Source organism: Flavobacterium potami (assembly GCF_020026915.1).
GTDB lineage: Bacteria > Bacteroidota > Bacteroidia > Flavobacteriales > Flavobacteriaceae > Flavobacterium > Flavobacterium potami.
Genome location: NZ_JAINUY010000009.1, coordinates 57672 through 262790 on the forward strand (window position 1 = coordinate 57672; position 205119 = coordinate 262790).

The following is a 205119-nucleotide window of genomic DNA, read 5'->3' on the forward strand; positions in this document are numbered from 1 at the left end:
ACTGAAGAAATTCTTTTACAGGAAAACTAAAAGCTGTATAACCACCAATATGTGAACCTACTTTTTTACCATTAATAAAGACTTCAGTAGTTTGATTTGCTCCTTCAAAATAAAGATAAACCGACTTGTTTTTCCAATTTGGATTTACATAAATTGTTTTTTTGTACCAACCTTCACCTCGGTAATATCCCCATTGATCATCCATGACATCAAATTTGTTCCAGCTATGCGGTAAATTGATCTCTTCCCATGCAATATTCTTGTTAGTTTCTAAATCTGTATGGTTTATTTTTCCCTTGTAGAACTGCCAATTGGAATTGATGGATTGTTTTATTTTCTCCTGACTAAATCCCGTCAGGAAACATAACACACTCAAAAACAATAAAAACTTTCTTTGCATCATTTCCTTTTAATTTTCTGGTTTTACCAATCTGCAATCAAACAATCCTCCTGCCGTATTTTCAGGATCTGCGGCAAACTGAATGGTTATTTTGCTTTTGTTTTTTAATAAATTCGACGGAATTTTATAGGTTTCATCATAAAATGAATTAGGCTTTTTCGCTTTCAAAACTTCCTTTGCAATCTCGACGTTATCTACTAAAATCCGAAACGATCTTTTGCCACCGTCACTTCCAAAATAAGTACAAATCAAATAGGCTTCAGGGCTATTTTTTGTATCCATTACAAAACTAAAATACCCTCCGTCACGTGCATCTCTCCAACGCATATTTTGAAATTCTCCAGTAAAAGTATTTTTGCCTTCAAATTGATGATCTCTTTCTGGCTGCATTTCACCAATTCTCAAATGATCTAAAGTTCTTGCTTCCAATGCTTCTTCATCTCGTCGTTGTTTCTCAAAAACCTCTTTTTGCACCTTCCATTCGTCCGTTGAAAATTTATCCCAATACACCATATAGCGATTGTCAACTATAGAATATAAAGGCTTTAAAGGTGTTTTTTGTTTATTCTCCAAGGTAAACTTTAGTTTGTTTGAATCATCGGTTTTTATCCAATTATTTATATCCAAATCATTGGTTACCAAAACGGGGATTTCTCTTGCTTTAAGTGCTTCTTTATCTAATTCTCCTGCTAAAACTAAAGGTCCGTAAAGCATTGCAACCTTATTTATATCATCCGGCATAGTTTCTTTATGAAGTTGCATTGGCATTGTATATTCGATAACATCACCTTTTTTAAGTTGATCCGAAAGCACAAAATAGCTTCCCTCATTTAAATGTCCTTTTACAGTTTTACCATTAATTTTTAACGATGCATTTGAAGTCCACGCTGGAACCCGAAAATAAATTTTGTTTTTAAAACTACCTTCTTCAATTGTAAAAGTTACTTTGTCACTTTCTGGAAAATTTCCGGTTTGTCTGATTTTCAATCCTTTTTCTTTCCAGTCTAGAACAGATGGAATAAAAAGATTGATATACAAATCGCCTTCGCTTCCTTTCGCATAAATCGCTTCTCCATATTTGGCGTGGTTTTCCATACCTGTTCCAGTGCAACACCAAAACGAATCATCAGGAGTTCCGAAAATCTTTTTTTCTCCCGATTTAAGAGGGAAATAGTATAAAACCATTCCCGTTTCAGGATTTAGTGAAGGCAAAATATGATTGTAAATCACACGTTCGTAATAATCCATAAATGAAGATGACGGATCTAATTTGTACAAATGCTCCGTCAATTTGAGCATATTATACGAATTGCAAGTTTCTGTAGTATTGGTACTTAATTGATTGGCCAATTTATCGCGTTCTCCAAAATGCTCATAATTGCTATTTCCTCCAATGACATACGAATGATGATTCGTAACTTCTTTCCAGAAAAAATCTGAAACCGTATGCATTTTCGGGTTTCCAGTTAATTCGTAATCTCTTGCCGTTCCAATTACTTTCGGAATCTGTGTATTGGCATGCAATCCAGCCAATTGATCTTTTTGGTTTTCCAGCGGAGTCAAAACTTTTTCGTGATAGAACCTTTGCGATAAATTCAAGTATTTTTTGTTTCCTGTAATAGCATAAACATTCGCTAAAGCTTCACTCATTCCGCCATGCTCGCAGTCCAACATTTTTTGGAATTGTTCTTTCGTCAAGTTTTTGAATTTTACATCAACCCAATCAGAGAAAGCAACGGCAATTTCTTTGGCTTTTTTGTTTCCTGTATACATGTAAGCATCAACCAAACCAGCCAAAACTTTGTGCTGCGTGTACCATGGCACCCAACCGCCATTTAAATCAAAACCTTGCGAACGAATGTTTCCAGCGGCAACTTCGTCGAAAATTTTGTCTCCGTCAGGAATGGCGCCAACATATCCTGTTCCTTTCTTTTTTTGACATTCTGCTAATTCATTAACTATATAATCGGCACGTTCTTTAAATCGTTGATCTCCAGTCGCGGCGTACATCAACGAAACTGCCGTAAGATAATGTCCAAGTGAATGGCCCGAAATTCCTCTTGCCTCCCAACCTCCGTAAATTTTGCCTTTCGGCGAAAGCCCAGCAAATTCCCTAAATCTCGAAAGCAGACGATCCGGTTCTAGCGCCAAAAGATGCTCGCCGTCTTTATCCATTGCATTTTTGAATTTACTGTCTAAAAGCCGAACTTCATTGAGCTGAAATAAATCGGCTTTGTATTTTACTTTATCTTTTACCGTAAATCCTTGCTGTGCTTGGATTCCGGTAGACAAAAGAATAATTCCCAAGGTTTTTAAAACATTGTTTTTCATATTTTAATAAAATAAATATCCTTTGAATTTTGAAATATCCGATGATAATTTTAAACCATAAATTGCTCCAGCAGAATGATTATCAGGAACTTTAAAAGTAATTTTTACGTTCTTTTTTCCTTTTAAGCTTTCTGGCAATTCAAAACTTTTCTCATAATATTGCAAAGGCACTTTTTCGCCTAAATCTTCTGTACTCAAAAGCTGATCATCGGCATAAATTGAAATTCCGTTTCCATTTGAAGCGCTTCCCCAAAAGGTTACGGTTAAAAATTGTTTTGAGGATTTTTCACTTGCTTTCATTTCATAAGAGAAACTTTCGTTTTTAGAAGCACTGCGTCCGTAACGATTATTCTCCCAAAAATGTCTTCCGTCTTTTTCTAAAATTCGGACAGAATTACCAGCTGTTAATTTATGCTTTTTCTCGTCTAATTCAGAAGAAACATCAATTTCATCGCTTACAATTTTCTGACGCTCAGCAATTTGTTCTTTTGAAAACATTTTCAAATAAACTGAATAACGTTGATGATGCATTTGATAAAACGGAATCAAAGTAATCTCATTTGGCTTTCCGTTTAAAATTCCGGCACCTTTGGTTTTGAATTCTAACTTTTTCCCGGAAACCGGAACAATCCAATTGTTAATATCAGCTTCAGAAGCCAATAATGACGGAATATCATTTTGTGGCGTTACCCAATTATTATAGTGCATGGCATAACTTACCAAATCGTTTCCTGGCATTTTGTCTTTTCCTAAAGCTGCCGCCATCACTAACGGACCGCGCATAATGGTAACAAGATTGGGTTCGTCTTTTGCTCTTTCAATCCAAAAATTTTGAGGCATTTCAATTTTGATCTTATCGCCTTTTTTCCAATTGTTTGAAAGTTCGATTGTTGCGCCCGGTTTTCCAGTAACAACAGCTTCTTTGTCATTGATCCAAACTTTGGCTTTTCCTGCCCAAGAAGGATAACGAACGATTAATTTATGTGAGAAAGATTTGTTTTCATTGATTTCCAAATTGATAATATCTTCCTCAGGAAAATTGGTTTTCAAACTGATTTCAAAACCTTTTTCTTCCCATTTCAAAGTAGTCGGAATAAATAAATTTAGGAATAAATCGTCATTATTATGAAAGAAAACCGATTCACCGTATTTCGCATGATTTTCCATTCCGGTTCCCACACAACACCAAACTTTTTCCAAATTATAACCATCACTGTACGATTTGAATCCACCTGGCATTAGCGAAGTATAATACGTTACACCACCAGAATCAGGATCTTGCGAAGCCAGAATATGATTGTAAAGTGCACGTTCGAAATAATCCAAATGCTTTAAGTCTCCTGAAACTTCAAAAGCTGTTCTGGCTGTTTTCAGCATATTGTAAGTTGCGCAGGTTTCATCAGATGTAAAACCTAAACCTTTTGTTTCGTCTCCTGGTTGTACGTAACGCTCGTAACGCCCGCTTCCGCCGATAACGTGATTATGGCTCGTGTACATTTGATCCAAGAAATTGAAAGTTGCGTCTTTGCTGACTTTATTTCCGTCAAGCTGATATTGTCTTGCTGTTCCTGCAAAAGTTGGAACCTGCATGTTTACGTGTCTTCCGTACAAAACATCATTTCCTAAAGCGGTGTTCAAAATCACTTTTTGATGATTGAATTTCATCGAAGCCAACATGTATTTTTTATCTCCTGTAAAAGCATATAAATCGGCCAAAACTTCATTCATACCACCATGTTCGATATCTAGCATATTATCAAATAAATCTGGATTTGCTTTTAAGGCAAAATCGGCAATTCTTGAACCTTCATTTTTTAATAATTCAAAAGCAATTTCGCTATTACAATAAATGTAACAATCGCGATAGGCTGCCAAATCTTTGTGAACAACGTACCAAAAATTCCCCATGCCGCCCCAAGGATAATTGGTTTCATCGCCTCCGTCTAACGTAATTTTTCCGTTTGCTAAATCATGCAGCGGATTGTCCCAATTTTTTCTTCCTAAAATATAATCCTGATCTGGGTTATTTTTATTGATAATATCGATTGATTCTTTTAAAGAAGCCATCATATAATCGACTCTTTTTTTGTATTCTAAATCTCCGGTTTGTGCATACATCAAGGCAATTCCGGAAATATAATGTGGCATCTCGCCCGGTCTAGTATTTTCAGGCTGATTGGATCCGGGATAATTTCCTAACAACGGGAGATTAGCTCTCTTACGATATCCATTTAACATGCGGTTGACATCCATACCTAAAAGGTATTTTTGATCCAACTTCATGGCATGATAAAACGGACTATTTTCTAATAATCTCGTATCGTGCAATGGAAAGTCTTTCCAGACTATTGGACCATTTTCTTTGACAATATATTTGTTTTTTTCTTGTGCCGAAATACTGAAAGCACCTGAAAGTAAAAGTGCTGTAATAAGGTTCTTTTTCATCAAAATTTATACTTTAATATATTTTGGGATTTGGATTTGTTTATGAAAATTTAAATGAGATTTAGTATGTCTCAGAACTTCAAATAAATTAAAATTAGCAGCAATTTATCCGTCTTATTTTCCCATTTTTTAGTCTTTTTGTGTCAAAACCAGTATTTTTAAAGGTATTTTAGCATTTGCAATTTTTATTACTTCATTCTTCCGAAAAACCGCATTATTCTTGACTTTTTTAATAAAAAATCAAACCTATTATTTGCTAAAAAAGCAATCAAAAAGTTTCAATGAACCATTTTTATAAAATTTGGATTGAAAAGGATTGAAAAAGAAAATCCGCAAGTCAAATCTTGCGGATTTTTTGTAAAAAAGTGATTTATTTTTTTAATTAAGAATGATTTTTTGAGTTGAAATCTTGCTACCTGTTTTGACTTTCAAAATATAAATTCCTTTTGGAAGATCATTTAAATCTAAATTGATGGTATTTTCAATTCCGTATGATTTGTCGTAAATCTGTTTGCCATTCATTCCATAAACCTGAACAACAATTTCTTCCTGCGGATTAGAAACCAAAACATTCACCAATCCTTTTGTTGGATTTGGAAAAACAGTTATTTGAATTTCACTGTTTTGAATTTCCACTTCATCAACAGCTAAAACTTCTTCTGCTTTTCCAGGTTTTCCTAAAACACCTTGCCCATTATCTAGTTTTACAAAACTCCATTGTTGTGAAGTCAATTCGTTAGAATCCCATTGTCCTAATTGAGCACCATTTGTCATATTAGAACCTGGAACTTCCAATGCTTTTCCGCTTTGACGGTTAATCATTTTAAAATAATTTCCAGAAACCGGAACAATACTCCATTGCTGATTGCTTGTATTCGCATAATCCTTTTGAGTTGCCAAAGCGCCGTTTGTAGTAGATAAACCAACAATTCCTATTGCTTTGTTAGAATGCAGAGCTGTGATTTTGTAATATCCTCCGGAAGTCAATTCCAACTGAAATTTCTGATTTGTTCCGCCCAAGTCATCCCATTGTGAAACCGCTGCATCGTTATTTTGAGAAACGCCTGCAATATCAATTACTTTTCCGCTGTTTCGGTTTACGATTTTGTAAATTCCTTTAGACACCGGAGTTGTGGCATCGCCAATTTTCTCAAAATTCCATTGTTGATTACTCGCATCTGCATAATCATTTTGTGTGACCAAACTTCCGTTTATAGTTCCAGCGCCGGTTACTTCTAAACATTTACCGCTGTGATTGTTAACCAATTTGAACGAACCATTACTTAAACTCACAATTCCCCATTGCTGATTGCCTCCATGCACATAATCCCATTGCCCAACCGATGCATCATTCGCAGTTGATGAACCTAAAACATCTACCGCTTTATTGCTGTGAACGGCATAAATCGCATACGTTCCATTGCCAAGTGATTCTACTCTGAATTTTTGGTTGGCTCCACCAACATAATCCCATTGACTAAACAAAGCTCCGTTATCATTTGAAACGCCATTCACATTTAGACTTTTACCAGAATGACGAGCGGTGATTTTGTAAATTCCTCCCGAAATAATATCAGAATCGTCGCCAGGTCTTGCTCCGTTGTATGAATTCAAAACATCAATTTTATCAATATTTACGCCATTTGTTGCTCCAATAATTTTGATCGTATTTGCTCCTTTTATCAAATCCAAAGGCGCTTCGATATAATTTTGAGAAAATGCAGTTGCCACTCCAGTATCCATAAATTCAACATTTCCGATATTGATGCCATTTAATTCCAGTGCCTGCAAAATTTTATTACCTGAATTTGCGTAGTAAATGCGAATCAATTTTTCGCCTTTATAATCTGAATTGACATTAAAAGTCACCGACGCAGTTGCTGATGTTAAGCCAGTTACATAATTGGTTCCGCTTGCACTTGCAGAAGTTGCAGTTGTTACTCCGCCAGCTAAAGTGGCACTTTCTGCCTCATAAGTTGTTACCGGAGTTGTCGGTACTTCTGTAATTACGATATCATCAATATTACACCATTTACTTGCATTTGTAGTTGCAACTGCGTGAAGTCCAACATTTACAGATGTATTTGTAGCTCCCGTTTTAATGTAAAGATATTTGTATGGAAAAGCCGTCAAGCCGTTTAAAACAGATGCATAAACATAATTTCCTCCGTAATTTTCAGCATAAAAACGAGCTTCTCTTCCTGCAGCGCTGTTGATTCGGCCTTCAATTTTATAGGTTGTATTTGGTTTTAAACCCGTTATAGTTTGATATAATTTAGCTTCGGCTGTATTAGAATCTGTAATTACAGTTCCTTTAAACAATCCTGTAGCTGCTAAACTTGCTTTTGTGGTTGCATTATATTGTTTTTCAGCCCAAATTGTGTTGCTGCTTCCTGCTGAATTCCAAATATTCCAATTGGTTAAATCGCCTTTTTCAAAATCATAATTGGCAGAAGAAATTTTGGCAATACTGGTTTCATTTTTAATGGTATAAGAACTTCCTGTTACGATGCCGCCATTTGAACGTAGGATTCGTTCTGCATTTCTTTGAAACTGCGCTGCCAAATCTGTAAACTTGCTGTCTCTCGGAAAATCTTTGTGCATATGTAATCCGTGTGCCGTATCGTTGATCCAGACTCCGGTTCCGTTTTTATAAATATGATCTACAAATTCCTGCGGAGTCCCCGCCATTCCTTTAATGATTCCCATCATTCCGCAAACATTGGCAGCAGTACAATCTCCGTCTCCACCCGCTAACGAACAGATTTTCAAGGTTTCCATATAATCATTTTGTCCGTACAGAATAGCTAAAAAACCTGTTCCGTGGTTCACATCGCTTAACAACATGATTTTATCATAACCAACGGCATAGAAATTACGATATTTCTCTGTCCACAATTCACGAACTGCTGCACGCCAATCGGTTGGGTATTTTTGATGAAGCGCCACAGCCACATCATACATACCACGAATCCAGCTGTTTCCGGGAACCACTTCCATCGATTTTTGGAGTACTACTCTGGCATCGGTTTCAAAATAAGCGATTGCGTGCGCAGCAGCCCAATATTGTCCCCAAGTTAATGCCTCACCTTGTCCTGACATACTGGAGAATTTCTCCACATATTCTGCTGCTTTATAAGGCATTCCAGGGAAATTTGCTCCCATCATTTCATGTTCGATGTAACATTCTGGAAGCCAGTGTCCGTTGTTTCCATTTTCTCTTTTCCCAAATAAAGGGGCAATCAAATTTTTGCTAGACAATAATCCTAAAGCATCTGCTGTTCCTCCGAAATCTCTCAAATCATGATCGATCCATTCTTTTCGAATATCCTGATACGCAACGGAAGGTCCGAACTTTTCTAAAATATGCTGATTGAAAACTTCAACATGCTGATCATCATCCGAATAAATCTTTCCATCCTCATAATTGGAGAAATAATTGAATTCGTCTTTGGTTGTTCCGCCAAGCGTTCCATTCAATAAAATAAACCAGCTGTCTGGAAGTCCTAAAAGTGGCTCGACTGGCTGTTTAACTGTTGCGCCAGCTTGATAAAATCCGTCGGGAGTATTATACACTTTTAAATATTCGTAGCCCGTTACCACTCCGCCGCAGCTTCCAATAAGCATGGCTAAAGTTTTGTCGTAATACTGTGCTTTTGTAATGGTTTTGGTTTGTGCCGAAATCAAATTGATGCTCAACAAAAAGGCAAACACTAACTGAAATCTGAAATTCGACTGTCTGTTTTCTTTTCGGAAAAGGTGGTTCTTTCCACAAAAAAGAAAAGACAGATTAAAAGGTAATCTTCTTTTCATAATGATTTTTGTTTGGGTTAATAGATTAGTAAATAGACTTCTAAGGTAAATTTTAACCCAAAAAACAAGTATTCGAAATGTCTCACAATCACGACTTTTCGTACCAAAACCATTAAATTCTTATTTCTTTAAAGATTTACTGAATTCATTAAAAAAATAGCAAATACTATTTTCAATTATTAGATTTTTTAGGATATAATAAAGCTTCGGAGAAGCGAAATATTTATAGTAAAAGATATTACGGCTAGAATTTAAAGCTCCAGAGGAGCGACATAAATTTAAATTGTAAAAATATGCCGCTCCTCTGGAGCTTCTTTCATTTGTATTATAAAAATTCTACAAATATTTTACCCCGCTGGGGTATTTGCTTATTAAAGATTTTAATCCCTATAAAAAAACCTCGTAAAATGAATTACGAGGTTCTTTAAAAAAAATTACCTTAAAACTTTGTCAAAGTTTTAAACTTTGACAAAGGGATCAGGATATTACAAAATTGAAATTATTTGACTAAAGGAAATGCGACGATTCTCAATTTGGTAAAACCAATCGGAACCAATGTGATCGTTTCTTGCACATTATTTACGTTTCCTTTATAAACACCGTCTCTACCAGAAACCGGCAAATAAGCTAAACCATTCACGGCTTTCCAATCCGGAATTTGTTTTGATTTTATAGAAAGTTCAATTGGTGCGTTGGCTAAATTCCATTTGAAATTTTCTTTCAAGCCCAATTGTTTTACCTGAACATTTTGCTCCAAGTTCTTAACTGCTTCTTCTAACAATCCGTAATTCCAGTTGGAATTTGAGTTTAATGTAAAATATTCACCTTCATTTTCTTCCGTTGCTTTTCCCCAAGTTTCATTCATTTTTAAAGCATAAACCAACGGACCTCTTTCAATTACTTTCGAATTATCTGCCCAAGAAGAAGCGGTTACTTTCATTGGCAATTTTAAAGTTACTTTGTCTTTATTGTTCCATTTTCTGTCTAAAGTCACGATTCCGTCTTTCGTTTTAAAATCCACTTTTTGATTGTTGATGAAAATCTCGGCATTCGTACACCAAACCGGAATTCTCAATTGAAATGGAAATTGAACTGCTTTTTTCATTTCCATCTGAAAATCAATATTTTCATTGAATGGATATTGTGTGTTTTCGGCAATTGTAATTTTTTGATTTTCAGCTCCAACCGTTGTAGAAAGCACATTTGGACTATAAACTAAAGCGGCAATTCCGTTATTTTTGTTTCGATACCATAAATGCTGTGTGAATTTTGTCCAGCCCTGATGCATATTCGCATAACAACAAGTATAACCACTTCTGGCACCTAAAACATTATTCATTTTTCTATCAAAAGGAAGAGAAAAAGCATAAACGCCACGTTGAATTTCGATTTGATTTGCCATTTGAAAATACTGTTTTTCATTGTAATTATCAGTTGTTTGAGATGGCATTGCATTGAAAGTCGCACGTTCCAGAGCATCCATATACGATGTTTCTCCCGTAATTCCGATAATATCCTCTAACGAATACATGGCTTCTACAATCGCGCAAAGTTCTGTTCCTTGCGTTGGTGCATTTCCATGTAAATCTTCATCGGCAGAGAAAATTCCGTTTGGCAGACCGTGAAGTGTCATTAAATCGTTAAAACCCGTTTTTAGGTTTTTCAGATAAGTAGAATCTCCTGTTCTTAAATAATTTTCTGCTGGTTCTTTTAGCGCCATTGCAACGTTTACGCCATGTCTGCGCATCCAATGTTCTCCGTTTGGATTTACCGCTGCCGCAATAACCCAATCTCTGTTTCCCAGCCATTTGCTCCATTCAAAAGATTGCGATTTGATTTTTTCGGCCAGATCTAAAAGTTTTTTGTCTTTATTGATTGTATAAAGCCATTGCACGATTTGAATATTTTCGCTTCCGCGTGAAGCCGACCAATCTGTCCATTTTCCAATTGGTGATTTGTCCAAAGTTTTGATTTGATAGTCAAAGAATTTGGTCATCAAATTCAAAACTCTTTGATCGTTTGTAGCGGTATAATATTGCTGCAATACTTTCAACATCACCATTTTTGGCCACCAGTCTTCTCCTTGCTCACTATTTTGAACATCAACTGTTTTTCCGGTTTCGCGCTCCCATTTTGTAATTGGTCCAAAATATCCTGAAGGGCGTTGATTCTCAATTGTCCAATTGATGTATTTCAGCACTTTTTCTTTTAAAACTTTATCATCAATCTGATAAGCCAACGGAACAGCTCCATCCAACCAATACGGTGTTTCTTCCCAGCCATCACCTTTTCCGCCAAGCCATCCATTGTCATTTTGAATTTTTTTATAAATCTCATCAATATGTCCAGTAGAATTATTAGCCATGACCAAAAGTTGCTCTTTTAACCAGCCCGAAGGTTTTATTTGTCCTAACGGAATTTCATCAAAAACTCTGTCTACATATTTTGGAGATTTTGTCTGCGCAGTAGAAATGGCAGAAAAACAGACAACTATCAAAAAAGGAACTATTTTATTTTTCATTTTTTTTCTTCTAAAATTATAAAAAAATAGCTTCTGGAATTGGCTCAAAATTCCAGAAGCCTCACTAATTAAGTCAACCAACCAAAAAGTTAACTAAAACTAACACTTATCTTTAATAACCTGGATTTTGAACCAGTTTTGAATTCTTCTGTAATTCCTGTTGTGGAATTGGATAGATTTTCAAATGATCGTCGTTTGTTTTTTGGTGAGCAAACCAAGATTTTGTAAAAAACGCTTTAAAACGAATCATATCCTGACGACGGCGTCCTTCTTGGTTGAACTCCCAAGCCAGTTCATCTAAAAATCTTCCGTATTGAATATCTGCTCCACCTTCAACTGTAGCGGTCATTTTATTATCGGTCACACCATAATTGTAAACACTTCCTTGTAATAATTGCGCTCCAGTAACCGCTGCTTTTGATGGATTACTGCTAAAACTTCTTGCTCTAATTTGAGAAACAATTGTTGCAGCACCTCCCGAATTTCCGGTACGTAACAAAGATTCTGCTTTCATCATTAAAACATCTGTATATCTAAAGAAAGGCACATCGTTATTCATGTTTTGCTGGATTCCCAATTCAATAGAATATTTATTGATTTGATAACCGTCTAATTGCTGGCATAAATCGATTGTTGGCATTGTATTTCTCAAAATGAAAGGTTTTCCGGCATCAGTACCATACCCAGCTGTTAACGGTTTTCCGTCATAACCTGATTGTAATCCGTATCTGAAACCGTATTTTAAACGATCATCATCCTGATCAAATGAATCGATGAATTGAGGCAAAACGCCCATTCCTCCCCATCCTCCAACATTGGAGTTGTAGGTTGCGCGCTGAGAATCCCAAGAGCCTAACATCCAGAATTGCAATCCTCCAGCTTTAACTTCATCATACGGAATTGCCCAAATGGTTTCTGGTGAATTTTCATTCTTCGGACTAAAAGCGTCTCTAACCGATGCCGCCAAAGCAAATTTTCCAGAAGCAATAATAATATCCGATTCCTGAATACATTCGGTATACATTGGCGTTCCGATGTAAACCTCTGCATTCAAATACATTTTTGCCAATAATGCATGTGCTCCCCATTGCGTAAAACGTCCGTAAGTTGCTGTAGAAACGGTTTGACTTAATGATGGCATTGATTCTTTTACTTCATTTACAATAAAATCAAAAACCTGTTTACGTGTTTTTTGCTCTGGTAAAAATCCTGGTTCTACAATAAAACTGGTCTGAACAGGAACGTTTCCAAATAAATCACACAGAACATAATAGTAACTCGCGCGAACCATTCTTATTTCTGCAATAAGCTGTTCTTTTCCTTGACTTACCGGAATTTGTCCGCTTTCTATTTGATAAATAATTTTATTTGCCTGAGCGATTCCTCCATACGCCTGATTCCAAACGGTTTGAAGCTGAGGCTGTAATGAAGTCCAAATATGCTGGTGCACTTGTTTGTAGATTCCTCCATCAACCCATCCGTTTGGACGACCTGGATAAATGATTTCGTCTGCCGCTGTTTCCTGCATTTCCCACCAACCTGGTCTGTTGGCATATAAAGTTCTCCATTGCGTGTATGCTGGCCCAATCAAAGAAGCCAAATCGCCTTCGGATGGATTAAACTGATCGTTTGCAATTGTACTGTACACACTATCGTCTAATTCTGTACAGGAATTAAACATAAAAAGAGAACATGCCAGTATTGAAAGTATTTTTTTATTTTTCATGATCTTTTAATTAAAATGTAGCACTAATACCTAAAGTGTAAGTACGTGTAGTTGGGTATTTATCTCTATAATCGTTTCCTGGAGTTACTCCCTCAGGTGATAATTCTGGATCTAAACCTTTGTATTTTGTAAATAAGAAAGTGTTTAAAGTTGATCCGTAAATTCTGAAAGAGTCAAAGAATTTGAATGTATTTCCTTTGAAAGTATATCCTAAAACAATGTTGTCGATTTTCCAGTAATTTCCGTTTTCGATATAATAAGAATTGTATTTTTCAGATTCTGTTAAAACAGCTTTTCCAAAAACAGGATCTAATGCTGATTTTAAACGGTTACGCTCTACATTTCCGTTTTGCTCATAAAACATACGGTCAAAGTTTAAAATTTGATAATCGAAAGCACCACGCATGGTTACTGTAAAATCTAAGTTTTTGTATTTTACGCTGTTATTGAATGCTAAATTGTATTTTGGAATACCGTTTCCTAATACCTGACGATCGTCATTTGTGATTTTTCCGTCTTTGTTTAAATCATCATAAACCCATTTTCCTTGATCTGTTATATCTACAACTTTAAATCCGTAGAAATTTCCAACTGGCTGACCAATTTGTAAACGGTGTGTACTTTGTTGAATTGGTTCTCCAGTCGAACCAAAATCTGCATAATCATTTGCCGATTTATAACGAGGGTCATCACTAAAAGAAACAAATTTATTCTCGTTATAAGATCCGTTGATTTGTGCATTCCAAGTTACATTCGCATTCTGGATTACGTTGTACCCCAAAGAAACCTCGATACCTTTGTTATCCATAACTCCTGCATTGGCAAAAGTAGTTCCAACCAAATTTGGTGGTTGAGGCACTGGGAAGTTGAACAATAAACCGTCTGTTCTTCTTTTATAAACATCTACTGTACCAGTAAGTCTGCTGTTGAATAAACCAAAGTCAAGACCTAAGTTGGTTTCTTTTTTCTCTTCCCAAGTCAATCCAGGATTTGGATTTTGGAATGGAGAAAGTGTCTGTACAAAGTTACCGTTATAATAAAACGAATTATTCACACCCGAAAGTCCTAGTTGAGAAAGTCCTAGATAATATCCTCCAGGCGCAGCTCCTGTAATTCCGTAACCTGCTCTAATTTTTAAACTATTCAGCCAAGTAACATTTTTAAGAAATTCTTCTCTGTCTAATCTCCATCCTCCAGAAACAGCCCAGAAAGTTCCCCATGGATTATCTGAACCGATAAATTTAGAAGAGCCTTCTCGGCGAATGGTTCCACTTAATAAATATTTGCCATTGTAATCGTAATTTAAACGTGCAAATCCTCCAATTAAGTTGTATGAATTTTTATAGCTTGTTGCAAATGGCGCTCCATTTAAGTACGTTAATTTTCCAGTTGGACCAAAATTAGTTGCAGCTCCCATATTATTATAAGTAAAATAATCTGTAGCAAAATTGTAGGCATACTGCGAGCTGTTTTCATACTCTGTTTCAAAATAACTATACCCCAATAAACCTGTAATATGATGACCAGAACCAAACGTTTTTTCGTATTGAGTGGTAAAATCAAGTGTACGATCAACAAATTCTTCAGAACCTTTGTTTGCATAGCCGTTTAAGCCTCCCAAAAGATTTGACGAATGAAATTTATTCTCATAATATCCTCTTGTAGTATTGCTCGAAACCTGACCCATACTCAAATTGAAAGTCAAACCATCAATTGGTTTAAAGATAAAACCTAGGTTTGAACGTGTTCTGTGTGTTTTGCGCTCTCCTTCACTGTTTTTTAAGTCGGCAACCGGATTCACGAAAATGGCAAAACTCTGATAGTAATCACCAGCATAATTTGCTCCTTCTGGTTTTAAAACTGGTGCAGTTGGATTTGCAATAAGTGCATTTCTGTAAATTACGCCGTTAAAACTGTTGCCAACACTATTTACATTCAATACATTATCCTGATTATTCATTCCAAAGGTTACTTGCAATTTATCATCGAACATTTTATGGTTAATGTTGATGTTTGTATATAAACTATTATTATCAGATCCCATCATTATACCTTCAAAAGCACGGTAATTAACAGATCCATAATAATTTGTTTTGCTGTTTCCGCCTCTTATAGAAAGATCATACGTTGTACTGATATTTCCCTGCGTTATTTCGTCGATCCAGTTTGTACTTGCGCCTTTATCAGAAGCTGCAGGAATAATTCCTCTTTTAATAGCATCTCGATATTCAGCTGCAGTCAAGAAATTTGGAGATTTTACAATAGTTTGAGTCGAAGTAGTCTGCTGGAAACTAATTTCAGGTTTCATATCTTTTTTACTTCCTTTTTTAGTCGTAATCAATAATACTCCGTTGTTTGCTCTTGTACCGTAGATTGCCGCTGCAGAACCATCTTTCAGGATATCAATTGTTTCGATATCTTCTGGAGCAAAATCTTTCAGTCCGCCCGGGATTCCGTCAATCAAAATAAGCGGTGGCGTTGGATTGCTAATACTTGAAGTTCCTCTCAAGAAAATAGAACTCCCTGAATCTGGATTTCCACTACTGCTTGTAACGGTTAAACCAGCAACTTTACCCTGCAAAAGTTGTCCAACATCTTTTACCGGAGCCTGTACAAAATCTTCTCTTGTTACGTGGGCAACGGCACTTGTTAAATCTCCTTTTTTCTGAGTTCCGTAACCTACTACTACAATCTCATTAAGTTTTGCTGCCTCTTCAGTTAATTTTACGGTTATGTTTTTTTGGCTGTTGATTGCAATTTCTTTGCTTTGGTAACCAATAAAACTGATTACTAAAACTCCGTTTGATGGTGCTTTGATCGAAAAATTTCCATCAAAATCTGTTGTGGTTACCGTTTTTGTTCCCTTCACTAAAACATTTGCTCCTGGTAATGAGAGACTGTTCGAATCAGTGATTTTTCCTGAGATTGAAATTTCATTTTGACTGTAACCCGTGGCTGTACAGAATAAAATGATCATAAAAAGTGATAAAGCTTTAAAATGGCTCAACCACTGTAATCTAATACTGTTTTTCATTGATTTTTCATTTTGGTTAGATAATAATAATTAATAGTTAGTAAAAATTGCAACATATATAACTTTAAACACAAAAAATTATGATATGTGAATTAATGATTCAAATAGACTAAATTAACCACCAAAGTATTGGACCTTTTGTTTCAATTCTTGATCAAAACTATTCAATTGATAGTTCCACCCTTAAAATCCCGTAAATTGGGATAAATAGTCTCTTTTATGAGACGAATTGAACATATTTGAATATCAATTTTAAGATTCTAAATACTATATTTAAAACAAATTAAATCACGTGAAAAATAAAGTATCAGTCCTATTGTTTTTATTGGTGAGTTGTCTTACAAACGCTCAGAATTACTATTTCAGACATTATCAGGTAGAAAATGGTTTGTCTAATAATTCTGTTCTTACCTCTCTGCAGGACAAAAAAGGTTTTATGTGGTTTGGAACAAAAGATGGTTTGAACCGTTTTGACGGATATGCATTCAAATCGTTTCAAAATGATCCAAATGATCCCAAAACTCTAGGAAGTAACTTTATACAATGTCTGCATCAACTCAATAACACGATTTGGGTTGGAACCGACAACGGATTATTCAAATACGATCAAAATGATGAAAGCTTTGAACTCGTAGAAACTACCATCAACAAATCGATTCAGGCAATCGAAGATGATAAGCAGAACAATCTGTGGTACATTGCAAACGGAATTTTAAATAAATATTCGCTTCAGACCAAAGAAAATTTCACTTACGAACCTCAGAAAAATTTTAACGCGATTACCTTAACCAAAGATGCACAAGGTTCTATTTGGTTTGCTACCTATAATAATCTCTTTAAATACGATAAAAAGAATAATTCTTTTGTGAAATTTGAAATTTCAGCGCCTTTTGCAAATGGTTTGCCTTTCATTATAAATATCATAAAATCATATAATTCGAATGAAATTTTGATCGGAACTCAAAACCACGGTGCTTTGGTTTTCAATTTGAAAGATGGTACAACAAAACGTCTTTTTGTTTACAATGAAAAATCGCTTTACATTAGAAATTTTATAAAAAATGGAAATGACGAATTGTGGATGTCATCTGAAAATGGCGTTCATATTTATAACTTAAAAACCAAATCGTATTCAGTTCTTCGTAAAAGCTATAACAATCCCTACTCGCTTTCTGACAATGCTGTACACTCTTTAACAATTGATAACGAAGGCGGTATCTGGATTGGAACGTATTTCGGTGGTGTCAATTATTTCCCCAAACAATATACTTCGTTTAAAAAGTATTTTCATGTGGTGGGAGAAAATTCAATCAGTGGAAATGTAATTCGAGAAATACACAAAGACGATTACAATAATCTTTGGATTGGAACAGAAGACGGCGGTTTAAACAAACTGAGTCCGAATACCGAAAACTTTCAAAATTTTAAAGCTGATGGAAGTTCGCAGAGCATTTCGTACAATAATATCCATGCTATTCTTCCCATAAGAGACAAACTTTGGATTGGTACTTTTGAGCATGGTCTGGACGTCATGGATATTAAAACTTCAAAAGTTATAAAACATTATTCTACAGCACAAAACGGCGGATTAAAAAGTAATTTCATTTATAAATTATATCAAACGAGATCAAAAGATTTATTGGCTTTATCTGCTTTGGGAATTCAGAAATTTGATGCCCAAAAAGATCTTTTTGTAGAATTTTCGCCTTATCCAGAAGGCTATTTTTTCACTTCTTTTCTAGAAGACAAATCAGGAAATTTATGGGCTGGAACGTATCGCGACGGACTTTTTTGTTACAACCCAAAAACGAAGCAAAAAGTCTTTTACAAAAATGACAGAAAAAACAATAACAGCTTAAGCAGCAATGCCATAAACTATATTTTCCAGGACAGCAAAAACAATATATGGATTGCAACAGAAAACGGATTGAATTTATTCGACGTAAAAACAAATGCTTTTAAAAGATATACGAAAAAGGACTTTCTGCCAAGTAACCTCATTTTTACCATTTTAGAAGATTCAAAAAACAACCTATGGATTTCGACTTCTAAAGGTTTAGTCGAATTTGATGTAAAAACAAACAAAATGACGGTTTACACCAAAGCAAACGGATTACTAAACGATCAATTTAATTACAGTTCAGGTTATAAAAGCACTAACGGGACAATGTATTTTGGAAGCGTTTATGGTTTAATCAGCTTTAATCCAGACACTTTTCAAAAAGACAAATCAAAAACTCCTATTTTAATTACCGGACTCAAAATCAACAATGTAGAAGTAGATGTAAACAAAAATGATTCGCCTTTATCACAATCCATTACGTTAACGGACCAATTAGAATTAAAGAACGATCAATCATCTTTTAGTATTGAATTCGGCTCTCTAAACTACAATTCTTCCGATATGACGCAATATTGGTATAAAATGGAAGGAATTAGTGATGAATGGATTCCGCTTGGTAAAAAGCATCAGGTGTTTTTTACAGAGCTTCCTTCTGGAAAATATACTTTTAAGGTAAAATCATATAACAGCAATAAATTATTTAATGATGAAATCGCCACTTTAGAAATCAGGATTTTACCACCATTTTATGCGAGTACTTTGGCATACATTCTTTATTTTGCTTTAGGATTTGCTTTGGTTTATTATGCCTTACGCTATTACCATCAATACATTCAACAGAAAAACGATCAGAAGATCAAATACTTAAACAACCAGAAAGAGAAAGAGATTTACAATGCTAAAATTGAATTTTTCACCAACATTGCACACGAAATCAGAACACCTTTAACTTTGATCAAAAGTCCATTGGATAAGGTTTTAAAGAAAGCCAAACAAATACCAGAAATTTATGGAGATTTAAGTATTATGGAGAAAAATACTTCTCGTTTGCTGCATTTGGTTTCTCAATTATTAGATTTTAGAAAAACAGAAACCGAAGAAGTAAAATTAACCTTTGTAAAAGTGAATATTAATGAACTGATACAAAATACTTATGTTCGTTTCAGTCAGGTCATTAAAGATAAAAATATTGATATTGCATTGAATTTAAGCCCTGAAACTGTCTATGCTTATGTTGATGAAGAAGCGCTTAAAAAAATAGCCGGAAATGTGCTGAACAATGCAATAAAATACTGTAGAAAAACGATTATTGTCAACTTAGAAAAAGACGATGCCTATTTTAGAATTACCATCAAAAGTGATGGAATCCGAATTCCTGAAAACTTGAAAAATAAGATTTTTGAACCGTTCTTTAGAGCTCCGGAAACTATCAATATTACCGGAACCGGAATTGGATTATCTCTATCTCATTCGCTTGCAGAACTGCATTCAGGAACTTTAAAACTCGATACAGCTGAAAAACAATACAATAGTTTTGTTCTGGCCCTTCCAATTCATCAGGAAAAGCATTTTGATTTTTATCAAAACGATGAAAAACAAAAACGTAAAATTAACGAGGATGAACTAATCGAAGAAATTACAAATACTAAAACTACCGTTTTGGTTGTAGAAGATAATGTTGATTTATTAGAATTTATTGCCAACGATCTCGAAGAAACCTATCATGTTCTTAGAGCCAAAAATGCGCATGAAGCTTACAACTTTATAGAAAACCATACCATTCAACTTATTGTAAGCGATGTGATGATGCCAGAAATTAGCGGTTTTGAACTTTGTAGAAAAATAAAAACCGATTTACAGTCAAGTCATATTCCGGTAGTTTTGCTTACCGCTAAAGATAATTTAAACTCCAAAATCGAAGGACTTGAAGTGGGTGCCGACGCATATATCAGCAAACCATTTTCTATGGAATATTTGAAAGCTCAGGTAGAAAATCTGATTGAAAACCGTAAAAATTTAATGGATTTTTATTCTAGTTCTCCGCTTTCACATTTAAAGAGTGTCGCACACAGTCAGATTGACGAAACTTTCATTAGAAAACTAGACGAAATCATCAATGAAAATTTATCCAATACCGAACTAAGTGTCGAAATTTTGGCAGAGAAAATGGCTATGAGCCGCTCTACTTTTTATAGAAAAATAAAAGAAATTACGAACCTAAACCCGAACGAACTTATCAATATTGCACGACTTAAAAAAGCGGCAGAACTATTAAGTTTAGGGCATCATAAAGTATATGAGATTGCGGAAATTGTAGGTTATAATTCGCAGACCACTTTTGGACGTAATTTTCAGAAACAATTTAAAATGACACCGACAGAATATGCTCAAATGAATGATCCTGGAGCAAAATAAATCGCTATTAATGAGCAAGATATATTTTACAGAATAAACTTTTTACTATATTAGCTGTTGATACGTTGCTTAATTTATAACAAACTTTCTAATAGAAAATTTATGAATTTTAAACCTGGTGATTTATTTTTCGGCTTAATGGAATTCTTAGCTTATATTGTTCCCGGCTTCATATTTTGTGTAACCTTACCACTGTTTTTTAATTGTAGGATTGATGATTTTTGTGATTTAAAAAATAATCAAACAAGCACATTTGGATGGGTGTCATTGACTTTAGTTTCTTATATCGTTGGACATTTCATTCATCATTTAAGTGCAATTATTTTAAATCCACTATACACAGTCACCTATTTAAAATGGAGAAGAAAAAAGCATGAATATTTCATTACAGAGATGGAGAAACAGATTAATGAAAAAATTTCAATTTCCTCAGGTGGTCCTTTAGAAAAAGCTGAAGCTTACATTAAAGTTAATAATCCAACACTGATACCCGAATTAGAAAAATATCAGGCCAATTCTAAATTATTTAGATCGCTTTCTTTGCTGTGTATTTATTTATGTTTTATTCCTAATATAAATTGGTGGGCCAGAATGCTATTAATTCCAATCTCTTATTTGTCTTACCATAAGTTTGCAAATCAAAGATGGAACCATCGCGCTTTGATTTATCAATATTTCAATCTGATTAATTGAAAGAAAAAAAATACGGTGTTTTTGTATTTAACTATTTGTAAATCAATTTTCAAAGCCTTTCAAAAAACAAGTATAACTACCTGTTTATCTACAACTTAAATAGATTAAATTTGTTGCCAAATATTGTAAATCTCACTTTATTTGCACCAAGTTTAAGTACCCTCCTTTTGCTTTTTTTCAGCCGAAAAACCTACTTTTTGCATGCAAACCAATGGTCTAAATATATGTCGCTGAAAAAATAAAAATCCTTTTAAAATATAATCTTTTATTTACATTTAAGAATAAATAAAACTATTATTTTGTTAGTCTTTCAATCTGTTTTCAGCGAGATCAGGAATAATTATGCTCCGCCAAATACCTACAGCTTTATTGTCAGAATGATAACCAATAATAAATTATTAATTTAATCTTTAAAGACATGTCAGTAAAATTATTTACAATCGGTGACAGCATTTCCCAAGGATTTATGTCAGGAGCAGCAGCTAAAACAGACCAATGTTATTCGACTCTGTTAGCTGAAATTTTAGGCGCAAAAAATTATTGTTACCCAGAATGGTCGAAAGGCGGACTACCTTTGGATCTCGAGACCGTTTTTCGTCGTCTAGAACGTCGTCTGGACACGAATATTTCTGGACCATTTGAATGGATTAAAGCCCTTTCTATAATCAATACATACATTGATGAAGTGGAAGATTATTACGAAAGAGGCGACGGTTGTCTCTCTAAAAGTTTAGGAAAAAATGCTTATCATAATGTATCTGTAAGAGGTTTTGATCTGTCAAATTCATGGCAGCTTACACCAAAAATATGCAAAGAATATATCGACAAATCTACTGATAATGGAGATAACTTTTTTGGTATTGTCAATGAAGCGCTGCATCGAACTGCCTATAAGGTTTTAGGTTCTGGCAATACTACTGCCCAAATGAACTATTCTCAATTGGACTGGCTGCAACATCATCACCAGAAAGAAGGGGTTGAAAATGTTATTTTATGGCTTGGCGCTAATAACGCTTTAGGAACCGTAACCAATCTAACAATCAAACAAACATCTGCCGACGGAAAAGCTTTTGCAAAAGGTCCCGACAAAGTAAGTTATAAGGAAAGAAAAGATAATGATTGGAATCTGTGGCATCCGGAAGATTTTAGGGTAGAATACCAGTTTATGATGGATAAAGTGATCAAAATTATGGAAGACAATCCTAATCAAACCGATTATAAAGTCTTTGTTGCAACTATTCCCTTGGTTACCATTTGTCCGCTTATTAAAGCTGTCGAAGCTTCAGGCAGAACGATGATCGAAGTAACCGAATGGATTGTAGACGAAAATAATCCAGCTCCAGTTGGAAAAGAAAATATTGCAAAAGAAAAAAAGGAGTTTGTGTCTTACGGCAAATATTACCCTTATTTTCTCTTTGAAGATACATTCGATATTACGCTAAAGCATCTTAACCAAAGAGACATTTTACATATCGATAACTGTATCAGGATGTACAATAAAATTATACAGGAAATCGTAGCCGAGGCCAATAAAAAGATAGGAAAAAAACGTTTTTATTTGGTTGATATTGCGACTGCACTTAATAATATGGCACTGAAAAGAAACAACAACAATCCGCCTTATCAATATCCTTCTTATTTTGAATTTTGTCACCCGAGAGTTGATTCTCGTTATTATGGCGTTACAAGAAAAAAAGAAATTAAGGCGGGTGGACTTTTTAGTCTTGACGGCGTTCATCCTACAGCAATTGGACACGGACTTATAGCATACGAATTCTTGAAAGTGATGAAAAAAGCAGGTGCTTACAATGGAAATCCCGATCAAGGATCTGAATGGTGGCATAAAATTTTTACAAGCGATACTTTGTACAGCAAGCCAATTGGTTTGTTAGGCGAAATTTATGATAATGCGAACTTTAAGGAATGGATTTACAAAAGAATCGAAGATTCCTGGGAGCATAAAAAATATTAAAAATCAGCTTTTTAAAATCAAAAAAGAGTTAAAGACAGTAATATGAACTGTTTTTAACTCTTTTCTTTTCTCTAAAAAGGAATAGCTATTCGGCTGCAATAAGCTCCAATTTAGCAAGAATAAGGGCAAGTTTATATTCTAATAAAATCTTTCCATCACGCCATTCATTTTTGATTGATTCTTTCTTCGCTCGAAGTATCAATTCACCTGTAGAAACATATTTGGAAGTTTCTCTTTTACCTTCAATGGTGATTCTTTTCAAGGCTTCTCTTAAATCTATTTCAATTTCGATTCCGTTATTAAAAAGTACTGTATCATTTCCTTTGTTATTTTTTTGAAATCGATGACCGCGATATTCTATAAGTTTTATAAATGCATCCATAAATAGTAACGCTCTATTTAAACTTTCGTCAGATATATTCAGATTTAAAATTTCCAAATTTTCGTGATTATTTTCTTTTAAAAAATTAGAATATTTTTCGGTATCTGAAACAATTTTGGCCGGATTTTCAAGTTTATTCTTCACCATCAAAAAGTCGTTTGACTCGTGCTCGATTTTTTGAACCAAATCAAGTAAAGGGGTTTGTTTTGATGGTTTACGAAGCTGCATTTCATATCTTTTCTTTACCACATCAATCTCGTTGCTTCCTATATAATCGGAAGAAAGTTTAGGGGCTTTGGTCCTTTTATATTCCAATTTATTCCAATGGCGGTTGTTGGGTACAGCAATCTGCATTTTGTCGCAGGCATTCTTTATTCCCATAGTAGAAATGTCATAATGTTTTGCAATTTGAACAAGCGGAAATTTCCAAACCAATGAATAAAGTTCTGACCGTGTGAAAGTAACTTTGTCCATACATTTTATAATAATGAAATTGAAATAAAAATGAAAATTCACCATTACTGCAATTGCTTACAGAAATGGTGAATTATATTATTGAATGACTACTCTACCCCGCCACCTAAAGCACGGTAAAGATTGATTGCTGCATTTAGTTTTTCTAACTTAATTGTGACAACATCTAGATCATTTTGAAGAGAACTATTTTGTGCTGTTATAACTTCCAGATAATTTGCCATTCCACTCTTATAAAGCAATGAAGCATCAGAAGTTGCTTTGTCTAAAGACGCTGCTTTTTCTTCGGCCAAAACAATTCTTTCATCAGCATATTTTAATCTTGACATGGCGTCGTTTACCTCGCCAACAGCTGTAAGAAAAGATTGTTTAAACTGAACAACTGCTTTTTCTTGTTCTAAAACCGCTACTTCATAAGCTGTACGCAATGCTTTCTTTCTAAAAATAGGCTGCGCTAAATTGGCTGCAATGGTTTTAGTTATAGATCCTGGAAAATTAAACCATTTTTCAAACTCAAAAGAGTTGACCCCGATTGACGGATTCAAACTTAAAGTTGGATACATAGTTGCTTTTGCCAATCCTGTTTTAGCATTTGCAGACATCACGGCATATTCGCTTGCTTTTACGTCTGGTCTTCGGCTTAAAAGTGACATTGGAATTCCTGTTGGAAATTCAACAACCACTTCTGCAGCGTCGATGTTTCCTGCTCTTTCGATTTTATCTGGATATTCTCCGCATAGAATCTGTAAGGCATTTTCTTGAACGGCAATATTCGCTTTCGCTAAAGGCACTAATAATTCTGCCGTTTTCTTCTGCGCTTCAGTCTGATTTACGGCCAAAGAACTAACAGATCCCGAATTGTATTGCAATTGCATCATACTCAAAGTACTGGTACTTAATTCGATGTTTTTTTCTGCAATTTTCAGTTGTTCGTCTAAACCTAAAAGATTGTAGTAAGCTTGCGCTACTTGAACAATAATTCTGGTTTTTAAAGCTGAAAGATTCTCTTTTTGAGCAAAATAAGCTGCTTTCGCATCTCTTTTCTGCATGGCCGCTTTTCCCCAAATATCAACTTCCCAAGACATACGAAGATTTGCACTGTAATCATCCATATAATCTTTACCAATAAACTGTTGACTTAGCGATCCGTTTAAGGAATTTTTAGAAGGATACGCACGGCTTGCACCTGCATCAAAATCAAGTGTTGGAAGTAAGGACAACTTGGCTTGCTTATAAGAAAGGTCAAGTTGTTCCATACTTTTCATTGCAATAAGCACCTCGTTGTTTTTAACGAGGGCTTTTTCAATTAAATTAACCAACAAAGGATCTTTGTAATAACTTTTCCACGGCAATAAAACCGTGTCTCCTGTAACTGCCATTTCCTCACGGAACTTTTCAGGAGCATTTAACTCTGTACGGGAATAATTTTTTCCTACCACACACGATGTCATGATCGCTCCGGTAAACAAAAGCATTCCAATTTTATATAGTGTTTTCATTCTTATTCTTTTATTGTTTGAACTTGGGTTGGAATCTTTTTACTGGATACTTTTTCTTGTAAATATTGAAAAACAATGAAAAGTAACGGAATCACGAAAATCCCCAAAACAACTCCACTAAACATTCCTACCGCGGCACTGACACTGATGGATCGATTTCCTACAGCGGTTCCTCCTGAAGCAAACATTAACGGAATCATACCCACAATAAAGGCTAGAGAAGTCATGATAATTGGTCGTAATCTTGATCTTGCACCTTCAATCGCCGCTTCCACAATAGATAAACCGGCAACTCGTCTTTGTAAGGCAAACTCAACAATCAAAATGGCATTTTTAGCTAATAGTCCGACAAGCATGATTAATCCTACCTGAACGTAAATATTGTTATCTAAACCAACCGCTTTAACTCCTGCAAAGGCTCCTAAAATTCCTGTCGGAATAGAAAGTAATACTGCAAGTGGTAATAGATAACTTTCATATTGTGCGGCTAATAAGAAGAATACAAACAATAGACATAAACCAAAAATGGCAATAGTCTGACTTCCTCCAGCTTTTTCTTCCAGACTTAAACCTGTCCATTCGTAGCTATAATCAGATGGAAGTTTATCTAAAACTGTTTCGAGATTAGCCATAATTTGTCCGTTACTGTATCCAGGTAATGCCATCGCAGTAATATTTACCGAATTATAAAGATTGTAACGATTTACAGATTCTGGTCCGTACACTTTATGGAATTTCACAATCGATTTTACAGGAACCATTTGCATATCTGCATTTCTTACAAAAATCTCATTGAAAGCATCCTGATCCATTCTAAAAATACCATCGGCTTTTACGTTTACTCTGTAGAATTTACCAAATCTGGTAAAGTCAGAAGACTGATCTCCGGCAAAATAAGTCTGAATATTTCCTAACAGATCTTTTACATTCACTCCCATTTGACGAGCTTTATCTTCGTCTACTTCCAATTCTAATTGCGGATAATCTGCTCTAAAAGTAGTATAGGCATATTGAACACCGGGTTGCTGCATAAGCTGACCGATTACTTTATCAGACATTGCTTTTAGCGCTTCTGGGCTTCTTGCCATTCTATCTTGTAAAACGATTTCGGCACCACTAGTCACACCAAAACCTTCAACCGGTGGCATTCTGAATACCATGATAGAACCTTCTTTGATTGTCGATAATTTACCTGTAACGCTATTCAGAATTTCATCAATATCTTTAACGGCACCTCTTTCTTTTTTAGGTTTTAATTTGATAAATCCTAATCCGTAAGCAGTACTGGCACTGTTACTCAAAATATTGAAACCAGTAATACTTGTATTGACATCGATAGCTTCTTCTGTTTCTAATATTTTCTCCATTCTCTGAACTACTGCAGTTGTACGATCCAAAGCAGTTCCTGGAGGCATTGTTAAACTGTACACCATGAATCCGTCATCTTCTAACGGAACAAAACTTTTTGGCGTAGACATCATCATATAAACCGCAAGGGCTGTAATTCCGGTAACTACGCCGGCAGCAATCCATTTTCTTCCGATAAGAAAACGAACACCTTTAATGTATCTTCCTGTCAAATTGTTGAAACTGGTATTAAATCCAACAAAAAAACGATCTTTAAAACTGGTTTTATGCGCGTGATCGCCATGTTTAGAACCATGATTTTTCAATAAAAGTGCGCACAATGCTGGAGTAAGTGTCAAGGCATTTACTGCCGAAATTATAATTGCAATTGCTAAAGTATAGGCAAATTGTTTATAGAAAATTCCAGAAGAACCTGTCATAAATCCGATCGGGATAAATACCGCCGACATTACCAATGTAATCGAAATTACAGCTCCAGTAATTTCTGCCATCGCGCCATGTGTGGCTTCTTTGGCTGAAATTCCTTCGTCTTCTTCCATTTTGCTGTGAACAGCTTCGACCACAACAATGGCATCATCGACCACAATTCCGATGGCTAAAACTAAGGCAAAAAGTGTCAGAATGTTGATGGTAAATCCAAAAACCAAAAGGAAGAAAAACGTTCCTACAATCGCTACCGGAACCGCAATGGCCGGAATAATCGTCGAGCGAATATCTTGAAGGAAGATAAAAACCACAATAAATACTAGAATAAAAGCTTCAAACAAAGTAGATTTTACTTGTCCGGTTGCCTCGTCTAATCTTTCCTTTGTACTCATTACGTTAACGTATTTAATACCAGGAGGAAAAGATTTCGATAGTCGCTCTACTTCTTTATTGATTCCGATTTCAATATCATTGGCATTCGAACCAGAAGTTTGTAAAATTGCCATTGTCACAGCGTTTTTACTATTTGATTTGTTATCACCGCTATACGAAATAGAACCAAATTCTACTCGTGCCACGTCTTTCAGCCTTAGAACATTACTTCCATTATTTTTAACTACAATATTTTCATATTGCTCAGGTTTATTCTTTTTTCCTTTGTAACGGATTACATATTCTAAAGCAGCCGAAGATTCTTCTCCTAATTTACCCGGAGCCGATTCTAAACTTTGTTCTGCAATTTCCTGAGTAACATCTGAAGGTACTAAACCAGCATTTGCCATTTTACGAGGATCCAGCCAGATTCTCATCGAGTAATCCTTTTGTCCGAAAATCTGAACTTGCCCCACACCAGGAACACGTTTCATCTGTGGAACTAAGTTGATATTGGCATAATTCTGCAAGAACAACTCATCGTATTTGCTGTTATCATCAGTATATAAGTTGAAAATAACAATCATACTATTTTGCTGTTTAGAAGTCGTAAGTCCCATACGTACAACTTCCTGCGGTAATTTCGGAGTGGCTTGCTGTACTCTGTTTTGCACGTTTACAGCAGCCTGATCCGGATCAATACCTTGCTTAAAAATAACGCTGATCGAAAAAGATCCGTCATTACTGGCAGTAGATTTAATGTACTGCATATTTTCAACACCGTTAATTTGTTCTTCTAATGGTGTTACCACCGAACGAATAACGGTTTCACTATTTCCTCCAGGGTAAGAACCACTTACCATTACGGTTGGAGGTGAAATATCTGGGAATCTTGTTACAGATAATCTCGTAAGACCTATAATACCCAATATCACCAATACAATGGAGATGACCGTAGCCAATACTGGCCTGTCTATTATTTTCTTTAACATGGAAAATGTTATTTTATATTGAATAAAAAATTATTTGCTGCTACTATTTTTTTACAGCGATTTTTGGAACAACTTCCATACTATCATAAAGTACATCGATAGAATTCAAGGCTACTTTGTCACCCGCTTTTAAACCAGATTTTACAAAATAATCAGCTCCAGCACTTCCTGCTATTTCGATAGGAACCATGGCTACTTTATTGCCTTCTTTAAGAATGAAAACAAAAAATTTATCTTGAATATCCTTAACACTAGCCATCGGAACAGTAATTACAGACGATAAACTTTTGTTCAGTACAATTCGTGCAGAACCTCCCGAACGCAATTCTTTTTTCGGATTTGGAAAAATAGCTTTTAAAGCAATTGTTCCAGTTGCGCGATCTATATTTCCGCTGGCAACTTCCAATTTTCCTTTTTGATCATATTCACTATCATCGGCCATAATTAAACTTACGGACTGATTTGATTTTGAATCTTTTGAAAAAGCTAAATAATCTGCTTCTGTAAGTGAGAAATACACAAATACATTGTTGATTTCTGAAAGTGTAGTTAACGGAACAGTATCGGTTGGTGTTACTAAGTTTCCAATACGATTCGGAATTCGGCTGATATAACCGCTTACAGGAGCTTTAATCAATGAGAAATCTGAATTAATTTGTGAAGATCCCAAAGCTGCTTTTGCCTGAGCTACCTGCGCAGTTGCCGCTTCGTAATTGGCTTGTGCTGTTTTTAACTGCATGTCGGAGAAAACTTTTCCTTCTACCAAAGGTTTGATTTTCTCTACTTCCAATTTAGCATTCGCCTGATTTGCCAAAGCGCTTTTGTAAGCTGCACGGCTATTGTTTACCTGCTCTGCATAAACATCTCCTTTAATTTTAAAAAGAGATTGTCCTTTGGTTACATAATCTCCTTCTTTTACATAAATCGCCTCTAAATATCCTGATACTTGGGCTTTTATGTCAACGTTTACAGAACCTTCCACAGTTCCCGGATATTTTTTTTCTACCTCACCACTTGCTGAACTGGTTTGTAAAAAATCTACTTCTGGTTTTGGAGGCGCCATCTGCGCATCTGCACTTTTTCCGCATGAAGAAAGGGAAATAATTATAAATAAAACTGCAATCCTGCCAATTGCTTTGTTGTTTTGAAAAAACTGTTTTGTCATTTTATTTTTCATTTTTAAATGAATTACCTCAAATTTGGCGGCAAAATAACAGCTTAAAACAGCTTTTTTATTGGAGAAAGTTACCCAAACGGAATATTTGGGTACCGAAACGGAGACTTATTGTTATGCCACAAAGACACTAAGACGTGAAGTTTTTTTGCCACGAATTGCACTAATTTTCGCTAATTAAATTCTTGTGTGGAAATACTGGTAGTACAATTTCTCGAAGTTTTGCCTTGCGAAGTTTTTTATACCGCAAAGGTCCTAAGGCGCAAAGTTTTTTGCCACGAATTCACGAATTTTCGCTAATTAAATTATTGTGTAAAAATACTGATAGTATAATTTCTCGAATTTTTAAAACGTGAATTTTTTTTGCCACAGATTAAAAGATTAGAAAGTATTTTTTTTCGCAGTTTTGTCATCCTGAGGAACGAAGGATGACAAAAATAAAATAAGAAAAAATTAGTGTAAATTTGTGAAATTAGAGGCAAAAAAAACTTTGCGTCTCAGTGCCTTTTCGGCAAAAAGAAAACCTTAGAATCTCAGCATCTTAGCCACTTAGCAACTTAAATTCATCGATCCATCCATTGTTTGAAATACGGTGCTTTTTCACGACTGATGATTACTTCGCGTTCTGGATCTAGTTTTAGTTGAACTTTAAGTTTTGCGTTGAAGTAATTCGAGATCGACTTAATGCTTTCTGCACGAATGAAAAATTGGCGGTTTGCCCTAAAAAAAATGTTCGGATCTAATTCCTGCTCTAGCTCTTCCATTGTTTGCGGAATCGAAATAATTACACCCGATTTCAGGAACAAATTACTCGTTTTGAATTCTGAATAAACAAAATCGACATCAGCAACATCGACACTTTTATAACCATCTCTATACGTCACTAAAAAACGAAGTCTGTAAATCGGTTTTTGTATTAAGTCTTTTAAAATTCCAGTAATATCCGGAATTGTGGTATTTGATTTTGACAAAGATTTAAATTTTGTCAAGGCATATTCTAATTCGTTTTTTTCGATAGGTTTCATCAAATAATCGATGCTGTTAACCTTAAAGGCACGAATTGCATATTCGTCATAAGCAGTGGTGAAAATAACGGAACAAGTAATCGTTATTTTATCAAAAATAGAAAAACTCAATCCGTCTGCTAAACGAATATCCATTGTAATTAAATCCGGAGATGGATTAGAACTCAGCCACTCTACGGTATCCACAACCGTATCAATTATTCCCAGAATTTGGCAATTCGGTTCAAGTTCTTCCAATAATCTTTTGAGACGACTAGCATTTATGCTTTCATCTTCTACAATTAAAATTTTCATAACTTTTTAAATTAATGGCAGTCTGACAAAATAAAACCCGTTTGATTCATAAAAATCAGGCATTCGATCGCATAATATTTTATAGCGGAATTCTATGTTTTTATTTCCAATTCCTGTAGAAACGAGGCTTTTTCCAGCTGTTGGCTGCAAATTATTTCGAACGATAATATCTCCAAGATCAGAATAAATGGTAATAGTCAACGGTTGAGATAAAGTCGCCATATTATGTTTTACAGCATTTTCTACTAATAATTGTAAAGTCAAAGGAGGCAAATGAAGCGGCATGGCTGACTCATCTATAAAAATTTTCAAATCAATTTTTTCTCCAAGTCTTTTCTTAAGAAGATAAAAATAGGCATTCAAAAATTCAATTTCTTCTTTTACAGTGATAGTATCTTTATTTGAATTTGAAATCATATAACGATACACTCTGGTAATGTTTTCAAGAAATGAAGCGGCTTGCTGCTGATCTTCATAAATTAATTCTGTCAGTGTACTGAAATTATTAAATATAAAATGCGGGTCTAATTGCAGTTTTAAAGATTCTAATTTAGATTGCGTTACGGCTTCCTGAAGTTCTGAAGCTTTAATTTTTAATTCAGCCGTTTCAATAGCATTTAAACGCCATCTGTTTAATAAAAAAATTCCGGTATGAATAGCACTGATAAAAAGAGAGATAATGGCTGCCATAATTTTGGACTGCCAAATTGTAACCAGATCATTCTCTTCCAAAGCCGTACAAGGATATAAGTAATCCCAAAGACAAGAGAAAAAGTAATTCAGGAGAATATTTCCGGCAATTAGACAGATAAATTGTGCTATCGCCCTAAATACCGGATTTTGTTCCCAACTTATGTAATAATTTAATTTCCTGCCTACAAAAAGGGTCAGCTCAGTAAGTATCGCACAATAGAGCAGGATAATAAAAATATCGAAGGTCTGATCCAGATCGAGCAAACCTTCATCTTTAAAATTTCTATACGGATTCAGGAAATAATAAGAAGACAAATACACTAAAAAAACGGCAGGAATTACAATCACTCTGTAATATTTATAGAAAAAGTTCTTCCCAGTTTTTTTATTTTGGTTTTGTAATTTCATTCTTATTTTTAACTGATAATCTTCTTTTTAGAAAATTAATGCTCTACTAAAACATTCTCTGTTTCAGTATTGGTTTTACTTTTCTTAGTTTCTTTTTTTTCACGCATTACACCCCATTTCAGGCACGTTGCACCCCAAGAGAATCCGGCTCCAAAAGTCGTAATCAATACGTTTTGGCCTTCTTTAAAATCATCTTTAAAGTCCCATAAACATAACGGAACTGTTGCAGATGTTGTATTACCGTAGCGATCAATATTTACTTTAACTTTCTCAAAATCAATATTTAAACTTTCGCTTACAGCGGTAATAATTCTCAAATTAGCCTGATGAGGCACTACCCAGTCAATTTTGTCTGCTTCTAAATCATTTTTAGCCAATGCATCTTGAGAAACCTGACTCATGGCAGCAACCGCTCTTTTAAACACAAAAGCACCATCTTGTTTTAAATAATGTGTTCTGTGTAAAAGACTCTGCATAGAAGTAGGATTTCTTGAACCTCCAGCAGGTACAGCCAAAGAAGAAACTCCGCTTCCGTCCGTTTTCAGGATGGTTTTCATTAATCCGTTATCAGATGTTGTTTTTTCTAACAAAACGGCACCTGCCCCATCTCCAAAAAGAATACAAGTATTACGATCTTCATAATCTACGATAGAACTCATTTTATCGGCTCCAACGATGATTAATTTATTATAGCGTCCGCTTTCAATCATGTTTGCTCCCATTTCAAGGGCATATAAAAAACCACTGCAGGCTGCATTCATGTCAATTCCAAAAGCATTTGTTAGTCCGCTTTTATCGCAGACAATACTTGCAGTTGGTGCTAAAATGTGATCAGGTGTTGCTGTTGCTACAAGCAAAGCTTCAATTTCGTTTCGATCTACATTATAATTTTCAAGTAGATTTTCAATCGCAGCAGCCGCTAGATCAGATGTTGCTGTATCGTCGTCTGCGATTCTACGTTCTCTAATTCCAGTTCTTTTGATGATCCATTCCTCCGATGTATCAACTGTTTCTGAAATCTTTTTATTGGTCAGGATTGATGATGGTACGAAACCACCTATAGCTGTAATTACTGCGCCCATTTGTTTTTTTGTTTTTTTAAGCTTTGTACTCTTAGTTACTCAATGCCTAATATTTCTTATTTTCCTATTTGACAGTTCTTCAGAATATCATCAACAAAAATTATTCCTAAAAAACTGACGACGGAAACAATAGCAATATTTCTAAAAGTCAATTAAATCCGAGGACAATACTCACTTGAGAACTAGTATAAAACCTGATCAAACTAAAATCATTATAAAAAATCCAATTAAAATGAATTAAAAAATCTACACGAAGTATTTTCTCGGTGTTACCTGATATAGAATCTTTAATTTATTTTATTTTTAAAATCATACAATGCTGTTTCAGTTTGTAGATAATTCCCAATTATAGCCGTTGCCATACTGATAAAAAACCTCTCTGCATTATGTTTCTAGAGTGCTACAAAATTAATTTAAAAAAATCTGATACAAGCAGATAATTAAAAATAATTAACAAAAATGCTCAGATTGTTAAAATATAATTGTGATATCAGACAACGAACACTAAAAAATTATATAATCCCTAAAATCAAAAAAGTCCTTTTATGATTCGTTTGATAAAATTTCTTCAAAAAAACCTTGTAATTTTTATATCATTATTTTTAATTCAAATTAATCGTTAATAATTTGGAAATGACAATAAAGGAATATCCAAACCTGCAGCGAGGATTCTGGTTTTGCTTCTATGAACCAACGAATCCCAAAAACCATACTTTTGAGGCACCATAATTAGAAGATCTGCCTCGTAATTTTTAATTTCTTTTTTTATTTCGTTAATAACGGCATTCGATCTTACGGTTTTATACAAATATTTTACGTCTTCAAATTCTTTTTCAATATTCGAATTCATCAAAATTCTATGTTGTTCTTCTTTTAAATCATCCAATTTTTCATCTACACTAAAAAACTCAATTTCGGCACCAAAATCTCCAAGAGCATTTTTTATCCAGCTAAATCTTTTGATAGCCGAAAAACTCAGACTATCACAGGCATAAAGAACTTTTTTTATGTTTATAAAACGAGCCTTTTCAGGAACTGCCAATACAGGAACATGAAGGTTTTTGATGGCCGAAGTAGTTGAATTCCCCAATAATTCCTGTTCAAAGGAACGCTCTGCCATTCCCATTACTACAACGTCTGCTTTCTTACTTTCTATAATTTTAGGGAGTTCGTCTTCCAGAAAAGAATACGTACAGATCGATTCTGTTTCAATCTTAAATAAATCTGCTGTTTGAGTGGCTAAATTTTCCAATCTTGAAATTGCTTTTTCGATTTGTTTCTGCATGCCATCTGCAGTAATATGAGAGTTTGCGCTGTGTACGCTCAAAGAAAATGAATTAAATAAAACAAGTTTTGCTCCCGTAGCTTTTGCAAGTCCAGCAGCATAATTTACGGCATTATCTGCTATATTCGAAAAATTAGTAGCCGCAATTATAGTAAGTGGTGAAGTCATAAAAATGGTCATTAAGCATTAATCTAGCAAAATTGCTTAATTAATCATTTAGTGCTTTTTTTTAATCACCGAAGTAACATTATTTACTTCCCAACCGTATATTATAGTTTCTGAAAAAAAATGGCCGTTTTCCTTTTTAAAGTAAAAACGACCGCTTTTTTATGATTTAAATTTACATTTATTCCTTAATCATAATATTACGATACCAGACTTTATCTCCGTGATCCTGTAAACCGATTTTTCCTTTTTTGAATGTTCCAAATCCTTGCCAGTCAGCAAATTTACTTCCTGCGATTAATTTTTTGAAATTCTCATCCCAAAGGGTGGTTTCTACTACAACAACTCCATTCAAAATAAGAGTCAACTTTCCTTTTTTACTTATAATTTCAGCCGTATTCCATTCTCCAACCTTTTTTACAGGTTCAGATTTACTTTGAATCAAATCGTATAAATCTCCCGCACGGTGTTTTGTAATTTTTCCGTCGGGATGACCGTCATTATCCAAAACCTGCATTTCTAAACCTGTCCTGTAAGTATTAGGATATTTTTTAGCATCTTCATTAATATAAAATATAATACCGCTATTGGCATTTGGAGCCACCTTCCAATCTAGTTTTAAATGGAAATTTTCGAACTCGACATCTGTTACCAAATCTCCACCTTGTCCATTTTTAGCAGCTTCGGGATCAAAATATAATACCCCGTTTTCTACTTTCCAACCTTCACCAGCCGAAGTTTTGCCGTAAGAATGCCAACCTTTTGTAGTTTTTCCATCAAATAAAGGTTTGAAACCTTTTTGAGCATGAATCATCTGCGATAAGAAAAAACACAATATTGCAATTATACTATTTTTCATTTGTTTTAATTTTTGATTTCTAAATGTAACTAAAAATAGAGTCTTTTTATTTTCGAACTAGAAATTTATAAATGGTCTGAGAAGTAAAAACTTCATTAGGACGCAAAACTGTATTTGGAAAAGCAGGTGTATTGATCGAGTTTGGATAATGCATCGTTTCTAAACAAAATGCACCATTTTTTGTATAAGGAACATTGTTGCGTCCTTTCACTTTCTCGCTTAACCAATTTCCAGAATAAAAAACAAGACCCGGTTCAGTAGTATAAACTTCTAATTCTCTTCCGCTTAAAGGTTCGAAAGCTTTTGCGGCAAGGGCTAATTTACTGGTTTGATTTCGTAAAACAAATGTTACGTCGTAGCCGTTGGTATATTGCTGTACTTTTTCTATCTCTTGTCCAATCGTTTTAGGAGAAGTAAAATCAAAAGGGGTCTCTTTTACATTCAGGATTTTACCCGTAGGCATACTGCCATCTTTAAACTCCAAAAACTGATCGGCGAAAACGGTCAATTCTGTATTTAATGCCTTCGTTTCTTTTCCTCCAGAAAGATTGAAATAAGTGTGATTCGTCAGTACAAGCGGAGTTGCTTTATCTGTAGTTGCTTTATAATCAATAACCAAATCGTTATTGTTTTTAAGTGTAAACGTTACGGAAACTGATAAATTACCCGGAAAACCTTCCTCTCCATCTTTACTTAAATACGTCATTTCGACAGAAGGTTCATTCTTTTTTGAAACTTCTTTGGCTTTCCAAATACGTTTATCAAAACCATTTACACCACCGTGAATGTCAGAAGAAAGGGTATATTCTTTTCCATCAATCGTAAATTTCTTATCTGAAATACGATTCGCAACGCGACCAACAGTAGAACCCATCAAAGAATTGTCACTACTTGCATATTGTGAAAGTGAATCGAAACCCAATACAACACTGCTCATTTTACCTTCTTTATCTGGTGTGATGATATTTGTAATTGCCGCTCCATAAGTAATTAATTGTACCTGCATTCCGCTTTTATTCTGCAAAGTAAACTGGAAAATATCTTCTCCTCCAACCTGTCCAATCATTTCTTTATTGACAGACGATTTTTTAACCGAATTTGTATTTTGAGCCCATGTACCTTCAGTAAAACTGAATATCACCAAAAATAATAAGCTTATACTTAATTGGAATTTGTTCATTATTTTAAAATTTTGTTTTTGTACTTCTAAGATTATTTCAATTTTGACAAATCGTACTGTTCTTCAAGATGTGCAAATCGAGCCAAAATTTCAAGCATTCCACCATGTTCTACCAAATTGTATTCGCCGTTATCTGCTTCAAATAATCCTTTTTTGTTTTTGTTTTCTTTTAATGCATTATCCAGGCATTTTTTGAATCCTGAAATGTATTTTAAATCTTTATTATGTTTTAAAAGATGCATATACCCACGAAGTAAAACGGCGTTAAACCAATATCCGTCTCTAAATTTTCCACTTTTATAAAAATAGTCCAAAGAACTGTCTGCCATTTTATTCGCTTTTTCTAGATACTTTTTGTCTCCAGTCAATTCGTAAAAATATACACTAGATTGGAGCATTGTCCCTGTATTGTATGAAAATATAGCCTCGCCAATAGTTCCATCTTTAACCTTGATATTATCATAAAACAAGCCTGTAGGAGTTTGCAATTTTTGAGTTGTCCAATCGTAAATCTTTATGGCATTTTCAAGGTATTTTTTATCTTTTGTGGCTTTGTACATTTTTAAAGCAACAATAATTCCAGGACCGTTTGAACAAGTATTTTTCGTTTCAAAATCGTTTTCTCTCCAGTACAATCCACCTCCAAGAGCGTTGTCGGATGCTGTCATCATGAAGTCGTACATAGACTTTCCTAAATCAAAATACGATTTCTTGCCCGTTCTTTCGTAAACATCCAAAGCCGTTATTCCAATCCATTGGTTGTCATCATAATATCGCTGACCTTTGCTCAATTTTACAATATATTCTCCGTAGCCTGGTTTTGGCGGCGCAGGATCGTAATAAGGCTGCATACTATTGAAAATGCCATCTACTAAATTCGCCTTTTTGTCTACTTTTTCAATTTCGTTAGACGCTTCAAACATCGCACAAAGCGCCCACAACCAACTGTATTCTCTTTTATGTCCAAATTTTGTTTCTCTTTTTGCTGGATCTAAATCAACGAAATAATAACCTGAAGCTTTATCATGAAAATTATTTTCAATAGCTGTATGAAGACTTTCCATTTCTTTTTTATAAAGATCGCTTTTTGATTTTTCGGTTTTTTTTACAAATGCAAAACTCGAGAACAATACAATTGTTGCAAAAAGTAGAATGCTTCCTTTTCTTTTATTCATAATCTAAATTTTTATTTTTTTATGTTTCTTTTATAATGAAATTAATCTTGTTTGAATATGGTGCTCTGAAGTTCTTCTAATGATTTTCCTTTTGTTTCCGGCATCATAAAAATCACAAAAATTAATTGAAAAACCATCATTATGGTAAAGATTAAAAACACAACTCCCGCTCCAATTGTTGAAAATAAAAACGGAATTGCTGACGGAATGATAGCCGCCAAAACCCAATGTGTTGAAGAACCAAAAGCCTGACCGCTTGCTCTAAGATGATTGGGGAAAATTTCTGAAATGAAAACCCAAATTACAGCGCCTTGACCAATTGCGTGTGAAGCAATAAATAAAAACAAGAAAATCGGTACTTGAATGCCTTGCCATTTTAAGAAAAAAGCAACCGAAACCAATCCTAAAGAAATAATATAGCCAATGGAACCAATATACATCAGGACTTTTCTTCCTAGTACATCAATTAAAAATACACCGATCAAAGTAAATACCAAATTCGTTATTCCGATTCCGACGCTGCTCATTAAAGCGGCACTTTCTTCTAAACCGGCTTCAGCAAAAATTCTGGGTGCATAGTATAAAAAAGCGTTTATTCCTGAAAACTGATTGAAAAAAGCAATTAAAAAAGCCAACATCAAAGGAAATCGATATTTCTTTAAGAATATGGTTTCTTTCTTTTCATCTCTATTTTCATTTCCGTAATTCATTTCCTGAATCAAATCATCAATTTTAGCATCCGAATCAATTTTCTTTAAAACCAATTCAGCCTCTGAAAATCTAGATTGCGAAACCAACCATCTCGGACTTTCCGGAATTGTAAAAACAATAATAGTATAAAAAAATGCCGGAAATGCCATAATTCCGATCATCCATCTCCACGCATTTTCACCCGCATCTCTCAATAAATAATTGGAAAGAAAAGCCATTAAAATACCTAAAACAATATTGAATTGATACAAGGAAACCAACCTGCCACGATCTTTTGCAGGAGAAATTTCAGAAACATAAGCCGGAGCTGCGATTGTTGAAGCACCAATTCCTAATCCGCCTAAAAAACGGAAGAAAGCAAAAGTCCACGGATCATTCGCTAAAGACGAACCAATTGCAGAAACAAGAAATAGAATTCCAATCCAGATTAGTGTTTTCTTTCTTCCTAATTTATTGGTCGGAATACCTCCAAAAATAGCTCCTGCAACAGTACCCCACAATGCCATTGCCATTACAACAGCACCATGAAATGCATCTGAAGTATGCCATAATTCCTGAAGTTTGGTATCTGCTCCTGAAATCACCACGGTATCAAAACCAAATAAAAAGCCAGCCAAAGCGGCTGTGATAGCCCATAATATTATTCTATTCATGATGTGATTATTTATTTTTAATTGCAAAAGAATATTTCCCTGATTTAAGTTGAATCACCTGATATATCTCTTCATTACTGATTTGAATATCTTTTGAACTGCATGAAAAAGTGCTGTTTTTTTCTAAATAAAAACTTGCATTTGAGTTTGGTGGCACAATTACATCATAGATTATTTTCTTGTCCTTTCTTTTCCATTTCGAAACAATTTTACCGTAAGGAGACTCATGTTCCGCTTGAAAATAATCGAGACCATTTACAAAATTGGGTTTAAAAATAATGTGTTTAAAACCTGGTGCGTTTTCATCTGGAAAAATTCCTCCCAAGCCTTTATACATCCAAGCTCCAATTTCTCCAAACATAATATGATTCAATGAAGCATCGTTTTTTTCCACATGTAGTGGCCAGTTTTCATATAAAGTTGTCGCTCCATTTTTGATCCAATATCCCCAAGATGGAAAATCTTCTTGGGAAGCGATTTTGTAAGCTGCATCAGCATAACAGTTTTCGCTTAATGCATTGAGTAAAGCCTTTGTTCCCAGCAAACCAACATCCAAATGAAAATTAGTTTCTTGTACTTTCTTATATAAATTGTCTGCTACTTCTTGTTTGAATTCATCAGGAACTAATCCCCAATAAAGTGAACCTGATAGTTCGGTTTGCGTACCGCTCGCATATAATTTTGTGGATGGATTGAAAAACTGCTGATTGAATGCGGTTTTAATTTTTTCTACTAATTTAAAGTAATGCTCAGCGTCACTTGTTTTTCCTAATAGTTTAGCTGTTTTTGCTAAAATTAACGCATCTGCATAATAATACATTGTCGAAGTCAGTGGCTTAGAACTTTGAGTTTTAACAGGAACCCAATCGCCTAATCCCCAATCAGTAATACCTTCTGGATATTTTTTATCAATCAAATCAACATATTTTTTTATGTTGGGATACATTTTATTCAGCAAAGTGTTATCTCCGTAAAACTCATATATTTTCCAAGGAATAATTGCAATCGAACTTGTCCAGTCTGGACCTGTTGCAAATTCATATCCAAAAGCTCCCGGATTTGGCACAATATTAGAAATTCCACCATCTGTTTGCTGTTCGTCTTGATGATCTGCAAGCCATTTTTCGTAAATCGTAATTCCGTCAAAATTGTATAATCCGGTTTCAATATTGATTTGTGCATCTCCTGTCCATCCGTTTTTTTCTCTCTGCGGACAATCGGTTGGATAACCAAATAAATTTGCTAAATAACTGCTGTTTGTGGCTTCCCAAATCTTATTAAGCACTTCGTTTGAAGATTTAATCTTTCCTACAGAGGGAACATCACTATGCATTTCTTGAGCCAAAAGGCAATCTTCGTTTAATTGAAAAGGTTTATTCGAAGTCACTTCCACATATTGAAAACCTTTGTAATTAAATTTTGGAGAAAAAGTTTCATCCGTATTTCCTTTTGCAATAAAAATATCGGTTTGAAAAGGATCTGAATTATCGGTTGGACGATAATGCAAGTCAATATTAGAAAGATCAACCATTCCGTTTTCATACAAACGTTCTGCATGTTTTATTCTAAAAACGGTTCCAGAAGCAGCATTTTTTATTGAAAAACGAACTGTTCCCGCAATATTTCTTGGAAATGTAAACACCGTTAAAGTGTCATTTACGCGATTCATTTTAGTTGGTTTTAGCTGCGCTGTAACTCGAATAGGATGCAATTGTTGCGAAACCAAATTTGATGATGGCGTTTTTACAAGTATTGCTTTTTTCCAATTACTATCATCAAAATTAGGTTTGTTCCAATTACTGATTTCTACACGGCCATCATAATGTTCGCCTGTATAAATGCTATTGAAGATTATGGGACTATCTGCTGTTTTCCAGGTTTCATCTGTCGTTATCGTTTCCGTTGTATCATCAGAATAGGTAATTCTAATGTTTATCAAACAACGTGGACGATTTCTCCAAATCGCTTTATCGAATTTCCAAACGGCAGTCGATTGATGATTGTACCAACCATTGCCTAACAAAATTCCAAAAGCATTTTTTCCTTTTTGTAAATGCGCTGTAATATCTAAGGTTGCATACAAATTTCGGGTGTCAAATTTTGTAAACATGGGATCGAGTAATCGATTTCCAATTTTTTCTCCATTCACATAAAACTCATACAATCCGGCTGTTGCAATATAAGCCCGAGCCGATTTAATCGTTTTTACAGTTGAAACTTCTTTTCTAAAATAAGGAGCTGGCTTGTAGTTCATATCATGAAAATCTGATATCCAAGCCCCTTTCCAATCTGAAGATTGAAGTATGGCGGTTTCAAAACGTTGAATTCTCGAAACCTTCATTTTTCTATTTTGATCCCACACTTTTACTCTCCAGAAATAAGTGCTAAAAGATTGAAGAGATTCTCCTTTATACGTAATTAAAATGTCTGATGAAATTACTTTTCCAGTATTCCAGACAGTCGCTTTATCTTGGGTTAAAGCTATTGAATCTGTGCCTATTTCTATTTGATATGCAGTTTGATAAGCATTATGTTTTATGTCATTTAAATGCCATGAAAATCTAGGTACTCGCACATCAATTCCTAATGGATTTACTAAATTTTCGCATTTGAGATTTACTGGCGTTTGTGCATAACTTCCGAAATACATTAACAGAAAAAGTAAAAACAGATATTTTATTCTAGTATTATTTTGATTCTGTTTGATCATTAGATTTTCTTTTTTTTTAGAATGGTCTTTAGTCTTTAAATTTCTTCTAGAACAGCAGCCCATCCGCCGTTTCGAGTCATTTTTACTTCGATAACAGCATTAGAATTTGCTTCAAAATTCTTTTTTCTATAATCCATTGCCTGATAATTGGCATTGATTCCGTCTTCGAATGAAGTTACTTTATACGATTTTCCAGACTTTAAAAAATTAAGATTCAATTTAAAAGTGCGTTCTTTTTCAGCATTGTTTGTTATACCACCAATAAACCATTTTGTGCCTTTTCTTTTGGCAACGATTGCATATTGTCCTGTTTTTGCTTCTAATGCAACGGTTTCATCCCAAGTTGTTGGAACCGAAGTAATAAACTCCGTACATTCTTTTTCTTTGTAATAAAGTGTTGGATTATCAGCAAGCATTTGCAAACCACTTTCAAAAACAACAAATAAAGCCATTTGATAGGCTCTGGTTCCAATACTTGCCGAATTTGGTCTTTCGGATCTGTACACTTCCGGCTGCATGCTGATCATGGCTCCAGGCGTATAATCCATTGGGCCTACGGCGTTTCGCATATACGGAAAATACAAACTGTTGTCTGGTTTGCAACCTCCCATTTGCTCCATTCCTCTCACTCCTTCGTAAGAGATTAAGTTTGGATATTTGTATTCTAAACCAGAAGGTTTGAACGCACCGTGAAAATCTACAAATATTTGATTTTTAGCTGCTTCTTTGACTACTTTTTCATAATAATTGACCATAACCTGATCGCTTCGGTCCATAAAATCGATTTTTACTCCAGCGATTCCCCAGTCTTTGAAGGTTTTAAAAAGTTCCATGTTTTTATCGACTGTCAGCCAGGTCAGCCATAAAACGATTCCAACATTTTTTTCTTTTCCGTAGCGAATTAATTCATGAACATCGACATCTGGATTTGGCGAATAGGGATCGGTTGTAGATTTCGCCCAGCCTTCATCCATAATAATGTATTTGATTCCGAATTTGGATGCGAAGTCAATGTAATATTTATAGGTGTTTAAATTATAACCCGAAACAAAATTGACGTCTGGTCCATAAGGTGTTGCGCCATTCCACCATTCCCAACTTGCTTGTCCAGGTTTGATCCAAGAAACATCTTTTAACTCGCTTTTTGGAGCTAATTTTAAGGTCATCGTATTTTCAATAAGCTGTTTGTCATTTTTGGTAATGACAAAATAACGCCACGGAAAATTTCTCGTTCCTGAGGTTTTAGCAATGTAATCTGCTTCTTTTAAAATTTTAAGACTTCGATCGCCGTCAGGACCAAAATCTAAAGGTGTTTTCGGAAAAGTAGAAACTGCTCCATTTCCAGTTCCTTTTAAAAACATTCCCGGATAATCAGACAAATCCGATTCGCTGATTAATATTTTGTATGTTTTTTTAGAATCTACTAAAATGGGAAGTGTAGACATTTTAGCTGATGCGTTCCATTCACTAGAATTGATATGCGAATATTCTTCTTCGCTAGAAGTTTTAAAACTTCCTGTCTGTTGTAGATGAACGAGATAATCTGTTGGAAAATTCACTGCAAATTCTTCATTTAAAACCTCAATTTCGCCTTTTTTAGATGTAATAAATCGATAAGCGATTCCTTCATCAAAAGCTCTGAATTCAACAGAATAATTTCCTTTAAAATTTAAAAGTAAATAATTATACGAATTAGGAACTGCTGAAAATTTTAATGGAATTGCAGGTTTTAAAACCTCATTTACTTTTCCGGTTTTGCTGTTGGTTAGTTTTGGATTTATGCCTAAATTTTCATTTTTAAGAAATAATCCCAAATGATTTTTAGTCGTTAATATTTCATTTCCTGCCGAAATAGAATAATAAATCTTATCTCCTAAATTGATCGAAACTTTTAGTTCTCCATTTGGCGAAGTCAATTCAAAATTTGTTTTTTGAGAATACGAATGACAAACTCCCAAAAACAAAAAAAGACACACAAATAGTTTTATTCTTTTCATATAAAATTGTTTTATATAAACAACGTCCCACTAAAAATGAGACGTTGTTTTGTTATATATTACTTTGTTTCAACCTGTATTTCGCCACCATTTTTAAATAAATCGTGAGAAATGAAATAGCTGTTGATTTTAGAACCATTTACTTTAATAGCTTCTAAGTTTCTTTTTCCATTCGGATTTTTCAAGGTTACTTTTTTGCCTTGCGGAGTTGTCCAAGAAACTTCTTTAAAAAGAGGAACTGTTACAATGTATTCAGGATCTGCCGGTGATAAAGGATACAATCCTAAAGCTCCAAAAACATACCAGGAAGACATTTCTCCCGCATCATCCATTCCACTCATCGCTAGTTTTTCAGGACCAATTCCGTACATCGTGTCTAAAATTTCATCAATCACTTTCTGCGATTTTTCAGGTTTGTTTATGAAATAATACGAAAACGGCGCTTCATGATCCGGTTGATTTCCGTGGCAATATTGTCCGATAAAACCAGAAATATTCCAAGCGATATATTTTGGATTCCAAGGTTTTGTGAAAAATTCATCTAGTTTAGCTTCAAACGGTTTTTCTCCTCCGTATAACTTCACTAATCCCGGCATATCGTGTGGTACAAAAAACGAAAGTTGCCATGCGTTTGCTTCTCTGTACATGTACTCATAATATGGAAACTCCGGATTAAAAGGCGTAATCCATTTTCCATCAGCCAATCTTCCACGCATGAAAGTCGACTCCTTATCAAAAACATTGACGTAATTTTTAGAACGTTTTACCAAATCGTTGTAATGTTCGGTATCATTCAATTCTTTGGCTAATAAAGAAAGTGCATGATCGTCATAAGCATATTCTAATGTTTTAGTAACTGCGGCATTTGCAACCGTTTCTACAACAGGATTTTTTATATCTTGTTCGGGAACATATCCTTTTGCGATATATTCAGCGATATGTGGTCTTGTTCCGCCTTCTTTGTAAGCATTGTTTAATAATAACTCGTAAGCTTTTTTAACATCATAATTTCGAATTCCTCTCATGTAAGATCCTGCAATAAAAGAGGCTGCGTGGTCTCCGTGAAAGAATGTCGGAATAAAACCTTTTATTTCTCCTTCGTTAATAATCGAACTGATGACATCTGCCGTAACCTCTGGAGAAAAAATACTCAATAAAACCAATTTATTTCTGTAATCATCCCATAATGAAGGAAGTGTATAATAACGATAATTCTCTTTACGGACTTTTCCTGCTTCGTCTGTAAATTGCCCGTTAACATCACTTCTTAAAGCCGGCCATAAAAATGATCTGTACAACATGCTGTAAAACATTACGTTTTGCTGATCTGTTCCTCCTTTTACCTGAATTTTAGAAAGTAGTTTTTCCCATTCTGAACTTCCTTCTTCAAAAACTTTTGAGAGGGTTTTATCGCCAACTTCTGCTTTTAAATTTTCTGATGCATTTTCTACGCTTACAAATGACAATGCAATTTTTACAGTTACAGGTTTATTATCGCCATCTTTGATGTTTATTAAAGTATAACCGCCACTTTTTGCCATATCTTTTGTGTTCAACTTTTCAATCGGGCTGCTAAGAGTTGCATAAAAGTATATTTTTTCTCCTCCTGTTCTCTGGAAACCGCTTACTGCATTTGCGCCTTCTTGCTTGATTTGCCAGTCGTCTACGTGATTGTTGGCTCTTCCTAAATCAAAAAGTACTTTTCTTCCTTTGTTGTTTTTGAAAGTATATTCGTGAATTCCGCAACGCAAAGTTGAAGTCAGTTTTACCTGAACATTATAATCTTTCAAATACACTTCATAATAAGCCGGACTTGCTTTTTCCTGATCGTGACTGAAAGAGGATTTATACGGAAATGACGCACCTTCTGAAACTGGTAACAACGGAATATGGCATAAATTCCAATGTCCTTTATTGGTATGCGTGAAACCTAAAATTTCGGTATCTTCATATTCATAACCTGCTCCGGATCTGTATTTTGTCATTGGACTTAACTGAACCATCGCATTTGGAACAGAAGAACCCGGAAAAACCAAACCTGCCCAGACACGCATGTCTTTTGGAGGTGTGTAACCAATGATTTTGGTATCTAATAATGGTGCTGTTCCAATAAAGGGATTTACAAGCGCTGTATATTTTCCTTTTGCAAGGCCTCCTCCTGATTTTTGAGCAATAGTATTCAGGCTCGCCAAAGACAGTGTAAGTGTCGCGAGTATTATTTTCTTTCTTAATTTCATAATTCTAAAAAATTAAAATCGGTTACAAGTTATAACTCAAGCAATTTGGGATTGGTTTTGTAAGTGTCCCATAAAAGCTCGCCAAATAATGTATTCGTCCAGGCAAACCACGATCTGGTGAAATTTTTCGCATCGTCTTTGTGGAAAGATTCGTGCATAAATCCAGTTTTTCCGTGAGATGCTTTAAGCATTCTGATACAATTTTTAATTTCGTTAGCGTCAGATGTAGTGTAGGCTCTCATTACCAATGACATTGGCCAGATCATGTCCATACCAACGTGAGGTCCGCCAATTCCTTCAGCCACTTTTCCTTTAAAGAAAAACGGATTATCTTCTGAAAGCACAAATCTTCTCGTATTTTGATAAATTGGGTCTTTCACGTCGATTGCGTCCAAATACGGCAAACTCAATAAACTTGGAACGTTAGAATCGTCCATCATTAAGTGACCTCCAAATCCGTCTACTTCAAAGGCGTAAATATCTCCGTGTTTTGGATGTTTTACAATGGCATGTTCTTTAATTGCTTTTGAAACTTCATCAGCTAAAGCTCTCAATTCTTTTGCAGTTGCAGTATCTTTTTTAATAGCTTCCATCATTTCTGCAGCCTGATTCATACTCGCCACAATGAAGAAATTTGAAGGAATCAAGAAAGAAAAAACAGTAGCATCGTCACTTGGTCTGAAAGCAGAACATACCAATCCAACTGGTTTTACAGGATATCCATAACCTTTTAAAGGTCTTGTATCAGTTGCAAATTGTGTTGTTCTTTGGAAAGTATAAGGATTTTTTCCATCTTTTTGCTGTTGATCTCTGAAAGTCTTTAGAGTCGTTTTAATCGCTTTTACCCAATTTTCATCGAATGGAGAAACGTCTTTGGTGTTTTTCCAATAATTATAAGCCAAACGAATTGGATAACAAAGTGAATCAATTTCGTATTTTCTTTCGTGAACACCCGGTTTCATATCGGTATGATCGGTTGTCCATTCGCCTTTTTTGTTTGGATCATTGTAAAATGCATTCGCATACGGATCTTTCAGAATATATTCAGTCTGTCTGTTGATTACTCCGGCAATCAGGTTTTTCAATTTTTCATCTTTTCCTGCAAACGCCATATAAGGCCAAACCTGCGCAGAACTATCTCTTAACCACATCGCGTCAATATCTCCTGTAATTACATAAGTATCAGGACGTCCATTCTTTTGTGAATACGTGACAGTCGTATCAAGCGTATTTGGGAAACAGTTATTGAACAACCATCCTAACTCTTTATCCTTTACATTTTTTTGAAATTCAGCAATTGTTTTTTCAATAAACTCACTTTCAAAATTTCTTTTGTTTTTAGGAACTCTCACAATTGGAAAATCTGCAATTGTATCTTTTGTGCTGGCAATTATTTCCATAGGATTGATAAGCGCCAGACTGCCAAATAATGCAGTGTTTTGGATAAATTTTCTTCTTTGCATAATGCTATATTTTAAAAATTCTGAAGGATGAACCTTCTATTATTCGTTTGATAAAGAGTAAGGAACATCTTCTTTATTGATTCCTCTTTTGTTGTTTGGTGTTGCTGACATATCAAAATCCAAAGTCGCGCCTTTCATTAATTCAGAATGGCTTAGCCAGTTTTTGGTATGTGATTTTCCATTCATTTTCATCTCCTTGATGTATCGATTCTGATCGCTATTTGCTGAAGCATTAATCGTAATCGACTTTCCATTTTCAAGCTGAATCGTTACTTTTTTGAATAATGGTGCGCCAATCACATATTGATCAGAAGCTGGAGTTACGGGGTAAAATCCTAAAGAAGAAAAAACGTACCAAGCAGAAGTTTGTCCGTTATCTTCGTCTCCACAGTAACCGTCTGGCGTGGCGTGATACATTCTGTTCATGGTTTCTCTTACCCAATATTGCGCTTTCCACGGTTCGCCTCCATAATTATACAAATAAATCATGTGTTGAATAGGCTGATTTCCATGCGCATATTGTCCCATATTGGCAATCTGCATTTCTCTCATTTCGTGAATTACACCACCAGTAAAATCCTTTGTTGCAAAAACAGGTGGAGCAGAAAAAACTTTATCCAATTGAGAAACAAAGACTTCTTTTCCTCCCATTAAATTTACCAAACCTTGTACATCGTGAAAAACAGACCATGAATAATGCCAGCTGTTTCCTTCTGTAAATCCGTTAAACCATTGAAAAGGATCAAACGGCTCCATAAATTTTCCGTCTTTATTTTTTGGACGCATCAAATTATATTTCGGATCGAAAAGGTTTTTATAATTTAAACTCCTCTTTTTATACAAATCAATTTCTGATTGTGGTTTCTTTAAAGCTTTCGCTAATTGATAAATGGCAAAATCGTCGTATGCATATTCCAATGTTCTGGCAGCACTTTCGTTAACTTCATCATTTGGAACATATCCTAAAGCATTATAAGAATCAGCTGCCGCACGCCCGACTGCTTTCATCGGACCCGCATTATTTGCGCCGTGAATCAAAGCTTTGTATAAATTCTCGATATCGTAGCTTTTTACTTTTCCGCTTTTCAAATAGGCTTCAGACACGATTGAAGCAGAATTATTTCCGACCATAATATCACGCAATCCCGGACTTGACCATTCCGGAAGCCAGCCGCTTTCGTTAAATGCATTTGATAAACCTTCCTGCATTTGTGTATTCAATTCCGGATACATTAAATTTAAGAATGGATAAAGCGCTCTAAAGGTGTCCCAAAATCCGGTATCGGCAAACATATAACCCGGCAAAACTTTTCCGTTGTACGGACTGTAATGCACTACTTTATTGCTTTTGTCGTACTCATAAAATTTTCTTGGAAAAAGAAGCGATCTATACAATGAAGAATAAAAGGTTCCGAATTGATCAGAAGTTCCTCCATCTACTTTAATTCTGGATAATTCTTTGTTCCAAACCCCTTTTCCTTTTTCTTTAAGCTGATCAAAATTATTCGAGCCTATTTCTTTTAGGTTTAATTCAGCTTGCTCGTAACTGATGAAAGACGAAGCAACCTGAGCATTTACCTTTTCTCCGGCTTTTGTTTTAAAACCAATTACCGCTCCCGCGTGGTCTGCTTTCATTTCTAAAGCACTTCCTAAAACATCTCCGCTGAAAGTTGAATTCAGTTGAAAATCTTTATCAAAAATGATCACAAAATAGTTTTTAAAATTTTCAGGAACACCACCGCTGTTTTTAGTGGTGTAACCGATAATTTTTCTTTCAGAAGGAATAATTTTTACATACGAACCTTTATCAAATGCATCGATTACGATATACGCTTTGTCTGTTTCCGGAAAAGTAAATCGAAATCTTGCTGCCCTTTCTGTCGGCGTAATTTCTGTTGTAACATTATGATCTGCCAGATAAACGCTGTAATAATAAGGTGTAACGGTTTCTGCTTTATGCGAAAACCAGCTTTGTCTTTCTTCTTCTTTAAATTTCAAATCACCTGTCACCGGCATTATAGAAAACTGACCGTAATCGTTCATCCACGGAGATGGTTGATGCGTTTGTTTGAAACCTCTTATTCGGTTTGATTTGTAGGTATAAGCCCATCCATCGCCCATTTTTCCTGTTTGCGGTGTCCAGAAATTCATTCCCCACGGCATTGCGATTGCAGGGTACGTATTTCCATTTGAAATTCCGTAATCTGAATCTGTTCCAATTAATGGATTCACCCAATCAATAGGCTGCTGAGGCGTTATAACCTGCAAATTTTGTGCACTTACAAAAGTGAAAGTGAAAAGTGCGAAGACGATGGAGTTTTTAATTTTTTTCACAACTTAATTATTAATGGAATTAATTACTTCTTTGTTGATTTTATTTACTTCAGAAAAATTCATTTTATCCACTTTACGATCATACGTCATAAAACCATTTACTTCACCTTCTACATCTGTTGTCTGCGTATATACCGCTGCAGAAAAACCTACTTTGGCCTGTTTTATCAACTGATCTGCATATTCTCTATATTTTGCGGTTGTTTCATCTGTATTTTTAAACTGCGTATAACCCCAGTTTTTATCTGTCTGCCAAAGATGTCCTGTAACCGGAAGTCCGATTCCTCCATATTCTCCTAAAACAGTGATTCTTCTCGCATCATACAATTTCAATTCTGGTCCAGGATAATGGTGAATGTCCAACATATCTCCCGTTTGAAAATGATTTCCTCCGCTTGACGAATTAACCAATCTACTTGGATCATGATTTTTAGTCCATTCTGTAATTTCAACCGTTTTAAATTGTCCCCAAGCTTCGTTGAACGGAACCCAAACCACAATACTTGGATAAGAATACAAATGATCCATAATTTCTCTCCATTCTTTTTTGTAGGTTTCCTCAGATTGCGCTGTTCTTTTTAATTCTGTCCCTTCAAAATATTGGTGCATTTGCCAAATCGGACCAGCATCTCCGCTTGGCATATCCTGCCAAACCAAAATTCCCATTTTATCACAATGCGTGTACCATCTTGCTGGTTCTACTTTTACGTGTTTACGAATCATGTTAAAACCTAATTCTTTGGTTCTAACCAAATCGTATTTTAAAGCTTCGTCAGTTGGTGCAGTATACAATCCGTCAGGCCACCAACCTTGATCTAAAGGACCAAATTGAAAACAATCTTTGTTGTTTAATTGAATTCTAACAATGCCATTATGATCTCTTTTTGAAGAAATTTTACGCATAGCAAAATAACTTTTTACTTCATCAGCTACTTTTCCTCCACTAATCAATTTTACTTTAATATCGTACAAAAATGGTGTATCTGGCGACCACAATTTCGGATTATTTAAAACAATATCTAACGATTGTCCCGCAACCGCTTTCTCAGATGCAATTGTATTTGTACCGTCTAAAACCGTAATTTCAACAAGATCTCCTGTTGTACTTCCTTCCATTTCAGGCTTGATATTGATGGTATTACGATCAATATCCGGTGTAGTACGCAAATTAGTAAAATGTTTTCTATTTACCGGCTCCAACCAAACGGTTTGCCAAATTCCGGTTACAGGAGTGTACCAAATGCTTTCTGGATTTTTAACCTGTTTTCCTCTTGGCTGTGTTCCATCATTTGTCGGATCCCAAACTTTAACCACTAATTTTTGTGATTTTCCGTTTAAATAAGGCGTAATATTAAAACTAAAAGGAACGTAGCCTCCTGTGTGAGTTCCTATTTTAATATCATTAATATACACTTCTGTTTTCCAATCTACTGCACCAAAATGCAATAAGATATCTTTATTTTTCCATGAATTGTCAACGGTAAAAGTGGTTTCGTACCAAAGTTCTTTCTCTGAACCAACTGTTTTCATTACACCCGAAAGGCTTGATTCTACAGCAAAAGGAACGAGTATTTTTCCATCATATTCTTTTGGCGCAGTTTGTCCTGCTGGTTGTATTGCATAGTTCCATAAACCGTTAAGATTTTTCCATTGGCTTCTTTCCATTATTGGTCTTGGATATTCTGGAAGCGTATTTTTGGGATCTACTTGTTCTGCCCATTTTGTTTTTATCTTGTCTCCCTGCGGTTTCCATTGTGCAATACAATTTAAGCCGATAAAGAGAAAAAGTATTATGCTGATTTTATTCTTCATTATGATATTTCTTGAGGTTCAATAGAATACTATAAAACCTGAAGGCTTTTTATAACCTTCAGGTGTTACAAAAATTACTAACAAATACTACTTAAACTAATTACTTAAAATAACCATCTTTATCCAGTTTGGCAGCTGCCTCTATTAACATAACCCCGCTCAATTGGGTTGTAAGATCAGTGTTGGATCCTGCTGCAGGCGCTACTTTCCAGTTGCTTCCAGAAAACATTCCAGGTCTTAAAATTCCTTTTTTATAGAATGTCTGTGCATTAAACTTCATGAATGCAGCAAATTTTTCTTTATCCGTCGAATTGATTGTTGGATGTTCTGTAAGTTCTACGAAATAACGAACTAGAATTCCTTTGAATAATCCGCCGTCGCCCTGACCTTCATCTCTTAAAAGTCCTTCAGAAAGCAATTTTGGACTCGTTAAAACCGTTCTTCCACATTTTACTGCGTCATCAAGATAAGTCTGATCGTTTGTTGCTTTGTACAATCTTAGACCAGCACCGATCCATGTTCCCATGTTATAGGTGAAAACCCAGTCTTTATTAGTTGTAATTACGCCATTAACTTCCGAAATATTATCCCAAACAGTTCCTGAAACCGGATCTACCAGATTCGCTTTTTGCCATGCATAAATTTTCTTAGCCCAGTCTAAATCGTCTGCTTTTTTATCGATTTCATATAATCTCATTGCCAGAATTACGGCAGGACCATTTGAAACTGCATTTTTCTGTCTTGGTGTATCTTGTTTCCAAGTAATTCCACCTCCAAAAACATCACTCCAACTTAATTTTATTCTTCCCCATAAATAGTCCGCAACATCTTTGTATTCCTGATCTTTTGTTGCATCATAAGCACGAAGACATGAATTAGCAAGCCAAAGCATATCATCATTAAAAACATTATTATAGGTATTGTTACCATTTTTAACTTTGATTCCTTGTACCAAAGCTTTCATTCTTGTTTTGTAATTTTCATTTCCGGTTCTTAAGAAACCATCTACCAAAACATCCAAAACGTGTGCATTCGGCCAATAATTGAAAGTACTTTTTCCGGTGTTGTTTTCTATAAATGTACCATTCGTTCCTAAATAATTATTATAGGTTGAAGTCTGCAAAGAATCGGCTGTTTGAGACCAAGTATATTTAAATTCCTGTCCGCCCGTACTATTTGGATCACGCAATGGAATCGCCTCATCATCACAAGAAATTGTCGATAACCCCAATCCTATAGCGCTTAGCATAATGATACCACGACGCATTGAAAATAATTTTTTCATAATATATTCATTTAAAAAACGTCTCTTAAAACATCTTTTAAGAGACGTTTAGGGTTATTTTATAAAACTGTAAAACTGTGTGTATAAGCAGGTGCAGTCGCACTAAAGTTAATTTCTGCATTTACGCTTTTGTTGTCTACTGCAGAAGCAAATTTGAAACAGTTGTTCCAGAAATCACTTGTTACAGGAACCATGTACCAATAAGAAGCCGCCACATTTGCACCGTCTGGTCTACTGTTATCTCCGTTGATACTTCCATACCATTCTTCTGATGTTGTAGCACCATTTACTACAGTAAACTTAAATTTGTAACGCTCATCTCTACCCCAAGATTCCTGTCTGAAACTGATTGGTTTGTTTGCCGCTTTCCAGATTCCGCCTCCAGCATAAGTATATTCAAATAAATATTTGCTTTCTGGTGGGAACCATAATTCGATTTTTTTGATTTCTGTAATTTTTGTTGAACCGTCACTAAAATCTACTCTGATTTTGTATACTTTGCTTTCTCCTGCAAAAGTAGTTGCTCCGTCTTGTTTTAATTTACCTTCTTCGATGTAGAATACTTCTGGAGTTCCATTTTTTCTAGAAATGAATTTGTATGATCCTGCTTTTAGTTTTGTATAAATTTCGAAAGAAGTTGCTCCAACTTTTTTGAATGCTTGTGCATCTGCTACTGTTTCTCCGTTTTCAGAAGCTGTACCTGTTATAAATAATTGATCGGGAGTTGGGAAACCACCAGGTCTTTGCACTTCAATTACACTAGAAACAGTGGATTTTTGAACATTAATTCCTTTTGAAGAATACACAGTCCATTTTAATTTTCCGATTGCTTCTGACTGAATTCCTGCCAAAGCCGCAATTTTGTTCAATTCTGTAAAAGAAAGATTCAACGTTTTTTGAAATCCGTTTCCATCAGAAGGAATCGTGTAGATTGGATTAGAAAAATCTCCATTTTCTTTGTCAAAAACCACATCATAAAGTACTACTCCGTTGTCTTCCGCTTTTGCGCCTTCCCATTCGAAAACAGCTGAACTCTGTGCTCCTAGATCAAAAAACTTATTATTTGCCGGTGAATACAATGCGTTTACAGCACTTACATTCGTATGATTCATTTCTTCGTTGTCACAGCTTACTAGAAAAACTGCGCATAGTATTAATACTACTTTTGAATATATATTTTTCATGATTTTATTTATTAGGTTAGTTAGTTTTACCAGTTTGGATTTTGAGATAAATTACTATTAATCAAACGCTCATCTCTTGGTATTGGCCATAAATAATGCTTAGCTGGATCAAAAGTTCTTAAGTTTACTCTCAAATAACCATTGTCTACAGAAGACACTCCGAATTTTGCTCCGTGTGCATAACCATTTAAAACATTCTCGGCAATTTTCCATCTTCTGATATCGAAGATTCTTAAACCTTCCATTCCAAGTTCTGTACGACGCTCATTTCTAATTACTTCTCTAAGACCAGCTTGTCCTAATGCACTATTAAATCCTAAAGCAGCTCCATCTGTAAAACCTGCACGAACTCGTAATGCTCTAATGGTCTGATCCCAAACTGAACTTGTCATTTGGTTCAATTCATTTTTCGCTTCAGCGTACATCAATAATATATCTGCATAACGGAACAACATTAGGTTTAAACCTGAATTTAAAGACGTTATATGTTGCGGATCATAGTATTTGCGCGTGTAATAACCTGTTGGAGTTGCAGAAGATCCTTGTACGAATTCGTCTGTTGGATTTCCTGGCGAAGAGCCCGGTTTAATATAAATAACATGAGAAGAACCGTCAGCTTCTTTCCAAACATATTGATCATAAACTACAGTAGCTGTTAATCTAGGATCTCTGTTGATGTAAGGCGTGTTTTCATTGTAACCAGACCCCGCTTCATTGATTTTCTTTCCGTTCATCATTAAATAACTGTCTACTAACTCCTGAGTTGGAGCCAAAGCATTTAATCTTGCTCCTGCAGAAAGAGGCGCCATATCAAAAAATTCTCCCCACATTCTGAATTGCGGAACGTATTGCAAGCTTAAAATATCCTCGCTATTGTATTCATTTTGGGGAAGAAACATGCCTTCATAAGATGCAAAAAGACCGTATTGACCATAATTGTTTGCGATGAATTGCTCTGTTACCTGAGCAACTCCAGCCCAATCTCCTTCATACAACAACACTCTTGCTTTTAAAGCTACAGCAGCACCAACAGTAATTTTTCCTCTGTCAGCTTCAGCTAATTGTGTGTTTTTTGGCAATGCAGGAATAATAGCATCCAGTTCGCTTAAAATAAATTGAATCACTTCAGCGTGAGAAGTTCTTGTTACTGATGTAGCTTCTTCTAAAGAGGGATCTTTCTTTAAAAGCGGAATATCACCAAACCAAGTTGTCAACTGAAAATGCTGAAAAGCTCTCAAAAAACGTGTCTCTGCTTTCATTCTTGCAATAACTGTTGCATCGGCATTTGGAACGCGATCAATATTTTCTAGAATTAAGTTACAAGTTTTGATACCTGCATATCTGTTTTTCCACTCATCTTTGATTCTTCCTAAAGAAGGATCGTACAATCCGGCGCCAATAGATGCTGCTCCTGCATTGTCTCCTCTTCCATTGTATGCATTATCAGAAAGTGCTTCATTATAAAAGAAATACTGGCTGTTCTGCATTTGCGAATAAGCTGTATTCAAAAAAGTCTGCGCTTTATCTACACTTGTCCAGTAAGTTGTATCTGTAAATTGGTTTTCAGGTACCTGATCAAGATCTTCACAACTCGTCAATAGTAAAATTGCTACTACTGGTATGAATTTTATTTGTTTAAGTATATTTTTCATTTTATTTCTTTTTTAAAAGCTAACATCAATACCCATTCCGTAATATACCTGCGATGGATAAGCTCTACCGCTGTTTGCTCCACTTGTCGACATACTGTTATTGAACTCAGAAAGTTCTGGATCAACGAATTTCACTTTAGACAATGTCAACAAGTTTTGTCCTGAAACATATACGCGGAATCTGCTCATCCCTAATTTTTCAGCAACATCAGGAGACAATGAATACCCTAACTGAACATTTTTAAGTCTTGCGTAAGCTCCATCGTATAAATACATATCTGAACCTCTTCTGAAGTTGTTTGTATTCGATTGTGTTCCGTTGTTAGCCAAACGAGGATATCTCGCATCTGGGTTTTGTGGTGTCCAGTAATCCAATTGATGTGTATACATGGTCATACCATAATTGTAGTGAAAAGGCTCTACAAGTTCCCCTCTAATCATCATGGTTCTTTTTCCAACTCCCTGAATGAAAACGCTTAAATCAAAATTTTTGTAATCGATGTTGTATGTCGCTCCGAAAGTATATCTAGGAAATGGATTTCCGAAAACGAATTTATCATTGTCATCAATTTTACCATCTTTATTTACATCTACATATCTGTTATCTCCAGGCTGAACCGTAATTCCTTCCGGAACTGCTGCGCCTTGAATTTCTTCAACGCTTTGGAAATATCCGTCTCTTTTTAAACCAACATAAGAATTGAAAGGCAATCCTTCACGAAGAATAACCTGAAGTTCTTCTACTCCTGTTAATCTTTCTTGTCCGCCAAATTCAAGTACTTTGTTTTTTGAATCTCCAAAATTTACAGTCAAACTTTGATTTACGGCTTTTCCTTTATGACGATAAGTTGCTGTTAACTCCCATCCTCTGTTTCCAACTTTACCAGAGTTAAAGTCAGGAAGATCTGTTCCGTAAACTCCAGGAACTTGAGGTGGAACCAAAATATCTGAAGTTACTTTGTCGAAGAAATCAAATGAGAAACTTAAAGCTCCTTTAAAGAAATCAGCATCCAAACCTACGTTAAATGTAGCTGCTTTTTCCCACTGAATATCTGGGTTGGCAAAGTTATAACCAGTACCGCTTAAGGCACTGTTATTGAATCCGTATGCATTTTGGAACGTGAAATAAGTGGTTTGATACTGATAGTTTCCAACATTCTGATTTCCTAAAATACCATAAGAAGATCTCAATTTAATATTTCCTACGTTATCTCTGTAGCTTTCCATAAAATCCTCTTTTGTAAGTCCGTACCCTACAGTAACCGATGGAAAGAATCCCCAACGAACATCATCTCTAAATTTTGATGAACCGTCATATCTGAAACTAAATTCAGCGAAATATTTATCTTTATAATCATATCCTGCACGACCGAAAAGCGAATTCAAACTACTAGTTGAAGAAGCTGGATTTCCGTTAGGATCTGTTCCGTTAGAAGCATATGAATTTTTCCCAATTACCGTTTCACTTGTTGGAGTTCCTAAATCCGGATCATTGAATTTTGTATATAATGCTGATCTTCTTTCTGAGCGGTTTTCATTAGAAAGACCAACCAAAGCACTTACGTTATGATTTCCAAAACTTTTGGTGTATTCCAGCATAAACTGCGTATTCAAATCAAGCGTTTTTTGGTTTTCTTCATTAGTGTCACGATCTGCTCCATAGACACCTTGTGGCAAGAAATCAACCTGAATTGTTCTCCCATACATATTTCCTGACCACAGACGTCCTCCAAAAACACCTTTTACTTTTAAGTCGCTTGTTATTTTATATTCAGCATTTAAAGCTCCAAAAATATCATCGTTATCATATTTTCTAAAACCTCCTTTTTCTAAAATACCTAAAGAGTTAAATTGCTGTAAAACATCATTAGTAAGGAAATTTCCATCTTCATCTTTTTGTGTGTAATATAATGGAACCCTGAAAGCATCTACCATTAAAGTACTTGTGCTTGAAGAATGATCTGTAATTTTTTGTTTAGAATAAGCTAATGTAGAAGTCAGTTTAAATTTGCCATATTCATTGGTAAGATTGATTCTGAAATTGTAACGTTCCATACCTTTCTTTGGTCCAACAAAATTACTTTCCTGATCCAAATAACCTACAGAAACCAAATAAGTTGAATTTTCGCTGCCTCCAGAAAACGAAAGATTCTGATTTAATTGTAGAGCAGGTTTTACAATTTCCTTTGCAAACCATTCTGTATCTCCTTTAGCTTTCAATTCAGCAATTTTTGCTGCAGAAAAAACTGCTGTAGATTCACCAGAATTAAAAGCTGCTTCATTTCTCAACATGGCATTTTCATATCCATGAACAGGTTCTGTAAAAAACTTTGGTGTATTGAATCCAGCAAGACTGCTATACTGAATAGTCATCGGTTTTCCTTTACTTCCTTTTCTGGTCGTAATAAGAACAACACCGTTACTTGCTCTAGATCCGTAGATGGCAGCACTACCCGCATCTTTAAGAACCGAAACACTTTCTATATCGGCTGGGTTTAGAGCATTGATATCACCACCTACAATTCCATCAATAACAATCAGCGGACTGTTATTTCCTAATGTACTGACACCTCTAATATTAAGATTTAGTCCTGCACCAGGTTCAGAATTTGTTTGCTGAATGGTTAAACTTGGAGCTTTTCCTTGTAAAGCTAAAGTAGTATTTACGTTTGGTCGTCCTTGAAAAGCCTCATTATTAACCTGATCAATGGCTCCGACAACTTTCTTCTTTTTTTGCGTACCATAACCTACCACAACAACTTCATCTAAAGCTGCTACATCTAAGTCCATAGTTACATTAATAACACTTTTATTATCCACCTTTACATCTACTGATTTGTATCCAATCATAGAAAATCGTAAAGTCGTACTACCATTTTTTAATGCAATAGTATAGCGTCCGTCAAAATCCGCGTTAACTGCATTTCTTGGATCACTTACATCTAAAACAGTAGCACCCGGAAGAGAAAGGTGATCTGAGAGAGAAGTTATAACCCCGGAAACCTGAGTTTTTTGATTCTGCGCAGTAACATGGTTATACCCGCAGCAAAGCAAAGCAATTGTGAGAAAAAAATGCACACGGAGCATTTTTTTCATTCTGCATTTCGAATGTTTCATCATGAAATATTTTGGTTAGTTAGCAATAATTGAGTCAATAATAAAAATGAAAGAAGGTTTGGAGAGGAACCTGCTTAAATAGTAAAACAGTGCAAAAGTTTTTCGATTGATTAAATGGTTCCGGAATTCTTAATCGTTAAAAAAACTAAAAAACACTATGATAACTTATTAACTCTTAGCAAACATACTAAAACGTTTTAGTAAAAAAAAATTTTTTTTACTAAATATAATTTTAATGTTAATTTTTAAATACATTTTCGTATTTTAAGCATTATTATGAAAATAATTCAAAGAAAGCTTACGAAAACGTTGTAAAACAATCATAAAATCAAAGACTTAATTTAAAGTTAAAATGAAAGTAGCAAGGATTTTACACAATTTAACATTTAAAAAAGACGAAAGACAGCGCATAAAAGATGAAAGTAGATAAACGGACGATGAAAGACGAAAATTATAGAATAAAGATGGAACAGGAAAGACTGAAATTCTGGATCAGAAATATAGACGAAAGATACAAGAGGAAAGACTGAAATTCTAGATGAGAAAATAGAATAAAGACTTCAGATAAAAGAGTTGAGAATTGACATTTTATAAGCTTTAAATAAAGATATAATCGAGACGAAAGCTTTACTTTTTAAAATTTGAAAGACATAAAAAAACCTGAAAATCACCAAACTGGCTGATTTCAGGTTTTCTTATTTTTTTATTCGCTTAAATCATTTTTGTTTTACTAATGATGATTCTCGAATGATCAATTCTGTTTTTAAGACTATTTTTTGATGGGTTGTCTCGGAGATATCTTTTTTCTTTAATAGAGGAAGCATTACTTCCATTAATTTAGTACTAATTTCTACTAAAGGCTGAGCGACCGATGTAATGGTTGGATCATATATTTTAAACATATCATTGTCGTCAAAAGCAATTAGACCTAAATCTTTAATTAAGTTCTGATTGGTTTCTTTTAAAACTTCCAATCCGCTTTGTGCAAGATAGTTAGTAGAGAAGAAAACAGCATCTAAATCTTTATTTTGCTCGAAAAACTTTTTAATATACTCCTTCCCTTTTCCTTTTATAATTTCATTAAACGGAATCTGAAGAATATGCGGTTCTAAACCATTAACTTCTACTGCTTTTTCGTATCCGTGCAAACGCCCATACATCTGACTTTGGTCTGAAGCGGTACTAATAAAACAGATATTCTTAAACTTATTATCAATTAAATGTTGCGTGGCGTCAAAAGAAGCTTGTTCATTATCAATTACAACGCTGTTACAATCCAAACCTTCATAAAATCTATCCAATAAAATAACCGGAATATTATCTTTTACCAGATTTTCAATTGTATCTCGTATGCCTGGAGAAGGAACAATAATAAATCCGTCAACTTGTCGAAAACTAAATAAGGTAATAAGCTCATTGGCTTTGTCATCATCATTTTCGTTGCTGCAGAAAATTACCTTATACCCTTTTTCGTAAGCAATATCTTCAAATATACGAGCCAATTGAGAGAAGAAATTATTCGAAATATCTTCTACCATAAAAACCAATAACTTTGATTTTCCTGTCCTAAGACTTTGTGCTACCTGATTAGGTCTATAATTAATTAGTTTTGCATAATCTAAAACCTTTTTTGTAAGCTCTTTAGAAATATGCTTTTCTTTTGCTTTACCATTCAATACAAAAGACACTGTTGTTACAGATATCTTCAATTCCTCGGCAATATTTCTAATAGAAACAGGTTTTTTCTTCATTTTTAGATTCTTTTTATTTTAAATCCACAATTTTGTTCAAATATAGTAAAGTATTACATATTAAAAATATGGAAGCTCGGTCTTAATTCTTTCCCAGAAAACTTCATTATACAGATAACTAGACCCTAAAATACTCGTCTGTTCGGTGTTTTCTACTATAGAAATAGCCAAATCTAGATTATTATTTTTCAGATTGTCTTTCAATTTCGACAAAAACAAACGATGCGATTTGGCGATATTACCGCCTATGATAAGCACATCTGCATCAAAATCTTTTATAAACGGAATCAAAAATTCACTTAAATTATTGGCAAAATCATCAAAAATTTTAGCTGTTGAAAAATTCTCAATGGAAGCAATTTCCTTTACTCCGTCTGTCAATTTTTTACCCGTGATTTTTTCATATTCATTCAAAAACCATCTCGTAGAAAAGTAACTGTCTGCTATATCATCCTTAAAGGTTTTATCCCATAAACATCCATTATGCGGAACATTATCTCCTTGTGTAACAGGTAATTTATCATCTAAAAAAGCAGCTCCAAAACCTGTCCCTAGAGTAATTGCAATTACTTTATTGGCTTCAAGAGTATTTTCGCCAAGACATCCTCCTACTCCAAAACAACTGGCATCGTTAAGAAATCTAAAGCTTACATTTTTAGTACTTAAATATTTTATAAGTTCTTCTGATACACAGACATTGTACAAAGATTCATACTTATCATTTCCTTCAAACATTGCAATTCCGCTTTCATATTGAAAAGGCCCCGGCATAGAAAAAGCAATTCCGATTTTATCATTTGAAGAATATTCTGAGTGTTTGTGAACAGCCACAATCGTTTGGTTGATTATCTCTGCCCATTTTTTTATGATTACTTCTTTTGAAGCCTTACTGTCTACTGGTCCGCTAAAATATGTTTGAGGAATTATTACAAAGTCATTACCATTTATGGCAGCACTGCTTATGTGGCTTCCGCCAATATCTACACCTATTGTTATTGACATTTCTTATTCATTTTAATTGTTCTTTTATAATCAATTCAATTCATTATTTTTATTGATAATATGATTTTTCCGGAACCATATATAATTTTTCAAACCTAGAAAGAAAGTTTTTCGGCATTTGATACTTTATTGTCAAAAAACAATACTATTTACCTGTACATTATTTTTTAAGCATTTTTAAAATTGCTTTTTCTAAAATTGGCTCCATCACAGCATATCCTGCTTCGTTAGGATGAACACCATCTGTGCATAATTCTGTCTTTAAACCCATTTCTTCATTAACCATTGCCGAATAATAATCTACATAAAGAAGTTTATTTTGTTCTGCATACGATTTAATGATTTTGTTTAATGCTACAACCTTGGGAGCTGGCTCCATCCCTTTTTTCCACTGAAATTCTGAAGCAGGCAAAATAGAACAAACAATGACTTTTATACCATGTTGTTTTGCCAATTCACACATCGAAAATATATTTCCTGAAGTCGCTTCTATAGAATATGGTCCAGTATTTTCTGCTATATCATTAATTCCAGCAAGAATGACAACAACAGCTGGTTTTAAAGCAATTACATCTTGCCTGAAACGCAATAACATTTGTGGTGTTGTTTGTCCGCTAATTCCTCTATTGATATAATTTTTTGAATTGAAAAAATCAGGTCTTTTATTTTTCCAGCCTTCGGTTATAGAATTTCCCATAAAAACCACACGACTGTGATCTTTAGAATTTAAAATGGGAAGTTTAGCATTTTCTTCTTTATAGCGATTCAGATTTGGCCAATCTTGACCGTATGTCATATTTAAAGTAAAAAAAAACAGCAAAAAGTAATAAAGTAAAGTTTTGGTTTTCATGTGTGGTTAGAGCTTATTTTGGTCGAAATTTATCATTTACTAATTATTTCGTTTTATCTTAATTAAATCCGAATGTCATTAAATATTTAGTTATTATTTTTTTGATTAATAATTATGTATTTAAATTAATTTGATTTATTCAAAAGAGATAGAAAGAATGACAAATATACTAAAACGTTTTAGTATACCAAATAAAGTATACTTTTTTTTAAAGTTTATTGAAATTTGTTAGAATCAGCAGTTAATTACTAGATGTGATACAATCTCCTTTATTCTTTTTTGAAGAAATCATTTAAACAAAAAAAGGATGAGCAAAATGCCCATCCTTTTAACCACTTGTGAAAAAAACTGAAATTAGATCGAAGGAAACAAACTAGTTTTAGCGATTTTCTCCGACGAAAATTCAACAGAAAGTCCTTCACCATAACTTTCTTGAAAATATTCTAAACGAATTGGCAGTAATCCTTTCTTTAAATTTATCTCCGATTTTTTTTCATCAAAACCATGCAATCCGTCATTGTCGATTAATAACTTATTATCGATATAAAGTTTACTTCCATCGTCTGAAGCGATATAAAAAGTATATTTTCCATCTTCAGGAATATTTATAAATCCATTGTACACTAAACCATAATTATTACTGTCATGCTTAATTTTGTTTAAATCAAAATCTGGTGCGTAACCTTTATCGATTGGCGTCAATTTACTGAAATCCGGAATTTTGCTCCATTTCCCTTTGTATAGCGTATAATTTAAACCTGTTTTCTTATTGTAGAATATCTTTGAAACAACCGAACTAGTTGAACCTTCACCTGCAGGAACAGCAATCGCATTGACACGAGCTGGAACTGTAACTTCAAAAGCTTTGGTATAAAGCTGTGAATTTCGTGTCGGAACTGAACCGTCTGTAGTGTAATATATTTTATCACTTCCCTTTGAAATGAACTCCACTTTTGCTTTTGTATCTGATTGTAATTCTGCTGATTCTGCTCTAAATTCAGGTCTTTCTGCAATTTTGCCGTAGATTTTAAGCAATTCGTAATACGGTTTGTAGACTTTATTGTTTTCACTTACTCCTTGAATAGTCAATAAAGCGCTATTCCAACGATTCGAAAATCCGTCAATCTCTTTTTTAATATCGTTGATATTATATTCTATATTTTGTCCAAATTGAGAAAGCGACATGATTTCAAACGGACTGTATAATCCGTCATTCCAATCATTTAACAAACGAAATGCCTCAAAACTCTTCATGTATTTAATTTGTCCTTTTTTACCTGAAAGCAATTGTTGATCGTAATCAGGAAATTGTACCTCAACGGTAACTTTAGAGTTTGTTGGAGCTTCCGGTAGATAAATTCTTGTTTCGAATTCGTCTCCTTTGTACGACCAGCTTCCTACTTTTGCCTCTTCGCTATGCAGAATATTTTTTCCGTTTACCGAGACAGAAGTTGGGGGGAATGAAGCAGGAAAACGAAGTTCGTACCCTCTTGAAGTTAGCATTCCTGGAAAAGAACCCTCAACTGGTGCAATTACAATATTCGTTTTATTTCCCGTTTGTTCTGAAGTTACAGTTGTAAACGTGAAAGCATTTTTCTTGAAATTATTGTTATTTCCTTCATCTTCATACAATTTCAAGGAGCCTTTTTTACCTGGATAAAAAGCAAGAATCAACGGATTTAAAGCTTTTTCATCTGTTCTTTCTACTTTTTCCTGCATCGGAATAATAGCACCTTCTTTTACAAAAACAGGAATGTCAGCTAAAGTAAAAGGCATTGTTACTTTTTTACCGCCGTTTATGATACTTCCTGTACTGCATTCGTACCATTTGCCTTCCGGTAGCCAAGTTTCTTGCTGCAAAAAGACATTTCCTTTTTCAATTGGTTTTGTAATCGGATTTACAATCATATCTCGACCAAACATATATTGATTTGGAATTGCATACGCGTTTTCCTGTTTTGGATAATCGTAGTACATTGGGTGAACAGTAGAAACTCCCGTTTCGTATGTATTACGAGCTTCATTGTATAAATACGGAACTAAAGCATAACGCATTTGATAGGCTTCTCTCATAATCAAGAAATTATCAAGCGGATAAGCCCAAATACGTCTTTCATGCTGCGGTGCCGCCGTTGCATGCGTTCTGAAAATTGGACTAAAAACTCCCCATTGAATCCATCTCGTGTATAGTTCTGGAGTTCCAGCATCTCCTTGATGCCCTCCAATATCATGACTCCAATACCCAAAACCAACGTTAGCAGCTGTTGAAGTGAAATAAGGCTGATAATTTAATGATTCCCAAGAAACATGTGTGTCACCAGAAAATCCAATTTGATATCTGTGATTTCCTAATCCACCCCAACGATGAAATATTAATGGACGCGCTTTATTTTGGCGTTCCATATCACTATAATGCACATAATTCAAATAAATCGTCGGATTAACTCCTGGAATTTTAGTGTTACCCCATTGCTGCCAGTCTAACCACCAGAAATCAACACCCATTTTTTCTATTGGGCGTAATACGAGATTCAGATAATTTTCGGCGAATTTTTTATCTGTAATATCAAAAGGAACATATTTTTTAGTAGACGGATCAATTCCCATTGCTTTTGCCATTTCTGGATAAACCTCTTCAAAAGGTTGAATTCCAGAAGCAGGATGAAGATTCAGACACGTTTTAAGATGCTGTTCGTCTGTCCATTTTAAAAACTTTTCAGGAGATGGAAACAAATTTTTATTCCATGTAAAACCAGTCCAACCCGAATCTTCCCCAGCTTGATCTCTTTGTCTTTGTCCATTTTTAAAGAATTCTGGTAATGATTTTACGTGCCAATCCATATCAATTACAAATACATCCAGCGGGACATCGTGCATTTTAAACTCACCCACAAGATCTCTGAATTCTGTATCTGAATATTCTCTGTATCTCGACCACCACGCACCAAAAGCAAAACGTGGCGGCATTGCAATTTTACCTGCAATATCGGTGTAATCTTTAAGGGCCGTTTTATAATCAGAATCATACGCAAAAAGATATAAATCCTGAGGTTTATCTCCAGGACGAGCCATTACCCACGGCCATTCTGAATGATCAAAAAGTGGGCGTTCGCTGTCATCTACCAAATACCAACCATCACGAGAAATGATTCCTTTTTCTAATTCTTTTGCCAGACCGTCAACTCCGTCTAAAGTACGTGTTGTTCCTAGTAAATTTTTATTATTTGCTAGTCCTGGCTTCCATGTTGTTGGTTTTCCATTTACAATAAAATCGACACTTAAGTTTTTATCTGTAAAACTTCCTGAACCTATTTTGTATTTCAATTTTACAACATCAGTTACAATTTGAAGTTCGCCTTTACTCTCTTTTTTCGTAAAAGACGGAACGGGAAGATTTCTGTTCACAAAAGTAAGTGAGGCATTGTCTGTAAATTTACCATCTGAACTCCATTCCATACGAATTACACGTGGCGACAGTACCGTAAATCGGGCATTTCCAGATACTACAATTGCTTTGGGATTGGCTTCAGGCTTATATTCCTGAGCAACCAAAACTGTCGACGCAAGACTAAAAATTGCAACTAAAAATTGTTTTGTTTTCATATTTTATTTTAAAATTAATCTTAAACAAATACTTTAAATTACTATATAAAACTATCACTTTTACAGTATAATTTGAAATATTTATTATTTATTCTGTTTTATTTTTTAATAAATTGTCTGGTCACTTTTGTACCATCTTTTTCCAAGACAGCCAAATACATTCCTGTTGGTAAACTTGAAACGTCCAAACTATTATCTCTTATCAACTGTTTTAGCACTAAACTTCCGGTTTGACTAAAAATACCAACTTGGCTCTCTTTGCAGTCTGAACTAAAGAAAAGTGTATTTTTTACTGGATTTGGATAAATGCTTATTCCACTTGCTGTTTCGTTTTGAATCTCTAATTTAGATTCCGAAATTTTGGCTGTACTCAAAGTGGTGGAAAGCTTTATCAAATCTAATTTCCAACGTTGTGCATCGTTACCATTATCTGTCCATTGATGTACATTTGTTCCAGGTTCTGCGAGATTATTTACAACATCTAAACATAAATTTGTGTTCTTATGTGTCAATTTAAAATAACCATCACTCATCAATTCTATTTTCCAACGTTGTGCATCTGTCCCCAAATCAGTCCACTGCTGTACGTTTGCTCCGGGCTGACTACTGTTATTATCAACATCCAAAACCTGAGTTGTTCCTCTGTGTGTTAATTTATAAAAACCATCCGATTCTTTGGTAATAATCCATCGTTGCGCATCAGTTTCATTGCTTGTGTATTGCTGTACATTTGCCCCTTGTTGTGTGCTTGCATCCTTTACATCTAAACTTTGATTGGTTCCTTTGTGTTTTAGTCTGTAAATACCTCCAGAAACAATTGGCACTTCAATAAGCTCCATTTTCCATCTTTGGGCATCGGTACCTAAATCTGCCCATTGTTGAACATTTGCACCAGACTGACTACTGTTATTATCGACATCTAAAACCTGAGTTGTTCCTTTGTGTGTCAATTTGCAATAACCATCAGACATTAATTCGATTTTCCAACGTTGTGCATCACTATTATTGTCTGTTGCCTGTTGTACATTGGCTCCTTGAACATTGCTATTTTGAGCAACATCCAAACATTGATTGGTTCCTTTGTGTGTTAATTTATAAAAACCATCCGCTTCGAGTGTAACAATCCAACGTTGTGCATCGCTTCCGTTGTCTAAACTTTGCTGAACGTTTGTTCCGGACTGACTTCCATTATTGAAAACATCCAGACATTGCGTTGTACCTTTGTGGGTTAACTTATAAATTCCGCCTGAAACAATGCTTTGCGTTGGACAAGATGAATTGGGAACCCTCGCCGGAACACCATAATTGGTCATGTTTACGGGTTCAATCAAATCATTCGAATTGAAATACATACGGTCAATAGCAATTTTTCTGTCACCAGAAGTACCGTTTTCGTAGCGATGGTAAATGATGTAATATTCATCGCAATCTCCCATTTTCAATACACCATGATGCCCTGGACCTTTATCCTCCGCATTAGAACTCAAGATTTTGCCTCTGTAGGTCCAAGGTCCCATAGGTGAATTAGAAGTTGAATATTGTACGTTGTAAGTATCATTATACCAAGCACCATTGGAATACATCATATAGTAAATTCCTTTTCGTTTTACCATATAAGGCCCCTCGGTATAATTTTGCGGTGTAATATCTGTAGGACCGGTCGCCAAAGAAACCATATCGGCATTTAGTTTACGAACCACCATTCTGCTTTTGCCAGATCCTCCGTAATAAATGTAAGCTTGTCCATCGTCATCAACAAAAACATTAGCATCTATAATATCATCGGTGTAAGGATCTGTTGCGATAAGTGGTGCGCCTATGTCTGTAAAAGGGCCTATTGGTGTATTTCCTACAGCAACACCAATTTTAGTTTCCGCCGTATAATAGAAATAATATTTGTTATTACGAAAGACAACTGCAGGTGCCCAACCGTTATACTGAGACCACGGACTATCCGGAAAAAGATCGAAGATTAATCCTTCATCAATCCAATTGACCAAATTTGTAGACGAATAGGCATGAAACTGTGTGCCGTAAATTGCAGTTGTATAAATATAATATTTGTTATTAAAATAATGAATTTCAGGATCGGCTCCTGTGAATAATGGATTTCCACTAGTTTGTGCTTGTATTGGGTTAGCGAAACCAATAAACATTACAAATAAGGTAAAATACAGTCTTACTTGATCAGTAAAACAGAAACTATTTATTTTAAATTGTATCATAACTTTTCTTTTTATAAAACATTCTAAAAACTTTATTTTCTCTTTTCATAAAAACTAAAACCAATCTTTTAAAGAAGATCTATAAAGAGACCAAAACTTTCCAATACTTAGTATTGAAAAGTCTTGTCTTCTTTTTTAAATAGTTATAGCTTTTTAATAACGATTGTCATTTTTGCCGGATTAACTGTAAGTTCGTATTGTCCTGCTGTTTCAATAATCCATTTATTATCTGGCTGACCGTTTGGCATTAATAACATTGTAGTGTTATCACTTGCTTCTCCCTTTATAACTGTTCCGTTAGATGGAGGCATCAGGTTTTTTCCGTTCCAGTTTCCTAATTCCAAAGGAAGTTTGAATTCTCCTGCATCAAATTGTCCTTTATAAGTAAACACTTCAGGATTTTTTGGATCCCAGTTCATTGGTCTTGCCTTTCCGATATCCCAGCCAATTCCTGTTATAGCGTTTCCAACCATATAAACATTTTCATAAGGAACGTAACCAAAAGCATAAATTCCCTGATCGATATCTAAATAGAAGGAGTGGCGCCCTGATTCAGCCACTTTAAAGACGTTATCATCATTTCTTGGAGTTGTTTCGTTATAAACAATTTTATTACCTGCAATTGGATCGTAAGAAGGTAATTCGCTTCCTGCTTTTTCAATAACTTTGAATGAGCCAATTGAAAAATCTCCCACGAAATTATAAATCGTTCTTTCTGTTTTTTCTGGCAAACTTTTTCCATTACTGTAATCCCAACCGCCACTGATACCATCTCCAACCATAAATAATGGTAATGGTCCTGGACTGTAACTGGTGACAGCAAAACTAGAAGTAGAAACCTCTGGTAATTGGTATTGCTTACTATTATTTACCTGTGCAATAATCTGAACTTCAAGATTTGTTATAACTCCACCAGGACGTTTGAAGTTTTTCAATAACAGTGAATTTAACTGAGCGACTGTGTACGATTTGGTAAAAACACCTTCTGGCAATTCTTCTGTAATGGTAGTACTGGTTCCGGGAGCAGCTCCTTCGCCAAAATTATTCCCTACAATATCCATACGGAAAAAATAGGTCAGGGTTGTTCCTGCTCCTCTGTCATTTCCTTTTGTCCATGTAAAAGTAATCGCGTTTTCTGCTTCATTTTCTTTCGTCAAAATTACTTCTTTGCTAGAAAGCGTTAATGTCATTGGATTAGGAAAATTAGGTTCTTTAAGCCAACCCTCATTCTCTAGCCCATTGTCTGTACAAGAGACAAAAACCAAAGTCATTATTAGAAATAAGATACTATTTTTTATATTTTTCATTTGTTCTAATTTTTAGTTATTTATCCCAAAAAGGTGCTTGGACTAAATTTGGATTTTTCTCAATTTCTGCCAGATAGATCGGAAACCAATAAAAAGATTTTCTATACACTCTAGTTTGATACGCCGTTCTTTTGTAAAAATCAGTCGCATTTTTTCCGTTGAAATTCATTCCATAAAAAGGACCATTTAGAACTGTTTCTGCCAATTTCCATCTTCTCAAATCGTGGTAGCGAATTCCTTCTGTACACAATTCAACACGTCTTTCCATTCGGATTACTTTTCTTAAACTTTCCTGATCATTATCAACATGAATGTTTTGAGCGTCTGTTCCTCCAAATGTATAAGTCCTTACACCAGCTCTTTCTCTAATTCTGTTCAAATAAATCAAGATTTCAGGATTTGAAGGATCTGTTTCGTTTAATGCTTCTGCATAATTTAGATACGCTTCTCCCAAACGATATAAAATTCCGTGACGAGGGGCAAAATAATTAATAGTCGGGTTTCTAGTCGGATCTGTTCTTTTTCTCGCTAAATAACCATTCTGAGGTGCATCATGTGTATTGTTGTTGTCTTTTGCGCCGTTAAAAAACTCTAGTTTTCTTCCTTTATCTTTTCCTGCATTGTCACCATCAGTATACCAAGCATTATTAAAGTTCACCGCTAAATAAAATCTCGGTTCACGATTGCAATACATATTGTAAGTTCCTGCCATGGTTACCAATCCAGGACTTTTCACTTCATTAAATTTCGTTAAGCCATTAGTCCAATATCCGTCATTAACAGAGAAACCTCCTTCGATATAACCTGAATTTGGATCACTGATCGGAAGTCCGTTTGCTGTAAAAAATGCGTCTACCAAAGATTGCGTTACACCGTATCCTCCTGCACCACCAGCTCCGCCCGGCGCTGTATGTCTATCATATTCTCCCGATTCTACATTAACACGAGCGAATAAAACTTCTGTATTTCCTTTACTGGCTTCAATAAGATGCAAATTTTGACAAGATAAAAACGGATCAATTTTTCCAGCTGCATTCATTTCTGTATATAATTTATGTCCTGCAGCTTCTGCACTTAAAATCAAATCTTTACTGGCATCTGCAGCAATCCTCCATTTGTTGGCATCATAAGAATTATTAAATAAAGCCTTGCCGTCTTTTGTGACATGACCTGCATAATCTGAATTTCCATTTACTAACGGACTAGCAGCAAAAAGCAACATTCTTGCCCTAACCGCTTTACACATAATAGAAGTGGCGCGTCCAAACTTTCTTCCATCAGAATAAGAAGCTGGCAGAATTGTTTCTACCTCTCTCAATTCTTTATCAATCCAAGTTACAATTTCATCATATGGAGTCTGACCAACCTGCAAGTCTGAAAGATTGTAATTTACGGGTGTAATTTCATCCGGACTAAAAGGAATTGGTCCGTATGTATTAAGTAATAAAGAATAATAATATGCTTTTAGAAAACGACATTCGGCTATCATTAAACGAACTTCGTCTTCATTTAAATTTTGACTTGGTAAAGGCTTAACGTTCTTAATTAAAAGATTACACTCTCTTATCCTTTGTGGAAGACTGTTCCAATAACCGGGACTCCATTGCGAACCAACTGACCAATCGCCTAAAATAAAAGGAATGACCTGCCAGTCGTATTGACGCCATCTTTCTGAAGGAGTCATATCATCACCAAAAATTTCCCAACCCAAACTCCGAGTATATCCCCAAGTTGGATCTGGTATTCTGGAGTAACATCCAGCGAGCCAATTTTCGGTTTTGGTTTTGCTTTCAAAAACACCATCTAGAGTAAGTTCTGTATCACTTTCTTTATCCAGATAATCAGAACACGATGACGCTAATACTAATCCCAGAAAAAGGAAAATTGTTCTAATGTATATATTTTTCATTTTGATAGATTTTTAAATTATAGTCCGATTGATAATCCAAAAAGGACTGATTTAGTTGATGGATATTTCAACCCATTCGCAGTATCCAATTCAGGATCCCAAAGCTTGAAATTTGAAACATACCATAGATTATTTCCGCTGATGTAAATTCTCAAACCTTGCAAATACAATCTTTCTGCCATGGCTTTTGTTAGTGAATACCCAATTTCCATTGTTTTTAGACGTCCAAAACTCATGTCTTTTTTCCACCACGTAGAAGCAACGGCATTGTTCGCATTTGGTCCGTAACTCAATCTAGGCCAAAACACATCCTGACTCGGGTTTTCTTCTGTCCAACGGTCTTCATAATTAGAATATATATTTCCTAAAGTTCCTGTTCCGCTTCCCGGGATGAAATTAGAACCACCAATTATTCTTTCTGATTTTCCAATTCCTTGGAAGAAAAAACTAAAATCGAATTGTTTGTATTTTAAATTACTTCCAAAACCATATACAATTTGAGGATCTGTTGTTCCACCAATAAAACCTTCATCTAAACCACTGATGATTCCGTCGCCGTTTCTATCTTCGTATTTAATATCTCCAGGTCTTAGAGAAGTTCCAAATGTAGGCACTGGCAATCCTGGCACAAGAACACCTGGTGCACTAAAATCTTCATCTGTGTATAATCCTTTTGCGACATAACCCCATAAGGTATTATTCTGAATGCCTGTTCCCGAACGATAAGTTCCTTTTACAGCATCGGCTTCGTCTCTTTCTGTAACTTTGTTTTCTACGTAAGTAAAATTGAAACGCCAACTCATAAAGAAATCTGCCGTAATTTGCTTGTTGAAATTGAATCCTACTTCAAGACCTTTGTTTTCCATTTTTCCGAAGTTGGCCCAAGGTGCATTGATAAATCCTGCTTGCGTTGGAACCGTATTTCTTTCTACAAAAATGTCTTTTCTCTTTTCTTGGAAAATATCCACAGTCAAATCCATCATATTGAATAATCCTAATTCGATACCAATATCTGCTTTGGCTACTTTTTCCCATGTTAGATTGCTTACTCCAATCTGACCTTCTTCAATACCTTCAAATTTTACTCCCTGCCCTGTACCGAACCAGTAATCTGAATTGTTATTATCACTAATTGTAGTCAGGTAAGCAAACCTTCTGTTACCTCCAATATTATCATTTCCTACTAATCCATAAGAACCACGGATTTTCAGTTTATTGAAAACATCTTTATACGGTTCCATAAATTTTTCTTCAGATGCAATCCACCCCATTGCGACAGAAGGGAAAAATCCGTAACGGTTTCCTTTTGCAAAATTTTCAGATCCGTTGTAACCAAAGTTAAATTCTCCAACATATTTTCTGTCAAATGTATAAGATGTTCTTCCTGCCAAACCTTGATGCTTAAAAGCCTGAGGTGCTGTTCCATCATTATAACTGTCCTGATTGTACAATAAAAGACCACTTAAATCATGTTTTCCAAAAGCACGATTATACGTTGTATTTGCCTCCAGATAAATACGTCTGTTTCCAAATGCAGATTCTGTTTTGTAACCTAAATATTCCTGGCCATAAGCTTGAACAGTTCCGTGAATCAAGCTTCCATCTAAATCTCTTTGCGTTGCCACATTATAATAATCAGGCGACTTACCACGAACAATTCTGTTTTCTGAATACGAATCAAATGAGTAAGTAAATTTGGCTTTTAATCCCGGAGTAAGCCCTTTCAGATCTTGTTCTAATGAAACCAAACTTTCAATCTTACTTCCGCCTTGTTTATAATACCCTTGTTGTGTACCAACCGCCCAAGGGTTTTCGCGTGCAAATACTCTCGGAATTTTACCGTCTGAATAAATTGCAGGATGTACAAAAGGAGTAGTTTCGAATGCAGTACCAAATAAATAATCTGTGCTTGTATTTGCTTTGTTTATGTTTTGTAGAAATCCGCCAATATTTACTCTCAACAAAGTCGTTTTGGATACGTTTACATCTACATTCGTACGAACATTTGCTCTATTCAATCTCGTTTCAGAATCATAGGTCTGATTAGGATCTGCAGCCATAATACCATTTTCACTATAATAAGAAGCGGTCAAGGCATATCTCAAAATTTCTGACCCTCCGGCAACATTCAAATTCGATCTTGAAGTAAAAGCATAATTCTTCGTTATTGCGTCTATCCAGTTTACATCTGGATACAAATCAGGATCATAGTTACTGGCTGTTTTCGAAATACGATCATCTGAATACAATTGCGGTCTTCCCTGTTCTGCTGCTAACTGATTTAACAAAGTCATGTAGGGAGCAGCCTTGATAAACTCAGGCAATTTTGTAGGTTCCTGAATAGAATATTCAGTTCTGATCTGAATAGTTGGAGTTCCCACAAAACCCCTTTTAGTATTGATCAAAATTACACCGTTTGCTCCTCTTACTCCATAAACAGCACTTGCGGCCGCATCTTTTAAGACAGAGAAAGATTCAATTTCTGAAGGATCAAGATCGTTTAGGTTTCTTTCGATTCCGTCTACCAATACAAGCGGATTTGTTCCTCCTTTGAAAGTGGAAATTCCACGAATCTTAATATCTGATTGGTCGTAACCCGGTTCTCCAGATCTTTGCACCGCCATAATACCGGTTACTTGTCCTGCCAAATTATTTCCTAAAGTACGGGCAGTTCCTACTTGCAAAAGGGAAGGTTTTATAGTTGCAATTGCGCCCACAACCGAAGCTTTTTTCTGAGTTCCGTAACCGATTACTACAACGGCCTGAAGATCGCTGGTTTCATCTTGCAGGGTTACTTCCATTTTTTTTGAGTTATTGACAGGCATTTCGACCTCCTTCATCCCGATGTACTTAAAGACAAGTATTGCTTGTGAAGAAGATACTGTAATAGTAAAACTTCCATCGAAGTCTGTTGAGACAGCATTCTTTGTTCCCTTCTCAATTACGGTAGCACTGGGCAGAGAGAGTCCTTTTGAATCGACAACAGTTCCTGTTATTTTTAGAGGATCTTTAGTATTGCCTGTTTGGGCGTGAACGGTGCCTGCACAGAGCATTAGAAAAAATAAGCAAATCAATCCAATTTCATTAAGCTTTAATTTACTCCACGTAAATAAGCCCAAATGACTGGATGACATTTTCCACGTCGTTTTAATTTTCATTTTGGTTTACTTTTTTGGTTTGGTTATTAGTTAGTTTTAAATAAAAAAGCTTCTTTTAATAATTCACTTTAGTATTTCAATCGCAATACAAAAATCACGTGGGGTATGAATTGTATTACTTTTAAGACATCGTAAAATATGGTGTCTTTTTTTGCAGATACTTTAATTTATCTCTTAAAAAAATCTCTTTATTTTTTGACCAAATTAGGAGAATCATAACGTTATTTTAATCCCATTTTGTTTCAAAATTGTGTTCAAATCATTCATCCAGCACCCGAAAACACTGGAAACAAGCAATATGAATCAAATTGAAAGCGAAATGAGAGGCAAATAGAAATGTTCTGTTTACAATGATCCAATTACTTTAAATTAAAAACTTAATAAGGAAGCTAAATTGGGTTCTTGCACTTGTGTTGAATCGAGTTTCGTTTCCAAAAAAAGTACTAATAATGGTCTATCAAAATTTCAGGTCTCTTTTAAGGGATTTTATTCTAAAACAATTTTCTACTCGATTACTATTAAAATAAAAATTCTTTGCCCAAATAATCGGTACATGAAATACAAGGAATAATAGATTGGTAAAAAAAATGGATTGCTTTCAGGTACTTTGAAAACAATCCATCACATTATAACATTTTACAACTATATCTTTCTTTCTATTTGATTAATTGTGCTTTTACTCCTTCATTAGTAATCGTAACAGGTTTTATAAAACCGTTTTCATCAAAATGCATTTCCTCAATACAGGTTTCTCTAGAATTGGCATGAGTTTCTGCGATGGGTCTTCTGTGATAAACGATATAATACTTTTCGGAATTCGGGATTTTTATAATAGAATGATGTCCTGCTCCCACAGCAATTTTATTATCCTGTTCTAAAATCTTTCCAACTCTTTTAAATGGTCCCATCGGAGAATCTGCAATAGCATATGCAACACAATAATCTGGTCCAGTCCAGCCCCCTTCTGACCACATAAAATAATATTTATTGTTTTTGATAAACATAAAAGGACCTTCAACATAATTTTCTGGAGTAATTTCCTTGAAGATTGTTTTGTCTTCAAAAGGAATAAATCCGGTAAAATCTGCTTTTAGTTTCGCAATATTGCAATGTCTCCAACCTCCATAAATTAAATAACATTGACCGTCTTTGTCTCTAAAGACAAATTGGTCAATAGGCTGTGCACCATTATAAAATTTATCCACTAATGGTTTTCCTAAGTAATCTTTGTAAGGTCCTTCAGGTTTTGAGGCCACAGCAACACCAATTCCACCCATTTCATTATCGTTCTGAATGTCATTAGCTCCAAAAAACAGAAAGTATTTATTTTTCTGTTTTATGATAGATGGTGCCCAAATGGCTTTTTTTGCCCATTTTACATTCGAAGAATCCAAAACTTTTTCATGTTTAGTCCAGTGTACTAGATCTTTTGAAGAAAAAGCATCGAAAAAAACCTGTTTCTCATAAGCGGCCGAAAATGTGGGATAAACCCAATAGGTTTTATCAAAAATAATAGCTTCAGGATCTGCATACCAACCTTTGAATATTGGATTATTATTTTTTTCCTCATTCGCAATTGCAGTTTGTGCGATTGTTTTTGAACATGAAATAATAAGAATAAAATATAAAATCTGTTTCATGAAAATTTGAATTAATTAGACCATACTTGTGAAGGTTCGGCATCTACTTTCATTTTTAAATTCCCACCCTTTTTGATTGCCGCCAATTCAATTGAAAGCTGATTCAAATTGTTATCATTCAGTTTTACTTCCTGAAGATAAATATTGGTTTTAGAATTGTTTTTTACATCAATTACAAAAGTTGTTTTATCAGCTTGTTTAATGGTAATTTTATCAAACAGCGGACTTCCAATTTGAAACGACGAATTAATATCTGTCAATCCTTTCACATCAAACAATCCTATTGAAGACATTACATACCAAGCACCTAATTGTCCCTGATCTTCATCCTGCCCGTAACCATAACCATGAATTCCTTCTGTTCCATAAAATTCATCGCAGATTGCATGCACCCATTTTTGAGTCAGATAAGGTTTTCCTGAGAAATTAAAAAGCCATGAAATATGCAAATTAGGCTGATTCCCGTGATTGTAAAATCCAGATAATCCTGCAAAAGCATCAATTTTGGTTCCGCCGCCAAATACGTTTTTTTGAGACTTTGTAAAAATTTCATTCAAACGTTCATTGAAAGTTTCTTTTCCTAAAGTTGCAACCAATTCTTTTACATTATGAGGCACATAAAACGTATACTGCCATGCATTTCCTTCCTGATAGCCGCGCCATGGTTCAGACGGATTAAAATTTTGAATAAATTTTCCGTTAGCATATTTGGGTCTAATAAAAGCCGTTTCTTTGTCATAAAGTAATTTCCATCCATCAGCCAATTTGATTAATTTTTCATAATCTTTGGTTTTTCCCAATGCCTTAGCAAATTGTGCCACTGCATAGGCGCTATAGGAATATTCTAAAGTATGAGAAGCAGAAAATCCAGAGCCTTCTGTATTCGTTTTAAAATCCATATTATCTAAAAATGGAGAATATCCCAATTCTACAAATTGTTTAACATCCATTTTTCCTGCACCTTCAATTCGGTCTTTCCATTCCAATTCGTTTTTTAATGCTGCTTCATATCCTTTTTCCACATCAAAATTTCGGATTCCAGAATTATAGGCAGATGCAATGGCAAGTCCAGTAAAATTTGTTCCCACTCCAGAAACGTATTTACTATTTGCAATTCCATCTCCAAGCCATCCAGCATCTTTATAAACAAGTAATTGTCCCTGAACCCAGTCGGCATAATATTCCGGATAAGCCAGCGCCCAAAGTTGCGTTAAGTTCCAAAAACCTCCCCAAATGGCATCGGTATTATAATAATTATACTGTGGTTTTCCTTTTCCGTCAATCGGAATTTGACCAACCTGACCGTTATTCATCGGGTAAGCACCATTCACATCGCTTCCTAATCCACGGCCCAATAAAGCGTGGTATAAACCAGTGTAGAATTTGATTTTATCATTTTCATTTTTTCCTTCAACCGTTATTCTTCCCAAATAATCATTCCACACGGTTTGATTTTGTTTTTTTGCAGCATCAAAATTTAGATTTTTGGCTTCGGTTTCCAGATTCAATCTTGCATTGGCAATTGAAGTATAAGACAACCCAATTTTAACCGTTATCGTTTCATTTTCTTTCGTATCAAAAGTCAGATAAACTCCAGCTCCTTCTCCTGCAATTTCTTTATCACCTGCCTTAGTTTCTTTTTTATTGAATACTCCGTAACTCGTTGGTTTCTTATCTAAAACAGCAGAAAAATACATGGCTACATCTGCACCTGTTTGATATTTCTTTACATATTCTGGAATTGTGACAACGTAGCCTTCAATTCTTCCGTCTTTGGTAATAGTCACTTTTGAATCTTTAACCGCTCCGCTCTCCCCTTGTCTGTTTCCTATATCAAATATAATATTCGACTGAGAAGATTTTGGAAAAGTATAACGCTGAAAACCGACTCTTTTTGTAGCTGTCAATTCTGCTTTAACTTTATAATCTTTCAATAAAACAGCATAATATCCTGAAGTTGCATATTCGTCTTTTCTATCAAATCTTGATCGGTAACCTTCGTCGGGATTATCAAGACTTCCTGGTATAGTTTGTAATTTCCCAACGGAAGGCGCCAATACGATTCCTCCGACCTGAAATTCATGCAAACATGCAAAACCTTCAATAGAAGTATCTCTGTCATCATAACCTGTAGCTTCCCAACCATCTTTATTGCCCAAATGTCCATTTGTAGACGGACCTAATTTTGCCAATCCAAACGGCATGGCTCCCGGAGTATAAAAAAACCAACGACTATGAGCAGTTCCAATATTCGGATTTACATAATCTGATAACTTTTTAACGGATTGTTGACCTACAGCGAAATTACTAGTCAAAGAAACAACCGTTATAAGACAGTATTTCAAAAGTATATTTTTCATATTCAATTATTTTAATGAGATTGTAATTCCGTCTTTAAGAGTTCCGGAACTGATGTATGTTTTTCCATCAAGCAAAAGACTTACATTGATCTTTTGAATTTCTGTGTTGATGTTTCTTTTTCCTTCTATTTTAGCCACTTTAATCGAAACTTTTTCATTTTTTCTTTCTGCGGTAAAAGTGACTAAAGCATAATCTCCTTTTTCAAAACCGAATCCGTCTCCTGCATCTAAGTATAACTCCCCTTTTGCTGTATTTTTTTCGTTAAGACAGACAAAAAGACTTAAAGGATCAAAAGAGTTCTCTCCTGCATTCTGAATTACTTTCCCAGCCGGAATAATAGTTCCGCCTTTAATACTCAATTTTGCCTGATACTTGTCTTGTTTCTCTCCTTCGATCAAATTTAATTCTTCCCAAATTCCGGTTGGAAGAATCGGATTTTTCGCGAAAGCGGGAACAACTAAAAGATTTTCTCCTAACAAAAAAGCTTGTTCTTCCGTTCTTAAACGTGCATCTTTACTATCTGCAAAAAACACAGGAGCCATTACTGGAAGTCCTGTCTTAGAAGACTCATAAAAAAGTGTATACAAATAAGGCAATAAACGATAACGACGTTCTAAGGTAATTCGTGATGTTTTTTCTATTTCTGCGCCAAATGCCCAAGGTTCTTTATCATTAGTTCCTGCACAGGCATGACCGCGTGCAAAAGGCATAAAAGCGCCAAAACCAAGCCAATTCGCCCATAAATCGCCGTCTGTATTTCCTAAGAAACCTCCAATATCGGGTCCGTTAAAAGGCTGTCCTGATAAACCTAAAGTTAGCGACATTGGCACCGAAAGTTTCAAATGATCCCAACCTGCGTAATTATCTCCCGTCCAGGTTGCCGCATAACGTTGCCCACCAAGTAAATTTGATCTGGTAAGAAGGAATGGACGTTTCTCAGGATTGGTTTCTAAAATTCCGTTGTAAGATGCTTCAACCATCAAACGGCCATAAGCGTTATGATACAGTAAATGCGGACCTTGCGGTAAGTTTCCGCCGCCTTTGTGTGGTGTCTCATAAGGCATTGTTCCTAAACGTTTGTTTTCTGGAAAATCATTATCATTTACAGCGGGTTCGTTCATATCGTTCCAAACACCGTCAATTCCTGTATTTAAGAAATCCTTGTAAAGTCCGCTCCACCAAGTTCTGGTTTTTGGAGAAGTAAAATCAGGAAAAGCACAATCTCCTGGCCATACTTTACCATGATATTCTTTTCCGTTATTTTGCATGACCCAAACATTATCTTTCGAACCCGATTGATACACTTTGTAATCTTTATCGACTTTTACTCCGGGATCAATCATATAAACAGCTCGAAATCCTTTTTGATGTAAATTATCATTTAACCTTTTCGGATTAGAGAATCTGATGCTATCAAAAGTAAAAACTCGATACCCCTGCATATAATCAATATCCATCCAGATCACATCGCACGGAATTTTCTTTTCTCTAAAAGTATTGGCAATTTCCATCACCCGTTTTTCACTGTCATAAGAAAATCGACATTGATGATAACCCAATGTCCATCGAGCAGGAAGTTTTATAGTTCCTGTAAGTTCAGAAAGTCCTTTGATCACTTCTTGAGGAGATGCTCTGTCAATAATATAAACTCTGAACAAGGCACCTTCGGCATTATAAATAATCTGATCCGAATTGGTAATCAACTCCGCTTTCCAAGAACTGTCAAATATAATTCCGAAAGCCGAACCGTCTTCACGCACACCCATAACCCACGGATGTGTTTGGTACAATCTCTTCCCACCTTCAACGCTATAAGCACCTGTATCGGTATTCCATAATTTTATGGATTGTCCGTTACGTAAAAGCGGACCTGTAACTTCACCTCCTCCATACAAACTTATATTTCCTTTAAGATTTAGAACAGCTGTAGCTTTATTATTTTTTAATGAAAACTCAGGAATCAGAGACCAATTTGCAGGTGCTTTACCTTTTGATTTTGGTTCTGAAGCCAATATCAATGATGGCGTTTTACTCTGATCGAAGCCTTTTGGAATAAATTCTACAATTCTGTTTCCGACCAAAGAAGTTTTTTCTAGGGCAACTTCTTGAGCATTGACGATGGTTATAGACAGTGACAAAAAGGCCACTGAAAATAAGGTGGTTTTAAAATTCATGGTGGTTAGTTAGTAAATTGAAATGTTAGTAAACTATTATAAATCAACAATTACAAACATACTAAAACGATTTAGTATATTTGTAAAAATGTTGATTTATTTTCTTTATTTAACCTTAAAAATGTTTTTAAAGTGAAGGAATATTCAGCGGAATCCCCGCTGCTTCTGGCTTTCCAATTACCGGATTTCCTTTTTTATCCCATTGTATTTTTTGCATTCTTGGTGATCTTTTCATTCCACAACCTTCTCCCGGATTTGAATTGGCATGATATAAAATCCAGTCTTCTTTTCCGTTTGGTGATTTAAAAAATGAGTTATGTCCAGGAGCATACACTTTATTTTTATCCGATTGTTGCAAAATTGGATTATCGGATTTTACCCAAGCCGAAGCATCCAATAAATTGTTTTTTCCTGTAAAAGTTAACAAACCCAAACTGTAATTATCAGTCCAACAGCCGCTTGCCGAGAAGACTATAAATACTTTTCCGTTATGCGACAAAAATTGAGGCCCTTCGTTTACATTTACCTGTGGCGGATTTACATCATCATGCAAAGCACCAAATAATTCCCAAGAGTTTGTTGGACTCGAAATGCGAACTCTGTCTCCGTCAATTTCTGTAGGCGACTTCATTTTGGCGATATAAATATTCTGCTGACCATTGGTATCTCCTTCCCATCCCGACCAGATCATATACAATTGATTTTTAAATGTGAAAATATTTCCATCAATTGCCCACTTATCAGTTTTGGCAGCTATTTTTCCTTTAAAAATCCATTCGCCTTTCATTGGGTCTTTTGAGGCATTTTCTAAAACATACATTCTGTGTGTATTATTAGAACCATTATCTGCTGCAAAATAGGCGTACCATTTTCCGTTAATAAAATGAAATTCAGGAGCCCAGATCTCAGCCGAATAATCTGTATTTTTTGGCGCAATCCAAATGGTTTTCTGTTCTGCATTTTTAAGATCTGCCAGATTTTTGGTTTTAAAAAGAACCAAACGATCCTGCATTGTATGGGTATAATAGTAATAACCGTCGTGGAAAGTACTAAACGGATCTGGACCGTATTCTAAAATGGGATTGGTAAATGTTTTTTGGGCAAATAAAATAGTGTTTCCCGCAAAAAACAAAATCGCAATCAGCAGTTGATTTAATGCGTAATTTTTTCTCTTCATAGGTTTTGGTTTACGACACTTTTGTGTCAAGTTTATTTCGACTTTTAGTTGAATTAATTTGTTTCGATTAAGAAAATAACTTTTAAAATTTTCATTTTGTATTTTTAAAAATATAAGTAATATTGCAATCGTTGTTATGGCTACAATTTTGAATTCTGCCAAAACATTTTTCTAATTTTTTATCAATACGATAAATTATCTATTAAAAAAATATCATTTCAATTTTCGACCAAAGTAGGTTATTGCTATTGTAGTTTTAATCTCATTTTGTATCACAATTGTGTTCAAATGATTCAAATTATCTTTTGAAAGCATTGAAAATAAAGCATTAAATCAAAATGTATGCGCGTGACACAAGTTGGTATGCTATTTTTATAAAAAATTTATTAAAACCTTTATCATGCAAAGATTTTTCAAAATAAGGACATTGATTTGTCTTTTCTTTTTGTCAACTTCCATTTTTAGTCAGGAATATTATTTCAAACATTATAAGGTAGAAAATGGTATGTCTAACAATACCGTTTTGGCATCGCTTCAGGATAAAGATGGATTTTTGTGGTTTGGAACCAAAGACGGTTTAAATCGTTTTGACGGTTATCATTTTAAAACATTTCGAAGCGGATCAGATCCTAGAACTTCTCTCGGAATCAATTATATTCAATCCTTACACGAATTCAAAAATTACATTTGGGTCGGAACGGATAAAGGACTGTATTCGTATGATAAAAAGTTAGAAAAATTTACTTTCATCAACGAGGCAATAAATAATCGAATTAATGATATTGACAACGATCTGAAAAATAATTTATGGTTTATTTCCATAGGAACTTTAATCAAATATAATGTCGACACCAAGGAAACCCGAATGTTTGATGGTAGAAACTCTTTTTATGCCACTTCGATTGCCTGCGATTCTAAAGGTGTTGTCTGGGTTTCTTCTTATGATGATTTATATCGTTATTCTGAGGCTACTCAAAGTTTTGATAAAATTACCGTTCAAATGCCCAACAGCACTTTTTCGATTTCTGCTATTTATGCCTTAGACGCCAATTCTATTTTAATTGGAACAAGAGATCATGGTATTTATAAATATGATGTTGCAACTGGAAAAACAGCTTCTTTTATGGCTGGAGTTGAAAAACCAGTTTTTGTACGTCAGTTTAAAAGAAATAAAAACGACTTATGGATTGCCAGTGAATCTGGGGTTTACATTTACAACCTACAAACCAAAAGCGTTAGAAATCTGCGCAAAAGTCCGAGTGATCCTTATGCGATTTCAGATAATGCGGCATATTGCATTACAATTGACAAAGAAAATGGTATTTGGATCGGAACTTATTTTGGAGGTGTAAATTACCATCAGAAACAATACGATCAGTTTAAAAAGTATTTTCCTCGAAAAAGTGAAAATGCCATTGTGGGAAGTGCCGTTCGTGAAATTCACAAAGACGACAAAGGAAACCTTTGGATTGGTACCGAAGATGCGGGAATTAATAAATTTAATTTGCAAACCAAGAAATTCACCAATTATCAACCCAATGGAACCAAGTCAGGACTATCTTTCTATAATATTCACGGCGTTTTACCTCGGGGAAATAAAATTTGGCTAGGGACTTTCGAACATGGACTAGATATTATGGATGCCAATTCTGGACAAATTATCAAACATTACGACCACAAAAACGCAAGTTTTAAAAGTGATTTTATTGTTTCTTTTTATGAAACTCCAGACAAAAAAATATATGTAATTACTTCTGTTGGAATTTATTTATATGATGATACAACGGATCAATTTACCATTTCAAGTGATTTTTCTGAAAGCACTCATTTTACCTGTATGTTCAGGGATAAGGATGGTAATTTTTGGGCGGGATCTTATCGCGACGGACTTTTTTACTACAATCCGAAAACAAAAGAAAAAGCAGTTTATCGACATGATTTTAAGAATGAAAAAAGTATAAGCAACGACTTCATCACTTCTATTTTTCAGGATAAACAAAACAATTTATGGATTGCAACAGAAAATGGTTTGAACTTATTGGATGTTAAGAAAAGAGAATTCAAAAAATTTAGTACAAAAGACGGATTTTCGAGTAATGTAATCTATTCTATTTTGCAGGACGATGCAGGAAATTTATGTATTACTACCTCAAAAGGATTGGTCAAGTTTAATTATAAAACCAAATCGGTTAAAATTTTTACTATCGCAAATGGTTTATTGAGTGATCAATTCAATTACAGTTCGGCGTTTAAGGATTCAAATGGAGATATGTATTTTGGAAATCTTAATGGAATGATCAGCTTTAATCCGAAGAGTTTCAATACTTACAAATACAACCCGCCTATTTATATTACCGGACTTCAAGTTAACAATCAAGAAGTTATTGTAAACGACGAAGATTCTCCGTTGGACGAATCGGTTTCTTATATTAAAAAAATCACTTTAAAAAACGATCAGTCTAATTTCAATATTGATTTTGCAGCGTTGAGTTATACTGCGCCCGAATTAACACAATATTGGTACAAACTGGACGGCATTAGTGATGATTGGGTGTATTTGAATAAAAACAACAAAGTCTTTTTTACAGAACTTCCTTCGGGTGATTATAAATTCAGAGTAAAATCATTAAGCGCTGGCGGAATCTGGAGTAAGGAGGCTGTGGTTGGTATTACTATTTTACCTCCATTTTGGGCAAGTAATTACGCCTTTTTTCTTTATTTCTTATTAATAGCCGGATCTCTTTATTGGCTTTTAAAAAGATATCATCATATGAATATCAAAGAAAACAACAGAAAAATTGCTACACTTAATAATGAGAAAGAAAAGGAAATCTATCATGCCAAAATTGAATTTTTCACGAATGTTGCGCATGAAATCAGAACGCCTTTAACCTTGATTAAAAGCCCTTTAGAAAGTCTTTTAAAAAGAAGTTATGAATCTCCTGATATTATTCCGAATTTATCTTTAATGGAGAAAAATACTTCTCGCCTTTTAAATTTAGTGAATGAACTTTTAGATTTTAGAAAAACCGAAATGGAAGGTCTAGGTTTGACATTTGTTGAAACTAATATTTCTGTTTTAGTAAAGCAATTGCAATTACAATTTACTCCCTTAAGTGAAGAAAAAAATATTCATGTACAATTAGAATTGGGCGAGAAAGACGTTTACGCTTTTGTTGATGAAGAAGCTATCCGAAAAATCCTGAGCAATTTGATTAGTAATGCCTTAAAATATGCAAAAAGTGAAGTTGTGATTACTTTATTCAGAGATGAAAACTCTTTGGAATTCATCGTCAAAAATGACGGGAATCTGATTCCGAAAAACCTTAAAAATAAAATTTTCGAACCTTTCTTTAGAGTTCTAGGTTCGGAAACACAAACAGGTACAGGAATCGGTTTATCATTGGCGCATTCTTTGACCGAACTACACAATGGGACATTAAACCTGCAATTTCAGGATGCTTCTATGAATACCTTTGTTTTGAAACTACCGCTTCGCCAGCAAAGTGAATTTCATTTGTATAAAGACAATTCGGAAAATTCAATAAAAGAAACCAACGAAGAATTGGAAAATGAGGTTACTGCTAAAAATACTAAAACACAAATACTGATTGTTGAGGATAATTTAGAACTGCTTCATTTTATGCATAAAGAACTTAGCAAAGAATATAAAATCTTTAAAGCAGCAAACGGTGAAGAAGCTTTGAAAGTAATTCATAACGAAACCATTCATATCGTTATAAGTGATATTACGATGCCAATTATGGACGGAATAGAATTGTGTGGCCGTATCAAATCTAATCTTGAAACGAGTCATATTCCGGTTATTTTGTTAACCGCTTTAAGCGCAGTTCAGTCCAGAATTCAGGGCTTAGAATCGGGAGCAGATGCTTATATTGCAAAACCATTTTCAATGGATTTCATTTTGGCGCAAATCACTAATTTGTTATCCAATCGCCGTCATTTAATGGAGCATTATGCGAGTTCTCCATTATCGCATTTAAAAACAATAGCACATAATAAAGTCGACGAAGATTTCATAAAAAAACTGGATGACATTATCAATCAGAATATGGCAGATACCAATTTAAGTGTCGAATCGTTGGCAGATATTCTGCACATGAGTCGTTCGACTTTGTATCGCAAAATAAAAGATATCACTAATTTAAGTCCAAACGAACTCATTAACAATGCACGTTTAAAAAAAGCGGCAGAATTACTACTTTCTGGAAAATACAAAGTCTATGAAATTGCTGAGATAGTAGGATATAATTCGCAATCCAGTTTTAGCAGAAACTTTCAAAAAAGCTTTTCTATGTCTCCTTCGGAATTTGTCAATAATGAAAAATCAGGAAGTTGATTTATTGTGTGGTGATGATGCCTTTGCTAAATGCTACTCTAACTGTCAATCCATTGGTATTTACAAAAGAAACGTCGCCGTCCAACTGCTCTGCGAGTCCTTTAATTAAGGTGGTTCCGAGAGTAGAAGCAGTATCAATATCAAAATCAACGGATAAACCAATTCCATTATCGCTGATTTCAAGTATTGTTTTTAGGCAATTTGCCTTCATCATTATTGTAATAGTTCCTTTGCTTTGCTCAGGAAAAGCATATTTAATTGCATTAGTTACTGCTTCATTTAAAATAAGACCAACAGAGATTGCCTGTGTTTCATGAAGGTAAACACGATCAATATCTACTGAAAAATCAATTCGTCCATAGAGTCCAAAAGTATCTACAAAATTTTCCAACAAATCATCAATATAGTTTTTCATTTCAATTTCGCGTACAATATCTGTCATATAAAGCTTCTGATGAAGGAGGGAAATTGCATACAGCCTGTGCTGACTTTTCTGAATGGCTTCAAAAGCTTCTTCATTTGTCAAATTACTGGATTGCGATCGTAAAAGGCTCATTACAATCTGAAGATTATTTTTTACTCTATGATGAATTTCCTTCATAAGTGATTCTTTCTCGAAGACTAACTTTTGAAGTGCATTATTTTTCAAATCAATTTCATTTTTCTGGCTCTGCAAAAGTCTATTATTTTTCTGTTTAGACTTGTAACTTTTCCAGAAGACAAATAGGCTCATCAGTAACGCAATGACTAAACCACTTCCCCACTTAATCATATTTACAGCCTGATTTGTTTTTCCTTTTTCCTGCACCATATCAAGTTTCAGTCCCGCAAGTTCTTTTTCTTTTTTCTCCAAGCTGTACAAAATCTGTAATTCTTCAATCTGTCTATTCTTTTTTTCATTAAAAATAGAATCATTTAAAGCCTTGTATCTTTGAAAATATTGAATTGCAGAAACATAGTTTCCCTGTGCTGAATCAATTTTAAACAAATACAGGTTAACTTCTTTAATCTGATTTAGCTCCACAATTCCTTTAGGAAAATGAAGTGACTTATGAAAATAACTTTTCGCTTTATCCAGTTTTTTATGCTTTTTGTAAAACATTCCTGTCTCAAAATAAGCCTGAGATAAATTAATCAAATAAAAAGACGGCACTTTATTTTCATAGAGTTCAATCATTTTCAAATAATTATATTCTGCTGCATCAGTCTTATTATTTTTATCGTAGCAAAAAGCGAGAGAACTAAGAACACTAGCTTTGTCTGCGTTTTTCTTTGGAGGAAATTCACTAATCGTTCGCTCTACCAAGTCTAAAGCTTGGTGCGGTTTTTTTATTTCGATAAGCTCTCTGGCTAGTAAATCTGTAGCTTCATATAAATTACCATAATCTATCTTTTTTTCAGATTTTAAAAGAAAAACTGATTTCTTCAAAAAATCAATACTAATTTCATGATGTCCTAAATCTTTATATGCTAAAGCCAATTGTTCATAAAAAATTGGAGCAGCCCTAAAATCAGCCGTTTCTTCCATGCTTTTAACGCACAAAAGTGAGTAATAAAGATGTTTTCCAAGATCTCCCTTTAAACGCTGAGTATCAGCAAGCAAATCATAGGTATAGTGGAGGTTTTTATAATTTATTTTTTTGTAGATTTTTAAAACCTGAAGCAGTTCTTTCTCTGCCAATTCTAATTTACCCAGATTTAAATGAGCATCGCCAATATTTTTTAAAACATAGGCATATTTTTCGTTTAACCCAAGAATTTTATACAACCTTTCTGCCTTTTCAAAACTCTTGATGGCATCTTCTATAGTAGTATTAGATCTTGGAGATTTCCAAAATAGTCTTCCCCCCATAACCTTCCACACTTCTGCTTCTTCTTCAAACTTTTTATTTTTGTGATAATAAGTTGCAGCCTTTTCTAAATTACGCACCCCTTCAGGATATTTGTTTTGTTCAAACAACAGTTCGCCATAATAAAAAATACATCTGTAAATAAGGTCCTGATCTTTAATCTGAATACTTCGGTTGAAAGCTTTATCAAAATTTGCCTTCGCCTTGTCCATATCTTCTTTAAAGCTGTCCGGTTTATAGAGAAAGACAGCTCCATTTTCCAAATATGTTTTTATAACATTTCTTTCAGATAAAATCTGTTTTTTATCTGAAGACACTGATTTTGAATTAAATGATTTTGGATAACAGCTGCAGTTCAGCAAAATAAAAATGAAAATGCACTTTACAATACAGTGTCGGGTCATATTTGATGTACAATAAATGTTTAAAGAAAAAAGGAACAAAAAGAAAGGTTCCCTTACAGTTTTTAAAAGTACATAAAACCAAACTGCATATCCAAATATTACCACAACAAGTTAACAGGAATAATATTAAAAATAGTTTAGCAATAATCTCAATTGATAAGGTTTTAAAAAGCTATACAATGCCTATACAAGACTTTTGACACCCAAGAATCGGATTATATTACTCCTCCTAAAAACCATTATTAATCATTTTTGCATCGGTAATCATTGATCAATTCCACTACAATCAGTGATTCAAAAACTAACTATTAATAACCAAAATCAAAACCAAAATGACAAATCTAATTAGGATTAAAAAAGATCCTGATAGCTTGTCTGGATTTAATTTGAAAAAGAAAATCATGCTCTTTTGTGTGTTGTTTTCTTTAAGTCAAATTCAGGCATATGCTATTGGTTCTAAGAGTACTGTAGAAACAAAAAATGTACTGGAACAAAAAAACATCAAAGGTCAGATTAATGATGAAAATGGTATGCCACTTCCGGGAGTTACCATTTTAGAAAAAGGAAGCAAAAATGCCGCCTTAACCGATTTTGACGGGAAATTTACTTTGAAAGTAGATAACGAAAATGCTGTACTAGTAATTTCTTTTTTAGGCTATGAAACAAAAGAAATCAGTGTCAAAGGTCAAACTTCAATTACTGTAAAAATGCAGAGAACTACAGCATCACTAGAAGAAGTTGTTGTAGTTGGATATGGTAAGATGAAGAAAAAGGATTTAACTGGAGCTATTGTTCAGGTTACGCCAGACAAGCTTGCAAACCAAAACCCGCAAACAGTTCAAGATGTTTTAAGAGGTACGCCTGGTGTACGTGTGGGTTATGATCCTTCTGCAAAAGGAGGCGGAAATATCCAGATTCGAGGACAAACTTCTGTTTATACGGCTAGTAATAACGAAAGAACTGGAGGACCTCACAATTCTCCGCTTATTATTTTAGACGGAATGCAGTTTTATGGAGAACTATCAGAAATCAATCCAGATGATATTGCCCAACTTGATATTTTAAAAGATGCTTCCGCAGCATCTGTATACGGATCTAGAGCGGCGGCAGGGGTTATTCTTATTTCTACCAAAAAAGGGAAAAGCGGTAAACCTACCATCAGTTTTACTACCAACACCACCATTAGTAATAAGAGTGCTTATCGTAGCGTATATTCACCACAAGGATACTTAAAATATCGTGAAGATTGGGAAACAGCTCAAACTTATGGTGTCAATACTGCAACTGGACAATACGAAGCTTTTATAACAGGAACTGTTGCACCTGGTAAACCCGGATATTTTTCGAATCCAAATGATTTAGCAAAATGGGGCATTACCGAAGCGCAATGGCTTGCTTATCAGCCAGCTTCACAGACAAATGGAAAAAGTGCCAAGGAAGTATGGGGAACCCGTTTAGGCTTGAATTTTGATCCTTCTCTAATGGCCAATTTCTTAGCTGATAAAACACACGATTGGAGTAACAGCTCTTTCAGAACAGGCTTTAATCGCGATAATAACCTGAGTATTTCAGGAGCCGCTGAGAGAATTAACTATTATATGTCTTTTGGCTATCTCACTTCGCAAGGAGCAATTGTTGGAAACGATTATAGATCTGCACGTTCTAACATGAAAATTGATGCAAAAATTACAAATTGGCTTGAAATGGGAGTTAATGTCAACTTTCAGGATCGATCAGATGGAGATATTACCCCTCTTTTAGGAACCAGTGCAGGTGATAATAATATGATGAGAACCAGCCCTTTTGGAACTTTCATAAATGCAGATGGCAAATATGAGAGACAGCCAATGGGTAAAAATGTCTCAGGACAGAATTATAATTATTATTACGAACGCCAGTTTATTGAGCAAGAAAGAGGTTATACCATATTGAACACTATTTTCAATACAAAGATAACTTTTCCTTTAGGTATTACGTATTCCTTCAACATTGCTCCTCGTTATCAATTTTATCACAGACGTGATTTCAGGTCAACACAGAATCCGAACTGGCCTGCAGCGACCACTGGAGCAACCAGAAATAATGATATGCGATTTGATTATAACCTCAACAATACAATTACTTGGGATTATACAATTGCTGAAAAACACCATTTTGTTGCAACTTTCGTACAGGAAGCAGAAGAACGAAGATTTTGGTCAGATGGAATGGATGCATTCAATATTCAGCCTTCAGATGCTTTAGGATTTCACAATGTTAGTACTGCGACAATGGCAAATAGTGCGCTAAGATCAGATGACAGACATGAAACAGCAGATGCTTTAATGGCAAGACTCTTCTACTCTTTTGATAATCGTTATATGCTAACAGCAACTATTCGTCGGGATGGATATTCGGCATTTGGAGCTTCAAATCCCTATGCGGTTTTCCCTTCTTTTGGTGTTGCGTGGACTTTCAAAAATGAAAACTGGTTCAAATGGGATGCGATGAGTACAGGAAAATTACGCTTGTCTTGGGGAGAAAATGGAAACAGACAACTTGCTGATCCGTACATTTCTCTGGCAAATTTAGTAAATACTGGAACAATGGGTTATTTAGACGCTTCTGGAAAAGCACTTGAAATGAAATATTTAGCTCTTGACCGTATGGCAAACCCAAGTTTGGAATGGGAAAAAACCAGAGCAACAAACATCGGTCTTGATCTAGGTTTTCTTCGTGATCGTATTACAGCGACTTTAGATGTTTACAGAACTTCTACTAAAGATATGATTATGAGTCAGTCATTACCTGGTTTCACTGGTTTTTCATCTATTGCAACCAATCTTGGGGAAGTTCAAAATCAAGGTTTTGAATTGAGTGTAAATACCCTCAATATGAAAAGATCAAACTTTGAATGGCGTACTACATTTGGAATCTCTTACAACGAGAATAAAATCAAGTCCTTGTATGGCAATATGATTGATGTTAAGGATGCAAACGGTAATGTTATAGGAAGAACAGAAGGAAATGATTCGGCTAATGGCTGGTTTATCGGCAGGCCGATTACTCAAATCTGGGATTACAAAGTGACGGGAATCTGGCAAAAAGACGAATGGCAAGAAGCGCAAAAATACGGTCAGCGTCCTGGAGATCCAAAAGTTGAAAACAGTTATACGGCAGACGATGTTGATGCTGTAGGACCAGATGGTGTAACCTATAAAAAAGCAGTTTACAATGAAAAAGACAAACAGTTTTTAGGAAATTCAAATCATCCTGTACAATGGTCTTTACGTAATGATTTCAAAATTTGTAAAAATTGGGATTTAGGGATCAGCATGTATTCTTATATGGGAGGCAAATCGCTTAACTCAAATTACATGAACACATTCAACGATGCTAGTTTGTATAAATTTAACTTCAATCCTTATGTTAATCCATATTGGACACTCGACAATCCAACCAATAAGTGGGCAAGACTTGACGCTAAAGGTCCTGCAGGAACTCCAGTAGCACCAGGAAGATTGTACGATCGCACCTTTCTTCGTTTAGACAACATTTCGTTGGCGTTTTCATTACCAAAAGATCTTTTAGAACGCGCTCGTGTTAAAAACCTAAAAATTTATGCCTCTGTTCAAAACGTGGCAACATGGGCCGCTTCTAAAGAATGGAAGTATTATGGAGATCCGGAAACAGGCGGGTTGGCGACAAGACAATTCAATATAGGTTTGAATGTACAACTTTAAAAATTATCCAAAATGAAAAAATATATACAAAATAAATTTTCAAGACTAGTGCCATTTATCTTAGTGGCCGCTCTATCTAGTTCTTGTTCAGAAGATTTTCTGGAAGCAGACCCGCTTTCGTTTTACGAACCTGAAGCGACATTTTCTACAGAAGCTGGATTACAGGCAACATTAGCATTGTGCGATAAGCAGTTGCGTAATAATTACATTCATTATAGTTTTTCTGGTGTAAGTGTACCAATTGGCTCAGAATATCTTTTCTCTGATATGGCGCAATATGGAAAAACAGATACCGGAAGTAATACTGCTGATTATGCTGCTACCATTGTTCCGACTGGAGATTTTAGAAGAGATCCAAGTGGTGAATCTCTTTATCTTGGATTTATGTGGACGGAAGCTTACACAGGAATCAAGAATGCTAATACGGTATTAACCTATATTGGTAATGTGACCAGTCTATCTGAGGAAGTTAAAAATAAATATATTGGACAAGCTTATTTTCACAGAGCATATCGCTATTTAAATCTTGTGTATCAATTTGGAGATATTCCGTTGATTACTAAAATTTTGGAAGTTCCGAAACAAAGTTATTATTCTACCAAAAAAGAAGCCATTATAGAAATGATTACAGCAGATATGGAAAAAGCTGTACAATGGGTTCCCGAACAATCAAAAATTGGCTATGTAGGGATGGTTAGCAAAGGAGCTTGCCGTCAGTTGCTTATAAAATGTTATTTAGCATCTGGAAAATTTGCAGATGCAGAAGCACAAGCTAATATTTTGATCAACCAATCTGGTTATTCTTTGGTTCAAAACACTTTAGGTATTTTTGATCCAGGAGGAAATCCTACTGCATGGCCCATTACAAGAAATATAATCTGGGATTTACACCGACCAGAAAACAAAGTAATCGGAGCGAATACCGAAGCTATTTTAGTAGCGCCAAACGGAGGAGCACAATCCTTTTTAGCATTTGCTTCTATGAGGATTTTTGGACCCAACTGGAATGATGCCAATTTAATTACTCCTGATGGAAAAACTGCAGCACCACGTTTCCCTTTGACTGATAAAACAAATTATAACGCAAAATACGATTACCAGAGAGCTATAGGTCGTGGTATTGGTACAATCAGTGGTTCTTATTATTCGCAACATCCTATGTGGGTAGTAAACGGCATTGAAGACAAACAGGATCTTAGACATAACAGTACCGTTGGAAACTGGGTAAATATGGAAGATCTTAAATATGCTCCAGGAGCAGGTGGAAGCGCCACATGGGCTGGTCAGAATTTTAGAATGAAAGATGCAACTGGAAAATTGTTGGCACAAGATTCTATTCGTGATTGGTATGATTTCCCACATTATAAAATCTTTATGCACGATGTCGTGGCTGAAGCTAATCCGGCGGCAAACGATTTTCAGGGTGCTACAGCAGGTGCCAGTGCGCATTTGTACATCTATCGCTTAGCTGAAACCTATTTGTTACGTGCAGAAGCTCGTTTCTATCAAGGAAATGTTTCAGGCGCTGCTCAAGATGTGAATGTTGTAAGAGCCAGAGCAAAAGCGACACAAATGTATACTACAGTAACTATAGGTGATATTTGTGCTGAAAGAGGAAGAGAACTTTATCTGGAAGAATGGAGAAATGTGGAGCTAAAACGTATTTCGCATTGTTTAGCCATAAGTGGAAAACCAGATGAATGGGGAAATGTTTACAGCATATCGAATTGGGATAAACAATCTGGAAAAGATGCATCTGGAGGAAGTTATTGGTGGCAGCGCATTGTACATTACACCCTTTACAATAAATATCCGGCTGGAATTGCGCTTAAACCTGGTGTAAAGTTTTATTCAATGGACAAACGTAACAACTACTGGCCCATTCCGTTCAGACTTGCTATTGAACCTAATATAAAAGGACAGTTGAGTCAGAACTTTGGTTACGACGGTTACGATGCCGGTGTCAAAGTCTGGACGAAATGGCAAGATGCTGTTGAAGATGAAAGCAGAATTTAAATTTTTTTTTATTTAAGTTAAAATGATTTAAAACCAATATTAAAAAACAAAAACGAGTTGATTATTTAACTCGTTTTTTTGTTTTATTGTACTTCTACTATTTTTAATACTCCGAAAAATATAGCGAAAATACACAAGCTGGATTTCTGTGTACGTAAAACCGTACTTAATTACTCCCCTCTCAGCTTATTATTATTCAACTTTACATTGTATTTACAAATTGATTGACGAACATATATTCTAGCATTTGTTCTGATATCGAATGAAGTAAGTACAAACTATTATCTACTAACTATTTATTATTAACCATTAATTTTTTTTAAAATGAAAAAAGTTTTAAAATTAACTAGTTTGCTATTTATGATAGCATTAGTGTTTAATTCCTGTGAGAAGGAACAAAATGTCAACGAACCGGAAAGTTCTGTTAAAGACGAGCTTAAAATCGTTAACAATGATGCGTTTACAGCCAAGGTTGCATCAGAAAGTATGGCCGCTTTAGCTGCTGGTAGTGCGGGATCTAGAACAATCACACTGCAGACCAATACTTTGTCGTGTCCTGGCGGTCTTTGCACTTCTTACGGAGTTTGGTCGACTGGACTTTATACGGTTTGGTTTACTATGAAATTTAATTCCGGATTTTATTGGAGTCGAGGCGGTAAATGCGGTTACGGAATCTTAATCGGAGATCAGAATACAGGTGGCGATCCTGGATGGGATGGTAATGGCGGTAGTGCCCGATTTATGTGGTATTGTCCAAATGGATCTAATACTGCTAAAGGAAGTGGCGCTTATCTTCAACCATATGTTTATTATAAAGATCAACCAGGGCAATTTGGAAATGATTTTGGAAAAAAATATTATATCCAAGAAGGCGTGACGTATAATTGTCAAATATCGGTTAAATTAAATACGGGTTCAAATACAGACGGTTATGTAAAATATTATGTAAATGGAACCGAAATCTTGAATCAGAAAATTCGTTGGGTAACTAATAATGCTAAACGAAATGTAAACGCTGTTAGTCTCCATACTTTCCGTGGTGGAAGCCAAAATTACTGGACAGCACCAGTAACAAGTTCTATCAATTATCCTAGCGCAACTTGGGATGCATTGTAAAATTTAAAAAGATTTAAAAAACCTAAATCACCAATGTTGTTTAGCATAACATTGGTGATTTTTTTTTTTGATGTTATTATGTAAAGACTTTTTAAAATATAAATAAGAATTATTTCGGTAATTCCCATTTTTTGATTCAAAATACGGACATCGCATGAAGGCTTATTTTAAAATAAACAAAAGTTCGCTGATCATCTTTGCTGTAGCGCCCCAAATTTTATGATGGTATATCTCATAATGAGGAACGATAACTTTCTCATCTCGAATCATCATTTCGCTGGATCCGATTATGTTTGGATCAGAAAGATCATGGAGTTTTGTTTCTAAAATTGTCTCCACTTCCTTTTTGTCTCCAATAAAATTCGGTTTATATGGAAGATATCCGATAACGGGTAAAACTTTAAAATTGCTTGGTCCAATAAAAAGTTCTGTCATTGTCCCTATAACATTTACATCCTCGATTTTTATTCCGATTTCTTCGTTTGTTTCGCGTAAAGCGGTCTGGATCAAACTTTCATCTGTTGGTTCGAATCTTCCTCCTGGAAATGCAATTTGAGCAGAATGAACTCCATCATAAGACGGACGTAAAATTAGAGGTAGATAAATTTCATTTTCAAAAGGATAAAAAAGAATAAAAACCGCACTTCTACGGGTTTGTTCATTGGGTTTAAAATTAAGACGTGTCTGAGACGAATTTTGCATTATCTGATGTGCCTTTTCTCCTGGAAGAGGTTGATGTAATGCTACAGTAAGTTTTTCTATAAAAGAATGAAAAGATTTCATTTTGACGAGATTTACGTTAATACAATTCTTTGAAATTAAAAAAAAGCTGAACCTTCAAAATCAAAGATTCAGCTTTTTCCCATTTTAGCATCCACAAGAAGTATCGTTACAAGATTGTCCTGCTTTTACTTCTGAAACTTTTGCGGTTTCCAACCAATCTTCAATCGCTGGTTTTAAAGTATCATAACTTTGAAATCCATGCGAAATCAATTTTACGTTTCCGTTTTCTAAAGTAAGAAGCGTTGGAAATCCTCTAACACCCAATTGTTTACTAAATTGAAATCCTTGTTGTGTTTTAAGTTTACTTTCGTCTGAATTGAAATTTTCTAAAAAAACAATCTTATCAATTCCAATTTCTTTAGCCAATTCACCTAGTACATTTTCGTCTGTAATGTCTTTTCCTTCAGAATAAAATGACTTTTGCATCAAATTCAAAAACTCATAATCTTTTTTAGCCGCTAATTTTTGAACCACAATTAAAGCACGGCTTGCGGGTTCTGTATCGTAAGTAAAAGTATCGCTTACAAATTTCATAGCATGATCAAAATACTGACCACTTCTTTCGTTTACATTCCTCCAGTGGTATTCTAAGAAATCTCTATATTCGGGATCAACAACCTGCTTACTTCCCGGTGAGAATCCTCCAGAAACAATTTCCAAATCAATATCAGGATAATTTTCTTTTAACTTTTTGATTACCGGACTAAAACCAAAACACCATGAGCACATAGCGTCTGTGAAATAAAACATTTTCATAATTCTAAAATTTAAAGTTTTGTAAATTCTGTCTGAGAATGTCAATTGAACGACAATCCTCTTTTAACAAAACAAAATTAGCTTCGGTTTGAAAGAAACAATTTCATTAAAAGTTCAAAAAATATTCTGTAAAGTTTAGAATTAGTAAAGTCTTAAAGCTTCTGTTGAAGTTGTTTCGGCGTATTTCTATATTTCTGTTTGAAAGAAGCAATAAAATGTGCAGGAGTTTCAAAACCAACCTCATAAGCTATTTCTGTAACATTCATTTCAGATCTTAGTAAATTATAGGCCTCTTCCAGTCTTCGTTCCATAATCCATTTTCCGGGATTCATTTTAAAGGTTTGGCTAAACTTACGTTTAAAGGTTGACAAACTGCAATTGGCAAGAAATGCATACTGTTCTAAAGAAATATTTTCCTTGTAATGGCTTTGCATTAATTGCACCAAATCTGGATTTAAGTGTGTATCTAAACTTCGTAATTGCGCTTCAAAATGGTGTCCTTCTGGTGCAGAAATTAAAATCTGAAACAATTCACGAATTTTCAAAGGCAAAATAGCATCTAAACGTTTCGGATCTGTAGTCAATGTCAAACAGGTTTTAAGCTGAGTTATTAAAGCACACATCAATTCATCTGCATGAAGAAGTGCCATATCGCTGCTACACGGAGAAAAATTTGCAGAAAGGGCTTCATTTATATTTCCCAATACACTATCCACTTGCGAATGAAGCCATTTATCTGAGAAAAAAATAATAATCGATTCGTAGCCTTTTTCGGGATCATCGACTTTATCTGTTACCAAATAAGAACCTCTTTTCATAAAATACCCCGAACCTGCAGGAACAATAATCTTGCTGCCGTGATCCAGAATTTCTTTTGTTCCTTCTAAAACGACACTTACAAGGTTCATATGGACACACATATTGGCTCGTTTTATTTCTTCTTTCTGTTTGTAATGAAACAGATAAATGTCTTCATTCCAAGATAAAACATCTGGGCTTTCTTTTATAATAACATTGCAATTAAGATCTTTCATATCGTCTTATTTAGAAAACAACCTACAAATCTACCTTCATAGAAATGAACGAGGAATGGATAAATTTTACTTTATGATGGATAATTATAATTATTAAAAAATAAACCGCTCAATAGACGGTTTACTTTTTTAGATGCTGAAAGTCTTTTACAAAGAACCAGCCTTTACAAAAGTCTGCCAACCACGCATGGTTTCAATAAAACGTTCGCTTAATCCGCCTTGTCTTAAATAATCTGCCATTACAGGCAGTTGCGGACTATCATACATTGGGTTTGCTTTTACCTGAAGAGGAAAATCTCTTTGTAAAATTGCAGCACGTGCAATCAGTACAAAATCACAACCTTCATCTAAAAGTTCTCCTGCACGCTGTGCACTCATAATTTTTCCAGCTGCCCCCAAACGTACTCCTTTACGAGGAAGTTCAGTAAAAACGCTTAGCATTGTTTTTCCTTTAAAAGTTCCGTCGCGAACAATTTGAGCCGAATCCCATAAGGCTAAGTCCAAATAATCTATTAATTCTCGATCAAAAATATCGGCGGTAACTTCTCGCAGTTCTTCCAAAAGTAATCCGTAACGTTCAATAGACAAACGCCAACCAATCTGGAAATTAGGTCCGCAAGCTTTACGGATTCCTTCAATAACTTCAATCGTAAATCTTGCACGGTTCTCTAAGCTTCCGCCGTATTTATCGGTACGATCATTTAAGTTTGGCGACATAAATTCAGAAAGAATCCAACCGAAAGCACCGTGAACAGAAATTCCATCAAAACCCGCCAATTGAGCCCTTTTTGCAGCGGAGATAAAACTATCACGAATTCGCTCTACTTCTTCGGTTGTAATGGCTTTAATTCCTTCAATAGTTTTACCAGAGGCAGGAGCTATTATTCCTCCAATAGAAGGTTTAGCTCGATGTCCAGCATGATGCAATTGCACTGCCGACAAAGCACCTCCATCTCGAATTGCCGATGCTATTTTGGTCAATCCCGGTAAATGATCATCACTATGAATTCCTAACTGACGTTCAAATGCGATACCTCCCGCTTCTACCGTAGAAGCACTAGTTTGAATTAATCCGTAACCACCTTGCGCAAGTTGTTCCATCCAATATTGATCGTATTCAGATGCGGTACCATCAAATTCACTTTGCTGACTGGTTAAAGGTGCCAACATAAAACGGTTTCTCATTGCCGGGCCGTGCAGCAATGTTAGAGGTTTAAATAAATCAGAAACAGACATATCTTTTATTTTTAAAGTTTTACTTCTTTGAATTGTTCGATGCAAAGTTGTGGAGATAATCATTCGTGAAAAATGGATGATTTTTACTTTATAATGGACGTTTTGAATTTGATCTTTCTAAGACTTATGAGGAGAAATTGGAGAATAAAAAATTCTCCATCATAAAGTAAATTTCCTCCATTCTTTGGCAGGCATTGTCGCAGGATCTTTGCCTTGTTAATAAAAACAATTTCAAAATGAAAAAAACAGCTATTATTATTCTTTCTGATCCAAAGGGAGGTTCAGAAGAAGCTTTAGGACGTGTATTCAATGCTTTAGCATCAGCTTATGAATTTAAACACGAAGGTGAAGATGTAAAAATTATTTTTCAAGGTACAGGTATAAGATGGCCAGAACAACTTGAAAAACCTGAACATCCGGTTCATGGTCTTTATAATGAAGTAAAAGATCATGTACACGGTCTTTCTAAAGGTTGTGTTGCAGTATTTGGTACCGAAATATCTGGTTATGATTTATTAAATGATAATGAAGTTCCAGGAACTCCAGGATTACCAAGTTTTGTTAATCTAAGAAAAGAAGGTTACGAAATTTTGATTTTCTAATCCAACTCACTAACTGCCTTCTTATTTATGGGAAGGCAGTTTTTAATTCAAAGATCACAACAATCTCAAGTAACTAAAATGCTGTTTTTTTGCTTAATTTAGCATTCGTCGGCTATTTATTATCAAATTTTAAGTTTTAAATTATGCAAGAGGACTTTCAACACTATATGAACCAATGTCTGGTTTTGGCAAAAAAGGCTTTAGAAGAAGGTAATCCGCCAGTGGGTGCCATAATTGTACTGGAAGGAAAAGTAATTGGAACTGGCATTGAATCAGGAAAATCGACCGGTGATATTACCAATCACGCTGAAATAATGGCGGTTCGAGATGCCTTGAAAAATGGATATTCGGCACAACTTCATTTGGCACAGATGTTTACGACACACGAACCCTGCATTATGTGTTCTTATATGATTCGTCATCACAAAATAGCTGAAATCATTTACGGTACTGCTGTTCCTTATGTTGGTGGTTTTACTTCAAAATATAATGTTCTGACTGCAGAAGATGTTCCTAAATGGGGAGATAAACCAAAAGTTACTGGTGATGTTTGTGTTGAGGAATGTAACCATCTCAATACGCAATTTTTAGAATTACTAAACAAACTTTAATCATGTTATCTCAATCTGTATATACACTTGTTAACCAACAAAATGGAAATTTATCATTCAAAGTATTTGAGTTTGATAACAGTAGTTATTTTGATCATATTCAGCGCAATAATTATTTTACCTTAATTATTATTACTTCGGGAGAAGGCATTGCCAAAGTGGATCTCTGTGAATATGAATTTAAAGAAAATACGATGTTTGCTTTCTATCCGTATCAGCCTTTTATGCTGGCCTCGGAAGGGGCTTTAATGGGAATTTCTATTCAATTTCATCATGATTTTTTCTGTATTTATAGACATCATAAAGAAATAGCTTCTAACGGTATTCTTTTCAACAATATATACGAACAGCCTTTTATTTGGCTTGATGAAAGCAATAAAAAGACACTGCTCAACATTGTCGGAGAGATTGTGAATGAGTTAAAAATGGAAGCGCTGAGAAAAGATGAAGTTCTTGTTTCTTATTTGAAAATATTCTTAGTTCTTGCTACCAGAATAAAACTCGAACAGCAATCTATTTCAAATACTAATAATACTGATAAACAATTACTAATAGTTCAGCAATTAAGAAATGCTATTGAAGACAATTTCAGAACGAAACATTCTGCCAGTGAATATGCCGACATGCTTCATGTAACACCAGTTGTTTTGGCTCGTGCCGCAAAAAATCATTTTAATATGACACTTTCTGATCTGATAACGGAAAGAATTATTGTGGAAGCCAAAAGAGAATTGTACTTAACTGAAAAAACAGTCAAAGAAATTGCCTACGAACTTGGGTACGATGATGAATATTATTTCAGTAGAGTATTTAAAGGAAAAACCGATATATCTCCACAATTTTATAGAGATTCGATAGGTTTTAATAGAGGTGCATTATCATCGTGATCATTTATTTTTTTGAAACTGATAGATTCTAAGTTTAGAATTTAGACTAAAAAAAAGATCAAGCATTCTTAAACGTCTGATCTTTTTTTATTTTTTATAAAATGATAAAGGATTAATGGCCGTCAAATTCCCTCCTATTGTAAAAAGCTTCATCATCATTTTCAAAGCGAGATTCGTCATTCGGATAATAAGATCTCATAACTGCTTTTTCATAATTCCTGTCAAAATTCTGCTGTGTATTGTATCGACCTGTTTTTCTAAAAGTATCATATCCTATACTGTTAGCCATGACAATTTTAGTATCCTTATTAATGCTAACTGATCCAATTGGTATTATCAGATGACTGTCTCCATCTCGGTACATAAATTCTCTTCCATTTTCATTTGCTATCGTATCGTGAATCTCATTTTTACTGTCGTCTATAAGTGCTTTATCTACATTGACATCCAGATAAACAACACGTTGCATGTCTTTGTTTACCCACAGATTATCAATTTTCCCAATCGTGCGGTTGTCAGCGTCTACTATTTTCCATCCTCTTACATCAGAATAGTTGGAAGCTACTTTATAATCAGAAAGCTCATCTAGTCTGTATAAATTTCTATCTTTATTTTCCATGTTTTTTCTATTTAAATAATTGTACTTTTTCTTAAGCCACCCTTATAAGAATTAATTTGCTGTACTATCTACAGGTGTAACATTTTCGACCTCAATAGTGCTTTGGGTCTGTGTCTCATCATCTCTCAAAAAGAAATAGTATACAAACGCTGCAACTAATAATAATGCAACAATCCATGGCCAAATAGGCTTCTTTTTCTCAATTTTAATTTCTGCCATAACTTTATTTATTAATATGAGTATTTTAATTTCTATTAAAGGTACAAACGAGATTTTGTCGTAAAGTATTTAATTTCAGGCTTATGTTATACAATTCCCAGTTTACTAAAAAATCAGATTTCAAAATTTTCAGATTATAGAAGTGACCATTTAACATATGGAAAACAAATAAAAAAGGATCGGAATTTATTCCCGATCCTTAAACTGTATTACAAACAATTTTTATTTTTTAAAAAATCAATTTTCACTATTTTCTACCCTAGTAAATCTTCGAACTTGCTTTTTAAAACATCTTGATTCTGATGACCAAAGTAATGACCTAAAACAGTATAATTATCATCAAAAACGACAAATGAGGGAGTTCCTCTTAACTGATTGAGTGTAAAGGTCTCTGCTATTAAAGGTATTTGAGTATAATGTGCTTTTACTTTTTGAATTAAAAGCTGTTTCTCTGTTTCAGAAAAAGCTTTAAAATTTGGTATGTTCTTACACATTAATTCAATTTTATCTGAATTTATGAATGCCTCAGATGTAGTCATAGAATCAAAAGCTACCGGGAAATTTAATGTCTCCGGATACTTAGAAAGATTGTAATTGGAATGGTAATATTTTTTGGTTTCTCCTACCATCTCTCCATTATGCAGCAAAAGATTTAAGCTTTTTTCATTATTATACTCAAAATCTTCAAAAGCCGTTGCAACTCCAATAAAACCAACTTTTTCCTGAAATAAGTTATAAAGATTATTCGTTAAAGGAATTCCATATATGAAGCAACCTGGGCAATTTACCTGAAAAACAAAGGCCAAATTTACTTTCTTAAGTTCAAATTCTCCCTGTACTAATTCCTGAATATTGAGATGAAATTTTGACATCGTTCAAACAATAATTGTTACTACTCATTTTTTAAAAGCTTTATCACTTTTATTAGATACAAAATTAATTAAGAACACTAATTTGATAATAGTCCAGTTTTTATAATAATTCAGATTATCTGGTTTTATAATACTATAAGAGCTTAAAAAAACAGCAGCAATAATTGCTGCTGTTTTTTTACAATAACTAATTTATTATTTTTTAGTCAATTGTATTTGGTAAGTGAAAGTTGTTGGCTTTGCATAAACCATAAACTGCTCTAAAGGTCTTGGACCACATCCATTTGAGCCTACTCCTAAAGTTTTATGACTTACACACAATACCGTTCCTTTACTTTGCGGAAGGTCAATTTTATACTCTACTGGATCCATTTCTTCGTCGCTATAAGGTAACGCAGAAACCTGCATCAAGTCGTCAACCTTTTTTACGGTTATTCCTGCTCCATTTTCAGCATTTAGATTTGCCCATCTTACATCTTCATGATTTCCACATTCCATTGGTTTTTCATAAGGAGTTAACTGATTTGCAACCGTACTTGCATAATGACCAACATCAAAACCGCTTTTACGATCCGCATAATTCTCCATTGGACCACGACCTAAATAATCAAACTGATTGATATTTTTATTTAAAAACATACGAACTCCAATTCTGGCTAAAATAAGTTTAGGCTCACTAAAACCAACCTCATTTACAGCAGTTATTAGTCCGTTTCCGTCAATAGTGTAAATTATTTTGTGTTGTACTTTAAAATTCTCTTTTCCTGTTCCTGTCAGACTTGTCGCAATTTCAATTACATCTGAAGAAACTTTTCTACTTTTTGCCTCATTAACAACCCAAGAAATGTTCTTTAAACCATATTTTTCCCAATCACGATACGCCCACATATCATCAGTTTGGTGTGGTGCACGCCATAAATGAAGCATTGGCCCGCCATTTTCCTGCAGTACATTTTCTCCGTTTTTCTCTAATTTGGTAAAAGTCCCTTTTGTTTTATCAAAATCAATACTAAAGTCTGAACCTTTTATAACAATATTAGTTTTTGATTCTTTTAAAGTTAAGTTGCTTCCTTTCAATTCCTTCTTTGTTTCAGCTATTGGCGTACCTAATTCAAACTGTTGTGATGCTACTTCGAACCCTTTCTTCGCCCAGTTCTGATCTTCTCCCAAATAAAATGAAACTCTCACAAAATATTCTGCACCTGCTTTTGGAGCGAGAGTAAAGGGAATCTTTACTTCTTTTTCAGCACCCGGGTATATGGTTCCAACCAATAAATCGCCAGAAGACAAAGGCAAACCGTTTTCGGTTAACTCCCATTTAGCCGTTAAACCTTGAAGATTCAGAAACTGATAACGGTTTTTAATGGTTACAAAACCATTTTTGATGTCTTTGTCTCGAATCGTAATCCATTGATAAGCATGTTTTAATTCTGGAAAATGCGGTTTCGGAGATCTGTCTGAGAATACAACACCTTTATGAATAAAATAATGATCATTTGGAAATTCACCAAATCCACCACCAAAAGCCGTTATACGATGTTTAGGATCACGATTGTTGTAAATTCCCTGGTCCTGCCACTCCCAAATAGCACCACCAAGCAATTCCGGATATTTATCAAACATTTCATTGTACAGATCAACAGAGCCCATAGAATTGAACATGGCATGTGCATATTCACACAAATAAAAAGGCTTTGTCAGTTTAGCATCTTTTGCATGTTCTACCATTGGCGCAATCTGAGTATACATTTGACTGTCTATATCAGCAGGATTTTTTTCACCAATACCAAATCCTTCATAATGCGTCGGACGGTCGGGATCAATTGCTTTTATGGCTGCTAATGCTGCTCTAAAGTTCGTTCCGCCTGTACCGTTTTCATTACCCAAAGACCAAATTAAAACAGAAGGATGGTTTTTGAAACTTTGTACATTCGCCACATTACGATCAACAATTGCCGCTTTGATTGTCGGTACTTCATTAAACTGATTTTGCTCTTCGTGACATTCTACATTAGCTTCTGCTACTAAATAAATTCCGTATTCATCACAAAGCTCATACCATCTCGGATCGTCAGAATAATGGCTGGTACGAACGTGATTACTGTTTGTTTGTTTAATTAACGTGATATCCTTTATCATCTCTTCCTCTGTCACGGCGTGACCATCATCTGGGAAATTTTCGTGACGATTTACCCCTTTCAATTTAATTGGAACTCCGTTTACAGTAAACAAGCGCCCTTTGATTTCAATTTCTCTAAAACCTGTTCTTGAAGATAAGGTTTCTATCGTATTTTTTCCATCATTTAAGTTCAATACCGTTGTATATAAATTTGGTGTTTCAGCCGTCCATTTTTTAGGATTGCTTACGCGAAAGTTCAAATCTATGGTTACTTCCTGACCTGGTTTTAAAGCCGGAATCATCTTTTTGCCTGATGCTCCATCTACAGGAATTGTGCCTTCGTATAAAGAAGCCGTAAGTTCCTGAGGTTTTGTGGCTTTAGTTCCGTAATTTTTAATTTTTGCAGAAACAATCAACTCAGCATCTCTAAATTGATCATCCAAGTTCGTTTTGATAAAATAATCACGAATATGTACTTGCGGAGCGCTCCATAAAGTTACATTTCTGAAGATCCCGCTTAATCGCCACATATCTTGATTTTCCAAATAACTTCCGCTTGTAAAACGGTAAACCTCTACTGCTACAGTATTTTTTCCTGGTTTCACATATTTAGTCAAATCAAATTCAGCTGCGTTACGGCTGTTTACACTATAACCTACTTTTTGCCCATTTATCCAGATAAAGAACCCGGCATCTACTCCATCAAATGTGATAAAAATACGACGGTCTTTCCAATTTTCGGGAAGTGTAAAATCTCGTCTGTAACTCCCAACTGGATTTCTTTCTGTAAAATTGGTATATTTCTCAGATGGAGTTCCCATTACGTGCGGAAAATCCTTTTTGAAAATATATGTAAAGTTGCTGTAGTTTGGTGTTCCATAACCTTCCACCTGCCAATTTGAAGGCACTTTTATTTCTTTCCAGCTACTTACATCATAATCCATTTTATAAAAATCAACCGGACGCTTTTGTGGCCAGTCTACCCAATTGAATTTCCACATTCCATTTAAACTTTTACTAAATGTTGAGGCATGCCTGTTTAAAGCTAAAGCTTCTGTTAATGAAGCATATGGCATTAAAGTCGCATGTGCAGCTTCTTTATTAATTCCGATATTTTCAGGATCTTCAATTTCTTTTGGGACTTTGACCGTATCCTGAACGGAAAGATTCTGATTTGTTTTTTGAAAAGCAAAACAGGGATTTTGAATTAATGCCAGCATTGAAAATAATCCAATTTGGGCAATTTGTTTTTTTAATAATTGCTGCATCATAATGTTGGTGTTGTAATTTGATTTTTTAATGGTTTGTAAAATCAATGTGCACTTACTATTTTCTGTAAAGCTTATAAGATTTCAAATTTCATAAAAATAGCCCTGCAAAATGCAATTATACAAACTTAATAAAACGTTTTAGTAAAATAAAACCAATTATGTATTTGTCATTATTTTTGTCATTTAATTAAACATTATATTTAAAATTATATTTTATAAAAACAATTCACATCAAAAACACTTAGAAACCATCTTATTATCAAAAATTAAAAATGGCAGTCTAAAAAACTTAAAATAAAACATACTTAAGTACAAAATTTTTATGTCATTAAACTTTAAAAAGTTAAAAGCCAGGAGATGTTTTTTTTATTAATAAAAGAAGTCACACGGCATAAGAAAATCTCTAATTTAGAAACGATCTTTCACAAAAAGAAATAAAAAAAGCTCCCAATTATGAGAGCTTAGAATATTTTATAATGTTGCATGTTTATTTAATCCTGTTCGAAAACTTTACCCAAATGTTCCTCCATAACAAAATAAGGATCATCTTTATGAGTCATGGATTTTATATGAATTAAACTGGTTTTTACTCATCATTCTGAGCATTTGTCTTCTCTCGCATTTTACAATTTTACTATTCTCTTCTCTTTGGCCTGTCGTAAAAGCACTTCTTCCATGTGCACACAAATGATTATTGACAAAAACAACATCACCAGAATCAGGTATGTATTCACTGTTTATCAATTCTTTAGCTTCGTTCAAAAATTCTGTTAGATTGTAAAGTGCTTCAGAAGCAAAAATCAAAAGTCGTAGAAGCCTCCACTTTTTATGTACTATTTAGATATTATTAATAGATAATTTCATACTTTTGAATTTTTATTTATTCTAAATAAGAATAGTTTTTTTTAATCCTAACTATATTTCATGAAGCTTAAATTAGTATTGCTCTTTGTATTCTCGACAACATTTTTAATGGCACAAAATACCCTCTCTGGTAAAATAAATGATCCGCAAGGAAATCCGTTGGCAGGCGTTAACATTTTACTTTCGGGCACTCCAATAAGTACAAAAACCAATGCTGATGGATTCTATCAAATAGAAAATCTTAAAAATGGACATTACGTACTTGAAGTGAGTTTAGATGGATATAGTTCAAAAAAGCATACAATTGATTTGGAAAATTCTTCCAAAATTTCAGTCACTATAACTTTAGAAAAGGGAGACAAAACAACTAAAGAAGCAGAGAATTTAAATGATGTAGTGGTAAAAAGCATATCTGAAAAACGAAAAAAAGAGCAGACAGCACAAGCTGTTTCTGTCATAGAAATGAAGGAAGCGAAATTCAAAACCACTGATTTAGGCGAAGTTTTGGCACAAACGCAAGGCATAAGCGTTCGCCGAAGTGGTGGCTTGGGTTCGAGAACCAATTTTTCGATGAATGGATTAACTGGTAACCAAATCCGATTTTTCTTAGAAGGAATTCCGTTGGAATATCACGGTTATTCTTTTGGAGTTTCTACGGTTCCAGTCAATTTAATTGATCGTGTTGAGGTCTATAAAGGTGTAGTTCCTATCGAATTTGGTGTCGATGCACTTGGTGGTGCTGTCAATCTGATTACTCCAAAAATCAAATCGGGCTTTAGTGGATCTTTTTCAGCTCAGGCAGGATCTTTTGGAACTTACAGAACTTCATTAATACTTAATAATTATAACGAAAAGACGGGATTTTTTATAAAAGGAAGCGGATTCTACGATACATCTCAAAACAACTATAAAGTTGATGTTGATGTGGCTGATGATGCCGGTAAGATAAAAAAAGTTACGGTACCCAGATTTCATGATGCCTACAAAGGTTATGGTGTACAGTTAATTACAGGTTTAAAAGACAGAAGCTGGGCAAAAGAATTGAGCATCGAAGGATTTTATACGGATTATACAAAAGAGATTCAGCACAATCAATTAATGGTTGGAGTTCCCTATGGAGAAGTGATGACTTATAGAAAATCAGCTGGATCTGTCCTTACCTATCGTAATAATTTTGGTGAAAACATTATGCTGGATATTATTTCGGGATACAATTACAGAGAACGTCAATTTACAGATGTATCTGACTATGTATACAATTGGTATGGCGAGCGTATTGAAGGTTCTGCAGGAAATGTTAGAGGAGAGATTTCAGAATCTACTGGCCCTAGTGATACTTATACTTGGAATAATGATGTTTTTTCGCGCTTGAAAGCTTCATGGAAAATCAACAATCAGTATGCGGTGAGTTTTTCTTCGGCACCCACCTACTCCAAACAAACAGGAGACGACAGACTTATCAATGGTTATGATCCAGCAACTGCCGTACGAGATTATTTTACTTGGGTAAACGGAGCAGACTTTAAAATAAATGCCCTAAATGAAAAGTTAGAAGATGTTTTTTTTATTAAAAATTATTGGCAAAAAATTAGCTCAGAAGAAAAAATTCCTTCCAATAATTCTGTAATAAGAGAAAATCGAAATGCAAATTATTTTGGTTTCGGAAATGGATTCCGTTTTAAATTCAATCAGCAATTTGCAACAAGATTAACTTACGAATATGCTACGCGTTTGCCTCAAACAGATGAACTTTTCGGAGATGGTCAATTTATACAAGGAAATTTAAATTTAAAACCTGAACGAAGTCATAACGTCAATTTTGAGCTTTTTTTCACATCAAAAACAAATTTTGAAAAGAGCAGCTGGCAGGCTCAAACGAATTTATTTTTAAGAAAAATAGACAATCAAATCTTATTTGTTCCTAGTGTAGACCGCAATAATATTTATCAGAATGTATTTGCCGCTACTTCTAAAGGAATTGAGGTTTCCGGGAGCTGGACTTCTAAAAATGATAAGCTTTCCTTTCATGCAAACAGTACCTACCAACATTTTTACAATGATTCAAATGAAGGAATATTTGCAGCCTACAAAGGGGATCGCGTTCCGAATCAGCCTTACTTTTTCGCTAACGGAGGTGTTAATTATTCTTTTCACAATATCAGCGGAAAACCTGATAAATTATCTCTCTTTCTGGATGCAAGATATGTATACGAATTCTTTAGAAGTTGGGAAAGTGCTTCTGTAAATCCATTTGTTATTCCGAGTCAACAGACTTTCGATTTTGGGACAACTTATCATAACAATCTAAATGGAGTTAAATATGCTCTAACAGCAGAAATACAAAACTTAACGAACGAAAAAAACTATGACTTTTTTGGTGTACAAAAACCAGGAAGATCTTTCAATATCAAATTAGTAACTCAATTTTAATTATAATTAAATAACCAATAGGTATGAAAACAATTCGATTTTTTAAAAAACATGCTGCATTAGCCATAATCTGTTCTGCATTAGCATTAACATCTTGTAGTTCAGATGATTCCAAAACAGATGAAGGCCAAGGAAACAATCCTACCGTTATAGCGTCAGTTCGAGTAAATACTCCATCAGGAAGAGTTTTTTATTTAGGAGCTTATGATAAATTCCCTGCCACACTTGATTATAAGACCATGACTGAGATAGGTCCTGGTGCAACCATATATTCTTATGGAGAACATCCGTATGTTTGGAACGGAACAGCTTCAACTTTAACAAAGTACAATGTAAGCAATGATATGAAAATTTCTAGCGCAGATGCTTTAAGTCTTGCTGGTACAGGAGTTAGCGGTACTTTCGGACCTCCTGCATTTGTATCAGAAACAGAAGCGTACTTTTTCGTTTTAAATGATGGAAAAATCATCAAGTTTAATCCAACAACGATGACAATCACAGAAACTATAACAGTTACTCCTCTTCCATTAAGCAACGACCCTGCTGTAAAAACATCTACTTACAGTAGTTATGTTACTTCTGCAAAAAAAATTATTCTTCCTGTGGGAGCTGTACCAACAGATTATAATAAATTTCCACAATATGCTCAAATTGCAGTTTTTGACATAGCATCAAAATCAGTTACTTATGTTAAAGATACACGTATGTCAATGGGGTATTTTACCTTTGCAAAAGGTAATGACGGTACTTTGTATTACAGATCATCTCGTGAAACTGCGCTTTCATTAGATTATAGTACCGTTACAGGTAACCCACCAACAGGAGGATTATTAAAGGTAAATCCTAATGGAACATTCGACCCTAACTTTTTTGTAGATCTAAAAGCTGCTATAAATGCACACTCAGTAAATGTTGTACCTTATGTTCACGGAGATAAAGCTCTTGCTCAATACTTAGATAACACTTTTACTCCACCTGCAAAACCTGCTGATTGGTACAATGCGCCAACTAAATATGCACTTGTAGATTTAAAAACTTTAAAAGTAGAACCATTTAATTCGTTTGTACAATACGGAACAGTATATTCAGTAGGAACAATTGACGGTGTCGAATATTATGGAAACATACCAACTGACAATAATAACTTTAAATACAGACTTCTAAAACAAAATGGAGCTGCTGATTTTGAAGCCATTTCTGAAGCTCTTGGCGGAAGTTTAATTTTTGTTGGAAGATTAAGATAAAACTACTTCCTTTATTTATAAATAAGGGAATTTAATTTAAATAAAAAAGAGGAATCTATCCCAATAGGATTCCTCTTTTTTATACAAGATCTGACAGCTATTTTTTTAAGGTACTAAAACTGCGCGTCCTTTTATTTTGCCTTGTCTCATTTTTTCATAAACTTCATTAGCATCATCAAGTTTATGTTTCTCTATTTCTATATGAATTTTCTTTTGTCTTGCCAAACCTACAACCTCCATCAGTTCTGTTCTTGAACCCCAGTACGGATTTGTCATGCTTACTCCAAATGGAAGACCATTCATACTATACTGATAGTTTCCTCCTCCAAGCCCCACAATGGTTAAATCTCCATCCAGACTTACAACCTTTGTTCCTAAATCTATCGTAGAAGTAGCGCCTACGAAATCTATTACAACTCTTGCTTTCTTAATTCCGGTAATATTTTGAATTTGTTCTGCTGCATTAGCATCTTTCGAATTGACAGTGAAATCGGCTCCCAATTCTTTTGCAAAGGCAAGTTTTTCTTCTGTAACATCACAGGCAATGATCGCTGCTCCACTGATTTCTCTCAAGATTTGCAATGCCACGTGCCCTAATCCACCTACACCGATTACAACCACAAATTCATCAGGCATTAATTTGTCCAAAGAACGTTTTATAGCCGAATAAGGTGTAAGAGCCGCATCGGTTAAAGGCGCTGCAATAACGGGATCAAGATCAAAAATTGGAACCAAAAGTCTTGAAGATGGAACCAGCATATAATCTGCCATTCCGCCATCTAATCCAAGTCCTCCTCCATAAGCCTGTTCGGACTGATGATCGCAGTAATTTTCTTTTGATTGTTGGCAAGGTTTACAATGTCCGCATCCCCAAGGTCCGTAAACCAGAACTGCATCACCTTTTTTATATCCTTTTACATTTTCGCCAATTTCTTCTACCCATCCGGCATTTTCATGTCCTAGAGTAAAAACCGTTCCCACTACTGTTCCTTCATCAATAATATGCAAATCTGAATGACAAACACCTGCCCCACCAATCTTTAATAAAACTTCATCACCCTTTGGAACTGGTCTCTCTATATCGTTAACAACACGGACATCTTTGTGCCCAAAAAAACGTACTGCTTTCATAAAATAAACTTTTGAATTACTATTCACTAATTTACGACATGTCTCTTGTAAACACGGCAAGTATTGAGTTAAGTTTATCCTAATTATAGTTTATTTTAAATTCTGGGATAGAATAATGCTGTAGAAATTACGGAAGGAGTTTTAATCTCCTTTATAAAGAAATCAATCCATAAGTCCCTATTATTTACAATAAAAAAAACTCCCTAAAACTTAGGGAGTTCTTCGGCAGCCGGCGGGTGCCTGAAATGGTATGCGGTAACTAACTAAATCATTGAACAGAACCTTCAGACGAACCCCGCCGGTCCCCTGTTTTTTTTCTGATTGATATCTAGTATCGTTACCCTTTATAAAATCAAAATTAGTACAATAAAAACCCAAATACTTATAGAATATTCCGATAAGATTACAGGATTCTAAGCTTTTACAGACTCCATATAAATATTATGTTTGAATACTAAAAGATGTATAAATCACTTTCATGAAAAAGGAATAGTCGCTTCTAAAAATAATAACGAGGCAATAAACTGACTTTCAAAACAATGAGACAAAATACATCAGAAAGCCTTTATCCATAAGGTCTAAACGCACTTAACACCTTGCCTTATGTGTGATTTTTATCTAATTTTGCATTATGAATTACGAAGATATTAAACGCCATTTTGAAAATAATCCTCCACCGAAAGAAGTACAATGGACCGCTTGGGCCAACATCACCGACACAAAGTTATTTTTGAGGAGTTGTTATATCGGTATTATCAATTTTAACGGACCTGCTGACCGCTGTCCGGCGTGGTGGCATCTAAGAGATTTTTATATTCTGATGAAAAAAAATGCTAATTTGCAAGCAGTTCCAGAAGAAACTGTGGAAGAAAATAGTATTGAAACTATTTCTGAAACAACGAGTTCCGAAGAAATTCCTGCCGAATCAGAAGTAGCTGTTTCAAATTAATCTTTTATAATTACCTAGTTTATTTAAATGCAATTGCCCTGAACTTGATATCTCAGAGCAATTGTATTAAACTGTATCTATCTTTTTACATACCAGTAGAAATTCCGCTTTATCTCTTGAAGCTGTATTCCAATCGATTGCCATTATTTCATGCAGAAGTTCTTTAAGTTCCTGAAAAGAGCCCGGTTTTACTGCATAATAATCAGCTCCTAATTTATAAGAAAGCTCGATATGCAGTAAACTACTGCTGGTAGAAAACATAATTATTTTTGTTCCGTTAAAAAAATGTTCGCCGGTTCTTATTTCTTTCAAGCATTCAAAACCATTTTTGCACGGCATATTGATATCCAAAAATATGATTTCAGGTTGATCCCAAGCTGTGTTGTGAAGATTATTTAAAAGCTGTTGTCCATCTTCGGATACTTTGACGGCAATCTCAGGATGGAGTTCTCTGAGAGCATCCAGAAATAAAATTCTATCATCTTCATCATCCTCTGCCAGATAAATAATTTTACGGGAGTTCTGTTCTTGTAACATAGCTTAAAAAATTATGCAGTTAGAAAAAAATTTAAAAATCCGCAAAAATTTATATCAGGAGGAAATATAAGCTTTTGTAAAACTTCTAACATTAGAGGTTTATGTCTGAAGTAGTTATATTTTATAAATGTAAGAATTTTTTCTTATTTAAACATAAAAAACACAGATAATATTACGAAAAGCAAAAAAAACAATTTCACTTTCAATGTCTTGGAGATGATATTATCCTTATTTATTACTTAAAATACAACAGATTTACATTTAATTCCTCGTTCAAAAACTGCTCTTAAATTTATACGATTGGCATAAAAAATCCTGTAAAAGTTTTACAGGATTTTAAAATTATAACTAACATATTAACACTAAAAACTATTTTCCATAATTTTTATTTTGAAAATTCAACCTTGTTTAGTTTTTTCCAGCTTCCACGTGTGAAATCAGGAATTTCTACCGGTGCTGAATTATTGTCTAAAGAAATCTCTGTCAACGGACTCAAACAAGACCATTCTGCCAAATCATAAACATCCATATCAAGCGGAAGCCCTTTTTGAATACAATAAAACATACGGTAATCCATAATAAAATCCATACCGCCGTGACCACCAACTTTCTTTGCCATCTCTTCAATATCTTTTACAATTGGATTTTTATATTTCTCCATCAAAAGTTTTTTCACATCTTCAGAAACAAATTCCTCAGCATTTAAATTCTGATAGTTTTTAGCAATTTCTGCTCCAGCTTCTTTTGCATCAATGGCGTAACCTTCAACAGGGTATTTATTAGCAAAACCTTTTGTGCCAGATAACTGATACATTCTGCTATAAGGTCTTGGACTTGTAACATCATGCTGAATCTGAATTGTTTTGCCCATTTCCGTACGAATCATCGTCATGGTATGGTCACCGTTTCTAAAATCTGTTACCACTTCTCCTGTTTTTTCTTTTATAAAAGCAGGATTACCAACAGCTTTTGTATCCATCGAAACCAAGAAATTCATTTTATCTCCTCTATGAATATTCAAAGCCAAACAAGCTGGCCCCATTCCGTGAGTTGGATAAATATCACCTCTGTGTTTACGGTTATAATCCATACGCCAGTTGTTCCAATATTCTCCCCAATACGGCTGAAGTCCATGAATATAAGAACCTTCTGCATGAAGAATTTCTCCAAATAAACCTTGTTGCGCCATATTTAATGTAGTCAATTCAAAGAAATCATACACGCAATTCTCCAGCATCATACAATGTTTTCTAGTCTTTTCAGAAGTATCAATAATATCCCAGATTTCTTTCATAGTTAAAGCTCCTGGAACTTCTACAGCAACGTGTTTACCATCGTTCATAGCTTGTACAGCAATATTTGCGTGATGTTTCCAATCTGTAACAATATACACTAAATCTACATTACTCAATTTTGTAACTTGTTTCCAGCCATCTTCTCCAAAAAATTCCTGCGCTTTTGGCTTTCCATGTTTTACTAAAGTATCATTAGCCGCTTTTGTTCTTTCTTCGAGCATATCGCAAAGTGCTACGATTTCTACTCCAGGAATATGCGTTATTCTTTCTACCGCTCCTGTACCACGCATTCCTAAACCAATAATTCCTACATGAACGACAGGAATTGCTGGTGTAGCCAAACGCAATACATCGGTTTGCCCTTTAGCTCTTTTTGGAGCTTTTGTTTTGATAAGTTGAGCAGATACATCGCAAACTTTTAACAGCAAAAATGCTATCAGTAAAATTTTAAAACTTGAACTTTTCATTTTTTTTTATTTAATGGTAATAATAGATTTAGACGTTTCGGTTGTAATTTGTTTTTCTTACACTTTTATGTAAGTTTTGTTTTTATGCATGTACCAAAGTATGAAATATAGAATTCCAAAACCTATCAGATCGCAAAAGGCATCATAATAAGCACCTGTAAACTGTTCGAAACCAAAAACTAATTGTTTGGCAATCAAAGAGAAATTGAGAACATGAGAACCTACATAGGCCGCAATGGCATTTACACCAATTACCCTAAACGGATAGGCCCATTTTGTATATCCTTTTACATCGATAATCCAGTAAAACAAGGCTAATAAAACAAAACTTATTCCTGACGAAAACAATACAAAAGAACTCGTCCATATTTTTTTTATAATCGGATGCCAGATTCCTATAATCAAAGAAAGTGAAAATGCGATTACTCCAACTAAAGCAAGATACAATGCAATCTTTGGTCTTGGTAACGAAGACAAAAGCAATTCTCCCGCAAACAATCCAGATAATGTTGTTGCTGTAAATCCTAATCCTGTTAGCAACCATGAATATTGCGTCTGATCATAAAAATGTCCAAAAACTTGTTGATCAATATAAATGGGAAGATTTTTATTGGGAAGCAATTCAAAATGATGTCCAAAAAAGTTAGGAACAGCTAATAATACTGCATACAGAACAAGGCAAAAAATAAAAAACATATATCTACCTTTTTTTGATAAGTTGAGATACGCAAAACAAGAAAACAGATACCCGACTGCAATAGCCTGCAAGGTATTGCTGAATATATGAAACTTTGTACTATCCAAAAACAATAGATTTCCTTGAACAATCCATCCTAAAATAAACAGAATTACAAATCGTCTAAAAATATGTACATACAAACTACGGTCTGATCCTGAATTTCTTTTTCCTAATGAAAACGGAACTACAACTCCTACAACAAAAAGAAATAATGGCATAATCACATCATAAATATGAAATCCTAACCATTCTGGATGTTCGAATTGATCGGCCAGTGTTTTTGTAAAATCGGTTTTAGCCGCAACATTCAAATTATAAAAGAATCGATCAGCAACGATAATCATCAATAAATCGAATCCTCGCAGCACATCAACAGACAGTAATCGATTATTTAGAATACTTTTATCCATATTGTCTTTATTCTTTTTAGTATTAATAATGCACTTGTTTCTTCATGATGAAATCCAAAACAGTGGATTATCTAAAATATATTAAATCGATAGCTTGTGCCATTTGACATGAAATTATAACTTCAAAAAACGTTTAGTGTAAATGGCACAATTGATCGGGCTATCGATGGCAAACTATAATTCTAATGTAGAAAATTTAGGTGCTTCTGGAAAGTTGGCAACTGCAGCCCAGCCAGAAGTCATTTCGGTAATGGCAATACCGATCGATTTTCCTAAAGTTCCTAATTGTGATTTCGGAATACTAAATTCTATTGCATTCGTTGTAGCATTCAGACTTACGATTCCAGACGCTGTTAAATTTGCTCCAGAACCTGCGATAGGATTCCAGCCCCATCCTCCATTTGGATCGGTATGGTTATAAAATGCTCCCCAGCCATTTGTTACGACAGGACCTTCAAACAAAAATTCTGCTCCTGAACCCTGAGCCCAATTGGCATGTAAAAAACCTGTTTGTGTATTTCCATCTGTATTGATAAACATATCTACCAATTCCATCTGCATTTTCTTGTTACCTTCTAGATACACATTTACATTTGGACCGCCTGCCCAAATTTTTATTTTCTGGATAGAACCATTTCCAGAGGTATTTTGATCGGTTACTGCAACGTCATCCCAATCAGCAAATTTTCCATCGATCTTAATATCAATAATTATGATTTTTGGTGCTGTAATCACTTTTGTAATAAAAGATTCCTCTCCTGCCTCATTGGTTACGGTCAAAGAAACTCTGATCTCTCCTCCTATTTTATAGGTATAAACAGGGTCTTTTTCATTAGATAAATAATATAAATCTCCAAAATCCCATCTGTATTTTGTGGCATTTGTGGATAAATTGGTGAAAGTAAAAGTGCTTCCGTCATTTGTAAATGAGAAATCTGCAACTGGTTTGGTAGCCGAATCAGAAGAAGAACTATCGCTAGAACAAGCTGTCAGCAAGAAAAAAGCGACTAGCATTGTTGCATACTTGGTTAATTTTATTTTTTTCATGGTTTTTTAATTTAAATGTTTCAATAACTATTTAATGATAACCGTTTGAGATAATTTATTGAATCCCGTTGTAGCTTCCCACACACCAGTATTAGCAAAGCGAATGCAATAATCAGGTCTGTCTGCTAGTTTAGAAGAACTGTCTTCTACTTTAAGAAGCAATTCGTATGTTCCGGCAGGAATCTCCGATAAACTCACAGATTCTTTTAGAGTAAAAGCTACCTTAGGCACAACTTTTCTAACATCGAAAGCTAATTTTTTCTTGTAAACAGTTCCGTTGGCAGTAGATCTCAAAATTAAATACGCATTTTTAGAATTATAAACTGGTGCAAAACCACCATTAGTTATAAGTGCATTTAATTCTAAAGTTCCATTTACAGCAGCTTGTTTTGTAATGTTTGAAGATGCCAATGCAAGTCTGTACCCCAACTTTCTTTCAAAATCTGTAAAGCAATTATTATTTCGCCATTCCTGTAAAACTGGGCCGTAATAATCTAAATTAAGGTAAGTCCATTTTAAAAGTGTCATTTCTTGTTCTGCAATACTGCAGCTTGCAATTGGCACATTGGTTGGCGGACAAGTTTCTCCTCCAGTTGGGACAAAAAGGGCTTCATTGCTTATATATGTTTTTTCGGCAGTTACATTTACATAAGTTCCGTAATCGTCAATACTCGCCATAAAACAATCGTTATGAAAACCTAGACGTGCCGTATTTGTGGTTCCATAACCAACTGTAGCATCCATTGGTGTTGTGGTTGCCATAAAATCTTGTTTGATTTTTGGAGTTCTTACCTGTATTTTGATTTCTTTTGGAAAAGACTCCAACAATTTATTTAAAATTATTTTCTTGTTGGCCTCTGTAGTCAATTGATTGGTCGTATAATACCATTCTCCCCAAGCTCCTACAAAACCTGCCTGAACAAAAGCGATTACATCTTTATTCTCTTCTAAAATAGGCTTAAGCTGATCTAAATGTCCAGAAATAACAGCTACAGAAGCATCTGTACCATCTTGCGCATCTGTATAGGCAAAACGCAAAACACATTTTAGACCCGACTCTCTCAAACGAGTAAAGTCGGTTTTGATAAGATCTAATTGCGCCTGACTTAAAGCCGAGGTTTTGAATTTTTCCAAATAATACAAACGAAGAATTAAACTTACGTTTTCTTTTTTCAGATTCGTTAAAGAAGCCGTCGTCATAGCAGCACCTTCCGAATTTACTTGCCAGGTGTGCATAAATCCACGTTCCGGATTGGTAAAAACCTCGTTGGAAGCACTATAATTTACAGTTTCTCCAGCACCCGTAGTTCCGCCTTTATTTTCTCCCCCATCGCTCTGACAACTTGAGGCGAGATTAATAAAAAGACAAAATAATATTAATAGCTGTTTCATATTTTTATAATTAAATTATCTGTTTAATCAATATAAGTTCTTCTTAAAAAGAAATTAATTATATCCTTGATTCTGAATGAATTTTCCTTTTCCTTCACTTATTCTTGCTAAAGAGAAAGGGAATAATGCTTTATACGGCGCACTCTGACTTGCTGCTCCGTTTAAGGCAAGGGCATGTTCTGTAAATTTACCGTGTCTGATAAGATCAGAACGGTATTGTCCATTTTCACACCAGTATTCATGAGATCTTTCTACCAAAATCATATTGTTGAAACTTGCCAGTGTGTTATAATTAGCCAATTGTATTTCGCTGATTTTGGCTCTTCTTCGCACAATGTTCACCAAATCAATAGCTTCTTGTGTTGGAGTTCCTGTTTTATTTACAATTGCCTCTGCTTTAGACAACAATACATCAGGATAACGATAAACTATAATATCAACCGTTGTTAAAGCTGTTGTTCTGGCAGCATCTGGATCAATTTTTAACGGAATTGGTCCTAACTGCATGTAATTTGCCGGATTCTGTCTGTTGTAGGTTACACCATCAGTTCCTGTAAATTCTGCGATAAGCGCTTCTTTACGAATATCAGTTGCTTCAAAAGTATCGTAGAAAAACCATGAACTTTGAATTGTTCCATAACCGCCGCGTCCTGGAAAGTTCGCCGGTAAAACCATTAATTGCCATTGGTTTTCGCTTGTTCCTGCGTAATCTGCAGGAACTGCCCAAATTACTTCTTTACTTTCTGTTGGCGCTTTAATATCCCACAAACCTGCATAATCATCTTCCAATCCGTAATAATTCAAGGCAATAATAGCATTTGCCTGTTCTTCTACTTCTGCCCATCTTTTTTCATGAAGATATAAACGGATCAAAATCATTCTTGCCAATCCGTTACTGAATCTTCCATAGGCCGTTTCAGCCGGAGATTTTAAATCTGCTGCAGCATCTTTTAAATCATTTTCAATAAAACTTACCATTTCTGCATTTGAAAGTCTTGCCAGAGGTTCTTCTTTCAACGGATTTTGAAGCACATCTAGAGGCGCTACTACAAGCGGTCCGTACATATCAAAAAGTTCGTAAGCCAATAATCCTCTTGCACATTTTATTTCAGCTACAGCTTGTTTTTTAATCAATTCATTTACTTTAGATTTCTCGATTCTGTCGATACTCAAAGTCATACCACTGATCTTATTGTAAAAAGTATCGTAGAAACGGGTAACCGCTGTCGAAGTAGCTTTATAACTGTGCAAAGAAGCTTCTTGCTGAACTCCGTAAGGTCCTTGAAGAATTTCTGTTGTCGCATCAAGCATAAACATCAAGCCATTTTCTGAAGTGGTGTGAATTCCATTTCCATAAGAACCTCTAAGCGGATAATAGGCCGATGCAACAATAGCCTGAATGTCAGCCTCTGAACTTGGAAATATGCTTGGATTAATTTCATCATAATTGATCGACTCTAAATCTTCACTACATCCTGAAAAAACAAGTAGTAGTAAAACTATTGCGTAATTTTTTAAATTTCTCATCTCTTTTTTATTAAAATTTAAGATCAATTCCTACTGTGTATGTTCTTACATTCGGATATGCAGCTGCATAACCGTCTGTTTCAGGATCTATACCCTTGTATTTTGTAATGGTAAAAAGATTTTGTCCGTCTAATCTTAACGCCGCTCCCTGCATGTACTTTCCGAACCATTTTTTTGGAAAATTGTAGCTCAACGAAAGGCTTTGTAATCGAACAAAAGAAGCATCTTGCATAAAAAAGTTTCCAGAACCGTATTGTGTATATCCAAAATGAGAACCTGGTCTTGTATTGGTCGGATTATCCGGTGTCCATCTGTTGTATACATTTCTAACTGCATTTCTTCCGTTTTGTGCTACACCTACCGCCGTTACTCCATACGTAAAATCGGTCTGATCGATTATTTTTCTTCCAAACATTCCATTAAATTGAAAATTCAATTGGAAGTTTTTCCATGTAATTGTATTCGCTAATCCGGCAACAAAATCTGGATCTGCAGAACCTAATAAAACAGTATCTGCTTCATCAATTTTTCCGTCTGGTGCTCCTGTTCTTAAAAACACACCATTTTCATCGGTTACTGGGTTTCCAGCAGCATCTCTCACAAATCCGTTAAGATCTTTAATTTTTATTTGTCCAGGATATAAATCTGGCTGTGCCGGAACAATCTCTCCTGTTTGCATTACACCATCAGCAATTTGCATGTATTGTGCACGAACCGGATCATTATAGCTTTCGTAAACTGATGGTTTCCAGTCTGGTGCTCTTTCTTTCCATTTGGTCTTAAATTGAGAGTATGTAAAAGTACTTACCCATTTAAAGTTCGGAATATCAACGTTTACAGTACTTACAGTAAGCTCTAAACCTTTACTTTGCGTACTTCCAATGTTTGCCCAAACAGTATTAATTTCCTGATAACTGTTAATTGGTTTTAAAGTCAATAAATCTGAAACCACTCTGTCGTAAATCTCAAATGCTCCGTAAACTCTTTTATTAAACAATTCGAAATCAAGACCTAAGTTTTTCTCTGTTGTAGTTTCCCATTTCAAATCAGGATTTTCAAGTCTTGAAGGAAAAACTCCAATCAAAATAGATTCATCTGGATTTAAGTAAGCTGGTTGCGCGTAATAAGCACCAAAAGCACTTCCACCGATTGAGGCGTTACCCGTTTGTCCGTATCCAAATCTGAATTTAAGCTGCGAAACATATTTATCGATCGATTTCATGAAGTTTTCCTGAGAAACATCCCAACCAACGGCAACAGATGGAAATAATCCGTATTTATGATTTTTAGCAAACACACTCGCACCATCACGACGAATAGTCGAAGTCAGCATGTATTTATCTTTGTATGAATAATTGAATCTGGTGAAATAAGAAATAAAATTATTCTCTGATTTTGAAGAAGCTGTTACCTTTGTTCCCGCACCGGCATTCATATTGTTCCATAAGAAAGCATCTGTAATAAAATTGCTATTTCCTAAAGTAGAACCTTCTGTTCTGTAGGTTTGTTGAGAATATCCCACCATTAAACCGAACGTGTTGTCTTCCATTAATTTTCTGGTATAATTTAATGTGAAGTCAAATAAATCATCGTTTTTTCTTTGTGTATTAATTGTCGCTTTTCCGTTTTCTAAAGCTCCATACAAAGTCGTTCTTGGCAAATAAGTATTACGATTTGAATTTCCCTGATCGAATCCTGCCTGAAATCTCGCAGTAAGTCCTGGTATTGGTTTAATTTCTGCATAAAAATTAGTCAACGTTCTGTCTATTAAACCTTCATCAGAAATTGTCAACAAAGAATATGGATTCGGTTCTAAGGCATTATCTGGATTTATTGGATAGTTTCCGAATTCATCAATTGCCAAAATATTTGGTCCTTGTTGAATAGCTGATCGAATAATTCCTGAATTTTCAAACTGATCTCCTCCTAATTGCGAATTCTGATTCTTAATTCTACTTTTGGTCAAATTCATACCAAAGTTGATATAATCCGTCAGTTTTTGATCTAAACTAAAATGTACTGTACTTCTTTTTAAACCAGAGTTTTTAATAACACCTTCCTGATTGAACAAGTTTCCTGATAAAAAGTATTTTGTAGTCCTTGTTCCTCCACGTAAAGAGATGTTGTTTTGCTCGATCATTCCGTCTCTGGTAACCAATCCAAGCCAATCGGTTCCTTTTCCGGCATTTCTAATTTCTTCATCCGAATAAATTCTTTTATACGGAATTCCATTTACCGGAGCTGCATTTGCTTCTGCTAGAGTTTTTGGAGAATACGGATATACTTTATTAATAAATTCCCAGTTTTCTTTTGCTGCATCATTTCTAAGCTGCATCCACTCTTTCAAATCCAAAACTTCATAACTGTCATTGTATTTTTGATACGAATAAGAACCTGAGTAATCTACTCTTACATCGCCCTCTTTTCCTTTTTTGGTTGTAATCAAAATAACACCATTTGCCGCTCTTGCACCATAAATTGCAGTAGAACTAGCATCTTTTAAAACCTCAATCGATTCGATATCGTTTGGATTAAAAGAATTCAGGATACTTTGTGTACCTCCGTCGTAACGGTTTCCAGTTCCAGGTTGTTGCAAGTTTGTGATAGGAAAACCATCCACAACAATCAACGGATCGTTACTCGCATTTATCGAACCTGCACCACGAATCTGAATATTAAATCCACCACCTGGCTGCGCACTGTTCTGAGAAATCTGCAAACCTGCCACTTTTCCTTGAAGTGCTGGTAAAACAGACGGTGTAGAAGATAAGGTTAAGGTTTCTCCCTTTACAGAAGAAATAGATCCTAAGACATTTTTCTTTTTCTGAGTTCCATAACCAACAATAACAACCTCATTAAGATTTTTAGATGATGGAACCATTGAGATTCTAAGGTTAGTAGCGTTGTTTATTGGAGCTTCTTTAGTTTCATATCCAACGTAAGAGAATATTAAAGCTTCTGTTGTAGAAGAAACGGTGATGGTAAAAGTTCCGTCAAAATCTGTTGTTGTTCCTCTTGCTGAGCCTTTTGGTACAATCGTTACTCCGATCATTGGCTGTCCTAATTCGTCTAAAACCACACCTTTAATCGTAATATCGGCTTCCGACTTGCTTTCTGTAATTTCCGAGTTTTCACTGCTGTCCGACATAGATGCCGCATTTACTTCAAAAACAGTTACTATCAAAAATAAAAGTGTAATTATTGCTTTAAAATTAAATCTTATTTCTGGGTAGCTACTGCACAGTAACTTGTTACTTTTTTTCATATTATTCTGGTTAGTTAAATGATTAATTGAAAAACAAACTTTGTGTGCATAAAAAAATGGTTAGGGATTTTATCAATCACAAAGTGTAAGCGTTTGGTTTATGTTTTTTTTGATTTCATAATTTGTTTTCTGTTTTGTTTTTTCGTTTCTGTTAGATTGTTTTTTTGATATTCTTTATTCAGCTTTTCTCACTCACTTAAAATCAGCTGATTATTCTTTTTCTGGTTTGCTTTTTTTGCTTTAAGATCTCACTTTCGTTTTTTATTCTACAAGGTCATTTTCGACTAAAAAAAACGAATAAAAAAAAGCCTTTTTATACTTACTTATGGCTAAACTAAATAATATTTTTTAATAAACAATGGCAAAATCAAAAAAATGTGTTCGTGCACATAAAAAAAGTGTTTTCGAGCACATTTTTTAGAAAAAGTATTATTAAATTCTTACTGATTTTAAATTACAATATGTAAGAATTCAAAATTTTGCGTCAAAAATTCAATTATTTTTCGAAAAGAATTCTTTTAATTTTAATATTCATTTAATTAAAAAACGCAACATAATACCGTTATCAATATACTATTTTTAAAAATTATGTTAGAATCTGTATTAATTTCCATTATTGAAATCACCTCAAAATTCTACGCCCTCTTACAGTAAATCCTCAATTACAGTGATAAATTTTTCAGCCAAATCATCTGCTTTTTCTTGAGAAATACTCTCCGTATAAATTCGGATAATTGGTTCTGTATTCGACTTTCGTAAATGCACCCATTCTTGGTCAAAATCAATTTTCACTCCGTCAATAGTATTAGGCTTTTCTGCACTAAATTTTTGGGTGATTTTTGCTAAAATTCCATCCACATCAATTTCGGGAGTCAATTCAATTTTGCTCTTGCTCATGAAATATTCTGGATATCTTTTTTTAAGCTTTTTGCAAGAAATCTTAAGATTTGCCAAATGCGACAGAAACAAGGCAACTCCAACCAAAGAATCTCTGCCGTAATGTGCTTCGGGATAAATAATTCCGCCGTTTCCTTCTCCCCCAATAATTGCTTTTGTAGTTTTCATAACTTCAACTACATTTACTTCTCCGACGGCGCTTGCTTTGTAAGTTTGACCATGTTTTAATGTAATATCTCGCAAGGCGCGTGAAGAAGATAAATTGGACACCGTACTTCCTTTTGTTTTTCCTAAAACATAATCGGCACAGGCAACCAAAGTGTATTCTTCTCCAAACATAGAACCGTCTTCACAGATTATCGCCAAACGATCTACGTCTGGATCAACAACAATTCCTAAATCGGCTTTTTCAGTCACCACTAATTCTGAAATATCAGTTAAATGCTCTTTTAAGGGTTCTGGATTATGAGGAAAATGTCCATTTGGTTCACAATACAATTGCACACATTCTGCACCTAATTCTTCTAATAAAGCAGGAATCGCAATACCTCCGGTAGAATTAACAGCATCTACAACTACTTTAAATTTGGCGCTTTTTATGGAATCAACATCGACTAAAGGCAATTTCAAAACTTCTTGAATATGTCGTTTGATGTAACCTTCTTTTTTTTCATACTGTCCTAAATCGTCTACTTCTGCAAATAGAAAATTTTCATCTTCGGCGATTTTTAAGATTTTTTCTCCTTCAACTGCGTTTAAGAATTCGCCTTTTTCGTTAAGCAATTTAAGCGCATTCCATTGTTTAGGATTATGACTCGCCGTGATGATTATTCCACCGTCAGCGTTGTCTAATGTAACAGCAATCTCAACCGTAGGTGTAGTCGAAAGACCAATATCTACTACATTGATTCCTAATCCGGTTAGCGTATTCGCCACGAGATTGCTGATCATTTCTCCTGAAATTCGGGCATCTCTTCCCAAAATAACAGTAAATTTTTTATTTTGATTATTGGCTTTAAGCCACATTCCGTAAGCTGCAGCAAATTTTACTGCATTTACAGGAGTCAGATTTTCATCAACAACCCCTCCGATTGTTCCTCTTATTCCTGAAATTGTTTTTATTAATGCCATGTTTGTTTTTTATTTTTTGCCACGAATTACACGAATTTTCACTAATTTAATTTGTGTCGAAAATGATATAAGTCGAGTTTAAACATTTCAGATAAGAAATCTGAATGTCTTTAATTGAATAGATAAATAAAAGTTCTGCTTGTCTAAGCTTTGTCAAAGTTTAAAACTTTGACAAAGCTTTACGTACTTATTTACAACGCTTTACCAACTTCTGTATTTATGCCCCTTAAAAGCAAAAAATACAATCATAAGATAAGCTGGAATTAGAATTAAATAGGCCAATTGATTACCACTTTTTGCTGTTTCTGCAATTCCACCCGCTTCATTTGATGTATTGATTGTATCGGCAAGCATTCCATATAATAATGGAAAAACTGCTCCGCCAATAATTCCCATAATCAAAATGGCACCTCCTATTTTTGTAAATCCGCCTAAATCCTGAAGCGCCATTGGCCAGATTGCCGGCCAGCATAATGCATTTGCAAGTCCAAGCAATGCAACCAGGATAATTACAACAGGTAATTGTGGAAGTCCAGGCAATTCAATCATGATTTTTGGCGAAAGGGTAACAATTAATCCTACCAAAATCAAACCTAAAAATCCGGAAACTTTTAAAGCAAAAACCTGAGAAACGTATTTTGGAATCAGGGTAATTCCTAAAATATATCCGATTACCATAAAAGTCATTGTAAAAGAAGTCAGTTTCAAATAAAAAGAACCACTTTCTCCATAAACTCCCAATTGTTTTCCGAAGCCACCAATAGAATCTCCTGCCAAAACTTCGGCTGCGACGTAAACCATTAAAGTAATTACTCCAAAAACCAATTGCGGATGTTCGAATGCTTTCTTTATTTGTTTGAAAATACTCAAATGCTCTGCTTGTCCTTCATCATCTAAATTAATTTCAGGAAGTGGAGAAAATTTCACTAAAACAGCCAAAACCAACATGATAGCAGCCATATACATATATGGTGTTTGCAATTGTAAAGCCAATGCATCTAAAGCCGTTTCTTTTTGTCCAGCAGACATTACCGCAATTTTATCCGCAGAATAATCTCCGATATTAGATAAAACCAAAGACGTCAGTAATAACGGAGCCAGAAAACCTGCTAGTTTATTTGCAATTCCTAAAACGCTGATTCTCGCAGCCGCACTTTCACGAGGCCCAATAACCACCACATACGGATTTGAAGCTGTTTGCAAAACTGCCAAACCAGTTCCCATTACAAATAAAGCTACCAAAAACAGCGAAAAAGTTCTCGCTTCGGCGGCAGGATAAAAAAGTATTGCTCCAGCGGCTATAACCAATAAACCTAAGGAAATTCCGTTTTTGTAACCTACTTTTTCAATTAAAAAAGAAGACGGAATCGCCATTACAAAATAAGCAATGTAGAAGGCAAAAGTCACAAAATAAGATTGCGATTCTGTAAGTTCACAAGCCAATTTAAAAAACGGAATCAGCGGCCCGTTTAGCCAGGTTACGAAACCAAAAATAAAAAACAAGGAGGTTAAAATAACCATTGGAATCAAAGTGCTATTTTGATCTTTCTGTAAGGTAATATCTAGTTCTGACATATTTTGGTTCGGTTTTTAGTTAGTTAATTTTATTTGTAAATAATTTCAACACATAGAAACATAGATTTAGAAAACCTAAAAAGGCGTTTCACTTTATTTAAATGAACATAGCTATGTGTGTCTTGCAATTTTTCTTTCTTCTTTCTTCTACTAAGCTATCTTTCTATGTGTTTATATTCTCATCGATCATTTACTGATTAATTCCTGATGATAAAAAAGAATTGTTTCTTCTAAAGCACGATCAATTGAATATTCTGGTTTGAATCCTAATTGATTGAATTTCTCCGGATTTGCTTTTGAATGTTTGATATCGCCCGGTCTTTCTTCTAAAAATTTAATCTGCGATTTAGAATTTGTAATTGCGATTATCTTTTCTGCTAATTCCAAAACTGAAGTACTGTGGCCTAAAGCTACATTATACGTTTCATTTCCCGTTTGAGAGGCCAGAATGTTTGCTTTTACCACATCTTTCACATAAATAAAATCTCTTGTTTGCGAACCATCACCATAAATGGTTATCGGTTCATTTTGAAGTGCTTTATTAATAAAAATTGGCACCGCAGCCGCATAAGCCGATTCTGGATTCTGACGCGGACCAAATACGTTGAAATATCTCAAAGATGCTGTTTGAAGCTGATATTGATCCAAATACATTTTTAAATAATATTCTCCATCTAATTTTGTTATCGCATACGGAGTCATGGGTTCTGGAAACATCGTTTCTACTTTTGGCAAAACGGGATTATTTCCATAATTCGCCGCCGATGTGGAAAGTACCACTTTACAATCGGCATTGTTTTTTGCCGCTTCCAAAATATTGATTGTTCCAATCGTATTGATTTCGATACATTCTTTAATTTTCAACAAAGATTCTGGCACGCTAACCAAAGCTGCTAAATGAAAAACAGCACTTGCTCCGTCGATTACTTCACGAACTAAATTTTTATCGCGAATATCTCCTTTTACGAATTCAACATTTAAATTTTCAAGGTTATGCTCAAACCCCGTTCTAAGACTATCATATACCAAAACTTGATGTCCTTGATTGGATAAATGTTCCGCAATATGACTTCCTATAAAACCAGCGCCGCCAGTAATTACATATTTTTTCATGTCTTTTATTTTAATGTTCCGATGAAATTCAAACTGTAATCTTCCATTTCTTGAAATTGTTCCGAAAGACTATCAATTAGCTTGAACTGGTTTTTAGAGCGATCTAGATTGTGTTCTGGATATTCTGTTTTATAATAAATATCATCGTTTAGAAAATCGGTTAAAAATCGCAACGCCATTATAAAAACCATTGTTTTTGCTCCCAAAGGCAGATATTTTATTTCCAGAGTAGAAAGTGATGCATTAGTCTTTTCTAAAAAACCTTTTACATACGCTTTATAAAACTGCAGATTGAAATTGACCAACTCTAAATTCTTCTCGTCTTCTGCCGCCGTATTACAAATCGTTCTGATTGCATCTCCAAAATCGTAATGAATAATTCCGGGCATTACGGTATCGGTATCAATTACGCAAAGTCCTTTTTTGTTCGTATCAAAAAGCGCATTTGAAATTTTTGTATCGTTGTGCGTCACTCTAAGTTTGATTTTCTTAGCATCTTTTAAGTTTTGCAAAACATGCATCTCTTCTTTTAAATCCGCAACCTTTTCAATTAATTCTTTCGCTTGTTCAATTCTTTGCTCAGAAGCTTCTTTCAGCGCAGTATCAAATTGAGAATAACGAAACGCCATATTATGAAAGTTCGGAATCACTTCTATCAGCTTTCTTGCATCAAAATCACTCGTTAGATTCAAGAATTCTCCAAATAACTTTCCGCCTTCGTATGCAATTTCTTCGCTATTTACAGTTTCAAAAGTTAGACTTCCTTCAATATAAACCATTACGTTCCAGAAATTACCTTCTTCATCTTGATGATAGAAAACGCCTTTTTTTGTTCCCACAAAAGTCAATACTCGACGTTGTAATTCGGCTTCAGAAAGATGTTTAAGTTTTTTAAGCAAATGTTTGCTTACACTTACTTTATTTGAAACAAGACCTGGAACATCTTTAAAAACACCATCGTTAATTCGTTGTAAAATGAACTGTCTACCACTTTCAGTTGTTACCAGATAAGTGTCATTAATATGACCGGAAGACAGTTCTTCAAAAGTTTTAAAAACCTCAATGTGGTCAAACTTTTCAAAAATAAATTTTAATTGTTCCGCTGTCATACTACCAAAGATTAGTTGGATAAACTTTTTGCGCTCTTAACTTTTCAATTTCTTTTTTTACTATTTCTTTATCTTCTTTATAGGTTACTCCAAACCATTTTGCATTGGACTGAAGCACTTCAACAGAGGCATTATCCGACTTTAAGATCTCGTTTACTACCGACGTAATGAAAAATTCAGCTTTTAGATCGTTTTCATTTTCTTTAAGGAATTCTTCAAAAAGAGCGCCACCAAACTCAAAACATTTAGGTGTAAAGCCCCAGAAATTCATAGAAACAATCGTATTTTCATCAATCGGAATAAACTCGCCATTATCATCTTTACGCATCAGTTTTCCATCAATTTTTTCGATATGAGTTCGTTCTGTCACATCTGTCAGATAATTATTTTCATCTACCTGACATTCACCTCTTGAAACAAAACCATGATCCGAAACGGTGTTTTTGAGCAAATACGCCATCATGTTAAAATGGTACGATTCTTTATCCATTTCGGTTAAAGCTTTTGCCATAATTTCAAATGCTTCTTTACCGTAAAAATCATCCGCATTAATGATGGCAAAATTTTCTGTCACTTCATCTTTTGCCATTAAAAGCGCATGACCTGTTCCCCATGGTTTTATTCTTTCAGGATTTAAATATTGTGGAGGAACGTTGTCTATTTCCTGAAAAACATATCCTACTTCTGCTTTTCCTTCGAGTTTTTTATTGAAGATCTCTTTGCACTCTTCTTCTATATTTTTACTTATGATGAATACAAATTTTCCAAAACCTGCTTGCAATGCATCATATATAGAAAAATCCATTATGGTGTCACCCTCTGGAGTAAATGTATCTAACTGTTTTAATCCTCCATATCGACTTCCAATACCTGCCGCCAAAATCACGAGAGTCGGTTTATTTTTGCTCATTTAAAATGTTTATTAATTGATTATTATTTTAGTTTTTGGGTTGTTTTTTTACTTTTCCAGGCCTGTAGAATATATCGTAAAAAAACAAAAGCTAATATTTTAAAAATTTCTCTTAGAAACAGAAAAATAAATATTAATCTGACAATTTTTAAGTTAATATAATAGACTATCCGATTAATTTTTAGCTAAAGTATATATTAAAATCATATAAAAAAAGAAAATAGTGTTAAAATGTGCTCGAACACAATAAAAATGTTTTCGAACACATGTAATTTATTATTTTCTGATATTCGAATTTTATATATATTTGTTTTTATATGGAAAAAATTTATACAATCAAGGATATTGCAGAACTTGCTGGGGTTTCTAAAGGAACCGTAGACCGTGTTTTGCATAACAGAGGAAAAGTGTCTGAAGACGCCTTAAATAAGGTAAATGAAGTACTTGATAAAATTGATTATCAGCCTAATTTAATGGCCAGAAGTCTGAAGAAAACTCAAATTTATTCCATTTGTGTTTTGCTGCCAGATTCTGCGAGTGATCCTTATTGGCAACCTTGTATTGATGGTATAAATGAAGCCAAAAAAGAATTTAAGTCTTTTAATGTTAAACTAGAAGTTTTCTTGTTTGACCCCACAAGTACTGCTTCTTTCGTAGAAACCAATCAAAGTGTATTAAATACTTCTCCCGACGCTGTTTTGCTGGTGCCACTTTTTCATAAAGAAGCAATTGATGCCATTGAAACTTATAATTCTAAAGGTATTATTGCCAGCATTTTTAATAATCAGCTTAAATCTAGCGCGATAAAAAGTTTTGTTGGACAGGATTTATTTCAAAGTGGAAGAATTGCTGCAAGATTATTAGAATTATTACTTCAAAAAGGTACTATCGCAATTGTTCATATTGATGAAGATTACGAAAATGCCATTCACATGCAGGAAAAAGAAAGAGGTTTTAGAAATTATTTTGATACACTTGAAAAAGGGAAATTCGAAATTAAAACTTTCAAGGTAAAACATCCGCAATTTAAAACTACACTTAAGGAATATTTAGAAGCCAATCCAGCCATTGAAGGACTTTTTGTCACCACCTCAAAAGCGTATCAGGTTGCTAAAATCATTTCAAAAAATCCGGAGAGAAAAATTGCGCTTGTTGGTTATGATTTGTTAGAGAATAATTTGGAGTATTTAAACAACAAAATAATCGATTTCCTGATTCATCAAAATCCGAAAAGGCAAGCCTATCTAGGAGCAACCAATTTGATTGAGCATTTTATTTTTGAGAAAGAAATTAGTGCCGAAAAATTGCTTCCAATTGATATTATTAATACCGAAAACGCAAAAGATTATATTTTATAATCTTAGAAACCGATCAAGATTAATTTCCCAAAAGAACTTGCAATGTGAAAATCTGGAGTTGGCGTATTTGGGTTTACCCAGGTAATCCAAACGGGTTCGTATGTTTCATTCTGCTTGATGTATTTTGCTCTGTAAAATCCGGCTTCGATTGTATTACCGTTCAGCAGTTTTAATTGTTTTAAAGATTCAATACTTATAGCAATTTCTACTGTAAAGTAATTTTCATTTTGGTTTGATTTTACCTGCAAATGATTTTCTGGCCATTTCCATTCGTAGTCAAAATTCCTATTCGGAAAAGCTATAAAATCCAGGATTCTTGGTTCCGGATCTATTTCGAAACAATAATACGGACTCAAATCTGCGTCTTTTCTCAAAAAAATTTCGACACGATCAGAATTAGCAATACTTTCGGCTGTATCGTCTGTTTTATCAATATAGACTTCGTTGTCCCAAACTTTATAATAAAAAAAGACATTTTCAGAATCCCATAAAGCACGAAGTTCTATCTTTTTAGGTTCATGGTTTTCCCATGGCGAAATAAAATCTGTCAAAACAGCTGCTTTTTCCCAAAGCGGATGATCACCAAAACCATTAATTTGTAAAGTGCCTTTCTCAACACTATTTACTTCGTAATTTTTCATTCTAAAAATATCTTATAGTAAAAGAGAGCAAAAGAAAGATAATCTTTTGCTCTCTAAAAATTTTATTTTAAATATATTTTATTAGTACTGATTTCGTTATCAGCATTGATTTGAAGTATAACCAATTGCGTATTTTTCTTCAAATCCGAAATGTTTATACTCGCCGCATCTACAGCATTAAATTGTCCTTTTGAAAGTACAAATCCGTTTAAATCGGTTATCGAATACGTAGCAGAATCAACCACTTTACCAAAATTAACATGAAGTACTTCGGATGCAGGATTCGGATATACCGCAATAACTGTCGTATTTTCTTTTTCTGCAACAGCCGCCGATCTAGCAGTTGTACCTGTTTGAAGTTCTGAACATCCAATATCTATTCGACCGTTTCTTTTACGAATATCATCATCAAAATCTAGAGTTCCAGAATAAGTCGAGTTGTATGTTGGATCTCCTTTATCTGTTGCAAAAGCTCCGTAAGTCAAAGTAAAATCAAAAATAGTTGCATTAACAAATCCTGGCAAACCTACAATCGAATTTACATCTTGTCCGGTTGTTGTAGCAAATTGTGCCGGATTAAAAGACCCTGTAGTCGAACTTCCGTTAAAACTTATTCCCGTCAAATCGATTGTAAAATCGGTATTTCCTTCTCTGTAAAACAAATTATAGTTAGAAACGAAATTTGAAATAGTATAACCGTAAGAAGCTAAAAATGCTTTTTTATCGGTTGTTGCATACATAATATTGTTTTTATAGGTAATTCCCGAACTGTTTTGAAAATGTACTTCTCCACCAAAATTATCTGCAATAGTTCCTACGGCTACTCCACCGATTGTGGTAACTCCATTGATAACAGCGCCGGTTCTGTTTTTGTAAAAAGTATTATTGAAAATTTGAGTATTTTGAACACTCGTAGTATAGCCACTTCCGATGACACCACCGAAAATAGCGCCCGTCACCACATTATTGTAAACCGAATTATTATTAACGATATGCCCAGTAGAAACTCCCCCATTTCCTGTAGAAGTATTTTGTTCAGCACCAACTGCAAGTCCGACCCCGCAATTGTACACTTCATTTCTTTCTACCGTACAATTTAAAGCACCATCAATATAAATTCCAGCACTATTGGCAACAGCACTCATACAATCGAAAACTTCGTTGGAAGCAATTACACCATTTCTCGCCTGATTATTGGTTGATGCACCTGTAGAAAGATAATTTCCTGCTGCTACGATACCAATGTTTGCGATATCATAAACGGTATTTTTTGAAACTGAAAAACCGTTTACATTTCCTGTAACCGTTACTGCTTCTCCCCAGCCTGTAGCGCAATTGGCTACTTCGTTACTGTCGATTTTTACGTTTGTAATAGCATAAGTTCCGCTTCCTCCATCAACTTTAATCGCATTTGCCACGATTCCGCTGTTTGCCGGAATAGCCGAAAGGTTATTACTAATCCAACCAATGTTCTTAACCACGCAGTTTTTGATTGTAATATTATTCAAATTGGACGTTGCGCCTGAGTTTGCCAAAATCCAAATCCCTTTACTCCCATTTCCAATTTTATTTGAAATAGTCAATCCGTCAATTGTAACGTCGCTTGTATTTACAATTCCAAGAACATAAGTATCTGTGCTTGTCCATCCTGATGCATTTACTATTACTGGAGACGAACCACTTTTTTGAATGGTTAAAGGTTTTCCAACATAAATTGGCCCTGTTACGGCATACGTTCCTGAAAGTACTAAAACGGTACCGCCAGAAGGTGCCGCCTGAACTCCTTTTACAATGGTTTTAAACGGAAGTGCTGCTGTTCCAGTACCTGTAACATCGTTTCCGGTTGTTGAAACATACGTTTGGGAGAATCCCTGTAAAAAGCAAAATAAAATAAAAAAAGTAATTTTTTCAATTTTCATAATTTTAAATTTTGGTTTGACAATAAAGAAAAACTATATAAAATATTGCAATATTTACATATGAAAAATAAGCTCTAATTTGCTCTTATAGAGGTTTAAAAACAGCTTTTTAAAACTTATTTGAAACTAAAGTAAATAATGTTTTTAGAAAAACAAGATTAAAAAAGAAAAAATGTGCTCGAACACAATAATTTTGCATTTTTGAAATATTTTACTTACAATAAAATCGATAAAAAACAATCTACACGCAATGTGCTTGAACACATTTAAGATTAATACTATATTTTTATATAATATGATTTAGGATTTACGAATAAAATTTTTACTTATTTAGTGACTTTTAAATTTTATTAAATCAAAATCTAATGTTTACTATATTAAGACAAAAAAAAAGCCCTAACCGTAGTTAGAGCTTTTTTTCAAATTATCTTTTTTAATTCAATTATTAGAATTTATACGTTACACTTCCCATAACTGTACGTGGAGCTTGTACGTTAATTGTTGTGTAACCGTTGAAATACAATTCATCTGTAAGGTTGTTCATTTTTAGCGAAACTCTGTATTTAGGTTGATCGTAATACAAAGCAGCATTTACAACAGCATATGAAGGAAGTTCGAATGTTTCTCCTGGTCCGTTGTTATAAATATACATAGCATCACCATAGTTACCTCCAAATCCTAAACCTAATCCTTTTAGTTTTGTTGACTGCAAGTTATAGCTAAACCAGTAATTGATAAGGTTCTCTGGTCCTGCTGTTACAGGTCTCAAACCATTTAAATCTGAGTCATTGTTTGCATAACCAACAAGAAGATTCAGTCCTGGGATAGGGTTCGCAGTAACTTCTACTTCAAAACCTTTACTATATTGAGTACCATTTTGAATACTAGCATTTGGTAAATTTGGATCGGCTGTAACAATATCTTTCACTTTAATATTGTAGTAACTAAGGGTAGCACTTACTTTATTTTGAAAAGCATTAATTTTTATACCTCCTTCAAGCTGATTCGCTTTTTCTGGATCAAATTGTTTCATTTCAAGAGCACCACCAACATTAGCATTTAAGAATCCTTTGTTAGTAAAACTGTTTTGGTAATTACCAAATATAGAGATCTGATCTTTTACCACTTGATACACTACACCAAATTTTGGAGAGAATGCATTTTGAGAGAAGCTTCCACCGTTTGTATTTGTAGCCGCATCAAATGCACCTTCATTTTCAAAATGATCAAAACGTACAGCAGCCGAAACAATAAGTTTTTCAGTAAGATTAATTGCATCTGCAACATACGCACTGTAAGTTGCGATAGAGCTATTAGTCGTGTATGGTGGATTACCATTTCCAGCAAGTGCGTCTTTTACGTTAGTTGGGTTAAAATCGTAATAATTAGCTGCTGATCCTGTATAATTGATGTTATCGTAAGCAGCATAACCTGGCAAACTTTGGTATCCTAATTTATTTGAACCGTAATATAAATCAGCACCAATCAAGAAGCGATTTCGCATTGATCCAATATTAAAATCACCGTTGAAGTTTTGTTGGAATTCAATTGCATTATCTTTTCCATTTGCATCCCATGCGTTTCTTGATAACTGTTGATTTGGAAGAAGGTAAAACCATGTCTGTAAACCAGCAGCCTTATTAGAACTGCTACTAAATACAGTCTGTGAAGTCCATTCGTCCGTCATTTGATAATTAGCCTGAGCAAATACGTTTAAAGTTTTAGTATTCGTTAAGAATTCATCTCCCAAAAACGATCTTTTCCAATTAATGTCAAGATCTTTAGCATTGTTTACTCCTAGCTGGTCAATTGATACTCCAAAAGGAAGGTAAATCAATGACATACCTGAGTTGTCTTGATTTCCTATTTCAGCATCAATAGCGATAGTCAGTTTATCGTTTACTTTATAAGAAAATGAAGGCGCTACAAAAAAGCTTTTTGAAGAACCAAAATCCTGAAATGTATTCGCATTTCCAAACGCAGCATTGATTCTGAATAATGCTGTATGATCGTCGTTTACTGCAGTATTAAGATCTGCTGTAAGACGGTTAAATCCATAACTTCCATTCTGGTATGAAATTTCTCCTCCAAAAGTCTCGTAAGGTTTTTTGGTTACACGATTGATCAATCCACCATAAGAAGAAACCACATTTCCAAAAAGTGTAGCAGATGGTCCTTTTATAACTTCAATTCTTTCAAGATTTACGGCATCTGTATTACTGTTTACTTTACCAGCAAGACCGTTTCTTACCAAACTTTGTGTTGTAAATCCACGTAATGAATACCAAGAAGCTCCATCACCAGCACGATTGGTAGCTGCCCATAACTGGTATAAACCTGGAACGTTTTTCAACGCTTCGTCTTGGTTTGTTACCAGCTGATCTTTGATCAACTCTTTAGTAACTACGTTGTATACCTGTGAGTTTTCAAGGTTTTTCACAGACATTCTTGACACATATTGACTTTCTGATTTTGTATATTTGTTGGCATTACCCTTAACAAAAACTTCAGTTAGTGCTTCAGATGTTGTGATTAGTGTAAAGTTTACTACAAGCTCACTTCCAGCTGCAACAGTAATATTTTCTTCTTTTGATGAAAATCCAATTACAGAAGCCTTTACGATATAATTACCAGGTTTAACATTTCTAATTTCGTAGTTTCCCTGTTCATCTGTGGCTGTTCCAAACTTTGTTCCTTTTAATGTAACAGAGATGTTATCCGGAGCTTCACCATTTGATAATGAGACTGTTCCTTTTATAGAACCTGTCTGTGCAAAAGAAGTTGCAGCCGTAAGCAGCATAAGACAGCAGCTCACTAGCGGAAGAAGTATTTTAAATTTCATATAATTTAGAATTGTTTTTAATACTGCAAATGTATGCGTTGTGTTAAAACAAACCAAATTATTTATATTTATTCCAGATAATAATAGCAAAATTAATTCGAGCCCCCATTTAACATAAAATAAAGCTTACAAAGCATGCTGTTTTTGAATAAAAAAACTAAAAAAAAATAAAATAGTTCTTAAAAAAGATTTTCTCTACGAATTCAATTTTCTATTTAGACGATAATTATCTACTCATAAAACAAAATTTAAAAAGTTCTATTCATAAAATACATAAAATAGTTAAAGCCTGAAAAAATTCAGGCTTTAAATCAGGTCTTCAAGAAACCAAGCTAATCGTAGGCAAAAAGTCAATTAAAAATAATGGAATGGTCTTTTTGAAATAAGTCGCTTGAATTTATCTTTTTAGCAGTAAAAGTTTTTCCTTCCGATTTTTTCACATTACCAAAGTACTGCATGCTAAAGACAACATCATTTTGAGTAGAAGTCAGTGCTCCATCTTTGTAAAAACTTGCTGTACCTTTTCCATTAAAGCTAACTTTGTATTTCTCACCGTTTTCGCTCACCTTAAAGGTTCCACTTAAAGGTTTTATACTAACTCCATTAGCAACAGACAAATCGCCTTTTCCTGGATTTATATTTTTTCCAAGTAGAGATTGTCCCCATTTGCTAAAAGTATAAGCCGTAGCTTCCGAATATCCTCCAAAACTGTACTCTCCCTTCGCTAAATTATTTTGAAGAGATGAAAACAGTTCGAAGTAAACAACCGCACCATTTTCTGATTCAGAAATTGTTTTAGATCGTATAGAAAAATCGATATTATAGGCATTGCCTCTAATGCCATAATTTTCCAAATATCCCTGTGATAATTCTACAGTTTGGGTACCTATTTTCAAAAAACCTTTATTTGAATTCTTGTCCTGATTACTTTCATCATCACTTGAACAAGATGACAATAAAGTAATGAAAACCAGTACTAATAATTTGATACTATTATTCATATCTATGATGATTAAATTTTTTAAACTGATCTACTTTTTTAAATTCGGGATGAATCTTATTTTCATCCCGAACTATAATTTATTTTACAATAATTCTGGTAGAATTTCCTGTTTTAAGACTTTTAATAAAATAACTTCCTGAAGGCAGATCAGAGACCGAAATTTCCATTTCTGCCCCAATTAGATCTACTTGTTTTACCAAAAGTCCAGTCATACTGAAAATCGCCAAACGGTCAAATTCTGTACTGGATTGCAGTGTCAATTTTCCTGAAGTAACAGTTGGAAAAACAAAAAATTCACCAAGCTTTTTCCAACGTCCATAAAGTGTAAAATTATCTTTCTGAGTGGCACTGAATCCAGCTATTTCTTTACTGTATAAAGCATCAGTATACCAACCCATAAAGCGATATCCTGTACATTGCGCTGCTTCTAAAGTAAAAGTCGTTCCTGTCTGTATACTGGTTTTATTTGGGTTTACAGCTCCTGATGGCAAATTCAAATAAGAAACAGTATAGAAAGTAGGCGGAATTACCTCATCCTTTTTGTTATTTCCTCCAACTCCCCAAAAAGCATAGAAAGTCTGATTTCCTGTCGCTGTAATTGCTATTTCTTTTATTGTATTTGGCGTCGTTTCCGAAGTTGACCATCCAAAGAATGTATAGTCTTTCAAGGTTGGAACCGGCAATGTTAATGCTGTACCTTCCGTATATTCTATTGGAGTTAAACCTGTAATAGCTTTTCCATCAATTGAATTCAAATAAGAAACACTGGATTTTACGACTGGTTTCGGATCAGGTTTATTATTTCCACCTTCTCCCCAGAAAGCGTAAAATGTTTGATCACCAGTTGCTGTTGCGGGAATGGTTTTCAATAATCCTGGTGTAGTTGCTGTAGCTGACCATCCAAAAAAGGTATAACCTTCTAATTTTGGCGTTTTTAAGTTGGTTACAGCTCCTTCCATATATTCTGTCGGAGAAAGAGTTATGGCTTTTCCATCAATAGAATTCAGGTAACTTATCTTAGAAAATTTAGCATCTGCCTTTAACCATCTTGGATCTCCTAAAGCCGTTCCTTCTAAAGAAGCTTTCGCTAAAGGAGAATTTTTAGAAAAACTGAAATTTCCTTGTGATGGGTTTGGATATACAAGTGATGTTAACCCTAAAACAATTAAAGTTTTAACATTGGTTTCACTAACTGTAACTGTTCCTTTAACTGTTTGAGAAGAAACTCCAACCAAAAGATTATTGTCTAAAACTACTTTTCCTGCTCCGTTAGCATGGTTAGAATTGAACAAATAAATCGGTTTTGGATTGTCGCGTTCGTCCTGTACAATGTTATTTTTGAAAGAATAAGTAGATGCTGCATTATATTGATTATCGACAACTACCAAACCATTTCCAGTTTGCGTCCCAGCATTATAAATCGTATTGCTTTCAAAAGTAATATTTACCGTTTCTGTTGCAGCATTTTTGTTTTGAAGAATTATAAAATTATTTCCTTTTTCATAGTTGAAAATAGTCGAATTCTTAACCGAAATAGAATTTACAATATGCGAATCTGGTTGAATAAAACTGCCTCCAGTCGTCGCACTTCCATCAATAATACAATTATCTAAAACAATTTTTGAAATAGGACTTTCGCTAGCTCCATCTGCTATTAATAAACTTTGTTTGATTCCTTTTATAGACGCATTTTTAATTTCGAAACTTGATACACTTGCGCCTTTTTTCAATTGCAGTACATTAGCACCAGCATTTGTCAAATCGAAATCAACCCCAGTGAAACTAAAACTTCCTGAAACAATTTCTGGATTATCTGATGCAAACGATCCAGCAAAAACAGGTTTTGCATTTTCATCAGGAATAAAAGTATATTTATGATTTTTAACCGCAAGATCTGCAGTTGTAGTATAAGTACCGCTTGCCATGATAAATCTAGTTCCGTTTTCAGCGGCGTTGTATTTTTCAACAAAATTCTGCGGATTTACATACACATCTAAAGTACCATTTTGCACAGAAGTTAGGTGATTGACCAAACTGTTGATATAAACTTCGATATTCGTGTAAACGCCATCAACTGTTTTTAAATTTCCATCGGCTGCACTTGCAGGATTTAATCCTTTTTCGGTTTCCCAAGCATCTGGCATACCGTCTCCGTCTGTATCAACAGGCGCTGTACCCGTAGGTAAAACAGGCCATCCACCAGTTGCAGATGGTGTATCGATGTAACCGTTTGTACTTCCATTACCGCCATTCATAATACTTGCTTTTCCAGAACGAGCATCGTCTACTGCTCTTTTATCTACAGCATCTCTAAATAAATTTGCTCCAGCATTTTCTAAAACCAATTCATAAGCTTTTGTCGCGCTATGAGTTGTGATTTCTCCGAAAGCGTGTGGTGCACTAATTTTGATTGAAGCTTTATCAGCATCACTTACCGGAAGCTGGCTGCCGTGAAACTGACTATAAACACCATACGTCCAGTTGTCTTGTGTGGCTCTCTCAGATCCTACGACATAATTGCCATCAACATAATATTTACCCCAAATTCCGTATAATGGTGAAGTTGTATCCAAACTTCTTCCTGTGGATAAAATACGTTCTTTAGTAGAATTTGAAGTTCCAGGACCTGGTTTCCAATAATTGTTTACCAAATTGACATTCATGGCATCTCCACCATAACAGCTGTTTCCTCCCCAATTGTAAATCACGTTATTACGAATGTCTACTAAATCGGTTTTAGCAAAAATATCATTCGCGTATTCTCCTAATCTCGGATTTCTACTGTCATGATGTGCTAATAAATTATGATGAAATGACGCATTTTTTCCTCCCCAAACACCACCATATCCGTGTGCTCCTTTAGCGTGAACAGAATTTCTTAAACTTTCAGAAATAATACACCATTGCAAAGTGAAGTTTTCATTTTGATAAAAAGAAACACATTCGTCCGTAGACCAACTCATTGAACAGTGATCTACAATAATATTCTTTTGAAAACGTCCTCCTAAAGCATCATTTTCTACATCATGAGTATCTCCCATTCTAAAGCGTAAGTAACGCAAAATAACATTATTTCCTCTCACCTTAACGTTATAATCTTTTAAAGTAATTCCGCCTCCAGGAGCTGTTTGTCCAGCAATTGTGATATTGTCCGTAACATTCAATTCGCTTTTTAATTCAATATTTCCAGAAACTTTAAAAACCACAATTCTTGGTCCCGCCTGATTAATGGCATCACGAAGAGATCCCGTTCCTGAATCATTTAGATTGGTAACATAAATTACCTTTCCGCCACGGCCTCCTGTTACATATTTTCCGTAACCTTCAGCTCCAGGAAATGCAGGAACAGTTTCAGTTCCTCCGCCAGTTGCTTCTTTCTTAACTTCGATTTTTCCTTCGCCAATAAAGAATTCTGGATTCGATGTTTTGTCGTAAGTTCCTTCTTTAAAATCTACTCCGTTAATCGTAAGTTTTTGCACATTTAAAACGGTATTTAATGAAGCTTTACCATTTTCCGAAATATTCAAATTTAAGTTCGATCCAGCGGCACGTTCATGACTGAAAATAACCGAATTCTCTTTACTGATATTAATTGTTCCCGAACCAAAAGCATTTGCTGAAGCTCCTTCAATAACAATCGGATAATTTAATGTTGGAAATTTGGTGCTTTTCTGAGTTAAATCCCAAATTCCAATAAACTCGCTGTTGTCTCCTTTTAAAAGTAAAGTCCCTGTATTTGCATTTACACCTTGACCTGTATTTAATGGTGAAACTGTACCGCTTCCTGAAACTGGTCCACTTAACGTCATTATCGTTTGATTGGCAATACCTGAAATCATTTCGAACTTTACATTTCCAGAAATAACTATCGGCGCTTCTAAAGTCATACCTGCTCCACTTGTATTGTAATACACTCGTGTTCCTTCTTTAAAAGTCAATGTTCCCGAAGCTTTGTGAGCACCTCTCAAACGAAGTGTTCCTGCGCCAGAAAAAGTCATATCAGCAGGAAAAACGGTTCCTGTTGTTTCTATTTCTTTTGTACAAGAAACAGTTTTACCCGCAACTGGCATTTCCGCCGGATTAAAATTGGCGCCGTTATCCCAGTTTTTATTTACTGCCGCTGTAAAATCATAATCAAAATTACCTGGAGGAGTTACTTCATCAGGTTTGTTATTTCCTGCTGTTCCCCAGAAAGCATAGAAAGTTTGATTTCCAGTAACAGTCGTTGCAATTTCTTTAATTGAATTTGGTTGTGATGCCGAAGCCGACCATCCAAAAAAAGTATAGCCATTTAAAGTTGGTGCTGGTAAAGTCTGCAAAGTTCCTTCCGTATATTCTATTGGAGTTAATCCTGCTAAAGGAGTATTGTCGATAGAGTTTACATACGTAATCGAAGACTTAGTTGCTCCTCCATTAATAGACATCGAAATTGTACTTACGTCACTTAATCCGCCATATTCGTTTGCCGCTTGAATAGTGTAACTGAATGTTCCTGCTGTTGTAGAAGCATCTAAAAAAGTAGGCTCTGTAGTAATTGTTAAGATTTTACCGTCTTTACTAATTACATAACACATTGCGTATTTATTCTCATCCCATTTTAAAGTATTTTTTTCTGAAACAATAAGATTCGCTGGTTTTGCTACCTGCTCTACTACAACACGCGGATCCCATTTGTCTGTACCGCTTAGAACATTTTCTATGGTATATTGATCGGCCTGTGCTTTAGTTAAAACTGGATTGTAGTTTCCTGTCTGTGCTACACCGTTTACTGTAAATATATTAGTTCTGTTATCTGTATTAACGGCAATTCCGTTTCCGTTTACACTATTGTATTCTGCAAAAAGTGCCGGAACTGTTCCCATACTTGCCCAACCTGCTGTATTGGGTTCGTTGATCATTTTTGTGTTTAAATAAACCGCTCTTGGAGCATTTTGCCAAGGGCGTCCTAAATAATAACTTGTTGAAGCAGTAATCGTATTGTTATTAAAAATATAACCGTACTGCGTAGCCGTATCATGATTTGGTGCTACAATATATCCTGAAGCAACCGAAACCAATTTACATTCTTCAAACCAATGTGTTCCGCCACCACAGATAAAATCAACATCGCCTTCTATGGTCGATTTGTAGTAAAAACTTCTTTTTCCTCCTTTAACCTGTGTATCTTGTTTACTTCTAAGACGAACTCCATTATAGACATTTCGATCTCCAGCAGGATTTAAAGCGGGTCTTTGTCCAGAAGTTGTGATTCCATCTTTGTGTTCGATGGTTACATTTTCCATGTACAAATCATTAGCTTCAATAGAAAGAACGGCATTTTTAATTCCCCATCCTGGATTTCCTTGTAGAATTACTTTGTCTTTAGACTGCGCAACCAATGAAACGTTATTTTTCCCTGATGGAAGTTTCAAAACAATATCCTGCGGATTTGTTCCATCTCCACCCAAATTATAAGTTCCGTTTGTAATTAATACCAAAAATCTTGATGCCGAATTATTAGGCGCAGCATTAAAAGCTTCTGCTATTGTTTTTACATATTTTCCTGAAGCAATTTGATCGGCAGTGGCATCGGCATCTACGATTAAATCAAATTTACGTTTTGTTGGAATTGGCTTTTCCATTGTTTTAAAAGACAAGGTAAGCGCTGGTCCATCATTTCCAGAAAGATCTTTTACAAATCCTGCTGGAAGCGTAAAAGTATATTGCTTGTTATATTCTAATCCGAAATAACTAAACTTTACTGTTTTGTTTACAAATTCAGCGCTTAGATTTTTACCATTTAAAACGGCATTTCCAGTTCCAAATTGAACTTGCTCGTTATAATTTAGAATGATGCTTCCGTTAGCAGCAACAGAACTTGCCGCTTCAGATGGAAATGAAGATTCTAAAACTGGCGGTACTGCATCTGTAACCAAAACCTCATCGGCTTTAATCATTAAATTAGATAAAATAGTAGCCGTAACATCAATTGCTGATCCGTGTTTTGGTCCGTTGATATTAGGAAACCATCTTAAATAGATTTTCTCTTTTCCTTCTGCTTCAGCGGGAAGAATACCGCCGATATTGGTAATTGTATTCGTATTGATTGTTGTTAAAGAAGAAACATTTACAAAATTTACTCCATCTAACGAATATTGAAATGTCCATTCATCACAACCGTAATAATAGCCTAGTAATCCTGACGCAACGTTGATGTTTTTATACCCCACTGTAGAAAGTGTTGTCATAAAATAATAGAGATTCCCTCTTTCTGTATTCCAAACACAAAAGCCATTTTTACCGCCTCTGTTTTGAAGTCTTACATTTGGCGCAAAAACATTATCTGCTACGTTATAAGCAAATAATTGTGGCTTGTTCACTACTTTAGAATACAATTCGGCCACTCTCGGATTGGCATATTGATCATTTTTGAATGTCCATCCTGCAATAAAAGTCTGATTGGCATAAGTTCCTGTAACAGTTTTGTTTTCATTCATCACTACAGAAGTACTGAGCGACGTTGAACCATCAGACCAATTACTGAATTTTATAATATCATTTTCAACCGCTGTAATCATCACATTGGTACCGCTTTCATAAACCGAAAAAGCACCATCTTTTCCTGCCGGAGAAATGGTATAATCTCCCAAACCAAAAGCTCCGTTTGTAGTAACATTTAAGGTATAAGTTGCAACAGCATCATATTGTGCGATTAGTGTCGCGTCTGCATCAATGGTATAAGTTAACGGATTGGCAGTTGAAACTACAGCTCCTTTATCATCTACCCATTGTTTAAAATTGAAACCAAAATTTTTATTGGCTGTCAACTTAATTTCAGTTCCTTTTACAAATGTAGTTCCAGCTGGATTAAGCGTAACAGATCCAGAAGATATCGGATTTACATCTACAGTCAATTTGTGTGTAACGGCATTTGGGTTGTCTGTTATTTTTTCGAGATAATCGAGATTAAATAAATATCCTGTATTGGTTGGATGCTTAAAAACCAAGACTAAGTCATAAGTTCCTGTTGTGGATTGAATTGCAGCAGAAAACTTCTTATAATCAGTAAAACTTGTACTTCCTGAAACTGTAGCGGTTCCAATTAAAGTTCCTGTTTCCGACCCTAATCTGAGTTCAATAGTTCCTCCGGTTGCGCCCGCTGCTGCGATATCGAAGCGAGTTACAAATTCAGTAAAATTGACGGCATTAAATTTAATCCATGTATTATTTTTAATGTAACCTACGTTTCCTCCTCCCGAAAGAGAAGCATTTGTTTCGGTTCTAGCTCCCGAAGCCTGATTGAACTTTTCAGCTTCAATTCTCTCAATAGTCTGAGAGTACCCCATGACTGTAAACAGTATGAGGAATAGGTAAATAAATTGTTTTTTCATTTTGGTTTAAATATGGTTTTAGTTAGTAATAGTTTTCAAAAGAGTTTTTTCTTGTTTTTCAAACCCTTTTGATAGTTGATATAAAATTTTAGTTTAATTCTTTCATTCCTTCAAAAACTAATCTGGCTACTTCTATAGCTCCTTTAGTTTGAAAATGGGTATTGTCTTTTTGTCCGTCAGCATAGGCTTCATATATGCCTCCTTTAAAATTCATGAAGTAGTTTTCACTTACATAAGACTGTCCTTTTTTTGTAAAAAAGTCAATTGATTTTTGGGTTAAATCAATACATAATACATTCATTTCTTTGGCAACATCTTTTACGGCCTGTGGATATAAACCGTGAATATTTTGTAGTTGTCCGTCCTTCCATGGAAAGTTTCTGGCAACAGGAGTAATCAGAATTGGTTTTGCTCCTTTTGCTTGGGTTTGTTCAATAAACAATCTTAGAAATTCTTTATAACCTTCAATATTTACATATCTTTCTGGTCGGTCTTCAGCAGCATCGTTATGCCCAAACTGCATTAGAACTAAATCTCCTTTCTTTAGATTATCATAAACCGAACGCCATCTTCCTTCCTGAAAAAAAATTCGTGTACTGCGTCCACCTCTGGCTCGATCATCTACAAAAACACTGTCTGTTTTAATCAGTTTGTCTATTTTCTTCAAACTATCTTTGACAAAAAACTGCTGAAAAACCTGCCCCCAACCTGTAACTGGATATCGGGTTTTCTTATAATCTTTTCCTTCCTCGTAATTATTAGCATAATCGGCTACAGTCGAATCGCCAATTAAATAAACCGTAGTTCTCGGTTTTGGCTTCATAAAAGACATTATAGCAAATGCTAAAATCATACAGAAAATGGAAATAATACATCTTGATTTCATAAATTCTTTATTTAAAAACTCTAGTTAAAAATTGATCTATGTATTGAATTGTCGGTTCAAACCAAGGATTGAAAAGACAAAAAGTATGTGGTGAATTCTCAAATTCGTGAACTTCAGAATAGATTCCGTTTTCCGTTAAAACCTTTCTGAAATCGTCTCTTCCTGCGTGCATTCTTGGAATCGAACTATTAATAAACAATGTTGGCGGAGTTGAAGCGCTTACAAAAGTCAAAGGAGAAGCCACTTCCCAAAGTTTTGGATTGTCTTTCATGGAATAGCCAATCCACTGCGCACTTGCTCCAAAATTTTTAGGATCCTTTGTTTCACTACTTTCAGGATGAACAAACGATAACGTTCCGTCTATATCAACTATGGCATTGATTTGAGATTTGGATTTTGAATTATTAATTTCTCCTTCAAACAAAGGCATATTTCCCGTTACTCCCATAAAAGCAGCTAATTGTCCTCCAGCAGAAAATCCGAGAGAAACAATTTGATTCGGATTTACATTATATTTTGCTGCATTTTCTCTTACCCAGCGAATAGAAGCTTTAAGATCGTAAATCGCTTCGGGAAAAAGCGCTTCTGTAGAAAGTCGGTATTCTGGTGTAAAACAAACATAACCCAGACTTGCTAATTTCTGCGCCATTTGATGGTGTTGCTCTTTGCTTCCAGATCGCCATCCTCCTCCATGAATTAGGATAATAGCTGTTTGTTTTTCCTTTTTATTTTTATTGAAAAAAACATCGAGTTTCATTTTACGTTTTCCGTAACTGCAGTACACAATATCGTTCTTCTGCACAACAGCATCAAAATGCATTTCGGGAACCAAAGTCGTGTTTGGGAAATACTTTAATGTTTTCTTGAAAGCGCTTTTGTTATTGAAAGAAGTATCCCTAACTTGAGTAAGTCCCTCCAAATATTGCGCATTCATCTTTTGAAGAAATAAGATGAAAATCCAAATAAATACTGTCTTTAATTTTCTGTTTTGAATTATTATCATTTCTATTGATTAAATATCGTTACGCAATGTTTTTTGTTTTCTACCATTAAGGTATTAAGAGAGTTAAGCTCAGCTTTGTCTTAAACCTTAATTTACTTCATTTCTTAATGGTAAGAAGAAAAATTAAGCTTTATGCTAAACCTTAATGCCTTAATCTCTTAATGGTAAAAAACTCAATTCGGTTTCCATTCTTTGAAATTTTCTGTTTTGAATTATTATCATTTCTATTGATTAAATATCGTTACGCAATGTTTTTTGTTTTCTACCATTAAGATATTAAGAGAGTTAAGCTCAGCCTGTCTTAAAGCTTAATTTACTTCATTTCTTAATGGTAAGAAGAAAATTAAGTTTTATGCTAAACCTTAATACCTTAATCTCTTAATGGTAAAAAACTCAATTCGGTTTCCAATCTTTGAAATTTTCTGTTTTGAATTATTATCATTTCTATTGATTAAATATCGTTACGCAATGTTTTTTGTTTTCTACCATTAAGGTATTAAGAGAGTTAAGCTCAGCTTTGTCTTAAACCTTAATTTACTTCATTTCTTAATGGTAAGAAGAAAAATTAAGCTTTATGCTAAACCTTAATGCCTTAATCTCTTAATGGTAAAAAACTCAATTCGGTTTCCATTCTTTGAAATTTTCTGTTTTGAATTATTATCATTTCTATTGATTAAATATCGTTACGCAATGTTTTTTGTTTTCTACCATTAAGATATTAAGAGAGTTAAGCTCAGCCTGTCTTAAAGCTTAATTTACTTCATTTTTTAATGGTAAGAAGAAAATTAAGCTTTATGTTAAACCTTAACCTTAATCTCTTAATGGTAAAAAACTCAATTCGGTTTCCAATCTTTAAAAATCGCTTTCATCGAATATTCTTTTTTAAATTGTTCTGTTGATAGTTGATGAGACCAATTAGCTCGTGAAGCAGTATTTGCTCCTACTCCTGTTGATTGGTATTCGGCATAAAAAGCTGTTTTCTCCACTTCTGATTTTCCCCAATTATTCCATCCGAGTGGTTTTATATGTGAACCCATATCGCATTTTATAAATACAGTTCTCGCATAATTTCTCCAAGGTCTTCCCAAGAAATAAGAGTTGTCTCCAGAATTTGCAGTTAGTTTACAGTTTAAGAATACAAATCCGTATGGATTGGATTCTGGTGTATTTGCTGCCGTAATATATGAACCACCTTTTTTAGAGAAGATTTCACAATCCTCAAAAAGTACGGTTGAACCGCCAAAAATGAAATCTGTTGTTCCTTCTATATAACAGTTTTTATAATATTGTCTGCTGGCACTTTCTCTCGGATATAAAGTATCTTGGAAACCTAAAAATTTACAATTTTCAAAAATGATTCTATCTCCATCGATTCTTACGGCAACCGCTTGTCCAACAGGACCAGAAGAGTTTTCAAACGTAATATTCTGTGCTTTAAAACCATTTCCTGTAACAATAAAACTTGCTGATCCAGAAGTTCCGATTGTTCCTCCTGCTCCATTTGATTTTGAAGCATAATCATCGTAAGTTAGAATTACTTTTTCTTTGCTTTCTCCAATCAACGTTACATTGTTTTTGTTCAAAGCCAATTCTAGTTTTTCCTTATAAATACCGTTTTTTACAAAAATTTTAGTTTGTGAAGTTTTAAATAAAGGCACAACATTAAAAGCTTCTTGCACTGTTTTAAAATCTCCTTTTCCATTGGCATCCACAATAATGTCATAAGATTTAACTTCTTTTGGAATTTCTTTAATTGGAGTTTTTATCGAATCACTTTTATATGAAAAATTCAGAAAGAAAATCGAAGCTGTTATAAATTTGATTAGTATCATGTTGTATTTCTTTAGTTTACCACTTTTACCTCATCTTTTATGGATTCTAAAACTTTTAGGTCTTTATTCAGAATTATTTTCTTTCCATTGGTTTTTAATGAAATATCTTTTGTTTCTAAACCTCCAACCCAAAACATCTGATTTTCTCCAGTCGATTTAAGTCCGTCCAAACTCACATTTTTACTATTTGAAAAACTTACTGCAATTCCAGGTTTATCTAATCTTAAATCAAGATTTTTAAAAGCAATTTTGCTTGCATAATTTAACTGAACACCAACATCTGAACGGATAATCATATTTTCAAATTCGATATTGGCAACTGGCATTTCTGGAATTCCCATAATTTTTAAAGCCTGAGCCGCACCATTTACAGAAATGTTTTTAAAATACATATTTTTAAAGGCTGGTGTTTCCTCTGTAATAGGTTCTTTAGCCACCGTTACTTCTCCTGTTTCTTTATCTTCAGATAATGATTTTCCAAAATAATACAAGTTGAAATTAATGGCGTCTGTTGGAATATTATTCATACGAATGTCTTCCATCCAAATATTCTCCACAACACCACCACGACCTCTAACCGATTTAAAACGAAGTCCACAATCTGTTCCGTTAAAGGTTAGGTTTTTAGCATAAATGTTTTTTACACCTCCAGACATTTCGCTTCCAATGGTAAAACCTCCATGTGCGTGATACACCACACAATCTGTAATTACAAATAATTCTGTTGGTTTTGCTCGGTCTCTTCCTTCTTTATCTTTTCCAGATTTGATACAAATGGCATCGTCTCCAACATCAAAACGACAATTGGTTACCGTTCCGATTCTGCAAGATTCTAAATCTAAACCGTCTCCATTTTGAGAATACCACGGATTACGAATCGTTAAGTTGCGCAAAGTAAGATGTTCACACATTAACGGATTGACATTCCACGCAGGAGAGTTTTGAAACGTAACACCGTCTAAAAGCAGTTTTTTACAATTCACCAAACTTACCATAACGGGACGAAGCGCTTCTTTGTAAGGTTCCATATTTTCTACAGTTTCTTTTTTAGGCAATTTGTTTCGTTCCTCATTCCCTTCATAAGCGCCTTTTGATGGATACCAAATTTTACCATCCTTAGACAAAACGCCACCAGAGTTAACTAAATCGCTCCATTGTCCAGCCGTCATTTTACCGATTTTAACTGGTCTCCATACCGCACCGTTTCCGTCAAAAATTCCTTGACCTGTAATGGCGATGTTTTCTAAATCGATTCCCATAATAGGCGATTCGCAACGAATGACCTTATTTCCTTCGAAATACGATTCTATCAATTTGTATTGTTTTAAATCGCTTGAAAAAGAAACAAAAGCACCATTTTGAGTATGTAGATTTACATTGCTTTTCAGCTTTATTGGTCCTGTTGTCCAAAGTCCCGCAGGAATTACTACAACTCCTCCGCCAGATTTCGAACATTTTTCAATTGCCGAATTAATGGCATTTGTACAAAGCTGTTCTGTATTGGGAACTGCGCCAAAATCAACAATATTTAGCGTATCACTTTTGAACTTCGGAATTTGAACTTCTGGCATTTTAAAAGGAATCTTCAAAGAGGCATCAGGCTTATTTGAACTTCCTTTCTTTTGACTAAAGCCAACTAAAGTCGTAAGAAGAAATGCTGTTATCAGAAGCGTGTTTTTAATTTTTATCATAATCGATTGTAATTTTGAAACATTATTTTTTGTCTAGAACTTTTTGTAATTCAATGCCAGCAAGAATATAAGGTCCAACCGCTTTTGCATCGTCTTCTCTTATAGGTTCTGAAATATAGTATTCGAATGAACCGTTTCTATCTTCGGGGTTTTTACCTCCTAATCCTGCAACAGCGCAACATTTTGTAATCGAAATGGTTCCGTCTGTATTGTCTTTTATAAATTCTTTCTGAATTCCTTGAAAGCCCTTTTGTGCCGATTTCAAAAACTTTTTGCCCAAATAGCCTTTGTTGTACGCTTTGGTAAATGAATACACAAACATTGTAGAACAAGTCGATTCGAGATAATTGCCTTTTCTTCCCGGCTGATCCATTACTTGCCACCAAACTCCTGTTTTCGAATCTTGCGCTTTTAGAACGGCATCAAAAACCTGTTGAACTATTTTTATTACCTCTTTACGTTTGGGATGATTTTCTGGAACAAAGTCCAAAATATCAACCAAAGCCATGCAATACCAACCTTGCGCACGTCCCCAAATATGTGATGAAGTTCCTGTAGTTTTGTTGGCCCAGAATTGAGCGCGTTTTTCATCGTAACCATGAAAATTCAAACCTGTTTTAGCATCAAAAGTGTGTTTCTGAATTAATTCTACTTGCAAAATTGCATCGTCAATTGCTTTTGGAACATTAAAAACTTGTCCGTATTGTGCTGAAAAAGGATCTGCCATATAAACGCCATCCAGCCACATTTGCCATGGATAACTTTTTTTGTGCCAATAACCTCCGTCAGAATTTCTTGGATGTCCTTCTAATTGTTTGTGTAAAACATCCATTGCGATTTTATAACGGGAATCGTTTGTCTTTTTATAAATCTCAAAAAGTATTTTTCCTGAATTTACCAGATCTAAACTGTATTTTTCGATTTCATATCCGCCTTGAATATTTCCATCTTTATCAATCAATTGTTCGGCATAAGAAACTCCGTAATCCCAATATTTTTGATTCTTGTTATAATCATACAATTTCTGATTGGCCAATGCCACCAAACCATTGGTATAATTCCATTTCGGATATTTTACTCCATCCAAAAACACTGGATTTGGAACACGTTTCTGATCTGAATCGGCCATTTTTACTGCCCATTCAATTGGAGCTAATTCTTTTTATCTGTTGAATTTGATTGTCCAAAAGAAGTCAAACCAACGAACAAAGCAAGAAAACAATATTTCATTTTATGTTTCATAATCTCTTAATTTTCTTCAACTCTAAACCAATCATAATCGGCATAACTGCTGTCATTAATAGTTTTAGATCCCGTTGCAAAAAGTCCAATTTTGGCACCAACCCATCTTCCTGCGCTAGGTTTGAACGATTCGCCTAACTTTTTGAAATTCTTTCCATCCAAACTATAATAAAAAGTAACTTTCGCATCAAAAGGTTCTTTGTTCTGAACCATTTCTACTTTGGCGCGCAAACTCACTTCTTTTTTATTTACAGGAATTGACGCGATTTCTTTCTCTGCTTCTTTAGAAGTTCTCGCACTTTTCATTGAGCGTTGTACTAAATTCAAATTGCCCATTTTATCCTGTTCAATTGCTATATAAGCGTAATCTTCACCAAAAACAATCAAACCTGAGCTGCATACTCCTGCATCTGGGTTATTTTCGAAAGTCAATTTTGTTGTTGTTGTAAAATTGGCACCTGGAAATTTTTGCAATAACAGATTCGGCATCATCCACATGGTCTTAATTCCCTCTTTCCTCGGAATACAATTCAGACGCATAAAACCAAGATTTGCCGATGACCAGCCCCAATGTTCCTCAGGATTCTGATTGGCTTGCCATTGCCATTGCAAACCCAATTGATGACTATTAAATTCATCGGATGTAATTAATGGTGTTGCTGGATAATTTTTGCCTACATTTGGTTTGGTCCATTCCATAACAGGTTCTCCAATCCCATCTTTATTGGTATCTTTTCCCATAATTGGCCAGCCGTCTTTCCAAGTTACAGGTTGTAAGTGAACAACGCGTCCGTAAGCCCAACGATCTTGAAAATGTAAAAACCATCCGTCTCCGTTTGGCGTTTCGACATAACCTCCCTGATGTGGTCCATTTACAGGAGAATCTCCTTGGTTTAAAACCACTTTAAATTCATAAGGTCCCCATACATTTTTAGAACGCATTGCCAATTGCCATCCTGGTTTTACACCTCCTGCAGGAGCCATAATCCAATAATAACCGTCGCGCTTGTATATTTTTGAACCTTCAACTGTGGTATGCCCTTTATGCCCATCAAAAACTAAAGCAGGATTTCCTATTAGTTTCGTTCCGTCTGGTGCCATTTCAGACAACATTAAAACTGTTTTTACATTGGCACGACTTCCCGCGAAAGCGTAAGATAAATAAGCTTTTCCGTCTTCATCCCAAAACGGACAAGTATCTATAATTCCTTTTGCTTCTTTTACCAAAACCGGTTCTTCCCAAACAGCTGCTGGATTTTTAGTTTTAACCATAAATATTCCAAAATCAGGATCTCCCCAATAAATAAAATATTCCCCATTGTGGTAACGAATAGACGGAGCCCAAACACCATCGCCATGACGAACTGTACGATAATGTTCTATCGGAAATAGATTTTGCAATGCATATCCAACCAATTCCCAGTTTACAAGATCTTTGGAATGCAGAATAGGAAGTCCAGGAACACTATTAAAACTAGATGCCGTCATGTAATAACCGTCTTCTCCCACGCAAACATCGGGATCAGAGTAATCTACATGTAAGATTGGGTTTTTATATTTTCCATTTCCCAAGTCAGCGTTCCAGCCTTGTGCACCTGCTCCTAAATACCAAAATAATCCGAAGGCGAGCAGTAATTGTTTGAATTTCATTGTATTGATTTTTATTATATAATTCGCTTCATTAAAACATCAACAAAAGCTATGACATTTTAAAAGTTTAATTTCTTCTATTAATTTGTAAAAGACAGTACATTGAAGTATCCTCAACCACAAGGATACTTCATGAAAGTACTGAAACCACTTAATTAACAAAACTTAAGAACTTAAGGTAACCATCTTGTGTCTCCTACTTTATTGGTAACAATTGGTGAATTTGGATCTTTAATCATCAAATTACCATTTGCAGGATCAACAAATAAATTTTGTGCGCTTATACCTAGATCGGTTCCCTGAATTGCAGAAGCCCCTAATAGATAGTCGGTAGTTGTATAATTGTTTCCGTATGTTGTTGGCGTATTGGCCGCAATTGCTTGGATTACTTTACCGCAAGCAGATGCCATTAATACATTCTTAAAGATCAAAGTAGATCCCACAGCATTCGGTATATTGATTAATGCTCTGTTATAGGCATAATCATAAAGCGTAATATTTTGATATTCTAGTTGAATTGGATAAGCCGAAGTACCATAATCAAACAAGTTTTTAAAGTTTCTATTTTTATCTGTTGTTTGATAATAATCTCTCATGAAAGTACAGTTTGCGAATTTGGCTTTCTTTACGTTATCTGCTCCAGCAGAACCAAAGACAAATGTCCCGTAAGGTCCTGTATGTCCTCCAACCTGATCGAATGTACAGTAGCTCATATCAAACACGCCAATTTCTTTGTATTTTCCGTTTCCTTGATGTCTCCAGAATCCACGTTTGAAATAATTAAAAACACAGTTGTAGAAAGTAATTTTATCTATTTTCCAAGCGGTACCACTATTAAAGAAATAACTAGCATCGATCGTCTGATAAAAACGAATGTTTTCAAAAACCAATTCCGACAAATACGAACCTTCGGTAATGTTCCAGTTTCCGTTCATTTCAATCTGTGGACGTTCTCCCTCCGTTCCACCTGTCAATTTAAATCCTTTTGAGATTGTGAAAGGTGTAATTTTAAACAAAGAACCTGCTTCTAAGAAATATTCTGTTCCTTCTGGAATTGTCGGATCATCGTTGTTTGTTCTCAATAAAGCATCTAAATCCATACCTTTTGTAACAATAATAGTTGACTGTGATGGTCCCGCAGAACGGAAAGAAACTTGATTATACGGTTTATCGTAACGTCTTGGTTTATTATTATCGAAGATGTTAAGATTGTATAAGGTATTTTTTTCTAAACCTGTTAGAGTTGCTTCACCTTTACTGATTTCAGAAGCCGTTAATTTACGTCCGATTGCTGGAATTTCAGCAGATTGTGCTGGAGCTACAGAAATACTATCGACTGGATTTTTTGAAGAAACAGCCCAAGTTACAGTTACTTCTGTTTCGGTTACATTTACTCTTTCTACATCATTTAAAATAGCATCAAACGGCGGACGATCTTCTGTCAATGCGTTGGTATAAGACCACTGCGAATTATGGCCATCTATAGCATGATTAGATCTTACTCTTACATAAAACTGCGTTTTATACGGAATATCATCCATTAAGAGTTGTGTGTCTGTTGTCGTGTACGATTTGTACAAGCTTTTGTAATAATTGTCTAAATGCAACTCAACGGTATAAGATGCCGCATCATTGACTTTATACCACACAACAGCAATTGAGTTTCCTCTTACTAAAGGAGCGGTAAGTACGAATTTTGGCTGAAATAAATCTTGTTCCTGTGGATATTTAAACTCATCGTTCTCACAAGATACCAGCATTTCTCCGAAGGCAATTAAACCTATAAGAGACAATATATAAAGTATTTTTTTAAAGTTTTTCATGCTTTTCTTGATTTAAAAATTAAATCCATAATAATTTTGAATCGCTCCTCTATGATCTGTAATTACCTTTGAAGGATAAGGACATAAATAACGTAATGGATCCGTAGGTGATACCGATGAAGCATTGTTGTAATTGATAAACCCTCTAAAGCTCCATTTGATATCGTTTCTTGGTTCGTAACTTGCCGTGTCGTTGTTTAAGGAATACCAACTTACCGCAAACGGAAGTTCTGTATAACCAGCAGGGCGAGCCTGAAGAATTTCATCAATTCCTTTGATATCTAAAATTGTTCTGCCCGAGTTAACTGGATCTGGAATGTTTTTATAATAAATACTTCCAGGAACTTGGTCGATGCCTGGCACATAAGCTCCATTTGCGACACGCCCCCAATTGTATAATTTAAAATACTGATTGTAAACCACTTCACTAAATTTATTCCAACGTGCTAGATCAAATTTACGTTTGCTTTCTCCTCCAAACTCCCATTTACGTTCATCCATTATAGCCTTAAAGAATAAATCTGGTGATGATTTAGATAGTACATAATTATCTACTTTGGTTCCCCAATCAGCTTGAGCAAAAGCTCTTCTTCGCACACGTCTTAAACATTCCTTAGCATCTTCACGAGGGCCAAAACGTTCGTTTACTGCTTCTGCGTACATTAAGAGTACATCTGCAAATCGCATCCAAGAATAATTGATTCCCGTTCCTTTTTGGCTTGTGCTTCCCAACGGATCATTCATCCATAATTTAGACCATTTCCCAACAGCCAAACGAGCCAAATCCAAACGAATTACTTGATTTAAATTTTGATCGTATGAAAGCGGTGCGCAAGTAACATCTCTTCTTAAATCTTTATTATCGAATGAATAAAGGTATTCTCCACATAAACTAAGAGTTCCTGAAGCACTTCCGTAAGGATGATTCCCTTCAACAATCGGAATTCCTGCCAAATAACCGTACTCACCTGTAGAGTTTTTCAGCATTGGAATTGAGAAAATAACGTCATCATTGACTGGAGTTTCCCAATTATTCTGCTTCATCCAAAAATCTCTAAAACCTAGTTTTAAATCATGCTGTCTGCCTAAAATTACTTTTTCTAAATATTGAATTGCCGTATCATAATACTGCTCGTGATTTGTTCCTCTTTCCATGCGTCCGATACTGGCTGGATTGTTTTCGTCTGGGCGAAGTGTCCACCCTCCTCTTGTAAGCGCCAATAATCCGATCAACCCTTGATTAAAACTTCTAGAAGCGCGTTCCACTCCATAATCCAATTCGCTGGCATTTTTCATTAAAGGCTCAACCGACTTCAAATCGTCAATTAAAAATTCAAGAATTACATTTCGATCTGTGGTTCCGACAGCAAAATTTTCATCTCCTGTTGAAGATTTAGTACGAAAAACAACATCTCCCCAAATGCGAATCATATCTAAGTAAACCATAGCACGAATCGTTTTCACTTCTCCATACATCTGCATAATATTGGAAGGCGCATTTTTTGGATCTGCTTTATACAAATCTGAACTCTCAATTCCTTCAATAACATCATTTGCCGTATTGATAATTTTATACATGGCGCTCCAAGTACCATTTAAAGTAGTCCAATAAGGTTTTGGATCGTAACAGGCAATATCAGAACCGTTTCCGTTTACTGTATTGGTTGCAACGCCAGACATTTCTACGTCTGTGTTTGTATTAAAAACAAATGCAACACGGTTCGCATAAGCATCATCTGTAAGCATAAGCGTATACACACCCGCAACAGCAGATTGAATGTCTTTTTCTGATTTAAAAATTTCTGCTTGGGTAAAGCCAGATCCAGGCTGTACATCTAGATATTCATCGCAGGCTGTAAAAGACAGCGCAACAACTAGCAGAAAACTAAAGATTATCTTTTTATTCATCTTTGTGAGATTTAATATTGTTTAATTAAAATGACAACTGTACTCCAAAAGCATAGTTTCGTGTTCTTGGATAAGCGTTGTAATCAATATTTGGTGTTAATCCGGTTTCTAGATTAGTATCTGGATCGTATCCAGAATAGTTCGTCCAAACAAACAAGTTGCTTCCTGTAGCATACAATCTGATTCTGCTGAATCCTATTTTTGAGCTGTTTTGTTTTGGAATAGTAAATCCAATACTTAGTGTGTTTAATCTTAAGAAAGAACCATCTTCAACCGCGTACGACATCGCAATAGGACGCCCAATAGATACCGGATTCCACATTGTAGCATTTTCGTTCTGTTTTGCCAGTTGTTCAGGCGAATAACGAAGATCGTTCCCCATGTCATCATAATTTCTCCAACGGTTGTTTAATCCTACATCCATACTAAAATTGTTTTGATTGTTCTGGTAGAAAGAAGTTGTCATGATTTTATTGGCATTATACACATCAAACCCATACATGAAGTTGAAGAAGGCTGTTAAATCAAAATTTTTCCAGATGGCATTTACACCAAAACCTCCCGAAAAATCTGGATTTGTATCTCCAATTACTTTTCTGTCTTTATCTCCAATTACATAGCTGTTTGGATCTGAAGGATCAACAGGAGTCAGTTTTTTAAACTTTGCATTTCCTGGAACTGGGTCGCCAGAAAGGTTTTTTGAATTGGCAACTCCCTCTTTCAATTTCCAAGTTCTCGTTACTGCATCAAAAGATTCGAAATCGTCCATAGTGTAGAAACCGTCATTTACAAATCCGTAAATTAAACCTTTTGTTCCGCCTACATAAGCGCGGTAATCATCGTCGTTTAACAATTGTGTTCCTGCCCAGCTAGAACTTAAAATCCATTCTTGTTCTCCGCTTGCCAGTTTATCAATTTTGTTTTTGTTATAACCAATATTAAAAGTCAAATCAACTTGAAAATCTTTTTTTCTAATCACACTTCCATTAAGAGCCAATTCGACACCTTTATTAGAAGTCTGTCCAACGTTGGTCATCATTTTTGTAAAACCAGAAACCGCTGCAATATCAGACGGCACCAATAAATCTTTTACTTTATTATGATAAAAATCTAAAGTACCTGTAAGTCTTTCTTTGAAAAAACCAAAATCAAGACCTAGGTTTGCTGTATAAGTCGTTTCCCATTTCACGTTGGGATTGTTCAGATATTTGTCGTTATAAAAATTATAGTAGTAATGATTCTCTTCTCCCCATCCTACAGAACGATCTCTCGAAACTCCATAATATTTTGCATACAGATCGCCTTTAATTCTATCATTTCCAGAAGCTCCATAACTTAAACGAAGTTTTAAATTGGAAACAGTTTGACTTTCTTTCAAGAAACTTTCATTTGAAATTCTCCATGCAAAAGCACCCGCAGGAAAAACTCCCCATCTGTTATCAGGACCAAATTTGGTAGAACCATCAGTACGAACGGTAAACGTAAAAAGATAGCGATCGTCGTAACCATAATTGGCTCTTCCAAAAAACGAAGAAATTCTATTTGGAGATTCTGCATTTGAACCATTATCAAAAGGAGTTCCTAATGCTAGATTGTCTAAAGCTTTTTGGCCAGTTATGTCTTCAGGGAAATAACGAGTACGGAAAAACTTAAGAGAACTTTGCTGATCTTTTATCTCTTGTCCGACCATCAATTGAAAATCGTGACGCTCTTTTAATTTAAATCCGTAGTTTAAAACGTTATTTAGCTGCCAGCGAGGCGACTGCGTCATCGACCAATACGTTAGCGGTAGATTATTATTTTCTAATGCCGTTCTGGTATCTGTACCCCAAAAACGTCCATCCTCAGCATATTTGTATTCATAACCAAATGAAGAACGAAGCGTTAAGCCTTTTTTAATCGTCCACGTTAAAGCTCCTTGAGTATTAAATGTTCTTGTAATGCGTTGACGGTAGTTTTTCTCTGCTTCTTCGAATGGATTAAAACGAGGTTTAATTTCATAATCATCTGGATCAAAATAAGTATTGTCTTCTGGTAAAGTCATGTATTCTTCTAATCCAGCTGTTGGTGCTTCTCGCAAAGCTCTAAGCAAACTCACTCCGTCTGTTCCAGAACCATCAATAGTTTGATTTGTCAAACGAGTTTGATATTCGAACGTAAGATTATCTGTTAATTTTGAATTTAAAATTAAATACATATAATTCTGACGCATTCCTGTTCCTAACAAAACACCTGGCTGCTCTTGATTTACAAACGTAAATTTGAACTTTGTTTTTTCGCTTCCTCCGCTCACATTTATATCAGTGTATCTTGCAATCGGATTACTTCCAAAAATTTCATTTTGCCAATCTGTACCTTTATTTCCTTTATAAATGTAAAATTCGCTTGGTCTGCCATACATATTATAAAATCCAGTTGGGTTAGATGATCCTTTACGTGCAAACTCATACTGCAACATAACAAACTCATACGGATCCATAACGTCCAGATGATTGGCAAGCGTTTTAATCTGCGTGTAGTTATGAATGTTTACTGATACTTTTCCTGCTTTAGGTACTTTAGTTGTAACAATAATAACTCCATTTGCTCCTCTCGCACCGTATACCGCTGTAGATGCAGCATCTTTTAAAACCTCTACAGATTCGATATCTGTTGGTGGAATATCATTTAAATTGGCAACCTCAAAACCGTCCACTAAGATTAATGGCGAGTTGTCCTCTGTAATAGACCCTCCTCCACGAATTCTAATTTTTACATCTGCTCCTGGCGAACCGTCGACTGTTGTAACCTGAACTCCAGGAAGTCTTCCTGTTAAGGCTTCAGCAACATTCGCTGTTGGCACTTTTGCCAATTCGGTTCCTTTTATACTGGCAACGGCTCCCGTTAAGTTTTTACGTTTTTGCGTACCGTAACCAATAACGACAACTTCATTTAGTTCGCTATTCGACTCTTTCATAGTTACCGTAATTCCAGATGTTCGTCCTTTAAGTGGCACTATTTCATCATTCATTCCAACAAATTTGACAATCAAAACTGCTGTTTCTGGATCTGCTACCGCTATACTGAATTTACCATCAATATCGGTAACGCCATTTGTCTTTTCATTCTTTACCATAATTGTTGCGCCCGGAATACCTGCCATATTATCCCTAACCATACCACTCACGGTTGTACGCTTCTGAGCATAAATACCTCCTGTTAAAAATAGGACGGCTAAAATGCTCCAGATATATTTTTTTATAGTCATAACTAGAATATTTTTATTTGATTAAAAGCCTCGATTTGGATTTCTTATAATAGAATTATTAAAAATCAACACATTAACCTTTTACAGCTATCATGTTGTTTTTTAAATCCAAGCAATGGCTAATAGTATTTAGTATTGGTTTGTTTAGAAAAGAAGTTTATTCGTTTATAAGAAAATCGACACTTGTAACCATATTGCCTTCAATGGCAAAAGTTCCTTGTAATTCTTTGGTCTTCACCACTTCCATGTTCTGATTCAGGCATTCAATTTTAACACGAACGTTATTCGCTTCTTCACCCGTTTGAAATAAAACAAAATCGTCTGTGTAGTTGATTCCCCCACTCGCTGTTGCTTTACTCCTTGTTACAAACATGTCTTCTTTAATGTATGTTCCGTCAACAACTTTGTAACCGCTTCTTTTTACCAAAACCGTAGTTTTAATTGTGGTATAACTTCTATCGGCGGTAATGTCTAAAGTTTTCAAGCGAAGTATTCCCGTTCGCGTGATAATGTTTAGTGTTAATGGTTCTTCAAAAGGCGAAGCATAAGGCATTGCATCTGATAGATTTACAGCCTGATTGGCTAATGCCGGTTGCGGAACAATCAAGTCATTCAAATTCGTTGGCGATGGAATCATTTGCTCAGGAAAGTCTGAGGCTACCATTTTGTATTTTCCATCATCTAAGGAAAAAGGATAAAGCGAACTGTAATTTGCAGCGTATTCCCCATTTTCTTTGTACACAAAAAGAGGTCTGGTTGAGATACCTACATTTAAATTCCAAGCGACACCGTTTAATTGAAAATCTAGCTTTTTAACTGTATGACTTTCATATTTTAGATCATCACTAGAGCAGGAATTTAGAAGAAAAAATAACCCTGCTCCTAGAATCAAATTTTTAATCATTTTCATATCTGTTAAATTTAAAAATGATACAAATTTTCCTTTTGATTCACTTCAGGACAGCAGTCCAAAATTGGCAGTTGATTGGTAATGTTGGTTTGGTTCATAATTTTGGTTTTAAGGTTAGTTAGTAAAAAATCAGTTAAGATTACGAAGCAAAACTAGAAATAGGATATCTCAAATAGGGGTATTTTTTGCTTTTCAGAATGGTACAAATCGCTATTTCAGCACATTTAATCAACTATTCACTAACTTTTTCTTACTTTTTTTATTTAATGCAAAAAAATATCATAAATAAAAATAGATATCACAAAGCCTGTATTTACATTTTTTATCATTCTTCCCCAGGTTGAAACCTTAGTATATATTTAATAATATTGGGGATAAAATGCTCTAGAGAAATATTGGGACAATACATTACGTTCCCAAGGTTAAAACCTTGGGCTATGTTTTATTAAGATTGCGTAGAAAATACTTGAGAGAAACATTGCCAATGGTTTTAACCATTGAGACGCAAAGAATATCTTCTATCGTTTCCCAAGGTTAAAACCTTGGGCTATGTTTTATTAAGATTGCGGAGAAAATGCTTGAGAGAAACATAGTCAATGGTTTTAACCATTGAGACGCAAAGAATATTTGTCCTAAGATTAAAACCATTGGCTATATGGAAAAGGATTTAGATTAACGAAATTGTCGTCGATATTCAGCTGGAGTATGATCGTATTTTGATCTAAAACATTTTCCGAAGTATTTCAAATCATTAAAACCAACTTCAAAACAGATTTCTTTTATCAAAAGATCATCTTCTTTTAAAAGTCTTGCCGCTTCGCTTAATCTCATATCGCGGATAAAAACAACAGGAGAAGCCCCAGTAATACTTTTAAGTTTATTGAAAAAACTAGCGCGCGACATGCACATTAATTTTCCTAGTTCGTCAACCGAAAAATCTGAATTCGACATATTTTCTTTTACAAATTCGATAACCTGAAACATGAATTTCTGGTCTTTGTTTGAAATTTGAAGCGGTTCTTCTTTAGAAATTTCAATTGTGCTTCCGCTAGAAAACAATTGCTGTAAACGAGCTCGTTGTTCCAAAACATTCTTTACTCTTGCCTTTAATAAACTGACATTAAAAGGTTTCGTAACATAATCATCTGCTCCGTATTCCAAACCTTCCAATTTACTTTCTATCGATGATTTCGCGCTAAGCAAAATAACCGGAATATGACTGGTAGATAAATTATCACGAATTAATTTCAACATTTCGATTCCGTCTTTCTCAGGCATCATGATATCGCTGATAACGAAATCTGGCAAAATTTCTTCTACTTTTGTATAACCTTCATCACCATTTTCGGCGGTATAAATTGTATAATCATTTTCTAAAATAGAAACCATAAAAGCACGCAATTCCGGGTCGTCTTCTACAATAAGTCCAATTGGATTTTCTCTTCTTGGTTCTTCTGCTATTATTATTTCGTGTTCTGGTTCATATTCCAAATGCATATCATCAGAAAAATGTTCTTCTGTTTCTTCCAATAATATATCTACATCACCTTTAAAATGCTGATATCCTTTTAAGAATGCAATTTGAAAACTACTTCCTTTTCCTTGTGCACTATCTACCAAAACCTCTGCTCCGTGTTTGTCTGCAATATCTTTTATAATAGAAAGTCCAAGTCCAGTACTCGGATTAGATAGATTTTCATTATAATTTGAAAAACGAACAAACAATCTCTTTTGAAGTGTCGGACTAATTCCTGGTCCATTGTCATTTACTGTTAAAAACACATGTTTCTCTGATTCTTCTACTTTTACCACAATCGAATCGCCTTTACTGCAATATTTAAAAGCATTAGAAAGCAGATTGATCAAAATTTTATCCAAACTATCTGGATCTGCCCACACTTTTGGATTTGAAGAATCAATATCAACTTTCAAATTAATATGGCTCTGATTGCTCATTTTTTCAAAATCTTCACACATTTGAGAAACAAATTCTCCTAGATTGATTTCTCGAATGGCTAGTTTTTTATCTTGAATTCTTCTCAAATCCAAAATCTGATTGACCAAATTCAATAATTTATTACTGCTTTTTTCTATAATTCGAAGTTGTCCTTTTGTAGTATCTTTTAAAGCATCATCTGCAAGCATCACTTCTAAAGGCGCTGTAATCATAGTAAGCGGCGTACGAATTTCATGTGAAATATCGGTAAAGAATTTCAGTTTCAATTCGCTCATTTGTTTCTCTAATTTTACATCACCGCGCAGTTTTAAAATGGTAAGAATAGCTCTATTGACAACGAAAAATAAACCACAAGCCAAGACTAAATAACAGAAATAAGCAAAATTAGTTCCCCAGATCGAAGGGCGAATCGTAATCTTAATGCTTCTTTCATTATCCATCCATAAATTATGTCCATTGGTTGAAGAAACCAAAAGTGTGTAAGTTCCACGACCTAAATTGGTATAATTAATAGATTGGCCTCCTTTAATGTAATTCCACTGTTTATCAATGCCTTCTAATTTATAGCGGTAAACAATATTTTCACTTTTCAAATAATCCAAAGCAGAAATCTGCACTCTAAAAAAGTTCTGATTGTGCTCTAGAGTAACTTCTTCCAACAAATCTGGATTTTTCGGAGTTTCAGGATTTATTTCATACAGTTCTTTATTATTTACTAAAAATCCGGAAATAGCTAAATAAGGTTTAAAATGAAAAGGTTTTATATTTTCTGGTTTGAAATAAATAACGCCATTAGAATATCCTACAGCAATTTCTCCATATGCGAGTTCGCATTTTGTTGCCTCCGAAAATATCTCTGTTCCAATAATTGATTTTAATTCTGGAAAGGTTTCTGCACTATTATTCTTTGGATCAAAACGCACAATCTGATTGTCGCTCATCAGCCAGATTTTACCCGCTTTATCTTCTTGAATTGCTACAACTCCTTCAACTGGAAATGAAACCATTTCGTTCCAAATCGATTTTACATTCAACTGTCCTTTTTTATCTAAGTCGGCTAAAATCAATCCCATGCCATTGGTTGCCAAAGCCATTTGATTGTCGTGTGTTATGGAAATGTCCAAGATATCATTTCCGGAAACCTGAGAATATTCATTAAACTTTATTTTGTTTGTCGCTTTAGTTTCTTCAGAAAACGAAAACAATTTATACGACGAAATAAAAAATATTTTGTGGTCTTTATTCTCTACAATCGAACGGACTTTATCTGCTGTTTTTATTGGATAATTTTTTAATTCATTTTTAAAATTGACAAATTGAATTCCGTTGTTTGATTCGCGAATAATATTTACGCCACCGCCCCAAGTTGCAATATAAATTTGTCCGTTTGTAGCTTGATAAATTTTAAAAATATCATCAGAATTGATGCTGTACTTATTCTTTTCATCATATTTATAATGAGCAACTTTATATTTAAAAGACTCATCTGTTGGAGACAGACAGAACAATCCGTTTCCTCTTGTTCCTACCCAAATTCTTCCTTTATTATCCTGAAGCATACTGTAAATATCTTTTCCCCAGCCAGGACCAGAGGCAGACAATGTTCCGTCAGAAGCCAAAAAACCGATTTTCTTTTTCTGGCTGTCAAACAAAGCGATTTTTTCTTTTCGGCTTGCCACCCAAAGATTTCCTTTGTTATCTTTCATCAAACCACGAACATTGTGTTTATGATGATCGTTTGACGAATCGAGATTTAGGGTAGAAAAATTACTATTGCTAAAAGTCACTAAATCTAAGCCTTGTTTGAAAGAACAAAACCAAAGATTTCCTAATCTGTCAAACATGGCCGTATGCATTAAATCTGAAACCGATTCTTTGGATTCGTTAATACATCGAATTATGGAAGACAGTTTGTTATTTTTTTCATCCCAATAAGAAAACGGCGCATTACTCGATTGCATCCAAACTGTTCCGTTTGGAGAAGTAATCATAAAACTTTTTCTTTCTCCTCCGGCAGCTGCAGCATCACTGTAATCAACGGACATTTTTTTAATCTTTTTGGTCAATAGATCAAACTGAAAAACACCTTCACCAAGAGCTTCAAACCAAAATTGTCTGGCGCGGGTCGATCCTAAATAATTGATTTTCTTATTTGGAAATCCAGCTAAAGTTTTTCCATTATAAGCTTCTAACTTGCTCGTTTTTAAATCATAAAAGTAAAAGACCTGACCTCCAGTTACAATTAGCATCTTACTATCTGCAACAAGCTCTGTGTAAATTATATCTTCCTTAATATCAATTATAAAATCAAAAAATGTACTTGCTTTTTTATTGTATCGTACGAGTTCCCCTTTGTTTCCTCCAAAAATAATATCTTCTTTAGTTTCTAAAAAAGAATTAAACAAACAAGCTTTTCCATTAAAAAAGAAATATTGAGGTTCTGAACTAGATTTATTTAATCTACAAATACCAGCTTCAGTAAAAAACCAAGTTGTACCCTGTTTATCTTCAAAAACATCACGGATTTTACCACAATGTTTGGATGGATCAAAGATTACTTTTCGGATTTTCTTATTGGCTTCAAAAGCAATCAGGTAATTTTTTTCTTCAGGAAAAAGCCAGACTCTTCCAGAAGACATCACTTTAAAATCTAGAAATGCAATATTGGCCTCCTTTAAAGGTTCTTCTTCAATTGGATAATGAAAACTTAACTGACGGGTATCAAAATAATAAATATCATTTTTCTCCGATTTGATCCAAATGCGATCACTGTTATCAAACTTGAATTTGAAAACACGATTGGAAATTAAATTCAGTGATCCGTTTTGTTTTACCCTAAATTTTTGAAAATTGCTTCCATCGTAGCGAATCAATCCGTTGAAGGTAGAAAGCCATATAAATCCCTTTTTATCCTGCTGAATATCGAGAATACGGGATTGCCTTAACTTTAAATCGTTTGCAAAATGCGTCAGCGTACCTGAAGGCTGCGCTGCACACAAAATACCAATCCAATAAAAAAAGAATACAAGTAGATTTCTTTTCATTTCAAACTTTATAAAATTAAGAGAATAACAAAAATATCAAAATTACTTTCCTGACCTAAAAGAAGTCGTTGTTTCAGCAAAATACCACCATAAAAATAGTGATTTGTCTCCCTTTCCCTTTTCAATAAAAATCATAAAACAATAGTAATAAGCTTTATAACATACTCTAAATAGCATTTTATCCTATCTTTAGAAGTATAAAAATCTAATTTTGTGAGTCAGCAATTTAATAATCTATCCTCTTTAAATCCTGCAAATTCATATTTCTGTTTTGACTTAAAATAGAAAATGAAAAAATAATAAATCTAACACTATCTAAAACCTATGAAAAGAAAATCCATAGTTATTGCGTTACATTTTTTTGCTTTAACCACCTTTGCGCAAGAAAATTTTCCGTACAAAAATCCAAACCTACCAACAGAACAGCGTGTTAATGACTTAGTATCAAGAATGTCATTAGAAGAAAAAATAAATCAATTAATGGATTCTGCTCCGGCGATTGACCGTTTAGGTATTCCAGAATACAATTGGTGGAACGAATCATTGCATGGCGTTGCCCGTGCAGGATTTGCCACTGTTTTTCCGCAATCTATTTCAATTGCTTCTTCTTGGGATCGTCAGTTAATATTGGATGTTGCTACTGCCATTTCAGATGAAGCTCGTGCCAAACATCACGAATATTTAAGAAGAGGACAACATGGAATGTATCAAGGATTGACATTTTGGTCGCCAAACGTAAACATCTTTCGTGATCCACGCTGGGGACGCGGGCATGAAACGTATGGAGAAGATCCGTTTTTAACAAGCCAATTAGGTCTTAATTATGTTAATGGACTTCAAGGTACAAATGACAAGTATTTGAAAGTAGTCGCTACTGCCAAGCATTATGCCGTGCATTCTGGACCCGAGCCTTCTCGCCATTTTTTTGATGCCAATACAAGCGATGTCGATCTTTATGAAACTTATCTTCCAGCTTTTAGAACTTTGGTAAAAGACGGGCATGTTTATTCTGTAATGGGTGCTTACAACCGTTTTAGAGGAGAATCGGCAAGTGCTAGTCCGTTTCTTTTTAATATTCTTCGAAATGTCTGGGGATTTAATGGTTACATTGTTTCAGACTGTGGTGCTGTAACCGATATTTGGAAGTATCACAAAATTACAAATGATGCCGCAAGTGCTTCTGCATTAGCCGTTAAAAACGGTTTAGATTTGGAATGCGGAAGCAGTTTCCAGTCTTTAAAAGAAGCTGTTGACCGAAAATTAATTACAGAAGCCGATATTGATATTGCGGTTAAACGTTTATTTACGGCTCGTTTTAAATTAGGAATGTTTGATCCAGACGAGATTGTTCCTTATGCCCAAATTCCGTTCTCAACCAACAATAATGCGGCTAATGATTTTCTTGCCAGAACAGCTTCCCAAAAAAGTATTGTTCTTTTAAAAAACCAGAACAATACCTTGCCTCTTTCTAAAAATATCAAAACAGTTGCGGTAATTGGGCCAAATGCAGATGATATTCAATCTTTATGGGGAAATTACAGTGGAGTTCCAAGCAATCCGATTACTGTTCTAAAAGGGATTCAAAACAAATTGGAGCCGAATGCAAAGGTTTTATATGCAAAAGGAACTGATTTAGCAAAAGGAGTTCCAGAAATGAACATTATACCATCAGTATATTTTCAAAACGAAAACGGAACGCAAGGTTTAGTTGGTGAATATTTTGATAATAAGGATTGGAATGGAAAACCTCTTTTTACTCGAATTGATGATAATATTGATTTTGAATGGGATATCAACACGCCAGATCCTCGTTTGAAAATGGGAAATTACAGCGTGAAATGGACAGGTTATCTTACCGTTCCTAAATCGGGAGCTTACAACATTTCGGAATGGTCAAAACCTTTTATGACTGTTGAAATTGAGGGAGGAAAAACTACTGGCGGAAAAAACAATCATCATCCACGTTTTCGTCCGCAGAAAATTGATTTAGAAACAGGAAAAAAATACAAAATAGAAGTTAAATACCAGAATTTCTACGGAGATGCGATTGCACAATTATTATGGTCAGAACCGCAAGAAAATTTAGTTCAAGAAGCGGTGCAAACTGCCAATCAAGCCGATGCTGTAATTCTAGTTTTAGGACTGAATGAACGTTTAGAGGGCGAAGAAATGAAAGTAGAAGCTGATGGTTTTAACGGTGGAGATCGAACAAGTCTAGATCTTCCTGCGAATCAAGAAGAATTGATGAAAGCCATTAAAGCAACTGGAAAACCTGTTATATTGGTTTTAATCAACGGAAGTGCCCTTTCTATCAATTGGGCAAATGATAATGTTCCGGCGATTTTAACAGCTGGATATCCGGGACAGCAAGGCGGAAATGCGATTGCTGATGTTTTATTTGGAGATTATAATCCGGCGGGAAGGCTTCCTGTTACGTATTACAAATCGGTAGATCAGCTTCCTAAATTTGAAAATTATGACATGGAAGGCAGAACCTATCGTTACTTTCATAAAACACCTCTATATCCGTTCGGATTTGGATTGAGTTATACCACTTTCAAATATTCTAATTTACAGCTTCCAAAAGAATTCAATTCTGATACAGATTTTAAAATTTCTGTTGACATTACCAACACAGGAGATCGTGACGGAGATGAAGTGGCTGAATTATATGTAAAAGACGAAAAAGCTTCTACTCCACGCCCGATTTGCCAATTAGAAGGTTTTGAGCGAATTCATCTTAAAAAAGGAGAAACAAAGACCGTTACTTTTACTATTACACCAAGGCAGCTTTCTATGATCAACAAGAAAAAACAACGTGTTGTTGAGCCAGGCTGGTTTACCATTTCTGTTGGCGGAAAACAGCCAGATGGTTCTAGTGATATTCAAAACGGAAGAATCAACTTTACTGGTAAAATGATTACACTTGAGAAATAATTTTTTACAACTATAAGACTAACTATTAACCATTTTTTATTAATCAAATTTTACAATGAACCAAAACCTCGCTTTCGCAGATTATGCGGTTTTTATTATTTATTTTATTGTAGTTTCTGCCTACGGTTACACGGTTTACCGTAAGCGTAAACAAGACGAACAAGATGCTAAAGCTTACTTTTTGGCTGAAGGAAATCTAACTTGGTGGGCAATTGGAGCTTCTCTTATTGCTTCTAACATCTCTGCAGAACAATTCATCGGAATGAGTGGTGAAGGTTTCTTTTTAGGAATCGCTGTTGCTGCCTACGAATGGCTTGCCGCCGTTGCACTTATTATTGTGGCGGTATGGTTTATTCCTGTATATCTTAAAAACAAGATTTACACGATGCCTCAGTTCCTAAAAACACGTTACAACGAATCTACTGCCTTGATTATGGCTGTTTTCTGGCTGTTTTTATACGTTTTTGTAAACTTGACTTCTATTCTTTATTTAGGAGCGGTTGCTATTAACGGTCTTGCCGGAGGAGAATATCTTCACGTAATCATGGTTGGATTGGCTGTTTTTGCTTTGTTTATTTCTCTTGGAGGAATGAAAGTCGTAGCTTATACAGACGTTATTCAGGTTGCTGTATTAATTATCGGAGGTTTGGTGACTTCTTATATCGCCCTTACAACTGTTGGACAATATTTCGGTGTTGGAGAAAATGCAATTGCAGGTTTTAAGGTTTTATTGAAAGAAGCTCCTGAGCATTTCAAAATGATTATTCCAAAACCAACAGCAGCTTCCACACAGCTTGAAATCGACAAATATTTAACTTTCCCAGGATTGTTATCTTATGCAGCTGGTATCTGGATCATAAACCTAAACTACTGGGGATGTAACCAATACATTACACAAAGAGCTCTTGGAGCAGATTTACAAACTGCTCGTACAGGAATCTTATTTGCTGGTATGTTGAAATTATTAATGCCACTTATCGTAATGCTTCCCGGTATTGCTGCTTACGTATTATACACAAACGGACACTTGCCTCAATTAGTTGGAGGAAAAGACGGGGCTTATTCTGCTGTTTTGACATTCCTCCCAACCGGATTAAAAGGGCTTTCTGTTGCCGCACTTACTGCTGCAATCGTTGCTTCTTTGGCTGGTAAAGTAAACAGTATTTCTACCATCTACACATTAGATGTTCACAAAAAATACATCCAGAAAAATGCGGGCGAAAAACAACAAGTAAACATTGGTCGTCTTGCCGTTTTTGTTGCCATGCTTTTGGCAGTTTTATTTACATGGAATGACGTTTTAGGAATTGGCGGTGTTGGAGGATTCACCTACATCCAAAAATACACTGGATTCATTAGTCCTGGAGTTTTTGCTATGTTCTTTCTAGGTATGTTCTGGAAAAGAACTACTGGAACAGCGGCAATCGTTGGGGTAATCTTAGGATTCTTATTATCTGTTTTATTCAACGAATACGCTCCAGCTTTATTTGGAAACGACACATTTTTATACACAGCTTACAATAACGGAAAAGGCGGATTTGAAATTCCGTTCCACATCTGTATGGGATTATCATTCTTATTTACAATGATTGCCATGATTCTGATCAGTTTTGCTGGACCGAAAATAAACCCTAAAGCATTCGAGACAGAACCTGGAATGTTTAAAGTCAAACCACAAACAACAGTCTTAATAGTGATTACGATGTTGATCATCATCGCGCTTTATGTTAAGTTCTGGTAATAAATTATCAGTTTAATTCTCTTCTCTATTTACAGCTGTTGTTAGTAACAACAGCTGTTCTTTTTTAAAAATCCGAATATTCCCAATCTGATTCGTATTTTATCACTTCCTTATCTGTTTTTTCTAGAATATATATTTTAAAATAGGGATGCACATTGCTAATAGGAAATGGATTTATGAAACCAGTCTTTTTATAACTCTTCGTCTTTTTTACTTTATTTTTATAAAAAGTCACCTCATTGTCTCTAAGAGCTATAGCATTTTCTATTTTTATCTCATTTAAAAAATGAAGAGAACAAGTGTCCATTTTATGTTTTCCTTGATCAAAGACAAATCTTTCTGAGGCTATATTAAAAAAAACTTTTCCTTCCTTTTCTCTTTTTATATTACCCTCGCTTTTGTTGTACAGTACATATTTAATAGGTTTTAGATACTTCTCTCCTCCTTTATAGAAAATAAAATAATCATTTTCTTTCTCTTGAGCACTTATTAAGTTGATCACTAATAAGAGCAACAGGTAAATTTTCTTTTTCATGATTTAATATAATTCATAACTTGGAATCTCCTGAACAACAACCCATTTCTTTTTTATTTTTTTCATTACTACCACTTTAAAATTCGAAAATCCAAAAAATGGAGTTCTTGTGACATGAAATTGAAAGACCAAATATTTTTTGTCATATACAATCGGTTCCGATATACCAAAAACAGGTAAAAAATTAGGTAAATTATTTATTTCCACATCGTTTGCATTATTTGAATTGGCAACAAAACGAACAAAAGATATAAACCTTATTTTATCAAACTCTAAATCAGTTCTAGCCCATTGTTTGTCTGTAATATCCGGTAAAATGTATCTTTTGTTATCATAAAATTTATTTTTCATAGCCTTAAAAGCGCTATCATTAAATAAAGGTCTTGTAGCTCCACCGTGTAATTCATTATAATCATCCTTTTCATTTTCTAGTCTGGGAAATTGTCCTTCAAAAATTTTTAAGGTCACATTAGGATTCAATTTTTCAGTAATCACTATAATCTCACTTCTTTTGTCTTTGATTTGTGAATTGAAATATTGATTTATTACTTGAAAAGAATCGCTTTCAATCAATGTTTTACTAGAATTCTTTTGGGCGTTTATGAGACCACAACAAAAAGTAAGTAATACTATAAAAATATTTTTCATTAGCTTATACATTATTTATTTTAGGATTCTGAAAATTACAGTTTTGGTTTCATTGTCAAATTTTGAAACCAAGATACAATAACTACTTTTGAATATTCTGGTAATGATAACTAAAAGTATTATTCTTTTCAAAATTTCATCTCTTCCGAAATCCCCGCATAGCACTTTAAAAAATATGCAAATACAAGAAAATCAATCTCCGAAAATGACTATATTGCTCATTAAAAACAGATTTTTTTAAACTGAACCAGCATGAAAATTAACTTTCTATTTCTTTTGCTGCAATTACTAATATTGCCACAAATATCATTTTCACAATCAGAAAGCTTCTCCGTTCAGGAGGTAAAGTTTAAAAGTCAGAACGTCACTCTTTCAGGATCAATCCTAATGCCTGAAAAACCATTTGCGGCAGCTGTAATTGTACACGGATCGGATCCAGTAAAAAGAGAGATGGAGTTTGCAAAGCGTCTTGCGAAAGAAGGTATTGCAGTATTAACTTATGATAAGCGCGGTGTGGGAGAATCTGGCGGAGTATATGTTGGGCCGACCGTTGGCACCAACAACATTGATCCTGCTAATCTTACACTATTATCTCAAGATGCAAGTGAGGCTGTACTAACGCTTAAAACCTATCTAAAAGACAAAAAAACACCAATTGGATTAGTTGGCTTCAGCCAAGCAGGATGGATTATTCCCATTGCCACAAGCAATAATCCGCAAATAAAATTTATGGTTTTATTTAGCTGTCCTACTATTACTACTCTAGAACAACTTCGCTTTCAGTTTTATACCAATGGAAACCATGATTTTTGGAATAACCATACAGAATCGGATGCTCGTGAACATATTAAAAATGATTCAGACAGATACCAATTCATTGCAACAGATCCAAAAATTTCCTTGAATGCTATTTCAATTCCAGGAATTTGGCTTTTTGGAGAAAAAGACATACAAATTCCTGTAAAGCTGTGTATCGAGCAGCTAAATTTTATGAAGGCTGAAGGCAAGCCTTTTGAGTATGCTTTGTTTCCAGAATTGGGCCACAATACTTCATCGGATGATAATTCAACTCCAGTTGAAATTTCAATCCAATGGATCAAGGAAAAAGCATTGAAACTCAAAAAGTCTTAATCGAGTACTTGTAAAACTTCTATTTTATAGAAACAGTTTCAGAAAGTTCTTCAGCATTAATAAACGCCGCAATATACTGCTGCACTTCATTGCGTTGCTCTGCAGAAGTTTCAAAAGTATTGATATGAAAGTCTTCATCCTGATCGAGGATGTGAATAATTTCGGTGTAGCCTTTTGAAATCAGACTTCCTTTTAATTTGATAACGGTAAGTTGTTGGCGCGGATTCAAATCTTTTCGCACCTGTAATTGTATTGCTTTCTGCATTGTCAAGATTTGCCAGTTAGTTATGAATGAATGTATTCTCAAATATAAAAAATTCTCTGTTCCAGTAATACTGAATCAGCAATATTAACATAATCTTGAGATACGTAAAAATCAGTTACGCAGTTTTATTGTTTCAATTTTAGAATATACATTCATTTTTAATATAGTAAATTTGAGATGACTCAAGTATTGAAACATTCTTTCTAAAAAACCTTTCTGCTGCAATTCAACTCATAGTTCTTATTGATCTTTCAAAATAAATTAGTTTGAAAAATGGCAACAAAAAAGCCTGAGAAATTCTCAAGCTTCTTTGCTTAATTCACTAAATAAAAAAACTAACACGAAATATTCTTAAAACTTAAATCACATTTTTATCTCCAAAATATTATTTGCTGAAATTGTAACTGATAACTGCTCCCAAGCCAAACTGAAAAGTTGAAGCATAATCAGTTACTGCTACAGGACCCCAATAGTAATCCCAATAATAATCATATCCTACAGCTGCCGACATAGACTGCAGATAAGCATGGAGATTAATTGAAACTGGCGAATTCGTTTTTACTTTGACCCCTCCTTTAATTTCCCATGCAAAATAAGTTCCGCTACCACTCTTTGGTGTCTCTAAAATTGCAACACCGGCACCAGCACCCAGAAATGGAAGCGCCTTTTGCGAACTTGATCCAAAATAATAGGTATAATCGGCTAGTATATAATTGATAGCGCCTTTATCATCTCCGACATTAACCTGAGTTCCTGCAGGAATGGCCCCTTCATTTAAAGGAATCTTTGTATATAAAGGCATCCTTGTATCAAGTCTGTTGTATTTCAATTCTACGGAAGCGTTATCCATTATAAAATATTCCAAACCTATTCCATACTCAAAACCATCTTCCACTCTTGCGTATGAGGAATCAAAATCTACTTTATCCGAAAAGGTATAACCTCCGTACAAATTAAGCAGAATCGACTGAGAGCTTTGCGCCGACAGTGCTACTGAAAATAAAAAAATGACTGATAATAAATAAAACTTTTTCATAATTTTTAAATTTTAAGGTTACTATTTTTTATTCCTTAGCAGAAACCCACTGCCTATTTTTTTGAAGGAATTACATCATATTGAAAAAAAGTATTAAGTCAAGATTCAGGGTTTTCAATTTGTAAATCAAAAAATGATTCAATTATATCTTGGGGATATTTATTTAAAATCTAAAATTCCCTTGCCAAAAGATTTGATAGAAGCATTAAAAGTCTCAGATGAAGTATGTTCCAGAAATTTTATGTCACTAGACTCTACGACGTAAAGCTGCCCCAAATCTTTTGATGGCAATGCTGGAACAAATACAGCAGCCGAACCACCCGTAGAGGATTGTTCTATCAATAGGCCAGGTTGCCAAAAATTACCCAATTTCACTAAGACAGGCTTATCGACATTATTTTTTTTGAGTTTTGAAGACAACTTTTCTTCGGCTATTTTCTTGTTCTTTTCATAACCTGGGAGAAAGATCATGAGTTTGTCATCAATCCAGATTGTGAACTTTTTTAGATAGGCCAACCTCATTAAATAACCGCTAAAATAAAACAGAATGACTAATAATAGCCCGCCCATAATATCTCGTGCTGCTGTTCCAAAAATCTGGTCAAACCCAAGCAAATGAGCCACCTTTTCTCCGTAGGTCCGAAAAAAAGACCAGACTTTTTCTATTATCATGAAAAAAACAATTAAAGGAAGCAGAACCAGTGCACCAGAAATAAAATTCCTCTCAGCTTGTCTAAAAAAATCTTTCATAATAGTTTAATTTACATTTAATACTCATTATTTAAACACCTCTAGGAAAATAAGATGCGGTAAAATTTAGTCTTCCATAAAAAAAATTATGAATGTCTAGAATCAATATGCAAAAAGTTTATCGCTACTGTTTTTCTAACTACATAGGAATATACCATCTAAACCCTAAACGGACTCCAAAATTTGCCGAATTTCGCGGATACCCATCCGACCTGTATGCCATTACCTCTGGTTCTATATAGGCATTGTACTTTAATTTACCGGACCAGATATAACCTACTCTAAAGTCCATAGGAATCGCAACTTTACCTGTCTTATAATCAATCTGCCATTCAGGTTCAATACCAGCATATACACCGTTAGGCCATGTATAAAAAAGATTTGGCTGCAATACTGCATAAGCCGATGACCCGTATTTGCCATTTCCGGAAATCGAAAAAAAGTTTTCCCATATCCAATACATCTGCCATTTACCCAAATTTGTAAAAGTGACTGTAAAGGCAGGTCCGAGACTCCATTGGGGAGACCCAAGTTGATCGTCTGTTCTGGTGGGAATCTGAATGTTCCAACCGGCACCAAACTGCCCCCAGTCTTTTTTACTGAGAATGAAAAATTGATTTAAGGTAGTGTCTCCTAAACCTGTTCTGCCATCTGGTGCTGTATTTAGAAAAGTAATGACTCTGATTAACTGGGGAACTTTTACTAAAAAACCTTCCTTCAAAGGAATTATTCCTCTAAAACGAAAATTTTGTGCAAAGCCATCTTGTCCTTCAGTCTTAAAAATGGCATATTCTTCCAGTTGCAGTTGCCAGGCCAAAGTGGTTGGATTCATTACTTCCTGCGACAGCTTTACCGAGGTTCCCGAAGCAGGAGGTTCTTGCGTTTCTGTTTCCTGAGAATAAATCGAAAAAGATCCGATAAAGTAAAGAAACAGAATTAAAATTTGCTTTCTATTCATCTCACCCCATTTTTTCTGTATAACTGCATTCATAATCAAAAAGATTTAGTTCTTCAATTCTCTGGAAAAATTATTTTCCAATCTGTTTTCATATCTGCAAATTCCCATTTCTTTGCCTTCCCTTCATCTAGTCCTTTGTCTAGTTTTCCGATTTCTGATTTTCTATCGTATGCCCATTCTCGAATCGAATCGGTATGATGGACATAAAGCTCAAAGTTTTTATACTTATTAGATGCCGTCCATTCAAGCATTTGAAGATCTCCATCAGAATTTCCAGCTGCAAAAACAGGCTTTTTACCAATATATTTTTCTATTGCAACCGGCTTTCCTTCTTTATCGTCAATAAAATCCAATGCTGGAAGTTTTGATATGGTCGGTTGGCCGTTGTTATAATTATATTTTGCTTGAAGAGTGCTGCCTACAATCTGGTCTTTTGGAATTCCGTATACATCTTCGGCCCAAGCACGCATAAAATCAATTCCACCGCCTGATACAATAAATACTTTAAACTGGTTGTCCTGAAGGTATTTTACAAGCTCAAGCATCGGTTGATAAATCAGATCTTTATAGAGCTTTTTCTTTGTTGGATGCTGTGCGGTATTGATCCATTTGCTGACATTCGATTCGAATTCATCTGTTGTCATTCCGGCATGGCTTACTGCAACAATCTGCAGAAGACCTGTTTTTCCCTGTTTCATTAATTCGCCCATATTGTTTTCCAATACGGCTTTAAAAGGCTGTTTGTTTTTCCATTCTGGATGTTTTGGCGCCATCGCTTTTACTTGGTCTAGAGCAAAGAAAAGCTGAAAATAAAAAGGCTGTTCAGACCATAAAGTACCATCATTGTCAAATGTAGCTATACGATCTTTTACCGGAATAAAATTGGGACTATCTGAATTAGTCACATCTTTAACATAATCCAAAATAGCTGTCTTAGTCTTACCGTCATTCCAAGAAGGCAATGGATCGCTTAAAGCGGATTCTTCTGCTTTCTTTGTTGGGGTCTCTTCTTTTGCTTGTTCTTTCTTGCATCCTGTGAGAAAAACCAGGAAAACTAAAACAGCGATTAATCTTTGGGGTGATTTCTTTCTCATCTTATCCATAACTAATTTGATTTTGCTTAATTTATTTCATGACAGAAGAAAAAGGCTATAAAAAAAAAGCAGGAGCCAGTTTCGCAAAAAAAGCTTCAGATTTCTCTGAAACTTTTCCTTAATCATTCTATTCATGCTCTATTTTGAATCTACGCTCAAAGGAGGCAGATTTGTTTTCTTTTCATTCATCATTTTTTTCACCTGCTCAATAGTTCTATAACGCTCTATCTGCATTTCACCAGTAAAAGTTTCACTTTGAGGCGCTCTTGGAGGTGTTTTAGCATAGGTTTTCATTAAATCGGCAATTGCCTGATTAAATATTATGGCTGTCCAAGTTTTTTCTGTCCAGCTATTCATGAATAAATCATAGCGTTCTTGTGGATCTTGCCAAAGATTATATATTGCAGGTATAGTTGCAACATAAGTTTCGTCACCTCTCCATCCAAGCTGCTGTCCTGGCATATCGCTTCCTGCAATAGCTCCATTGTCTCCACGGGTATTAAAGGCTGCTTTAAATTTCCCGATACGTACTGCTCCAGGTGATAATTCAGCTTCAGTAAAATAAAACCATCTGTCACGAAGAGGTGTGCCTTTTTTAAACAAAACATTAGACATGTCATAACTGTCAAATACCATATCAACACCGGCTCGATCTTTTTTAGGAAGTTCTACGCCTGCAAGACTGGCAAATGTTGCCATTAAGTCAAGTCCACCCACAATGTCATGGCTTTCGCTTCCCGCTTCAATCTGTCCAGGCCACCAAGCTATCGCTGGTACACGGCTACCTCCTTCTCTGTCTGTTCCTTTACTTCCTCTAAACGGAGTATATCCAGAATCAGGATGCACATCTTGCCATGCTCCATTATCTACAGTATAAATAACAATAGTATTTTCTGCAATACCCAAAGAACGAATCTTATCCATGATACGCCCGACATTGTAGTCCATTTCTACTACAGCATCAGAATATTTGCTCTTTCCCGGAGATTTTCCCACAAATTGTTTAGACGGAAGATTAGGTTGATGATTTTTCGCAAAGTTGATACACATAAAAAACGGATCTTTGCTTTTTCCGTACTCATCAAGCTGTTTCAAATTATTTTCGACCATCATCATATCCAGCTCGGCAATATTTTCTTCTGTAACTTTACTTACCTCACGTGCTTTTCCTCCTGCTTCACCTTCAAGAATACCAGTAGTAACTTTTTTAAACAACGCTAACATTTCTGGCGACATCTCTGGGTTCCAAGATTCGAATGCGTAAGTGTAAGCGTTGAGATGATAAAGCACCACATTCTGCATTTTGTCAAAACCATGAGCTATAGGCATAGAGTAATCTGCTTCTCCAAGGTGCCATTTTCCAGAAAAATAGGTTTTATAATTGGCTTTTTTAAGTACAGACGCCAATGTCCATTCTTCTTTTGGCAGTCCGCCACCTTGCCCTTGAAAAGCAACTGTAGTCATACCACTACGATTCGGAATACGTCCTGTAAGCATTGCTGCTCTTCCTGGAGTACAGCTTGGCTGTCCGTAAAAAGACCAGAACTGCATTCCTTCTTTTGCCATTTTATCAAGGTTTGGTGTTGGCATTCCGCGCCCAACTCCACCGCCATATACACCTAAATCTCCCCATCCAGTATCATCAGAAATAACCATGATAATGTTCGGTTTCTTTTTAGTTTGAGCGCTTATAAATGAAAAAAACAACAAACTAAATACTACTAAAAAAAGATTTTTTTTACTCATAATTAAAGTTTTTGAAATTGCTATTTAAATAAAAGGGGTTGACTCTTGAATGCTATTTTTAAGAAATATTCTTTTACACACCTCGTTTTTAGATTCTTACTATGAGGTTTCTACATTTATATTTAAGTCTTATTTGGATTTTATGATATAGAAAAGTATTTCCTCTTCCAGTTCTGATGATAAATTCTCATTACTCAACTTATCATAAAAGTCTTTTTCTATTTTTTTCTCTATTTTTTTCACATTAGTCTTACTTTCACAATATTGGTCGCATAAATGCTTGAATTGGTCATCCACCAAATAAAGGATTTTTATCGCTTCCAGATATTCTGCAAATTTCAAGTTATATAACTCTCGGGGGATTGACATATGCATTTAATTAAATTATACAAAAGGCTGGCAATAATCTTGATTTTATAATTTAAGCTCTGAACAGCAGATCTAGTTTAAATGATAGACTTGAAACATAATGCTATTTTTCACACTATTTAATAAGATTGATGTTCCTGATTCATTTTTAATTGACTGATTTTCATCATATAGTCTCAAAATTATTGAATATTAAATTTGAAACATCCCATTTCAGACATTCAAATGGTTGCATATTATAAAATGAAACGAATTCTCATAAAAAATCATGAATCAGAAAGGGTATTATTCAAAACCAAAACAAATATAAATACTTATAAATCAATAGTTTAAAACAATTATTTGTTTTGTTTTTTTAATACCTAAAAAAGATTTAGTATCCCTAAAGCAGAGCTAAAAAATCATAATTTTAATAGGTTGCATATTACAATCTGCAACCTATTAAAATAAAAATCAACTCCTTTTTAAGGTAATTTTGAAAGATTCCAATAATGCCCTTTTACTATTGGAAACCAGCATAGATAATTTATTAAACTGTTTTCTGTCTTACAGAAAAGTTATTTTATTCTGCCTATGAATCACTCTCTACCTGATCGATTTTTTCTTAAAATAGCTGTGACATTAGTTTTATTTTTAATGTTGCCTACTCATCTTTTTGCACAGAACTGTACAGTAAATGCTGGAGTTTTAAACGTAACTATCTGCGAAACCGATGCGCTTGTACTGACCGGAAATACACCTGCACCTATTATTGGGACAGTGAATTGGACACAAATTTCAGGTCCGACCGTTACAATCAATTCCCCAAATAGTCCAAGCACCAGTATATCTGGTTATACTGGTGGCAATACCTATACTTTCAGATACAGTGCAACTTGTAGTGACGGTATCCTATCATATCAGGATAAGATCGTAAATGTTAAACCGATTACCATGGCCAATGCAGGTGCAAACATTGCAAGTTGTCCTAGTAACAATGGAACATTGGCAATTATTGGAAATACTCCTCAGAATACAGGTGAAACTGGTTCTTGGGAAATCGTGGGTGCCAATAATGCAGGAGTGGTCATTAATTTTCCAAATTTAGCTACCTCAACCATAACATTACCTGCCACAAGCTGTGGAGTCACCACACTTCAATGGGTTATTGAAGGTCCTGAATTTGCTCCAGGTCAGCGATGCAGAACGACTTCTCAAATCACGGTTACCAATTATGGTGGTGTTACGCCAGTTTCGGCTGGGCCAGACCAAACGTTAAGCAATTGTTACACTACAACACAGTCAGCAACTCTTAATGGTTCTTATGGAGGATGTGGACTGAATGGACAAAACGGTCAGTGGACCTTTGTCAGTGGCCCGAATACACCAACAATTGGAAGTCCAAACACTAATAATACAAGTGTTTCTAATTTAGTCCAAGGAACCTATACCTTTAGATGGACAGTTACAGGACCTTGTGCATCGGGTAATGATTTAGTAGTGATAAATGTTCCTGCAGCTACTCAAGATGTTACGAATTTGCCTGGTGGTGATGAAAACATATTTTTTTGTGATAATACAATAAACCAAGTAACTCTTGAAGCGCAAACACCTCTTTATGCCGGCGAAACGGTGGCTTGGACACAAATTTCAGGAGATCCAGGTGCGGTAATTGTTTCACCCACAAATCCTACTACCTTAGTTACTAACATTTCGTCTGCAGGAGCGCCGTATAGATTTCGTTATACGCTGACCAACAACAATACCGGATGTATCTTTACAAAAGATTATATTGTCCAGTATAATGGTCCAACGAGAACCATTGTTGCTAATAACGGAAATGATATTGTAGGAACCTGTGATGCAACTGTATTTACAATTCCGCTAACAACTACCGGAACGGGCTCAAATCAATATCGAATTGTAAGCGGTCCTGCATCATCTCCTTTAGCTCCATTTCCTACCGCTATACAGGATGTTGAAAATTCATTAACCTTGACCCTTACAGCTCCTGGAGAATATACCTTAGAATTTATCAGAAAGCAGACGGGATCACTGGCGGTTCAATGCGATTATGGTTTTGATACTTTAAATATTCTGGTTTCTGGAGACCCTACGCCATCAAATGCTGGAACAGATGTCAGTCTGCCATGTGGCGATACTTCTACCATTCTTTCTGGTGTAAGCACCGATGTCGGCATGCATTTCTGGAGCCAGCTCAGCGGACCGAATACAGCAGTAATCGCAGATAATTTTGCAATAGACACACCGGTTAGCGGACTTATCTCAGGTACTTATGTTTTTCAATATATCACAAAAGGCGGTGGAGCAACCTGCGGATTTTCATTTGCAACAGTTACCGTTTATGTCTCAGACAGTTCTATAAACGACGTTGATGCTGGAACGAACCAAATTGTTTGTACAAATTCACAAGTGCCTCTTAGCGCTTCCCAGCCTCAAGCGGGCGAAATAGGAACATGGAGTCAGATTTCAGGTCCCGACCCCATCACCTTTTCTGATGTAAATAATCCTAACGCTATTGCATCTGGTTTTCTATCATCATCTTCAAGTTACGAATTGCAATGGGTAGTTTCTTATTCTCATCCAGGTCCTTCATGCGGGGCTTCTGTTTCTGACAACATTACCATTACTACAGATAACGGTATAGCTCCTACCCCATCGGATGCGGGACCAAACGCCTGTTATACTTCTGGAACAACAACTTTTAACCTAAGTGCAAATTCTCCACAAATAACTGAATACGGTGTTTGGACGGTACAGCCATCAATAGGCGTTGTAATTGCTAATGATGCTGATCCGAACACTATGGTAACTGTTCCTGGTAATGGAACATATGTTTTTACTTGGTCTATATCATCAAGATTTAGATTCTGTCCTCCTAGCCAAAGTAGCGTCTCTGTTACCGTCGCAGAAACGCCACCCGCAGCCAATGCAGGTCCCGATCAGCAAGTTTGTGGTAATACCATTACTATGGCCGCAACGCAAAGCAGTGGATCTATAGGAACCTGGAGCAGAATTTCTGGTGTTGGAAATTATACAATAAGTGACATTCATGATCCTCATGCTGTTTTCACTTTTACATACAGTGGTTATTATATTTTCAGATGGACAGTAGATGCTGATATCTGTGGTCAGGCATTTGATGATATTAATTTGACTATCGGTATTCCTCCTGATACTGCAGCAGCAGGACCAGATCAAAACATTTGTAACAACAGCAGTGTTACGATGGCAGGAAACGCCTATGATAATTTCTTTGAACTTGGTCAATGGTCTGTGCTGACCGGCGCTCCTAATCAGCCTACCATTGTTGATCCTTCCAATCCCAATACAGTAATTAATGGTCTTATTGCAGGTACTTATACCTTTAGATGGACCATTAGTGCAAAGAGTATTTTTTTATGTCCAGGAAGTTTTGACGATATGACAGTTGTTGTAGATCCTGCTGCAAATGCAGGACCAGATCAAACTTATTGTGATGTTACAAGTGTGCAGCTCGAGGCAAATGAAAACTCAAGAGGAACATGGACTCTTACAAGTACTACAGGAAATAGCAGTGATGTTATTATTACACAGTCCCCATCTGATAGTTATCTAGCCAATGCAACAGTAGTTCCTGGAAATGATTATGTTTTCACCTTTACAACTATACCTACAACATTTCCTGATGGAAGTTCCTGTGTTGGCACATCCGATTCTGTAAATATTACGATTTTCAATGGAGCTAGTATAGATCCCGATGCTGGGCCAGATCAAACATTATGTATCAATGATGTCGGAGGCGTAACTACAATGAGTGGAAACATCCCTCCTCCCGATGTAACTCTTGCTGAATGGCGTTTTGTTTATCAGCCTTCTGGAAGTGTTGCGGTTATAGATACACCTTCTGCACCATTAACTACCGTATCAAATCTTACTGTTCCGGGTTTATATATTTTAGAATGGGTATTTGAAAGCAATAATTGCAGATCGTTGTCTGATATTGTTCGAATAGAGATGAATGCACCTCCAAGTACAGCAAATGCAGGCCCTGATGATACTGTAGCTTGTCAGACGACTTACAAAACTGCGGCTGTACCTCCAGCTGTTGGTATAGGAACGTGGACATTCTTTTCTCAGCCGCCAGGCGGAAACGCACTAATCAATAGTCCAAACAGTCCCGTAACTACACTTTCAAACATCAATGTCTTAGGTACTTATGTTCTAACATGGACCGTTACTAATGGGAACTTTACGAATCCATCTTTGTGCCAACCTTCATCAGATAATGTAGCCATAACATTTAATGACATACCGCCATCTATTGCTGATGCAGGGCCAGATCAGGAAGTTTGTAACCTTACAAGTGTCACCATGGATGCTGTACAGGTAACTTCAGGACTGGGAACATGGACTCAGGTTTCAGGTCCTAATACTGCAGGTATCGCATCAGTAAATAATGAAAATTCCTTAATGTTGGGACTTATTCCAGGCACATACGAATTTCTTTGGACCGTTACAACTACCAATTCAAATGGCTGTTTTTCTGAAGATTCTGTTTTAGTAACTATTTATGAAAATCCGTCAACAGCAGATGCAGGACCAAACCAGATTGTTCCTCAATTTACTCCAATCAACATGAATGCTGTTACACCATCAATTGGTTCTGGAACTTGGGTTCAAACAGGCGGGCCAAGTACTATTGGTTTTAACGATCCTTCTAGTCCAACAACAGCAGTTACTGGAACCATACCAGGTATTTACACTTTGCAATGGAATGTGAGCAATGGAAATTGTGCAGTTTCATCAGACACAATGAATCTTACAATCCTAGCAGTTGCAGATCTTGAGTTAACCAAAACGGCAACTCCTACAACAGGAAGTGTCGGCGATGTAGTAACTTTTAATATAAATGTTTTTAATAACAATAATGCACAAGGCGGAACAGTTACGGCAACCAATGTTGCAATACGAGATTACATACCAGCGGGATTTGCACTTGTTCCTGGATCTGTTAATTCTGCAGGTCAATATAATGTTGGTGATAATACAATTACTTGGAGTGGATTAACAATTCCGAGTGGTAGTATCGCTCTCTTAACTTTTAAAGCTACTATCCTTGCTACTGGATCTTATGTCAATAATGCAGAAATTATTGCCTCCGATCAATATGATCCTGATAGTACTCCAAATAACCAAAACGCTGCAGAAGATGATCAAGATAGTGCTGTCGTAGTTCTTGATGTTGCTGATTTATCACTTCAAAAAGTAGTTTCACCTACATCAGTAAGTATAAATGATACTGTAATATTTACGATTTCTGTAACCAATAGCGGGCCAAATAACGCAACTGGAATAACCGTTTCTGATCAATTACCGTCTGGTTACACCTATGTGAGCGATAACGGTGCTGGTCGATACAACCAAACCACAGGAATATGGAATGTCGGAAATTTAAATTACGGAAACACAATAACACTCCAAATTACAGCAAAAGTAAATCTAGCCGCTGCTGCTAATTATGTAAATACTGCTGAAATACAAACTGCCAAACAATTTGATCCCGATAGTACTCCAGGAAATGGTCTTGCGGAAGATGATATGAGCAGTGCGACAGTTAATTTGAAACAAGCCGATTTAGAACTAACTAAAACAGTTACGCCAAATAGTGCTTCAGCTGGTGATCAGGTAGATTTTACCTTAACACTACTAAACAAAGGACCTGGAAATGCAACAGGCATTAGTGTCCAAGATGTGATTCCTGAAGGTTTTACTTTGATTCCTGGATCGGTTTCAAATGGTGGATTTTATAATATTGCAAATGCTAATCTGACCTGGCAAAATTTAGCTTTATCAAATGGAGCGTCATTAAACTTGACCTTTAGAGCTATCGTTAATCCGCTAGGACAGTATCTCAATATTGCACAAATAACGGCCAGTGACCTACCAGATCCAGATAGTACTCCTAATAACGATGATGGTGATCAAAGTGAAGATGATGAAGATAATGCGCCATTCACTTTTATAGGCCAAAATGCTGATTTATCTTTAATTAAAAGAGTGGTTGATGGAAATTCAAGTCCGGTAATTGGAACACAAATTTCTTTTGAACTAATTGTTACAAACTCTGGTCCAAACAGCACGACAGGGGTTCAGGTTCGAGATTTACTTCCCGATGGTTATGAATTTGTAAATTATAGTTCATCGGCTGGACTATATGATCGAAATACTGGTATATGGAATGTTGGAACTATTGATGTCGGAGTTTCAGAATCACTTCTCCTTGATGTAAAAGTTCTTTCTACAGGAAATTATTTAAACGTTACAGAGGTTATTGCCAGCAGTCTTCCTGATCCTGACAGTACTCCGAATAACGATGATGGAGATCAGAGTGAAGATGATGAAGACAATGTTTTAATAATACCAATACAACGTTCTGCAGATTTATCTTTAACAAAAACAGTCAGCAATGCAACACCTGTTGTAGGTTCTATGGTTACTTTTCAGGTAATAACTACAAACAGCGGTCCTCAAGATGCCGCAAATGTAGCGGTAACAGACTTACTGCCATCTGGTTATACATTTGTTAGTTTTAATGCAACCAGTGGTACTTATGACAGTACAACCGGTTTATGGACACTCGATATTTTAGAAAGTACAGAATCTGAAACATTACAGATTATAGCTATTGTTAATGGAACAGGAAACTATACCAATATTGCAGAAGTTACCAACAGCGATACCCCCGATCCTGATTCGACACCTAACAACGGTGTAACCACAGAAGATGATTACGCTGCCGTTACTACTGTACCAATTGCACAGTCTTCAGATTTATCTTTAACCAAAACGGTTAACACTACTACTCCATTAGTAGGTTCTTTAGCAACTTTTGAAGTTGTTATTACAAATAATGGGCCACAGGATAATAGTGGTATTCAGGTTACAGATTTACTCCCGACTGGATACACTCATACAGGATTTACAGTTTCTACAGGAACTTATGACCCTGTAACTGGAATATGGATTGTCGGTACTTTAGTAAATGGCGATTCTGAGACCTTACAAATAGTAGCGCGAGTAAACGCTACAGGAGATTATTTGAATACTGCTGAAGTGACAGCCAGCAATCTTCCAGATCCTAACTCAACTCCAAACAACGGAGTTCCAACTGAAAATGATTATGCAACAGCGATTACAATTCCAATTCCGCAATCGGCTGATTTATCACTAACCAAAACCGTTAACAATCCTGCACCTTTAGTAGGTTCTCAAGTTAGATTTGAATTAATTCTAACCAACAACGGACCTAGTGATGCTACGGGGATTCAGGTAACTGACTTACTGCCTTCCGGTTATACCTTCAATGCTTTTACTACCTCAAAAGGAACTTATAATTCGTCGACAGGATTATGGACAATTGGAAATTTAATTAGTGGAAATTTAGAAAGATTAGAAATTTTAGCAACCGTAAACGCATCAGGTGATTACGTCAATATTGGTGAAGTTACCGCAAGTGATCTTCCTGATCCTAATTCCATTCCAAACAACGGAGTTCCGACAGAAAATGATTATGCAACTGCGGTTACAATTCCAATCATGCAATCGGCTGATTTATCTTTAACCAAAACGGTAAATAATCCAACTCCGTTAGTAGGTTCTTTAGTCACTTTTGAAATAGTTGTCACGAATAATGGACCACAGAATACGAGCGGTGTTACCATTACAGACTTACTACCTTCGGGATATACTTTCTCTGGTTTTACCAATTCAACAGGAACCTACAATCCTGTAACTGGATTATGGACAATTGGAAATCTGGCAAATGGAAGTTCACAAACGTTGCAGATTTCTGCTATTGTGAATCCGTCTGGAGATTATTCTAATACCGCTGAAGTTACCACAAGTGATGTTGCTGATCCTGATTCAACTCCGAATAATGCAGACACAACTGAAGACGATTATGCAACTGCCGTTACAGTTCCAATCATGCAATCGGCTGATTTATCTTTAACCAAAACGGTAAATAATCCAACTCCGTTAGTAGGTTCTTTAGTCACTTTTGAAATAGTTGTTACCAATAATGGACCACAGAATACAAGCGGTGTTACCATTACAGACTTACTACCTTCGGGATATACTTTCTCTGGTTTTACCAATTCAACAGGAACCTACAATCCCGTAACTGGATTATGGACAATTGGAAATCTGGCAAATGGAAGTTCACAAACGTTGCAGATTTCTGCTATTGTGAATCCGTCTGGAGATTATTCTAATACCGCTGAAGTTACCACAAGTGATGTTGCAGATCCTGATTCAACTCCGAATAATGCAGACACAACTGAAGACGATTATGCCAGTGCCGTTACAGTTCCAATCATGCAATCTGCTGATTTATCTTTAACCAAAACGGTAAATAATCCAACTCCGCTAGTAGGTTCGGTGGTGACTTTTGAAATAGTTGTTACCAATAATGGACCACAGAATACAAGCGGTGTTACCATTACAGACTTACTACCTTCGGGATATACTTTCTCTGGTTTTACCAATTCAATAGGAACATATAATCCTGCAACTGGATTATGGACAATTGGAAATCTGGCCAATGGAAGTTCGCAAACGTTGCAGATTTCTGCCATTGTGAATCCGTCTGGAGATTATTTGAATACCGCTGAAGTTACAGCAAGTGATGTTGCGGATCCTGATTCAACTCCGAATAATGCAGATACAACTGAAGACGATTATGCCAGTGCCGTTACAGTTCCAATCATGCAATCGGCTGATTTATCTTTAACCAAAACGGTAAATAATCCAACTCCGTTAGTAGGTTCTTTAGTTACTTTTGAAATAGTTGTTACCAATAATGGTCCACAAGACACTAATAATGTAACTGTTACAGATCTAATTCCTTCGGGATATTCATATTCTAATTTTACCCTTTCAACCGGAAATTATAATTCAAACACGGGATTATGGAACATTGGAAATCTAGCAAGTGGAAAATCTGAAACTTTACAACTTTTTGCGATTGTAAATCCAAATGGAAATTACACCAATATCGCAGAAATTACTTCTAGTAGTCTTCCTGATCCAAATTCAACTCCAAATAATAATATTGCAACAGAAGACGATTATGCAGAAGTTTCTACAATACCAAATCAACAATCGGCTGATTTGAGTCTAACTAAAACCGTCAATAATGCAACTCCCCTTGTCGGTTCACAAGTTATTTTTGAAGTTGTTGTGACGAATAATGGTCCACAGAATACCTCTGGAGTTGAAGTTACAGATTTACTTCCTAATGGTTATACTTTCAGCAGTTATAGCTCTACTAAAGGGACTTATAATAATGTTACAGGAAAATGGAATATTGGTTCAATCCTGAATGGAGATACTCATGCATTGCGAATAACTGCCGTTGTAAATTCAACAGGAAATTATCAAAACATTGCCGAAGTTACGGCAAGCACTGTTCCCGACCCTAATTCAAGTCCCAATAATGGCGTTACAACAGAAAATGATTATGCTACTGTTGGCACTGCGCCTATCGGACAAATGGCAGATTTATCGTTGACTAAAACAGTCAATATTTCCAATCCTCTTATTGGAACAGCCGTAACTTTTGAAATTATAGTTACGAATAACGGTCCTCAGAATTCAACAGGCGTAGAAGTTACCGATTTACTGCCAAATGGTTATACGTACACTAATTTTACCGCCACAAAAGGAACTTACAATAACATTTCAGGAAAATGGGTTATCGGTTCATTAGCTAATGGAGATTCACAAACCTTACAAATAACTGGTGTTGTCAACCCAGCTGGAAACTACACAAATGTAGCAGAAATCACCGCAAGTAGTCTTCCTGATCCAGATTCGACACCAAACAACGGAATGACAACAGAAGACGATTATGCAACTGCAACTACAACTCCAACAAACGCAGTAGCTGATTTATCTTTAACTAAAGCAATTGTTGGTAGTAATTTCAATCCACTTTTCGGCTCTAACATTACCTTTGAAATCACTGTAAGAAATGATGGCCCTCAAAATGCTACTGGCGTAGAAGTTAAAGATTTACTCCCTAGTGGTTATGCCTATCAAGTTTACAGCTCAACGGCAGGCCTTTATTTTGAGACTACGGGTATTTGGAACATTGGCACCATTCCGTCAGGTTCTTTAGAAAGTCTTCTTATATCAGCTACCGTAAACAGAACTGGCGATTATATCAACATTGCTGAGGTTTATAAATCTAATGAATTTGATCCAGACTCTACTCCCAATAATGGAATCTCCGGAGAAGATGATATGAATTCCGTTTTAATAAATCCAGTTTCAGCTGAAGCAGATCTTTCTATAACAAAAGAAGTTGTTAATAATATACTCACCCCTACAATAGGCGAAAGAATCTCATTTTCTGTAACTGTAAGCAATTCTGGACCTAGCATTGCTACCGGAGTAACCATAAAAGATATTCTCCCTTCAGGATATACGTATGTCTTTTACAATTCTACTTCAGGAAGCTATAATCCAAACACGGGTATTTGGTCTCCAGGAATTATTCTTCCAGGAAATAGTCATACCCTAATTATAACCGTACTCGTAAAAGCTCCGACAGGAACAACCGATGAATATCTAAATACAGCTGAGGTTATGACATCGGATCAGTTTGATGCTGATAGCACACCAGGAAATGGCATTACGACAGAAGATGATTTTGACAGCATTTCGGTTACACCGGTTATTGTACAAGCTGACTTGTCACTCAATAAGCGAACACTTTCTGGAAATGTAAATCATGATGTGGGCAGTAATGTAATTTTTGAAATAACCGTGACCAATGACGGTCCTGGAAACACTAGCGGTGTTACGGTAAAAGATTTACTTCCTCGTGGATTCATCTATCAGACTTATACCGCTACAAGTGGAATTTATAACAGTGTTACAGGAGTTTGGGATGTTGGAACGGTTAATAGCTCTGCCGCGCAAACGCTTCAAATTTATACCAGAGTAAATACACCTTCTGGTCAGGTTGGCGAATACACCAATATAGCAGAAATAACTGCCAGTAATCTTCCCGATCCTGATTCAACCCCTAATAACGGAGTCATAACTGAAGATGATTATGACAGCGTAACCATAAATGTCAATACAGCCGATTTAAGTCTTGAAAAAACGGTCAGCAATAAAAATGCTAATGTCAACGAAGTTGTAACCTTTACTCTTCAAATAGGAAACGAAGGTCCGGCAGAAGCGACTAATGTTGCAGTAGAAGACAATATTCCACTGGGATATAAAAACATTTCTACTATTTCAAATGGCGGAATTTTTAGCTTAAACAGCATTAAATGGGTCAATCTAACAATTCCTGTTGGAGGAATTACGCTGACTTATCAGGCAACAATTGCTAATCCGCTAGGTTTAGAAAGTTCCGATTATGTGAATATTGCACAAGTTACGGCCAGCGATCAATTTGATCCTGACAGTACACCAAATAACGACAATGGCGATCAAAGCGAAGACGACGAAGATTCTGAATTCATCAATATTCCTTCAACAGATATCGCCATCCATAAAGAAGTTGATAAAACAGAAGTTCCGATGAATTCACAAGTGATTTTTACCATTACAGCAGAAAATCTCGGCAATCTTACAGCTACAAATGTGGAAGTAGATGATGTACTTCCAAAAGGATATTCATTTGTGAGTTCAACAGCTTCTTCCGGAAGTTATAATGCAGTAACTGGAGTCTGGGCAATTCCGTCTATTGCTAATGGTTCTCAGCAAACACTTGCCATAACCGTTAAAGTGGTAGATTTTAAAGATTATTTAAATACCGCACATTTAGTAAAATTGGATCAAATTGACACCAATTCGAGTAACAATCAAGCAAGTGCCACAGTGTCTCCAAATTGTTTGAAAATTTACAATGAGTTCTCTCCTAATGATGACGGTCAAAATGACTTTTTCTACATAGACTGTATCGATCAGTATCCTGACAATCAATTGGAAATATTCAATCGCTGGGGGAATTTAGTTTATTATAAAAAAGGTTACAACAATACATGGGATGGTAAAGAAGAAAGCTCTTCTAAAACACTTCCTGAAGGCACCTATTTCTATATTCTTGATTTAGGAGACGGTTCTAAAAAGACCTCCGGATGGCTTTATCTAAAATAAAAACATCCGAACATCTAAATTAAAAATAAGATTAACCAAAATATATTGGCTATGATTAAAAATATAAAAAAGGTTTTCATGATAATAAGCATGTTTTCAGTGTACGTGGCTTCCGCACAGCAAGACCCACAGTATACGCAATATATGTACAATACACTTACCGTCAATTCAGCTTATGCGGGTTCACTTGGTCATTTAACCATAACAGGATTATACCGAACACAATGGGTTGGTATAGAAGGCGCACCAGATACACAGAGTTTTTCATTAGACACTCCGATAGCAAAGAATTTAGGTTTAGGTATTTCTATCATTAATGATGAAATCGGTCCTTCAGAAGAACAATATTTAGACGCCAACTTCTCTTATACCATTCAATCCGGTGAATCGCATAAACTTTCTTTCGGAATAAAAGGAGGTGGACGTGTTATCAATATTGACTGGTCCAAAGGTAGTTACCGAGATCCTGATGTGCAGTTCCGTGAAAACATCACTAATAAATTTCTTCCAGTGGTTGGGGCCGGACTTTACTGGCATGGAGAAAGAGATTACATCGGACTTTCGATTCCTAATTTTATGACCAAAGAGCGTTATACTTATGATGATATCGGGGAAGATCTTGTCAATCAGAGAATACATTTGTACTTAATTGGTGGAATTGTTTTTGATCTTTCTGCACATACTAAATTCAAACCCGCTGTTTTAGTTAAATATGTTGCCGGCGCACCTTTAATTGCAGATATCTCGGCCAATTTCATGTTTAATAATGCATTGACTTTAGGAGTTTCTTATCGAACATCCGATTCTGTAAGCGCACTTGCAGGAATACAAATTACGCCGATGCTAATGGCTGGATATGCTTACGATTACACCACAACATCCATGCAGAATTACAACAGCGGCACTCATGAAATCATGCTTCGTTTTGAATTGGTTTCTCGCAAGAAAGGACTTAAATCACCAAGATTCTTTTAATACACTAGTCTATGAAAAGAACAATTACTATACTCGTATTGCTGATTTTGCAACAAGCATTTTCGCAGACCAAGAACAAAACAGCCGATGCTCTTTTTGATAAAATGTATTATATCGAAGCAGCAAAATCTTATGAACTTACGGTAAATAGTGGAGATCATTCTAAAGAAATACTAATGCGACTTGGAGATGCACATTATTTTAATACTCAGATGCAAAGCGCCAGCACTTGGTATGCAAAGCTAATTCACGATTACCCAAATGAAGTTCCTGCTGAATATTTATTTCGTTATGCACAATCTTTACAGGGAATTCAAAATTATGAACTGGCAAAAAAATGGATGAAAAACTTCGCATCCAAACAAAAATCAAACGACACAAGAACACAAAATTTTTCTCTTAAAAATGTTACTTTAGAAGATATTGAAAATATAAAACCCTCTTTTTTATTAGAAAATTTAGCTATCAATTCTGCTTATTCCGATTTTGGCCCTATGTTTTACAAAGGAGATTTGGTCTATTCTACAACTATTGATTCTTCTTATTTAAAAACCAATAAATACGGATGGAATGACCAACCTTATCTTAACATGCAATTGGGAAAAATAAGCGAATCGCAGGCAAATGTTACTTTTAAGGAACGTTTTGGCAAAGAAATCACAACCCAATATCATGAGGCTTGCATTGCTTTTTCACCCGATGAAAAAACTATTTATTTTACCCGAAACAATTATAACGGCAAACTAAAACGTGATAGCAAAGGCATCAATAATCTGAAGATTTACAGCGCAACTGCGACAGAAAATGGAAACGGTTCTGTACAGTGGAAAGACATTAAAGAACTTCCCTTCAACAGCGATAATTATTCGGTCGGACATCCTTCTGTAAGCAAAGATGGAAAAAAGCTTTATTTTGTTTCTGATATGCCTGGAACACTTGGCTCTACTGATATTTTTGTAGTCGATATTTTAGGAAATAATCAATATTCTGATCCTAAAAATTTAGGCGAAAAAGTAAATACAACAGGACGCGAAATGTTTCCGTACATAACCGATCAGGCGCTTTATTTCGCTTCTGATGGATTTCTCGGTTTAGGAGGTTTGGATGTTTTTGAAAGCAGTTTAAACGAGGGCGTTTTTGAAAGTCCAAAAAATCTTGGTGCGCCATTGAACAGTAATAGAGATGATTTTGCTTTTATCGTAAACGAAGAAACAAATCGAGGTTTTGTATGTTCTAACAGAAAGACAGGAAAAGGAGATGATGATATTTATTCTTTCGAGCGCTTCTGCAATCAGGCTGTTAAGGGTTATGTTTTTGATGCGATTTCGAATAATAAAATTGCAGGTGCAATGGTTTCTCTTAAAAATCAGAACGGAGAAAAACTAGAAGAAACCGTTTCTCAAATTGATGGAAAATACGAATTCAATAAAGCTTTAGATTGTAATAGTACTTATATCGTTGAGGTTTCTAAAGACAATTACGCCAACGGAATCAAAACTATCATTACTCCAAACAGTTCTGGAACAACAGAAACGCCAATCGGTTTAGATCCTGCTTTAATAGTTAGAGAGAATGGCGTTTTAAAAATTAAAATCGGAATTATTTTCTTTGATTTAGACAAGTCCGAAATTCGTTATGATGCCGCAATAGAATTGAATAAAGTCGTACTCTTAATGCATCAATATAACGGTGTTGTCATAAAAATTGAATCACATACCGATTCACGGGCAGACGATCAATACAATCTAGAGTTGTCTGATCGAAGAGCAAAAGCCACAAGAGATTACCTGATTTCTCAAGGTGTTGCTCCAGAAAGAATCGAAAGTGCCATTGGTTATGGCGAAACGCAGTTAATTAATAATTGTTCGAATGGAGTTCCGTGTACCGAAGCACAACATCAAATAAATCGTCGAAGCGAATTTATTATTACTAAAATGTAGTTTCTATTTTTTATCAGTTTTATAAAAAAACCACTCTTTTGCAAGAGTGGTTTTAAAGTGACATGAGTGTTACTAACTCGATTTAAAAAAAATAACCAACTGTTATCTGAAAAACTCTATTTTTCATGTCACTATTAATGATATAAGTATCGTTTGCATCTTTAAAAATATCTGAGTACGAAATATTATATCGTGCATCTGCGTAAAATTTATTTTTAAACTGATAACCTAATCCAAAGTTTACAGAAGTATCTACACCATTAGCATAATCTGATAAGTTGTAATTGTCTTTATTTTCATAACCTAAAAAATTATCCTGAGATTTGTTATTCGATTTTAAAAGTATTCCGATCTGAGGTCCCGCCTGTACGCTTAATCCTTTTAAAACATAATATTTAAGCATTACCGGAATATTTAAATAATTGAGTTCGATAGTACTTTTATAATGTGAATTTTCGACTTCTGCATCAGAATAAGAAATTTTCATTCCTTGCTGACTATACAATATTTCAGGTTGAATGGCGAAGTTTTTTGCTAAAGAAATTTCAGCCATAAGTCCTGCCGTAAAACCTGTTTTGGATGACGAATTCAGTTCACTTTCGTCAAAAGTCAGACTAGAAATGTTCAAACCCGCTTTTGCTCCAAATTTAAATTTCTTCTCCTGAGCCATAACGACACCGCACAGCATTAAGGAGCATAAAATTAGCATGGATTTTTTCATAGTTTTTTAGTTGTTTTAAAGAATGGTAACGCTACAAAATAGGTTACCATTCTTCTATTTGTTAATTTTTACTTCTTAATAACTTTTGCAGTGTATTTTTTACCTTGCACTGTACAATCTAAAATATAAACTCCTGTCGTTAGTTGGCTTACATTTATATTAGATGGCATTGTAGAATAGGTTTTACTCCATAAAGCATTTCCGTCTGTTGCATAAATTCTGATTTCTGCTGTTCCTTCTACTTTATCAGCCAAGAAGATATTGACAGTATCAGCTGCAGGGTTTGGGAAAACTCTAAACGGATTTGTAATTTTTCCGATCAAAAGCCCTTTAGAATCAAATGGCTCAGACATACTGTTACATCCATTGCTGTTTGTTGCTTGAAGACTGTAATTACCTTCCCAAATAGTTACAATTGTTTTTTGAGTTGCATTCGGTATTGGTCTGTCATTTAAAAACCACTGATATGAAACTGCATCAGTTACAGCAGTCAATTTTTTGTCTCCTGCTTGCTGAATTTCTGGAACCTTGTTTTCTAAGATTGAAATGGTTGTTTTGAAAATTTTACCAAGACCGTTTTCGTTATAAACCGTTACATAATAATCACCACTTTCTGTTGTGGTGAAAGTCGGTTCAGTCGAACCATCAAACCACTCATAAGCTGAGAATTTACCTGGATTTAAAACTACTTCTGGCCCACAGACATCACCATTTGTCAACTCAGATTCGAAAGTATCGAAGACCACTTTTACAGTTTCAGAAATAGTACAACCATTTTTTAGATTTGCTGTTACAGTGTAATCGCCAGCTTTACTTACGCTAATATCGGCACTAGCTTCGCCAGTATTCCATTTATATGACGTAACATCTAATTCTTTATCCAAGAAATTAGTTTCGGCAGTAACATATAATGAGGTTCCTTCGTACGCATGAATTACTGGATTATCAAATATTCTGAAATCTGAAGACACATTTTGATACACATAATTTTTAACTGTATTGTTTTGTTTTATAACATCATTTTCCAGTTTTGCATTGATAGTAAACACATGCGAATCTCCAGAGTCGTCCAATTTAGGCTGTTTGATAAAAGTATATTCTATACTCTCTCCAACAGGAATTCCTGAGGCAACATTTTCAGATATTTCTTCTGATGTATTAACGTAATTTAAATCTAACTGAATAACATTTGCTGCAATTGGAGTTTGCCCTTCGTTGGTAAGCTTAACTTTTACTTGGTTATTGCCACAAATGTCTTTTGGAGATAAAATTTGAACCGATACATCTACAACTAGATCGGTGTTAATTTTAAGATCGTCTAATACTAGATATGAATATCCTGCAGATTTAGCGTGTCTAAAACGAAACATTACAGATTTTCCTGCATATTTAGTAATATTTACCGCTGCTTTCTGCCATTCTGTATCTACATAAGTTCCTTGGCTAGTAGCTCTCCACGTTTCATTCCACTCGCCTCCAACTTCTTTAACATCAACAATTAAAGCATCATTAACATTACTTTGCAATGCATAATAAAACTCTAAAATGGTAGAACTAGCATTCAATTTGTAAAGTGGCGAAATTAACTCTCCATAATAATAAGGTCCTTCTAATTGACTGTACAATAGCTTTCCGTCAGTATCACCATTGCGATCTTTTAACGGAAGTGTCAAATAAGTGTTGTCTGGAGCAGCAAGAGCTCTCCAAGGATAATTCTCATCACTTTGATTAGAAACAAAACCTCTATAACCGAATATTGAACCTTTTGGCAAGTTTGTAAAATTCTCGGCACTTAACTCTTGTGCATTTGCAATAACCTCAAAAGCAGCAGTTAGACTTTTCGCATCTGCAAATGCTTGTCCATCAGCAGCAGCTTGCACTTTAATCTCGTAGCTTCCAGCTTCTAATTTTGGAAATTTGTCAATTTTATAAGCTAGCGTTTCACCTTGTCTTATAGCAGCCACTCTTTCTAATGAAATAGGTTCGCCAATAGCAGTTCCGTTTTGAAAAATTTGATATTTGACAGTAACTTTATCAACTGTTTTATAACCATCGTTTCTGGCATCTATAAAAAATTCATGCGATGGTGCATCTTCATAGACTTTTTCGGCTACAACTAAATTAGATAACTTTAAGTAATCTTTAGTTGGTGTAATTTCGATATTATCAACTGCAAAACCATTAGCAAACAGTCCGTTATCATTTTGTTGAAAGGCAACCATTACACAAGATTTTCCTGCGTAAGCGCTCAAATCAACATTATATCCAAACCAGCCGTTGTAATAAGGCATATGAAACACCTCTTGCCATGTTGCTCCTCCATCTGTACTTACTTTTACGTAACCGTCAGAAAGATGTTGAGCATCTCCAAAACCGTCAAATGATAAATGCGCTTCTTTATAATTAGTTAAATCAAACACTGGAGAAACCAGCATATCATTAGCAGAATCACAATTGCATTTGTCATCATTACTCGCCATAAATTTAGTATGGTCGTCGATAAACCATCCTGGAGATCCTAAATCGGCACGAAGACCATGTTTCCATCCTGCTGCTCCTTTATTTTCTGAAGTTCTCCAGCCTTTGTATTTAGAAGCATCTTCAAAATCCATTTTATAAGGAAGTACAGATACTTTTAAATCTTCATTATTCCAGTTATCATAAGTAAACACATAAGAATTGTTCGCTTGCTTTGCATCGATAGTCATGTCTTCAGGAAAAACAGAAACCGAAATGGTATGTTCTCCCACATTTTGCAAACTAATATTTGGGACTGAATATGTAATCGTATCTTTAAATTTCGCAAAGTTTAATGTCGCTTTTTCAGTTTTTGAAAAAACCTCTTTTTTTGATGCATCAAGAATTTTTGTGGTAACATTTACCACCTGACTGTTAGTAGCAAAATTATTGGTTATGGTAGTTTTTATAGTAGCATTGGTATTATCAACCGTACAGCTACCAGCATCTAATTTTGCTGAAAGAACTTCTAAGTCGTAGGGAGCATTGCTTACTAAGATGTTATCTAAAAATCCTCCTAAGAAACCATCATAATAATCGTCTGATTTTATATGAAAACGAATTGCTACTTTCTTTCCTGCAAGATCATTTAAGCGAACTTGATATGGATCTTTCTTAAGTACAGTATTTACACCCGTAAACCAAGGTCCGTCAAACAATTCGTTACCGTGAACAGTTTCTGGATAATTTACATTTTCAATTTTTTTCCAGTTTTTACCTTTATCTTCTGAATATTCCAGAATTAAACCGTCATATCCTCTGTGAAATAAATAGTATAAATCGAACTCTATATAAGGAGAAGTAACATTGGTAAAGTCAAAAATTGGAGATTCTAATACAAAATCAGAATTTAGTCCCATTTTATCCGTTGATTTAAAATCTACTGTTGCCCACATATATTGTGACTTAACACTTCTGAAAGATGCTGGATAATTCTGAAAAACAAACTTTTGTGTTCCGTCTAAAATTTTTGTATTCCAACCTCCTGGTGTTCTTTCAAAACCTTCAGAATATGGCAATTGCGTTACAATACCACTATACGCAGCATTTAAAATACTATTATTTGTGGTAACTGGATCTTGGCTAAATGTCACATAACCTTCGTAAGTATGAAGACCTTGTGAAGATAAATCGACTGTTTCGTCAAAAGGAATTGTTATTTCTGATTTTCCTTTAAAAGCAGTCTGAAGCGTAACATCTTTCCAGATCGTTGCACTTCCTGCTTTTGTATCTGCATACCCAACTTTTAACAGAGTTCCAGCTGGAATATCCTGACAACCTAAATTAGCAAGCGTAATAGCAAGCTGATGGCTTGCTGTAAGTGCATCTCCTGTATAATTAGGCATTTTTAGATTTGTTACTTTAATGTCAAAGTCTTTTTGAGCTGTTGGAACCACAATTTGAGACACAAAAGAGTATCCGTCTTTTTCTCCAAATTCCGTAACAGGATTTAAATCTATTTTTATCTCTACATAGTTTATTGCACCACCAACTTCATATGGCATCTGGCTCTTAATTTCCAAAGTTGTTTGTTCTCCTACTGCCAAATCTTTAGCAAAAGGAACACCACCATCATTTGTATAAGTAGCTACCATTACCCCTAAAGCACTATGCAGAACTCTTAATTTGAAATTTAAAAGGTCACCTGCTTTTATTACAGTTGTTCCTGTATTTTTTATAGTAACATAAAAAGGTTCATTTCCTTTTAATTGTCCACATGGCAAAGAAGGTTCTTGAACAGAAATCACTGCAAATTGTCTATCAGAATAAGCAGCTCCCACACCAATTGCATACCAAGCATTAGCTACTTGTTTGTATTCTTCAGAACCTAATCCGTACAAATCTTCTACAGCCATTAGCGTTGCTTGACGCATATCTTGAAAGTTTGAAGACGGCGATAAGTATTCTGTAAGTGCTACGTAAGCAATTTTTTCGGCTTTTTCTAAACCGATCGCTGATATTTTATAACTGTTATTAAGATCATTAACACCTTCTCCTCCTTCTACCAAAAGATAAAACCAATAATTAGTAATACCACTATTAATATGAACTCCGCCATTATCATATCCTAAATTTGCAGGATCTGCCCAATTTGTTCCTCCATAAGTATCTGGCTGTCCTTGTGTTTTAGGATCAGACATGCTTCGCAAACTTCCGTGGCTATACAACTCATCTCCAAGCATCCATATATCATTTTTACTGTCCTTACCGGCATAAAATTCAATAGACACTCCAAATATATCACTGAAAGATTCATTCATTGCTCCTGATTCTCCCTTGTAAATTAAGCCTGCAGAAAATTGCGTTACGGCATGCGTAAGCTCGTGTCCTGTGATTCCTAAACTTACAAAAGGAGCATTATCACCATCTCCAAACTGCATCCACCCTCCGGTCCATGAAGCATTCTCAACCTTTGTTCCCAAATGCGCGAGACCGAACATGGTCATTCCTTTATCATCAACACTATTTCTGTTGAATTTTTCTGCGTAATAATCAATAGATTTTGACACCCCCCAGTGAATATCTATTGCAGCTTCATCATGGTCTTTATTGTACAAATCATTCCAGTTATTGTCTTCATCAATAAAATCTGTAAGAACGTCATCTGTTGGTTCGTCTGCATGATTCATGTTTATAGTATAAACAGGCACTTTAAATTTGCTTTGCTCTGCTTCTAATCTATAACCATCTGCATATTGTTTGGTAAAAAAAGTAACATCACCTGCATAACGAGCTTTACCTTTTCCGATATTTTGGTAAGCAATTTTCTTAGAATTTAAAACTTCATTTTGTCCTAAATTCCCTTTCGCTTTTCCAACACTTGCATTCCCAGTGTGAACATCGCGCTGCAAATCAATTTTTAAGATTACTTTTCCTGTATTGGCATCTACATAAATTGTCTGACTAGATTGCGGACTTGTAGCGAAAATATCGTATTTCCATGCTAAATGGTATTCAGTCAATTCAGAAGAAAAATTTGGTCCAACATAGACCAATTCCCCTTCTGGTTTAGTGCTGATTTTTTTATGCACTAAAGCGGATAATTTTTTACTCTGCCAAACATATTCTTTCGCTTTTACTTCATTTAATGCATTTTGCAAACCTACAGAAGCATTTACTTTATAGCTACTGCTTGCTGGAAGTTTTTTACTGATATGTCCAAAAGCATCAATTTTATTCTTGTTCTCTCTAACTTTATAAATCGATCCTTCTACTGGAACAGAATTGTGCATTTGTTGATACGTAGCTAAACTTCTGCCATGTTTATCCGAAACAGATTTTAGTTGCATTTTATCAGTAGCAGCCAAATCAAAATCAGCTTTTTTGACTTCAAAAACATTTCTGATCGTCAAATTAGAAGACTTGGCAAAAGATCTCACTTTTGTGCTATCTAAAGTCTGAATATTTTTAGCTGTTGAAGCACTTTGACTTTTATCAAAGAGTTTTTTGCTTGCTTGAGCTCTTTTATTTACTGCTTCACTTTCTTCTTGAGAAAGCGTAGTACCCTTTATACTTTTTTGAGTCAGAAGAGAACTGGTATCATTGTCTTCCTGATTATTGTTTTGATCATTTTTTTTCTGAGAAACTTGATCATTTTTTTGAGTTGCAGAAGGCGATAGTATGGCCGTCTGCGCACTAGTGGATTTGTTTTTTGGCAAAGGAGACTGAGCCATTCCAACGGAACAGACAAAGAAACCCAGCAAAAGAAACAAATGCCTCGGTTTAGAGTAAATCTGGTTCATTTTTAAAATTTAAAGTTAATATTAAGGTTGTCTGGTTAAAAACAAATGTTTTACAATGGTTGCTTATAAAGCACAAAAGCAGATTCAAAAAATCAATTTCGAGGTTGATTTTTTGAATCTGCTTTTGTTATTTTTTGTAAAATTTTTAGAAGTGCGCTCTTTTTCGTTTTTGCTTCTTCTAAGAGTTGCTCTAAACTTTTAAGCGTTTCTGCTTTTTTCTTTGCGTTCATCCAAACTTATTTATAATAGATTTGGTAAATGTAGAATGCACATTTCCGCAGATAAAAAAAACGACTATTGCAAAAACACTCTTAGACAGAAATAAGACACTTAAAAAACACTCATTTCACCCTAACAACAACTTAAACAAATGGTTAACTTAAATTTAATTTTACATTAAATCACCTTTAAAGCTGTTTAAATAAGTAGAAAGATTTACTTTTTCGTTGGTCAAATCGAACTTTTTACGAAGTCTGGTTCGTGCATTTTCGATTGATTTAAAAGATTGACCTGTAATTTGGGAAATTTCTTTTGTAGTCAAATCAAGATATAAAAGTGCGCACAATCTTCGGTCTTTTGGAGTAAGTGAAGGATAATCAATAGTAAGTTTGTCGAAAAAAGATTTATGAACCTGCTCGAAACTGATTTCAAATTCTTTCCAGATATCGGTATTCAAATCCTTTTCCAAACGTTTCAAAACAATATCAATTGCCTGCTGTAATTCTTTGTTAACCGTTTTCAATTTGATCATTTTAAGATCAGTCAGAATTTCGTTGATATTATCGGTACGATGAATTTCAGACATTGCTTTTCCTACCAAAACCATGTTTTTGGCTTCTAAGCTTTGTTTCAGTTCCTGTTCTTTTCTTTTTAATTTCTCTCTTTCAAGTTGATTTTTAATGTTTTTATTTCTGTATCTTATCAGTAGAATTATTAAAATAAGAATACCTACAACCAAAATTAATCCAGCTACATAATATCTAAAACGTGTTTTTTCTTCTTCAAGCGTTCTAATTTTATTCTTTACCTTGTAATCCTGTTCGAGCCTTATTCTCTCTAGATTTACAGCTTTCTGTTCAATATTGATACTGTCGCTTATTTTGTTATACTGCTCAAAATAATAAACCGCATTTTTATAATCTTGTTTCTTTAAATAAGCTTCATAAAGCATTTTATTTAGTCGCATGCTAGAAAAACCAAACAATTTATCCTTATTTAATTCTAAGGCCAGTTGCGCATGTGTAATCGCGCTGTCAAGTTTATTTTCCGCCAAATTGTATTCTACAAATGCCTCGTGAACAAATGATTTTATAGAATTGTCGGAAACGGAATCCAGTAATTCAAAAGCCTTTTCAAAATAAAGTCTTGTTTTTTCTTTACTATTCTTTAAAAAGTAAGCTCGGGCTAAGTTTGTATAGATGTAAACGGTTAGATTGTTATCTTTTAGTGCCTTGGTAATCGAATAAGCTTTCTGATAATAATACAATGAAGAATCTGGTTTTTTATCCAGATAAATTGTTCCGATATTATTTAAGATCTTGACCAGTTTGGTAGAATCTTTCTTAACTTTTTGATCTTGATAAACATGCAGAAAGAATTTTAAAGCCTTCTCCTGGTTGTTACTTTTTGCATATAAAATAGCTAGATTGTTTTCTACTTTTATGGCTTCTTCTTTATTATTTTTTTCTTTATAAATATCATAGGCCTTTAAATAGTATTGTAGAGAAATATCCAAAGCATCTTTTGCATTGTATATTTTACCCGAAGTGATATATACGGCTGCCAAAGTTTCATCAGGTTTTGCTGTTTTTTTGGCTTCAACTTCTGCTCGTTCAATATATTTGACGGCTCTTTCCCAATCGGAATTCTGAAGTTTTAAAGCAATTTCTTGACATAATCTCACCTTCGTCTCATAATTATCAATCGTATTTAAGCTGTCTATCAATTCTTTGGTGGATTGAGAATAAATAGAAAAAGAAGATAAAAAGAGTAATAGAAATAATAATCGTGGTATCATTGGCAACAGATCTTAAAGATGCGTTCAAAATTAGGCAAAATAGAGCTTAGCCAATGAGAAACTGAAAGAAATTTCACATTCTAAATTATCCTGATTTAACTATGGAAAATGCAATAAAAAAAGAGCCAAATGTTAGTAACTAACATTTGGCTCTTTTATATATTTTTACTTTGTATTCTATATTTCCCAATGCAATATCTAACTTTTCTATGTTTGAAAGGATTCCATCTATTAATTTTTGTAAACTGCATCAAAAACAGGGCCTTAAGAATTTATCTAAACCTAAACTTGTTCAAAAATGTTTTTAAATTGATATAAAATTCGTTCAATCAAACGCAGATCTTCGGTTACAATTTCTGCGCTTCCTTTCATTTCCTGCTGAAATACAATTTGTTTGTCGTAAGATGTTTTTAATCCGTTTGGAAGTGCAACGTCTAGTAAAAGATTTCCATCTTTATCGGGTACCAATGAAATGTTTTTGATTTCTCCTCTTAAGACACCAAATTCACGGTCCGGGTAATTTGCCAAACGGATATTTACTCTTTGTCCTACTTTTATTTTTCCTGAATTGAGTGCCGGAGCTTTTACCTTTCCAATAAAAGTATTCTTAGCGTCGGGAATAATGGAAAAGACGTTGTCTCCCA

General features: G+C 34.9%; 112 protein-coding genes (1 of these 112 cut by a window edge). 20 read left to right on the top strand and 92 right to left on the bottom strand.

The window, feature by feature from the left end; genetic code table 11:
• From K6T82_RS22035 to K6T82_RS22065, 7 genes are all read right to left on the bottom strand, one after another.
• On the bottom strand, positions 1–403 hold the start of the coding sequence (locus tag K6T82_RS22035; RefSeq protein ID WP_223710758.1) for a glycoside hydrolase family 2 TIM barrel-domain containing protein. 2288 nt of this gene lie to the left of the window's left edge; 403 of the gene's 2691 nt are visible here — the first part of the coding sequence; it begins with the start codon at positions 401–403; the stop codon falls past the left edge of the window.
• 6 nt (positions 404–409) lie between these two features.
• Complete coding sequence (locus K6T82_RS22040; RefSeq protein ID WP_223710760.1) at positions 410–2731, bottom strand: glycoside hydrolase family 127 protein; 2322 nt, start codon at positions 2729–2731, stop codon at positions 410–412.
• 3 nt (positions 2732–2734) lie between these two features.
• Positions 2735–5176, bottom strand: a complete 2442-nt coding sequence (locus K6T82_RS22045) for a beta-L-arabinofuranosidase domain-containing protein (protein WP_223710763.1) — start codon at positions 5174–5176, stop codon at positions 2735–2737.
• 378 nt (positions 5177–5554) lie between these two features.
• Entirely contained in the window at positions 5555–8989 is a 3435-nt protein-coding gene (locus tag K6T82_RS22050) for an RICIN domain-containing protein (RefSeq protein WP_223710765.1), read from the bottom strand.
• A gap of 499 nt (positions 8990–9488) precedes the next feature.
• Positions 9489–11510, bottom strand: coding sequence for a beta-L-arabinofuranosidase domain-containing protein (locus K6T82_RS22055; protein WP_223710768.1), 2022 nt, complete (start codon positions 11508–11510; stop codon positions 9489–9491).
• Between the two features lie 112 nt (positions 11511–11622).
• Complete coding sequence (locus K6T82_RS22060) at positions 11623–13236, bottom strand: RagB/SusD family nutrient uptake outer membrane protein (RefSeq protein WP_223710771.1); 1614 nt, start codon at positions 13234–13236, stop codon at positions 11623–11625.
• Positions 13237–13246: 10 nt separating this feature from the next.
• Positions 13247–16270 (bottom strand): SusC/RagA family TonB-linked outer membrane protein, encoded by a 3024-nt coding sequence (locus K6T82_RS22065; protein ID WP_223710773.1) that lies wholly within the window; start codon positions 16268–16270, stop codon positions 13247–13249.
• A gap of 292 nt (positions 16271–16562) precedes the next feature.
• Between K6T82_RS22065 and K6T82_RS22070 the strand changes: the two genes are divergently transcribed.
• The 3 genes from K6T82_RS22070 (at position 16563) to K6T82_RS22080 (ending at position 23193) form a co-directional block, all read left to right on the top strand.
• Complete coding sequence (locus tag K6T82_RS22070) at positions 16563–20528, top strand: hybrid sensor histidine kinase/response regulator transcription factor (RefSeq protein ID WP_223710775.1); 3966 nt, start codon at positions 16563–16565, stop codon at positions 20526–20528.
• A 102-nt stretch (positions 20529–20630) separates the two neighbouring features.
• Positions 20631–21221: a hypothetical protein gene (locus K6T82_RS22075; RefSeq protein ID WP_223710777.1), complete on the top strand. Its 591-nt coding sequence runs from the start codon at positions 20631–20633 to the stop codon at positions 21219–21221.
• Positions 21222–21639: 418 nt separating this feature from the next.
• A complete protein-coding gene (locus tag K6T82_RS22080) occupies positions 21640–23193 on the top strand; it encodes a hypothetical protein (protein WP_223710779.1) in 1554 nt (517 codons plus the stop codon).
• 85 nt (positions 23194–23278) lie between these two features.
• On the opposite strand, the gene K6T82_RS22085 is transcribed toward K6T82_RS22080, so the two are convergent.
• The 34 genes from K6T82_RS22085 to K6T82_RS22250 all read right to left on the bottom strand — a co-directional run bounded on the left by K6T82_RS22085 (position 23279) and on the right by K6T82_RS22250 (position 82358).
• On the bottom strand, positions 23279–24049 hold the full coding sequence (locus K6T82_RS22085; protein WP_223710781.1) for a hypothetical protein: 771 nt from the start codon (positions 24047–24049) through the stop codon (positions 23279–23281).
• An 89-nt stretch (positions 24050–24138) separates the two neighbouring features.
• On the bottom strand, positions 24139–25548 hold the full coding sequence (locus K6T82_RS22090) for an efflux transporter outer membrane subunit (protein ID WP_223710783.1): 1410 nt from the start codon (positions 25546–25548) through the stop codon (positions 24139–24141).
• Positions 25549–25550: 2 nt separating this feature from the next.
• On the bottom strand, positions 25551–28706 hold the full coding sequence (locus tag K6T82_RS22095; RefSeq protein ID WP_223710785.1) for an efflux RND transporter permease subunit: 3156 nt from the start codon (positions 28704–28706) through the stop codon (positions 25551–25553).
• A gap of 43 nt (positions 28707–28749) precedes the next feature.
• Positions 28750–29871: an efflux RND transporter periplasmic adaptor subunit gene (locus K6T82_RS22100; RefSeq protein ID WP_223710787.1), complete on the bottom strand. Its 1122-nt coding sequence runs from the start codon at positions 29869–29871 to the stop codon at positions 28750–28752.
• 572 nt (positions 29872–30443) lie between these two features.
• Positions 30444–31199, bottom strand: a complete 756-nt coding sequence (locus tag K6T82_RS22105) for a LytR/AlgR family response regulator transcription factor (RefSeq protein ID WP_223710789.1) — start codon at positions 31197–31199, stop codon at positions 30444–30446.
• 6 nt (positions 31200–31205) lie between these two features.
• Positions 31206–32300, bottom strand: a complete 1095-nt coding sequence (locus K6T82_RS22110; protein WP_223710791.1) for a sensor histidine kinase — start codon at positions 32298–32300, stop codon at positions 31206–31208.
• A gap of 35 nt (positions 32301–32335) precedes the next feature.
• Positions 32336–33382 (bottom strand): beta-ketoacyl-ACP synthase III, encoded by a 1047-nt coding sequence (locus K6T82_RS22115; protein WP_223710794.1) that lies wholly within the window; start codon positions 33380–33382, stop codon positions 32336–32338.
• 619 nt (positions 33383–34001) lie between these two features.
• Positions 34002–34835, bottom strand: coding sequence for a universal stress protein (locus K6T82_RS22120; protein WP_223710796.1), 834 nt, complete (start codon positions 34833–34835; stop codon positions 34002–34004).
• 178 nt (positions 34836–35013) lie between these two features.
• Positions 35014–35691, bottom strand: coding sequence for a 3-keto-disaccharide hydrolase (locus K6T82_RS22125; protein WP_223710798.1), 678 nt, complete (start codon positions 35689–35691; stop codon positions 35014–35016).
• A 46-nt stretch (positions 35692–35737) separates the two neighbouring features.
• Positions 35738–36871 (bottom strand): aldose epimerase family protein, encoded by a 1134-nt coding sequence (locus K6T82_RS22130; protein ID WP_223710800.1) that lies wholly within the window; start codon positions 36869–36871, stop codon positions 35738–35740.
• A 32-nt stretch (positions 36872–36903) separates the two neighbouring features.
• The gene (locus K6T82_RS22135) at positions 36904–38046 is read right to left on the bottom strand and encodes a glycoside hydrolase family 76 protein (protein ID WP_223710802.1); all 1143 of its coding nucleotides are present in this window, start codon (positions 38044–38046) and stop codon (positions 36904–36906) included.
• Positions 38047–38087: 41 nt separating this feature from the next.
• On the bottom strand, positions 38088–39410 hold the full coding sequence (locus K6T82_RS22140; protein ID WP_223710804.1) for a sugar porter family MFS transporter: 1323 nt from the start codon (positions 39408–39410) through the stop codon (positions 38088–38090).
• A gap of 7 nt (positions 39411–39417) precedes the next feature.
• Positions 39418–42120, bottom strand: a complete 2703-nt coding sequence (locus tag K6T82_RS22145) for a glycoside hydrolase family 78 protein (RefSeq protein ID WP_223710806.1) — start codon at positions 42118–42120, stop codon at positions 39418–39420.
• A 35-nt stretch (positions 42121–42155) separates the two neighbouring features.
• Positions 42156–44117, bottom strand: coding sequence for a glycoside hydrolase family 97 protein (locus tag K6T82_RS22150; RefSeq protein WP_223710808.1), 1962 nt, complete (start codon positions 44115–44117; stop codon positions 42156–42158).
• 59 nt (positions 44118–44176) lie between these two features.
• The gene (locus K6T82_RS22155) at positions 44177–46354 is read right to left on the bottom strand and encodes a GH92 family glycosyl hydrolase (RefSeq protein ID WP_223710810.1); all 2178 of its coding nucleotides are present in this window, start codon (positions 46352–46354) and stop codon (positions 44177–44179) included.
• 29 nt (positions 46355–46383) lie between these two features.
• Positions 46384–47817 (bottom strand): glycoside hydrolase family 125 protein, encoded by a 1434-nt coding sequence (locus tag K6T82_RS22160; protein WP_223710812.1) that lies wholly within the window; start codon positions 47815–47817, stop codon positions 46384–46386.
• A gap of 39 nt (positions 47818–47856) precedes the next feature.
• A complete protein-coding gene (locus K6T82_RS22165) occupies positions 47857–50151 on the bottom strand; it encodes a GH92 family glycosyl hydrolase (RefSeq protein ID WP_420828332.1) in 2295 nt (764 codons plus the stop codon).
• A 3-nt stretch (positions 50152–50154) separates the two neighbouring features.
• On the bottom strand, positions 50155–51963 hold the full coding sequence (locus K6T82_RS22170; protein WP_223710814.1) for a glycoside hydrolase family 2 protein: 1809 nt from the start codon (positions 51961–51963) through the stop codon (positions 50155–50157).
• A gap of 100 nt (positions 51964–52063) precedes the next feature.
• Complete coding sequence (locus K6T82_RS22175) at positions 52064–53248, bottom strand: glycoside hydrolase family 76 protein (RefSeq protein ID WP_223710816.1); 1185 nt, start codon at positions 53246–53248, stop codon at positions 52064–52066.
• A 59-nt stretch (positions 53249–53307) separates the two neighbouring features.
• Positions 53308–54432: a SusE domain-containing protein gene (locus tag K6T82_RS22180; RefSeq protein ID WP_223710817.1), complete on the bottom strand. Its 1125-nt coding sequence runs from the start codon at positions 54430–54432 to the stop codon at positions 53308–53310.
• Positions 54433–54458: 26 nt separating this feature from the next.
• On the bottom strand, positions 54459–56084 hold the full coding sequence (locus K6T82_RS22185; RefSeq protein ID WP_223710819.1) for a RagB/SusD family nutrient uptake outer membrane protein: 1626 nt from the start codon (positions 56082–56084) through the stop codon (positions 54459–54461).
• A gap of 12 nt (positions 56085–56096) precedes the next feature.
• Positions 56097–59201: a SusC/RagA family TonB-linked outer membrane protein gene (locus K6T82_RS22190; protein WP_223710822.1), complete on the bottom strand. Its 3105-nt coding sequence runs from the start codon at positions 59199–59201 to the stop codon at positions 56097–56099.
• Between the two features lie 716 nt (positions 59202–59917).
• Positions 59918–60952, bottom strand: coding sequence for a LacI family DNA-binding transcriptional regulator (locus tag K6T82_RS22195; RefSeq protein ID WP_223710824.1), 1035 nt, complete (start codon positions 60950–60952; stop codon positions 59918–59920).
• Positions 60953–61012: 60 nt separating this feature from the next.
• Entirely contained in the window at positions 61013–61954 is a 942-nt protein-coding gene (locus tag K6T82_RS22200; protein WP_223710826.1) for an ROK family protein, read from the bottom strand.
• Between the two features lie 160 nt (positions 61955–62114).
• Positions 62115–62750 (bottom strand): SGNH/GDSL hydrolase family protein, encoded by a 636-nt coding sequence (locus K6T82_RS22205; RefSeq protein ID WP_223710828.1) that lies wholly within the window; start codon positions 62748–62750, stop codon positions 62115–62117.
• A 408-nt stretch (positions 62751–63158) separates the two neighbouring features.
• On the bottom strand, positions 63159–66407 hold the full coding sequence (locus tag K6T82_RS22210; protein ID WP_223710830.1) for a TIM-barrel domain-containing protein: 3249 nt from the start codon (positions 66405–66407) through the stop codon (positions 63159–63161).
• Between the two features lie 98 nt (positions 66408–66505).
• Entirely contained in the window at positions 66506–68632 is a 2127-nt protein-coding gene (locus K6T82_RS22215; protein WP_223710832.1) for an RICIN domain-containing protein, read from the bottom strand.
• Positions 68633–68775: 143 nt separating this feature from the next.
• Complete coding sequence (locus tag K6T82_RS22220) at positions 68776–69939, bottom strand: SusE domain-containing protein (protein WP_223710835.1); 1164 nt, start codon at positions 69937–69939, stop codon at positions 68776–68778.
• Positions 69940–69955: 16 nt separating this feature from the next.
• Positions 69956–71848, bottom strand: coding sequence for a RagB/SusD family nutrient uptake outer membrane protein (locus tag K6T82_RS22225; protein WP_223710837.1), 1893 nt, complete (start codon positions 71846–71848; stop codon positions 69956–69958).
• Positions 71849–71865: 17 nt separating this feature from the next.
• Positions 71866–75006 (bottom strand): SusC/RagA family TonB-linked outer membrane protein, encoded by a 3141-nt coding sequence (locus K6T82_RS22230; protein ID WP_223710840.1) that lies wholly within the window; start codon positions 75004–75006, stop codon positions 71866–71868.
• A gap of 656 nt (positions 75007–75662) precedes the next feature.
• Positions 75663–76646: a glycoside hydrolase family 43 protein gene (locus tag K6T82_RS22235; RefSeq protein WP_223710842.1), complete on the bottom strand. Its 984-nt coding sequence runs from the start codon at positions 76644–76646 to the stop codon at positions 75663–75665.
• Between the two features lie 11 nt (positions 76647–76657).
• Positions 76658–79006, bottom strand: coding sequence for a GH92 family glycosyl hydrolase (locus tag K6T82_RS22240; protein ID WP_223710844.1), 2349 nt, complete (start codon positions 79004–79006; stop codon positions 76658–76660).
• Between the two features lie 6 nt (positions 79007–79012).
• Complete coding sequence (locus tag K6T82_RS22245) at positions 79013–81181, bottom strand: TIM-barrel domain-containing protein (RefSeq protein ID WP_223710847.1); 2169 nt, start codon at positions 81179–81181, stop codon at positions 79013–79015.
• A 127-nt stretch (positions 81182–81308) separates the two neighbouring features.
• Positions 81309–82358, bottom strand: a complete 1050-nt coding sequence (locus K6T82_RS22250; RefSeq protein ID WP_223710849.1) for a glycoside hydrolase family 43 protein — start codon at positions 82356–82358, stop codon at positions 81309–81311.
• Between the two features lie 400 nt (positions 82359–82758).
• On the opposite strand from K6T82_RS22250, the gene K6T82_RS22255 reads away from it, so the two are divergent.
• Complete coding sequence (locus K6T82_RS22255; RefSeq protein WP_223710851.1) at positions 82759–86718, top strand: hybrid sensor histidine kinase/response regulator transcription factor; 3960 nt, start codon at positions 82759–82761, stop codon at positions 86716–86718.
• Between the two features lies 1 nt (position 86719).
• Here the strand turns inward: K6T82_RS22255 and K6T82_RS24635 are convergent, their stop codons facing one another.
• Positions 86720–88885 carry a tetratricopeptide repeat-containing sensor histidine kinase gene (locus K6T82_RS24635; protein ID WP_223710853.1) on the bottom strand — a complete coding sequence of 722 codons (2166 nt, stop codon included), beginning with the start codon at positions 88883–88885 and terminating at the stop codon, positions 86720–86722.
• Between the two features lie 419 nt (positions 88886–89304).
• On the opposite strand from K6T82_RS24635, the gene K6T82_RS22265 reads away from it, so the two are divergent.
• The 3 genes from K6T82_RS22265 to K6T82_RS22275 all read left to right on the top strand — a co-directional run bounded on the left by K6T82_RS22265 (position 89305) and on the right by K6T82_RS22275 (position 95826).
• On the top strand, positions 89305–92694 hold the full coding sequence (locus tag K6T82_RS22265) for a SusC/RagA family TonB-linked outer membrane protein (protein WP_223710855.1): 3390 nt from the start codon (positions 89305–89307) through the stop codon (positions 92692–92694).
• 12 nt (positions 92695–92706) lie between these two features.
• Positions 92707–94710 (top strand): RagB/SusD family nutrient uptake outer membrane protein, encoded by a 2004-nt coding sequence (locus K6T82_RS22270; RefSeq protein WP_223710858.1) that lies wholly within the window; start codon positions 92707–92709, stop codon positions 94708–94710.
• Between the two features lie 324 nt (positions 94711–95034).
• A complete protein-coding gene (locus K6T82_RS22275) occupies positions 95035–95826 on the top strand; it encodes a polysaccharide lyase (protein ID WP_223710860.1) in 792 nt (263 codons plus the stop codon).
• 162 nt (positions 95827–95988) lie between these two features.
• Here K6T82_RS22275 and K6T82_RS22280 read toward each other — a convergent pair whose 3' ends face one another.
• From K6T82_RS22280 to K6T82_RS22295, 4 genes are all read right to left on the bottom strand, one after another.
• Positions 95989–96609 carry an NUDIX hydrolase gene (locus tag K6T82_RS22280; protein ID WP_223710862.1) on the bottom strand — a complete coding sequence of 207 codons (621 nt, stop codon included), beginning with the start codon at positions 96607–96609 and terminating at the stop codon, positions 95989–95991.
• An 84-nt stretch (positions 96610–96693) separates the two neighbouring features.
• On the bottom strand, positions 96694–97365 hold the full coding sequence (locus K6T82_RS22285; RefSeq protein ID WP_223710865.1) for a DsbA family protein: 672 nt from the start codon (positions 97363–97365) through the stop codon (positions 96694–96696).
• A gap of 152 nt (positions 97366–97517) precedes the next feature.
• The gene (locus K6T82_RS22290) at positions 97518–98399 is read right to left on the bottom strand and encodes a helix-turn-helix transcriptional regulator (RefSeq protein WP_223710867.1); all 882 of its coding nucleotides are present in this window, start codon (positions 98397–98399) and stop codon (positions 97518–97520) included.
• A 147-nt stretch (positions 98400–98546) separates the two neighbouring features.
• The gene (locus tag K6T82_RS22295; protein ID WP_223710869.1) at positions 98547–99635 is read right to left on the bottom strand and encodes an NADH:flavin oxidoreductase; all 1089 of its coding nucleotides are present in this window, start codon (positions 99633–99635) and stop codon (positions 98547–98549) included.
• A gap of 236 nt (positions 99636–99871) precedes the next feature.
• On the opposite strand from K6T82_RS22295, the gene K6T82_RS22300 reads away from it, so the two are divergent.
• From K6T82_RS22300 to K6T82_RS22310, 3 genes are all read left to right on the top strand, one after another.
• On the top strand, positions 99872–100237 hold the full coding sequence (locus K6T82_RS22300) for a DsrE family protein (RefSeq protein WP_223710871.1): 366 nt from the start codon (positions 99872–99874) through the stop codon (positions 100235–100237).
• A gap of 143 nt (positions 100238–100380) precedes the next feature.
• Positions 100381–100848, top strand: coding sequence for a nucleoside deaminase (locus tag K6T82_RS22305; protein WP_223710873.1), 468 nt, complete (start codon positions 100381–100383; stop codon positions 100846–100848).
• A 2-nt stretch (positions 100849–100850) separates the two neighbouring features.
• Positions 100851–101735 (top strand): helix-turn-helix domain-containing protein, encoded by an 885-nt coding sequence (locus tag K6T82_RS22310; RefSeq protein ID WP_223710875.1) that lies wholly within the window; start codon positions 100851–100853, stop codon positions 101733–101735.
• 112 nt (positions 101736–101847) lie between these two features.
• On the opposite strand, the gene K6T82_RS22315 is transcribed toward K6T82_RS22310, so the two are convergent.
• The 4 genes from K6T82_RS22315 to K6T82_RS22330 all read right to left on the bottom strand — a co-directional run bounded on the left by K6T82_RS22315 (position 101848) and on the right by K6T82_RS22330 (position 106835).
• A complete protein-coding gene (locus tag K6T82_RS22315; protein ID WP_223710877.1) occupies positions 101848–102354 on the bottom strand; it encodes a PRC-barrel domain-containing protein in 507 nt (168 codons plus the stop codon).
• Positions 102355–102405: 51 nt separating this feature from the next.
• On the bottom strand, positions 102406–102573 hold the full coding sequence (locus K6T82_RS22320; protein WP_223710879.1) for a hypothetical protein: 168 nt from the start codon (positions 102571–102573) through the stop codon (positions 102406–102408).
• 254 nt (positions 102574–102827) lie between these two features.
• A complete protein-coding gene (locus K6T82_RS22325; RefSeq protein ID WP_223710881.1) occupies positions 102828–103445 on the bottom strand; it encodes a hypothetical protein in 618 nt (205 codons plus the stop codon).
• A 195-nt stretch (positions 103446–103640) separates the two neighbouring features.
• Complete coding sequence (locus tag K6T82_RS22330) at positions 103641–106835, bottom strand: glycoside hydrolase family 2 TIM barrel-domain containing protein (RefSeq protein ID WP_223710883.1); 3195 nt, start codon at positions 106833–106835, stop codon at positions 103641–103643.
• Positions 106836–107759: 924 nt separating this feature from the next.
• On the opposite strand from K6T82_RS22330, the gene K6T82_RS22340 reads away from it, so the two are divergent.
• Both K6T82_RS22340 and K6T82_RS22345 read left to right on the top strand, forming a co-directional pair.
• Positions 107760–110129 carry a TonB-dependent receptor gene (locus K6T82_RS22340; RefSeq protein WP_223710888.1) on the top strand — a complete coding sequence of 790 codons (2370 nt, stop codon included), beginning with the start codon at positions 107760–107762 and terminating at the stop codon, positions 110127–110129.
• A 23-nt stretch (positions 110130–110152) separates the two neighbouring features.
• On the top strand, positions 110153–111373 hold the full coding sequence (locus K6T82_RS22345; RefSeq protein ID WP_223710890.1) for a hypothetical protein: 1221 nt from the start codon (positions 110153–110155) through the stop codon (positions 111371–111373).
• A gap of 105 nt (positions 111374–111478) precedes the next feature.
• On the opposite strand, the gene K6T82_RS22350 is transcribed toward K6T82_RS22345, so the two are convergent.
• Complete coding sequence (locus tag K6T82_RS22350; RefSeq protein WP_223710893.1) at positions 111479–112504, bottom strand: NAD(P)-dependent alcohol dehydrogenase; 1026 nt, start codon at positions 112502–112504, stop codon at positions 111479–111481.
• A gap of 631 nt (positions 112505–113135) precedes the next feature.
• Between K6T82_RS22350 and K6T82_RS22355 the strand changes: the two genes are divergently transcribed.
• Complete coding sequence (locus K6T82_RS22355; RefSeq protein WP_223710895.1) at positions 113136–113453, top strand: DUF6965 family protein; 318 nt, start codon at positions 113136–113138, stop codon at positions 113451–113453.
• A 66-nt stretch (positions 113454–113519) separates the two neighbouring features.
• On the opposite strand, the gene K6T82_RS22360 is transcribed toward K6T82_RS22355, so the two are convergent.
• The 12 genes from K6T82_RS22360 to K6T82_RS22415 form a co-directional block, all read right to left on the bottom strand.
• On the bottom strand, positions 113520–113990 hold the full coding sequence (locus K6T82_RS22360; protein WP_223710898.1) for a response regulator: 471 nt from the start codon (positions 113988–113990) through the stop codon (positions 113520–113522).
• A 385-nt stretch (positions 113991–114375) separates the two neighbouring features.
• Positions 114376–115752, bottom strand: a complete 1377-nt coding sequence (locus K6T82_RS22365) for a Gfo/Idh/MocA family protein (RefSeq protein ID WP_223710900.1) — start codon at positions 115750–115752, stop codon at positions 114376–114378.
• Positions 115753–115809: 57 nt separating this feature from the next.
• On the bottom strand, positions 115810–116901 hold the full coding sequence (locus K6T82_RS22370; protein WP_223710903.1) for an acyltransferase family protein: 1092 nt from the start codon (positions 116899–116901) through the stop codon (positions 115810–115812).
• 174 nt (positions 116902–117075) lie between these two features.
• A complete protein-coding gene (locus tag K6T82_RS22375; protein ID WP_223710905.1) occupies positions 117076–117948 on the bottom strand; it encodes a PKD domain-containing protein in 873 nt (290 codons plus the stop codon).
• 27 nt (positions 117949–117975) lie between these two features.
• Positions 117976–119340, bottom strand: a complete 1365-nt coding sequence (locus K6T82_RS22380; RefSeq protein WP_223710907.1) for a DUF4832 domain-containing protein — start codon at positions 119338–119340, stop codon at positions 117976–117978.
• Between the two features lie 54 nt (positions 119341–119394).
• Positions 119395–120867 carry a RagB/SusD family nutrient uptake outer membrane protein gene (locus tag K6T82_RS22385; RefSeq protein WP_223710910.1) on the bottom strand — a complete coding sequence of 491 codons (1473 nt, stop codon included), beginning with the start codon at positions 120865–120867 and terminating at the stop codon, positions 119395–119397.
• A gap of 10 nt (positions 120868–120877) precedes the next feature.
• Complete coding sequence (locus tag K6T82_RS22390; protein ID WP_223710912.1) at positions 120878–124132, bottom strand: SusC/RagA family TonB-linked outer membrane protein; 3255 nt, start codon at positions 124130–124132, stop codon at positions 120878–120880.
• 645 nt (positions 124133–124777) lie between these two features.
• Positions 124778–126160, bottom strand: a complete 1383-nt coding sequence (gene glmM, locus K6T82_RS22395; RefSeq protein ID WP_223710915.1) for a phosphoglucosamine mutase — start codon at positions 126158–126160, stop codon at positions 124778–124780.
• Between the two features lie 201 nt (positions 126161–126361).
• On the bottom strand, positions 126362–127735 hold the full coding sequence (locus K6T82_RS22400; protein ID WP_223710917.1) for a sugar MFS transporter: 1374 nt from the start codon (positions 127733–127735) through the stop codon (positions 126362–126364).
• A 186-nt stretch (positions 127736–127921) separates the two neighbouring features.
• Positions 127922–128848 carry an SDR family NAD(P)-dependent oxidoreductase gene (locus K6T82_RS22405; RefSeq protein ID WP_223710919.1) on the bottom strand — a complete coding sequence of 309 codons (927 nt, stop codon included), beginning with the start codon at positions 128846–128848 and terminating at the stop codon, positions 127922–127924.
• Positions 128849–128853: 5 nt separating this feature from the next.
• Positions 128854–129957 (bottom strand): phosphotransferase enzyme family protein, encoded by a 1104-nt coding sequence (locus tag K6T82_RS22410; RefSeq protein ID WP_223710922.1) that lies wholly within the window; start codon positions 129955–129957, stop codon positions 128854–128856.
• Position 129958: 1 nt separating this feature from the next.
• Positions 129959–130867, bottom strand: a complete 909-nt coding sequence (locus K6T82_RS22415) for a sugar phosphate nucleotidyltransferase (protein WP_223710924.1) — start codon at positions 130865–130867, stop codon at positions 129959–129961.
• A 317-nt stretch (positions 130868–131184) separates the two neighbouring features.
• Here K6T82_RS22415 and K6T82_RS22420 point away from each other — a divergent pair, with 317 nt between their 5' ends.
• Positions 131185–132225: a LacI family DNA-binding transcriptional regulator gene (locus K6T82_RS22420; RefSeq protein WP_223710927.1), complete on the top strand. Its 1041-nt coding sequence runs from the start codon at positions 131185–131187 to the stop codon at positions 132223–132225.
• Positions 132226–132227: 2 nt separating this feature from the next.
• Here the strand turns inward: K6T82_RS22420 and K6T82_RS22425 are convergent, their stop codons facing one another.
• From K6T82_RS22425 to K6T82_RS22500, 16 genes are all read right to left on the bottom strand, one after another.
• Positions 132228–132866 (bottom strand): carbohydrate-binding family 9-like protein, encoded by a 639-nt coding sequence (locus tag K6T82_RS22425; protein WP_223710929.1) that lies wholly within the window; start codon positions 132864–132866, stop codon positions 132228–132230.
• A 62-nt stretch (positions 132867–132928) separates the two neighbouring features.
• A complete protein-coding gene (locus K6T82_RS22430; RefSeq protein WP_223710932.1) occupies positions 132929–134785 on the bottom strand; it encodes a T9SS type A sorting domain-containing protein in 1857 nt (618 codons plus the stop codon).
• A gap of 445 nt (positions 134786–135230) precedes the next feature.
• Positions 135231–137627, bottom strand: coding sequence for a TonB-dependent receptor (locus K6T82_RS22435; RefSeq protein WP_223710934.1), 2397 nt, complete (start codon positions 137625–137627; stop codon positions 135231–135233).
• A gap of 350 nt (positions 137628–137977) precedes the next feature.
• Positions 137978–138628, bottom strand: a complete 651-nt coding sequence (locus K6T82_RS22440) for a hypothetical protein (protein ID WP_223710937.1) — start codon at positions 138626–138628, stop codon at positions 137978–137980.
• A gap of 79 nt (positions 138629–138707) precedes the next feature.
• Positions 138708–146000 carry a pectinesterase family protein gene (locus K6T82_RS22445; protein WP_223710939.1) on the bottom strand — a complete coding sequence of 2431 codons (7293 nt, stop codon included), beginning with the start codon at positions 145998–146000 and terminating at the stop codon, positions 138708–138710.
• An 88-nt stretch (positions 146001–146088) separates the two neighbouring features.
• Positions 146089–146886: a rhamnogalacturonan acetylesterase gene (locus tag K6T82_RS22450; RefSeq protein WP_223710942.1), complete on the bottom strand. Its 798-nt coding sequence runs from the start codon at positions 146884–146886 to the stop codon at positions 146089–146091.
• A 7-nt stretch (positions 146887–146893) separates the two neighbouring features.
• Positions 146894–147820 carry an alpha/beta hydrolase gene (locus tag K6T82_RS22455; RefSeq protein ID WP_223710944.1) on the bottom strand — a complete coding sequence of 309 codons (927 nt, stop codon included), beginning with the start codon at positions 147818–147820 and terminating at the stop codon, positions 146894–146896.
• A 902-nt stretch (positions 147821–148722) separates the two neighbouring features.
• Positions 148723–149721, bottom strand: a complete 999-nt coding sequence (locus tag K6T82_RS22460) for a pectinesterase family protein (protein WP_223710946.1) — start codon at positions 149719–149721, stop codon at positions 148723–148725.
• Between the two features lie 11 nt (positions 149722–149732).
• Positions 149733–151412: a glycoside hydrolase family 28 protein gene (locus K6T82_RS22465; protein WP_223710948.1), complete on the bottom strand. Its 1680-nt coding sequence runs from the start codon at positions 151410–151412 to the stop codon at positions 149733–149735.
• A 22-nt stretch (positions 151413–151434) separates the two neighbouring features.
• Positions 151435–152541, bottom strand: coding sequence for a glycoside hydrolase family 88/105 protein (locus K6T82_RS22470; protein ID WP_223710950.1), 1107 nt, complete (start codon positions 152539–152541; stop codon positions 151435–151437).
• Between the two features lie 119 nt (positions 152542–152660).
• Entirely contained in the window at positions 152661–154304 is a 1644-nt protein-coding gene (locus tag K6T82_RS22475; RefSeq protein ID WP_223710952.1) for a glycoside hydrolase family 43 protein, read from the bottom strand.
• Between the two features lie 173 nt (positions 154305–154477).
• A complete protein-coding gene (locus tag K6T82_RS22480; RefSeq protein WP_223710955.1) occupies positions 154478–156127 on the bottom strand; it encodes a DUF5123 domain-containing protein in 1650 nt (549 codons plus the stop codon).
• A 12-nt stretch (positions 156128–156139) separates the two neighbouring features.
• Entirely contained in the window at positions 156140–158035 is a 1896-nt protein-coding gene (locus K6T82_RS22485; RefSeq protein WP_223710957.1) for a RagB/SusD family nutrient uptake outer membrane protein, read from the bottom strand.
• Positions 158036–158060: 25 nt separating this feature from the next.
• Positions 158061–161282, bottom strand: coding sequence for a SusC/RagA family TonB-linked outer membrane protein (locus K6T82_RS22490; protein ID WP_223710960.1), 3222 nt, complete (start codon positions 161280–161282; stop codon positions 158061–158063).
• 157 nt (positions 161283–161439) lie between these two features.
• Entirely contained in the window at positions 161440–162192 is a 753-nt protein-coding gene (locus K6T82_RS22495; protein WP_223710962.1) for a hypothetical protein, read from the bottom strand.
• A gap of 672 nt (positions 162193–162864) precedes the next feature.
• Positions 162865–167193: a response regulator gene (locus K6T82_RS22500; RefSeq protein ID WP_223710965.1), complete on the bottom strand. Its 4329-nt coding sequence runs from the start codon at positions 167191–167193 to the stop codon at positions 162865–162867.
• Positions 167194–167517: 324 nt separating this feature from the next.
• On the opposite strand from K6T82_RS22500, the gene K6T82_RS22505 reads away from it, so the two are divergent.
• Together K6T82_RS22505 and K6T82_RS22510 are read left to right on the top strand one after the other, a co-directional pair.
• Positions 167518–170130 (top strand): beta-glucosidase, encoded by a 2613-nt coding sequence (locus tag K6T82_RS22505; protein ID WP_223710967.1) that lies wholly within the window; start codon positions 167518–167520, stop codon positions 170128–170130.
• 55 nt (positions 170131–170185) lie between these two features.
• Entirely contained in the window at positions 170186–171871 is a 1686-nt protein-coding gene (locus K6T82_RS22510) for a sodium/sugar symporter (protein ID WP_223710970.1), read from the top strand.
• A gap of 64 nt (positions 171872–171935) precedes the next feature.
• On the opposite strand, the gene K6T82_RS22515 is transcribed toward K6T82_RS22510, so the two are convergent.
• Together K6T82_RS22515 and K6T82_RS22520 are read right to left on the bottom strand one after the other, a co-directional pair.
• Entirely contained in the window at positions 171936–172406 is a 471-nt protein-coding gene (locus K6T82_RS22515; protein WP_223710972.1) for a hypothetical protein, read from the bottom strand.
• Between the two features lie 3 nt (positions 172407–172409).
• Positions 172410–173054 (bottom strand): hypothetical protein, encoded by a 645-nt coding sequence (locus tag K6T82_RS22520; protein ID WP_223710974.1) that lies wholly within the window; start codon positions 173052–173054, stop codon positions 172410–172412.
• Between the two features lie 387 nt (positions 173055–173441).
• On the opposite strand from K6T82_RS22520, the gene K6T82_RS22525 reads away from it, so the two are divergent.
• Positions 173442–174185: an alpha/beta hydrolase family protein gene (locus K6T82_RS22525; protein ID WP_223710976.1), complete on the top strand. Its 744-nt coding sequence runs from the start codon at positions 173442–173444 to the stop codon at positions 174183–174185.
• 19 nt (positions 174186–174204) lie between these two features.
• Here the strand turns inward: K6T82_RS22525 and K6T82_RS22530 are convergent, their stop codons facing one another.
• From K6T82_RS22530 to K6T82_RS22555, 6 genes are all read right to left on the bottom strand, one after another.
• A complete protein-coding gene (locus K6T82_RS22530) occupies positions 174205–174450 on the bottom strand; it encodes a hypothetical protein (RefSeq protein ID WP_223710978.1) in 246 nt (81 codons plus the stop codon).
• Positions 174451–174835: 385 nt separating this feature from the next.
• Positions 174836–175486, bottom strand: coding sequence for an outer membrane beta-barrel protein (locus K6T82_RS22535; RefSeq protein ID WP_223710980.1), 651 nt, complete (start codon positions 175484–175486; stop codon positions 174836–174838).
• Between the two features lie 159 nt (positions 175487–175645).
• On the bottom strand, positions 175646–176236 hold the full coding sequence (locus K6T82_RS22540; RefSeq protein ID WP_223710982.1) for a DUF502 domain-containing protein: 591 nt from the start codon (positions 176234–176236) through the stop codon (positions 175646–175648).
• A gap of 139 nt (positions 176237–176375) precedes the next feature.
• A complete protein-coding gene (locus K6T82_RS22545; RefSeq protein ID WP_223710984.1) occupies positions 176376–177227 on the bottom strand; it encodes a hypothetical protein in 852 nt (283 codons plus the stop codon).
• A gap of 20 nt (positions 177228–177247) precedes the next feature.
• Positions 177248–178297, bottom strand: coding sequence for an HAD family hydrolase (locus tag K6T82_RS22550; protein ID WP_223710986.1), 1050 nt, complete (start codon positions 178295–178297; stop codon positions 177248–177250).
• Between the two features lie 129 nt (positions 178298–178426).
• Positions 178427–180034, bottom strand: a complete 1608-nt coding sequence (locus tag K6T82_RS22555; protein WP_223710988.1) for an arylsulfatase — start codon at positions 180032–180034, stop codon at positions 178427–178429.
• A gap of 984 nt (positions 180035–181018) precedes the next feature.
• Between K6T82_RS22555 and K6T82_RS22560 the strand changes: the two genes are divergently transcribed.
• The 3 genes from K6T82_RS22560 to K6T82_RS22570 are packed head-to-tail and all read left to right on the top strand — an operon-like array spanning position 181019 to position 195477.
• Positions 181019–192562, top strand: coding sequence for a PKD domain-containing protein (locus K6T82_RS22560; RefSeq protein WP_223710991.1), 11544 nt, complete (start codon positions 181019–181021; stop codon positions 192560–192562).
• 51 nt (positions 192563–192613) lie between these two features.
• Positions 192614–193537: a PorP/SprF family type IX secretion system membrane protein gene (locus K6T82_RS22565; protein WP_223710993.1), complete on the top strand. Its 924-nt coding sequence runs from the start codon at positions 192614–192616 to the stop codon at positions 193535–193537.
• Between the two features lie 11 nt (positions 193538–193548).
• On the top strand, positions 193549–195477 hold the full coding sequence (locus K6T82_RS22570) for an OmpA family protein (protein ID WP_223710995.1): 1929 nt from the start codon (positions 193549–193551) through the stop codon (positions 195475–195477).
• A gap of 82 nt (positions 195478–195559) precedes the next feature.
• Here the strand turns inward: K6T82_RS22570 and K6T82_RS22575 are convergent, their stop codons facing one another.
• The 5 genes from K6T82_RS22575 to K6T82_RS22595 form a co-directional block, all read right to left on the bottom strand.
• Positions 195560–196198, bottom strand: a complete 639-nt coding sequence (locus K6T82_RS22575; protein WP_223710997.1) for a porin family protein — start codon at positions 196196–196198, stop codon at positions 195560–195562.
• Between the two features lie 68 nt (positions 196199–196266).
• Positions 196267–202458: a M4 family metallopeptidase gene (locus tag K6T82_RS22580; RefSeq protein WP_223710999.1), complete on the bottom strand. Its 6192-nt coding sequence runs from the start codon at positions 202456–202458 to the stop codon at positions 196267–196269.
• Positions 202459–202550: 92 nt separating this feature from the next.
• Positions 202551–202688 (bottom strand): hypothetical protein, encoded by a 138-nt coding sequence (locus K6T82_RS22585; protein ID WP_223711001.1) that lies wholly within the window; start codon positions 202686–202688, stop codon positions 202551–202553.
• Positions 202689–202849: 161 nt separating this feature from the next.
• Positions 202850–204475 carry a tetratricopeptide repeat protein gene (locus K6T82_RS22590; protein ID WP_223711003.1) on the bottom strand — a complete coding sequence of 542 codons (1626 nt, stop codon included), beginning with the start codon at positions 204473–204475 and terminating at the stop codon, positions 202850–202852.
• Positions 204476–204757: 282 nt separating this feature from the next.
• Positions 204758–205119 (bottom strand): HlyD family secretion protein (locus tag K6T82_RS22595; RefSeq protein ID WP_223711005.1); only part of this gene is annotated, 362 nt, incomplete at its 5' end.

Coding starts and splice junctions, on each gene's coding strand:
- K6T82_RS22040 (WP_223710760.1), bottom strand. CDS start 2,731: ATGAAAAACAATGTTTTAAAAACCTTGGGAATTATTCTTTTGTCTACC.
- K6T82_RS22045 (WP_223710763.1), bottom strand. CDS start 5,176: ATGAAAAAGAACCTTATTACAGCACTTTTACTTTCAGGTGCTTTCAGT.
- K6T82_RS22050 (WP_223710765.1), bottom strand. CDS start 8,989: ATGAAAAGAAGATTACCTTTTAATCTGTCTTTTCTTTTTTGTGGAAAG.
- K6T82_RS22055 (WP_223710768.1), bottom strand. CDS start 11,510: ATGAAAAATAAAATAGTTCCTTTTTTGATAGTTGTCTGTTTTTCTGCC.
- K6T82_RS22060 (WP_223710771.1), bottom strand. CDS start 13,236: ATGAAAAATAAAAAAATACTTTCAATACTGGCATGTTCTCTTTTTATG.
- K6T82_RS22065 (WP_223710773.1), bottom strand. CDS start 16,270: ATGAAAAACAGTATTAGATTACAGTGGTTGAGCCATTTTAAAGCTTTA.
- K6T82_RS22075 (WP_223710777.1), top strand. CDS start 20,631: ATGAATTTTAAACCTGGTGATTTATTTTTCGGCTTAATGGAATTCTTA.
- K6T82_RS22080 (WP_223710779.1), top strand. CDS start 21,640: ATGTCAGTAAAATTATTTACAATCGGTGACAGCATTTCCCAAGGATTT.
- K6T82_RS22085 (WP_223710781.1), bottom strand. CDS start 24,049: ATGGACAAAGTTACTTTCACACGGTCAGAACTTTATTCATTGGTTTGG.
- K6T82_RS22090 (WP_223710783.1), bottom strand. CDS start 25,548: ATGAAAACACTATATAAAATTGGAATGCTTTTGTTTACCGGAGCGATC.
- K6T82_RS22095 (WP_223710785.1), bottom strand. CDS start 28,706: ATGTTAAAGAAAATAATAGACAGGCCAGTATTGGCTACGGTCATCTCC.
- K6T82_RS22100 (WP_223710787.1), bottom strand. CDS start 29,871: ATGACAAAACAGTTTTTTCAAAACAACAAAGCAATTGGCAGGATTGCA.
- K6T82_RS22105 (WP_223710789.1), bottom strand. CDS start 31,199: ATGAAAATTTTAATTGTAGAAGATGAAAGCATAAATGCTAGTCGTCTC.
- K6T82_RS22110 (WP_223710791.1), bottom strand. CDS start 32,300: ATGAAATTACAAAACCAAAATAAAAAAACTGGGAAGAACTTTTTCTAT.
- K6T82_RS22115 (WP_223710794.1), bottom strand. CDS start 33,382: ATGGGCGCAGTAATTACAGCTATAGGTGGTTTCGTACCATCATCAATC.
- K6T82_RS22120 (WP_223710796.1), bottom strand. CDS start 34,835: ATGACTTCACCACTTACTATAATTGCGGCTACTAATTTTTCGAATATA.
- K6T82_RS22125 (WP_223710798.1), bottom strand. CDS start 35,691: ATGAAAAATAGTATAATTGCAATATTGTGTTTTTTCTTATCGCAGATG.
- K6T82_RS22130 (WP_223710800.1), bottom strand. CDS start 36,871: ATGAACAAATTCCAATTAAGTATAAGCTTATTATTTTTGGTGATATTC.
- K6T82_RS22135 (WP_223710802.1), bottom strand. CDS start 38,046: ATGAATAAAAGAAAAGGAAGCATTCTACTTTTTGCAACAATTGTATTG.
- K6T82_RS22140 (WP_223710804.1), bottom strand. CDS start 39,410: ATGAATAGAATAATATTATGGGCTATCACAGCCGCTTTGGCTGGCTTT.
- K6T82_RS22145 (WP_223710806.1), bottom strand. CDS start 42,120: ATGATCAAACAGAATCAAAATAATACTAGAATAAAATATCTGTTTTTA.
- K6T82_RS22150 (WP_223710808.1), bottom strand. CDS start 44,117: ATGAAAAGAATAAAACTATTTGTGTGTCTTTTTTTGTTTTTGGGAGTT.
- K6T82_RS22155 (WP_223710810.1), bottom strand. CDS start 46,354: ATGAAATTAAGAAAGAAAATAATACTCGCGACACTTACACTGTCTTTG.
- K6T82_RS22160 (WP_223710812.1), bottom strand. CDS start 47,817: ATGCAAAGAAGAAAATTTATCCAAAACACTGCATTATTTGGCAGTCTG.
- K6T82_RS22170 (WP_223710814.1), bottom strand. CDS start 51,963: ATGAAGAATAAAATCAGCATAATACTTTTTCTCTTTATCGGCTTAAAT.
- K6T82_RS22175 (WP_223710816.1), bottom strand. CDS start 53,248: ATGAAAAAATTATTTTCAATGCGTCGTGGTATCATTATGCTAAGCGCT.
- K6T82_RS22180 (WP_223710817.1), bottom strand. CDS start 54,432: ATGAAAAATATATATTCAAAAGTAGTATTAATACTATGCGCAGTTTTT.
- K6T82_RS22185 (WP_223710819.1), bottom strand. CDS start 56,084: ATGAAAAATATACTTAAACAAATAAAATTCATACCAGTAGTAGCAATT.
- K6T82_RS22190 (WP_223710822.1), bottom strand. CDS start 59,201: ATGAAACATTCGAAATGCAGAATGAAAAAAATGCTCCGTGTGCATTTT.
- K6T82_RS22195 (WP_223710824.1), bottom strand. CDS start 60,952: ATGAAGAAAAAACCTGTTTCTATTAGAAATATTGCCGAGGAATTGAAG.
- K6T82_RS22200 (WP_223710826.1), bottom strand. CDS start 61,954: ATGTCAATAACAATAGGTGTAGATATTGGCGGAAGCCACATAAGCAGT.
- K6T82_RS22205 (WP_223710828.1), bottom strand. CDS start 62,750: ATGACATACGGTCAAGATTGGCCAAATCTGAATCGCTATAAAGAAGAA.
- K6T82_RS22210 (WP_223710830.1), bottom strand. CDS start 66,407: ATGAAAACAAAACAATTTTTAGTTGCAATTTTTAGTCTTGCGTCGACA.
- K6T82_RS22215 (WP_223710832.1), bottom strand. CDS start 68,632: ATGATACAATTTAAAATAAATAGTTTCTGTTTTACTGATCAAGTAAGA.
- K6T82_RS22220 (WP_223710835.1), bottom strand. CDS start 69,939: ATGAAAAATATAAAAAATAGTATCTTATTTCTAATAATGACTTTGGTT.
- K6T82_RS22225 (WP_223710837.1), bottom strand. CDS start 71,848: ATGAAAAATATATACATTAGAACAATTTTCCTTTTTCTGGGATTAGTA.
- K6T82_RS22230 (WP_223710840.1), bottom strand. CDS start 75,006: ATGAAAATTAAAACGACGTGGAAAATGTCATCCAGTCATTTGGGCTTA.
- K6T82_RS22235 (WP_223710842.1), bottom strand. CDS start 76,646: ATGAAACAGATTTTATATTTTATTCTTATTATTTCATGTTCAAAAACA.
- K6T82_RS22240 (WP_223710844.1), bottom strand. CDS start 79,006: ATGAAAAATATACTTTTGAAATACTGTCTTATAACGGTTGTTTCTTTG.
- K6T82_RS22245 (WP_223710847.1), bottom strand. CDS start 81,181: ATGAATTTTAAAACCACCTTATTTTCAGTGGCCTTTTTGTCACTGTCT.
- K6T82_RS22250 (WP_223710849.1), bottom strand. CDS start 82,358: ATGAAGAGAAAAAATTACGCATTAAATCAACTGCTGATTGCGATTTTG.
- K6T82_RS22255 (WP_223710851.1), top strand. CDS start 82,759: ATGCAAAGATTTTTCAAAATAAGGACATTGATTTGTCTTTTCTTTTTG.
- K6T82_RS22265 (WP_223710855.1), top strand. CDS start 89,305: ATGACAAATCTAATTAGGATTAAAAAAGATCCTGATAGCTTGTCTGGA.
- K6T82_RS22270 (WP_223710858.1), top strand. CDS start 92,707: ATGAAAAAATATATACAAAATAAATTTTCAAGACTAGTGCCATTTATC.
- K6T82_RS22275 (WP_223710860.1), top strand. CDS start 95,035: ATGAAAAAAGTTTTAAAATTAACTAGTTTGCTATTTATGATAGCATTA.
- K6T82_RS22280 (WP_223710862.1), bottom strand. CDS start 96,609: ATGAAATCTTTTCATTCTTTTATAGAAAAACTTACTGTAGCATTACAT.
- K6T82_RS22285 (WP_223710865.1), bottom strand. CDS start 97,365: ATGAAAATGTTTTATTTCACAGACGCTATGTGCTCATGGTGTTTTGGT.
- K6T82_RS22290 (WP_223710867.1), bottom strand. CDS start 98,399: ATGAAAGATCTTAATTGCAATGTTATTATAAAAGAAAGCCCAGATGTT.
- K6T82_RS22295 (WP_223710869.1), bottom strand. CDS start 99,635: ATGTCTGTTTCTGATTTATTTAAACCTCTAACATTGCTGCACGGCCCG.
- K6T82_RS22300 (WP_223710871.1), top strand. CDS start 99,872: ATGAAAAAAACAGCTATTATTATTCTTTCTGATCCAAAGGGAGGTTCA.
- K6T82_RS22305 (WP_223710873.1), top strand. CDS start 100,381: ATGCAAGAGGACTTTCAACACTATATGAACCAATGTCTGGTTTTGGCA.
- K6T82_RS22310 (WP_223710875.1), top strand. CDS start 100,851: ATGTTATCTCAATCTGTATATACACTTGTTAACCAACAAAATGGAAAT.
- K6T82_RS22315 (WP_223710877.1), bottom strand. CDS start 102,354: ATGGAAAATAAAGATAGAAATTTATACAGACTAGATGAGCTTTCTGAT.
- K6T82_RS22320 (WP_223710879.1), bottom strand. CDS start 102,573: ATGGCAGAAATTAAAATTGAGAAAAAGAAGCCTATTTGGCCATGGATT.
- K6T82_RS22325 (WP_223710881.1), bottom strand. CDS start 103,445: ATGTCAAAATTTCATCTCAATATTCAGGAATTAGTACAGGGAGAATTT.
- K6T82_RS22330 (WP_223710883.1), bottom strand. CDS start 106,835: ATGATGCAGCAATTATTAAAAAAACAAATTGCCCAAATTGGATTATTT.
- K6T82_RS22340 (WP_223710888.1), top strand. CDS start 107,760: ATGAAGCTTAAATTAGTATTGCTCTTTGTATTCTCGACAACATTTTTA.
- K6T82_RS22345 (WP_223710890.1), top strand. CDS start 110,153: ATGAAAACAATTCGATTTTTTAAAAAACATGCTGCATTAGCCATAATC.
- K6T82_RS22350 (WP_223710893.1), bottom strand. CDS start 112,504: ATGAAAGCAGTACGTTTTTTTGGGCACAAAGATGTCCGTGTTGTTAAC.
- K6T82_RS22355 (WP_223710895.1), top strand. CDS start 113,136: ATGAATTACGAAGATATTAAACGCCATTTTGAAAATAATCCTCCACCG.
- K6T82_RS22360 (WP_223710898.1), bottom strand. CDS start 113,990: ATGTTACAAGAACAGAACTCCCGTAAAATTATTTATCTGGCAGAGGAT.
- K6T82_RS22365 (WP_223710900.1), bottom strand. CDS start 115,752: ATGAAAAGTTCAAGTTTTAAAATTTTACTGATAGCATTTTTGCTGTTA.
- K6T82_RS22370 (WP_223710903.1), bottom strand. CDS start 116,901: ATGGATAAAAGTATTCTAAATAATCGATTACTGTCTGTTGATGTGCTG.
- K6T82_RS22375 (WP_223710905.1), bottom strand. CDS start 117,948: ATGAAAAAAATAAAATTAACCAAGTATGCAACAATGCTAGTCGCTTTT.
- K6T82_RS22380 (WP_223710907.1), bottom strand. CDS start 119,340: ATGAAACAGCTATTAATATTATTTTGTCTTTTTATTAATCTCGCCTCA.
- K6T82_RS22385 (WP_223710910.1), bottom strand. CDS start 120,867: ATGAGAAATTTAAAAAATTACGCAATAGTTTTACTACTACTTGTTTTT.
- K6T82_RS22390 (WP_223710912.1), bottom strand. CDS start 124,132: ATGAAAAAAAGTAACAAGTTACTGTGCAGTAGCTACCCAGAAATAAGA.
- glmM (WP_223710915.1), bottom strand. CDS start 126,160: ATGGCATTAATAAAAACAATTTCAGGAATAAGAGGAACAATCGGAGGG.
- K6T82_RS22400 (WP_223710917.1), bottom strand. CDS start 127,735: ATGTCAGAACTAGATATTACCTTACAGAAAGATCAAAATAGCACTTTG.
- K6T82_RS22405 (WP_223710919.1), bottom strand. CDS start 128,848: ATGAAAAAATATGTAATTACTGGCGGCGCTGGTTTTATAGGAAGTCAT.
- K6T82_RS22410 (WP_223710922.1), bottom strand. CDS start 129,957: ATGACAGCGGAACAATTAAAATTTATTTTTGAAAAGTTTGACCACATT.
- K6T82_RS22415 (WP_223710924.1), bottom strand. CDS start 130,867: ATGAGCAAAAATAAACCGACTCTCGTGATTTTGGCGGCAGGTATTGGA.
- K6T82_RS22420 (WP_223710927.1), top strand. CDS start 131,185: ATGGAAAAAATTTATACAATCAAGGATATTGCAGAACTTGCTGGGGTT.
- K6T82_RS22425 (WP_223710929.1), bottom strand. CDS start 132,866: ATGAAAAATTACGAAGTAAATAGTGTTGAGAAAGGCACTTTACAAATT.
- K6T82_RS22430 (WP_223710932.1), bottom strand. CDS start 134,785: ATGAAAATTGAAAAAATTACTTTTTTTATTTTATTTTGCTTTTTACAG.
- K6T82_RS22435 (WP_223710934.1), bottom strand. CDS start 137,627: ATGAAATTTAAAATACTTCTTCCGCTAGTGAGCTGCTGTCTTATGCTG.
- K6T82_RS22440 (WP_223710937.1), bottom strand. CDS start 138,628: ATGAATAATAGTATCAAATTATTAGTACTGGTTTTCATTACTTTATTG.
- K6T82_RS22445 (WP_223710939.1), bottom strand. CDS start 146,000: ATGAAAAAACAATTTATTTACCTATTCCTCATACTGTTTACAGTCATG.
- K6T82_RS22450 (WP_223710942.1), bottom strand. CDS start 146,886: ATGAAATCAAGATGTATTATTTCCATTTTCTGTATGATTTTAGCATTT.
- K6T82_RS22455 (WP_223710944.1), bottom strand. CDS start 147,820: ATGAATGCGCAATATTTGGAGGGACTTACTCAAGTTAGGGATACTTCT.
- K6T82_RS22460 (WP_223710946.1), bottom strand. CDS start 149,721: ATGATACTAATCAAATTTATAACAGCTTCGATTTTCTTTCTGAATTTT.
- K6T82_RS22465 (WP_223710948.1), bottom strand. CDS start 151,412: ATGATAAAAATTAAAAACACGCTTCTGATAACAGCATTTCTTCTTACG.
- K6T82_RS22470 (WP_223710950.1), bottom strand. CDS start 152,541: ATGGCCGATTCAGATCAGAAACGTGTTCCAAATCCAGTGTTTTTGGAT.
- K6T82_RS22475 (WP_223710952.1), bottom strand. CDS start 154,304: ATGAAATTCAAACAATTACTGCTCGCCTTCGGATTATTTTGGTATTTA.
- K6T82_RS22480 (WP_223710955.1), bottom strand. CDS start 156,127: ATGAAAAACTTTAAAAAAATACTTTATATATTGTCTCTTATAGGTTTA.
- K6T82_RS22485 (WP_223710957.1), bottom strand. CDS start 158,035: ATGAATAAAAAGATAATCTTTAGTTTTCTGCTAGTTGTTGCGCTGTCT.
- K6T82_RS22490 (WP_223710960.1), bottom strand. CDS start 161,282: ATGACTATAAAAAAATATATCTGGAGCATTTTAGCCGTCCTATTTTTA.
- K6T82_RS22495 (WP_223710962.1), bottom strand. CDS start 162,192: ATGAAAATGATTAAAAATTTGATTCTAGGAGCAGGGTTATTTTTTCTT.
- K6T82_RS22500 (WP_223710965.1), bottom strand. CDS start 167,193: ATGAAAAGAAATCTACTTGTATTCTTTTTTTATTGGATTGGTATTTTG.
- K6T82_RS22505 (WP_223710967.1), top strand. CDS start 167,518: ATGAAAAGAAAATCCATAGTTATTGCGTTACATTTTTTTGCTTTAACC.
- K6T82_RS22510 (WP_223710970.1), top strand. CDS start 170,186: ATGAACCAAAACCTCGCTTTCGCAGATTATGCGGTTTTTATTATTTAT.
- K6T82_RS22515 (WP_223710972.1), bottom strand. CDS start 172,406: ATGAAAAAGAAAATTTACCTGTTGCTCTTATTAGTGATCAACTTAATA.
- K6T82_RS22520 (WP_223710974.1), bottom strand. CDS start 173,054: ATGAAAAATATTTTTATAGTATTACTTACTTTTTGTTGTGGTCTCATA.
- K6T82_RS22525 (WP_223710976.1), top strand. CDS start 173,442: ATGCCTGAAAAACCATTTGCGGCAGCTGTAATTGTACACGGATCGGAT.
- K6T82_RS22530 (WP_223710978.1), bottom strand. CDS start 174,450: ATGCAGAAAGCAATACAATTACAGGTGCGAAAAGATTTGAATCCGCGC.
- K6T82_RS22535 (WP_223710980.1), bottom strand. CDS start 175,486: ATGAAAAAGTTTTATTTATTATCAGTCATTTTTTTATTTTCAGTAGCA.
- K6T82_RS22540 (WP_223710982.1), bottom strand. CDS start 176,236: ATGAAAGATTTTTTTAGACAAGCTGAGAGGAATTTTATTTCTGGTGCA.
- K6T82_RS22545 (WP_223710984.1), bottom strand. CDS start 177,227: ATGAATGCAGTTATACAGAAAAAATGGGGTGAGATGAATAGAAAGCAA.
- K6T82_RS22550 (WP_223710986.1), bottom strand. CDS start 178,297: ATGGATAAGATGAGAAAGAAATCACCCCAAAGATTAATCGCTGTTTTA.
- K6T82_RS22555 (WP_223710988.1), bottom strand. CDS start 180,034: ATGAGTAAAAAAAATCTTTTTTTAGTAGTATTTAGTTTGTTGTTTTTT.
- K6T82_RS22565 (WP_223710993.1), top strand. CDS start 192,614: ATGATTAAAAATATAAAAAAGGTTTTCATGATAATAAGCATGTTTTCA.
- K6T82_RS22570 (WP_223710995.1), top strand. CDS start 193,549: ATGAAAAGAACAATTACTATACTCGTATTGCTGATTTTGCAACAAGCA.
- K6T82_RS22575 (WP_223710997.1), bottom strand. CDS start 196,198: ATGAAAAAATCCATGCTAATTTTATGCTCCTTAATGCTGTGCGGTGTC.
- K6T82_RS22580 (WP_223710999.1), bottom strand. CDS start 202,458: ATGAACCAGATTTACTCTAAACCGAGGCATTTGTTTCTTTTGCTGGGT.
- K6T82_RS22585 (WP_223711001.1), bottom strand. CDS start 202,688: ATGAACGCAAAGAAAAAAGCAGAAACGCTTAAAAGTTTAGAGCAACTC.
- K6T82_RS22590 (WP_223711003.1), bottom strand. CDS start 204,475: ATGATACCACGATTATTATTTCTATTACTCTTTTTATCTTCTTTTTCT.